This window comes from Bacillus sp. Nf3 (assembly GCF_003028545.1).
Lineage (GTDB): Bacteria > Bacillota > Bacilli > Bacillales > Bacillaceae > Bacillus > Bacillus safensis.
The window spans coordinates 1-230,686 of the sequence record NZ_PYUA01000002.1; the positions used below are offsets into that span (position 1 = coordinate 1).

At 41.7% G+C, this 230,686-nt stretch carries 228 protein-coding genes, 19 tRNA genes, 1 pseudogene, 2 riboswitches and 4 other annotated features (1 of these 254 cut by a window edge); of the genes and pseudogenes, 182 read left to right on the forward strand and 66 right to left on the reverse strand.

What is annotated here, in order from left to right:
* Window positions 1–94 precede the first annotated feature (94 nt).
* The 19 genes from C9414_RS04670 (at window position 95) to C9414_RS04760 (ending at window position 1,802) form a co-directional block, all read left to right on the forward strand.
* Window positions 95–170: transfer RNA gene (locus tag C9414_RS04670), tRNA-Lys, on the forward strand.
* 8 nt (window positions 171–178) lie between these two features.
* A tRNA-Leu gene (locus tag C9414_RS04675) sits at window positions 179–261 on the forward strand.
* Window positions 262–291: 30 nt separating this feature from the next.
* A tRNA-Gly gene (locus tag C9414_RS04680) sits at window positions 292–363 on the forward strand.
* 12 nt (window positions 364–375) lie between these two features.
* A tRNA-Leu gene (locus C9414_RS04685) sits at window positions 376–461 on the forward strand.
* 10 nt (window positions 462–471) lie between these two features.
* A tRNA-Arg gene (locus C9414_RS04690) sits at window positions 472–548 on the forward strand.
* A 7-nt stretch (window positions 549–555) separates the two neighbouring features.
* Window positions 556–632, forward strand: a tRNA-Pro gene (locus tag C9414_RS04695).
* A gap of 8 nt (window positions 633–640) precedes the next feature.
* Window positions 641–713: transfer RNA gene (locus tag C9414_RS04700), tRNA-Ala, on the forward strand.
* Between the two features lie 25 nt (window positions 714–738).
* A tRNA-Met gene (locus tag C9414_RS04705) sits at window positions 739–812 on the forward strand.
* A gap of 4 nt (window positions 813–816) precedes the next feature.
* Window positions 817–893 (forward strand) — tRNA-Ile (locus tag C9414_RS04710).
* 7 nt (window positions 894–900) lie between these two features.
* Window positions 901–993 (forward strand) — tRNA-Ser (locus C9414_RS04715).
* Between the two features lie 23 nt (window positions 994–1,016).
* Window positions 1,017–1,093, forward strand: a tRNA-Met gene (locus C9414_RS04720).
* Window positions 1,094–1,097: 4 nt separating this feature from the next.
* A tRNA-Asp gene (locus tag C9414_RS04725) sits at window positions 1,098–1,174 on the forward strand.
* An 18-nt stretch (window positions 1,175–1,192) separates the two neighbouring features.
* Window positions 1,193–1,265, forward strand: a tRNA-Phe gene (locus C9414_RS04730).
* 27 nt (window positions 1,266–1,292) lie between these two features.
* Window positions 1,293–1,368 (forward strand) — tRNA-His (locus C9414_RS04735).
* 10 nt (window positions 1,369–1,378) lie between these two features.
* Window positions 1,379–1,452: transfer RNA gene (locus C9414_RS04740), tRNA-Gly, on the forward strand.
* Between the two features lie 17 nt (window positions 1,453–1,469).
* A tRNA-Ile gene (locus tag C9414_RS04745) sits at window positions 1,470–1,546 on the forward strand.
* Between the two features lie 6 nt (window positions 1,547–1,552).
* Window positions 1,553–1,627, forward strand: a tRNA-Asn gene (locus tag C9414_RS04750).
* A gap of 3 nt (window positions 1,628–1,630) precedes the next feature.
* Window positions 1,631–1,721, forward strand: a tRNA-Ser gene (locus C9414_RS04755).
* Window positions 1,722–1,730: 9 nt separating this feature from the next.
* Window positions 1,731–1,802: transfer RNA gene (locus tag C9414_RS04760), tRNA-Glu, on the forward strand.
* A gap of 77 nt (window positions 1,803–1,879) precedes the next feature.
* Here the strand turns inward: C9414_RS04760 and C9414_RS04765 are convergent.
* From C9414_RS04765 to C9414_RS04775, 3 genes are all read right to left on the reverse strand, one after another.
* Window positions 1,880–2,356, reverse strand: a complete 477-nt coding sequence (locus C9414_RS04765; protein WP_107163177.1) for a TspO/MBR family protein — start codon at window positions 2,354–2,356, stop codon at window positions 1,880–1,882.
* Window positions 2,357–2,443: 87 nt separating this feature from the next.
* A complete protein-coding gene (locus C9414_RS04770; protein WP_058838175.1) occupies window positions 2,444–3,178 on the reverse strand; it encodes a TraR/DksA C4-type zinc finger protein in 735 nt (244 codons plus the stop codon).
* A 117-nt stretch (window positions 3,179–3,295) separates the two neighbouring features.
* Window positions 3,296–4,234, reverse strand: a complete 939-nt coding sequence (locus tag C9414_RS04775) for a 1,4-dihydroxy-2-naphthoate polyprenyltransferase (RefSeq protein WP_024424940.1) — start codon at window positions 4,232–4,234, stop codon at window positions 3,296–3,298.
* A 378-nt stretch (window positions 4,235–4,612) separates the two neighbouring features.
* Between C9414_RS04775 and C9414_RS04780 the strand changes: the two genes are divergently transcribed.
* The 6 genes from C9414_RS04780 to menC all read left to right on the forward strand — a co-directional run bounded on the left by C9414_RS04780 (window position 4,613) and on the right by menC (window position 12,056).
* Window positions 4,613–6,031 carry an isochorismate synthase gene (locus tag C9414_RS04780; protein WP_107163178.1) on the forward strand — a complete coding sequence of 473 codons (1,419 nt, stop codon included), beginning with the start codon at window positions 4,613–4,615 and terminating at the stop codon, window positions 6,029–6,031.
* Window positions 6,024–7,769 (forward strand): 2-succinyl-5-enolpyruvyl-6-hydroxy-3-cyclohexene-1-carboxylic-acid synthase, encoded by a 1,746-nt coding sequence (menD, locus tag C9414_RS04785; RefSeq protein WP_107163179.1) that lies wholly within the window; start codon window positions 6,024–6,026, stop codon window positions 7,767–7,769. Before C9414_RS04780 ends, menD begins: the two co-directional genes overlap by 8 nt.
* A complete protein-coding gene (gene menH / locus C9414_RS04790) occupies window positions 7,751–8,578 on the forward strand; it encodes a 2-succinyl-6-hydroxy-2,4-cyclohexadiene-1-carboxylate synthase (RefSeq protein ID WP_107163180.1) in 828 nt (275 codons plus the stop codon). Before menD ends, menH begins: the two co-directional genes overlap by 19 nt.
* A 14-nt stretch (window positions 8,579–8,592) precedes the next feature.
* Complete coding sequence (gene menB, locus C9414_RS04795) at window positions 8,593–9,411, forward strand: 1,4-dihydroxy-2-naphthoyl-CoA synthase (protein ID WP_039180914.1); 819 nt, start codon at window positions 8,593–8,595, stop codon at window positions 9,409–9,411.
* A gap of 73 nt (window positions 9,412–9,484) precedes the next feature.
* Window positions 9,485–10,945, forward strand: coding sequence for an o-succinylbenzoate--CoA ligase (locus tag C9414_RS04800; RefSeq protein ID WP_107163181.1), 1,461 nt, complete (start codon window positions 9,485–9,487; stop codon window positions 10,943–10,945).
* Window positions 10,932–12,056, forward strand: a complete 1,125-nt coding sequence (gene menC / locus C9414_RS04805; RefSeq protein ID WP_107163182.1) for an o-succinylbenzoate synthase — start codon at window positions 10,932–10,934, stop codon at window positions 12,054–12,056. Before C9414_RS04800 ends, menC begins: the two co-directional genes overlap by 14 nt.
* 105 nt (window positions 12,057–12,161) lie before the next feature.
* Here the strand turns inward: menC and C9414_RS04810 are convergent, their stop codons facing one another.
* From C9414_RS04810 to C9414_RS04825, 4 genes are all read right to left on the reverse strand, one after another.
* A complete protein-coding gene (locus C9414_RS04810) occupies window positions 12,162–12,353 on the reverse strand; it encodes a hypothetical protein (protein WP_107163183.1) in 192 nt (63 codons plus the stop codon).
* Window positions 12,354–12,378: 25 nt separating this feature from the next.
* Window positions 12,379–12,537 carry a DUF1540 domain-containing protein gene (locus C9414_RS04815; RefSeq protein ID WP_008360682.1) on the reverse strand — a complete coding sequence of 53 codons (159 nt, stop codon included), beginning with the start codon at window positions 12,535–12,537 and terminating at the stop codon, window positions 12,379–12,381.
* A gap of 68 nt (window positions 12,538–12,605) precedes the next feature.
* On the reverse strand, window positions 12,606–13,652 hold the full coding sequence (locus tag C9414_RS04820; RefSeq protein ID WP_169510868.1) for a cytochrome d ubiquinol oxidase subunit II: 1,047 nt from the start codon (window positions 13,650–13,652) through the stop codon (window positions 12,606–12,608).
* Between the two features lie 22 nt (window positions 13,653–13,674).
* Window positions 13,675–15,006, reverse strand: coding sequence for a cytochrome ubiquinol oxidase subunit I (locus C9414_RS04825; protein ID WP_047203537.1), 1,332 nt, complete (start codon window positions 15,004–15,006; stop codon window positions 13,675–13,677).
* A 176-nt stretch (window positions 15,007–15,182) separates the two neighbouring features.
* On the opposite strand from C9414_RS04825, the gene C9414_RS04835 reads away from it, so the two are divergent.
* Complete coding sequence (locus C9414_RS04835; RefSeq protein WP_034665302.1) at window positions 15,183–15,425, forward strand: type B 50S ribosomal protein L31; 243 nt, start codon at window positions 15,183–15,185, stop codon at window positions 15,423–15,425.
* A gap of 77 nt (window positions 15,426–15,502) precedes the next feature.
* Here the strand turns inward: C9414_RS04835 and C9414_RS04840 are convergent, their stop codons facing one another.
* Complete coding sequence (locus C9414_RS04840; protein WP_107163184.1) at window positions 15,503–16,486, reverse strand: metal ABC transporter solute-binding protein, Zn/Mn family; 984 nt, start codon at window positions 16,484–16,486, stop codon at window positions 15,503–15,505.
* A gap of 214 nt (window positions 16,487–16,700) precedes the next feature.
* Here C9414_RS04840 and C9414_RS04845 point away from each other — a divergent pair, with 214 nt between their 5' ends.
* The gene (locus C9414_RS04845) at window positions 16,701–17,267 is read left to right on the forward strand and encodes a beta-class carbonic anhydrase (protein ID WP_024424929.1); all 567 of its coding nucleotides are present in this window, start codon (window positions 16,701–16,703) and stop codon (window positions 17,265–17,267) included.
* 1 nt (window position 17,268) lies between these two features.
* Here C9414_RS04845 and yidD read toward each other — a convergent pair whose 3' ends face one another.
* Window positions 17,269–17,493, reverse strand: coding sequence for a membrane protein insertion efficiency factor YidD (gene yidD, locus C9414_RS04850; protein ID WP_041107381.1), 225 nt, complete (start codon window positions 17,491–17,493; stop codon window positions 17,269–17,271).
* Window positions 17,494–17,619: 126 nt separating this feature from the next.
* On the opposite strand from yidD, the gene C9414_RS04855 reads away from it, so the two are divergent.
* Complete coding sequence (locus C9414_RS04855; protein WP_003217624.1) at window positions 17,620–18,093, forward strand: S-ribosylhomocysteine lyase; 474 nt, start codon at window positions 17,620–17,622, stop codon at window positions 18,091–18,093.
* A gap of 118 nt (window positions 18,094–18,211) precedes the next feature.
* Complete coding sequence (locus tag C9414_RS04860) at window positions 18,212–18,649, forward strand: FixH family protein (protein WP_107163185.1); 438 nt, start codon at window positions 18,212–18,214, stop codon at window positions 18,647–18,649.
* A gap of 8 nt (window positions 18,650–18,657) precedes the next feature.
* Here C9414_RS04860 and ytzI read toward each other — a convergent pair whose 3' ends face one another.
* Window positions 18,658–18,804, reverse strand: a complete 147-nt coding sequence (gene ytzI, locus C9414_RS04865) for a YtzI protein (RefSeq protein WP_003217544.1) — start codon at window positions 18,802–18,804, stop codon at window positions 18,658–18,660.
* Between the two features lie 131 nt (window positions 18,805–18,935).
* Between ytzI and C9414_RS04870 the strand changes: the two genes are divergently transcribed.
* The 4 genes from C9414_RS04870 to C9414_RS04885 all read left to right on the forward strand — a co-directional run bounded on the left by C9414_RS04870 (window position 18,936) and on the right by C9414_RS04885 (window position 20,585).
* Window positions 18,936–19,373 carry a Dps family protein gene (locus C9414_RS04870; protein WP_039180885.1) on the forward strand — a complete coding sequence of 146 codons (438 nt, stop codon included), beginning with the start codon at window positions 18,936–18,938 and terminating at the stop codon, window positions 19,371–19,373.
* A gap of 127 nt (window positions 19,374–19,500) precedes the next feature.
* Complete coding sequence (locus C9414_RS04875) at window positions 19,501–19,692, forward strand: hypothetical protein (RefSeq protein WP_024424925.1); 192 nt, start codon at window positions 19,501–19,503, stop codon at window positions 19,690–19,692.
* 135 nt (window positions 19,693–19,827) lie between these two features.
* Entirely contained in the window at window positions 19,828–20,232 is a 405-nt protein-coding gene (locus C9414_RS04880; protein ID WP_039180882.1) for a phage holin family protein, read from the forward strand.
* Between the two features lie 44 nt (window positions 20,233–20,276).
* Window positions 20,277–20,585, forward strand: a complete 309-nt coding sequence (locus C9414_RS04885) for a hypothetical protein (protein ID WP_024425787.1) — start codon at window positions 20,277–20,279, stop codon at window positions 20,583–20,585.
* A gap of 28 nt (window positions 20,586–20,613) precedes the next feature.
* Here the strand turns inward: C9414_RS04885 and C9414_RS04890 are convergent, their stop codons facing one another.
* Together C9414_RS04890 and C9414_RS04895 are read right to left on the reverse strand one after the other, a co-directional pair.
* Entirely contained in the window at window positions 20,614–21,399 is a 786-nt protein-coding gene (locus C9414_RS04890; protein WP_039180879.1) for an AIM24 family protein, read from the reverse strand.
* A gap of 22 nt (window positions 21,400–21,421) precedes the next feature.
* Window positions 21,422–22,033, reverse strand: a complete 612-nt coding sequence (locus C9414_RS04895; RefSeq protein WP_258182571.1) for a TerD family protein — start codon at window positions 22,031–22,033, stop codon at window positions 21,422–21,424.
* A gap of 248 nt (window positions 22,034–22,281) precedes the next feature.
* On the opposite strand from C9414_RS04895, the gene ytkD reads away from it, so the two are divergent.
* Window positions 22,282–22,758, forward strand: a complete 477-nt coding sequence (gene ytkD / locus C9414_RS04900; RefSeq protein ID WP_107163187.1) for an RNA deprotection pyrophosphohydrolase — start codon at window positions 22,282–22,284, stop codon at window positions 22,756–22,758.
* A 32-nt stretch (window positions 22,759–22,790) separates the two neighbouring features.
* On the opposite strand, the gene C9414_RS04905 is transcribed toward ytkD, so the two are convergent.
* From C9414_RS04905 to C9414_RS04915, 3 genes are read right to left on the reverse strand one after another with little or no spacing between them, the layout of a single operon-like run.
* On the reverse strand, window positions 22,791–23,537 hold the full coding sequence (locus C9414_RS04905; protein WP_369880184.1) for an ABC transporter permease: 747 nt from the start codon (window positions 23,535–23,537) through the stop codon (window positions 22,791–22,793).
* A gap of 34 nt (window positions 23,538–23,571) precedes the next feature.
* Entirely contained in the window at window positions 23,572–24,342 is a 771-nt protein-coding gene (locus C9414_RS04910; protein ID WP_047203532.1) for an ABC transporter ATP-binding protein, read from the reverse strand.
* Between the two features lie 15 nt (window positions 24,343–24,357).
* Window positions 24,358–25,359 (reverse strand): ABC transporter substrate-binding protein, encoded by a 1,002-nt coding sequence (locus C9414_RS04915; RefSeq protein WP_107163188.1) that lies wholly within the window; start codon window positions 25,357–25,359, stop codon window positions 24,358–24,360.
* 174 nt (window positions 25,360–25,533) lie between these two features.
* Between C9414_RS04915 and C9414_RS04920 the strand changes: the two genes are divergently transcribed.
* The 6 genes from C9414_RS04920 to C9414_RS04945 are packed head-to-tail and all read left to right on the forward strand — an operon-like array spanning window position 25,534 to window position 30,670.
* The gene (locus C9414_RS04920; RefSeq protein WP_107163189.1) at window positions 25,534–26,262 is read left to right on the forward strand and encodes a carotenoid biosynthesis protein; all 729 of its coding nucleotides are present in this window, start codon (window positions 25,534–25,536) and stop codon (window positions 26,260–26,262) included.
* Entirely contained in the window at window positions 26,231–26,977 is a 747-nt protein-coding gene (locus tag C9414_RS04925) for a lysophospholipid acyltransferase family protein (RefSeq protein WP_107163190.1), read from the forward strand. The genes C9414_RS04920 and C9414_RS04925 overlap by 32 nt, the downstream gene beginning before the upstream one ends.
* On the forward strand, window positions 26,962–28,089 hold the full coding sequence (locus C9414_RS04930; RefSeq protein ID WP_107163191.1) for a glycosyltransferase family 2 protein: 1,128 nt from the start codon (window positions 26,962–26,964) through the stop codon (window positions 28,087–28,089). The genes C9414_RS04925 and C9414_RS04930 overlap by 16 nt, the downstream gene beginning before the upstream one ends.
* Complete coding sequence (locus C9414_RS04935; RefSeq protein ID WP_107163192.1) at window positions 28,086–29,567, forward strand: phytoene desaturase family protein; 1,482 nt, start codon at window positions 28,086–28,088, stop codon at window positions 29,565–29,567. Before C9414_RS04930 ends, C9414_RS04935 begins: the two co-directional genes overlap by 4 nt.
* A 26-nt stretch (window positions 29,568–29,593) precedes the next feature.
* On the forward strand, window positions 29,594–30,388 hold the full coding sequence (locus tag C9414_RS04940; protein WP_107163193.1) for an alpha/beta hydrolase family protein: 795 nt from the start codon (window positions 29,594–29,596) through the stop codon (window positions 30,386–30,388).
* A gap of 39 nt (window positions 30,389–30,427) precedes the next feature.
* Window positions 30,428–30,670: a DUF2584 domain-containing protein gene (locus C9414_RS04945; RefSeq protein WP_025092385.1), complete on the forward strand. Its 243-nt coding sequence runs from the start codon at window positions 30,428–30,430 to the stop codon at window positions 30,668–30,670.
* A 42-nt stretch (window positions 30,671–30,712) separates the two neighbouring features.
* On the opposite strand, the gene pckA is transcribed toward C9414_RS04945, so the two are convergent.
* Entirely contained in the window at window positions 30,713–32,299 is a 1,587-nt protein-coding gene (gene pckA / locus C9414_RS04950; protein ID WP_047203525.1) for a phosphoenolpyruvate carboxykinase (ATP), read from the reverse strand.
* Between the two features lie 226 nt (window positions 32,300–32,525).
* A riboswitch (SAM riboswitch) is annotated at window positions 32,526–32,660 on the forward strand.
* Window positions 32,661–32,855: 195 nt separating this feature from the next.
* On the opposite strand from pckA, the gene metK reads away from it, so the two are divergent.
* The gene (metK, locus tag C9414_RS04955; protein WP_039180847.1) at window positions 32,856–34,058 is read left to right on the forward strand and encodes a methionine adenosyltransferase; all 1,203 of its coding nucleotides are present in this window, start codon (window positions 32,856–32,858) and stop codon (window positions 34,056–34,058) included.
* A gap of 148 nt (window positions 34,059–34,206) precedes the next feature.
* A complete protein-coding gene (gene asnB / locus C9414_RS04960) occupies window positions 34,207–36,105 on the forward strand; it encodes an asparagine synthase (glutamine-hydrolyzing) (protein WP_024426217.1) in 1,899 nt (632 codons plus the stop codon).
* A 142-nt stretch (window positions 36,106–36,247) separates the two neighbouring features.
* Here asnB and C9414_RS04965 read toward each other — a convergent pair whose 3' ends face one another.
* Window positions 36,248–36,763, reverse strand: a complete 516-nt coding sequence (locus tag C9414_RS04965; protein ID WP_047203523.1) for a gamma carbonic anhydrase — start codon at window positions 36,761–36,763, stop codon at window positions 36,248–36,250.
* A gap of 45 nt (window positions 36,764–36,808) precedes the next feature.
* Here C9414_RS04965 and C9414_RS04970 point away from each other — a divergent pair, with 45 nt between their 5' ends.
* The gene (locus C9414_RS04970) at window positions 36,809–37,588 is read left to right on the forward strand and encodes an alpha/beta hydrolase (protein WP_024424906.1); all 780 of its coding nucleotides are present in this window, start codon (window positions 36,809–36,811) and stop codon (window positions 37,586–37,588) included.
* Between the two features lie 30 nt (window positions 37,589–37,618).
* A complete protein-coding gene (locus C9414_RS04975) occupies window positions 37,619–38,698 on the forward strand; it encodes a tetraprenyl-beta-curcumene synthase family protein (protein ID WP_039180839.1) in 1,080 nt (359 codons plus the stop codon).
* 118 nt (window positions 38,699–38,816) lie between these two features.
* On the opposite strand, the gene mnmM is transcribed toward C9414_RS04975, so the two are convergent.
* Window positions 38,817–39,389: a tRNA 5-(aminomethyl)-2-thiouridylate-methyltransferase MnmM gene (mnmM, locus tag C9414_RS04980; protein WP_107163194.1), complete on the reverse strand. Its 573-nt coding sequence runs from the start codon at window positions 39,387–39,389 to the stop codon at window positions 38,817–38,819.
* Entirely contained in the window at window positions 39,386–40,351 is a 966-nt protein-coding gene (gene mnmL / locus C9414_RS04985; protein ID WP_017358356.1) for a tRNA modification radical SAM protein MnmL/YtqA, read from the reverse strand. Before mnmL ends, mnmM begins: the two co-directional genes overlap by 4 nt.
* A 152-nt stretch (window positions 40,352–40,503) precedes the next feature.
* Here mnmL and C9414_RS04990 point away from each other — a divergent pair, with 152 nt between their 5' ends.
* Together C9414_RS04990 and C9414_RS04995 are read left to right on the forward strand one after the other, a co-directional pair.
* Window positions 40,504–40,779 carry a YtzC family protein gene (locus tag C9414_RS04990; protein WP_039180834.1) on the forward strand — a complete coding sequence of 92 codons (276 nt, stop codon included), beginning with the start codon at window positions 40,504–40,506 and terminating at the stop codon, window positions 40,777–40,779.
* A gap of 152 nt (window positions 40,780–40,931) precedes the next feature.
* The gene (locus C9414_RS04995; protein WP_039183270.1) at window positions 40,932–41,264 is read left to right on the forward strand and encodes a hypothetical protein; all 333 of its coding nucleotides are present in this window, start codon (window positions 40,932–40,934) and stop codon (window positions 41,262–41,264) included.
* A 34-nt stretch (window positions 41,265–41,298) separates the two neighbouring features.
* Here C9414_RS04995 and C9414_RS05000 read toward each other — a convergent pair.
* Window positions 41,299–42,126, reverse strand: a pseudogene (locus C9414_RS05000) (IS1595 family transposase).
* A 193-nt stretch (window positions 42,127–42,319) separates the two neighbouring features.
* Here C9414_RS05000 and C9414_RS05005 point away from each other — a divergent pair.
* The 6 genes from C9414_RS05005 to C9414_RS05030 are packed head-to-tail and all read left to right on the forward strand — an operon-like array spanning window position 42,320 to window position 46,789.
* Window positions 42,320–42,499 (forward strand): hypothetical protein, encoded by a 180-nt coding sequence (locus tag C9414_RS05005; RefSeq protein WP_039180825.1) that lies wholly within the window; start codon window positions 42,320–42,322, stop codon window positions 42,497–42,499.
* A gap of 17 nt (window positions 42,500–42,516) precedes the next feature.
* The gene (locus tag C9414_RS05010) at window positions 42,517–42,909 is read left to right on the forward strand and encodes a GntR family transcriptional regulator (RefSeq protein ID WP_019743690.1); all 393 of its coding nucleotides are present in this window, start codon (window positions 42,517–42,519) and stop codon (window positions 42,907–42,909) included.
* Window positions 42,902–43,780 (forward strand): ATP-binding cassette domain-containing protein, encoded by an 879-nt coding sequence (locus C9414_RS05015; RefSeq protein WP_007501894.1) that lies wholly within the window; start codon window positions 42,902–42,904, stop codon window positions 43,778–43,780. The genes C9414_RS05010 and C9414_RS05015 overlap by 8 nt, the downstream gene beginning before the upstream one ends.
* Window positions 43,774–44,769: an ABC-2 transporter permease gene (locus C9414_RS05020; protein ID WP_107163195.1), complete on the forward strand. Its 996-nt coding sequence runs from the start codon at window positions 43,774–43,776 to the stop codon at window positions 44,767–44,769. The genes C9414_RS05015 and C9414_RS05020 overlap by 7 nt, the downstream gene beginning before the upstream one ends.
* A 21-nt stretch (window positions 44,770–44,790) precedes the next feature.
* Window positions 44,791–45,489: an ABC transporter ATP-binding protein gene (locus C9414_RS05025; protein ID WP_047203519.1), complete on the forward strand. Its 699-nt coding sequence runs from the start codon at window positions 44,791–44,793 to the stop codon at window positions 45,487–45,489.
* A complete protein-coding gene (locus C9414_RS05030) occupies window positions 45,479–46,789 on the forward strand; it encodes an ABC transporter permease (RefSeq protein ID WP_047203518.1) in 1,311 nt (436 codons plus the stop codon). Before C9414_RS05025 ends, C9414_RS05030 begins: the two co-directional genes overlap by 11 nt.
* A 65-nt stretch (window positions 46,790–46,854) precedes the next feature.
* Here the strand turns inward: C9414_RS05030 and C9414_RS05035 are convergent, their stop codons facing one another.
* Together C9414_RS05035 and ytvA are read right to left on the reverse strand one after the other, a co-directional pair.
* Window positions 46,855–47,553 (reverse strand): sunset domain-containing protein, encoded by a 699-nt coding sequence (locus tag C9414_RS05035; protein WP_047203517.1) that lies wholly within the window; start codon window positions 47,551–47,553, stop codon window positions 46,855–46,857.
* An 84-nt stretch (window positions 47,554–47,637) separates the two neighbouring features.
* Window positions 47,638–48,441: a YtvA family blue-light photoreceptor gene (gene ytvA / locus C9414_RS05040; RefSeq protein WP_047203516.1), complete on the reverse strand. Its 804-nt coding sequence runs from the start codon at window positions 48,439–48,441 to the stop codon at window positions 47,638–47,640.
* Window positions 48,442–48,863: 422 nt separating this feature from the next.
* On the opposite strand from ytvA, the gene C9414_RS05045 reads away from it, so the two are divergent.
* The 6 genes from C9414_RS05045 to C9414_RS05070 all read left to right on the forward strand — a co-directional run bounded on the left by C9414_RS05045 (window position 48,864) and on the right by C9414_RS05070 (window position 56,468).
* Complete coding sequence (locus tag C9414_RS05045; RefSeq protein WP_224929310.1) at window positions 48,864–49,193, forward strand: DUF4257 domain-containing protein; 330 nt, start codon at window positions 48,864–48,866, stop codon at window positions 49,191–49,193.
* Between the two features lie 103 nt (window positions 49,194–49,296).
* Window positions 49,297–49,518, forward strand: a binding site (T-box leader).
* Between the two features lie 97 nt (window positions 49,519–49,615).
* On the forward strand, window positions 49,616–52,030 hold the full coding sequence (leuS, locus tag C9414_RS05050; protein ID WP_107163196.1) for a leucine--tRNA ligase: 2,415 nt from the start codon (window positions 49,616–49,618) through the stop codon (window positions 52,028–52,030).
* Between the two features lie 130 nt (window positions 52,031–52,160).
* On the forward strand, window positions 52,161–53,063 hold the full coding sequence (locus C9414_RS05055) for a dienelactone hydrolase family protein (protein ID WP_107163197.1): 903 nt from the start codon (window positions 52,161–52,163) through the stop codon (window positions 53,061–53,063).
* A gap of 47 nt (window positions 53,064–53,110) precedes the next feature.
* Complete coding sequence (locus C9414_RS05060) at window positions 53,111–53,863, forward strand: NAD-dependent epimerase/dehydratase family protein (RefSeq protein WP_047203513.1); 753 nt, start codon at window positions 53,111–53,113, stop codon at window positions 53,861–53,863.
* 219 nt (window positions 53,864–54,082) lie between these two features.
* Window positions 54,083–54,943, forward strand: a complete 861-nt coding sequence (locus tag C9414_RS05065; protein ID WP_106025828.1) for a carbohydrate ABC transporter permease — start codon at window positions 54,083–54,085, stop codon at window positions 54,941–54,943.
* 25 nt (window positions 54,944–54,968) lie between these two features.
* The gene (locus tag C9414_RS05070; RefSeq protein WP_107163198.1) at window positions 54,969–56,468 is read left to right on the forward strand and encodes an extracellular solute-binding protein; all 1,500 of its coding nucleotides are present in this window, start codon (window positions 54,969–54,971) and stop codon (window positions 56,466–56,468) included.
* 45 nt (window positions 56,469–56,513) lie between these two features.
* Here the strand turns inward: C9414_RS05070 and C9414_RS05075 are convergent, their stop codons facing one another.
* Both C9414_RS05075 and C9414_RS05080 read right to left on the reverse strand, forming a co-directional pair.
* Window positions 56,514–57,356, reverse strand: coding sequence for an aldo/keto reductase (locus tag C9414_RS05075; protein WP_181286119.1), 843 nt, complete (start codon window positions 57,354–57,356; stop codon window positions 56,514–56,516).
* A gap of 10 nt (window positions 57,357–57,366) precedes the next feature.
* Complete coding sequence (locus C9414_RS05080; RefSeq protein ID WP_107163200.1) at window positions 57,367–58,545, reverse strand: MFS transporter; 1,179 nt, start codon at window positions 58,543–58,545, stop codon at window positions 57,367–57,369.
* A 155-nt stretch (window positions 58,546–58,700) separates the two neighbouring features.
* Here C9414_RS05080 and C9414_RS05085 point away from each other — a divergent pair, with 155 nt between their 5' ends.
* Entirely contained in the window at window positions 58,701–59,072 is a 372-nt protein-coding gene (locus C9414_RS05085; protein WP_034322520.1) for a winged helix-turn-helix transcriptional regulator, read from the forward strand.
* 38 nt (window positions 59,073–59,110) lie between these two features.
* Here C9414_RS05085 and C9414_RS05090 read toward each other — a convergent pair whose 3' ends face one another.
* A complete protein-coding gene (locus C9414_RS05090) occupies window positions 59,111–61,411 on the reverse strand; it encodes a helix-turn-helix domain-containing protein (RefSeq protein ID WP_107163201.1) in 2,301 nt (766 codons plus the stop codon).
* Window positions 61,412–61,642: 231 nt separating this feature from the next.
* Here C9414_RS05090 and C9414_RS05095 point away from each other — a divergent pair, with 231 nt between their 5' ends.
* From C9414_RS05095 to C9414_RS05125, 7 genes are all read left to right on the forward strand, one after another.
* Window positions 61,643–62,608 carry an ABC transporter permease gene (locus C9414_RS05095; RefSeq protein WP_047203508.1) on the forward strand — a complete coding sequence of 322 codons (966 nt, stop codon included), beginning with the start codon at window positions 61,643–61,645 and terminating at the stop codon, window positions 62,606–62,608.
* An 18-nt stretch (window positions 62,609–62,626) separates the two neighbouring features.
* On the forward strand, window positions 62,627–63,739 hold the full coding sequence (locus C9414_RS05100) for a glycoside hydrolase family 88/105 protein (protein ID WP_107163202.1): 1,113 nt from the start codon (window positions 62,627–62,629) through the stop codon (window positions 63,737–63,739).
* Window positions 63,736–64,260, forward strand: coding sequence for a lipoprotein YteS (locus C9414_RS05105; protein ID WP_107163203.1), 525 nt, complete (start codon window positions 63,736–63,738; stop codon window positions 64,258–64,260). Before C9414_RS05100 ends, C9414_RS05105 begins: the two co-directional genes overlap by 4 nt.
* 17 nt (window positions 64,261–64,277) lie before the next feature.
* Window positions 64,278–65,567 (forward strand): Gfo/Idh/MocA family protein, encoded by a 1,290-nt coding sequence (locus C9414_RS05110; protein ID WP_107163204.1) that lies wholly within the window; start codon window positions 64,278–64,280, stop codon window positions 65,565–65,567.
* An 18-nt stretch (window positions 65,568–65,585) separates the two neighbouring features.
* Complete coding sequence (locus tag C9414_RS05115) at window positions 65,586–66,269, forward strand: YesL family protein (protein WP_107163205.1); 684 nt, start codon at window positions 65,586–65,588, stop codon at window positions 66,267–66,269.
* A 54-nt stretch (window positions 66,270–66,323) separates the two neighbouring features.
* Window positions 66,324–66,635 (forward strand): rhodanese-like domain-containing protein, encoded by a 312-nt coding sequence (locus C9414_RS05120; RefSeq protein WP_047203503.1) that lies wholly within the window; start codon window positions 66,324–66,326, stop codon window positions 66,633–66,635.
* A gap of 103 nt (window positions 66,636–66,738) precedes the next feature.
* Window positions 66,739–66,921, forward strand: coding sequence for a sporulation protein Cse60 (locus C9414_RS05125; protein ID WP_024424881.1), 183 nt, complete (start codon window positions 66,739–66,741; stop codon window positions 66,919–66,921).
* A 45-nt stretch (window positions 66,922–66,966) separates the two neighbouring features.
* Here the strand turns inward: C9414_RS05125 and C9414_RS05130 are convergent, their stop codons facing one another.
* The 4 genes from C9414_RS05130 to C9414_RS05145 form a co-directional block, all read right to left on the reverse strand.
* Window positions 66,967–67,491, reverse strand: coding sequence for a CbrC family protein (locus C9414_RS05130; protein ID WP_107163206.1), 525 nt, complete (start codon window positions 67,489–67,491; stop codon window positions 66,967–66,969).
* 130 nt (window positions 67,492–67,621) lie between these two features.
* On the reverse strand, window positions 67,622–69,154 hold the full coding sequence (gene opuD, locus C9414_RS05135; protein WP_039180749.1) for a glycine betaine transporter OpuD: 1,533 nt from the start codon (window positions 69,152–69,154) through the stop codon (window positions 67,622–67,624).
* 140 nt (window positions 69,155–69,294) lie between these two features.
* Complete coding sequence (locus C9414_RS05140) at window positions 69,295–69,492, reverse strand: hypothetical protein (protein WP_107163207.1); 198 nt, start codon at window positions 69,490–69,492, stop codon at window positions 69,295–69,297.
* Window positions 69,489–70,760 carry a BaiN/RdsA family NAD(P)/FAD-dependent oxidoreductase gene (locus C9414_RS05145; protein ID WP_107163208.1) on the reverse strand — a complete coding sequence of 424 codons (1,272 nt, stop codon included), beginning with the start codon at window positions 70,758–70,760 and terminating at the stop codon, window positions 69,489–69,491. Before C9414_RS05145 ends, C9414_RS05140 begins: the two co-directional genes overlap by 4 nt.
* Before the next feature lie 175 nt (window positions 70,761–70,935).
* On the opposite strand from C9414_RS05145, the gene C9414_RS05150 reads away from it, so the two are divergent.
* Together C9414_RS05150 and C9414_RS05155 are read left to right on the forward strand one after the other, a co-directional pair.
* Entirely contained in the window at window positions 70,936–72,558 is a 1,623-nt protein-coding gene (locus C9414_RS05150) for a putative polysaccharide biosynthesis protein (protein ID WP_039180744.1), read from the forward strand.
* Window positions 72,559–72,574: 16 nt separating this feature from the next.
* A complete protein-coding gene (locus tag C9414_RS05155) occupies window positions 72,575–73,291 on the forward strand; it encodes a pseudouridine synthase (RefSeq protein WP_047203498.1) in 717 nt (238 codons plus the stop codon).
* A gap of 277 nt (window positions 73,292–73,568) precedes the next feature.
* On the opposite strand, the gene C9414_RS05160 is transcribed toward C9414_RS05155, so the two are convergent.
* Together C9414_RS05160 and C9414_RS05165 are read right to left on the reverse strand one after the other, a co-directional pair.
* Window positions 73,569–73,790, reverse strand: coding sequence for a DeoR family transcriptional regulator (locus C9414_RS05160; RefSeq protein ID WP_008356419.1), 222 nt, complete (start codon window positions 73,788–73,790; stop codon window positions 73,569–73,571).
* Between the two features lie 370 nt (window positions 73,791–74,160).
* Window positions 74,161–75,459, reverse strand: coding sequence for an NCS2 family permease (locus tag C9414_RS05165; RefSeq protein ID WP_047203497.1), 1,299 nt, complete (start codon window positions 75,457–75,459; stop codon window positions 74,161–74,163).
* A 95-nt stretch (window positions 75,460–75,554) separates the two neighbouring features.
* Here C9414_RS05165 and pepV point away from each other — a divergent pair, with 95 nt between their 5' ends.
* Window positions 75,555–76,955 (forward strand): dipeptidase PepV, encoded by a 1,401-nt coding sequence (pepV, locus tag C9414_RS05170; RefSeq protein ID WP_107163209.1) that lies wholly within the window; start codon window positions 75,555–75,557, stop codon window positions 76,953–76,955.
* 29 nt (window positions 76,956–76,984) lie between these two features.
* Complete coding sequence (locus C9414_RS05175) at window positions 76,985–77,602, forward strand: Type 1 glutamine amidotransferase-like domain-containing protein (protein ID WP_107163210.1); 618 nt, start codon at window positions 76,985–76,987, stop codon at window positions 77,600–77,602.
* Window positions 77,603–77,658: 56 nt separating this feature from the next.
* Here C9414_RS05175 and cysK read toward each other — a convergent pair whose 3' ends face one another.
* Entirely contained in the window at window positions 77,659–78,588 is a 930-nt protein-coding gene (gene cysK, locus C9414_RS05180; protein WP_107163211.1) for a cysteine synthase A, read from the reverse strand.
* A gap of 94 nt (window positions 78,589–78,682) precedes the next feature.
* Between cysK and thpR the strand changes: the two genes are divergently transcribed.
* The 4 genes from thpR to C9414_RS05205 all read left to right on the forward strand — a co-directional run bounded on the left by thpR (window position 78,683) and on the right by C9414_RS05205 (window position 82,259).
* Window positions 78,683–79,234: an RNA 2',3'-cyclic phosphodiesterase gene (gene thpR, locus C9414_RS05185; protein ID WP_047203549.1), complete on the forward strand. Its 552-nt coding sequence runs from the start codon at window positions 78,683–78,685 to the stop codon at window positions 79,232–79,234.
* A gap of 25 nt (window positions 79,235–79,259) precedes the next feature.
* Window positions 79,260–80,195 carry a hypothetical protein gene (locus tag C9414_RS05190; protein ID WP_047203493.1) on the forward strand — a complete coding sequence of 312 codons (936 nt, stop codon included), beginning with the start codon at window positions 79,260–79,262 and terminating at the stop codon, window positions 80,193–80,195.
* Between the two features lie 48 nt (window positions 80,196–80,243).
* Window positions 80,244–81,173: a YegS/Rv2252/BmrU family lipid kinase gene (locus tag C9414_RS05195; RefSeq protein ID WP_047203492.1), complete on the forward strand. Its 930-nt coding sequence runs from the start codon at window positions 80,244–80,246 to the stop codon at window positions 81,171–81,173.
* 285 nt (window positions 81,174–81,458) lie between these two features.
* Complete coding sequence (locus C9414_RS05205) at window positions 81,459–82,259, forward strand: phosphotransferase family protein (protein WP_047203548.1); 801 nt, start codon at window positions 81,459–81,461, stop codon at window positions 82,257–82,259.
* On the opposite strand, the gene C9414_RS05210 is transcribed toward C9414_RS05205, so the two are convergent.
* Window positions 82,256–82,531, reverse strand: a complete 276-nt coding sequence (locus tag C9414_RS05210) for a YtzH-like family protein (RefSeq protein ID WP_025092409.1) — start codon at window positions 82,529–82,531, stop codon at window positions 82,256–82,258. The genes C9414_RS05205 and C9414_RS05210 overlap by 4 nt on opposite strands.
* A 188-nt stretch (window positions 82,532–82,719) precedes the next feature.
* Between C9414_RS05210 and trmB the strand changes: the two genes are divergently transcribed.
* From trmB to C9414_RS05225, 3 genes are all read left to right on the forward strand, one after another.
* On the forward strand, window positions 82,720–83,361 hold the full coding sequence (gene trmB, locus C9414_RS05215) for a tRNA (guanosine(46)-N7)-methyltransferase TrmB (protein ID WP_024424866.1): 642 nt from the start codon (window positions 82,720–82,722) through the stop codon (window positions 83,359–83,361).
* A 115-nt stretch (window positions 83,362–83,476) separates the two neighbouring features.
* Window positions 83,477–84,325, forward strand: a complete 849-nt coding sequence (locus C9414_RS05220; protein WP_107163212.1) for a YtnP family quorum-quenching lactonase — start codon at window positions 83,477–83,479, stop codon at window positions 84,323–84,325.
* A 74-nt stretch (window positions 84,326–84,399) separates the two neighbouring features.
* Window positions 84,400–86,097, forward strand: coding sequence for an NAD-dependent malic enzyme (locus tag C9414_RS05225; protein WP_080967198.1), 1,698 nt, complete (start codon window positions 84,400–84,402; stop codon window positions 86,095–86,097).
* Between the two features lie 41 nt (window positions 86,098–86,138).
* Here C9414_RS05225 and C9414_RS05230 read toward each other — a convergent pair whose 3' ends face one another.
* Window positions 86,139–86,453 carry a PepSY domain-containing protein gene (locus C9414_RS05230; protein WP_003217759.1) on the reverse strand — a complete coding sequence of 105 codons (315 nt, stop codon included), beginning with the start codon at window positions 86,451–86,453 and terminating at the stop codon, window positions 86,139–86,141.
* A gap of 199 nt (window positions 86,454–86,652) precedes the next feature.
* Here C9414_RS05230 and C9414_RS05235 point away from each other — a divergent pair, with 199 nt between their 5' ends.
* The gene (locus C9414_RS05235; protein ID WP_039180701.1) at window positions 86,653–87,726 is read left to right on the forward strand and encodes a M42 family metallopeptidase; all 1,074 of its coding nucleotides are present in this window, start codon (window positions 86,653–86,655) and stop codon (window positions 87,724–87,726) included.
* Window positions 87,727–87,772: 46 nt separating this feature from the next.
* Here C9414_RS05235 and C9414_RS05240 read toward each other — a convergent pair whose 3' ends face one another.
* Window positions 87,773–88,219: a YtoQ family protein gene (locus C9414_RS05240; RefSeq protein ID WP_107163213.1), complete on the reverse strand. Its 447-nt coding sequence runs from the start codon at window positions 88,217–88,219 to the stop codon at window positions 87,773–87,775.
* A 200-nt stretch (window positions 88,220–88,419) separates the two neighbouring features.
* Between C9414_RS05240 and C9414_RS05245 the strand changes: the two genes are divergently transcribed.
* From C9414_RS05245 to ccpA, 11 genes are all read left to right on the forward strand, one after another.
* Entirely contained in the window at window positions 88,420–89,448 is a 1,029-nt protein-coding gene (locus tag C9414_RS05245; RefSeq protein ID WP_047203488.1) for a PTS sugar transporter subunit IIC, read from the forward strand.
* A complete protein-coding gene (locus C9414_RS05250) occupies window positions 89,435–89,755 on the forward strand; it encodes a thioredoxin family protein (protein WP_024424860.1) in 321 nt (106 codons plus the stop codon). The genes C9414_RS05245 and C9414_RS05250 overlap by 14 nt, the downstream gene beginning before the upstream one ends.
* Before the next feature lie 19 nt (window positions 89,756–89,774).
* Window positions 89,775–90,587, forward strand: a complete 813-nt coding sequence (locus C9414_RS05255; protein WP_048239116.1) for a DUF1444 domain-containing protein — start codon at window positions 89,775–89,777, stop codon at window positions 90,585–90,587.
* 16 nt (window positions 90,588–90,603) lie between these two features.
* Window positions 90,604–91,209, forward strand: coding sequence for a YtpR family tRNA-binding protein (gene ytpR, locus C9414_RS05260; RefSeq protein WP_024424858.1), 606 nt, complete (start codon window positions 90,604–90,606; stop codon window positions 91,207–91,209).
* A 196-nt stretch (window positions 91,210–91,405) separates the two neighbouring features.
* Window positions 91,406–94,135 carry a DNA translocase FtsK gene (locus tag C9414_RS05265; protein ID WP_107163214.1) on the forward strand — a complete coding sequence of 910 codons (2,730 nt, stop codon included), beginning with the start codon at window positions 91,406–91,408 and terminating at the stop codon, window positions 94,133–94,135.
* Between the two features lie 302 nt (window positions 94,136–94,437).
* Window positions 94,438–95,736, forward strand: coding sequence for a UDP-N-acetylmuramate--L-alanine ligase (gene murC, locus C9414_RS05270; protein ID WP_107163215.1), 1,299 nt, complete (start codon window positions 94,438–94,440; stop codon window positions 95,734–95,736).
* Window positions 95,737–95,959: 223 nt separating this feature from the next.
* Window positions 95,960–96,379, forward strand: coding sequence for a DUF948 domain-containing protein (locus C9414_RS05275; RefSeq protein WP_039180688.1), 420 nt, complete (start codon window positions 95,960–95,962; stop codon window positions 96,377–96,379).
* 26 nt (window positions 96,380–96,405) lie between these two features.
* On the forward strand, window positions 96,406–96,876 hold the full coding sequence (locus C9414_RS05280) for a YtxH domain-containing protein (RefSeq protein ID WP_047203485.1): 471 nt from the start codon (window positions 96,406–96,408) through the stop codon (window positions 96,874–96,876).
* A gap of 33 nt (window positions 96,877–96,909) precedes the next feature.
* Window positions 96,910–97,233, forward strand: coding sequence for a bacillithiol system redox-active protein YtxJ (ytxJ, locus tag C9414_RS05285; RefSeq protein WP_034665511.1), 324 nt, complete (start codon window positions 96,910–96,912; stop codon window positions 97,231–97,233).
* A 221-nt stretch (window positions 97,234–97,454) separates the two neighbouring features.
* On the forward strand, window positions 97,455–98,531 hold the full coding sequence (locus tag C9414_RS05290; RefSeq protein WP_034279528.1) for a bifunctional 3-deoxy-7-phosphoheptulonate synthase/chorismate mutase: 1,077 nt from the start codon (window positions 97,455–97,457) through the stop codon (window positions 98,529–98,531).
* Between the two features lie 451 nt (window positions 98,532–98,982).
* Entirely contained in the window at window positions 98,983–99,984 is a 1,002-nt protein-coding gene (ccpA, locus tag C9414_RS05295; protein WP_024424851.1) for a catabolite control protein A, read from the forward strand.
* A gap of 44 nt (window positions 99,985–100,028) precedes the next feature.
* Here ccpA and C9414_RS05300 read toward each other — a convergent pair whose 3' ends face one another.
* Genes C9414_RS05300 through C9414_RS05310 form a run of 3 tightly spaced genes read right to left on the reverse strand, consistent with a single transcriptional unit; the run spans window position 100,029 to window position 102,499 of the window.
* Window positions 100,029–101,189 carry an acetoin utilization protein AcuC gene (locus C9414_RS05300; RefSeq protein WP_047203484.1) on the reverse strand — a complete coding sequence of 387 codons (1,161 nt, stop codon included), beginning with the start codon at window positions 101,187–101,189 and terminating at the stop codon, window positions 100,029–100,031.
* A complete protein-coding gene (locus C9414_RS05305; RefSeq protein WP_024424849.1) occupies window positions 101,186–101,827 on the reverse strand; it encodes a CBS and ACT domain-containing protein in 642 nt (213 codons plus the stop codon). The genes C9414_RS05300 and C9414_RS05305 overlap by 4 nt, the downstream gene beginning before the upstream one ends.
* 39 nt (window positions 101,828–101,866) lie before the next feature.
* Window positions 101,867–102,499, reverse strand: coding sequence for a GNAT family N-acetyltransferase (locus C9414_RS05310; protein WP_106025779.1), 633 nt, complete (start codon window positions 102,497–102,499; stop codon window positions 101,867–101,869).
* A gap of 156 nt (window positions 102,500–102,655) precedes the next feature.
* Between C9414_RS05310 and acsA the strand changes: the two genes are divergently transcribed.
* Window positions 102,656–104,380, forward strand: coding sequence for an acetate--CoA ligase (gene acsA, locus C9414_RS05315; protein WP_058838264.1), 1,725 nt, complete (start codon window positions 102,656–102,658; stop codon window positions 104,378–104,380).
* A 58-nt stretch (window positions 104,381–104,438) separates the two neighbouring features.
* Window positions 104,439–104,670 (forward strand) — a binding site (T-box leader).
* A gap of 53 nt (window positions 104,671–104,723) precedes the next feature.
* Window positions 104,724–105,992 (forward strand): tyrosine--tRNA ligase, encoded by a 1,269-nt coding sequence (gene tyrS / locus C9414_RS05320; RefSeq protein WP_039180668.1) that lies wholly within the window; start codon window positions 104,724–104,726, stop codon window positions 105,990–105,992.
* A gap of 86 nt (window positions 105,993–106,078) precedes the next feature.
* Here the strand turns inward: tyrS and C9414_RS05325 are convergent, their stop codons facing one another.
* Complete coding sequence (locus tag C9414_RS05325; protein WP_107163216.1) at window positions 106,079–106,435, reverse strand: antibiotic biosynthesis monooxygenase family protein; 357 nt, start codon at window positions 106,433–106,435, stop codon at window positions 106,079–106,081.
* A 271-nt stretch (window positions 106,436–106,706) separates the two neighbouring features.
* Between C9414_RS05325 and C9414_RS05330 the strand changes: the two genes are divergently transcribed.
* From C9414_RS05330 to C9414_RS05345, 3 genes are all read left to right on the forward strand, one after another.
* Window positions 106,707–107,285, forward strand: coding sequence for an esterase/lipase family protein (locus tag C9414_RS05330; RefSeq protein ID WP_416053646.1), 579 nt, complete (start codon window positions 106,707–106,709; stop codon window positions 107,283–107,285).
* Window positions 107,286–107,655: 370 nt separating this feature from the next.
* A complete protein-coding gene (locus C9414_RS05335; RefSeq protein ID WP_107163218.1) occupies window positions 107,656–108,204 on the forward strand; it encodes a hypothetical protein in 549 nt (182 codons plus the stop codon).
* Between the two features lie 388 nt (window positions 108,205–108,592).
* The gene (locus C9414_RS05345; RefSeq protein WP_107163219.1) at window positions 108,593–109,159 is read left to right on the forward strand and encodes a cysteine hydrolase family protein; all 567 of its coding nucleotides are present in this window, start codon (window positions 108,593–108,595) and stop codon (window positions 109,157–109,159) included.
* 893 nt (window positions 109,160–110,052) lie between these two features.
* Here C9414_RS05345 and rpsD read toward each other — a convergent pair.
* Together rpsD and C9414_RS05360 are read right to left on the reverse strand one after the other, a co-directional pair.
* Window positions 110,053–110,655 (reverse strand): 30S ribosomal protein S4, encoded by a 603-nt coding sequence (gene rpsD / locus C9414_RS05355; protein ID WP_039180654.1) that lies wholly within the window; start codon window positions 110,653–110,655, stop codon window positions 110,053–110,055.
* 300 nt (window positions 110,656–110,955) lie between these two features.
* Window positions 110,956–111,453 carry a GAF domain-containing protein gene (locus C9414_RS05360; RefSeq protein WP_024426170.1) on the reverse strand — a complete coding sequence of 166 codons (498 nt, stop codon included), beginning with the start codon at window positions 111,451–111,453 and terminating at the stop codon, window positions 110,956–110,958.
* A gap of 126 nt (window positions 111,454–111,579) precedes the next feature.
* On the opposite strand from C9414_RS05360, the gene refZ reads away from it, so the two are divergent.
* A complete protein-coding gene (gene refZ, locus C9414_RS05365; RefSeq protein WP_034624245.1) occupies window positions 111,580–112,245 on the forward strand; it encodes a forespore capture DNA-binding protein RefZ in 666 nt (221 codons plus the stop codon).
* Here refZ and hisJ read toward each other — a convergent pair.
* The gene (gene hisJ, locus C9414_RS05370; RefSeq protein ID WP_107163221.1) at window positions 112,215–113,030 is read right to left on the reverse strand and encodes a histidinol-phosphatase HisJ; all 816 of its coding nucleotides are present in this window, start codon (window positions 113,028–113,030) and stop codon (window positions 112,215–112,217) included. The two genes, refZ and hisJ, sit on opposite strands and share 31 nt — an antisense overlap.
* Before the next feature lie 340 nt (window positions 113,031–113,370).
* Here hisJ and ezrA point away from each other — a divergent pair, with 340 nt between their 5' ends.
* Window positions 113,371–115,074 (forward strand): septation ring formation regulator EzrA, encoded by a 1,704-nt coding sequence (gene ezrA, locus C9414_RS05375; protein WP_107163222.1) that lies wholly within the window; start codon window positions 113,371–113,373, stop codon window positions 115,072–115,074.
* A 40-nt stretch (window positions 115,075–115,114) separates the two neighbouring features.
* On the opposite strand, the gene brnQ (C9414_RS05380) is transcribed toward ezrA, so the two are convergent.
* Both brnQ (C9414_RS05380) and brnQ (C9414_RS05385) read right to left on the reverse strand, forming a co-directional pair.
* Complete coding sequence (gene brnQ, locus C9414_RS05380) at window positions 115,115–116,458, reverse strand: branched-chain amino acid transport system II carrier protein (RefSeq protein WP_047203475.1); 1,344 nt, start codon at window positions 116,456–116,458, stop codon at window positions 115,115–115,117.
* A 215-nt stretch (window positions 116,459–116,673) separates the two neighbouring features.
* On the reverse strand, window positions 116,674–118,014 hold the full coding sequence (gene brnQ / locus C9414_RS05385) for a branched-chain amino acid transport system II carrier protein (protein WP_107163223.1): 1,341 nt from the start codon (window positions 118,012–118,014) through the stop codon (window positions 116,674–116,676).
* Between the two features lie 186 nt (window positions 118,015–118,200).
* Between brnQ (C9414_RS05385) and C9414_RS05390 the strand changes: the two genes are divergently transcribed.
* The 7 genes from C9414_RS05390 (at window position 118,201) to C9414_RS20130 (ending at window position 124,609) form a co-directional block, all read left to right on the forward strand.
* Entirely contained in the window at window positions 118,201–119,343 is a 1,143-nt protein-coding gene (locus tag C9414_RS05390) for a cysteine desulfurase family protein (RefSeq protein WP_047203755.1), read from the forward strand.
* A 4-nt stretch (window positions 119,344–119,347) separates the two neighbouring features.
* Window positions 119,348–120,553, forward strand: coding sequence for a tRNA uracil 4-sulfurtransferase ThiI (gene thiI, locus C9414_RS05395; protein WP_107163224.1), 1,206 nt, complete (start codon window positions 119,348–119,350; stop codon window positions 120,551–120,553).
* Window positions 120,554–120,642: 89 nt separating this feature from the next.
* On the forward strand, window positions 120,643–120,855 hold the full coding sequence (locus tag C9414_RS05400; protein ID WP_024424829.1) for an alpha/beta-type small acid-soluble spore protein: 213 nt from the start codon (window positions 120,643–120,645) through the stop codon (window positions 120,853–120,855).
* Window positions 120,856–121,081: 226 nt separating this feature from the next.
* Window positions 121,082–122,662 (forward strand): acyl-CoA synthetase MbcS, encoded by a 1,581-nt coding sequence (gene mbcS, locus C9414_RS05405; RefSeq protein ID WP_107163225.1) that lies wholly within the window; start codon window positions 121,082–121,084, stop codon window positions 122,660–122,662.
* Between the two features lie 132 nt (window positions 122,663–122,794).
* Window positions 122,795–123,409, forward strand: coding sequence for a LysE/ArgO family amino acid transporter (locus C9414_RS05410; protein ID WP_047203758.1), 615 nt, complete (start codon window positions 122,795–122,797; stop codon window positions 123,407–123,409).
* Between the two features lie 254 nt (window positions 123,410–123,663).
* Window positions 123,664–124,416: a hypothetical protein gene (locus tag C9414_RS05415; RefSeq protein ID WP_107163226.1), complete on the forward strand. Its 753-nt coding sequence runs from the start codon at window positions 123,664–123,666 to the stop codon at window positions 124,414–124,416.
* 16 nt (window positions 124,417–124,432) lie between these two features.
* The gene (locus tag C9414_RS20130; RefSeq protein ID WP_180272423.1) at window positions 124,433–124,609 is read left to right on the forward strand and encodes a hypothetical protein; all 177 of its coding nucleotides are present in this window, start codon (window positions 124,433–124,435) and stop codon (window positions 124,607–124,609) included.
* Between the two features lie 52 nt (window positions 124,610–124,661).
* Here the strand turns inward: C9414_RS20130 and C9414_RS05420 are convergent, their stop codons facing one another.
* Window positions 124,662–125,093, reverse strand: coding sequence for a MarR family winged helix-turn-helix transcriptional regulator (locus C9414_RS05420; protein ID WP_107163227.1), 432 nt, complete (start codon window positions 125,091–125,093; stop codon window positions 124,662–124,664).
* A 116-nt stretch (window positions 125,094–125,209) separates the two neighbouring features.
* Here C9414_RS05420 and C9414_RS05425 point away from each other — a divergent pair, with 116 nt between their 5' ends.
* Window positions 125,210–125,797 (forward strand): NAD(P)H-dependent oxidoreductase, encoded by a 588-nt coding sequence (locus tag C9414_RS05425; protein ID WP_107163228.1) that lies wholly within the window; start codon window positions 125,210–125,212, stop codon window positions 125,795–125,797.
* 103 nt (window positions 125,798–125,900) lie between these two features.
* Window positions 125,901–127,253, forward strand: coding sequence for an amidohydrolase family protein (locus C9414_RS05430; protein WP_107163229.1), 1,353 nt, complete (start codon window positions 125,901–125,903; stop codon window positions 127,251–127,253).
* A 38-nt stretch (window positions 127,254–127,291) separates the two neighbouring features.
* Here C9414_RS05430 and C9414_RS05435 read toward each other — a convergent pair whose 3' ends face one another.
* Together C9414_RS05435 and C9414_RS05440 are read right to left on the reverse strand one after the other, a co-directional pair.
* Window positions 127,292–129,229 (reverse strand): ABC transporter permease, encoded by a 1,938-nt coding sequence (locus tag C9414_RS05435; RefSeq protein ID WP_107163230.1) that lies wholly within the window; start codon window positions 129,227–129,229, stop codon window positions 127,292–127,294.
* Entirely contained in the window at window positions 129,219–129,980 is a 762-nt protein-coding gene (locus C9414_RS05440) for an ABC transporter ATP-binding protein (protein ID WP_024426158.1), read from the reverse strand. Before C9414_RS05440 ends, C9414_RS05435 begins: the two co-directional genes overlap by 11 nt.
* 322 nt (window positions 129,981–130,302) lie before the next feature.
* Here C9414_RS05440 and C9414_RS05445 point away from each other — a divergent pair, with 322 nt between their 5' ends.
* Both C9414_RS05445 and C9414_RS05450 read left to right on the forward strand, forming a co-directional pair.
* On the forward strand, window positions 130,303–130,647 hold the full coding sequence (locus C9414_RS05445; protein WP_047203764.1) for a PadR family transcriptional regulator: 345 nt from the start codon (window positions 130,303–130,305) through the stop codon (window positions 130,645–130,647).
* The gene (locus C9414_RS05450) at window positions 130,638–131,891 is read left to right on the forward strand and encodes an FtsW/RodA/SpoVE family cell cycle protein (RefSeq protein WP_107163231.1); all 1,254 of its coding nucleotides are present in this window, start codon (window positions 130,638–130,640) and stop codon (window positions 131,889–131,891) included. The genes C9414_RS05445 and C9414_RS05450 overlap by 10 nt, the downstream gene beginning before the upstream one ends.
* A 61-nt stretch (window positions 131,892–131,952) precedes the next feature.
* On the opposite strand, the gene C9414_RS05455 is transcribed toward C9414_RS05450, so the two are convergent.
* The 8 genes from C9414_RS05455 to C9414_RS05490 all read right to left on the reverse strand — a co-directional run bounded on the left by C9414_RS05455 (window position 131,953) and on the right by C9414_RS05490 (window position 140,336).
* The gene (locus C9414_RS05455) at window positions 131,953–132,957 is read right to left on the reverse strand and encodes a sensor histidine kinase (protein ID WP_047203766.1); all 1,005 of its coding nucleotides are present in this window, start codon (window positions 132,955–132,957) and stop codon (window positions 131,953–131,955) included.
* Window positions 132,957–133,646, reverse strand: coding sequence for a response regulator transcription factor (locus C9414_RS05460; protein WP_107163232.1), 690 nt, complete (start codon window positions 133,644–133,646; stop codon window positions 132,957–132,959). Before C9414_RS05460 ends, C9414_RS05455 begins: the two co-directional genes overlap by 1 nt.
* A 109-nt stretch (window positions 133,647–133,755) precedes the next feature.
* Window positions 133,756–134,676 carry an iron-hydroxamate ABC transporter substrate-binding protein gene (locus C9414_RS05465; RefSeq protein WP_039180614.1) on the reverse strand — a complete coding sequence of 307 codons (921 nt, stop codon included), beginning with the start codon at window positions 134,674–134,676 and terminating at the stop codon, window positions 133,756–133,758.
* A gap of 200 nt (window positions 134,677–134,876) precedes the next feature.
* Window positions 134,877–135,476: a response regulator transcription factor gene (locus C9414_RS05470; RefSeq protein WP_039180611.1), complete on the reverse strand. Its 600-nt coding sequence runs from the start codon at window positions 135,474–135,476 to the stop codon at window positions 134,877–134,879.
* Window positions 135,473–136,609, reverse strand: a complete 1,137-nt coding sequence (locus C9414_RS05475) for a sensor histidine kinase (protein WP_039183258.1) — start codon at window positions 136,607–136,609, stop codon at window positions 135,473–135,475. Before C9414_RS05475 ends, C9414_RS05470 begins: the two co-directional genes overlap by 4 nt.
* Window positions 136,610–136,727: 118 nt before the next feature.
* A complete protein-coding gene (gene desA / locus C9414_RS05480) occupies window positions 136,728–137,783 on the reverse strand; it encodes a Delta(5) desaturase DesA (RefSeq protein WP_107163233.1) in 1,056 nt (351 codons plus the stop codon).
* Window positions 137,784–137,972: 189 nt separating this feature from the next.
* Window positions 137,973–139,415: a DEAD/DEAH box helicase gene (locus C9414_RS05485; protein WP_107163234.1), complete on the reverse strand. Its 1,443-nt coding sequence runs from the start codon at window positions 139,413–139,415 to the stop codon at window positions 137,973–137,975.
* Between the two features lie 117 nt (window positions 139,416–139,532).
* Window positions 139,533–140,336: an NAD kinase gene (locus C9414_RS05490; RefSeq protein ID WP_024424814.1), complete on the reverse strand. Its 804-nt coding sequence runs from the start codon at window positions 140,334–140,336 to the stop codon at window positions 139,533–139,535.
* Window positions 140,337–140,781: 445 nt separating this feature from the next.
* Here C9414_RS05490 and sppA point away from each other — a divergent pair, with 445 nt between their 5' ends.
* From sppA to C9414_RS05560, 14 genes are all read left to right on the forward strand, one after another.
* Window positions 140,782–141,783 (forward strand): signal peptide peptidase SppA, encoded by a 1,002-nt coding sequence (gene sppA, locus C9414_RS05495; RefSeq protein WP_047203771.1) that lies wholly within the window; start codon window positions 140,782–140,784, stop codon window positions 141,781–141,783.
* A gap of 14 nt (window positions 141,784–141,797) precedes the next feature.
* Window positions 141,798–142,322: an RDD family protein gene (locus C9414_RS05500; RefSeq protein WP_041086612.1), complete on the forward strand. Its 525-nt coding sequence runs from the start codon at window positions 141,798–141,800 to the stop codon at window positions 142,320–142,322.
* A gap of 99 nt (window positions 142,323–142,421) precedes the next feature.
* Window positions 142,422–143,129, forward strand: a complete 708-nt coding sequence (locus C9414_RS05505; protein ID WP_047203772.1) for a DUF2953 domain-containing protein — start codon at window positions 142,422–142,424, stop codon at window positions 143,127–143,129.
* A gap of 14 nt (window positions 143,130–143,143) precedes the next feature.
* Window positions 143,144–143,596, forward strand: a complete 453-nt coding sequence (gene ytfJ, locus C9414_RS05510) for a GerW family sporulation protein (RefSeq protein ID WP_024424811.1) — start codon at window positions 143,144–143,146, stop codon at window positions 143,594–143,596.
* Between the two features lie 112 nt (window positions 143,597–143,708).
* Complete coding sequence (gene tpx / locus C9414_RS05515) at window positions 143,709–144,209, forward strand: thiol peroxidase (protein WP_024424810.1); 501 nt, start codon at window positions 143,709–143,711, stop codon at window positions 144,207–144,209.
* An 88-nt stretch (window positions 144,210–144,297) separates the two neighbouring features.
* On the forward strand, window positions 144,298–145,272 hold the full coding sequence (locus C9414_RS05520) for a class I SAM-dependent methyltransferase (RefSeq protein WP_107163235.1): 975 nt from the start codon (window positions 144,298–144,300) through the stop codon (window positions 145,270–145,272).
* A 229-nt stretch (window positions 145,273–145,501) separates the two neighbouring features.
* A complete protein-coding gene (locus C9414_RS05525) occupies window positions 145,502–146,686 on the forward strand; it encodes an acetate kinase (RefSeq protein WP_039180594.1) in 1,185 nt (394 codons plus the stop codon).
* 252 nt (window positions 146,687–146,938) lie between these two features.
* On the forward strand, window positions 146,939–147,454 hold the full coding sequence (locus C9414_RS05530; protein ID WP_107163236.1) for a MogA/MoaB family molybdenum cofactor biosynthesis protein: 516 nt from the start codon (window positions 146,939–146,941) through the stop codon (window positions 147,452–147,454).
* Window positions 147,455–147,627: 173 nt separating this feature from the next.
* Window positions 147,628–148,839: an argininosuccinate synthase gene (locus C9414_RS05535; protein ID WP_048239076.1), complete on the forward strand. Its 1,212-nt coding sequence runs from the start codon at window positions 147,628–147,630 to the stop codon at window positions 148,837–148,839.
* Entirely contained in the window at window positions 148,836–150,209 is a 1,374-nt protein-coding gene (gene argH, locus C9414_RS05540) for an argininosuccinate lyase (RefSeq protein WP_058838285.1), read from the forward strand. The genes C9414_RS05535 and argH overlap by 4 nt, the downstream gene beginning before the upstream one ends.
* Before the next feature lie 122 nt (window positions 150,210–150,331).
* A complete protein-coding gene (locus C9414_RS05545; RefSeq protein ID WP_107163237.1) occupies window positions 150,332–151,234 on the forward strand; it encodes a phosphotransferase in 903 nt (300 codons plus the stop codon).
* 99 nt (window positions 151,235–151,333) lie between these two features.
* Complete coding sequence (locus C9414_RS05550; RefSeq protein WP_107163238.1) at window positions 151,334–152,089, forward strand: SDR family oxidoreductase; 756 nt, start codon at window positions 151,334–151,336, stop codon at window positions 152,087–152,089.
* 65 nt (window positions 152,090–152,154) lie between these two features.
* The gene (locus C9414_RS05555) at window positions 152,155–152,838 is read left to right on the forward strand and encodes a metal-dependent hydrolase (protein ID WP_107163239.1); all 684 of its coding nucleotides are present in this window, start codon (window positions 152,155–152,157) and stop codon (window positions 152,836–152,838) included.
* Window positions 152,839–152,985: 147 nt separating this feature from the next.
* Window positions 152,986–154,308 carry a CBS domain-containing protein gene (locus C9414_RS05560; protein WP_039180580.1) on the forward strand — a complete coding sequence of 441 codons (1,323 nt, stop codon included), beginning with the start codon at window positions 152,986–152,988 and terminating at the stop codon, window positions 154,306–154,308.
* A gap of 37 nt (window positions 154,309–154,345) precedes the next feature.
* On the opposite strand, the gene C9414_RS05565 is transcribed toward C9414_RS05560, so the two are convergent.
* A complete protein-coding gene (locus C9414_RS05565) occupies window positions 154,346–154,648 on the reverse strand; it encodes a YtpI family protein (RefSeq protein WP_003216665.1) in 303 nt (100 codons plus the stop codon).
* 147 nt (window positions 154,649–154,795) lie between these two features.
* Here C9414_RS05565 and C9414_RS05570 point away from each other — a divergent pair, with 147 nt between their 5' ends.
* Window positions 154,796–155,737, forward strand: a complete 942-nt coding sequence (locus C9414_RS05570) for a DHH family phosphoesterase (RefSeq protein ID WP_059374777.1) — start codon at window positions 154,796–154,798, stop codon at window positions 155,735–155,737.
* A 52-nt stretch (window positions 155,738–155,789) separates the two neighbouring features.
* Here the strand turns inward: C9414_RS05570 and C9414_RS05575 are convergent, their stop codons facing one another.
* From C9414_RS05575 to ytrH, 3 genes are all read right to left on the reverse strand, one after another.
* The gene (locus tag C9414_RS05575; protein ID WP_003216400.1) at window positions 155,790–155,975 is read right to left on the reverse strand and encodes a YtzJ family protein; all 186 of its coding nucleotides are present in this window, start codon (window positions 155,973–155,975) and stop codon (window positions 155,790–155,792) included.
* A gap of 108 nt (window positions 155,976–156,083) precedes the next feature.
* Window positions 156,084–156,587, reverse strand: a complete 504-nt coding sequence (ytrI, locus tag C9414_RS05580; protein WP_003216226.1) for a sporulation membrane protein YtrI — start codon at window positions 156,585–156,587, stop codon at window positions 156,084–156,086.
* Window positions 156,584–156,925 carry a sporulation membrane protein YtrH gene (gene ytrH / locus C9414_RS05585; protein ID WP_024424798.1) on the reverse strand — a complete coding sequence of 114 codons (342 nt, stop codon included), beginning with the start codon at window positions 156,923–156,925 and terminating at the stop codon, window positions 156,584–156,586. The genes ytrI and ytrH overlap by 4 nt, the downstream gene beginning before the upstream one ends.
* Before the next feature lie 137 nt (window positions 156,926–157,062).
* Here ytrH and dnaE point away from each other — a divergent pair, with 137 nt between their 5' ends.
* From dnaE to C9414_RS05620, 7 genes are all read left to right on the forward strand, one after another.
* Entirely contained in the window at window positions 157,063–160,398 is a 3,336-nt protein-coding gene (dnaE, locus tag C9414_RS05590) for a DNA polymerase III subunit alpha (protein ID WP_107163240.1), read from the forward strand.
* 141 nt (window positions 160,399–160,539) lie between these two features.
* Complete coding sequence (gene ystJ / locus C9414_RS05595) at window positions 160,540–161,772, forward strand: NADP-dependent malic enzyme (protein ID WP_025092260.1); 1,233 nt, start codon at window positions 160,540–160,542, stop codon at window positions 161,770–161,772.
* A 304-nt stretch (window positions 161,773–162,076) separates the two neighbouring features.
* Window positions 162,077–162,952: an acetyl-CoA carboxylase, carboxyltransferase subunit beta gene (gene accD / locus C9414_RS05600; protein ID WP_034279640.1), complete on the forward strand. Its 876-nt coding sequence runs from the start codon at window positions 162,077–162,079 to the stop codon at window positions 162,950–162,952.
* Window positions 162,937–163,914 (forward strand): acetyl-CoA carboxylase carboxyl transferase subunit alpha, encoded by a 978-nt coding sequence (gene accA, locus C9414_RS05605; RefSeq protein ID WP_107163241.1) that lies wholly within the window; start codon window positions 162,937–162,939, stop codon window positions 163,912–163,914. Before accD ends, accA begins: the two co-directional genes overlap by 16 nt.
* Before the next feature lie 342 nt (window positions 163,915–164,256).
* The gene (gene pfkA, locus C9414_RS05610) at window positions 164,257–165,216 is read left to right on the forward strand and encodes a 6-phosphofructokinase (protein ID WP_041086887.1); all 960 of its coding nucleotides are present in this window, start codon (window positions 164,257–164,259) and stop codon (window positions 165,214–165,216) included.
* A gap of 27 nt (window positions 165,217–165,243) precedes the next feature.
* Complete coding sequence (gene pyk / locus C9414_RS05615) at window positions 165,244–167,004, forward strand: pyruvate kinase (protein ID WP_041086588.1); 1,761 nt, start codon at window positions 165,244–165,246, stop codon at window positions 167,002–167,004.
* 99 nt (window positions 167,005–167,103) lie between these two features.
* Window positions 167,104–167,493, forward strand: coding sequence for an FxsA family protein (locus C9414_RS05620; RefSeq protein ID WP_039180564.1), 390 nt, complete (start codon window positions 167,104–167,106; stop codon window positions 167,491–167,493).
* A gap of 24 nt (window positions 167,494–167,517) precedes the next feature.
* Here the strand turns inward: C9414_RS05620 and ytvI are convergent, their stop codons facing one another.
* Window positions 167,518–168,636, reverse strand: coding sequence for a sporulation integral membrane protein YtvI (gene ytvI / locus C9414_RS05625; RefSeq protein ID WP_107163242.1), 1,119 nt, complete (start codon window positions 168,634–168,636; stop codon window positions 167,518–167,520).
* 100 nt (window positions 168,637–168,736) lie between these two features.
* Here ytvI and C9414_RS05630 point away from each other — a divergent pair, with 100 nt between their 5' ends.
* From C9414_RS05630 to C9414_RS05730, 20 genes are all read left to right on the forward strand, one after another.
* On the forward strand, window positions 168,737–169,201 hold the full coding sequence (locus tag C9414_RS05630) for a DUF441 domain-containing protein (RefSeq protein ID WP_047202655.1): 465 nt from the start codon (window positions 168,737–168,739) through the stop codon (window positions 169,199–169,201).
* A 377-nt stretch (window positions 169,202–169,578) separates the two neighbouring features.
* Window positions 169,579–170,697 (forward strand): citrate synthase, encoded by a 1,119-nt coding sequence (citZ, locus tag C9414_RS05635; protein ID WP_024424790.1) that lies wholly within the window; start codon window positions 169,579–169,581, stop codon window positions 170,695–170,697.
* A gap of 153 nt (window positions 170,698–170,850) precedes the next feature.
* Window positions 170,851–172,122: an NADP-dependent isocitrate dehydrogenase gene (gene icd / locus C9414_RS05640; protein ID WP_024424789.1), complete on the forward strand. Its 1,272-nt coding sequence runs from the start codon at window positions 170,851–170,853 to the stop codon at window positions 172,120–172,122.
* 34 nt (window positions 172,123–172,156) lie between these two features.
* A complete protein-coding gene (mdh, locus tag C9414_RS05645) occupies window positions 172,157–173,095 on the forward strand; it encodes a malate dehydrogenase (protein ID WP_008356047.1) in 939 nt (312 codons plus the stop codon).
* A gap of 185 nt (window positions 173,096–173,280) precedes the next feature.
* Window positions 173,281–174,009: a response regulator transcription factor gene (locus C9414_RS05650; protein WP_041086581.1), complete on the forward strand. Its 729-nt coding sequence runs from the start codon at window positions 173,281–173,283 to the stop codon at window positions 174,007–174,009.
* Window positions 174,002–175,744, forward strand: coding sequence for a two-component system histidine kinase PnpS (gene pnpS, locus C9414_RS05655; protein ID WP_107163243.1), 1,743 nt, complete (start codon window positions 174,002–174,004; stop codon window positions 175,742–175,744). Before C9414_RS05650 ends, pnpS begins: the two co-directional genes overlap by 8 nt.
* Window positions 175,745–175,999: 255 nt before the next feature.
* The gene (gene polA / locus C9414_RS05660) at window positions 176,000–178,639 is read left to right on the forward strand and encodes a DNA polymerase I (protein ID WP_041086577.1); all 2,640 of its coding nucleotides are present in this window, start codon (window positions 176,000–176,002) and stop codon (window positions 178,637–178,639) included.
* Window positions 178,640–178,665: 26 nt separating this feature from the next.
* Window positions 178,666–179,499, forward strand: coding sequence for a DNA-formamidopyrimidine glycosylase (gene mutM / locus C9414_RS05665; RefSeq protein WP_107163244.1), 834 nt, complete (start codon window positions 178,666–178,668; stop codon window positions 179,497–179,499).
* A 174-nt stretch (window positions 179,500–179,673) separates the two neighbouring features.
* On the forward strand, window positions 179,674–180,306 hold the full coding sequence (ytaF, locus tag C9414_RS05670) for a sporulation membrane protein YtaF (protein ID WP_034279660.1): 633 nt from the start codon (window positions 179,674–179,676) through the stop codon (window positions 180,304–180,306).
* A 13-nt stretch (window positions 180,307–180,319) separates the two neighbouring features.
* Window positions 180,320–180,925 carry a dephospho-CoA kinase gene (gene coaE / locus C9414_RS05675; protein WP_107163245.1) on the forward strand — a complete coding sequence of 202 codons (606 nt, stop codon included), beginning with the start codon at window positions 180,320–180,322 and terminating at the stop codon, window positions 180,923–180,925.
* A 172-nt stretch (window positions 180,926–181,097) separates the two neighbouring features.
* Window positions 181,098–182,120 (forward strand): glyceraldehyde-3-phosphate dehydrogenase, encoded by a 1,023-nt coding sequence (locus C9414_RS05680; protein ID WP_024425707.1) that lies wholly within the window; start codon window positions 181,098–181,100, stop codon window positions 182,118–182,120.
* Between the two features lie 235 nt (window positions 182,121–182,355).
* Window positions 182,356–182,736, forward strand: a complete 381-nt coding sequence (speD, locus tag C9414_RS05685; RefSeq protein WP_003216492.1) for an adenosylmethionine decarboxylase — start codon at window positions 182,356–182,358, stop codon at window positions 182,734–182,736.
* Window positions 182,737–182,919: 183 nt separating this feature from the next.
* Entirely contained in the window at window positions 182,920–183,306 is a 387-nt protein-coding gene (locus tag C9414_RS05690; RefSeq protein ID WP_047202651.1) for a hypothetical protein, read from the forward strand.
* A 4-nt stretch (window positions 183,307–183,310) separates the two neighbouring features.
* Entirely contained in the window at window positions 183,311–183,769 is a 459-nt protein-coding gene (gene nrdR, locus C9414_RS05695; RefSeq protein WP_003216720.1) for a transcriptional regulator NrdR, read from the forward strand.
* Window positions 183,770–183,870: 101 nt separating this feature from the next.
* The gene (dnaB, locus tag C9414_RS05700; protein WP_107163493.1) at window positions 183,871–185,295 is read left to right on the forward strand and encodes a replicative helicase loading/DNA remodeling protein DnaB; all 1,425 of its coding nucleotides are present in this window, start codon (window positions 183,871–183,873) and stop codon (window positions 185,293–185,295) included.
* Between the two features lie 16 nt (window positions 185,296–185,311).
* A complete protein-coding gene (gene dnaI / locus C9414_RS05705; RefSeq protein WP_024425710.1) occupies window positions 185,312–186,241 on the forward strand; it encodes a primosomal protein DnaI in 930 nt (309 codons plus the stop codon).
* A gap of 33 nt (window positions 186,242–186,274) precedes the next feature.
* Complete coding sequence (locus C9414_RS05710; RefSeq protein ID WP_107163494.1) at window positions 186,275–186,913, forward strand: TVP38/TMEM64 family protein; 639 nt, start codon at window positions 186,275–186,277, stop codon at window positions 186,911–186,913.
* A 60-nt stretch (window positions 186,914–186,973) separates the two neighbouring features.
* Entirely contained in the window at window positions 186,974–187,843 is an 870-nt protein-coding gene (gene ytxC / locus C9414_RS05715) for a putative sporulation protein YtxC (protein ID WP_107163246.1), read from the forward strand.
* Between the two features lie 43 nt (window positions 187,844–187,886).
* Window positions 187,887–188,133: a binding site (T-box leader), on the forward strand.
* A gap of 45 nt (window positions 188,134–188,178) precedes the next feature.
* Window positions 188,179–190,119 (forward strand): threonine--tRNA ligase, encoded by a 1,941-nt coding sequence (gene thrS, locus C9414_RS05725; protein WP_024425713.1) that lies wholly within the window; start codon window positions 188,179–188,181, stop codon window positions 190,117–190,119.
* A gap of 157 nt (window positions 190,120–190,276) precedes the next feature.
* A complete protein-coding gene (locus C9414_RS05730) occupies window positions 190,277–191,197 on the forward strand; it encodes a methyl-accepting chemotaxis protein (RefSeq protein WP_107163247.1) in 921 nt (306 codons plus the stop codon).
* A 53-nt stretch (window positions 191,198–191,250) separates the two neighbouring features.
* Here the strand turns inward: C9414_RS05730 and C9414_RS05735 are convergent, their stop codons facing one another.
* The gene (locus tag C9414_RS05735) at window positions 191,251–192,030 is read right to left on the reverse strand and encodes an HAD family hydrolase (protein WP_107163248.1); all 780 of its coding nucleotides are present in this window, start codon (window positions 192,028–192,030) and stop codon (window positions 191,251–191,253) included.
* A 176-nt stretch (window positions 192,031–192,206) separates the two neighbouring features.
* On the opposite strand from C9414_RS05735, the gene C9414_RS05740 reads away from it, so the two are divergent.
* The 8 genes from C9414_RS05740 (at window position 192,207) to C9414_RS05775 (ending at window position 197,782) form a co-directional block, all read left to right on the forward strand.
* Window positions 192,207–193,964, forward strand: coding sequence for a sensor histidine kinase (locus C9414_RS05740; RefSeq protein ID WP_107163249.1), 1,758 nt, complete (start codon window positions 192,207–192,209; stop codon window positions 193,962–193,964).
* The gene (locus tag C9414_RS05745; protein WP_047202645.1) at window positions 193,961–194,698 is read left to right on the forward strand and encodes a LytR/AlgR family response regulator transcription factor; all 738 of its coding nucleotides are present in this window, start codon (window positions 193,961–193,963) and stop codon (window positions 194,696–194,698) included. Before C9414_RS05740 ends, C9414_RS05745 begins: the two co-directional genes overlap by 4 nt.
* Before the next feature lie 137 nt (window positions 194,699–194,835).
* Window positions 194,836–195,279 (forward strand): antiholin-like murein hydrolase modulator LrgA, encoded by a 444-nt coding sequence (gene lrgA / locus C9414_RS05750; protein WP_047202644.1) that lies wholly within the window; start codon window positions 194,836–194,838, stop codon window positions 195,277–195,279.
* A 14-nt stretch (window positions 195,280–195,293) separates the two neighbouring features.
* Window positions 195,294–195,989 (forward strand): antiholin-like protein LrgB, encoded by a 696-nt coding sequence (gene lrgB / locus C9414_RS05755; protein ID WP_024425719.1) that lies wholly within the window; start codon window positions 195,294–195,296, stop codon window positions 195,987–195,989.
* A gap of 128 nt (window positions 195,990–196,117) precedes the next feature.
* Window positions 196,118–196,249, forward strand: a sequence feature (ribosomal protein L20 leader region).
* Between the two features lie 71 nt (window positions 196,250–196,320).
* Entirely contained in the window at window positions 196,321–196,836 is a 516-nt protein-coding gene (gene infC / locus C9414_RS05760) for a translation initiation factor IF-3 (RefSeq protein ID WP_024425720.1), read from the forward strand.
* A 24-nt stretch (window positions 196,837–196,860) separates the two neighbouring features.
* Window positions 196,861–197,061 carry a 50S ribosomal protein L35 gene (gene rpmI, locus C9414_RS05765; RefSeq protein WP_003216324.1) on the forward strand — a complete coding sequence of 67 codons (201 nt, stop codon included), beginning with the start codon at window positions 196,861–196,863 and terminating at the stop codon, window positions 197,059–197,061.
* 31 nt (window positions 197,062–197,092) lie between these two features.
* Complete coding sequence (gene rplT / locus C9414_RS05770) at window positions 197,093–197,452, forward strand: 50S ribosomal protein L20 (protein WP_007501659.1); 360 nt, start codon at window positions 197,093–197,095, stop codon at window positions 197,450–197,452.
* Between the two features lie 63 nt (window positions 197,453–197,515).
* Window positions 197,516–197,782 (forward strand): DUF1294 domain-containing protein, encoded by a 267-nt coding sequence (locus C9414_RS05775; protein WP_039180532.1) that lies wholly within the window; start codon window positions 197,516–197,518, stop codon window positions 197,780–197,782.
* Window positions 197,783–197,799: 17 nt separating this feature from the next.
* On the opposite strand, the gene C9414_RS05780 is transcribed toward C9414_RS05775, so the two are convergent.
* A complete protein-coding gene (locus tag C9414_RS05780) occupies window positions 197,800–198,204 on the reverse strand; it encodes a hypothetical protein (RefSeq protein WP_024426127.1) in 405 nt (134 codons plus the stop codon).
* A 179-nt stretch (window positions 198,205–198,383) separates the two neighbouring features.
* Here C9414_RS05780 and C9414_RS05785 point away from each other — a divergent pair, with 179 nt between their 5' ends.
* Complete coding sequence (locus C9414_RS05785) at window positions 198,384–199,472, forward strand: M42 family metallopeptidase (RefSeq protein WP_047202643.1); 1,089 nt, start codon at window positions 198,384–198,386, stop codon at window positions 199,470–199,472.
* A 345-nt stretch (window positions 199,473–199,817) separates the two neighbouring features.
* Window positions 199,818–201,614, forward strand: a complete 1,797-nt coding sequence (gene cstA, locus C9414_RS05790; RefSeq protein ID WP_039180524.1) for a carbon starvation protein CstA — start codon at window positions 199,818–199,820, stop codon at window positions 201,612–201,614.
* 42 nt (window positions 201,615–201,656) lie between these two features.
* Here cstA and sspI read toward each other — a convergent pair whose 3' ends face one another.
* Complete coding sequence (gene sspI, locus C9414_RS05795) at window positions 201,657–201,878, reverse strand: small acid-soluble spore protein SspI (RefSeq protein WP_024425725.1); 222 nt, start codon at window positions 201,876–201,878, stop codon at window positions 201,657–201,659.
* Between the two features lie 113 nt (window positions 201,879–201,991).
* On the opposite strand from sspI, the gene C9414_RS05800 reads away from it, so the two are divergent.
* The 3 genes from C9414_RS05800 to pheT all read left to right on the forward strand — a co-directional run bounded on the left by C9414_RS05800 (window position 201,992) and on the right by pheT (window position 206,581).
* Window positions 201,992–202,735, forward strand: a complete 744-nt coding sequence (locus C9414_RS05800) for a TrmH family RNA methyltransferase (RefSeq protein WP_107163250.1) — start codon at window positions 201,992–201,994, stop codon at window positions 202,733–202,735.
* Between the two features lie 381 nt (window positions 202,736–203,116).
* Window positions 203,117–204,151, forward strand: coding sequence for a phenylalanine--tRNA ligase subunit alpha (gene pheS, locus C9414_RS05805; protein WP_047202641.1), 1,035 nt, complete (start codon window positions 203,117–203,119; stop codon window positions 204,149–204,151).
* Window positions 204,152–204,166: 15 nt separating this feature from the next.
* Entirely contained in the window at window positions 204,167–206,581 is a 2,415-nt protein-coding gene (gene pheT / locus C9414_RS05810; RefSeq protein ID WP_107163251.1) for a phenylalanine--tRNA ligase subunit beta, read from the forward strand.
* 36 nt (window positions 206,582–206,617) lie between these two features.
* Here the strand turns inward: pheT and rnhC are convergent, their stop codons facing one another.
* Window positions 206,618–207,541 carry a ribonuclease HIII gene (rnhC, locus tag C9414_RS05815; RefSeq protein WP_080967160.1) on the reverse strand — a complete coding sequence of 308 codons (924 nt, stop codon included), beginning with the start codon at window positions 207,539–207,541 and terminating at the stop codon, window positions 206,618–206,620.
* A 134-nt stretch (window positions 207,542–207,675) separates the two neighbouring features.
* On the opposite strand from rnhC, the gene zapA reads away from it, so the two are divergent.
* From zapA to C9414_RS05890, 15 genes are all read left to right on the forward strand, one after another.
* A complete protein-coding gene (gene zapA / locus C9414_RS05820; protein WP_012010831.1) occupies window positions 207,676–207,933 on the forward strand; it encodes a cell division protein ZapA in 258 nt (85 codons plus the stop codon).
* Window positions 207,934–207,940: 7 nt separating this feature from the next.
* Window positions 207,941–208,474, forward strand: a complete 534-nt coding sequence (locus tag C9414_RS05825) for a CvpA family protein (RefSeq protein WP_024423226.1) — start codon at window positions 207,941–207,943, stop codon at window positions 208,472–208,474.
* A gap of 114 nt (window positions 208,475–208,588) precedes the next feature.
* Window positions 208,589–210,301, forward strand: a complete 1,713-nt coding sequence (polX, locus tag C9414_RS05830; protein ID WP_107163252.1) for a DNA polymerase/3'-5' exonuclease PolX — start codon at window positions 208,589–208,591, stop codon at window positions 210,299–210,301.
* Window positions 210,302–210,322: 21 nt separating this feature from the next.
* Entirely contained in the window at window positions 210,323–212,680 is a 2,358-nt protein-coding gene (locus C9414_RS05835; RefSeq protein ID WP_107163495.1) for an endonuclease MutS2, read from the forward strand.
* A 14-nt stretch (window positions 212,681–212,694) separates the two neighbouring features.
* Window positions 212,695–213,099: a DUF350 domain-containing protein gene (locus C9414_RS05840; protein WP_008345990.1), complete on the forward strand. Its 405-nt coding sequence runs from the start codon at window positions 212,695–212,697 to the stop codon at window positions 213,097–213,099.
* Window positions 213,100–213,260: 161 nt separating this feature from the next.
* Window positions 213,261–213,716 (forward strand): immunity 63 family protein, encoded by a 456-nt coding sequence (locus C9414_RS05845; protein ID WP_107163496.1) that lies wholly within the window; start codon window positions 213,261–213,263, stop codon window positions 213,714–213,716.
* Between the two features lie 99 nt (window positions 213,717–213,815).
* Window positions 213,816–215,531: an AMP-binding protein gene (locus C9414_RS05850; RefSeq protein WP_107163253.1), complete on the forward strand. Its 1,716-nt coding sequence runs from the start codon at window positions 213,816–213,818 to the stop codon at window positions 215,529–215,531.
* Window positions 215,532–215,699: 168 nt separating this feature from the next.
* A complete protein-coding gene (locus C9414_RS05855) occupies window positions 215,700–216,284 on the forward strand; it encodes a fatty acid metabolism transcriptional regulator FadR (RefSeq protein ID WP_024423221.1) in 585 nt (194 codons plus the stop codon).
* A gap of 26 nt (window positions 216,285–216,310) precedes the next feature.
* On the forward strand, window positions 216,311–217,090 hold the full coding sequence (locus C9414_RS05860; RefSeq protein ID WP_024423220.1) for an enoyl-CoA hydratase: 780 nt from the start codon (window positions 216,311–216,313) through the stop codon (window positions 217,088–217,090).
* A gap of 31 nt (window positions 217,091–217,121) precedes the next feature.
* Window positions 217,122–217,895, forward strand: a complete 774-nt coding sequence (locus tag C9414_RS05865) for an electron transfer flavoprotein subunit beta/FixA family protein (protein ID WP_107163254.1) — start codon at window positions 217,122–217,124, stop codon at window positions 217,893–217,895.
* A 43-nt stretch (window positions 217,896–217,938) separates the two neighbouring features.
* Window positions 217,939–218,916: an electron transfer flavoprotein subunit alpha/FixB family protein gene (locus C9414_RS05870; RefSeq protein ID WP_024423218.1), complete on the forward strand. Its 978-nt coding sequence runs from the start codon at window positions 217,939–217,941 to the stop codon at window positions 218,914–218,916.
* A gap of 75 nt (window positions 218,917–218,991) precedes the next feature.
* Window positions 218,992–220,470: an alpha-N-arabinofuranosidase gene (locus tag C9414_RS05875; RefSeq protein ID WP_107163255.1), complete on the forward strand. Its 1,479-nt coding sequence runs from the start codon at window positions 218,992–218,994 to the stop codon at window positions 220,468–220,470.
* A gap of 246 nt (window positions 220,471–220,716) precedes the next feature.
* Window positions 220,717–221,031: a thioredoxin gene (gene trxA, locus C9414_RS05880; RefSeq protein WP_007501629.1), complete on the forward strand. Its 315-nt coding sequence runs from the start codon at window positions 220,717–220,719 to the stop codon at window positions 221,029–221,031.
* Between the two features lie 141 nt (window positions 221,032–221,172).
* On the forward strand, window positions 221,173–222,945 hold the full coding sequence (gene uvrC, locus C9414_RS05885; protein ID WP_107163256.1) for an excinuclease ABC subunit UvrC: 1,773 nt from the start codon (window positions 221,173–221,175) through the stop codon (window positions 222,943–222,945).
* Window positions 222,946–223,006: 61 nt separating this feature from the next.
* A riboswitch (Lysine riboswitch) is annotated at window positions 223,007–223,184 on the forward strand.
* A gap of 133 nt (window positions 223,185–223,317) precedes the next feature.
* Window positions 223,318–224,553, forward strand: a complete 1,236-nt coding sequence (locus C9414_RS05890) for an aspartate kinase (RefSeq protein ID WP_107163257.1) — start codon at window positions 223,318–223,320, stop codon at window positions 224,551–224,553.
* Between the two features lie 154 nt (window positions 224,554–224,707).
* On the opposite strand, the gene C9414_RS05895 is transcribed toward C9414_RS05890, so the two are convergent.
* Window positions 224,708–225,151, reverse strand: a complete 444-nt coding sequence (locus tag C9414_RS05895; RefSeq protein WP_024423214.1) for a YslB family protein — start codon at window positions 225,149–225,151, stop codon at window positions 224,708–224,710.
* Between the two features lie 283 nt (window positions 225,152–225,434).
* Between C9414_RS05895 and C9414_RS05900 the strand changes: the two genes are divergently transcribed.
* The 5 genes from C9414_RS05900 to C9414_RS05920 all read left to right on the forward strand — a co-directional run bounded on the left by C9414_RS05900 (window position 225,435) and on the right by C9414_RS05920 (window position 229,989).
* Complete coding sequence (locus C9414_RS05900) at window positions 225,435–226,043, forward strand: succinate dehydrogenase cytochrome b558 subunit (protein WP_039180486.1); 609 nt, start codon at window positions 225,435–225,437, stop codon at window positions 226,041–226,043.
* Window positions 226,044–226,080: 37 nt separating this feature from the next.
* The gene (sdhA, locus tag C9414_RS05905; RefSeq protein ID WP_107163258.1) at window positions 226,081–227,841 is read left to right on the forward strand and encodes a succinate dehydrogenase flavoprotein subunit; all 1,761 of its coding nucleotides are present in this window, start codon (window positions 226,081–226,083) and stop codon (window positions 227,839–227,841) included.
* 1 nt (window position 227,842) lies between these two features.
* Complete coding sequence (gene sdhB / locus C9414_RS05910) at window positions 227,843–228,607, forward strand: succinate dehydrogenase iron-sulfur subunit (protein WP_024427169.1); 765 nt, start codon at window positions 227,843–227,845, stop codon at window positions 228,605–228,607.
* Between the two features lie 122 nt (window positions 228,608–228,729).
* Window positions 228,730–229,191 (forward strand): acyl-CoA thioesterase, encoded by a 462-nt coding sequence (locus C9414_RS05915; RefSeq protein WP_107163259.1) that lies wholly within the window; start codon window positions 228,730–228,732, stop codon window positions 229,189–229,191.
* Between the two features lie 78 nt (window positions 229,192–229,269).
* Window positions 229,270–229,989, forward strand: coding sequence for a biotin--[acetyl-CoA-carboxylase] ligase (locus tag C9414_RS05920; RefSeq protein WP_107163260.1), 720 nt, complete (start codon window positions 229,270–229,272; stop codon window positions 229,987–229,989).
* Between the two features lie 27 nt (window positions 229,990–230,016).
* Here the strand turns inward: C9414_RS05920 and C9414_RS05925 are convergent, their stop codons facing one another.
* A protein-coding gene (locus C9414_RS05925; RefSeq protein WP_107163261.1) for a 2-methylaconitate cis-trans isomerase PrpF family protein crosses the window boundary here: on the reverse strand, window positions 230,017–230,686 show its 3' portion. 461 nt of this gene lie beyond the right edge of the window; only the last 670 of its 1,131 coding nucleotides appear in the window; its start codon lies beyond the right edge, outside the window — the gene reads right to left on this strand; the stop codon is at window positions 230,017–230,019.

Here is a 230,686-nt window from a genome sequence, read left to right on the forward strand (position 1 = left end):
TAGAGCAACTGACTTGTAATCAGTAGGTTGGGGGTTCAAGTCCTCTTGCCGGCACCACTTTCATATGGTAAGATAGACAAGTCGCTTTTAAAGCGAGCCATTAGCTCAGTTGGTAGAGCATCTGACTTTTAATCAGAGGGTCGAAGGTTCGAGTCCTTCATGGCTCACCATGTTTCATGCGGGTGTGGCGGAATTGGCAGACGCGCTAGACTTAGGATCTAGTGTCTTTATGACGTGGGGGTTCAAGTCCCTTCACCCGCATTGCCAAATAAAATAAAGAAATCCTGTAATGCGGAAGTAGTTCAGTGGTAGAACACCACCTTGCCAAGGTGGGGGTCGCGGGTTCGAATCCCGTCTTCCGCTTATACCATCCACGCCGGGGTGGTGGAATTGGCAGACACACAGGACTTAAAATCCTGCGGTAGGTGACTACCGTGCCGGTTCAAGTCCGGCCCTCGGCATTATAAATAAGCGCCCGTAGCTCAATTGGATAGAGCGTTTGACTACGGATCAAAAGGTTAGGGGTTCGACTCCTCTCGGGCGCGCCATTAAGATCGGGAAGTAGCTCAGCTTGGTAGAGCACTTGGTTTGGGACCAAGGGGTCGCAGGTTCGAATCCTGTCTTCCCGACCATCTTTTATGGGGCCTTAGCTCAGCTGGGAGAGCGCCTGCCTTGCACGCAGGAGGTCAGCGGTTCGATCCCGCTAGGCTCCACTTTTTAAAAGATTATTTTGATCATGGCGGTGTAGCTCAGCTGGCTAGAGCGTACGGTTCATACCCGTGAGGTCGGGGGTTCGATCCCCTCCGCCGCTATAAAGGACCTTTAGCTCAGTTGGTTAGAGCAGACGGCTCATAACCGTCCGGTCGTAGGTTCGAGTCCTACAAGGTCCACCATCTATACGGAGGAATACCCAAGTCCGGCTGAAGGGATCGGTCTTGAAAACCGACAGGGGTGTCAAAGCCCGCGGGGGTTCGAATCCCTCTTCCTCCGCCATATTTTTTAAAAACCCATATCATCGCGGGGTGGAGCAGTTCGGTAGCTCGTCGGGCTCATAACCCGAAGGTCGCAGGTTCAAATCCTGCCCCCGCAACCAAAATGGTCCGGTAGTTCAGTTGGTTAGAATGCCTGCCTGTCACGCAGGAGGTCGCGGGTTCGAGTCCCGTCCGGACCGCCATTTTTCAAAAGAATACTTGGCTCGGTAGCTCAGTTGGTAGAGCAACGGACTGAAAATCCGTGTGTCGGCGGTTCGATTCCGTCCCGAGCCACTTTTATAACAAAATATTCATAGTATGGCGGTTGTGGCGAAGTGGTTAACGCACCAGATTGTGGCTCTGGCACTCGTGGGTTCGATTCCCATCAATCGCCCCATACATATTTTGCGGGTGTAGTTTAGTGGTAAAACCTCAGCCTTCCAAGCTGATGTCGTGGGTTCGATTCCCATCACCCGCTCCATTTGTATATCTGTTCATGGGCCTGTAGCTCAGCTGGTTAGAGCGCACGCCTGATAAGCGTGAGGTCGGTGGTTCGAGTCCACTCAGGCCCACCATGATCTTCCGCAGTAGCTCAGTGGTAGAGCTATCGGCTGTTAACCGATCGGTCGTAGGTTCGAATCCTACCTGCGGAGCCAAATGGAGAAGTACTCAAGTGGCTGAAGAGGCGCCCCTGCTAAGGGTGTAGGTCGCGTAAGCGGCGCGAGGGTTCAAATCCCTCCTTCTCCGCCATTATTGTATGGCCCGTTGGTCAAGCGGTTAAGACACCGCCCTTTCACGGCGGTAACACGGGTTCGAATCCCGTACGGGTCATTTTTAAAAGAGATCTTGTCAAAGATCTCTTTTTTGTTTTCTTCAAAACGAAAGACCGCTATCATGGCGGTCTTTTTTTACATATTCATGGAATAGATCGTATAAGACAAGTATGTCGCAAAGAAGCCCCATAAGACATAAGGGATCAGTAAAATTGGAACGACTTTGCTTACTTTACGTGAGACGATGACAAGTGCAAGTGCTGTTAGTGCAACGAGCAGGCAGTCGATCGTAGCTACAAACAAATCCTTTTGTGTAAATTGAAAAAAGCTAAAGGCTTGATTGAATACGTAATTTAAAAGGAAAAGAATCCAAAATGGTAAAGTGATTTTTTGGAATCCATATTTTCCATAAATGATCGCTGCGGACAATGAGATGAGTGCAAATAAGACAGCCCACACAGCACCAATTACACCGCCACCAGGTGTCCATTCTGGTTTATTTAATGCGTCATACCATTCTCTGTCGATGGGGAACAAGAATCCGGCAATAGAGAATAGTGCGTATGTAATAAAGAAGACGACAATCGCCCAAATGATACTTTTTCTAGCCATCAAGAATCTCCTCCAATCAAATTCACTCTTAAGGTGATTTCCCAATCATTACATGATATAAACATAAAGCCCCCAATATGAGGGGGACTAATGATTTTCTTCTGTATAAGGTTCTTCCTCGTACGGTTTCAAGTCACCAAATACCGTCATGACACCTTCTTCGTCTAATGCTTCTTCATAGGCCTCGTGTGCTTTGTTCGGATACACCTTGCTTGCTTTTCCTTCAATATCAGCAGCTGCGAATCCTTCGTAGTCCTCCACATAATCTTCATCTTCTGATTGTGTATACACATCATCGTATGTCAGAGGAGGGAATTCCATATCAGACGGGGTATCAGAGTTTCCGTAGCGTTCTACGTCTTGGTAGGCATCCTCTCCGTCGTACGCAGCACTTTCTTCATTTTCAAATTGTCCTGCTGGTGGACTTAATAAATCCTCTTCAATCGGACGGTTTTGTGAAACGGTCTGTTCTTTTGAGTGCTCTGTGCATGTGACAGCAGTAGGCAAGGCTTCTAAACGTTCCTTTGGAATAGGGGCTTTACAGACCTTGCATAGTCCATAAGAGCCGTCTGCAATGGCTTGAAGTGCTTCATCGATGTCTAACATATGTTCATGTTCCAAGCTATTTAAAGCAATATCTTTCCCACGCTCGAACAGCTCTGTCCCTTGATCGCCCGGGTGGTTATCATAGGCAGACAGTTCTCCGACTGAATCGTAAGGAAAGGATACTTTCTGTTCATCGTCATGGCTTTTGGCTTCAAGTTCTTTCTTTTCATCGAGAAGGCGCTGCTTCAAATGATGTAATTCGTCTTTTGACAACAAAGCGATCATCCTTTCATATCAAACATATTGTTAGTATGAGCAATTTTGTATGTTAGACTAGTTCCAATTTGAAGCAATTCCTAATAAAAAAACGCCTGCGGCTGCAGGCGTTCTTTGTTACGCGATATAGTATTGTAAGATCAAAGCGATCGTCAGCAGAAAACCAAAAAATGTATTGGTTTGAGCTGTAGATTTCATGGCATTCATTAATTCAATCGGTTTTTCTTTTTGCTTAAACTCTTTAATGGCTGTATAGGCTTTTGGCACACTGAGTAAAACAAGAAGACTCCAAAGACCGACGATATCTGTAAAGATATAAACAAAAATGAGTACATATGATACCAAAAACATGGAAAGTAAAATGTTCACTGCAGCTTTACGTCCAGCAAGAATGGCAAGTGTTCTTCGTCCATTTTCCTTATCTCCGTCTAAATCACGGATATTGTTCGACAGTAAGATGGCACCAACTAAAATAGAAATTGGTAGTGAGATGAGAACCGCTTTAGACGTCAGAGTGCCTGTTTGGATATAAAAACTTATCAGGATAATCCCTAATCCCATAAAAGCACCTGAAACAAGTTCTCCAAACGGTGTATATGCAATTGGTACAGGGCCGCCAGTATAGAAATAGCCTGCTGCCATACAAATAAGTCCTATTAGTGCAATCCACCAGCTGGACATCATGCAAATATAGACCCCAAGTAATAAAGAAAGTGCAAATAGTGCATAAGCGAGGCTGAGGACTGTCTTTGGCTTCACACCGTTTCTTACAATGGCTCCGCCGATGCCGACAGATTTCTCGTTGTCCAGCCCGCGAACATAATCAAAGTACTCATTAAACATGTTTGTTGCGATTTGGATAAACATAGATGCAAACAGCATGGCTAAAAATAGCCCAACATGTATTTGACCACTTGGAAGTGCTAAAACAGTTCCTAAAGTAACGGGAATAAATGCCGCTGTTAGTGTATGCGGTCGTAGTAAATTCCACCAAATTCGCCAGTTTTTATCAGGCTTTATTGGTGAAAGCTGATCTGATATCGATTGATGCTGCATAAAATATACTCCTTTAAATAAAAAAATACGTACACGTCCAAATTCCAGTTTAGCAAAGTTCAAAAAGGTGTCAATATATTGATGCGATGAATCGGGAAAAAGATGTTTGCTAATCGTTGCCATATTGAAGGGAAGCTTGATTTTAGAACGGTCCTGCCAATTTGCTTTAGATGCTCTCGTTTCAATAAGCAAGAGCGAAAAAATCTTGAAAGCGTGATATAATAAGGATTCGAGGTTTTGAAAGCTGTTTTCTTTACTAAGTTCATCTGTTAAGGTTTATAATAGAAAAGCAGGTCATTCGACATATTCGAATGTTCATGTATTTTTTCATTATGTTTTTATTTTTTATGTAATTCATGGATTTTGGAGGAATGTATCATGGTGACAACAGTGCAAAGTACTTTCCGGCAGGAAGCGCTTGCGACATTAGAAGAAGCGAATAACGTCAACCATGCTGTTTTGATAAGCTACTCCAGAAGAGTTGACGATCTGGATCCTCTTGCCTTTTTCCAAAGCGGCGAAGCGGATTTTTTAGGCGAGCGGTTTTTTTGGTCTGATCCAGAAAGCCAAATGATATTTTCTGGACTTGGCAGAGCGGCCGTCATTAAATCATTTGAGCAAGGCAAGGAACGATTCGATATAGTCCATCAAGAATGGGAACAGCTCAAGCAGCACATGTTCCATTTTCATGATGAGAAGGAGTTAAAGCAAGTGGCTGTTGGTCCGCTTTTATTTGGAGGATTCTCGTTTGATCCGTATGAAGAGAAGGCGCGTCATTGGGAAGCATTTGGCGAGGCTCATTTTTTTGTGCCATCGATCATGCTGACTGTCTCAAAAGAAGGCAGTTTTCTTACGGTCAATGAGTGGAAGCAGGTGGACGGGAATGTTCATCAGCTTATTCAGGAATTAGAACAAAAAGCCTCTCGTTTCGAGACATTGCCAGTTCGGACTGGTGGACAAGTTGAACTTGTTCATGTGGAAGAGCTGGATGTGAAGAAATGGATGAAGGCGATCCAAGAAGCGACAGACCACATTCGTGCAAACGAATATGAAAAGGTTGTTTTAGCAAGAGAAGTCTTGCTTCACTATAAAAATCAAATTGAACTCGCTCCACTATTAGCGGAATTATTAAAGCATCAAACAACGAGTTATGTATTTGCGGTTGAACAGGGAAGACAAGCATTTGTCGGAGCCACGCCGGAACGCTTAGTGAAAAAAAGCGGCGGAGAGGTCTTTTCATCCTGTTTAGCAGGTTCCATTGTTCGCGGAAAAGATGAAGCGGAGGATCACGCATTAGGCGAGGAACTGCTGCATGATGAGAAGAATTTGATTGAACATCAAATTGTCGTCAATATGATTGAGCAAGCATTTGAAGCCAATTGCCTTCACGTGCATAAACCAAATCAACCAAGTCTTTATAAAACAAAAAACATTCAGCATTTGTTTACACCGATTGTGGGAGAAATTAAAAGCAGCTGTTCCCTTTTTTCATTAATTGAGCAGCTCCATCCGACGCCGGCACTAGGCGGATATCCAAAGGAAAAGGCGGTTGAAGTGATTCGTGAAATCGAACCGCTCAAGCGCGGCTGGTATGCAGCGCCGGTAGGCTGGATTGATTCTCAGGATAATGGAGAATTTGCTGTAGCCATTCGGTCAGGTCTTATTGAGGAAGACCGTGTTCGTTTGTTCGCTGGCTGCGGAATTGTAGAGGATTCCCTTGCAAAGCAGGAGTATGAAGAAACACAAGTGAAGTTAAGACCAATGCTGTCTGCTCTTGGAGGTCATCCTATTGAATAATCACATCATGACAACATATATAGGCAGATTGATGGATGAATTCGTCCAAGGTGGTGTGAAAGAGGCAGTTGTCTGTCCTGGTTCTCGTTCAACTCCGCTTGCGATGCTGGCCCTTGCCCATCAAGACATCCATGTTCATGTTTTAGTGGACGAACGGTCTGCTGCTTTTTATGCGCTTGGTCTTGCAAAAGCAAGTCAATCACCAGTGCTGCTTATTTGTACATCAGGTACGGCAGCTGCTAATTTTTATCCAGCCGTTGTAGAGGCGCATTATTCTCGTGTACCTCTTATTGTTTTAACTGCTGATCGGCCGCACGAATTGAGGGAAGTTGGAGCACCTCAAGCGATTGATCAGCAATTCTTATTCGGTAAGTTTGTTAAATGGTTCACAGACTTAGCTTTGCCGGAGGACAGTCAAACGATGCTGCGTTATGTTCAGACGGCAGCTGCGAGAGCAAATCACATGTCGATGCAGGAGCCAAAGGGGCCTGTTCAGGTCAATGTACCTCTGAGAGAGCCATTGCTTCCTGATCTGTCTATTGATCCTTTCGCGCGAAAAGAAGAGGATACGAAAAAGGTATTAGCATCAGGTCAGTCTTTCCCTAATGATCGAGTGATGTCTGAAATCGTGACCGTCATGAATCAATCCAAAAAGGGATTGATTGTGGCTGGTGAACTTCATACACAGGAAGAAAAAGAGGCAGTTTTACGCCTTTCGAAAGCCCTGCATTTACCTATTTTAGCTGACCCACTTTCTCTTTTGCGCAACGGCCATGAAAATGAAGATCTCATTATCGATGCGTATGATTCTTTATTAAAAGATGAAGCATTACAGCAGCATCTATTGCCGGATATGGTCATTCGTTTTGGACCGATGCCAGTATCTAAGCCTTTATTCAAGTGGCTGGAAAAACATGCGGAAGTGAAGCAGATTGTTGTAGATGCTGCCGGAGGTTTCCGTGATCCTGGGTTAAGTGCTTCATACGTTATAGAAAGTCATGTGGCTGCTTTTGTAGAAGCATTATTAAAGCAAGCAGTACAGCGTAAAGAGACAAGTTTCTTAAACCGATGGCAGAATGCTAATTCATCATTTAGAACTCATGCAGCCAGCTATTCAGATGAGGATTTATCCTTTGAAGGGAATGTATATCGTCAGCTTCAGCACCTCTTGCCAAAAGAGAGTGTCCTTTTTATCGGAAATAGTATGCCGATTCGTGATGTAGATACATTTTTTGAAACTCAGTCCAAGCCTTTTCGAATGATGGCGAATCGCGGTGCAAATGGCATTGACGGCGTTGTGTCCACAGCACTTGGCACGTATGCAGCTTTGAAGCAGCCTGTCACTTTAGTCATTGGAGATTTATCATTTTACCATGATATGAACGGACTGCTTGCAGCTAAGTTGATGGACATTCCGCTGACAGTTGTTTTAATAAACAATGATGGGGGAGGTATCTTTTCTTTCCTTCCGCAGGCGTCTGATGAACCGTATTATGAAAAGCTCTTTGGAACGCCGACAGGACTGAATTTTGAGTATGCATCGAAGTTATATGGGGGAACCTATTCGAAACCCGCAACGAAACAAGAGTTGCATGATGTGTATATGGCGCATATCGATGAACCTGGGCTTCATTTAATTGAAATTGAAACAGATCGTCATTCCCGTGTAGACAAGCATCGTCAAATGATGGATGACATATTGGAAGAAGTGAAAAAAGAATGCCTTCTCTCATCATAAGAATGCGTGATGGGGTAGCGTACGAAGTGGTGGATCAGAACCCTTCGGCAGCAAATGCCACACTATGCTTACACGGCTTCACTGGAAGTGCAGCGTCTTGGACGTTCTTGAATGCTTATTTGGAGAACACAAGACTGATTCAGGTCAGCTTGCTCGGACATGGGCGTACAGACTCGCCAGAAAGTGTGAGAAGATATGCGATGTCTCAGCAGCTGGCAGATCTTGCAGAGATTTTAAACCAATTAAAGCTTCACAAAGTGAATATTCTCGGATATTCTATGGGAGGGCGTATTGCTTTATCATTTGCCGCTCGTTATCCAGATCGTGTCAACAAACTGATCCTTGAGAGTACGTCTCCAGGGCTTCACACTTTTAACGAGCGGATGGCAAGACTGAAGCAGGATCATCAGCTTGCTCAAAAAATCAGGCATGAAGGCTTATTGAAGTTTGTGGATTTTTGGGAAAGCATTCCTTTGTTTGCTTCGCAGAAAACTTTATCAGCGGAAAGGCAGACTGAACTGAGAGAGGGAAGACTGAAAGCCAATCCTCTTGGGCTGGCTCGCAGCTTAGAAGGCACTGGAACAGGTTCACAGCCGTCTATTTGGAAGGCATTAAAGCATATTCATTTACCTGTTTTGCTCATTTGCGGAACGCTTGATGAAAAGTTCTGCCATATCGGCAAATGTATGCAGCAGGAGCTGAAGGAAAGTCAATTCATATTGGCTGAGCATGCTGGGCATACAGTTCATGTGGAACAACCACATTTTTTTGGTAAAATAGTAAGTGAGTTTATTTTAGCGCAAGATTAGAGGAGGAAATATTGATGGCTATTGAATGGCAAACTGAGCGTCAGTATGACGAAATTTTATATGAAACGTATAATGGGATCGCAAAGATTACGATTAATCGTCCACACGTACATAACGCGTTTACCCCAAAGACTGTTAGTGAATTAATCGATGCATTTTCACGAGCTCGTGATAATTCAGAAGTTGGTGTGATCGTACTTGCAGGTGCTGGCGGAAAAGCATTCTGTTCTGGTGGAGACCAAAAAGTCCGCGGCCATGGCGGTTATGTAGGAGACGATCAAATTCCACGTCTAAATGTATTAGACTTACAGCGTTTGATTCGTGTCATTCCAAAACCGGTTGTTGCGATGGTTGCAGGTTATGCAATCGGAGGCGGGCACGTTCTCCACATAGTATGTGATCTGACAATTGCAGCAGATAATGCGATTTTTGGACAAACAGGTCCAAAAGTAGGCAGCTTTGATGCCGGTTACGGTTCAGGCTACCTTGCACGTATTGTAGGTCATAAGAAAGCAAGAGAAATCTGGTACTTATGCCGCCAATACAATGCACAAGAAGCGCTTGATATGGGACTTGTTAACACAGTTGTCCCATTAGATCAGCTTGAAGAGGAAACAGTAAAGTGGTGTGAGGAGATGCTAGAAAAGAGCCCGACTGCTTTACGATTCTTGAAGGCTGCATTTAACGCAGATACGGATGGATTAGCTGGAATTCAGCAATTTGCAGGAGATGCGACACTTCTTTATTACACAACAGATGAAGCAAAAGAAGGACGCGATTCCTTTAAGGAAAAACGCAAGCCGGACTTCGGCCAGTTCCCGCGTTTCCCTTGATTCAATGATATTAATGAACAACAGCTTAGTGCATCAGACTAAGCTGTTTTCTTTTACGAAAAGGAGGTGTCTCATGATGAAGCAACCCAATTGGCTGCTGCACCGTGCCTATTTAACACCAGATCGAGTCGCGCTTATTTATCAAGAGAAAGAGTGGACATTTCACGAATTAGCTCAAGAAGCGGACGAACTTTCAAATAGACTTGCACAGGCATCATTGAAAAAAGGGGAAACGGTTGCGCTTTTGATGAACAATCATCCTCACATGGTGATGCTTGTACATGCGTGTTTTTTATTAGGATTAAAAATCGTGCTATTGAATAATAAGCTGACAAAAGCTGAAAGGCGCTATCAGCTAGAAGATGCAAAAGCAGCGGCGTTATTAACGGAATCTATTTATGCAAGCGATCATAAGGGTGATTTACCCGTTTATACAATGGAAACTTTACCTCAACCAGGGAAAGGCCATGAAAAAAAGATCGAGAGCGAATTTGATTTGAATGAAACAGCGACCATCATGTATACATCTGGGACAACAGGACGTCCAAAAGGGGTAGAGCAAACGTTTGGCAATCATTTTCATAGTGCTGTTTCCTCCGCATTGAATTTGGGTCTCAGAGAGGATGACCGCTGGCTCATTGCCCTGCCTCTTTTTCATATTAGCGGATTATCAGCTTTATTTAAGTCCGTGATATATGGAATGACAGTTGTGCTTCATCAGAAGTTTGACGTCGATGAAGTAAAGGATTCTATTGAACGGCATCGTGTGACGATGATTTCTGTTGTGCAGACGATGTTATCTCGTTTATTAAGCAGACTAGAAGAATGTCCGTCTTCTTTGCGTTGTCTTTTATTAGGCGGAGGACCTGCGCCTTATGCGATGCTCCAAGAAAGCAAAGAGAAGGGCTTTCCTGTCTTTCAATCGTACGGTATGACGGAAACCTGTTCACAAATTGTGACGCTTGCACCTGAATTTAGTGTAGAGAAGCTTGGGTCAGCGGGAAAACCTCTTTTTGGGTGTGAACTGAAAATTCAAGATGGTGATCGCATTTGCCGTCCTTTTGAGCATGGCGAAATTATGGTGAAAGGTGCAAATGTGATGAAAGGATACCTTTACCGTGAAGAAGTGACCGCGGCTGCCTTTCATGAGGGCTGGCTGAAGACGGGTGATATTGGCTATGTGGATGAGGAAGGGTTCTTATTTGTGCTTGACCGCCGTTCAGATTTGATTATTTCTGGCGGAGAAAATATTTATCCTGCGGAAATTGAAGCGGTTCTTCTAACACATCCGCATGTAAAGGAAGCCGGAGTAACGGGTATGTATGATGATAGATGGGGAGAGGTACCGGCTGCTTTCCTTGTAACGGATGATAAGATACCGGAGAATGAGCTCTATGCTTTATGTGAGTCGCATTTAGCCAAATATAAATGGCCCGCCGCTTTTCACTTTGTGAACGAGCTGCCAAGAAATGCATCGAATAAATTGCAAAGGCACAGACTCAGATCAAAGGGGTTTTCAAATGATTCAAATTGAACGAGTAATTTTATATCATGTCACGATGAAGCTTAAACAACCATTTACAACAAGTCTTGGAACCATTTCAGAGCGTGAGTTTATTATTGTTGAAGTAAAAGATCAAACAGGATTGACTGGATGGGGAGAGGTATCTGCTTTTTCTTCTCCTTGGTATACAGAAGAAACAATTGAGACTTGCTATCATATGCTGAGGGCTTTCTTTATCCAGAACGTGCTGACGCGCACCTTTACACATCCTTCAGAAATACCTGACAGTCTGTATCAATTTAAAGGCAATAGGATGGCCAAAGCAGGCATTGAAGCGGCTGTTTGGGATATTTATGCGAAGCGTGAGAATAAGTCTTTACGCGATGTATTAGGCGGCACAAAAGATAGAATACCATCTGGTGTTGTGGCGGGGTTAGGCCCTATTGACGATATGCTTGAGCAAATTCAGCAATTTGTTGATCAAGGCTATCAGCGGGTGAAGGTAAAAATTAAACCGGGACAAGATATTGGACTTCTTCAAAAGATAAGAGAGTCTTTTCCTGATCTGCCATTAATGGCAGATGCAAACTCTGCTTATGAATTAAAAGATATTAGCAAGCTCAAGCAGCTCGATGATATTCGCTTATTAATGATTGAACAGCCTCTAGCTGCAGATGATATTGTGGACCATCGCCATTTGCAAAAACATTTAAAAACGCCGATTTGTTTAGATGAAAGTATTTGTTCTTTAGATGATGCCAGAAAAGCTGTAGAGCTTGGCAGCTGTCAAATTATTAATGTGAAGCCTTCACGAGTTGGCGGACTGACAGAGGCTCTTAAAATTCATACGTTCAGTAAGGAGCATCAAATTCCGTTATGGTGCGGGGGCATGATTGAAACAGGTATTTCCCGCGCGCAGAACGTGGCACTTGCTTCACTTCCTCAATTTACAATTCCCGGTGATATTTCAGCTTCGTCAAAATTTTGGGAGCAGGATATCATTTTTCCTGAAATTAAGGTTGAAAATGGATTTATTGAGGTGCCTCGCTCGCCAGGAATGGGCGTAGAAGTTGATTACCAAGCTCTCCGTTCGTTTTCAGATAAAATCGACGTGTTTACAAAACATGATTTTGTGAGATAAAAACGAAGAAACCAACTTTTGCTTATCCAATAGAATGTATGTATAGTAAGGGAAAGTTTTTCCTTCCTGTCTGAACAAAAAGAAAGAGCGGTGACCCGCTCTTTCTTACTCTTCTACCAGCTCGCTGTCATAAGCAAGCTGTCCGATATACTGATGCATTTCATTGGGTATGTTTGCTGCATGTCCATATTCATAATCCCAAAGGTTTAAAAAGGAGTGAGCGGCTTGATGGAATGCGGCTTCATCCGCGTCATGAATTTCGTCAAAAAACGTTTGAAGCAGCCGATCATGTTTCAAATTGAAGCGCCTCCTTTAATGAGACTTAAAGATCTTGTGGTTTAAACGTTTTACAATCCGTTTCTTCACTTTTCTCAGCCGTATTTCCTGTGTGGCTGACGACATAGATTGCATCTGCACCACAGCGGTTTCCAGCATTCCAATAGGAACAGTTATTGACTTCACAAAGGATTTTTTGACTCATACAGATGACCTCCTTTTGAGTATGTCTTTCATCTATAATGTAACCGAAATGAAGCTCGTCCATTCATGTTAATCTTCCTGGCGAATATAGCGCTTATCCTTCATAAATAATTTCCAGAAGAAATAGAACCCAGGAAATAAGATGATAAAACCTACAATATAGGTGATAAATAATGCCCTAAATGTGACAGGGTCTGTAAATCCAGACATGATTGTAATATCTGGATAGGCCATGTAAGGCAAGTGAGCACGCCCGTACACATAGCTTGCTAAGAAATATTGAATGGTAATCGCAATGACGGCAAGGCGTGGTCTCCCTTTCCGATGCTTAAAACGGCTGTTTGGTAAAAATAGAGCTAGTCCTGCTAGCAGGAACATTAGGAGAGATACAAGAAGAATAGGGATGTTCTGCATCATTTTTGTGAACAGCCAATTCGCCTCGCTTCGTAATGTCAGCATGATAAAAAAGGCCATCATGAGTGAAAGTGGACCCGTAATGAGCGCCCCTCTTCTATAAATGCTGTAAGCTTCATCTTCATTAGCTACATTAGAGAAATCAGCTAAAAGCAAAGACGAAAGAAAAAGGGTGCTGAAGATGGCAAAGCCGACAAAAGAATAAACATTTGCACTTGTAAAGACCAGTCCAAGATCTAATGAGTAGACGTTGTTCTCCTGAAAGATAAATCCACCATGGGTAATTGGGAGAACCATGATCAGGATGGACGGAATGATAAAGCCGCTGATCCCTGAAATATAAGTCACCGCTTTTCTGTATTTCTTAGGCAGTGAATGAGAAAACACGAGAAACCCGCTTCGTAGTGCAAGAAGCAATAAGATGATGCTGCCGGGTATTAATAAAACGGTACCAAGTACAAAGGTTGCACCTGGAAACAGGCTGAACAATGCGACAACGATGGCCACAATAAAGACGTTTGTCACTTCCCATGTTGGAGAAAGATACTTATTCGCGATATTAGCTGCCTTTGTTTGTTCTCTATTCATATAAATCATCGACCAAAATCCTGCGCCGAAATCCATTGATGCCATCACTGCATAGATAAAAACGAATCCCCATAAGATGGTGATTGCAATGAGCGCATCAGTTGTAACATCCATTTGCATCAAGATCGCTCCCTTTTTAAGATTCTGTTAACCGTAGGTCTTCTTCAATCGTATGTTTTCTAAAGTAGTACGTCAGCACAATAACAGTTGCTATGCCTAAGATGAGATAGACAATGGCAAAAAGGATAAAAAGTGTCCCGATCGAGCCAGATGATGTGACAACCTCTGAGGTTTTGAGCATTCGATAAATGACCCATGGCTGACGGCCTGTACATGCAAAGATCCAGCCAAATTCAATAGCCAAAAGACTAAGAGGCCCGCCGAATAAGTAAAGAAAAAGAAGCCACTTCGGGAATTTTTCCCGTTTTAAAATTTTACGATAAAGCAGTGCTAATACCGCAAATAGAATGAGCACCGATCCAATAATGACCATGCCGTTAAATAATGTGTGTATAAATAAAGGCGGCCACTCGTCACGGGGAAAATCATTTAAACCTTTGACCACCGTATCGAAGCTATTTCCTGCGAGAAAACTAAGCGCCCAAGGAATTTCGATCGCACCTTTAATTTCCTGCGAATCAGCATCCGTAAAACCACCTATTGCAAGAGGCGCATGTGATTGCGTTTCAAATAAACCTTCAGCTCCAGCCAGCTTTTCAGGCTGATATTCATACAGAAGCTGAGCAGATTCGTGGCCATTTAAGGCTGTGAGAAAAGAGAAAAGTCCTCCTACAATGAGTCCAAGAAAAAGGGCTTTTCGATGAAATGTATAGAGCTTCTCATTTTTTTTAGTTTTGAGCATTTTAAAAGCTGCAACGGAAGCAATGACAAAAGCACCTGTTGTAAAAGCAGACAGCACAACATGTGTAGCAGTCACAGCAAAGCTTGGATTGAAAAAGGCCTTCCAAGGCTCGATGTTTGTGATTTCTCCATTCACCATCTGAAAGCCAGCAGGTGTCCCTTCAAAAGCATGTACGTTTGTAATCAGAATCGCTGATGCAGCTGCACCAATGACGATAAAAATAACCGTAATGATGCGCATTGCATTTGATAGGCGATCCGCTGCGTACACATAAATAGACATAAATAATGCTTCTATAAAGAACGCATAAATTTCAATCTGGAATGGCAGTGACATGACTTTTCCGATAACCTCCATAAAACCTGGCCATAAAAGGGCAAGCTGCGTACCAGCAATAGTACCTGTTGGGATGGCGACCCCTAATAGAACAGCTTGTGCTTTTGTCCATCGCTTGGCCATGATGGCATAATGCGGGTCCTTTGTTTTTTGAAAGATGAGTTCAGCTAACAAAATCATTAGCGGGATGCCAACGCCAAGCGAGGCATAAATAATATGAAAGCCCATGGTTGTGCCGAACAGGCTTCTAGCTAAAACGAGATCAGTCAATTTTTTCTCCGCCTTTCTTATCGCTTCTCTTTTTCATGATGCTTATTATTCTCAACCATTTTTAGATTATTCTTCCTGACTAAGAAAGCTTGTTTTTTGACAAGTTGTATAAGAGGGAGTAGAATATAATTATAAAACGTAATCATTACGTTTTGATAACGAAAGGAGTTTTGACATTGAAAAGAGATATTCATCCAACCTCACATGAAGTTGTATTTATGGACGTAAACAGCGGTTACCGCTTCTTGAGTAAATCAACAAAGACATCAAATGAGACAGTAGAGTGGGAAGATGGGAAAACGTATCCTGTCATTAAAGTAGAAACAAGCTCTGATACGCATCCTTTTTATACAGGACGCCAAAAATTCGGAGAAAAAGGCGGAAGAGCCGAGCTGTTTAAGAAAAAATATCAAATGTAATCAAAAAAGCACGCCTGATAACGGTGTGCTTTTTTACAGCAAAAAACCCCGGCTGATAAAGCCCGGGGTTCAAAACATTAATCATTTAAAGCGGTGTTTAAGGTCTTTAAGTTTTGTTTCATTAAGCTGACGTAGCTTTCGCCATTTTTGGCATCATCTTCAGTAATGGATTCTAGATTTTTAAGGGTTAAGCTTTTTGCCCCAATTTCACTGCGGATCGTATCTGATACTTTGCTGCTGACGTTGTTTTCAAAAATAACGTATTGAATGTGATACTTTTCTGCTTTTTGTACAATGTTTTCGAGCTGCTTTTGTGATGGCTCTTCGGAAGCAGATAATCCTAAAACGCTGATTTGCTCAATGCCATAGCGCTTTTCCCAATAACCATAAGCTGCGTGAGAAACAAGAATTTCTTTATGTTTGGCTTTAGATAACGTTGTTTTGAATTCTTGATCTAGGGATTGTAAATCTTTTTTTAGATTTTCATAGTTTTTTGTGTATTCTTTTTTATGATCTGGATCTAATGAGACGAGTGTGTCTTTAATGTTTTTCGCCATTTGCTGCGCATAAACTGGGTCTAACCATGCATGAGGGTCTTTATCTCCGTGATCGTGCCCGTCATGGTCGTGGTCTTCACCTTCATGATCGTGATCTTCGCCTTCTTCATGTGCATGTTCTTCATTTGTCGATAACAATTTGATGCCTTCGGCTGCTTTGACTGTTTTCACACCTTGGTCTTTTAATGTGGCAGCAGTTTTGTCTGCGAATGCTTCAGCTCCTGTGCCGCTGTAGATAAAGGCATCACCTTCAGCCATTTCAACCATCGTTTTCGAACTTGGTTCAAAACTGTGTGCATCTGCATTGGCAGGATACACGCTCTGAGCATGAACGTGAGAGCCGCCGATTTTTTCAGTGAAATCTTGGATTGGAAAGATCGTGGTGTAAATGATTAGTTTCCCGTCTGCCTTTCCTTTTGAAGCATTAGTGCCCGCACTGCTTGAGCACGCGGCAAGGCCGATTGCGAATAAAGCAGCTGTTAAAATAAAAAAGATTTTTTTCATGTAGAAAATGTCTCCTCTCAAACTAATAGATAGAAATGATTACGATTTAATGTCCTGAGTTATTGTATCGTAATAATTACGATTTGAAAAGAGGAAAATAAAAAATTTTCGTCAGCAGATGTTTCCTCTAAAAAAATAAGCTGCAAAACGTGACGAAATTTCTTACATTGTGCTATATTTATTTTTAAAAAAAGATAAAGGAATGGACAAACGTATGAAACTTTTAGATGAAATCATCGAATATAATCAACAATTTATTGAAGAAAAGAAATACGAAGAATTTACAACAACAAAGTTTCCACAGAAAAAAGCTGTCATTCTATCGTGTATGGATACAAGACTTGTTGAACTGCTTCCGCGTGCAATGAACATGAAAAATGGCGATATTAAGATTGTCAAAAGTGCTGGAGCGCTTGTTTCTCATCCATTTGGAAGTATTATGCGAAGCATTTTAGTTGCTGTTTACGAATTAAATGCTGACGAGGTATATGTCATTGGGCATCATGATTGCGGGATGAGCAAAATTGATAGCCAAACACTTTTAAATAAAGCCGTTGAGCGTGGTATTCCAGAAAAGCGTATTGAAGTACTGGAATACTCAGGAATTGATTTTAAACAGTGGCTCAAAAGCTTTAGTTCAGTTGAAGAGAGCGTGAAGGACAGTGTGTCTGTTGTAAAAAATCACCCGCTTCTTCCATCAGATGTACCTGTACATGGGCTTGTCATTGACCCTGGAACAGGGAAGCTTGACTTAGTTGTCAACGGATATGAAGAAAAGTAAGTTACTTTTCCTTTTTAGGCGGAACAGGATCGATGCCGCCGGGGTGAAGCGGATGACATTTCAAAATTCGCTTTATGGTCAGCCAGCCGCCCTTGATCGCGCCATGCGTTTTGATCGCCTCTAGTCCATAGTTTGAGCATGTTGGATAAAACCGGCAGCTTGGCGGTGTCAGAGGGGAAATACATTTTTGATAAAAGCGTATCATGCCGATAAAAATTTGTTTCATAGAGGTTCCTCCTTGTCTGTCTTCCACAGTATAAGAAAAAAGGACAAGGAAGGAAAGTTTTATAAACTAAACTGGTCGGAGAAATATGTTATAATATAGGAAATTGCAATTATAGGAGTGGTGATTATGCCTTCAGTTGAAAGCTTTGAACTTGATCATAATGCTGTAAAAGCGCCATACGTTCGTCATTGCGGCGTTCATAAAGTGGGATCAGATGGGGAAGTAAATAAATTTGATATTCGTTTTTGTCAGCCTAACAAGCAGGCGATGAAACCTGATACGATTCATACATTAGAGCATTTGCTTGCGTTTAATATTAGAACACACTCAGAGAAATATGATCATTTTGATATTATCGATATTTCTCCAATGGGCTGCCAGACAGGCTACTATTTAGTTGTCAGTGGTGCACCAACTCCAAAAGAAATCGTTGAACTTCTTGATGCAACATTCAAGGATGCAGTTGAAGTAACTGAAATTCCTGCTGCAAACGAAGAGCAATGCGGCCAAGCGAAGCTTCATGATCTTGAAGGAGCAAAACGTTTAATGCGTTTCTGGCTTTCTCAGGATCAAGAAGAGCTTTTAAAAGTATTTGGTTAATAGAATGATGAACCGGACATTTAGATGTCCGGTTTTTTATTTGAATTCCAACAGTGATGTCAAAATAGGGGATATTTGTTAAAATGGACATGTCAGTAAAAGAAGGGGGAAACGCACGATGCGAAAAATGTTGGGAATGATTCTGATGCTCACGTTATTAAGTGCATGTGGAAACTCTGCAGCAAATAGCGGCAAAGGGGAAGTGCCTGAGCTATTAGAAGTAAAGCTTACAGTGCCTGAGCAAGTGGAGAAAAATGAAAGCGTTATAGTAAAAGCAGCTGTCACATACGGTGATACGCCTGTTGATGATGCAGATGATGTTCAATTTGAAGTGTGGAAAGATGGCGACAAGGATAACAGCAAGATGATTCAGCCAAAGAAAGAAAACAAAGGTGTATACGAATTGCACACAGCCTTCAAAAAAGATGGCCTTTATATCATACAAGTCCATGTGACAGCTAAACAGCAGCATAATATGCCGAAAACGAACATCCACGTAGGTGAGGTGAAAAAAGAGAGTTCATCTACTGAAGATGAAGAAACGTCACATCATTAAAAGCGGTTTCATTTTGGATTAGGACGTTGGTTTGGTTCAGCATCTTGTGGTGAATCGACTTTATGCTTATATTCATAAGCCTTCGATGTCGTCCACAATGATAAAAAGACAACGATTGAGATAATGATAAAGCTGATAATCCCAAGTAACAGCATCTAACTCCCTCCTTATTTCCATATTAACATATATTTCATGCAGTCAAAATAGAAGAAATTGACGGCAGGTTTCAGTATAATAAGAAAAGGGTATTCTCATACTAAACGCAATTACATAAGGAGGAATAAACATGTCTGAAAATTTATTAAACGTTGTCAATAAACAAGTAGCTGATTGGACTGTGCTTTACGTGAAATTACATAACTATCATTGGTATGTAAAAGGGAAAGATTTCTTTACACTCCATGAGAAATTTGAGGAACTATATACAGAAACAGCTACATATATTGATGATTTGGCTGAGCGTATGCTTGCTTTAAATGGACAGCCTGTTGCGACAATGAAAGAGTGCTTAGAAATTTCAAGCATTCAAGAAGCAGAAGGCAAAGAATCAGCGGAGCAAATGGTGAAAAATCTATATGATGATTTCTCCAATATCGCTGAGGAATTAAAGAAAGGAATGGAGCTGGCTGCAGAGGTTGGCGATGAAACAACAGGTGATATGCTGCTTGCGATTCATCAATCCATTGAAAAACACAACTGGATGCTTAAAGCATATTTAGGATAATACACGTATGGGAAAAGAATGTCGGTCATAATTCGATCGACATTCTTTTTTTATTGGAATCGGGACAGACAGCCCATTGAAATCATAGGGCTTTCAGCCGAAGAGAAAAGAGAAGGGAGGGAAGAAGATGTCTTCTATTGCAGGAATGATGAGTCAGCAAGTAGCGAGCATTCAAAAGACACTCAATATTAGTTTGTTGAATTCACAGCTTGCTACGAATACAGCACAAGCTATGGTGATGCTGGATCAAGTGCAGCAGCAGCCTCAAGCTGTTCAGCCAAAGGATTCAGATGCAAGCTTTATTGATGTTAGGGTCTAGGAAGTAGCCGCCGCGCAAGGCGGCTTTTTCTTGTCAAAAGACAGCGCCTTTATTTTTTGTCGTCCAAGCTATTGCGAAAATCCGGCATATACTATTGAGGTAAGGAGTTCCACTATGAAAGGATGTTGATGCCAAGTGAGCAAGGATTTAGGCATCTTTTCGTTGGTTACAGTGAGTTTGTCGGCGATGGGCTTTCTGTTTGGTGGAGCAGGATATTTACTGATGATTTTAGTAACGTTGATGGCTATTGAATTAATTTGTTCAAGCCTAAGAGAATCTTTGACTGGACAGCTCACAATGAAGCGGTTTTTTACAAGGTTTGTCCGAAAGATCGTGACAGTTTCCTTAATATCGATGGCGCATTTCTTTGATGTCATGCTGAAGACAAATGGGACGATTAAGGATTTAGCGATCATCTTTTATATAATTTATGAATCTTACCAAATCGTCTCGACAGCCAGAGCCCTTGGAATTCCCATTCCACAGTTGTTTATTGATGTGTTGGACATGTTGAAAAATAAATTGCGCAAAAAGCCGTAATTTCCTCATATCTGGTCATACTAAAGGAAAAAAGGATGATTCAGATGGCGAGACACACCTACTATGTATCCGTACAAGATGGATCGATATCGCAGCATAGAGATGCAGCGGCTTGGCAATTTCAAATAGAAGCAGATGATGATCAAATTTTGCAGCTGAGAGACTATTTCGATGAACAGTATATGACAGATTGGAAAGGCTTCTTTCGGGCACATGTTCCTTTTCTTGAATATCATTATGATAGTCCAAATGATGAAATGGATAGAAAAAGAAAAGAGATTTACACAATGATTTATGAGCTCGGCAATGAAGAGACAAGGAGCTTTATTGAGACAAATGGTTTGATGAATTGAAAAAGCATGTAGAGAATCTCTACATGCTTTATTTTCGCGGCTGTAAAATGCCTCCGATCAGATCAGTGATCCCGCCGCCTCTATTTTCTTGCTGTGAATTGGTGAATTCATGAGAGGAGCTTTGGCTCTGAGGCTTATAGCGATTATCATCTAAGCCAACCCGTAAGCCAGATGTGCGCTCAGATGGCTGAATAATAACAATTTGGTCTTGTTCTTGGAACTCAAATAAATAGGATTCACCAGATGTTTGTCCAATGAAAGTTTTCCAGTTCACATCTAATTTGACCTTTGGTGCTTTGCCCGTCCAAGCGACAATTGCGTCAGGGTCTACGCGGCAGGGGGCTTTTAAAATGAGCGGATTTCCATTCGTTTTGATGGCAACCTGCGCTCCGTGCCCTTGATAAGAGAGTTTTGATGTAAACAGTCCTTTCTGCGATAAAATACCAACGCCTACTGGTGTGACGCCGTAATGGCATTCCTCAGTAAAGGCAAGTAAATCTTCACTTTCTACACTTACATGCTGCCAAGGACCGCTTGGCTCAAGATTAATCACTGTTACATGCTCGCTTGAATCAGCCAGATAGCAAGTACCTTGTCCACTCACTTCCATCATCTCAAGGTTTTCACCTGTGAATTTCCTGCTGATATGGTTAAATACTTGGCTGACCATATTTCCTTTATTCGTTCCAAGTAATCGCTTGCGGTATTGGAAACTTCCTTGATCGGCAATCATTGCGCCCTTTTTGGCAAAAAAGATTCCGCTGCCTTCTGCTTGTAAGGTAAGTTCTTCTATTGTGATGAAATGAAATCCCATGGGTGCCGGCTCCTTTCCTGCGTCAAGATGTGAATCCATAGATGCGGCATAAATCATGTAAATTTAGAGTAGTCCCTTGCCCGGTCGCAGTGATTTTCCATTCCTCCTGATCTCTCGTGAGTTCTGCGCATATAATGGATGTACAATACGAATAATCTTCTGTTAACTGAAAGGTACAAATCTCTTGCTGCGAGATTTGATCAGTAAGGCGCACATAGGCATTAGTGACTTGTCCAAAATGATGCTGGCGTTCGTGTGCATCATGTATTGTGGCTGTGACGACAATTTTATGAATATCAGGTGAGACTCTGCTTAATTGCATAATAATCATTTCATTGTCTCGATACCCTCCGCCAACTTGATGATCACCAAGATGACGAACAGCTCCGTCTAAGCTTTGCTGCTGGTGATAATAGATCAGATGCTTAGGAGACAACAGTTTGTCCTCTTCATTTAAAAGAAACACTTGCGTATCTAAATCAATTGGCTGACCGGCCAGGTCCCAGCCAAGCCCGATATGAATTTGGTCGACCGCTGGATTGTCTTTTGTTAAATCAAACTTTTGCCCTTTCACGAGGTGTTTCTTGATCACCTCATGGGGTGCGTCTTGTTTTGACCCATTTTTTATACTCATGCTGATTTCCTCCTCGTTGTCATAGGACAAACACTGATTCATTTACGTCATATAGGGATAAAAGGTTTCATGATTAAAATTGGGTGAAGTTGGAGATGATAAAAAGGTTTTAGCAACAATACCTCATTTTAGATACAGACGAGTTGGAACCACTCGTTTGTTTCACTTTTGATAAAAATTCTTCAGATAAATGTGATCTGTGGTATGATGTTTTACAAGAAGCAAGGACAGGATATGAGGGATTTCACATGCATGTATTTAAAGACTTTTATCATAATACGGTCAAGCTCTCTTTTGAGGAGAAGCCTTTTTCAAGTCATCCTAAGCATGTTTGGGCCATCTGCCGCTACCAAGGGAAATGGCTGCTCACTGAACATGAGGATCGGGGCTATGAGTTTCCAGGAGGGAAAGTTGAGCCCGATGAAGAAGCAGACCAAGCCGCTATACGGGAGATTCAAGAAGAGACGGGTGCTGTTGTTCGTGAATTAACGTATATTGGTCAATATCAGGTACTGGGCAGAGAAAAGGTCATTGTCAAGAATATTTATTTCGCTGATATTGAAAAGCTAGTGAAGCAAGACACGTATTTTGAAACGAAAGGACCCGTTCTTTTCGCAGACTTGCCAAGATCCATCGCAAAAAATAAGAATTTCAGTTTTATTATGAAAGATGATGTGTTAAGACAAAGTCTTGCTTATTTAGAAAAAAACGGTTTGATTCGTTAAAAAAAGCGCAGGGAAACATTCCCTGTGCTTTTTTATTTTTGAAGAAAACGGCGTTCGAGCCATTCCACAAGCTGGTACATGATGGTCGCAAACACAGCAATAATGAAAAGACTTAAGAACACGAGTGTAAAGTTGAAGACTTGAAAGCCGTAAATGATCATGTAGCCGAGCCCTTTTGAGGAAACAAGAAATTCCCCCACAATAACCCCAACCCAAGAAAGGCCGACATTGACTTTGATCGCAGAAATCATCGTTGGAATACTAGCTGGCAAAATGACCTCGCGAAAGACGACGCTTTTTTTCGCACCAAAGGTTTTCATCACCTTTAAATAATTCTCATCGACCTCTTGAAAGGCTGTATAAATGACGATCGTCGTAATGATTACACTAATGATTGCGCCCATGGCAACGATGCTGATCATGCCAGGCCCAAGGGCAACAATTAAAATCGGGGCGAGGGCAACTTTTGGCATGGCATTTAAAATGACTAAATAAGGATCAAGAACGTTTGCCAGGCGGGTGGACCACCATAAGGCGGCAGCAAGCAAAATGCCGCAAAAGGTACCAAGTAGAAATCCGAGCATCGTTTCAAATAATGTAATACTCATATGATTCACTAAAGACCCATCGGATATTTTTTGTATAAACAATTGGCAGACCGCTGATGGTGAACTAAATATCAGTGGATCGATGAGACGAAAATGACTGGCAAGCTCCCAAAGCGAAAAGAAGCTGGCGAAAATAATGAACTGATAGATTCGGGTCATGCGCTTTTCCATTCGGTATTTTTTGCGATAGGCTTCATGTAAAAGGTCACTGTGTTTCAACGGTTTTCAGCTCCTTCCAAATCGTTTGAAAGAGCTCTTGGAAACTCTGGGTCTGTCTTGCTTTAAAAGGAGAAAGAGTCCTCAGATCCTCTGGAACGGTAAAAATCCGCTGAATCGAGCCAGGATGCTTTGAGAATAAGAAAATGCGATCACTCATCGCAATGGCTTCGCCAATGTCATGTGTCACAAGAACCGCTGTTTTTTGATAGTCTTTGAGTGTATGAAAGACGAGATCCTCTAATGTTAGTTTGGTTTGGTAGTCTAGAGCTGAAAAGGGTTCGTCTAGTAAAAGCAGACCGGGATTCACTGCAAGCGTTCGGGCGAGAGCCGCACGCTGCCTCATACCGCCTGACAGCTCTTTCGGGTATTTTTCCTCTACATCATGAAGGCCAAGCTTAGGCAGTAAGCCAAGAGCGGCGGAGGTGGCTTCATGTGAATCTTGTTTGGTAATTTTCAACCCGAGAATGATATTTTCCTTGATGGTTTTCCAAGGGAACAAATAATCCTGCTGGAGCATGTAGCCGATTTGATGCTCCTTTTGATTCGGTTCTTTTCCTTCGATTAAAATTCGGCCTTCAGAAGGCGGCGTTATTCCTGCAATGATAGACAGCAGGGTGGTTTTTCCGCACCCACTGGGACCAATAAATGAGATAAATTCTCCTTGGTCTATCTCCATATTGATGTGCTGTATGGCCGTTGTTTTTTCTTTTAAAGAGAAGTACGTGTGGGTCACATGGTCAATTTGAAGGAAAGACATGTGCTACCTCCTATTCTATTTATGTTCTGTGACCTTCTTTGCAATGGATGAATCGACAAGTTGTTTATACGGGATAAATTTCGGCAATTCATCGCTCTCCTTCATAATTTCCTGCAATTTGTTCCATTCCTCTTCATTCAGAAGGGGGTCTGTTGCATAGGAGTCCTGCTGTTTGTAGCGTTTAATGGCTGTTGATAAGACATCAAGTTCTGTGTCAGGAAAATGAGATTGAATGGTTTTGGCAATCTCCTCCGGCTGCTTGGCTTCCACCCATTTCTGCGCTTTGTAAATGGCACGAGTGAAGGCTTCTGCTGTCTCTTTGTTTTCCTCTAAGTAACTTTTCTTTGCCATGAAGGTGGTATACGGCACCTTTCCGGAAGCCTCTCCAAAGGAGGCGGTGATGTACCCTTTGCCTTCTTTTTCAATTAAGGATGCTGTCGGTTCGAATAACTGCACAAAATCGCCAGTTCCAGAGGAGAAAGCACCTGAAATATTGGCAAAATCAATATTTTGAATCATGCGGAGATCCTTTTTTACATCAATGCCTTCCTTTTTCAGGACATATTCACCGACCATTTGCGGCATGCCGCCTTTCCGCTGTCCAAGAAAGTCTTTTCCTTTTAATTGATTCCAAGAGAATTCGCTCACTTTCTCCCTTGAAACAAGAAATGTACCGTCTGTTTGTGTCAGCTGTGCAAAGTTGATGACAGAGTCTTTTGTGTCTTGAGCCTCTACATAGATAGAGGATTCAGATCCGGTCAGGGCAATATCTGCACCGCCGGATAAGAGAGCGGTCATCGTTTTATCGCCGCCCCAAGTCGTTTTTAATTCAACCTCTAGCCCTTCTTCTTTGAAAAAGTCCTCAGATAAGGCAACATATAGCGGAGCATAAAAAACCGAATGGGTCACCTCGGCTACTTGTACGGTCTGCTCTTGTTCTTTTTTACAGGCGACAAATGGAATAAAGAGCAGGACAACGACGATGAATGCCAGTCTGACTTTGATGGAACGATTCAAGAGTAATTCGCCTCCTTTGTTCTAGATCACTAATTAAAGTATGTCAAAAGGGATTTTTGGTGAGTGCCTAGATGAAAATAAGAAGCGCATTGTTTATTTATAGAACGTGTCTTTTTTTCTATACTAGAAGCATGAATACTTTCTTGAATTTGGAAGAAATAAAGGGGCGGTTTCGTGTATAGAGTGAGTTGGGTATTTCTTGGGTGGTATTTAGTAGGGCTCATATTAATGGTCTTTTTTGAGGTGCCAGCATGGCTTCAGTTTGCAAATGGCATTTTCCTTGTGCTGTATGCCTGCTGTGTGATAGAGATTGGGCGAAATATTTATGGATCATGGGGAATTGTGATCAAACGGGCAGCCATTGTCGGCGTACTGACATTTACGGTTGAATGGATTGGGATCACAACCGGGTTTCCTTTTGGGGTTTATGACTATTATCCGGCATTAGGTTTTCTAGTGGCAGGGGTACCTTTAACCATTGCTTTTGCATGGGTTGGTGTGTTTTTAAACAGTCTTTTTTTATCCAGTCAGCAGTCGAAATGGAAACGAGCGGTCGAAACGGGGATATGGATTGTCTTGCTTGACCTCATATTAGATCCAGTAGCGGCTGAACGGAAATTTTGGGTGTGGTATGACGGCGGTGGTTTTTATGGTATTCCTTTTGAGAATTTTGTGAGCTGGGGTATGATTGGAGCAGGACTTTCCTTTCTCTTCCCGCTTGTTCAGATTGATCAGAAGGCTTTGAGCTGGACGAGCCGTATTTATCAGGCAATGGTGTTCTTTTTTGGTGTGCTGGCATTAAAGGGCGGGCTCGAGGTCATTTTTTATTTAGCACTGATCATTGTTATTTTGTGTGAAGGAAGGGTTCAATTTGAAAGAAAGCGACAAAAGCCGATCGTTTAGACGTATATTTTCTCTTTATCTTGAGCGGTATTTACTTCATAAACATTTTCGCTGCGTGATGATGAAAGGCGCTGTGGACCCAAACGAGAAGCTGCCTGTTCTTTATATCGCCAATCATAGCTCATGGTGGGATGGACTCATCCTCTTTCTTTTAACAGAAAAAGCGTCCGAACTCGATCACTATATGATGATGGAAGAGAAGCAGTTGAAGCAATATGCCTTTTTTCGTAAGCTTGGAGCTTTTCCGGTTCAGAAAGAGAATCTGAAAAGTGTAAAGCAAGCATTAATGACGGCTAAAGAAAACATGCAGGCTGGCGGGGCTGTATGGCTTTTTCCGCAGGGGAAAATCATGCATCAGGACATGCGGCCGCTTGAATTAGAGGGCGGGGCTTCATTTTTAGTGAGACAATTTGAGCAAGTCGTGGTGAAGCCTGTGACCTTGCATTATACATTTAATCAATTTCAAAAGCCGACAGTATCTGCTTTGTTTGGGGAAGATACCTTAGTATCTGGCGGGGCACTTCGAAGCAAGGACGTGACGCACCTGCTCAGAGATCTGCTTGAAACGCAGCTAAACGCACATCAAGAACAGGTCATCGCAGATCCTGATTTTTCAACTAATCAAGAATTTAGACAGATGACAAGGACAAGTCAGTCAACAAGTGATGCGTTTGATTCCTTTAAAAAGTGGGTGAAAACATGGCGGTCTTCCTAACTGTGATCAGTGTACTCTTGCTCTGTCAGTTTATTTTCACCATATGGAATATGAGGCAGCTTCCTGTTTTAAAGCCAGCATCCTTTCCGCCGGGTGAACCTATTTCGTTATCAATTCTGATTCCAGCGCGAAATGAGGAAAATCGGATCGAAGCCTGTCTTCAGTCGATCGTTGATCAACGTCTTTACCCGAAAGAGCTCATCGTCCTTGATGATCACTCGACAGATCAGACAAGAGCGATTGTGGAGCGGTTCGCAGAAACATATCCGTGGATCCGTGTCCAGTCAGGTCAACCATTAAAGCGCGGCTGGCTTGGTAAATCATATGCCTGTTCTCAGCTCGCGGAAGCTGCTGCTTCTGACTGGCTGCTATTTTTAGATGCGGATGTCCGTTTAAAAAAAGGGGCAGTTGAATCAGTGTACAAGCAGTTATGCATGCAAAAAACGGGCATGCTGTCAGGTTTTCCAGAACAGAAAACAGGTACATTTTTTGAGCATCTTGTGGTTCCTATGATGATGTTTACCATTGGCTGTCATCTGCCAGTGAAATGGGTAAGAAAATCTAAGAATCCCGCTTTTGCCGCAGCACATGGCGGTTTTATTGCCATTGAAAAGAATTGTTATCACGACATTGGCGGGCATGAAGCGATCAAGAATTCACTAGTTGATGATATGGCCTTGGCTAGACGAGTGAAGGAAAAAGGCTTTCCGTTCACACTTGCAAGCATTCATCCATTTGTGTATATGAGAATGTATGAGAGTGGACAAGAGGTTTGGGAAGGTTACCGGAAAAATTTATTCCCAGGTGTGAATCGAAGCATTGCTTTGTTAAGCAGTGTCTTTTGTTTATACACCCTCCTTTATTTGGTTCCTGTCATTTGTTTCATGATTGCATTGTTTCAGCTGGATGTTTTGAGCATATGCTTAGCGATCCTTTGCTATGGGCTAGGTGTGTCGATTAAAGCGGCAATAGATACTGAAAATGGGCGGACATCTGCGATGGCTTTTTTATTGCCGTTCAGTATTTTAAGCCTGATTGCTATCGGTTTTGCTTCTATGAAAATCGGTCTGAAAAAAGAAGGGTATGAATGGAAAGGGAGAAGGTACGAATGAAAAAAGTGATCATCATCGGCGGCGGACTTGGCGGATTATCAGCCGCGATCCATCTCCAGTCACGCGGGGTTCAGGTCACTATTTTAGAAAAAGAAGCGGCTTTAGGCGGGAAATTGCAGCGTCATCATGGAGCGGGCTACTCTTTTGATTTAGGACCGAGTACCATTACAATGAAGGCATATTTTGAAGAAGTGTTTACATCCTGTCATAGACGGATGGAGGATTATGTGACCTTCTATCCGATTTCTCCACTGACCAAAAATATTTTTTCAGATGGCCATACGGTCGAGTTTACGCCGAATATTGAGCAAATGGAATCACAAATTGCTGCATTCAGTCCTGAAGATGCGAAGCAATACCGTGCATTTTTACAGGAATCAAAGACGTTTTTTCAAAAGGCAGAGGAGCAGTTTTTAAATCGTTTGTTATTGAGCTGGAAGGATAAGGCGGATTTTAAGTTGATGAAAGCACTTCTTGCTGTCAAACCATTCACATCCGTTCAGCGCCTGCTGCGTCAATATTTCCGTCATCCCCATACATTGGCGATGTTTGGACGGTATGCCACTTATATCGGCTCTTCTCCCTACGAAGCGCCGGCTATTTTTAACATGATGGCATATTTAGAAGGGGAGAAAGGGATTTATGGAATACAAGGCGGTACATATCGTTTAGTTGAGGCATTTGAGACACTGGCAAAAGAATTAGGCGTTCAGATTCACCTCAATGAACAAGTGAACAAGATTCATGTGAAGGATCGGCGGATCAAAGGAGTGGAGACGGATCAGAAGATGTATGAGGCAGATCAAGTCATTGCAGGAGCAGATGCGCTGACTGTATACCGTCATCTTATAGATGAAAAAGACCGTCCTCGTTTTTTAAATCAAAAACTGGCTGGTATTGAACCGTCGTTGTCTGGCTTTGTTCTTTTATTAGGTGTACCTAAAGTCTATGAGCAGCTGGCTCATCACAATGTGTTTTTCCCTGAGGATTATGAGCAAGAATTCAAGGATATTTTTCAGAAAAAACAACTGCCTCAAGATCCGACGCTTTACATATGTTATTCAGGTCATTCAGAAACAGCTTTAAGCGGAGGAGCGGGAAGAAGCAACCTGTTTGTACTGGCCAATGCACCTTATGTGACAAATGAGCAAGATTGGGACATGCTAAAGGAGACATATCGTCAGCATGTAAAAAACAAATTAATGGAAAAAGGCCTTTTTGGTTTGGATGAGCTGATCGAATATGAAGCGGTTCAAACCCCGCTCGATCTGCAGCAGAAAACGGGGGCATATCGTGGAGCCATTTATGGCATGTCTTCAAACTCGTTCAAACAGGCGTTCTTTCGCATCAATAATCAGTCAAAGGACATTGAAGGGCTTTGGTTTGTTGGGGGAACAAGTCATCCAGGCGGCGGCACGCCAATGGTGACAAAATCAGGCCAGCTTGTCGCAGAAGCGATGCTGAAGCAATGGACGTAAACAGAGATGAAAAGGAGAGAAATCGAGTGATTGTGGAAAAAAGAAGGTTTCCGTCGCCCCATCCGCATATTCACTTATATACAGTGACCTATGAGGCAGATGGGCTTCGGATGAAAGGGCTGCTCGCTGAGCCGGCCGGAGAAGGTCTCTACGACGGCTTTTTGTACTTACGAGGCGGCATTAAAAATGTGGGGATGGTCAGACCTGGCCGGATTGTGCAATTTGCCGCGCAGGGCTTTGTCGTCTTTGCTCCCTTTTACCGAGGAAATCAGGGGGGCGAAGGGAACGAAGATTTTGCCGGAGAAGATCGAAAAGATGCGTTCGCTGCCTTTCAGTTGTTAAAGCAGCACAAAAAAGTGAAGAAGGACCGCGTTCATATCTTTGGTTTTTCGCGAGGCGGTATTATGGGTATTTGGACCGCTGTTGAAATGAAACAGGAGGCAGCTTCCTTTGTCACATGGGGAGGCGTCAGTGACATGAAACTTACTTATGAAGAGCGTGTGGATATGAGACGGATGATGAAGCGTGTGATTGGCGGTCCGCCGCATAAGGTGCCAGAGGCATATGAGAACAGAACCCCTTTAAATGATGTGGATCAAATTGAAGCACCTGTCCTCATCATCCACGGAGAAGAAGATCAAAATGTATCGATTGAGCATGCGTATTTGTTAGAAGATGCGCTGCGCCAGCACGGGAAGTCCGTGGAGACATGGTATTTCCACGGATACAACCACTACTTTCCGCCGCAGCATAATCGAGAAATTGTGAGAAGGCTGACCACATGGATGCACAGCCGAAAAAGCGGAAATGTGGTAAAATAAGCAGTATAACGAAATATAGAAAGTAGGGGGATTTTCATTATGGGAATGCCTGTTGAATTTAATACAATGATTGTCACAAAGGGAAAAGAGACAAGAATTGAAGAAAATGTATTTGAACTCATGAAGGATGGATACCGCATTTATCCATTAAATATTCCACTTGAGGTGCGCAAAACGAAAGACGGAGAAAAAACAGGGACAGCACATGTTGAAAAACTAGAGCTGACAGACAATGTCACGAAGGTGACATACCGCCTTGTGTCATTGCATTCAACAAACTAAAAAAAGCTGAGGGATTGAATCTCCTCAGCTTTTTTCATTTGGTTATACGAGTGGTCCGCCTTTGGCTTCAATGTCACTTGCCGCGTGGCTGAATTTTTGGAAGTTCTTTTTAAATTCATTGGCAAGGAAGTGTGCTTTTTCTTGATAAGCCTTTTGGTCATCCCATGTTTTAGCAGGTTGAAGCACTTCATCTGGTACACCAGGAATATGAAGCGGGATGTGTAATCCGAAGATGTCATCAGTGATCATCTCAGCATTGTCAAGGTCACCTTCGATTGCTGCCTGCACCATTGCTCTTGTATGAGCGAGATTCATTCGTTTGCCTGTACCATAGCCTCCGCCAGTCCAGCCTGTATTCACAAGGAATACTTTAGCACCGTGCTCATCAATCTTTTTGCCGAGCATTTCAGCATAGACGTGAGCTGGAAGCGGGAGGAATGGTGAACCGAAGCAAGTTGAGAATGTCGTTTCTGGTGATGTGACACCGCGCTCAGTTCCAGCTAATTTACTTGTGTACCCGCTCAAGAAATGGTACATTGCCTGTTCTTTTGTTAAACGGCTGATTGGAGGTAATACGCCAAACGCATCAGCTGTTAAGAAGACAATGGCAGATGGATGTCCTGCGATACTTGGTTTCACGATGTTATCAATCATTTCGATTGGGTAAGCAGCGCGTGTATTTTCAGTAAAGAATGTATCATCGTAATCCGCTTCACGTGTTTCTTCATCAAGCACAACGTTTTCAAGAACAGATCCGAAGCTGATCGCTTTGTAGATCTGTGGTTCTTTTTCTTCACTTAAGTTCACACATTTCGCATAGCATCCGCCCTCGATATTAAAGACCCCTGTGCCAGACCAGCCGTGTTCATCGTCTCCGATCAGCTTGCGGCTTGCGCTTGCAGAAAGCGTCGTTTTCCCAGTACCTGAAAGTCCAAAGAATAAGGCTACATCGCCTTCTTGACCTACGTTTGCTGAGCAGTGCATGGATAAAATATCTTGCTCAGGAAGCAGGTAGTTCATCACAGAGAAAATGGACTTTTTCATTTCTCCTGCATATTCTGTTCCACCGATAAGAATCGTGCGTTTTTCAAAAGAAACGATGATAAACGTTTCAGAGTTTGTGCCATCTGTTACAGGATCTGCTTTGAAGTGCGGTGCAGATAAGATGGTGAAAGGTTTTTCGTTTGAAGAAGGTGTTGACCCGTCAGGTCTGATAAATAGCTGCTTGGCAAAAAGATTGTGCCATGCGAATTCGTTTACAACTGTAATCGGCATACGATATCTTTCATCAGCGCCTGCAAACCCTTCAAAGACGAATAGTTCATCACGTTCTTTTAAGTATGACACAACCTTTGTATATAAACGGTCAAATGCTTCTTTGGAGATCGGCTGGTTTACTTGACCCCAATCGATTTTATGCTCAGAGCTTTCTTCTTTGACGATAAATTTATCTTTAGGCGAACGTCCTGTGTAGGCTCCAGTTGTCGCGCGGACAGCTCCTGTTGATGTTAAAACGCCTTCATTACGTGCCAAAATCTTTTCAACAAGTTTCGGAACAGATAAATTTTGGTGCGTATTTTCTAATGAGAGCAATGACTGCAAATCTTCTTTTAAATCCACTGAGTTCATAAAAAAACCCTTCCTTTACCGTTGAATTTGTTTGTTTCAATTAGTATAACACATTAATAATAATAGTCTATACTATTTAAAAATTTTTGTGTGTGTTTTTTCATTTCTGCTATGAAAATATGCTTTTTGGTGATGCTAATGATGAGGAGAAAAAAGAGGGAGATAATTCTTATGAAGCATTGACATGACGCAAGGGTTTAAGATAAGATATCTTATTGAACGGATACTCTTATCCCGAGTTGGTGGAGGGACAGGCCCGATGAAGCCCAGCAACCGGTTTCTTATGAAAAAGGCATGAACATGCTGAGAAACCAAGGTGCTAACCTGATGCAAGGTACAAGAACACCTTGAGCGATAAGAGTGAAAGGCATGCGATCTCAGACCCTTTCCTCGCAATGAAGGAAATGGTTTTTTTATTTTTGGGATATCATATGAACAAATTGCCAATAACATCTCTAATATAAACATTATTAAATATAAGAGGGAACGAGTTCCGTATCATATTGGAGGCCTCATCTTGGGATGATGTGGTCTTGTACAGGAGGAAATAGCCATTATGAGTCAAAATCGTCGTTTATTTACTTCAGAATCAGTGACAGAAGGACATCCGGATAAAATCTGTGATCAAATTTCAGACAGCATTTTGGATGAAATTTTAAAGAAAGATCCAAATGCACGTGTTGCCTGTGAAACTTCTGTTACAACCGGTCTCGTATTAGTAAGCGGTGAAATTACAACGTCTACTTATGTCGATATTCCAAAGACGGTGCGTGACACAATTAAGGAAATTGGCTACACACGTGCGAAATATGGTTTTGATGCGGAAACATGTGCGGTCCTTACATCAATTGATGAACAGTCTGCTGATATTGCGCAAGGTGTAGACAAAGCCCTTGAAGCACGTGAAGGAACAATGACTGAAGAAGAAATTGATGCGATTGGTGCAGGTGACCAAGGATTGATGTTTGGTTTTGCCAACAACGAAACCGAAGAGCTCATGCCGCTGCCGATTTCCCTAGCGCATAAATTATCTCGCCGTTTAACAGAAGTACGTAAGAATGAGACACTTGCATACCTTCGTCCAGACGGAAAAACACAAGTCACAGTTGAATATGATGAGCAAAACAAACCAGTTCGTATTGACACAGTGGTTATTTCTACGCAGCATGCACCAGAAGTGACGCTTGAACAAATCCAAAGTGACTTAAAAGAGCATGTCATCAGCCCTGTCGTTCCAAGTGAACTGATTGATGAACAGACAAAATACTTTATTAACCCAACTGGCCGTTTCGTGATCGGTGGACCTCAAGGGGATGCTGGTTTAACTGGACGTAAAATCATCGTTGATACGTATGGCGGATACGCTCGTCATGGCGGTGGTGCTTTCTCAGGTAAGGATGCAACGAAGGTTGACCGTTCTGCGGCATATGCTGCTCGTTACGTAGCGAAAAACATCGTAGCTGCCGGCCTTGCAGATTCTTGTGAAGTACAGCTTGCTTATGCAATTGGTGTTGCACAGCCTGTATCGATTTCAATTGATACATTCGGAACAGGAAAAGCTTCTGAAGAAAAATTAATTGAAGTGGTTCGTGCAAACTTTGATCTTCGTCCAGCTGGCATTATTAAAATGCTTGACCTGCGCCGTCCGATCTACAAACAAACAGCTGCATACGGACATTTCGGCCGTCACGACTTAGATCTTCCGTGGGAAAAAACGGATAAAGCCGAAACACTTCGTAAAGAAGCATTGGGACAATAACAACATAGAAAACCGCTTATTTTAAGCGGTTTTCCTTTTGATTAAAAAAAAATCAGCAAAAAGCGAAAAAATGTGAAACAAAATCGGACAAAATACTGTCTAATTATAGGTCTACTTTTAAGAAATAACATAACGTGGAGGCAATAATATGTGTGGGTTTGTTGGTGTATTTAATCACCGTCCATTGTCCGAAACTACTGAACAGGAAGAGCTAATTAAACAAATGAATCGTCTCATCGTTCATCGCGGTCCGGATGATGAGGGTTACTTTCATGATGAGCATGTAGGATTTGGATTTAGACGTTTAAGTATTATAGATGTTGAGCACGGAAAGCAGCCGCTTTCTTATGAAGATGAAAAGTACTGGATTATTTTCAACGGAGAAATTTATAACTATGTGGAGCTGAAGGAAGAGCTTGTGAAAAAAGGCTATACATTCAGCACAGATTCAGATACGGAAGTACTTCTTGCCACATACCGTCATTATAAAGAAGAAGCGGCTTCAAAGCTTCGCGGCATGTTTGCATTTTTAATTTGGGATAAAGAAGCGCAATTATTATATGGCGCAAGAGATCCTTTTGGCATCAAACCGCTTTATTTTACACAAATGGATGAGCAAGTGTACTTTGCGTCTGAACGCAAAAGCTTGATGGCAGTGAACGAGAACATTTTATTTGATGAGACATCCTTACAGCAATACATGTCATTCCAGTTCGTACCTGAGCCGAATACACTTGACCAAAAGGTGCACAAAGTAGAGCCTGGTCATCAGTTTACTTTACGCCCAGGACAGGAGATTGAATTTAAGACTTACTGGAAAGTTCAATTCAAGCCTGAACAAACACAAGAACAAAAGCTGATTGAAGAAGTCCGCGATGCAATCTATGATTCTGTGAAAATTCACATGAGAAGTGATGTTCCTGTTGGTTCATTCCTATCAGGTGGTATCGATTCTTCTTTCATCGTATCTGTCGCAAAGGAATTTCATCCTGAGCTGAAGACGTTTTCTGTTGGTTTCCAGCAGGATGGCTTTAGTGAAGTTGATGTGGCGAAGGAAACGGCTGATAAGCTGGGCTTACAAAACTTCAGCGCCGTGATTTCTCCTGAGGAATATATGAATGAGCTTCCGAAAATTGTTTGGCATTTAGATGATCCTTTAGCTGATCCGGCGGCGATTCCATTGTACTTCGTGGCAAAGGAAGCGAAGAAACAAGTGACGGTTGTTCTTTCTGGTGAGGGAGCAGACGAGCTGTTTGGTGGATATAATATTTACCGTGAGCCGCTTTCTCTTAAACCATTTGAATCTGTTCCATCTATGCTGAAAAAGCTTCTTCTTCGTCTGGCGCGCTTAATGCCAGAAGGAATGAAAGGAAAAAGCTTTATCGTCCGCGGCTGTACACCATTAGAGGAGCGTTATATCGGTAATGCGAAAATCTTTGAAGAGCCAGTAAAGAAAAACCTCTTAAAGCAGTATGATCCGAACATTACGTATCGTGATGTGACGAAGACATACTTCGAGGAAAGTGCAGGCTACAGTGATATTAACAAAATGCAATATGTTGATATTCATACGTGGATGCGCGGTGACATTTTACTGAAAGCAGATAAGATGACAATGGCGAATTCCCTTGAGCTTCGTGTTCCATTCCTTGATAAGGTCGTATTTGAAGCGGCTTCTAAAATTCCAGAAGAGCTGAAAACAAAAGATGGCACAACGAAATATTTATTGCGTAAAGCAGCAGAAGGCATTGTGCCTGACCATGTGTTAAACCGCAAGAAGCTGGGCTTCCCTGTTCCAATTCGTCATTGGCTGAAAAATGAGATGAACGCTTGGGCGAAAGACATCATTAAAAACAGTCAAACGGACGAATATATTAACAAAGCGTATGTGCTTGATTTATTAAATGAACATTGTGCTGGTAAGGCAGATCATAGCCGTAAGATTTGGACCGTTCTGATCTTTATGATTTGGCACAGCATTTATGTGGAGCGTAGTATTGATCCAGAGCAATTGAATCATCAACCAAAAGAAGTCATCTTCAGTTAATGAAAAAAGGTTTTCAGCTTTGTGCTGAAAACCTTTTTTGTCATGATAGAAAGTGGAGGAAAAGGGTAAAATAACAAGCGGTTCATAGTTATTGCTTAATATCCTGAAAAAAACATGATAAAGTGAAGATACACGTATGATGTTAACGAGATAAAAGGGAACGATAGTATTGTCCTTTTTCTACATATTCTCTGCGGATTCGGTCCATGTCTTGAATATCTTCATCTGTTAACAGCCGAACGACTTTGGCTGGACGGCCAAAAGCGAGTGATCCTTTTGGGATGACCTTGCCTTGAGGGACAAGACTTCCTGCACCGATAAAGGCGCCTTCGCCAATCTCCGCACCATCGAGAATGATGGACCCCATGCCAATGAGGGCATTTTTTCGAATGATTGAGCTATGTAATGTGACTTGGTGTCCAATGGTAGCACCATCTTCAATAAGAAGTGTTTTTCCAGGACTTTGATGCAGGCACGATAAATCTTGAATGTTGACGTTCTTTCCAATTCTCACAGGTGCGACATCGCCTCTGATGACAGTTTGGAACCACACGCTCGAATATTCTCCAATTGTGACATCACCGGTAATGGTGGCGTTTTCTGCGACAAAGACCGATTCATGAATCTCAGGTGTAAACTGATGATATGGATAAATCACTTTTTCTACTTCCTTTCTTAATACAACATTTGTGAGGTGTTTACTTTGTGGACTTGGCATGCTGAAAGACCAGTTGGTACAATTGTGATTGTACATGGTGCGAGTGAATATCACGGCCGATATAAATGGCTGATTGAAATGTGGCGGAATGCAGGCTATCATGTCGTCATGGGTGACTTGCCTGGGCAAGGCACATCGACACGTGCGCGAGGCCACATTCGTTCATTTCAAGAATACATTGATACAGTCGATGAATGGATCGAACATGCGAAATCATTCAGGCTTCCTACATTTTTACTTGGACACAGTATGGGTGGACTCATTTCAATTGAGTGGATGAAGCAGTATACCCATACGAAGTTGAATGGCCTTATTTTATCATCACCTTGTTTAGGTCTGCAATTTAAACCGAAGAAGCTGATGGATTTTGCGTCAAAAGGTCTAAATGTGCTGGCACCGTCTTTTAAAGTAGAGTCAGGGCTGTCGATTGAACTAGCGACACGAAATCAAGCGGTCATTGAGGCAGACTCAAATGATTCTCTTTACGTGACAAAGGTGTCGGTTCGCTGGTATCGAGAGCTGATCAAAAATATCGATGCAGCGATGCAACCGACGAATGTCTTTAAATCGATCCCGCTCCTTTTAATGCAGGCTGGCGATGATAAGATCGTGGATAAAACGAGGGTAATCAAATGGTTCAATGGCATAGAATCAACCAATAAATCATACCGTGAATGGGAAGAGCTGTATCACGAAATTTTTAATGAACCGGAAAGAGAAGATGTGTTTAAGGCGGCAAGAGCCTTTACAGATCAATATATTTGATTGTGAGCTTTAAGTTGGGGGTGGAGTGATTTGTCAGTACCAGAGCGTCCTTTTGCACTGATGACAAAGGTGTATAAAGATATTTTTCCGCTTGTTCATCAGGAGCTGAAAAAGTGGAGGGCTCATGCAGAAATGATTGAAAATGAAGAACTGAGAACGCAGGCACTAGCGAGCATATCTAGTAAAACGTTTCACTGTGAAGGCGGAGGTATTTTATCACTTCTAGCAGGTGAAGAGAAAGAAACGTGTATTGAATTCATCGTGGCATATCAAACCATCAGTGATTACTTAGATAACCTATGTGACCGCAGCACGTCGCTTGATCCAAAGGATTTTCATATGCTGCATCAAGCGATGAGAGATGCGCTTGATATTCATGCTGAGCTCAAGCCATACTATCAATTCCGTGAGGATCAAGAGGATCATGGATACTTACATGCGCTTGTCCGCACATGTCAAGACGTGCTTACGCGCGTTGAGCATTATCCAATCATTCAGCCATATTTACACACGCTGTGTGATTACTATAGTGATCTGCAAGTACATAAGCACGTTGTTCCTCATGAGCGTGTGCCAAGGCTAGAGTCGTGGTTCCGCCAATATGAAAAGGATTTGCCGAAGATGGAATGGTATGAGTTTTCAGCTTGTGCGGGATCGACGTTAGGGATATTCTGTCTTGTGGCGTATGCGCTGCAGCCTGATTTTACAGAAAAGCAAGCGAAGCAAATTTACGAAAGCTATTTCCCTTATATTCAAGGTCTGCACATTTTACTCGATTATTTAATTGACCAAGAAGAGGACCGGCTTGGGGGAGATCTGAACTTTTGCTCATACTACGATTCTCATCATGAGATGATGGATAGACTACAGCATTTTATTGAAAAAGCGGATGAGCAGCTGAAAGGCATTCCGCATGAGAACTTTCACAAATTGATTAACAGAGGATTACTGGCAGTCTATTTGTCCGATGAAAAAGTGACAGCCCAAAAAGAGATGAACAAGCTGGCAAAAAGGCTGATCAAATCAAGCGGGAAAACATCGTTCTTTTTCTATATTAACGGAAGAGCCTATCGGACCTATCAGAAAATGCCTTGGATGAAATCATCATAAAAAAGCTCAAATCCAATAGGATTTGAGCTTTAGCGTGTAGACAAACCCTCGCATTCGATGTCATGTCTGCAAAGGTTTTCTATCACGCTGAAAAGAAGAAAAAAAGCTAAAATGCACATCATTTTAGCTTTTTTTCAATTGCGACCACAAAAGGCGGGTCGTTTTGAATATTCATGTATTGATATGATAAAACTTGTACTTCTTCATGAGACAGTGATCTGCAATAGTCGAGAAGCACTTCTTTTTCTCTTTTACCTTCAGGATGTCCGTGGTAGATCACAAGGACGATCAGTCCTCCGGGTTTGAGCCATTCGAGGAGTTGTTTAATCGCTTCAATGGTTGTATGCGCCTGAGTGGTAACGGCTTTATCGCCTCCAGGTAGATACCCAAGGTTAAACACTGCACCAGATATATATCCATAAACATCCTTCGGCAGATGATCCGCCAGTTTTTCATGTCCATCATGGATCAGATGAACGTAAGGATATTGATCGCCAAGCCTTTTGCTTGTCTGCTGCAAGGCTTCCTCTTGCACGTCGAATGCAAACACTTGTCCATCAGTTCCTACAAGGTCAGCTAAATAGAGTGTATCGTGGCCGTTCCCCATTGTTGCATCTATGACGATGTCGCCTTTTTGACACGCGCGTTCTAACAGCTCTTTACTAAAAGGAAGCATGCGTTTCAAAATCATTTTGCTGCTTCTTCCAATCTGACGAAACGTTTCCCTTGGTAGCTGTTACGTCTTTCAAGCTCAGCATTAATGGCATTTAGTACTTCCCACTTGTTTACACTCCACATTGGACCAACCATTAATTCAATTGGGCCGTCTCCTGTAATACGATGAATAATCATTTCTGGCGGCAGAATCTCCAGCTGATCACAAACAAGCTGAACATATTCCTCCTGACTTAAAAACTCAAGCTTTCCTTTTTCGTATTGCTTAACCATTGGGGTCCCTTTTAAAAGGTGAAGCAAATGAATTTTAATTCCTTGCACATCTAAATCCGCAACAGCTTTTGCTGTTTCCATCATCATGTCCCGGTTTTCAAGAGGCAATCCGTTGATAATATGCGAGCAGACACGAATTCCGTGTTTTCGCAGTTTTTCTACACCTTCAACGTAGCATTCATAATCATGAGCACGGTTAATGAGCATAGCTGTCCGTTCGTGTACCGTTTGAAGACCAAGCTCTACCCATAGGTAAGTGCGTTCGTTTAATTCGGCTAAATACTCCACTACGTCATCCGGCAGACAGTCAGGTCTTGTTGCAATGGATAGACCTACGACACCATCCAGGTTCATGACGGTTTCATATTTTTCTTTTAGGACAGGAAGCGGCGCATGTGTGTTTGTATACGCCTGAAAATACGCCATGTATTTTCCGTCTTTCCATTTTGTATGCATCCGGTCTTTGATCTCATTAAATTGAGTGATGAGATCATCAGCCCGGTTTCCTGCAAAATCACCAGAACCAGCGGCACTGCAAAATGTACAGCCGCCGTGGGCTACGGTACCATCACGGTTTGGGCAGTCAAAGCCGCCGTCTAAGGCTACTTTAAATACTTTATGACCAAAGTGTTCACGCAAATGGTAGTTCCATGTGTGGTAACGTTTTTCGCTGTTTGAATATAAAAAAGGGTTATGCTGATCCAAGTCAGTAACCTCCTTGCATAATAATAGGCATCCTTAAAGTTTAACAAAAATCACGAAGGAGGACAATTGAATCTGTCCAACATTTTCTTTAGTGAAAAAGCTTTATATGGGCAAAATAGGCGGGAGCGATGATGAAATGGAGGGAATGTAAGATGGCAACAAGGCAGTCGATCGATGAATTTATCCAAAAAAGTACTGAAACTCTTGAGTTTGCAAGTGAGCAATTTGATTTGAGCTCACGACAGGAACATTATAATGAGGAAGAGTTTTCTAAAGCACAGCTCATGCTTGAGAATACGGTCAATGAATTAGAAAAATTAAAAGATGTCGCCAATGACCAGCAAAGAGAACGGTTAGACAGGGCGCGTGTTCAAATTCAAAGCTTGCAAAACCAAATGATATTAGGAATTTCTTACGATAATGTTTGATGAACAGATCCTTTTTTAAGGGTCTGTTTTATTTTTTGGATGTTTTCGCAAAGATTGTTGTTTTTGGACATATATTTGTAATTGGTTTTTATTCTGTTAAAATATGTTATATAAAGAAATTGCAAATATCTTTAATCAAGGGGGTAGAAAAAATGTTGGAGACTCTTCCTAATTGGTTTTGGGCATTATATTACTTGTTTTTCTTAGCAACATTTGGAACTGCAATATTCAGTGTTGTGAAAAATAAACATAGGGGATTGTCCATTCTAACCATTGTATTTACTGTTACAATTCCGATTATTAGCCTGATAAATAGCATTGGTAGAGTAGAAGGAATGAATGAATTTGAACACTTATTTAGTCAATTGCAACAGGGGGCAGTTTGGTCTATCTATACAGTTATAGGCTATATATTTTTATTAGTATGGTGGGTGCTAATCCTGTTCAAAAGCAAGTCCAAAAACCAAGTAATAGTATCTAATTAAAACCTTGTAGAGACCTTAATATTGGGGTCTTTTATTATGCACTTCTCAACATCTCAACTGTACTATAATTAGATTTTTGACACGCTAAAATAAGCCTTTGCTCTACTCGTTTTTCAAATGCTAAATTCTTTTCCTTATCAAGCCATCGGAACCAGTAGAGGTAGTTGTCCAAATATTTTGTTGCAACTCCTTGAGAACGCTCCATCCACTTTTACAGGCGATTATGAAAAATTATTAACGTGTTAAATGTGGTAAATCCCCTTCTTTACACGCTGTTTTTGACGCTCATTGACTGTTCATGTTGTAATCCTGTTATCTTGGCGAACTTTTTATAGTTTGTTGCTGTATCAGTGCATAGCAAATCAGAAGGGTGAATATACTCACCCTTCTGATTTAACACGACCTGTTCCTGCCTTACGAGCAATTACACTTCCATTACGGTCTTGTGCTACGACAACAGCAATTTTAAGGTTAGAATTACCTCTCTTTTCGTCATTTTCTCCACGCTTTTTGGCTTTTCTATGGGTGATTTCTCGCCCCTTCATAGACTCACGAAAGAAAGTTTCATCACTTTCAACGATACCTTATAGTTGATTAAATCCAAAACTGCCTGATGCGTTCAAGATTTTATGTCTCCAATAAAATGCGGTGGAAATTTGTATTTTAAGGCGTTCAGCAATTTTGGGTAGAGTATAACCCTCAACCATAAACCAGAAGCAAATCTGGCTTTACGAATGCTTTTAAGTAGTTTCGTCATTTTATCTGGTTCGTCTGGAAACAAGTCTTGTTTCATTACGTTAAACAAGGCTAATTGCTCTGATTTGGTTAAATTGCTGAACTCTTCATAAACATTTTCCCACATACTTAAACGCCTCCCGAATGCCCACTTTAACAACCTTTTAACAGTATAATCAAGAAAGTAACAATCTTTACGAAAACAGCCTATTTTTTTCTAGTGTCTCTTGACTTTTCAATTAAGTGTCTATATTGTATTAAGTGTACTACATCAACTAATACACTACAGACACTTAAAAAGTGAAGAAAGGTGTTCAACCATGAAAAAAGAAAAAAAGCCAATCAATTTGAAGTGGATGGTGCTGGCTGTTGCGTTAGCATGTACATTTTTTTTCGTTCTCGTTTTCATTGGTTTTGAAGTTCAAAAAGATTTGATACCCAATTCGGTCCCTTTAATGCAAGGACATGAACAAGCGATAGGACTGCAAAAGCATGAATGAGGAAAGAGGGAGCCATCATGATCCAAATAGATCCAAGAAGCGCTGCGCCAATATATGAACAAATCATTGAGCAGCTCAAAATTTTATGTTTAAAAGGCGTGATGAAGCCAGGTGACAAACTGCCCTCTGTCAGAGAGCTCGCCACCATTATTATTGCCAACCCAAACACCGTGAGCAAAGCGTATAAAGAACTTGAACGGGAAGGGATTATTGAAACACTGAGAGGCCGTGGAACGTATGTGACAGAAGGTGCACAGTTAAAGCTGAATGAAGGGAAGGTGTTAGAGATGAAGGAGCAATTAAGGCAGCTTATTATTGAAGCTCATTATGCCGGTATTGATATTCATCAACTCAAAGAGTGGCTGGAGGAGATCGGCTCAAGTCTAAAAGGAGGAAAACAAGTTGATTGAGGTCAGAAATGTATCAAAGAAATTAAATGGGCGCGAAGTACTCAGCAACGTTTCCTTCAAGATAGGCGAAGGAGAAATCTTTGGTCTGCTTGGCCGGAATGGCTCTGGTAAAACAACACTTCTTCGTTTGATTCAGCAAATTCTTCTTCCGGATGAAGGAGAGATTTATTTTAAAGATGTACTCGTAAAAGACCACCCGTTAGTGAAGCAAAATATTGTGTATATGCCAGTCGTAAATCCCTACTTTGACCGGTACAATTATGGGCAGCTTGTGAAGCTGTTAAAACAACTGTATCCAAAGTTTGACGTGACATATGCCAACGAGCTTGTGAACCGGTATGAGATTCCGGAAAAAGTGAAATACCGTGAATTGTCGACAGGTTTAAAGAAACAGCTGTCCCTTATTTTAAGTTTTGCCATTAAACCAGCAGTCATTTTGTTAGATGAGCCGACAGACGGGATTGATGCGGTCACAAGAAATGATGTTCTTCAGTTGATGATTGACGAGGTGGCAGAACGACAAACAACGATTTTAATTACATCCCACCGTTTAGAGGATATTGAGCGTATGTGTAATCGAATCGGGTTTTTGGAAGGAAATCAGCTCACAAGTGTTATGGATTTAGATGAGTTGAAAAATGACTACGTTAAAATCCAGATGGCATTTGAAGAGGATATGAACTTAAGTATTAGAAAAAAAGGCGTTGCCATTTTAGATCAAGCGGGTGTGTTCTATACAGCACTTGTACTCAAAACAGATGAAGAGGCAAAAGAGTATTTGAAATCGCTTGAACCAAAAGTCTGGCATGAACTGCCTGTGAATTTAGAAGAAGTATTCATTGCGAAGTTTGGAGGGAAACGCAGATGGTAAAGCGGCAATTGTTATATAAGGAATGGAAGCAGTCTGAGCTGACTTTCATTTTAGTGATGCTTGTTGCGGTCTTTGCGACGCCATTATCCTTTTTAATGGAATACTCATCCTTTCAAACTTGTTTAAACGATCCGACTTGTACACCACTCGATAATTACTTTTATTATGATTTCGGTTCTGATATGTTTATCACCTTTTCATGGACGATGAGTTTAATTTTTGCAATTACCCAGTTGGGTTTTGAAAGAAATAAAGGGCAAATTGATTTTACTTTATCTTTGCCGTTTAGCAGAACGACCATTTATCACACAAAGTTTTTCCTAGGTGCCGGAATTATCACGCTCGTTCATGTATTGTCATATGTCTTTACTTATATACTCATTTTATGCATTCAACCACAATATACGATTGCGTTTAACAGTGGTTATTTGATTGCACTTGTGTCCACCTTAATGTTTTATAGTTTGTGTCTTGCAGCAGGTGCTTTAACAGGAAGCGCAATTAGTCAAGCCATTGTTACATTCAGTACATCAATTTTACCTTATTTATTAATTTGGCTTCCGATGTTTCATTTAGACTATTTATTAAAAACGGATAGAAGTTGGGTCGATATCAGTTATGACTACTTTATTATGCCCATAGCTCCAATTACTTATATAACAGACCGTTTTCAATTTCGAAATTTAGTTGAAAATCCAATTTGGTTTACAGGTGTAGAATTTATCGTGCCAATTGTGATGCTAATCGTATTTTATCTCATTGGTTTGTTCAGTTTTATTAAACATCCAGTTGAACGAAATGGACGATTCTTTGTTTACCCCAAAATGGATAGGCCCATTCAGATATTGGTCATTGCCTTTGGTGTTCTAGGATTTGGCTGGGGTGGATTTTCTTCAGACAATTCCTTATTTGGTTATATTGCTGGCATGCTCATCGGTGGAGCTGTGGGCGCACTAACGAGTTATTTCTTAATCTATCGAAAAAGATAAACAGAGAGCAGGGGAGTAGAGATGATTCAGATTCAAGCATTAGATCATGTATTTAAAATTGGAAAAAAAGGCAGGGAAAATGAAATTCCTGTACTAAAAGGGATTGACCTGTCCATCAAAAGAGGTGAAATTGCTTGTATTGTTGGACGAAGTGGTTCAGGGAAATCGACTTTGTTGAACTTAATATCTGGCTATATTACGCCAACGAGTGGACAAATTACCATTGATGGCACCAATGTGACTGGCTTTAATGAAAAAGAATGGGCAGACTTTCGCTTAGACCACTTTGGCTTTATCTTTCAAAGCTTTCAGTTGATTGGGAGCTTAACAACGTATGAGAATGTTGAACTTCCGCTCACTTTAAAAGGTGTGAAGCCGTCTGAACGAAAAGAGAAAGTAAAAGAAATGCTGAAACGAGTAGGTCTTGAACATCACGCAGGACATTACCCAAATGAGCTGTCAGGCGGACAGCAGCAGCGTGTGAGTATTGCAAGAGCCTTGATTTTAAATCCATCTATTATTTTAGCGGATGAACCAACAGGGAGTCTCGATTCAGAAACTGAAGGAGAAATTCTAGCCTTTATCCAGCAGCTCAATCGTGAAAAAGGAATTACATTCGTCATCATTACACATGACGATGAAGTCGCTTCAATCGCAGACACAACGTTCCAGCTTCACGATGGTGTATTAAAGAAAGGGGAACAATCCATTGAAATTTAGAGATCAGGTCAAATTCATTAGAAGAAATATGAAGAAAAATAGATTGCGTGTGTTTATGACCATTCTTGCGACGACAATGGCATGCTCTTTCTTAATCGTTTTAGCGTCTGTCGGTTTTGGTTTGCAAAAATCAGCTCAAGATGAAATTATGAAGCAGCAAATCATCACAGAAATTAAAGTGTTAGGAAAAGAAAAAGGAGACGTCAAGATTGATGATTTAAAGAAATATGATCATGTAAAATCTGTTGTCTCAAGAACATCGATCATTCCATCGGTTAACGTCGAGCTCGATGACCGTTCAAGTGAAACACAGGCTGCTTTGACCGATATGAAAGAAGAAAAAGAAGCAGGGCTTGAACTAGACCGAGGAAAAGTGCCAACATCAGCGAACGAAATTGTGGTCGGATATCATATGGCGGAACAACTGTGGACAAAAAAAGAGCGAGAAGCCTATGAAAAAGAATTAAATCAGACGTCAAACGGTGAAGAAACACCGAAGGAGCCTAAAGGCTACACGAAGGATATTTTAAATAAAGTGGTTCAAATCAAAGTGCCAAAACTAAATGAAGAAAATGAAGTCGTCAAAGAAAAAACATTTGATTTCCGTGTAGTAGGTGTTTTGAAAAAGCCGAATTTGGAGTGGCAGGAGGATCATAAAATTCTGATTCCGAATGCTTATGAAAAAGAATTTGGCCAAATACTCGACCTGTCTCCTGAAGCAGGAAATGTCGAGAAAATGACCTCTGTTTATGCAGATAAATTCGACAATGTCGGTGCACTCACGGATAAACTAACAGATGAGGGCTACCAAGTCATCTCTGTGACGAATCAGCTAGAAGGAATGGCTATGTTCTTTACAGTCTTCAAAATTGGACTTATTTTTGTCGGATGTATTGCAGTCATTATTTCTGCCATCGGTATTTTCAATACGATGACCATGGCGGTAACAGAGCGAACACAAGAGATTGGGATTATGAAAGCCATTGGCGCGAATCCATCCATTATCAAGCGAATGTTCCTAATGGAAAGTGCTTATATTGGAGTCATCGGATCAATCATCGGTATTATCATCTCATATTTGATTAGTTTTGCCGTTAATTTAATCATCCCAGCCATTTTGTCGTCCATGTCTGAGGGAGGATCAAGCGATCAATTCTCGATTACTTTTTCCTATATTCCGCTTAGCCTTGTGATTACAGCAACAGTGATCAGCGCAGGGGTAGCAATCATCTCAGGGCTGAACCCAGCACGTAAGGCAACAAAAACGAATGTATTATCAGCTTTAAGAAGAGAAATTTAAAAAAGAACCTCCTGGAAACCCGATTGGGCGCTCAGGAGGTTCTTTTTAATCTTAATTAAACATCGCTATTGCTTAGGTGCCCTGTATCCGGCACGCTCTGCTTCTTCTACGGAGCAGAACATTTTGGTTACATTTTTTGTTCTAGAGTAGTATCTGCTGCTTGGTGTGTGATAAATACCGTTGACACTCCCTTTAATGTTACAGGCAGCTGATTCTTTTTTTGTTTCCTTTTGTGATTCATGACCGCCTGTGTTTTTTCCTTCATCTTTAGGAGCAGAGCGCTGGACGGTGGAAGACTTCGTATCGCTGCTGCTATTCTTGTTTTCTTGTTTGAGTGTTTCATTGCTGGAGGTAAGCTTGTCTATTTTCTTTTCAAGCGATTGAATGGTCTTTTCTTGCTGTTTGACCGTTTCTTTTTCTGAGGTTATGGTTTCTAGCTTTTTTTCCAGCTTTTCTTTTTCCTTCTCCGCGTCTTCTAAAGAGGAGGTAAGCGACTCTTTATCAGCTTTTAAGCTCGAAATGTCAGCTGAGAGCTCCTTTTGATCCTTTAAAAGCTGTTCGGAAGATGGATCGGTTTGTGCTTTTGGCGCATTTGCAGCAGCAAACGGTAATGACATAATGGAAAAGAAGAGACCAATGATCAAAAAAGGATAAAAAAGTTTCTTTGAAAAAATCAGCTCGTTCTGGTGTTTGAATAAGAAGAAATTGACGGCATATCCGATGGCAAAACAAACACATAAAAGACCCAATATGAGTAACAACATATCTAACAGCCCCCCTAATGCTATTTACACCTATCATACCTCATTTTTCCATTTTGGGGAGCGGTTCAATTAAAAAAACCCTGTTTACACAGGGTTTTCAGCTAATGGTAATCCTTTTATGGCTTCTTTTACTGTCAAATAAGTGATCGTATTTTGGAAATCTGTATCGAGGTCTTTCATTTTCAGCGCAAGCTGCGGTTTGATTCCAGTGATGATTAGTTCGGTTCCCGTTAGATTGAGAAGATGATGCAATTTAAAAATACGTGCTGCGACGGAATCATCGACTTCGATTAAACCAGAAAGGTCGACAATTAAATAATCATCCTTTGAATCATCTAATATACAAGTTAACTTAGCGACAATGGCATCAAAGCGTTCTTCAGATAATTTCCCGATAAGCGGAAGGGCAGATACACCATTTTTGATTGGGACGATTGGCGTCGAAAGAGAGGTGACTTCCTGTAAGGAATCTTCTAGGAGCTGTTCATATTCTTTCTGTTTCGTAATATCCTTTTGAAAACCAATGAAAAATGTTTTGTCATCTTGTTCAATGTATAGAGGATCTATATTGAGTTCATTCCAAAAAAAAGTGCCGTCTTTTTTATAATTTTTTAGCTGTGTGGTAATAGGTGTTTTGTTTTGAATTCCATGACGAATTAAAGCAAGCTGCTTTTGATCCGTGTCTTTTCCTTGAAGGAATCGACAATTACGCCCAAGAATCTCATCTGGTTTGTATCCAGTCATTTGTGTAAATCCATGATTCACATAAACGATAGGGTTATCCTTTAAGGAAGGGTCTGTAATGACAACACCGATGCGCGCATGATCCAGCGCTTTTTTGATGAGTTCAAGCTGTTTTTGCAAGCCGAAAATGTTCGAGCTGACCATATTACCCTCCTTTGCTGCTATAAGACATATCAAATGGTTGTCTTTTCGACCAAATGAATCCTTATAAACGTAACATAACATATGTTCTGTTTCAACGATTGCAAACGCTTTGTTAAATTTGTCATCATAGTTTGTCCTCCATTAGAATAGAGTAAGTAAGGAGACTTTTCATTAGAAAAAGAAGGAATCAATTACTCAACATTCATAAAATGACAAAAATAGTTAATATGGATTAGGTGAAAATGATTCCAATGCATCAAGATTGTTTTTAGGTCATTCACATATAATGGAAGAAACAAGCTTTTTTTCTTCGTTAGAGAGAATAGACCTTTTACATGGATTATGACGGAACAGCAGAATGGCATTACAGGGGGCTGGACAGCCTGAAGTCGCTTTACTATTCTAAGGGCTTTAGGAAGGTGATGAAAATGCTGCAACAAGTCATTATTGCTTGCGCCATTGGAGGGGTCATGGGCATTCTCGGTCACGTAAAGAAAAAAGGCAGGCTAGAGAAGCCCAGAATGACAAAAAAGTTTATTTACTTAGGGTTTATTGAAGATTGGCTCGTTGGGATGATTGCTGCTACACTGCTTGTCTTATCCTCAAATCCCGATTCTAGTCTGCACTTGATCATCTTATCAATTATTTCAGGTTACGGAGGAGAAGCAGTTCTGCGAAGCTTTGATTTTGTAAGAGAACAGCGTTCACAGGATGCAGACTCCAGCCGTCATAACCGATCTCCACACGAATAATATCCTCTACTTTACCCTAGTCTAGGGTACATTCCCATTGTATACAAACCTGCTTGCACTTATGATCATAATTCTATAAAATACTACTTAGATGACGGTTACGATAAGAACAGTGAAGAGGAGTAGTAGGAAAGCAGTATTTGTCTTTAGAGAATTGACGGCTGGTGAAAGTCAATCAAATCTGCTTCTGAACTCGCCTCAGAGTTGCAGTTGCGTTAAAGCTTCTGTCGCATGTCTGCGTTAAAGATATTAAGTGAGCGTACGAACAGCATGTTACGCTAACAAGGGTGGTACCGCGGGAACCAAAAAATCTCTCGTCCCTTTCCAGGGATGAGGGTTTTTTGTTGATTTTAGAAAAATCTGAATTCTTGCAGTGGTCATCTAAGCAGATAAAGCCGTACATATTAAAGGAGGTTTTCACATTGAGTTTTCAGCATCGGGAAATTGAAAAGAAGTGGCAGGATTATTGGCTGACACATAAAACATTCGCCACATCTGACTCGGAAGATAAACCGAAGTTTTATGCGCTTGATATGTTTCCATATCCATCAGGAGCAGGACTTCATGTCGGGCACCCTGAGGGCTATACAGCAACGGATATTTTATCACGCATGAAACGTATGCAGGGATATGATGTTCTTCATCCAATGGGATGGGACGCATTTGGTCTCCCGGCAGAACAGTATGCACTTGATACAGGGAATGACCCGGCGGCCTTTACAGAAGAGAACATCAATAACTTCCGCCGCCAAATTCAATCACTAGGGTTCTCGTATGATTGGGATCGAGAAATCAACACGACAGATCCGAATTACTACAAATGGACACAATGGATTTTCTTAAAATTGTACGAAAAAGGATTGGCCTATATCGATGAAGTACCAGTGAACTGGTGCCCAGCGCTTGGCACAGTGCTTGCAAACGAAGAAGTCATTGATGGAAAAAGTGAACGCGGAGGCCATCCTGTTGAAAGACGTCCTATGAAGCAGTGGATGCTAAAGATTACAGCATATGCGGACAGGCTGTTAGAAGATTTAGAGGACATTGATTGGCCTGAAAGCATCAAAGATATGCAGCGTAACTGGATTGGACGCTCTGAAGGTGCGCACGTTCATTTTGAAGTAGAAGGGCATAACGAACAGTTTACGGTTTTTACAACGCGTCCTGATACACTATTTGGTGCAACTTATGCGGTGCTTGCTCCAGAACATGCACTAGTTGAAAAAATTACATCAGCTGCCCAAAAAGAAGCAGTCGAAGCATATATCAAAGAAATTCAATCAAAGAGTGATTTAGAGCGGACAGATCTTGCCAAAACGAAAACGGGTATTTTCACAGGGGCGTATGCCATCAATCCGTTAAATGGTGAAAAAATGCCGATCTGGATTGCAGATTACGTGTTAGCCACTTATGGGACTGGAGCTATTATGGCGGTTCCTGCTCATGATGAACGTGATTATGAATTCGCTAAAACTTTTGATCTTCCAATCAAAGAAGTTGTAGAAGGCGGAGACATTGAAAAAGAAGCCTACACAGGTGATGGGAAGCACATTAACTCTGATTTCCTAAATGGCTTAGGAAAAGAAGAGGCGATTGAAAAAGCGATTGCATGGCTTGAAGAACATCAAAAAGGTGAAAAGAAAGTCACATATCGTTTAAGAGACTGGCTATTCAGCCGTCAGCGCTACTGGGGTGAACCAATTCCAATCATTCATTGGGAGGACGGAACATCTTCAGCTGTTTCAGAGGAAGAGCTTCCACTGATCTTGCCTAAGACGACTGAGATTAAGCCAAGTGGTACAGGTGAATCACCATTAGCCAATATTAAAGACTGGGTTGAGGTTGTAGATCCTGTAACAGGTAAGAAAGGCCGCCGTGAAACGAATACAATGCCGCAATGGGCAGGCAGCTGCTGGTATTTCTTACGTTATATTGATCCTCATAACTCAGAAGAGCTTGCATCTCCTGAGAAGCTGAAGAAATGGCTTCCAGTTGATGTGTATATCGGCGGAGCAGAACACGCTGTACTGCATCTTCTATATGCACGCTTCTGGCATAAATTCTTGTATGATATCGGTGTTGTTCCAACAAAAGAACCTTTCATGAAATTGTTCAACCAAGGCATGATTCTTGGAGAAAACAATGAAAAAATGAGTAAATCAAAAGGAAATGTGGTTAACCCGGATGATATCGTAGAATCTCATGGTGCAGATACATTACGACTTTATGAAATGTTCATGGGACCTTTAGATGCGTCAATTGCTTGGTCTGAAACAGGACTTGATGGTGCTCGTCGTTTCCTTGATCGTGTATGGCGTCTATTTACAAATGAAGATGGCTCACTCAGTGATAAAGTGACAGAGCAATCTGGCGGCGCATTAGAACGCAGCTATCATGAAACCGTAATGAAGGTAACAGATCATTATGAAGGCTTGCGTTTCAATACAGGCATTTCACAATTAATGGTGTTTATCAACGATGCCTACAAGGCTGATACACTGCCGAAAGAATATGCAGAAGGCTTTGTAAAGCTTCTTTCTCCAATTGCACCGCATTTAGCAGAAGAGCTTTGGAATAAACTTGGTCATGAAGGGTCTATTTCTTATGAAGCATGGCCTCAATATGATGAGTCAAAGCTTGTCGACGATGAAGTAGAAATTGTCGTACAGCTTAACGGTAAAGTAAAAGCAAAATTAACCGTTCCTGCTGATGCAACAAGGGAGCAGTTAGAAGAGCTTGCGAAAAATGATGCACGAGTAAAAGAACAGCTGGAAGGGAAAACCATTCGTAAAGTGATTGCGGTTCCTGGGAAGCTTGTCAATATTGTTGCGAACTAATGATGACACCCATCGGTATGAACCGGTGGGTGTTCTTTATTTCCCGGGACATAATTTTGTCGAAAACAAGGTGATTCTTTCTTGGATCTCGTATTTTAACAGGTGATCAAAAAAATGAGGAGTGACGTCAATGGAAAAGGAAAGCAAACGTGAACAACTGCTCAGTCTGTTAGGAGAAATGCCAGAACGTCATCGCGTGGAGGCTTATACGTTAAAAATGGAGGAACGTGAATCATATGTAGTGGAAACACTTATTCTCTCTATGAATGGTGTAGAGGAAGTCCCTGCTTATTTCGTGAAACCGAAGGATACGGTGAAAAAAAGACCCGTAGTACTGTTCCAACACTCTCATGGCGGTAATTACGTGAACGGGAAGGAAGAGCTGTTAGAGGGTGCTCATTATTTGCAAACGCCTTCATATGCAAAAGAGTTTACGTCAAAAGGATATAGTGTACTGGCCATTGATCATGCAGGGTTTGGTGAGAGAAGGGGAAGAACAGAAAGTGAAATTTTTAAGGAAATGCTTTTAACAGGAAAAGTGATGTGGGGCATGATGCTCTATGAAAGCATGTGTGCGATTGATTATTTGCTGTCTCGATCTGATGTACTGGCGGACCGGTTAGCTGTCTTTGGGATGTCAATGGGCGGTCTCCTTTCCTGGTGGACGGCTGCACTTGATGAGAGGGTCAGTGTGTGTGTTGATCTTTGCGCACAGGTGGATCATCATACATTAATTGAAACGAACAATTTGGACAGGCATGGCTTTTATTACTATGTACCGAGATTAGCAAAGTATTTTACAGCAGCGGACATTCAAGAAATGATTTTTCCAAGACCGCATTTAAGCTTAGTTGGAAAACTTGATCAGCTCACCCCTGCTGAAGGCGTTGGAAGGATTCAAAAGGTATTGAGTCAAACCTATCAAGCTGCTTCATTGAAAGAACGATATCAGCTTGCCCATCTTCATGCAGGTCATTTTGAAACAGCCGCTATGCGTCACGAGGCGACACGATTTTTGAAAAAGTGGCTGTAATCAAGAAAACGCTTGGACATACTACGTCAAAAGAAAGGAGGAGACAGATGAAAAAAATCACCATCATTGGCGGATGCGGTGTAATTGGACGCCTTTTAACAAAAGCGCTCTCTACTGAGTACAGTGTCACGATTATTGATCTGACGAGCTGTGTAGAAGGAGTCATTTTAGCCGATGCAGCGAATGAACAGAATGTATATGAGGCAATTCCGCGGGATACAGATGTCATCTTGCATCTTCTAAACATTGACATGACGCATGATGTGATGGATCATGAAGAATTTGCAAAAATGACTGATATTTTTTGGAGGAGTACCTATTATATGTTTCGGTCAGCCGCGCGGCTTGGCATACAAAAAGTCATTTTTGCAAGCAGCAACCATGTGACTGATCGTTATGAAGAGGATGGACGCTCCTTACTTGGACGGCAGATTACAACTGACGATGTGCCTGCGACTAAAAATGTCTATGGCATTTTAAAATTTGCTTCCGAACAGTTGGGGCGTTTGTTCCACGATCAAACGGGAATGTCTGTCATCAACTTACGGATTGGAACAGTTGTGACAGATGAGATGAAGGCATTATACAAAAAGCAAAGAACAAAAAGAACACTGCTGTCACATGAGGATCTTGCAGGTATGACAAAGGCAGCGATTGAATCGGATATTCCCTTTGGGACCTATTATGCTGTATCAGAGAATGAAGGAAAGCCATGGTCTACTGAGAAAACGAAGCAGGAGTTAGGCTACAAACCAGATGTCAATACGACGGAAATACTCGAAGAAAATGATCAGGCATAGGGCATAATCATGTCATGAGCTAATGATCTTATTCTTTTGTTTCATGAGTATAAAAGCACGGCTGACATGATCTATTCAGTTGGTCTGTCAAGATGATTATAGACGCTTTCTTCCCTCGTTTGTTACATTTTAATCACGATATCGTCACAGGCTGCAGCTTACTTTCAGTTGAAATGATAACGCTTTCAAAGAAAGGGCGTGATGAACATAGATCGTTCTATTAAAGGCCGATTGTTCAATTTATTTAATTACTCTTTTCTACTCATGTTCGCATTAATTTGTGTGCTTCCGTTCATCCATGTCATTGCCGCCTCTTTTGCAACAGTAGAAGAGGTCATCACGAAGAAGTTTATCTTGTTCCCAACGACGTTTTCTTTAGAGGCATATCGATATATTTTTTCTACAGATATTGTGTATCGCAGTCTCATTGTGTCCATTTTTGTGACGCTTGTTGGAACAGCTGTCAGCATGTTTTTGTCCTCTCTTATGGCATACGGGCTGTCTCGCCAGGAGCTAAAAGGCCGGAGAACACTGATGTTTCTCGTTGTCTTCACGATGCTGTTTAGCGGAGGTATGATTCCGACGTTTATTGTGGTGAAAACACTTGGTCTGCTTGATACGTATTGGTCACTTATTCTACCGGTTGCAATCAATGCGTTCAATTTAATCATTTTGAAAAACTTTTTTCAAAACATACCGGCAAGTCTTGAGGAATCAGCGAAGATGGACGGCTGTAACGATTTAGGGATTTTCTTTAAAATTGTGCTGCCACTTTCTTTGCCAGCCATTGCAACCATTTCACTTTTTTATGCCGTGACGTATTGGAATACGTATATGACCGCCATTCTGTATTTAAATGATTCAGTGAAATGGCCGATTCAGGTGCTGCTGAGACAGATTGTCATTGTCTCAAGCGGAATGCAGGGAGATATGTCGGATATGGGCTCATCCACACCACCGCCAGACCAAACGATTAAAATGGCTGTCATTGTTGTGGCGACCATTCCGGTTCTGCTTGTCTATCCATTTATTCAAAAGCATTTCAACAAAGGGGCATTACTAGGTTCTGTAAAGGGTTAAAATGATGGAACAACGGAGGGATCTTATGGGGAGAAAGAAATTATGGCTGATAGCGTTTGTCCTGTTATTTGCAGCAAGCGGTATTTTGTCAGCATGTTCAAGTAAAGGGGCAAACTCATCAGATGAGAAGGTTGATTTAGACAAAAAGGTAAAGCTGACATGGATGGCGATTTTATATCATCAGCAGCCGCCGAAGGATTCCGTTTTAAAAGAGATTGAGAAGCTCACAAGTACAGAGCTTGATATTACATGGGTGCCTGATGCTGTGAAGGAAGATCGGTTAAATTCCGCACTTGCAGCAGGGAATTTGCCGCAAATTGTGACGATTCAAGACATTAAAAATTCGTCTGCGATTAATGCGTTCAGATCAGGCATGTTCTGGGAAGTCGGTCCGTATTTAAAGGATTATCCAAATTTAAATAAGATGAACGAACTGATTAATAAAAACGCCTCTATAGACGGCAAGCTTTATGGCATCTATAGAGAAAGACCACTTTCAAGACAAGGGATTGTCATTCGAAAGGATTGGCTTGAAAATTTAAATTTGGATACACCAAAAACATTGGATGATCTATATGAAGTAGCCAAAGCCTTTACTGAAAAAGACCCAAATCAAAACGGAAAAGCGGATACAATTGGCTTTACGGATCGGAACGATTTAATTTATGGAGCATTTAAAACACTTGGTTCATATGAAGGTATGCCTACAGACTGGAAAGAAGAAAACGGGAAATTCACGCCAGACTTTATGACAGATGAATATATGAATACAATGAAATACATGAAAAAGCTGCGTGATAATGGCTATATCAACAAAGACTTCCCAGTGACAAGCAAAACACAGCAGCAGGAATTATTCTCACAAGGAAAAGCAGGCATCTATGTTGGAAATATGGTAGATGCCGTGAACCTGCGAGATGATGCGACAGATAAAAACATGAAAGTAGATATTATCAACCGAATCAAAGGCCCAGATGGCAAAGAACGTGTGTGGGCATCAGGTGGTCATAATGGCATCTTCGCATTCCCTAAAACAAGCGTGAAATCAGAGGCAGAATTAAAGCGGATTTTGGCCTTCTTTGACCGCATTGCCGAAGAAGATGTATATGGTCTCATGACGTACGGTATCGATGGCCAGCATTATAAGAAAGAAGAAGGGAATACATTTGTCAGGGAAGAAAGCCAAGTAAAAGGCTGGCAGACAGATGTCCAGCCGCTTGTCAGTCTTGTAGGAATTGATAAACGTTACTTGAAAAATAAAGGGGATGCAGTTCGTTCTAAATATGAAGAGCTAGAAGAAGACAATAAAAACATCATCGTTGCCAATCCTGCTGAAAGCCTGTATTCAGAAACAGCATCAGAGCGTGGAAACGAATTGAAGAAAATCATCGATGATGCGACGTATAAGTTCATTCTTGGAGACATCAGTGAAGATCAATTTCAGAAGGATGTAGAGAAGTGGAAATCAAATGGTGGGAATAAAATCATAGAAGAATATGAAGCTGCCTTTAAAAAATCAAAATGACCAATAGGAACACCCCCGCAAAGCAAAAAAGCGGGGGTGTTTTGATTAAAAGTCGAAGTTGTCTGGATCTGGACCGATACGTTTGTTTTCATTTAAGTCAGAAAGACGTTTCATATCCTTATCAGTTAAGACAAAATCAAATATATCAGCGTTCTCTTTTAAACGATGTGCTTTCGTTGATTTTGGGATGGTGATGACGCCTTTTTGTACATCCCAGCGCAAAATAATTTGAGCAGGTGTTTTACTGTATGTGTCTGCCAGCTCTGTGATCAGCGGGTGATGCAGTAGTTCACCCTGCATCAGCGGTGACCAAGCTTCCATTTGAATGCCATGAGAGTTCAAATACGTATAGAGTGTTTCCTGCGTTAGCTTTGGATGAAATTCTACTTGATTGATAGCTGGTTTGATCTCTGTATCTTTTAATAGCTCGTCTAAGTGATGCGGCTGGAAGTTGCTCACTCCGATGGCTCTGACCTTTCCTTCACGATACAAGGTTTCCAGTGCACGCCAAGCTTCTTTGTATTTTCCTTCAACCGGCCAATGGATTAAATACAGATCAAGGTAGTCAAGCTGAAGTTTTTTCAAGCTTTCTTCGTATGCATGAAGGGTAGATTCATATCCTAAATCGGCATTCCACACTTTTGATGTGACAAAAATGTCCTCGCGGCGCAGTCCTGTTTCTGCTAAACCAAGCTGTATGCCTCGTCCAACACCTTCTTCATTTCCATAAATAGCCGCTGTATCAATACTGCGATAGCCTAATTGAATGGCTGTTTTGACAGCATCAACTAATTCTGCTCCATCTTCTACTTTGAATACACCAAGGCCAAAGCCTGGCATGCGGACTCCATTGTTTAATGTTTTTGTACTTTGTAAATGTTCCATAATAAAAACTCCTTTAGATGGTTTCTTTTTGTTCCATTTGATAACTAATCATCGTAAGAATGGCTGCGATGAGGACCATAATGCCGCCGACCCAGCCTGTATGAACAAGACCAAGTGAATCTGTCACGATGCCGCCTAAAAATGAGCCAATGGCAATACCGGCATTAAAGGCAGCGATATTCATAGCAGATGCGACGTCGACTGCTCCAGGGGTGTATCTTTCGGCAAAATCAACGACGGCTACTTGCAGTCCAGGTACATTCATGAAAGCAAACAGCCCCATCAGCATGACGGTTCCAATGCCTAATACTGTGAATCCTGCAGTGAAGCTAAGGATAAACAAGATGATGCTTTGGATAATAAACATATAGATCAGTGCTTTCATTGGCTGTGCATTAGCAGCTTTTCCGCCAATGACATTTCCGGCTGCGATCGTGATGCCGTATAAAAGCAGGATCAACGCCACAGCCCCAGGCGCAAGACCTGTCACATGCTGCAAGAGAGGAGATAAATATGTGAAGACGACAAAGGTTCCTCCATACCCTGTTGCTGTAATGACAAATAAAAGCAAGATTCTTTTTGTTTTTAATAGGACAGCTTGATCTTTAAAGGATGTTTTCACACCCTGCTTTAGTTGAGACGGAACAAGAAAATAGTTGGATATCAGTGCGATCAGACCAATGATCACAATTACACCAAATGATGTCCGCCAGCCGAACTCATGACCAAGAAATGTCCCGAATGGCACACCTGTCACAGTCGCTACTGTTAAACCAGTGAACATAAAGGCAATGGCGCTTGCCCGTTTTTCTTTCACGACAAGGCTTGCAGCAATCGTAGAGCCAATGGACATGAAGATTCCATGGGACAAGGCTGAAATCACCCGGCCGATTAACAGCACTGAAAAAGTCGGGGCAATGGTGGCAAGTGTATTACCAACCAAAAAGACGAGCATAATGAGCAAAAGCAATGTCTTTCTTTTCATCGTGGAAGTAAGGGAAGTCAATATAGGCGCACCAAATGTCACACCAAGTGCATATAAAGAGACAGTCCAGCCCGCCTGACTGACGCTCACTCCAAAGTCCTCTGAGATCATTGGCAAAAGACCGACACTAATGAACTCAGTTGTTCCTATAGCAAAAGCACTAATCGCTAGTGCGAGCAGAGCAAAATGGTTTTGCTTGTTCTTCATCAGTAAGTTCACATCCTTCTGTGATGACATTTTGATAGACGAAGCCGATCGGCAAGAGTTATTATCTAACATAGATGACGAAAAAAAAAGTACGTACTTTTTTGTAATATAGGTACTAAAAAGTGCCTATTCGTACAAAGAGGAGTGAATATTCGATGGAAAAGAAAAAATATAATATCTCTGTGGAAGCAACGCTTGATGTCATAGGCGGGAAGTGGAAGTGTGTGATTTTATGTCATTTGACACACGGGAAAAAACGTACGAGCGAATTGAAGCGGCTCATGCCAAACATCACACAAAAAATGCTGACGCAGCAGCTGAGAGAGCTTGAAAGTGATGGCGTCATTAACCGGATTGTCTATGAACAGGTGCCGCCTAAAGTGGAATATGAATTAAGTGAATACGGACAGTCACTCGAAAGAATTCTCAATGCGCTATGCGATTGGGGAGCAGCTCATATTGAACGTGTGTATGGAGAGCCGCTTTCAGTGCTGGAAGACAGCATCTTAAATGAACAGTTTAAATAAAAGAGCCCCGCTTTCTTGTGAGAGCGGGACTCTTTGTCTTACGTGCCTTTTTTCTGGTCGCGGTATTTACCAGGAGTTGTGCCTTCCAGCTTTTTAAAGGATCGGATGAAATTTTGCGGGTTTTTATATTTCAGTTTTTCCGAAATTTCTTTGACGGACATATCGGTTTCTACAAGCCAGTTTTTAGCGACATGGTGTCTGTAGGAAGAGAGATATTCGCTAAAGGAGATATCCATTTCCTTTCTGAAAATACTGCTTAAATAATTGGGATTGTAATGCAGGCGTGTGGCGATTTCATCCAAGGTGAGATCTGAGTCGAATTCTTGATGAATAATATGAATGATTTTTTCTGAGATGTTTTTGTATTGTGAGTCTTCACGTGCAGCAAGCTGGTCAATAATTGGCCGGATGATCTCATGTTTCAGCCATGCTTCTGTATCTTCAAAGGTTTTAAATTCAAAAATCGTATCATAGAGCATTTTGTTGTCTTCGATCTCAAATAATTCAATACCCAGCAAATGCATCAGCTCAATTAAATTGTTTAAAAAACGAGCGAGGGCGATCTGGTATTCGTGCGGTCCTGCATTTTTAGAGAAAATGGATTGCAGGAGCACATGTAAATAGTGATCCGCCTTGCCTTGATCGCCAGCTTTCACCGCATCAAATAAATCATGCTGCAGCTGCTTTGGAAAATGGGTTTTGAACGTCTTTCCTTGCTGGATATGCTCATATAAGATAATGGATTTTTTCTCTGCTTTGAGTCTGTATTTTAAGGCTTCTTTTCCTTCAATGTAAGCGTGTTTTGCCATCGTAAGCTCCTTAAACTGGCGGCTGATCCCAATGCTGATCGATAAACCAAGCTCATCTTCGATACGCTGCTGAATGGTTTCTGCTAATTGGTTTAAATATTCAGTAAACTCTTCGTCTGACTTTGAGTGGTTAAGGATAATCGTTGTTTGATGTTCATTGACAACGGTTGGCTGAAGGTGCTCCTCTTGCGGAATAATCTGCTCGATCAGTCCATTGATCGCAAATAAAAGCAAATCAGCATCTTTTTTTTCATAAGGTGTTCCTTTTAACGTATCGATTTGGGTCACGAGCATGGACAAATGAGACCAGCCCTGGGGAAAGCCTAAGCTTTGGAACCGGTTGTTTACTTCTTCATCTGTCAGCTTTCCAAGCAGCAGACGTACCATAAAGTATTGCTGTAAGTGTGTCACTTGCTGCTCAATCCGTTCCTCTAAATCATTGTTTTGATCTTTCATTTGTTTAATACTCGATTCAATTAATTCAAATTCATTTTGAAAAGGCTGTTTTTGCAAAAATGATTCATTGCGTGCAAATGACTCATATAATAAGCGGATTGGTTTATAAAAGTGTCTGGAACCAAACCATGAAAATAATAATGAAAGCGCTAACAAAATAGTGCAGATAATAAAGGTAATCCACCCGATTGATTTCGTTTGCTGCTTAAGTTCTGGAATAGAAACAAAGGATAGGTACGTCCATTCATTATAATCTGATTTTTGAAATGTGATTTGATAGTTGAGTTCGTCGATCTTCATATCAAATTGTCCTGATCGTTTTTCAAGTGAGAGCACATGCTTGACGAAATCTTGATATTTCAGCGATTCACCAATTTGTTCTTTGCGATTATGTAGCAGCACTTTTCCATTTGTATCGATGACAAACATGCTATCTGATTGAGAGAAGTCAGGCATGTTATCAGCAATCACGCAGCTTGGAATGCTGGCGACAGCGATTCCCTTTTTTTGAACGCTGTTCATAGGCAGTTGTTTGATTAAATTCACATTGTACTTGCAAAAGGATGCTTTACCTTCTTTAGTCGCAACAAGTGGATTATTCTCTTCAAGTGCCCAGCTGGAGTGACTTGGTATATTGAGGTAAGAGGTCAGCGCTTTTTCTTGGTCTTCGCTTGTGACATGATAAAGCCCCGAATTGTTCATGTACCAGTCTTCCATTTTACTGACGAGTGTAATATTGGAAAGGTCGGTGTCAAAGGTTTGCAGGTAGTTCAGTTCCTGCTGTACTTGATTATAAAGCTGGAATTGGTCTGGATTTAAAGGTTCTGCCAGTGTTTGAAGGAGAGGTATCGAACTGACATAGTGAGTGAGAGAATGATCAACCGTTTTTAAAATATGCTCAATATTGGATTGCGTTTGTTTGACGCTGTCGAGCTTTTCATTTGAGATATTTTCAAGTGCTGTTTTTTGCGAATGCTGATAAGAAAAAATACCGACAATGATAACAGGAATCGTACTAAGTATGAAAAAAAACGTCACAAGCTTGTAATAAAATTTATACTGCCTTCTTTTCATAAAACCCCCCATTTCAAACGAAACAATCTTTTCCCCTTAATTTATTAATCCAAAAATCTGGTAGGTTTGTCAATAATCATTTTCTGAGATTAGGATCATTTTCTTATGTTTTATGTAACGTTTTGAGTAGCTTCACCTATGAAAATATGATCTGTTGATATGATTGTAGACGGATTTTTCATCCTTAAGATACAGTTAACACATGCATCAGCATGAGGGGAGGCTTTATCAATGAAAACAGAGGATGTCACTGCCAAGGGTGTGCCTGCGGCAGCTTTGAAAAACGAAAAAAGAAAGCGCTTACTTAATCAACTGCTTAGTCAAAAGTTTTTGTATTTAATGATTTTGCCGGGGCTCATTTATTTTCTTGTCTTTAAATATGTGCCAATGTGGGGGCTCATCATTGCCTTTCAAGATTACCAGCCGTTTCTCGGCATTCTTGGCAGTGAGTGGGTTGGCTTCAAACACTTTATTCGCTTGTTTACAGAACCAACATTTTTCATCTTATTAAAAAATACGCTGATTTTATTTGCCATGAATGTTGTGATTTTCTTTCCAATTCCGATTTTATTAGCCCTTCTTTTAAACGAAGTGAGATTGGCATTGTTTAAGAAGTTTGTACAGACGATGATTTATATCCCTCACTTCATGTCATGGGTCATTGTCGTGTCCTTATCTTTTGTTTTGTTAACAGTAGATGGCGGGTTAATTAATGAATTGATTGCTTTCTTTGGAGGGGAAAAGATTAACTTCCTTCTTAGTCAGGAATGGTTTAGACCGATGTACATTTTACAGGTGATCTGGCGGGAAGCGGGATGGTCGACGATCATTTATCTTGCGGCGATTACAGCGGTAGATCCACAGCTATATGAAGCAGCAAAAATGGATGGTGCGGGGAGATTGAGACAAATGTGGCACATCACACTTCCTGCCATCAAAAGTGTCATTGTCGTTCTGCTTATTTTGAAAATTGGTGATACGCTTGAGCTTGGCTTTGAGCATGTCTATCTATTACTGAACGCAACGAACCGGGAAGTAGCGGAGATTTTTGATACGTATGTCTATACAGCAGGTCTTAAGCAAGGACAATTCAGTTATAGTACCGCTGTTGGTTTATTTAAAGCAGCTGTTGGACTTATTTTGGTCATGCTGGCAAACCGTTTAGCGAAGAAATTCGGGGAAGAAGGTATTTATTAAAAAGGGAGATGAGGAAGAATGACATTATCCATTGAAAAGGGATCACCGCTTGAGCATGCAGAGAAATTAGCACAAACCATTATGAAAGCGTATACACCAATTGAGCTGCCGCCAGCTGGAAGGTGGCATTATCATCAAGGCGTTTTTCTTTGCGGCGTCATGAAGCTATATGAGGCAACAGGGAACGAGGCGTATTTCGATTATGTGAAAAACTATGCGGATTCACTCATTGATGAGTACGGTAATCTGTTATTTCGCAGGGATGAGCTTGATGCCATACAAGCAGGGCTCATTTTATTCCCTCTTTACGAACGAACGAGAGAGGAGCGGTATGTGCTCGCAGCGGAGAAGCTGCGCGGACTTTATCGTACGCTAAACCGCACGTCTGAGGGCGGATTTTGGCATAAAGATAATTATGCTTATCAAATGTGGCTCGATGGTCTCTACATGGGCGGTCCTTTTGCCTTAAAGTATGCTCAGCTTAGAGATGAAGAGTCACTTGTGGATATGGTCATCCATCAAGAGCATCTCATGAGAAAGCATACGAAAGATGAACAGACAGGTCTATATTATCACGCGTGGGATGAACGAAAAACGATGCCATGGGCTGATCAAAAGACCGGCTGTTCCCCAGAGTTTTGGGCAAGATCGTTTGGCTGGTATGTCCTTGCATTAGCAGATATGATCGAGGACCTGCCCGAGCAGCATGAGATGCGGAAAGTGTGGAAGGAAACACTGACAGACATGCTGGAAAGTGTGGCAAAGTACCAGGATCAAACAACAGGTCTCTGGCATCAAATCATTGATAAAGGAGATCACAGTGACAATTGGCTTGAAAGCTCGGGATCGTGTTTATTCATGTACGCCATGGCAAAGGCGATGAATGAAGGGTATGTGGGCCTCCGTTATGTTGATCATGTGGTCAAAGCATATCAAGGCTTGATTCAGCATAAGACGGATGAGAAAGAAAATGGTGATTTTACCATCAACGATATCTGTATTGGAACATCTGCGGGATTTTATGATTATTACGTTGGAAGAGAGCGGAGCACAAATGACTTGCACGGGGCAGGCGCTTTTATTATGGCGTTAACTGAGCTAGAAAAGCTGTCTGTTTTTCAAAAGGCATGAGAAGGCAAAAAAGAGCCGTCGTATGGCTCATCAGTTTCATCGCTGCCTTTTGTTTATCTGCCTGTCAGGGGAAAACAAACGGTATCGATGTCCTGATTTTTTCTGATATGTCAAAAGGAATGAAGGATCAATTAGCGGAGAAGGCTTTTCAGCCGGAACAAGAGACTTATAGCGTCCACATCTTTCCGGCGGTTCCTGAAAAGCTTCTTGTTGAAATTACCTCAAAAGAGGGGGACGTGATGCTTGTCCCAGAAGAAATGTTTAGAACGTATGATGATCCTGAAAGCTTTCAGCTGCTGGAAGAGATGGAAATAGGCGATCAAGCAGCAGGACCATATACGGTCGAGGACAAAAAGACAGGGAAAACGGTCGATTATGCGGTACAAATCAATAAAGGAACGAAAAAACTCAACGGTTATACCTTTCAATTACATCGAGATATGGTCGCTTTTATTCCCGTGTATGCTGACAAGACGAAAGAGGCGCTATCTCTTATGAAACAGCTTCGTGAAAACCAATAGAAAATGGGGTGAGGAATGTGAAACGGGTCGTGATTTGCGGGCTGAGTCATCGTGCGTTCAATATGTTTATTCGACCGCTTACAGAGGATTTCAATGAGCAGTATAAGATTACAGGGCTCCTAGATATAGATGATCAGCGGTATACACTTTGTCAGGAGCGTTTTCCATCACTCCGGGGCGTTTCGTTTTTTCATAAAGATGCATTTGATCAGATGGTCAAGAAAGCAAAACCAGATATCGTCATTGTGGCAGGCAGGGATGATACACATGTCACGTATATCATGCAGGCACTTGACCATGATCTAGATGTCATCACCGAAAAGCCGATGGTGACAACAGCAAAAGACGCCAAAAAAGTGATGGAAAAAGAGGCGGAAAGTAAAGGAAAGGTCACGGTCACCTTTAATTATCGCTACAATCCCTTCCATCGAAAGATAAAAGAACTGATTCTAGACGGGAAAATTGGTAGGGTCACATCCGTTGAATTGAGCTGGCTTATTGATACGTATCATGGTGCTAGTTATTTCAAAAGGTGGAACCGTACACGTCAATTCTCTGGCGGACTGTCTATTCATAAGTCGACGCATCATTTTGATCTGGTCAACTGGTGGATTGATCAAAAGCCGAAGCAAGTATTTGCCTACGGGGCGCTGAACTATTACGGCAGCGAAAGCCCTTGGAATCCCTTGCACGGGGAGGAAAATAGATTTTGCGGAACATGTCATGTGAAGGATATCTGTCATTATGAAGCAAGGTGGAATCCGCGGGTTGAGCGCTCAAAGGTGGAGGACGACCATATTGAATCCGGTCAGGAGCAAACGCAGCAGTACTCAAATTATCGCCCAGATGCGTGTATTTTTGATCAGGAAATTGATATTGAGGATACATATGTGGCGTCAGTCGCTTATGATCAAGGGGCTCTGCTCAGCTATTCGATTCAATTCTCCGCCCCATATGAAGGCTATCGTCTGGCTATTAATGGGACGAAGGGGCGTATTGAAACGAATGAGTTTCATGTGCCATCAAGAATTCCTTTTCAATTCCCAGAACAAACAATTTCTTATTACCCGATGTTTGGATCAAAGGAGACAATTGAAGTCGTCAAGCAGCCAGGCGGACATGGCGGAGGAGATCCTCTGCTTTTGGCTGATTTATTTATAGGAAAAGATCCATTGATTCACTACGACATTTTAGCAGGTGCAGAGGCAGGTGCTTATTCGATTGCTCTTGGAGAAGGCATGTGGCGATCTGCCGCAGAAAAACGACCAATTGAAATTGATGAATTGTTTCATAAAGAGAAGGTGTAAAGAGAGGAGGGGAAAGAGATGGATCATGATGGTTCAATGAGCAGAATGCTGAGGATGTGTGAGTGGGTGATGAGACTCGCCTATACGAATTTGTTATGGCTTTTGTTCACCATCCTAGGGCTTGGGATCTTTGGCTTGATGCCTGCGACCACTGCGTTATTCTCCGTAATGAGAAAATGGATTCAAGGGCATGAGCAGATCAATGTATTCCGCACTTTTTGGAAGGTATACCGAGAGGAGTTTGTCCGCTCTAACATGATTGGAGTGGTGCTGTTCATCATTGGAACGATTATTTATGTCGATCTTGCTTATATTTATCCGACGAGCTGGCCCTTACATGTACTTCGCTTTGCTATATATATTTTTGGTTTTCTGTTTATTGTGAGCTTATTTTATATTTTTCCGCTGCTTGCTCATTACGATTGGAAAAAACGTCTCTATCTGAAATTCTCTCTGCTGCTTGGTGTGTCATATTTGCAATATACACTCTCTATGCTTGTTTTCTCGGCTGTGCTGTTTGTTCTGTTTGCTTATTTACCGGGAATCGTGCCATTTTTTAGCGTGAGCATACTCGCCTACGGTCATATGTGGCTGGCCTATCAAGTCTTTAAAAAGGTAGAGTTTGAAAGTGAGCACGAGACAGCCGAAGTGAAGAAGCGGCTGCCGTCTTTCCTTCAATCGAAGCGGGTGAATACGCAGTGAAGTGAACCATCTGCTATAATGGTGTCACCGTGATGAAAAGGAGAGATGAGACTCGTGTCAGTGAAAGAAATTTCAATAGAAGAATTAAAACAAAAGCTGGAGCAGGAAGACGCCATTCAGCTTGTCGATGTACGTGAGGATGAAGAGGTAGCAGAAGGGATGATTCCGGAAGCAGTCCACATTCGAATGGGCGATATCCCTGAGAAGCTGGGTGCATTCGATCAAACGCAGGAATATTATATTATTTGCCGCTCTGGTAAACGTAGTGAAAATGTCTGCTATTACCTAGAAGATCAAGGTTACCAAGCGACCAATGTTGTTGGCGGAATGCTTGCTTGGACAGGAGAAACAAAACCGAAGCTGTAAACAGAAGGCCTTTCATCTTATCTATGATGAAAGGTTTTTTTGTTCATATGCCTCTCTCTATGTGCATAAAGATAGAGTAGCGAGAGAAGGGAGAGTGGCATAGGTGCTAAAGGTAGCTGTATTTGATGAAGAGCATGAGAAAGATTTGCAGAGCGAAATCAATCATTTTTTAAAAGGAATGGATGACGACCAAATCATTGACATCAAGTACAATGTAGCGGTGATCTGTGAGCAGGGAGGGGAACAACTTTACTGTTTTTCTGCACTCATTTTATATAAAAAATAGACGGCATCAAAAAAAGGACCTGCTTGAAGGGTCCTTTTTCTTTGGTTAGCTGGCGTCAATATATAAACGGTGCTTTTTGCAGTGAACACATTGGAAGAGGTAGCCTTGTAAGTCTCCTCCGTTGACGAGCCATTGCTTTAGGTTTTCTTTCGTCAATCCTTCGCCGCTGCAAATGTCTTCGATATCCTCGGCGAGTTCTTCCTCTAGATGTTCAATCTCCTTCCAGCCGACATACTGGACGATTGCGCAAAAATCTCCGCAATGACTTAACCAATATTCCTGCTGCCATCCGCGGTACCCTGGCGTTCTGAAGATCAGCTCATCGATATATTCCTCTTGATCGACGTCATCACAGCTCGCATCATCTTGAAAGATTCCATTGTATTTTTTAGCCGCTGATCCATCTTTAATGCACCAAGGACAAATTCCCTCCACATCTTCAACAGCATAAAAAGGGCCATGGTACACATAATCTCTTTCTTTCTCACAAACAGGACATGTCGTATGCTCTTTTTTAATCACGTTTAACAAAACTGGATCTGGGTTGTACTTGAACGTAGGTAACGTCATATAAACCTCCATTATGTAGAAAGTGATGATTCATCATTATTTTACAGGAATCCTCAAGCTCGAGACAATCTTAAATTGTGTATATAGAAAAAAGCCGTTCGGATAAGGAACGGCTTTTTCTCGCTTGCGATTATGCTTTTTTTACTCTTGGACTTCTTGGTTTATTGACTTGATTGGCTTGTTTGATGATTCTTCGTTCATCATTTAGTGATTTATACAGCGAGACAATCATCAATATGATGACAACGGAGAACGGCAAGGCTGCGAGCTTGGCTGTATTTTGCAGGGCTTCGAGTCCCCCTGAAAATAAAAGCACAGCAGCAACAGCAGATTGGATAATGCCCCAGCTGACTTTGACACTGCCAGAAGGATTCAATGATCCGTAGGTTGTCTGCATTCCAAGCACAAATGTAGCTGAATCAGCCGATGTAATAAAGAATACGGCGATTAATATGAGTGCTAGTATCGATGTAATCATCGCCAGCGGATATTCATTAAGCACACCGAAGAGCATCGTTTCAGTTGATAGACCTGCAACATCGACAATATTCTTTTGCTGTAAGTCCATTGCAGATACACCGAAAATCGAGAACCATAGGAATACTAGGATAGAAGGAGCGACTAAGACACCCACTAAAAATTCGCGAATCGTTCGCCCGCGTGACACTCTAGCGATAAAGATCCCGACAAATGGTGCCCAAGAAATCCACCATGCCCAATAAAAGATCGTCCATCCATTAATCCATTCTCTCTTTTCAGGATCATTTGGAGATAGACGGAAGCTCATTTGAACGATATTGGATAAGTATTGTCCAATCGAGTCAGTAAATGAATTTAAGATAAAAACAGTTGGACCTACCAAAAGTAAGAAAAACATCAGAACAGCTGCTAATACCATGTTGATATTACTTAAGTATTTAATGCCTTTTCCAATTCCGCTCAAAGCAGATGCAAGGAAAAGCACCGTCACAATGATAATAATGATCAATTGTGTGCTAAAGGCAATTGGAATATGAAAAAGATAATTCAACCCACCGTTTATTTGTGCCGCACCTAATCCTAGGCTTGTCGCAACACCAACTACAGTTGCAAATACCGCAATACAATCGATGGTTTTTCCGATCCATCCATTCGTTTTATTTCCTAAAACAGGCTGCAGCGTTGCACTGATTAAGCCAGGTGCATCTTTTCTAAATTTAAAGTAAGCAATGCAAAGTGCAACAATGGCATAAATAGCCCATGCATGAAGCCCCCAGTGGAAAAATGTATAGCGAAGGGAATCGCGGAAGGCCTGTGCCGTTTCAGTCTCCCCTGTTGGTGACTGAATAGCATAGTGGCTGATCGGTTCAGCTGCTCCGTAAAAAACAAGACCAATTCCCATACCGGCACTAAATAGCATAGCAAACCAAGAAAATAGACCAAATTCAGGCTCTTCCCCCGGTTTTCCTAGCGTAATCTTACCGATTGGGCTAAAGATAAAGAATAGACAAAAGCCGACAAGCAGTGATACCACTAACAAGTAATACCAGCCAAAGTCATTTGTAATGTATGTTTGAATTTGATCTGTGACATTTTGCAATGTGTCTGGAGAAAATGCTCCCCACATCACGGCAACAAATGTGATCGCAATCACAATCCAAAATACACTTGATACGTTTTTCACACCATCTCACTCTCCTGTTGTTCTACACGTTTAAGCAGAGGACTTTGCTTAATATCCCCTAACTCAACTTATTTCAAACAAAAAGAGGCGAGCTTCTCACTCGACCTCTACTTTACCGTAACATGTTTTGCTTCCATTTATCAACTATCGATATGGGAAGACGATTTTTCCTCAATTCGTTTGCGAAGACGGTAGACATATTCTTTTAAACATACAGCGAAAATGGTAAACGCCAAAACAATAGCGATTTTTAACGGGGAAATCGACAGCTTCAAGAAAACAGCGGCTGTCAAACTAATAACGACCGCAAGAACAATCGGTAGTGCACGTCTGATCATTGACCTCTCTCCTTTGCTTCTAGTGCAGCATTCATGCCGGCAAGCCTGCCTGTCACAAGTGCTGACGTGATATTGTAGCCTCCAGTATAGCCATGGATGTCTAGAATTTCTCCGCAGAAATAAAGACCTGGCATTTTTTTAGACGCCATTTTCTTCGGTTCAATTTCTTTCACAGAAACGCCGCCTCCTGTCACGAACGCTTTATCCAAGGATAGGGTACCATTTGCATGCACAATAAAATGTTTGCAATCATGGGCAAATGCACGCAGTTTATCCTTGGCTAGACCAGAGAATGTGTCTTGTGGATCAATACCGTTCCGTTCTAATAGAAACAATAAATAGCGTTCTTGCATCCAAGACTTGAGGACATTTTTAATGGCTTTCTTCGGTTCATCTTTTAGGTCACGAAGAAGCTTTTGGAACAGCTCCTCGTCATTCAACTTCGGATATAAGTCGATTTGCAGGCGGACTGCCGGCTGCTTTTTCAATTCTTTCACAACAAATCCGCTGCATCTAAGAACAGCTGGACCCGATAAACCAAAGTGAGTAAAGATCATATCCATGACATGTGTGACGACGGGTTTCCCTTTTTTATTTAAAACACTGACAGCCACACTTCTTAAAGAAAGACCTTGAAGCACTTTTTCTTTAATAAATCGTTCATTTGATGTGACCGGTACCTCTGTTGGGAAAAGCTCTGTAATGGTATGACCGGCTGCTTCTGCCCATGCATAGCCGTCACCAGTAGAGCCGGTATGCGGTACACTTTTTCCGCCGACAGCAATGACGACAGCCTTACTTGAAATTTTTTCATCATTATTTGTAACAATTCCAGCTGCTTGTCCGTCTTGATACAGAACCGTTTTAATTTTTTCGTTCGTTCGAATGGTGACATTGAGGGCGCGGAGCCTGTCTAGAAGGGCATCCACAACAGATTGTGCTTTGTTTGACACAGGGAACATACGTCCATGGTCTTCTTCTTTTAGTTCAATGCCAAGGTTTTCAAAAAATGAAATAATATCCTCGTTGTTGAACTCAGAAAATGCACTATATAGAAAACGGCCGTTTCCGGGAATATGCTTGATGATTTCTTCTACTGGAAGGCGATTGGTGACGTTACACCGTCCGCCGCCAGAAATGGCCAGCTTTCTGCCAAGTTTGTTTCCTTTGTCAATTAACAGAACAGTAGCGCCATGCTCTGCTGATGCAATCGCGGCCATCAGTCCAGAAGGTCCGCCGCCAATGACAATGACATCATAATGTTTCATGTTACATTCCTCTTTCTACTTTCAGTCATTTTTCTATTATAACGAAGATTAGGGAAGGCTGAAATATGAATTGATTGGTTTTGTGACTTCAGTATTGGATTTGTTACCTGTGTGTTGAGTTGATGTGGTAAAATAGTTAAGTTGAATATTCATTAGAAAAATGGTGGTTAAGCGCATGTCTAATAAACTGCTTCGTGGTACGTTGGTTTTAACGATAGGGACGTATCTCTCTCGTATTCTTGGTATGATTTATTTAATTCCATTTAGCGCAATGGTTGGAGCAACTGGTGGTGCGCTATTTCAATATGGATACAATCAGTTTACGATTTTCATTAGCATTGCTACTCTGGGTTTTCCAGCAGCAGTGTCTAAATTTGTTTCAAAATATAATGCGATTGGTGACTTTGAGACAACACGAAAAATGTTTAGAGCCGGCATGTCTGTCATGCTTGTTTCAGGTATCATTGCTTTTAGTATTTTATATTTATCAGCCCCAATTTTTGCTGAGATACAGCTCGGTGGATCAACCGAAACTGGTGGACTAACGGTTGACCAAGTGACATATGTAATTAGAATGGTGAGTTTGGCTCTCTTAGTTGTCCCGATTATGGGTCTCATACGTGGGTTTTTCCAAGGGCATCAAATGATGGGACCAACAGCAGTTTCACAAGTTGTTGAACAGATAGTCCGAATTATCTTCTTGTTGACGGCAACTTATGTCATTTTAAAGGTTCTTAACGGTGGGCTTGTCATCGCAGTAGGATATGCTACTTTTGCTGCTCTGATTGGTTCTTTTGGAGGTTTATTCACGTTATATGTATATTGGATCAAGCGGAAAGATAAATTACTTGCGATGCAGCCTAATTCTGGACCAAATTTAGGCCTTGGATATAAAAAAATATTTATTGAGCTATTTAGTTATGCTGCTCCATACGTTTTTGTTGGATTAGCTATTCCTCTATACTCTTACATTGATACTAATACTATTAATAAAGCAATGATTAATGCTGGTTTTAAAGATATAAGTACTGCAGTACTTTCTATAGTTACTTTATATTTACCTAAGCTTGTAATGATTCCAGTATCATTAGCGACGGCATTTGGTTTAACATTAATTCCAACTATCACAGAATCTTTTACATCACGAAATTATAAATTATTAAACCGACAAATTGACCAAACGATGCAAGGCGTTCTATTTTTCGTGCTGCCTGCATCATTTGGTATCTCGGCATTGGCTGGACCGGTTTATTGGTTCTTCTATCCATCGGTTCACCCTGAGATTGGGATCTCCATTTTGTTCTGGTATGCACCTGTTGCATTATTGTTTTCTTTATTCACCATTAATGCAGCGATTCTGCAAGGGATTAACAAACAAAAATTTGCTATCGTTAGTCTTTTGTTAGGGATCATTATTAAAACGGTTCTAAACATCCCGCTGATCAGCTGGCTGCAAGGAAATGGTTCTGTACTGGCAACAGCATTAGGTTATAGTGCGTCTATCTTGTATATGTTTATCATGATTAAACGACATGCCGGCTATTCGTTCCGCAGAATTTTCAAACGTTTTATTCTGATTGGCATTTTAACAGCGATCATGGGTGTGGTGGCATTTATGACAAGTCAGCTTGTGAACCAAGTGATTTCTTATGAAGGCGGAATTGTACAAGCGGGTATCGTCATTTTGATTTCCATGATCACTGGCGGCGGTGTGTATATGTTCTTATCTTATAAGGTGGGATTACTAGAGCGTGTACTTGGCAGTCGTATGCCGAAATTTTTAAGAAAAAAGAGTTAAGAAGAGGTAGATACTCATGAGGCTTGATAAATTACTTGCTAACAGCGGCTTTGGTTCAAGAAAAGATGTGAAAAAGCTTGTCAAGGCCCGGGCGGTCACAGTGAATGGAGAAGTGGCGAAGCAGGTGAAAGATCATGTTGATCCATCAAATGATGAAGTGCTTGTACACGGAGAGCGTGTAGAATATAAAGAATTCATTTACTTAATGATGAACAAGCCGGACGGGGTGATTTCAGCAACTGAAGATCTGCGGGATGAAACGGTAGTCGATTTACTCGAGCCGGAGGATATCGCAAGGGAGCCATTTCCTGTGGGGAGACTGGATAAGGATACGGTCGGTCTCCTTCTCCTTACAAATGATGGACAGCTTGCTCATCAATTACTTTCTCCAAAAAAGCATGTGCCTAAAACGTATGAAGTTCATTTGAAATATCCTTTAGGTGATCAAGACATTAAGCGTCTTGAAGAAGGTGTTGTTATCTTAGATGATTATCACACGAAGCCGGCGAAGGTTGAAGTAGATGCGAATGAAGAGGAAGATACACGCATCCGTTTGACGATTACTGAAGGGAAGTACCATCAAGTGAAGCTGATGGCCCAAGCGGTGGGAAATGAAGTGATCTTTTTAAAAAGGCTCACGATGGGGGCTGTCTCATTAGATGAAGATTTAGCACCTGGAGAGTACCGTGAATTGACGGATGAAGAATTAGACAGCTTAATGAATCGTGAATAACATAAGAACAAAAGAAAAGAACCGGCATATCGCCGGTTCTTCAGCGTGTAGACAAACCCTCGCATTCTTTGTCAGTCCTGCGCGCTGGTGCTCACGAATGTTAAATTCGCTCCGCGCCAGTGCTCGTTCTTCCTAGACTTCAAAGGTTTTCTATCACGCTGAAAAGAAGACAAAGGGCTAAAATAAAAATCATTTTAGCCCTTTGTCAACAATCTGCAAAAGAAAAGAACCGGCATATCGCCGGTTCTTTTTGTTATATGGACAATTCATTATACGCTTAAGATGATATTTTTACTTTTTTTCTCGTTGTTTCCCATTTGCCTCTGCTTGGACTATGAACAAGATCGTTATAGGCAAGCACGTTTAAGTCTCTTTGAATGGTTCTAGGTGTGATCCCGAATTCATCAACCAGCTCTTGTGTCGTCACAAGACCTTTCTCTTGAATGAACATATAAACTGATTTAATTCGAGTCATCATACGGTTTGTTGAAGGTTTCAAAAAACCACTCCCTATCAATAAGATCGGATGGACTTGACTAACCACAACTTACTACACTAAAACTGCGAAATAAGGACAAGCAACAATGGTAAATGTTCGTGTTTCTTAATGTTTTATTCTATTATACACGTTATTATGCATCTAGTTCCACCAAAAAGTCAACTTTACGTGTTTTTAAACTTGTCTTCATGAAATGAAATATGGTATATATCATGATTTGAATCCGGTTACAACCCAATAATGATAAGGGATACGATAGAAGCCGTCACGTTCAAACGTTCGAAAAATAACTCAGAAAATTTACAAAATAAAAAATTCAATGAAGGCAAAAAGGCACATCCTCACATGGAATGTGCCTTTTTTGTTTCTGTTAACCTTCTAAGAAAAAGAGCTGAATGAAAAATAAGATGGCAAAGATGAGAACAAGCACATGTACTTCTCTCCATTTCCCTTTCGCCAATTTCACAAGCGGATATGAAATAAATCCAAGTGAAATCCCTGTAGAGATACTAGAAGTCAGCGGCATCGAAAGAATGACAAGAAAAGCAGGGAATGCTTCGTCTAGTTCGTTCCAGCGAATGCGTGACACCGAGTTCATCATCAAGCAGCCAACAATGATTAAAACAGGTGATGTGATGGATGGTAAAGACGAAATCGCTTGAACGAGCGGGCCAAAAAATAATGCCACAATAAACAGTGCAGCGACTGTTAAAGAAGTCAGCCCAGTTCTTCCGCCAGCAGCAACTCCTGATGATGACTCAATATAAGCAGTGGTTGGACTTGTACCAAACATAGAACCAACCGTTGTTGCAGCAGAGTCAGCGAGCAGGGCTCTGCGCACTTTTGGCAGCTGGCCATTTTTCATTAATCCGGCTTGTTCGGCAACACCGATCATAGTGCCTGTTGTATCAAAAATCGTCACCAGTAAGAAAGAGAAGACGACAGCATACAAATGATGAGAGAACACGTCACCAAAGGCAGCGATTGGATTTGTAATCAGCATGCCTTCAGGCAGTGCAGGCACGTCCATCAGCATTTTAGGGAAATGAAGCTGGCCTGTTGCGAGTGCAATCAATGTGGTCGCTAACATGCCGATAAACAGTGCACCATTTATTTGAAGAACCATTAAAATAACCGAAATCATTAAGCCGACAAGCGTTAAAATGACAACAGGCGAGCTTAAATTGCCAAGCTTCACAAGGTTTTCTGGATCAGCAGCGATGATTCCAGACTGACGGAGGCCGATGAACGCAATGAAAAGCCCGATTCCTGCTGTAATGCCGTACTTTAAATTATCTGGAATGGCTTGAATGAGTTGTTTTCTAAGGGATGTTAACGATAAAATAATAAAGAGTATACCAGCAACAAATACCGCACTAAACGCTGTTTGATAGCTGATGCCGCCACCGCCGACAACGGTAAAGGTGAAATAGACATTCAGCCCCATGCCTGGTGCAATGGCAATCGGATAGTTTGCAAATAGTGCCATCCAGAGCGTACCGACGACAGCAGCGATGATTGTTGCAGTAAAGACTTGGTCAAAAGGAATACCTGCTTTTGAAAGAATTCCTGGGTTGACGGCAACAATATAGACCATGGTAAAGAATGTCGTCATACCAGCAATGATTTCTTTCTTTATGTTGGTTTGATTTTCTTTTAACTGAAACATAAAATCCTCCATTTACGAACATTATTACAAAACAATTAATATAATATTCGTTTTAAGGGTGGATTGCAACCTTTTTTCAAGGAGGAATGGAAAAAATGAATTGGGAAGCTGAAGTAATACGAAAAAAAGATGACTTGATCAACGACACACAATCTTTCTTACAAATTGAAAGTGTCCTTGATGAAGAAGGCGGCAAAGAAGGAAAGCCATTTGGTGAAAAAGTCGATGATGCCCTTCAGTATATGCTGAAAAAAGGGGAAGACGAAGGCTTCACAGTCAAGAATGTCGACGGCTATGCAGGTCATATTGAATATGGGGAAGGCGAAGACATCGTAGGTGTGCTGTGCCATGTGGACGTGGTGCCTGCAGGTGACGGCTGGACAACCCCGCCATTTTCAGCGGACATCAGAGAAAATAAAATCTTTGCACGCGGGGCTATTGATGACAAAGGCCCAACCATGGCGGCATTCTATGCGCTGAAGATCTTAAAAGATTCTGGTCTGCAGCTGTCGAAAAAAATCAGAATGATCATTGGAACAGATGAAGAAAGTGATTGGCGCTGTGTGGACCATTATTTCAAGCATGAAGCAATGCCGCAAATTGGATTTGCACCAGACGCCGATTTTCCGATTATTCATGCGGAAAAAGGGATTATTGATGCCACCCTATCATTTACATATCAACAACCAGTGAATCAACAGCGCTATACGCTTAAGCAATTTACATCGGGTATGAGGCTCAATATGGTGCCAGATGAGGCAGCAGCTGCTGTGACTGCTACACAGGAACACGATGCTGAATCATTAAAAACGGCCTTCGAAGCCTATCTTGCTGATCATCAATTATCTGGTGAGGTAAAAAGCACAGCGGATGGACTGCATTTTACATTAAAAGGGGTATCCGTTCATGCCATGGAGCCGGCGCATGGGACAAATGCGGGCATTCATATGGCGAATTTCTTATGCGGACATGAATTAGATGAGCAGGGACTTGCCTTTACTTCCCAAGTCAACGCTTTATTTGATCAGGATACAAGAGGGAAAAAGCTAGGAATTGCTTGCAAAGATGATATTAGTGGAGATTTGACATTGAATGTTGGGACAATCCGCTATAAACAGAATGAGGAAGCAAAGCTAGGGTTAAATGTCCGCTATCCAGTAACTGCAGACGGCATGGACGTCAAAAAAGGAATTGAAAGCATCAAAGGGGCGTCCCTTCTAAAATTCGAAGACAGCCCTCCTCATCACGTCTCAAAAGATCATCCGCTTGTGAAAACCTTGCAGCGGGTATATGAGGAGCAAACGGGAGATCCTGCAACCCTTATTGCCATAGGGGGAGGAACGTATGCGAGATCTTTAGAAGCTGGCGTTGCCTTCGGACCTCTATTTCCTGGAAGACCAGACTGCGCCCATCAAAAGGATGAATATATTGAAATTGATGACTTACTGAGAGCAGCAGCTCTTTATGCACAAGCTATGTATGAATTAGCAAAATAGAAATTGGAAAAGAGAAGAGGGGATTCATAGTGAAAAAAATGTTCTTAAGTTCTTCATTCAAAGACAGCTATTCTCTCTTGTCTGACTTTGCAGGTGAATCATTAAAAGGAAAGCGCGTGACTTTCTTTCCAACGGCAAGTGCTGTAGAAGAAGTCACGCACTATGTTGAGGCAGCGAAGGGAGCCTTTCAGCAATTAGGGATGCAGCTTGAGACTGTGCAGATAGATGAACAGTCCGTAGAAGAGGTCACACAGATGATCAAACAAAATGATGTGATCTATGTTTCAGGAGGCAATACCTTTTATTTATTGCAGGAGTTAAGAAAACATCGTCTCGATGACGTGTTGAAAGAAGAAATCAACAACGGTAAGCTGTACATCGGGGAGTCTGCGGGGAGTATCATTATGGCGCCAAGCATTGAATATATCTCCATGATGGATGATCAGGAGAAGGCGCCGGAGCTTTCATCATTCCAAGGTTGCAATGAAATAAGCCGCTATCCAGTACCGCATATGCACAATGCCTATTTAGGCGAGGCTGCACAGCTAATTATGGAGAAGCATCAGCAGACGCTTGATTTATGTCCTCTAACTGATGAACAGGCTTTACTCGTCACAGGGGAGCAGGCTGAGGTGAAATCTGTCTAAGCATCTTAACCGTGAAAGAAGAAAAAGGAACAGGGATTCATCGCCCTGTTCCTTTTTTAATCTTGAAAAACATCACTTGATAAGTATCGTTCACCCGTATCTGCTGTCATACAGATCACGATTTGATCTGCCGGCAATTGCTTCGCTGTTTCAATGGCTACATAGCAAGCCGCCCCAGAGGATGGGCCTACTAAAATTCCTTCAAGCATAGCGAGCTGCCGTGTGATGTGGTACGCATCTTCGTCGCTTACTTGCACAATCTCATCATAGACATCCTCGTTTAAGATTTGGGGGATAAATCCTGGGCTTGTGCCAACGAGCTTATGTTTGCCAGGTTCCCCGCCAGATAAGACTGGAGATCCCTCAGGTTCTGCTACACGGATGGTTAAATGAGGGAATGCCTTTTTTAATTCCTCTCCAGTTCCTGTAATAGTACCGCCAGTTCCAGCTGTTGCGACAAAGGCGCCAAGGGGCTGTCCAAGTTGTTTCACAGCTTCCATGATTTCGACCGCTGTTGTTCCTCTATGTGCATCTGGGTTTGCTCTATTGTCAAATTGCATCGGAATAAAGCTGTGAGGAATTTGAGTAGCAAGTTCTTCCGCCTTGCGAATGCAGCCTGGCATTTTTTCTTCTCCTGGGGTTAAGACGACCTGCGCCCCGTATGCCTTCAAAATATTGATTCTTTCCTTTGTCATCGTATCAGGCATGACAAGGATAGCTTTGTAGCCTCTTGCGGCAGCATTCATGGCTAAACCAATCCCTGTATTCCCGCTCGTAGGTTCAATAATGGTTGCTCCTTTTGTGAGTTTCCCTTGTTTTTCTGCCTCGACGATCATATTGTAAGCCGCGCGGTCTTTTACACTTCCGCTAGGATTAAATGATTCCAGCTTTAAGTAAACAGCCGCCGCATTTTCTGGCTGTAGCCGCTGTAATTTGACAAGCGGTGTATCGCCAATCAGCTCAGCTATATTTTGTGCAACTTTCATGATATGACACCCTTTCTTCTCATTCCGCATTTCTTTAGTTATACTATCATCAATGGGGATTCGTAAAGTTTGTTAAAAAAGGACAGGTGATATTGTGTCAGAAAGCCGTCATTATTTTATAGGGATTCACATCCCTGAACAACTTGCGCATCAAATCAAACAAGACATTGATCAAAGGAGCGGACTGTTCTTTCAAAAATGGACAGCACCACATGATTATCATGTAACCCTTGTCTTTTTAGGCGCCATTCCAGAAGAGCGTCTAAAAAAGATCATTCGGCTGCTTGACATCCTTTCAAATGAAGCGTCTACATTTCCACTAGAGCTGAATGCGGTAGGGCAGTTTGGTGCGAAGGAACGCCCAAGAGTCTTTTTTGCAAAGCCTCATGAAAGTGAGCCGCTCATGCATTTAAGAGAAAAGGTAAAGAAAGCCGTCTTGTCAGCAGGACACCCTGTTGAAAAGAGACCGTTTCATCCGCATATGACGATTGCGCGCAAATGGAATGCGGATGACCTTTATGAAGAACAAGCGCCTTTACGCAAAGAGCCATATGTGATGGAGGTTTCGCGTATCACTTTATTTGAAATACGTCCAAAGGAAACCCCTCGTTATCACGCAATCAAACAATTTACATTACATAAATGATTCTAGAAGTTGGAGTGAGCAGCAGATGGCGCAAATTATCAAAATTCAAGATTATATATCACGATATGAACAAGACCCGCATCACTACATCAATCAATTCAATCGGTTGAAAAAACAAAGATGGGACGAGTTGAAAAAGGCTTCAAAAGAGGAGGCGCAGCAACCATTTGACCAAATTCCTCAACAAGTGCCTGAACAGGAGGAAGAAAAGAGAAAGAAATTCTCCTTAAAGAGAAAGCAAAAAGAAGCCGATATGAAAAAGGAACGGGACCTGAGTCTTTTTAACGAGCCTACAGATATAGAGCAAGGGGTTTTCAGAAACGTCCCTACCGATGAAACGAAGCTGATTCACTTTTTTAAGGATCATCTCTTTGAAGTGCAATTAAAATGGGCGAGCTCAACGATTTCACATATTTCAACCGTCTCCCATCATATTCGATATGATGAAAAGCTGCGAATGCTTGCAAGGCAGCTTCCAGATTCTTATTTTGTGATGTACAAGCCGGTTCTGCTCATTCAAAAAGCTGAGATGGAATTATGTCCGATACTCATCACGCCGCTCGAAGTAATCTGTTTATCCTTCTTAGAGGCCGAGCCAGACAGCGTCTATATCGGAACGAAGGAACGTTTTTGGGAAAAACGGGCGACCGGGAAAGCTGTTCAGTCCGTCTTAAATCCTTGTGCAAGCCTTCTGCGTTCTGGCACCGTTGTGTCAAAGATCTTACAGCAAAGTGGTGTAGACCTTCCTGTGAAAAAAATCCTCATCAGCCGAACCTCTTATATTGATTTACCTGAAGTTCCATATGGGATGGAGGTTATCGATAAGAAGAAGGCAGAAGAGTGGTTTGAAAAGCAGCGGAAAAATACGGCGCCGACAAAGCATCAGCAATTTAAGGCGACAAAGGCGTTGCTTGCTTATGGTGAAACAGACAGCAAAAGAAGGCAGGAATGGCTCGATTAAAGGCATGATGGAAGGTCACGAAAAATGAGACCTGAGTGGAGCTAATATATGAATGAATGGTACTTTATCGTTAATCCAGAAGCAGGACATGGAAAAGGACTCCGCACATGGAGGAGCATAGAGAAAGAATTACAAAAGGTAGAGGTCTCTTATCGATCGTTTCTCACCCAGCATGAAGGCCATGCAGAAGTTTTGGCAAGACAAATCAGTGCCATGCAGGATGACAGGCTGCAGCGATTGATTGTTATTGGCGGTGACGGCACGATTCATGAGGTACTGAATGGCTTAAAGGAAATCGATCATGTACAGCTTAGTTTTGTCCCTGCAGGTCATTGGAATGATGCTGCGAAGGGTCTCGGTATCCATCGTCATGATGTCCTAAAAGAAGTGAGAAAGCAAAAGAGAATGCTCACCAAAACATTTTCTCTCGGCTCCTTTCAAGATCATGCCGAAAGTCCGCAATCTGTTCTTTTTCTCAATCATATCGGTGTTGGTTTTGACGCACATGTGCTGAGGAAAACGGTGCATTTTAGAGGAAAAAAATGGCTGAAACGGCTGGGGCTTGGCTTTATCATCTACCCGCTGTCATTTCTCCATTCTCTATGGTCGTTTAAGCCATTTGATCTTGCGTTATTTATTGAAAATGAGAAGAAAGTCTTTCGGCAAGTGTGGTTTGTGATCGTATGCAATCACCCGTATTACGGGGGAGGGCTGGAAGCAGCACCGGAAGTGAGTGCAAGGCAGCCAGGTTTTCAAACGATGGTTGTCACAGATTTGAATCCATTCAAAGTCCTCTTGTTTCTAAGTGCAATGGTGTTTCGAAAGCACCTTGGGATGAAGGGGGTTACCCTGTTTCAGCATGAGGAAGCGTACTTAGAAGCAGATGAAAAAATCTTATTTCACGCAGATGGAGAAGTGATCGGTGCAACGCCTGTCTTTGTGAAGGCAAGTGAACGATCCTTAAAATTACGTGCTTAAATAACTTGCGGTATGTCCGCAGTCAAAGAACCATGAAAAAAGGCTTCTTTTTCGTAAGGTTCTTGTCCTGATTTTTTAGTTTTGCTTGACGAGTATAAGAAGGTAACGATAAAATCTATAGGACGGCTATTGTTTAGCATCTCATTCTCAATAGCTGTCCTTTTTGTTTTTATGATCATATAAATAAAAAAAAGAAACAGCCAATTGATCCTCAATCGGCTGAATTTTGTCGACTAAAAAAGCAAGATTTAAAATATTTTAAGAAATGATGGGTTGAAAATTGATATGAACTGGTTGGGACAAATATTAGGTAGCGAATGGCACATCTCTCCGGCTGGAGGCGCTACGGGAGATGCGTACTTCGCAACACACAATGACCAAAAGCTATTTTTAAAACGCAATACGTCACCGTTTCTTGCGGTTTTGTCAGCTGAAGGCATTGTGCCGAAGCTTGTCTGGACAAAACGGATGGAAAATGGAGATGTTATTACTGCACAGCACTGGCTGAGCGGTAGAGAGCTGAAGCCAAAGGACATGAATGATCGTCCTGTAGCAGAGCAGCTAAGAAAAATTCATACATCAAAAGAATTGCTCGATATGCTGAAGCGATTAGAGAAGCACTCTCTAGACCCAGAATCCATTCTGATGCATCTAAAACAGTCCATATTAAACGAGCAAATTGATTCACAAGACATCACACGTGCCATCCAGTATTTAGAGAAGCATGTGAAGGCTGTCCATTTTGAGGACAAGGTCGTCTGTCATTGTGATCTCAATCATAATAATTGGCTGCTGACAGATGAAAACCAGCTCTATTTGATCGATTGGGATGGGGCGATGATTGCAGACCCAGCGATTGATCTTGGACCGCTTTTATACCATTATGTTGAGGAAGAGAACTGGGAAAGCTGGCTCTCTATGTACGGCGCCCCGCTGACGGACAACTTGAGAAAGCGCATGGCGTGGTACGTGCTCGCTGAAACCGTATCGTTTGTCGTTTGGCATAAACGAAAAGGGAATGAAAAGGCGCAAAAAGAGGTGCAAGCGGAGCTAAATGCACTCTTAAAACGGTTAAACATCCATTAAGACAGTGGAATGTTTTCGACCCACTCAGACAGATGTGATTGATGCTCCTCGATATGTGCATCAATTGAACTGACAGAGGTGCCCTTTTGGCTGTAATCATAAATATCTGTTAACAGCTGACGAATGTCGGGATCCAGATCTTCTTTTGCCAGCATTAATTGAATTACGCGTCCCACCTGTTCATATTCTGCAACAGTCCCGCAGCAATCCAGCTGGTGATCGGTTAAAATATCTTTGATTAATTGAAGCTGATGTTGACGGTTTAAACCCATACAAATGCTCCTTTCCTGCGTGTCATTTATGAGGTTAAACTGTGCAATCAGCGCCCAATTTATACATGCGGCAGACCAGCTCAAGCGAAGGGCTGGTCTTTTTATATGGACATAGAAGATGCTGTCTTGCGGGTCTTTATGTTTCATGGTATCTTGATAAAATGTAAAGAAAATAGAGGTGTATCAAATTGAGAATGCGACATAAACCATGGGCTGATGATTACTTAGCTGAGAATGCTCATATTGCTTTAGCAAGTCCCGAGCAATATAAAGGGAAATGGCATGAGCTGTTTGGAAATGATCATCCAATCCATATCGAAGTTGGGACAGGAAAAGGGAGCTTTATTGCTGGAATGGGCAAGCTTCATCCTGATATCAACTATATTGGCATTGAATTATTTAAAAGTGTCATTGTGACGGCAGTAGATAAAATCAAAGAGACAGATGTTGAAAATGTAAAGCTTTTGAACATTAATGCTGAGACGCTGACAGATGTGTTTGCGGAAAATGAGATTGACCGGGTGTATTTGAATTTCTCTGATCCGTGGCCAAAAGCAAGACACGAAAAGCGCAGATTGACGTTTAAAACCTTTTTAGAGCGATATGAACATATTCTTCGTCCAGGCGGTGAATTACATTTCAAAACTGATAACCGCGGGTTATTTGAATATTCCTTAAAAAGTTTTTCTGCCTATGGCCTTCTTTTAACGTATGTCAGCCTAGATTTACATGAGGACGGCTTAGAAGGAAACGTGATGACTGAATATGAAGAGAAATTCTCATCTATGGGACAACCCATCTATCGATCAGAAGTCAAATTCCCAGAATAACAAGTGACATCAAGCTGGCTGCAAAAAAAATTGCAGTCAGCTTTTTTTATGAAAAGATTGGTGCATGCGATTTTTGGCTGTATTTGCTACGATAGAAAAAGGAGGGATGACAGCAATGGAGACAATGAAAATAGGTGAAATGGAACTGTTTTGGTTAAACGGGGGAGATACGCACATGGACGGCGGTGCGATGTTCGGTGTCGTGCCAAAGCCATTATGGTCAAAAAAATACCCGGTTAATGAACGCAATCAAATTGAATTACGATGTGATCCAATTCTCATTCGGTGGAAGGGTCTGCATCTGTTAGTGGATTCCGGCATCGGATCAGGGAAGCTGACAGATAAACAAAAACGCAATTACGGCGTGACAGAGGAAACCAAATTGGAAGAATCTCTAGCGGCCCTTGGTCTGCGCCCATCAGATATAGATTACGTATTAATGACACACCTGCACTTTGATCATGCCAGCGGATTAACAAAACGTGAAGGCGATAAGCTCGTGTCTGTTTTTCAGCAGGCAAAAATCATCACATCGAAAATCGAATGGGATGAAATGAGAGCGCCGAACATTCGCTCAAGAAATACATATTGGAAAGAAAACTGGGAGCCTGTGGCAGATCAAGTGGTCACATTTGAAGAAAGTATTGAAGTGATAGAAGGCATCGAGCTGCACCATACAGGCGGCCATAGCAATGGTCATAGCATTTTAACGCTCACAAGTGAGGGCGAAACAGCGATTCATTTAGCTGATATCATGCCAACACACGCTCATAAAAATCCACTTTGGGTTTTGGCATATGATGATTACCCAATGACGTCGATTCCAGCCAAGCAAAAGTGGCAGGCATTTGCAGAAGAAAAAAATGCGTGGTACTTGTTTTATCATGATGCCATTTATCGTGCTGTAAAATGGGACGAAGATGGGCAGATGACACAAGAAATCAAAAGAGAAACAGGAAGATAAAAGATCATCTGTATGTTTTTTTCGCCTTTCACACAAAATAACGACAAAATGAACTTGTGAAAGGAAGAGTGCAGGTGAACCAATTTTATCGTGTACATGGTGATGTGATCGAAACACCATTAAGAGGGATGGAAGTCATGTCAGTCCCTTATTTAAACAAAGGGGTTGCATTTACAAAGGAAGAGCGGAAGGAGCTCGGGTTAAAGGGATTTCTTCCGCCTAAGGTTTTAACTTTAGAGGATCAAGCAAAGCGTGCATATGAGCAGTTCAAGGCACAGCCGGATGAGCTAGGGAAAAATGTGTATTTAACATCACTTCATGATAGAAACGAAGTGCTTTTTTACAAATTACTTAATGAGCACTTGGCGGAAATGCTTCCGATTGTCTACACGCCGACTGTAGGAACGGCTATTCAGCGTTATAGCCATGAGTATCGAAAGCCAAGAGGGCTGTATTTATCGATTGATGATCTGGAAGGCATGGAAGAAATTTTTGCATCCTATGGTGTCGATGAATCAATTGACTTAATCGTTGCCACTGATGCAGAAGGCATTTTAGGCATTGGAGACTGGGGTGTTGGCGGGATTGCCATTTCAGTCGGGAAACTTGCTGTTTATACAGCTGCAGCAGGTATTGATCCTAGCCGCGTGCTGGCAGTAGTGCTTGATGCCGGGACGAACCAGGAAAGTCTCTTAAATGATCCGCTTTATGTTGGCAATCAGCACTCCCGTGTTCGAGGAGAGCGCTATGAACAGTTCATTGATCAATATGTCGAGCTTGCCCGTGCTACTTTCCCAAACGCGCTCCTTCACTGGGAAGACTTTGGTACAAAGAATGCCCGTGCGATATTGGAAAAATATAAGGACCGAATTTGTACATTTAACGATGACATTCAAGGGACTGGCGCCGTTTCACTTGCTGCAGTTATGGCATGTGCAAAAGCTTCGAAGGTTCCGCTGAAAGATCACCGTATCGTCATTTTTGGAGCGGGTACGGCAGGTATTGGCATAGCCGAGCAAATCCGTGATGCCATTGTCAGAGATGGAGTCAAAGAAGAGGAGTCCTATGATCATTTCTGGTGTATTGATAAAACGGGGCTGCTCACAGATGATTCACCTGACATTCAGCCATTTCAAAAGCCGTATGCAAGACGTTCTGACGAAGTAAAGGATTATGCCCGTAATGGTCCAAAGCATTCGATTGATCTATTAGAGGTCGTCAAACAGGCGAAACCTACAATCTTAATTGGCACCTCGACGGTCGGAGGAGCATTTACAGAGGAAATTGTAAAAGAAATGGCGTCACACGTGGAGCGCCCTGCCATTTTACCGATGTCGAATCCGACACCTCTTTCAGAAGCAAAGCCGCAAGATCTGATTGAGTGGACTGAAGGACGCGCACTTGTGACAACAGGAAGCCCATTTGATCCTGTTGAATATGGAGGCGTCACATATGAAATTGGACAAGCGAATAATGCCCTTGTCTTCCCAGGTCTTGGTCTAGGCACGATTGTGTCAAAAGCCAGGTTGATGACAGACAGTATGTTTGTTGCGAGTGCTGAAGCCATTGCAAGCATGGTCAATGTGGGGAAGCCGGGTGCAGCGATGCTGCCAAGTGTCGATCAGCTTCGAACCGTTTCAGCAACAGTGGCCGTCCGTGTGGCGCAGGCAGCAATTGATGAAGGAATTGCAGAAGAAACGCCTGATGACCTTATTCAGGCTGTGCAGGACGCGATGTGGCATCCTGTGTACAAAAAAATCAAAGCCATATAAAAAAAGCTTCGCAAGGACATGTCTTTGCGAAGCTTTCTTGATCAAGCAACAGAATCAATTACATCAACGATCATGCCTGTTTTGGCATCAATCATCACTTCATACTGTTCAAGCTCGCCAAAGGCAGAGCGGGTAATGCCAGATTTGTACACATCAATCGTTTCACCATTTACGGTATACGGTTCTGGTACAGTATAAATCCAAGAGCCATCAATCGGGCCGCGCTGTTTAAAAGCAGATTTCACAATTTTTAATGCTTTTTCAGACGAGATATACGTAGGGAAAAATACTTTCTTTGCAACAATTGCAGCGGCAACTCCAATACTCGCACCAATCAAAACATGTTTTAACTTCAACGTGCTGCACCTCCGTATTGCTGTTTTTTCCATTATACAAAACTTGTCCATTGATGTTAAGGAATCCGAATAATTGAAAGCATATTCAAAATTTCTAGAGAGATACTTGGAAAACCGAAAGAATTCTTATAGTATAAAGTGAGTGTTATTTTTATAGGAATATATATGGTCATTACATAGAAACGAGGTAAACTGTAGAATGAACGAAGAAACATTGTCGCTTTTCCGAAATTTAACAGAATTGCAGGGAACACCAGGAAATGAGCACCATGTGCGTGCTTTTATGAAAAAGGAACTTGAGAAATATTCTGATGAACTCATTCAAGACCGTCTTGGCGGAGTGTTTGGCGTACGCAAAGGGCCGGAAAACGCACCGAAAATTATGGTAGCAGGTCATATGGATGAAGTCGGATTCATGGTCTCATCGATTACGAAAAACGGAATGATTCGTTTTCAAACACTTGGCGGCTGGTGGAGTCAAGTCATGCTGGCGCAGCGTGTGGACGTTCATACCGATCAGGGTCCAATTCCTGGTGTCGTCTCGAGTACACCTCCTCACCTTCTCACACCAGAACAAAAAAGCAAACCTGTGAAACCGTCAGATATGCTTATTGATATTGGTGCAGACAGTGAAGAAGAGGCAAAAGAGCTTGGCGTTCGCCCAGGACAGCAAATCGTTCCTGCAACGGTATTTACCCCAATGGCGAATCCAAAAAAGATTTTAGCGAAGGCTTGGGATAACCGCTATGGCTGCGGCCTTGCGATTGAATTATTAAAAGAATTAAAAGATGAATCACTTTCATGCCAGTTGTATTCAGGAGCAACTGTTCAAGAGGAAGTAGGGCTTAGAGGAGCTGAGGTAGCTGCAAACATGATTCAGCCAGATCTTTTCTTCGCTTTAGATGCAAGTCCTGCAAACGATGTGACAGGTGACAAAACACAGTTCGGCCAGCTTGGAAAAGGTACACTTCTGCGTATTTTTGACCGAACAATGATTACGCACCGCGGAATGAGAGACTTTGTACTCGATACTGCTGAGACAAACAACATTCCATATCAATATTTCGTATCACCGGGTGGTACGGACGCTGGACGTGTTCATATTTCAAACCAAGGTGTGCCTTCTGCTGTCATTGGGGTTTGCGCACGCTACATTCATACAAGTCATTCTGTGTTACATGTGGATGATTACGCAGCGGCAAAAGAGTTAATTGTCCGCCTAGTGAAAAATTGTGATCAAAGTACAGTGGATTCTATTTATCAACAAGTATAAATAGAATAGAAAAAGGCTGCTTCTTCAATAAGAGCAGCCTTTTTTCTTATTGCTGTTCAAACACGTAAGATAACGCCTTGATCGCTTGGTTTACAGTTTCCACAGTGATATTTGCTTTGTTTGAGAGTTCTTTTAACGGATGGTGCAGCTCTTTTGGACGGATTAAAATAAGAGGTTTCCCTTTTGCAATCGCAGCAGATGCATCCATGGCTGTGTTCCACTGTTTATATTTCTCACCAAAGCGTGCAATGACGACATCTGCTTTGTTTAATAAAATTTCAGTACGAAAATTGTTCAAATCAGAAGCTGCATCATCTTTGAAAATGGCATTCGGCTGCTCACCTAAAATATCCTCACCGATGTTATCTGAGCGGTCATGATTCTCCATCGGACCGACAAATGTCACCGGAAGCTTCAAAGATTGGCTTTTTTCCTTGATTTCATTACGCCACTGGCTATGAATTTCTCCAGCTAAATAAACAGTTAATTGCATAACGAACTCCTCCTTTTGTACAAACTTAGTAAAGGTTTGTCCTGTTTCTTTTCATGTTACACAAGAAGTGCTTGATAAAGCAAAAAAAATATGATTATGATATTCATGGTAGAGACAATTTTTCATCGTAAGAATACTACATATAATGGGAAGGACAGGCCTCTTCGTCTTTCCTATGAGAAAGCAGGAAGACGACGTTGATGACTTATTTGAAAAGAAAGGGGATCTCCCTTTCGCCAAAGGTGTATTTCATTGATGCACTTTCTTATATGGCTTTAGGTCTATTTGCTACATTAGTGGTAGGTCTGATTTTAAAAACAGCAGGCGGTCTGTTATCACTTTCTCTCATTGTGAAAATGGGTACGCTTGCTATGGGTCTGATGGGACCGGCAATTGGCGTAGCAGTTGCTTATCGCTTAAATGCTTCTCCATTAATCATTTTTGCAAGTGTTGTCTCAGGTGCCGCTGGAGCAGAGCTTGGGGGACCAGCCGGAAGCTTCGTGGCTGCTCTAATTGGGGTGGAAATAGGCAAACTGGTTAGTGGTGAGACAAGAATTGATATTATTTTAACGCCGCTTGTCACCATTATCACTGGCTTTTTCACTGCTGCTTTCATCGGTCCTGGCATTCAGGCGATGATGACAGGGCTTGGCAGACTTATCATGTGGGGGACAGACCAAAGCCCGCTGATCATGGGCATGCTAGTAGCGACCATTGTTGGACTTGCTCTCAGTTCTCCGATTTCAAGTGCTGCACTTGCGCTCATGCTTGATTTAAGCGGGACAGCTGCTGGTGCTGCAACGATTGGCTGCTGTGCTCAGATGGTTGGCTTTGCTGCTGCAGGTTTTAGAGAAAATCGCTTTGGCGGTCTTGCGGCTGTCGGCATTGGGACGTCAAAGTTGCAGCTTTCGAACATTGTGAAAAACCCCCTCATCCTGATTCCGCCGACGATTGCTGGTCTGATTCTCGCGCCAATTGGTATTATTGGCTTTGGGATGGTCAATAATGCGGCAGGAGCGGGAATGGGAACGAGCGGGCTTGTTGGACAGCTCATGACCCTCACCGTCATGGGGTTTCATCCATCTGTATTTCTATCGATAGCTCTCTTGCATATCGTTGGCCCGGCAGTGATTAGTTTGGTAGTATCAGAATGGATGAGAAAGAAAGGCTATATACAATTCGGAGATTTAACCATACAAACTGGAGGAATGAAACATGAAAAAAATTGAATCTAACGAAGAATTACAAAAAGTGATTCAAGAAGACTTAACGGTATTGCTATTTTCAGCTGACTGGTGCCCCGACTGCACATTTATTGAGCCATTCTTGCCAGAGCTTGAAGCAAACTACCCAGAATTTGAGTACTTCTATGTCGATAGAGACAAGTTCATTGACACTTGTGCAGAGTGGGAAATTTACGGCATTCCAAGCTTTTTAGTCTTTAAAAACGGACAAGAGATTAACCGCTTTGTCAGCAAAGATCGTAAGACAAAGGAAGAGATTGAAGCATTTTTAACAGATTCTCTTTCTAAATAACGAAAGGAGAGTCTAAACGATGGCAAAAATGACATCAAGACAGCTTGCGAATGAACTCAAAAGCCGTCTGACGAACGACAGCTGGTCACACCAGTTTGATCGGGAAAAAGATACGCTTCGTATTGAAGATAAACAAACAGGCAAAGGCATCACACTAGAGCTCCCGCCAATTATTGCAAAGTGGGAAGTAAAGCCTGATGAAACAATTGATGAGATTGTTTATTATGTGAAAGAAGCGCTGAGTGCGATGAAAGGCGAAGCGCAGCACATTTCAGGAAAAGAAAAGCAGATCTATCCGGTCATTCGTTCCACTTCCTTTCCTGAGGCATCAAGTGATGGAATTCCGCTCGTATTTGATGAGCATACAGCTGAAACGAGAATCTACTATGCACTTGACCTTGGAAGCACCTACCGATTAATTGATGAAAAGATGCTTCAAAAGGAAAACTGGACAAAAGAACGAATCAGAGAAACTGCAAGCTTCAACGTCCGTTCACTAGAAACTGTAGTGAAAATGGATGAAGTGGCAGGCAACCTGTTTTATTTCTTCCGCGCAAATGACGGGTATGACGCCAGCAGACTTTTAAATGAGTCGTTATTACAAGAATACGCGCAAAAAATAGAAGGACAAATGGCGATTTCTGTTCCTCATCAAGATGTATTCATCATTGCAGATGTTCGCAATGATTCAGGCTATGATATTTTAGGACAGATGTCGATGAGCTTCTTCGCCAGCGGTACGGTTCCGATTACCGCATTGTCATTTTTGTATGATGAGGGTAAGCTTGAACCGATCTTTATACTTGCAAAAAGCAGACCAAAACAGCAGTAGAAGGGAATTTTGAAGAATGAATGTTTTTTATAATGCAGAAGGTGTAGGCGACACACTCCTTATTTCATTGAAAGATGTGACGAGAGAAGAAGTAGGACATGAGACGTTTGGAGATGTTGTACGAATCTTCAATCAAGAAACAAAAGAAACAACAGGCTTTAATATCTTCAATGCATCTACTTACATGAAAATTGAAGAAAACGGATCTGTCCCGCTTTCTGAAACCATTGTTCAAGATATCAATGAAATTTTAAACCGCAACGGTGTCAGTGAAACGTTGACTGTGGATCTATCACCAAAATTTGTTGTCGGCTATGTAAAGGAAAAAGAAAAGCATCCGAATGCAGATAAATTAAACATTTGCCAAGTTGATGTGGGCGATGAAACCTTACAAATCGTGTGCGGTGCACCAAACGTTGACCAAGGCCAATATGTCGTGGTGGCAAAAGTCGGCGCAGTGATGCCAAGCGGTATGGTCATCAAAGATGCTGAGCTAAGAGGGGTTCCATCAAGCGGCATGATTTGTTCAGCAAAAGAGTTAGATCTTCCAGACGCACCTGCTGAAAAAGGGATTCTTGTTTTAGATGGAAGCCATCAAGCTGGCGAACCCTTTAAAGCATAACCTCCCATAAACAGACACATAGGAGCGAAGAATGTGTTATACCAAAAGTCACTAAGTACGTACTTAGTGACTTTTTTTCATCTACAGACAGCATGAACAGCATAAACCGGCACTTTTCTCGCTTTTCTGCATGAAAAAGCAATGGTATACTAAAAATCGCCCAAGAAAACGTAAGGGGAGTTAAAGTGAGTGATAAATGATGAGTTGGTTAGATAAATTTTTTAGTGTATTTTTAGGAGAAGAAAAGAAAGAAGAAAAAGCTGTAAGACCTGAAGAAGATCTAGCTGCACCAAAGCAGCCAGCTTTTGAACAGCATAAAGAATATAAAAAAATCGAAGATACGAAAGTGTATTATGAATATCCAAAAGGCAACTTTCGGTTTCCGCTCGTTCCAGATGAACCTCTGCGTGACGGAGTGAAACCGGAGAGAAAACACGCCAAACCAAGACAGTCAAAGACCAGACAGACAACCTATCAGCCTAAACAAACGCTTCAGCCTGATATGAATAAAAAGCCATTCAAGCCAGAGCAAATTCCATCACCGATTTATGGCTATCATCAGGATATGCGTCCAAAAAAGGCAGAAGCAAAAGAAGAAGCAGGATCAGTTCAAAGGAAAGCAGCAGAAGAAACGGCGCAGCGTGTCACACTGTTATCAGAAGAGGCAGAGCGTGAACGGAATGTCAGGCAGCAAATGAACATCCCATCTATTCAGAAAGAAAAACGTATCGAAGAAATGGTTTCAGCATCAGCAAAAGAGAGAGCGGATAAGGAGCCAGAAGTAACCCCGCATACATTGCAAGAGGAACTCGCTTATCAAGATCATGTTCAATCGACGATGGAACGTTTAACAGACGAGCCTTTCCAGCTAGAAGAAAACGAGCCAGAAGATCATCATGAAGCTGATTTACATAAGCAGCAAGCCGAAGTCTATCAGGAGCAGGCGGTACAGTCCGAGCCGGAACAGGCTGTCTCCAGTGATGAAGAAGAAATAAAAGACGAGCCTGTCCATCAGTTTGAAGATCATACTGAGGAAATAGACATGTTGACCTTCGAAACACCGGAACCTTCGCAGCCAGCGATTGAAATGGAAGCAGACCTTCCAGTAGAAGAAGCGGCGTTAACAAAGAGTATGTCAGCAGAACCGGTGGAAGAAGTAGAAGCTGATCCAATAGAAGACAAACAAGAAGAAGCGCCCGCGGCAGCATATGAAGAAGCTGAGTCAGTCCAACATGACCTGCAGGAAGATCAGCTGGTTCAAGAAGCTGAAATTGAAGAAGAAAACTTAATGCCAGTAGAACAAGTAACAGAGGAACAAACTGCATCTGAACCTGCAGAAACGGTCATAGAACAGACAGAGCAGCAAGAACAAACGTACGAAGTCAAGAAAGAAGAACCAAAACAGACATCTCCGCAGCCACCACGCGCAAGCGGTCAAACCTCTACGGTTCCGTTTAATGTCATGATGTTAAAAAGCGATCAGCGCGTGCAAGGGCAAAAGAAAGCAGCCGACACACAAGGGTATGTTTTTCCAAGTCTCGCCCTATTAGATGTACCGCCAGCTCAAAAAGAAGAGGACGGTACATGGGTGAAAGAGCGGGCAGAACTGCTTAATGCGACGCTTAAAAATTTCAATGTAAGAGCAAGTGTTGTTCATGTCACACAGGGCCCTTCTGTGACAAGGTTTGAAGTACATCCAGAACCAGGTGTCAAAGTGAACAAAATCACGAACCTGTCAGATGATATTAAACTTAGTTTGTCCGCAAAGGATATTCGAATTGAAGCACCGATTCCAGGAAAGAACACGATCGGGATCGAAGTGCCAAACCTACACAGTAAAATGGTGTTCTTAAGAGAAATGATCAGAAGCAGTGCGTTTAGAGACAATCCATCTCCTTTAACAGCAGCACTTGGATTAGATATCTCAGGCCAGCCTGTCGTGGTTGATCTGCAAAAAATGCCGCACGGCTTAATTGCTGGAGCCACTGGTTCAGGAAAAAGTGTCTGCATTAATACGATTTTAGTGAGCTTAATGTTTAAAGCATCACCAGATGAAGTGAAAATGCTCTTAATTGACCCTAAAATGGTTGAATTAGCACCGTATAATAACATTCCGCACCTTGTGAGTCCTGTCATTACCGATGCTAAGACAGCAACAGCTGCTCTGAAATGGGTAGTGGATGAAATGGAAAGACGCTATGAACTATTTGCACACTCTGGCGTGAGAGAAATTAAACGATTCAATGAGCTTGTAAAAGAAAAACAAATGGGTGAAAAACTACCTTATCTCGTCGTGGTGATCGATGAGCTGGCCGATTTAATGATGGTCGCACCAAATGAAGTCGAAGAAAGCATCTGCCGAATTGCACAAAAAGCAAGAGCATGCGGCATTCACTTATTGATTGCGACACAAAGACCTTCTGTTGATGTCATCACAGGTCTCATTAAAGCCAATATCCCAACAAGAATTGCGTTTTCTGTTTCAAGTCAGGTTGATTCAAGAACGATCATTGACATGGCAGGTGCAGAAAAGCTTCTTGGAAAAGGAGACATGCTCTTCTTAGAAAATGGCTCCGGCAAGCCGACAAGGCTGCAAGGGAACTTTGTATCAGATCGGGAGATTGATCAAGTGGTGGCACATGTAAGAAAGCAGCGCAAGCCAATGTTCCTCTTTGAACAGGAGGAACTAATGCTTCAAGGCTCTGCGATTACAGACGAAGATGAATTGTTTATGGATGCCTGTCGTTTTGCCATCGAGCAGAATAGCGCTAGTACATCAAGTTTGCAGCGAAGATTTAGAATTGGCTACAATCGTGCAGCCAGACTGATTGACATGATGGAGCGCGAGGGCATGATTTCTGGTGCGAAAGGCAGTAAGCCAAGAGAAGTACTCATGACGCTGAGTGACTTAGAACAGTTGATCTAAACAAACCACTTCATTTTTTTTATAAACATGGTATGATAGCACATAGGTGCAATTTTGTAATTGGACGCTTTTCGCATGTCTGCCAGAACGCTTTTTTATGTAAAATAAGCGGAAACAGGTGTTAGAAATGGGAAAGTTGTCGGATACTAATCATAGTTAATATTGATTAGAATAGGAAGATCGGAAAAAATCTTTATTTGGAGCTGCGATCTGTGATTAGCTAGAGGCAAAAATCACAAGTTGCAAATTGAAATGAGCGTCATATACTGTAAGTCAGATAGACGTTTGTTGGAGGTACAATTATGACTGTTTATCATTTTGTTGGAATAAAAGGGACAGGTATGAGTCCACTGGCCCAAATTCTTCATGATACTGGGTATACTGTCCAAGGATCGGATATCGAAAAACATATCTTTACACAAAAAGCATTAGAAGAACGAAATATTAAAATCCTACCATTTGACCCAGATAATATTCAGCCAGGGATGACGGTCATCGCAGGAAATGCATTCCCTGATACACACCCTGAGATTGAACGTGCTCTTTCTGAAGGGATTCCTGTCATTCGTTACCATAAATTCCTTGGAGAATACATGGATTCATTCACAAACGTTGCGATTACTGGTGCTCATGGCAAAACATCGACAACAGGACTGCTTGCTCACGTCATGCAGGCAGCAAAACCTACTTCGTACTTAATCGGTGATGGATCTGGAATGGGGAAAGAAAACAGCGAGTATTTTGTCTTTGAAGCATGCGAATACCGCAGACACTTCCTCAGCTATCATCCAGATTATGCGATCATGACCAATATTGATTTTGATCACCCTGATTATTTCTCAGATATTGATGACGTGTTTGATGCGTTTCAAAACATGGCGCTTCAAGTGAAAAAAGCGATTATTGCTTGCGGTGATGATGAGCACTTGCCAAAAATTCAAGCGAAGGTACCTGTTGTGTACTACGGTTTCAACGAAGAAAATGATTTCCAAGCTCGCAATGTTGTGAAAAATACGGAAGGCACTACATTTGATGTATTTGTACGCAATACATTTTATGATACCTTCTACATTCCTGCCTACGGAAATCATAATGTCCTCAACTCGTTAGCTGTTATCGCATTATGTCACTATGAGTCCATTGATGTAGAGCTTATCAAAGGCGCATTAAAGACATTTGGCGGTGTGAAACGACGCTTTAATGAAAAAGTGGTCGGTGAGCAGGTCTTAATTGATGATTATGCACATCATCCAACTGAAATTGAAGTTACAATCGAAGCAGCTCGCCAAAAATATCCGGACCGTGATATTGTGGCTGTCTTCCAGCCGCATACCTTCACACGTACACAGCAATTCTTAAGTGAATTTGCTGATAGTCTAAAGAAAGCCGACTATGTCTATCTTTGTGATATTTTCGGTTCAGCCCGCGAAAACATTGGGAAGCTGAGCATTGAAGATTTAAGAGGAAAAATCCCGCAGGCCCAATTGATTGAGGAAGAAGATACATCTGTGCTGAAAGCGCACGAAGATGCAATTCTGATCTTTATGGGAGCAGGCGACATTCAAAAATATTTGCGCGCTTATGAAAAAGTCGCTGTATAAATGCTAAACGAAAAGTGCCGTGTAAAACGGCACTTTTTTATTTTGAATAAAATGTGACAAAAGAGCTAAATGTGTCAACATGTGCCGCTTTTTTTCGTTCGCTGTGGACAGGAATTAGCGAATAAGTGTAGAATTATTATTCAATCGGTCATTCTAGGCGATGTTTGAATGATACAACGAGAGGGTAATGAATTGAATATGCCCGCAGCAAAGGAGGTAACAGATGATTATTATTCTATATCTAAGCGTTGCACTGATCGCAATTGCTTTCCTCATTCTTGTCATCTATTTGTCCAAAACATTAAAATCCTTACAGCTGACATTAAAGAATGTTGCATCAACTTTAGAAGGTCTTGAAGGTCAGATGCAAGGTATCACCACAGAGACAGCACAGTTGCTACATAAGACAAACAAGCTTGCTGAAGATATTCAAGACAAATCGGCAAAACTTAACACAGTTGTGGATGCGGTGCAGGGAATTGGTGGCTCGATCAACCAATTTAATACAAGCATAAAGCAGGCAGCTGGTGCGGTTTCTTCATCCGTTGAAAGAAATCAAGAAAAAGTGACGGATGTGGTAAGCTGGAGTAACGCAGCACTTGAAATTTATAAGAAATGGAAACAACGTAAACACCAAAAATAAACCATATTCGCATAGGAGGAATAATCATGAGCAAAGACGGAATCAATAGCAAAGACTTTTTGATCGGAACACTTATTGGTGGAATTGTTGGTGCAACAACAGCATTATTTTTAGCACCGAAGTCAGGGAAAGAGCTTCGCGATGATTTGAACACCCAAGCGAATGTTTTAAAAGAAAAAACAGATCGACTCGCAACAGATGCAAAAGAAAGAGGCACTGAATATGTGACGATTGCGAAAGATAAAACGTCTGAATTGTCTCAGCTTGTAGCAGAGCAGTCAAATCAGATTTTAGACAAAGTGAAAGACATAAAAGACCGTGCAGCTGGTAAAGCTAATCATGTGAAAAGTGAAGCAGAAGATGCGGTAGCTGATTTAGCAAGCGAAGCATCAGATGTAGCTGATGAAGCAAAAGTACGAGCACAAGAAGCAAAATCAGAAATTGAAGACGGCATCAAAGATGTCAAAGAAAAAGTAGAACAATCTACTAAAGGCTAACCCTCACTGCTCGAAGTGAAGAAGGAGAACATCATGTCAAAACAACTCATTGAAACAGAAGAACAGTTTGATCAACTAACGAATCAAGATGGGACCTTTGTCTTTTTTAAGCACAGTTTGACATGTCCGATCAGCCAAGCGGCTTTTCAAGAGTTTGAAGCATTTGCGTCTGCACATGAGGACGTGCCAACGTATTTCTTGCAAATCCAAAACACAAGAGAGCTTTCATCCTACGTGACTGAAAAATCGGGTGTAAAGCACGAAAGTCCTCAAGCACTCGTCTTTAGTGGTGGAAAAGTGAAGTGGCATGCATCCCACTCAAGCATTACAAAAGAAGCGCTTGAACATAATCTGTAAAAGAAAGAAACGTCAGCAGCGGCTGACGTTTTTTTATAAAAAAAGGTTTACTTGAACGAAAAGTATGCTATAATCTTACATACAATACTTTACCACTTAAAAGCGTTTGGGTAATAAAGAAAATTTTCGTGACAATTCCGAAATCTTTGTTTATAATAAACCCTATCATGCAAGAATGAAAAAATAAAAAGCGAGAACAGGCAGAGGAAAGGATGACAAAAATGAGCAACAATGAACTAGAAAAATTGAGGCAGCAAGCAGATGAACTAAATCTTCAAATCTTAAAACTGATCAATGAAAGAGGAAACATTGTAAAAGAAATTGGAAAAGCGAAAGAAGCGCAAGGTGTCAACCGTTATGATCCTGTCAGAGAGCGCACAATGCTGAACCAAATTCTTGAAGAAAATGATGGACCATTTGAAAACTCAACAATTCAGCATATTTTCAAAGAGATTTTCAAAGCAGGTCTAGAGCTTCAAGAAGATGACCACAGCAAAGCACTTCTTGTTTCTCGTAAGAAAAAACCAGAAAACACAATCGTGAACATCAATGGGGAAGCGATCGGTGATGGAAAGCAGCGCTTCATCGTTGGACCATGTGCTGTTGAAAGCTACGAGCAAGTTGCAGAAGTAGCTGCAGCAGCGAAACAACAAGGGTTAAAACTACTACGCGGAGGCGCATTTAAACCTCGTACAAGTCCATACGATTTCCAAGGACTTGGTGTAGACGGTCTCAAGATTCTAAAGCGTGTAGCGGATGAATACGGTCTTGCTGTCATTAGTGAAATTGTTAATCCTGCTCATATTGAAGAAGCGATTGAGCATATTGATGTCATCCAAATTGGGGCACGTAACATGCAAAACTTTGAACTGTTAAAAGAAGCCGGTTCCGTGAAGAAACCAGTTCTTTTAAAACGTGGCCTTGCAGCGACCATTTCAGAATTCATCAATGCAGCTGAATACATCATCGCCCAAGGAAATGATCAAATCATCCTTTGCGAGCGCGGTATCCGCACATACGAAACAGCAACAAGAAATACACTAGATATCTCGGCAGTGCCAATCTTGAAACAAGAGACACATTTACCAGTCTTCGTTGATGTGACGCATTCAACTGGACGTAGAGATCTTCTCCTTCCAACAGCAAAAGCAGCTCTTGCGATTGGAGCAGACGGTGTTATGGCAGAAGTACATCCAGATCCATCTGTTGCTCTATCTGATTCAGCGCAGCAAATGGACATTCCACAATTCGAAAAATGGTTAGATGCGTTAAGACCACTTGTCAACATTCACGCGTAATCATAGATAGAAATAGCCGCCGGAGACTGTCCGGCGGTTTTTTTATGGAGAAAACACGATGAAGTTTGGGAATGAAAGGAAGAAAGCACATTGCAAGCTCAAAAAGAGCTTGTTCACAATGTTTTCATTTTTAAAAACCGATAGAATCTGTTAAGATCATTGTCATAGCTGGCGTTCTCGATGGTTTTTTATGAAATATGATTCAAATTACAGGTAACAAGCTGTTTAAAGTTTGTTTAATTTAGTTATAAAAAGAAAGGGAACGTTTTCATATGACAAAAAAACGTGTATAATTTCATAAAAGAATGTCATTTTGATGTAGATTGAAAAATTATGTGTCTCTTTTCATCGTTTTAATGACAAATAGGATATTATTTTCCTCGTATCTGACATGTCTCAATCCAATTGGTGAATGCTATAGATATGAAGTGTATTTGAAGGAGTGATTTATGTGAATAATGTTACAATATATGATGTAGCAAGAGAAGCAAATGTAAGTATGGCAACGGTATCACGCGTAGTAAATGGTAATCCAAACGTAAAACCTACAACAAGAAAAAAGGTGCTTGAAGCGATTGATCGCCTTGGCTATCGTCCGAATGCAGTGGCACGAGGCCTAGCAAGTAAAAAAACAACGACAGTTGGGGTCATCATCCCTGATATTTCTAGTATCTTCTATTCGGAATTAGCACGCGGTATTGAAGATATCGCCACGATGTATAAATACAACATCATTTTGAGCAACTCAGATCAAAATACTGATAAAGAGCTTCATTTGTTAAATACGATGCTCGGTAAACAAGTAGACGGAATTGTCTTTATGGGCGGAAACATCACAGACGTGCATGTGGAAGAATTTAAGCGCTCTCCTGTACCGATTGTTCTTGCAGCATCTGTTGAAGAGCAAGCTCAAACACCATCTGTCAACATCAACTATGAGCAGGCCATTTATGATTCCGTTCAGCTGTTAGTTGAAAAAGGGCATAAACGAATTGCGTTTGTTTCTGGTCCAATGTCAGAACCAATTAATTCCGTGAGAAAACTTGCGGGTTATAAGCGTGCGCTTGAAGAAGCGGGCATCGCGTTTGACGATGCACTCGTCGCTGAAGGAGATTACTCTTATGATTCTGGAATTGAAGCACTCGCTCATCTGCTTGAGCAGTCTGACAAGCCGACAGCTGTTATCGCAGCTACAGATGAAATGGCGCTAGGTGTCATTCACGGAGCACAAGACAGAGGGGTATCCATTCCTGAAGATTTAGAAGTGATTGGCTTCGATAACACAAGACTTTCTCTCATGGTGCGTCCTCAGCTGACAACAGTCGTTCAACCGACATATGATATTGGTGCTGTTGCCATGAGACTGCTCACAAAGCTGATGAACAAAGAACAAGTGGACGATCAAATTGTTGAGCTTCCGCACAGAATTGAAGAAAGACAATCAACAAAATAAATCAAAAAAAGCAGGCTTACCTTGTGAGGGAAAGCCTGCTTTTCTTATGCCTTTTTCTTTTCTCTTCTAACAGGCATGAGTGCTTTTTCTACTGTTTGAGCATTCTTTTCTGTGATTTCAGCTTTTCTTGGAATCGGTGGATATAAATCGTCAGGGTCTCTCCACGTAGGTGGAAGGGTAACAGGCGATTGCTTATTCCAGGCTTGAATCCAATCCCGAGGGAGTTCATCTGGCGGTGTAATGCCTTTCATCTCAAGCCAAATACGGCTCCACGCTCTTGGAACGACGCGCCAAATATCATATCCCCCTCCGCCAACAGCGATCCATTTGCCATCACAATATTGATGCGCAAGCTCATGGGCAATTCTAGGAATTTCCTCATATATTTTCATGGTGGCAGATAAATGAGTTAACGGATCATAGTAGTGTGCATCGGCCCCGTTTTGCGTCAAAATCACATCTGGTTTAAAAAAAGCAGCAATCTCAGTCACTGCTGTTCGGTATGCTTCGAGGAACGATTCATCTTCCGTAAATGCATCTAGCGGAATATTATAGGCGTAGCCATAGCCTTTATCGTGGCCTCTTTCCTGTACTTGTCCGGTTCCAGGGAACAAGTAGCGTCCCGTTTCATGAATGGAGACTGTACATACCTCTGGGTCGTCATAGAAGCTGAACTGGACACCATCGCCGTGATGAGCATCCGTATCAATATATAAAATTCTAGCGCCATACGTCTTTTGAATATATTGAATCGCCACTGAGCTGTCATTATAAATACAAAAGCCAGATGCACGCCCTTTGAACCCGTGGTGAAGCCCGCCGCCAAGATTGAGTGCATGCTGGGAATGACCGAGCATCACTTGATCAACTGCTGTTAACGTTCCGCCAACAAGGAGAGATGCCGCCTCATGCATGCCTGCGAACATCGGTGTATCCTCTGTGCCAAGACCGTAGCGTTCCCCCTCTGCTGTAGACAGCTTTCCTTCACTTGCCCGCTGCACGGCCTGGATATAATCTGCTGTATGGACGAGCTTTAATTCCTCCAGAGTAGCCATACGCGGTGCGACGATTTCATCCTCTGTTAACGCCTTCATTTTTTGAAGAAGATCATACGTTAAGTAGACACGAAGCTGATTGAAGGGATGATCTTGGTTAAATTGGTACGTTTGAAAAGATGGTGAAAAAACAAAGGTCGCTTCCTTCATTTGATCGTCTGCTCCATAGGCCAGAGCACTTTATAGCCTTTTGCGCGAATCAGCTTCGTCACATGATCTGCATGAATGGTTTGAAGGCGGAATACGAGCACTTTAGAAGCCTCATTGGCATGAGGATACACAAGCACACTCAGCAATTGAATATGCTGCTCCTTTAAAATGGCTGTAATGTCTGCGAGGCCTTCAGTCATCTGCTCCACTTCAACCTCTAAGTGTGATCCAGGCTGATCTGCACCTGTCAGTCTTACAAACGTACGAAGCAGATCTGTTTTTGTGATAATGCCTACAAGCTTGCCGCGTCTCACCACTGGAAGACAGCCAATTCCGTGCTCAAAAAAGACACTTGATATCTCCTCAACGAAATCAAGCGGGTGAGCAGTGATCGTTTCTAATACCATGATCTCTTCGACTGGCCGCTGAATAAAGAGCTTTCTTTTCTCTGTTTCAAAAATACTTGGACTGGCATTTTTAATATCCCGATCTGTCACCATCCCAATGACAGATCCTTGATCAGATACGATCGGAATATGCCGGATGTGGTGTGCACTCATTTTTTGAATGGCTTCTTCAATCGTATCGGTTTTTCGCAGCGTGATCACATCACGCTCCATAATTTGTTCAATCATCATTGTTTACCAATCCCCTTTGCCAAAAAAACGAATTGAACGTTAATACATAAAGCGCTGATGGAAGCGAAGACGATCGAAACGCTCGATCGAATCAGGACTCACATGTTTCCCAATTCTGGCCATTAAACAATTGGCTGGATGTGAGCTAATCTCTGGCTCGTCTGTTGCAAACCAGACAAGACCGCCTGCGTTCATCATTTTCTCCATCATTTTGCGGTACTCCCAAACGTTTTTCTTTGTCCCCTTTAAATCCCAATGCCAGTAATATTCAGTTGTAATGATGATGTAATTCTCCATTTGCTCATCCATCATGCTCACATCAAGCAAATGCTTGCCAAGTGAGCACCCTCTATATGGAGGAGCGACCTCAATTGCGCCAAGCTCAATTAAATTCTCCATTTTGCCCTCTGACCAGCGCTCAAGTGGATCAGGATACAAATACGTGACATAGCCTACGACAAGCTCATTCACTCTTGCAATGATAATACGTCCTTCTGGAAGATCTGCTATTTCAACAAGTGCTTGCTTCTGTTCCTCAGGCGTGCGAAATGCCGTTAGTCCTTCATGAAACGTATAGTTCGCAAGCGCTGATGCAGGTACCGGTCCTTCAATCAGGATGGAACCTGTTTCTCGCTCAATGGTTTTTGAATAATAAGTTTTAGGATGCTCCACGTATCCACCGCCCCTAATTCTAGTGAGTCGTCTCTATTCTATCTTAAATCTTGTAAGAATTAAAACGGTTTCATCAGAAGTTTTTTTAAAAATTGAGAAAAAAAGTCATCTATAATATAATGGTCATTGTAAACGTATGCAAAGGGGGACTGTTTGATGAAATTGGAAACGCTACCATCAGTAAAAGGGGATTATCATTTAAATGATTATGAGCAGGCATACAAAGATTTTTCATGGGAGGAAGCTAGAAAAAACTTCTCCTGGTATGAAACAGGAAAAATAAATGCAGCCTATGAAGCGATTGACAGACATGCGGACTCGTTTCGTCAGAACAAGGTGGCGCTTCACTACAAAGATTCAGAGCGGGATGAAAAGTATACGTTCAGGGATATGAAAATCAACACAAACAAAGCGGGAAATCTATTCAAAGAAAAGGCACATGTGGAAAAAGGGGATCGCGTGTTTATCTTTATGCCAAGATCACCTGAGCTCTATTTTCTTCTGCTAGGCGCAGTGAAAATTGGGGCGATCGTTGGCCCGTTATTTGAGGCATTTATGGAAGGTGCCGTCAAAGACCGTTTAGAGAATAGTGAGGCAAAGGTGATTGTGACAACACCCGATCTGCTTGAGCGAATTCCATTTGCAGAGCTTCCAAAGCTTGAATCTGTCATCATTGTCGGCGGTGAAAATGAAGACGTCGATGGCGTTCGGACAATTCACTATGAAGAGGCCTTTGAGGAGGCAGCAAAGGAGCTTGAAATTGAATGGATGGATGAAAAAGACGGCTTCCTGCTTCATTACACATCAGGATCTACCGGTACGCCAAAGGGTGTGCTTCATGTCCATGGTGCAATGGTGCAGCAAGGCCAGACTGGTAAATGGGTGCTTGACTTGAAAGAAGATGACGTTTACTGGTGTACAGCTGATCCAGGCTGGGTTACAGGCACAGTGTACGGTATTTTTTCACCGTGGTTTAATGGGGCGACGAATGTGATTTTAGGCGGCCGGTTTAATCCTGATACGTGGTATGAAACCATTGAATCACTCGGTGTAACCGTTTGGTACAGTGCCCCGACGGCCTTTAGAATGCTCATGGGGGCAGGGGATGACCTCATTCAAAAATATGACCTCAGCTCGCTCCGTCATGTCTTAAGTGTGGGAGAGCCTCTTAATCCAGAAGTCATCCGCTGGGGAGATGCTGTTTTTGGCAAGCGAATTCACGACACTTGGTGGATGACAGAAACGGGTGCACAGCTGATTTGTAATTATCCATGCATGGACATCAAGCCGGGCTCAATGGGAAAACCAATTCCAGGCGTAGAAGCGGCGATTGTTGATAATGCAGGAAATGAACTTCCGCCATACCGGATGGGCAACCTTGCGATTAAAAAAGGTTGGCCTTCTATGATGCATACAATCTGGAACAATCCTGAAAAATATGAATCTTACTTTATGCCGGGAGATTGGTATGTTTCAGGAGATTCAGCTTATATGGACGAAGACGGATACTTTTGGTTCCAGGGACGTGTCGATGATGTCATCATGACGTCAGGAGAGCGAGTCGGTCCATTTGAGGTAGAAAGTAAACTTGTCGAACATCCAGCCATTGCAGAGGCTGGTGTCATTGGAAAGCCAGATCCGGTCCGCGGTGAGATTATTAAAGCATTTATTGCGCTCAGAAGCGGATATGAGCCGACAGATGAGCTGAAAGAAGAGATTCGTACGTTTGTGAAAAAAGGGCTCGCAGCACATGCGGCACCGCGAGAAATTGAGTTTAAAGACAAACTGCCAAAAACGAGAAGCGGAAAAATTATGAGACGTGTGCTAAAGGCGTGGGAGCTGAATTTACCTGCTGGCGACCTTTCGACAATGGAAGATTAATTTTTTCATCAGTTGACTTGATATCAAAAGTGTGTTAAAAATGACATTAGTTGAATATGAAAAGGTTTTGACTGAGATTCAGTAGAATGATCTTTCCCTGTTTTAGAGAGCTGACGGTTGGTGCAAGTCAGTACAAAGAGATATTCGAATTACCCTCACGAACCGCTTTTACGAAAAGGAGCATGCCCTGATTAGTGAAAGAACGGATCTGTCCGTTATCAGTGTAAGTGAAAAGACAAGATTTTTTGTCTTTTAAGCAGGGTGGTACCGCGATATATATCGTCCCTTCGTTCATTCGAAGGGGCGTTTTTTATGTTTCATTTTAAACAAAGGAGATTTGGATATGAGTCAATTGATGGAAGAGCTATCGTTTAGAGGATTAATTCAGCAGCAAACAGATGAAGAAGGTTTAACAAAATTATTAGCAGAAGAGAAAATCAAGCTATACTCCGGCTTTGATCCGACAGCTGACAGCTTACACATTGGTCACCTATTGCCAATTTTAACATTACGCAGATTCCAAGAAGCAGGTCATCACCCGATTGCTCTTGTTGGCGGTGCGACTGGACTCATTGGCGATCCTAGTTTCAAAAAAGCAGAACGTTCACTCAACCCAGCAGAAATCGTCGAACAGTGGTCAGATAAAATCAAAGGACAGCTGTCTCAATTTCTTGATTTTGAAGCAGGCGAGAACCCAGCCGTCATCGTGAATAACTACGACTGGATCAGCCAAATGAATGTCATCACGTTCCTTCGTGATATTGGAAAGAACTTCGGTGTAAACTTTATGCTGGCAAAAGATATCGTGAGCTCACGTATCGAAACAGGGATTTCTTACACAGAATTCAGCTACGTCATCCTGCAGTCTTTAGACTTCTTAAACCTTTACAGAAATGAAAATTGTAAGCTGCAAATCGGCGGAAGTGACCAGTGGGGAAATATCACATCTGGACTTGAGTTGATCCGTAAGTCTGAAGCAGAAGGGGCAAAAGCATTCGGGCTGACGATGCCGCTTGTCACAAAAGCAGACGGCACAAAGTTTGGTAAAACAGAAGGCGGCGCTATCTGGTTAGATAAAGAAAAAACGTCTCCATACGAGTTCTACCAATTCTGGATTAACACAGATGACCGTGATGTCGTGAAATACTTAAAATACTTTACGTTCTTATCAAAAGAAGAGATCGCATCGTATGAAGAAAAAGTGCAAACAGCACCTGAAAAGCGTGAAGCGCAGCGCCGTCTAGCAGAAGAAGTGACAACACTTGTACATGGCCGTGAGTCACTAGAACAGGCAGTCAACATCTCAAATGCACTATTTAAAGGCGAGATCAAATCTCTTACAGCTGAAGAAGTGAAAGTAGGCTTTAAGGATGTTCCATCAATGGAGAAAAGCAGCACAGAAGAATTAACACTAGTTGATATTCTTGTGGAATCAAAGCTGTCTCCATCAAAGCGTCAAGCACGTGAAGATATCACAAATGGTGCTGTCTCCATCAACGGAGAGAGACAAACAGATAAAGACTATGTGCTCTCAGCTGACGACCGAATTGAAAACCAATTTACCGTTTTAAGAAGAGGGAAAAAGAAATACTTCCTTGTGACGTATAAATAAATCTTTATGAAACAGTAAACATCATGGAAAAGCACCTCAAATGTTCGTGTACATTGAGATGCTTTTCTTTTTTATGTAGAAGTAGCTCATTCGTCTGCTTCTTGTTCAAGGAGTGAATTTTTGTTTGTATAAGCATGTTCTACCTTACAAATTCGGGTAGTATAGGATTCATACCAATCTGCTTTCCCCTTTTTTTGAACACGCTGATGTGCTGTATGTGCTTTCCATTCTTTGATGGCTGTTAATGAATCCCAGTAAGAAACAGTGATCCCAACACCATGTTCATCTCGTACACTTTCAATTCCAAGAAACCCATCTAGATCTTTCGCTAATTCTTCCATTTTTTGAGCAGCCGCAGCGTATTCTTTCTGCTCAACTTTTGTTCGTTTTGATGTGAAAATCACGGCATAGTAGGGTGGAGCAGGGGTTTGCGTAAATAGCATCTAGTAGAACCTCCTTTTGTCTATTCATATTATATATGAAAGAAAATAGATCTCGTAGTCTTTTAGGTTTGATATAAAAAAGTCCAAGGTGCTTTTTGATTATTTATAGTGCTGTTTAATCATTTCATAAATATTACCTTGTTCACTTTTCTGACACATTTTTCTTATATAAAATAGAGGGGAATAAGATGAATAAGGGGGAATGAAAGTGATTCTATTTAAGAAAAGAAGTTTGCAAATTCTCGTTGCACTTGCATTGGTGATTGGTTCAATGGCTTTTATCCAGCCGAAAGAGGTGAAAGCGGCTGAGCATAATCCAGTTGTGATGGTGCATGGTATTGGTGGTGCCTCTTATAACTTTGCTTCGATTAAAAGTTATTTGGTTGGACAAGGCTGGGATCGAAACCAATTATATGCTATCGATTTCATAGACAAAACAGGAAATAACCGCAACAATGGTCCGCGTCTATCTAAATTCGTCCAAGATGTGTTAGACAAAACGGGTGCCAAAAAAGTAGATATTGTGGCTCATAGTATGGGCGGGGCGAACACGTTATACTATATTAAGAATCTAGATGGCGGAGATAAAATTGAAAACGTTGTCACAATTGGTGGAGCAAACGGACTCGTTTCAAGCAGAGCATTACCAGGAACAGATCCAAATCAAAAAATTCTTTACACATCCGTCTATAGCTCAGCCGATCTCATCGTCGTCAACAGCCTCTCTCGTTTAATTGGCGCAAAAAACGTCCTGATCCATGGCGTTGGCCATATCGGTCTATTAACCTCAAGCCAAGTGAAAGGCTATATTAAAGAAGGACTGAACGGCGGAGGACAGAATACGAATTAAAAAACGAAAAAAGACAGCGGCATATGCTGTCTTTTTTTTGTTATCGGTGAAAAAAGATTGTTTTTTATATTTAATATGAATCTATAGAGAGATTAAAGTCCCGTTTTGTAATAACAATATCATTATAATAGTAGTTGTTTTGACTAGTGATTAATAACTAGTATGTTTAAAAAATAATCTGTACGAGGTGCTCTATACTTGCTGAAATATGAAAATAATACAATATAGAATAAAACTTTTATCTCAATAAATGAATGGAAAAGGATGTTATAGTATGTAGATGTTAGGGGGGGAGCGAATGTTTCATCGAAGAAGTTCACTCTTTAGATTACATATGAAAGTTTAAATCTTGCATTTCAAGGGGGATATAATGAGGAACAAATTATTCTTTAAAAAAACAACTTTTATTATGATAGCATTATTTTTGGGCTTTTCCGTTATTGCTTCACCAATCGCAGCTGCCAAAACAAACTCTAATGAAGCAAGTGTGAATTTACTGGCTAAAGATTTAAAATTTTTAATGGAGACAGCTAGTATATATGATCAAAATAATCAGTTGGTTGGCTTTAATTTTGAAAAATTAAGAGAGAGATTTGGAGATACAAAAGAATTTACAATTTTAGAAAATGAAATAAAACAAAGTGGAATTCAATTAGAAAAGTCTTCAGATTTAAAAACTCAGGATGCTAAAGGAACTTGGGGCGATTGTATGATTGATTCATTAAAGGATCATTTTGGGGTGGCAATGATAGAAGTGGCTTTAACTGGTGGTCTTTGGAGCTATCTTGAAAAGAAGGCTTATAAAGAAGCTGCTAAGCTTTTATTGAAGATTGGCATTGGGGGAAATGTTATCGGTTTAGTAGCCTTCCTTACTTGGTATTCAGCTAAATGCATGGAGGGAAGAGGCCCATGGGCATAATTAACCGACTTAATATAATAGGAGGAAGACAATGATGCAAAGACTAAAGTTATATTTCTTGGGTTATTTCCTTTATTTCCCTTTATCTTTTTTCATCATCTATTTCATATGGATGTTTATGATCAAATCAGATAAACTATTTGATGTTTTTTCTAACAGTACATCAATCATTGGAATATATTATATAATTGTCAGTGTGTTTTTTGTTTTTTTACTTCAGTCCAAATTTAAAGATGCTAATAGAATAAATTAAATTCATTGAAAAAGAAGCTGGTAAGTCTGCAAATGACTTCTAGGTTCTTTTTTTAATTTAATAAAAACATGTACAAAACGATCTCCATTCCGTACACTACATGTAGTGAATGTGAATATTCGGAGGTGGGCGTTTGTGAAAACGAATCAAAAGGCTTTCATCATTGTAGATGTACAAAAAGCGTTCGAGCATGAAAAATGGGGAGAACGCAATAACCTAGAGGCAGAGGGAAATATCAGCAGGCTATTGACGTTTTGGCGAGAGAAAGGCTGGAAAGTGATTCATATTCAGCATACATCCGACAATCCGGAATCTGTCTTTCATCCGGCAAATGAAGGGCACCTTTTCAAAGATATTGCTAACCCGCTAGAGGAAGAAACAGTGATACAAAAGAAAGTCAACAGCAGCTTTATTGGTACTAACTTAGAGGAACATCTAAGATCAAACCAGATTGACACGGTCGTCATCGCAGGATTAACAACCCCTCACTGCGTATCAACAACCACAAGAATGAGCGGAAATCTTGGCTTTGATACGTATCTGATCTCAGATGCAACAGCCGCCTTTGGACTAACAGATCAAAATGGTACATATTTTGACCCAGAAACGATCCACCGGCTCTCACTTGCAACCTTACATGATGAATTTGCGACTGTCATGACAACAGAGCAGCTCATCGCAAAATGGACAAGTCAAGAATAAAAGTTTGAAAGCTCCTAGAAAGAGATCTAGGAGCTTTTTTCATGCTAATGATATGTGTCCAGCGATTGTTTTCGTTTTTTCATACGTGAGTAAAAGAGATCAATCTCAATAAATAAAAAACTGACAAAGAATGATAAAATTAATACACCGGAATCCCCTATCGATACATTCATTAAATTTAAGTAAAGGACATACTTGATGGAGAGATGTAAAACGATCCAAGAACTCACCCATTCCAAAACATAAGTGAGCCATACAGGAAGTTTAAGGAGATAAGATAGTCCTTTTCCTATGAATAGAAGGACAGGTGACCAAAAAACAACGATAACACTCACGAACAAAGAGAAAGAGATTAAAGAAAAAAATGAATCATACGTGATGGTTTCTCCAAAAAGAAAATTCACGCCTAAAACGGTGATGTATAGCAATACACTAGGAATCGCGATCACAAAGCAGATAGAAAAAAAGAGCAGGAAGATAAACAGACTTGCAGCAAATCTATTGGGCGGTTCATCTATGATTTGTTTTTTTCTTAAAAGAGAATAGGCAATTACTGATAAGATTAGGAGTAAGAATAGAATGATTATGATACTAAACATGGATCTCCTCCATCTAAGTACTATAGAAGACAATACGACTGATACGTCATCTATCATTATTGTACCAATAGAAAAAAGGCATTTCAATGAAATATTTCCTATATTTGTATATAAAAATAGAGACAGGTTTGATTGAAGTAAGAATGGAGCAGGCAACCGGGGAAAATAAGTGTTGAAAATGGAAGATGACTTCAAATGATTTCATGTATAATTGAGAACATACAAAAAACCCTAGAAATCCTTGAACAATCAAGGGATCTAGGGTTTGTTTGCTCTCTTAGAGAAGTAATGAAATTAACGAGAGTAGAACTCAACGATTAGTTGTTCGCTGATTTCAGGCGCTAATTCAGAACGCTCTGGAAGACGAGTAAAAGTTCCTTCAAGCTTTTCAGCATCGAAAGAAAGGTATTCAGGAACGAAGTTGTTTACTTCAACTGATTCTTTCACTACTGCAAGGTTTTGAGATTTCTCACGAAGAGCAATCGTTTGACCTGGTTTCACAGAGAAAGATGGGATGTCTACACGGCTTCCATCAACAAGGATGTGACCATGGTTTACTAGCTGACGAGCTTGGCGGCGAGTACGAGCAAGGCCAAGACGGTATACTAGGTTGTCAAGGCGAGTTTCAAGAAGGATCATGAAGTTTTCACCTTGTTTACCAGGAAGTTTAGCAGCTCTGTCATATAGTGTACGGAATTGACGTTCGTTGACACCGTACATGTGACGAAGCTTTTGCTTCTCTTGTAATTGTAAACCGTATTCAGATAGTTTTTTGCGTTGTCCTGGACCATGTGGGCCTGGAGCGTAAGGGCGTTTTTCAAGTTCCTTACCTGTTCCGCTTAATGAAATGCCTAAACGGCGGGAAATCTTCCAACTTGGACCTGTATAGCGAGCCATAATGTGACTCCTCCTTATTGTTTTTATTTGTGAAAAATAAAAACCGTCTGTTCTTCCTCTTCTTCGTCATTATGTTTTCATGCATCCTCGCTCCAGCAGCAGGGAGTTACAAGATGCACCTTCATATAGAAGGAACAAAATGATACAAAAAAGCCGAACAAAAAGGCTGCCATATTTCACACAAACTCTATTATATGACGCTGGATATGAGAAGTCAACCTATTTAGAGGCAAAGGTGACGTTCCCCATTATATAAAGAAACATAAAAAAGCAGACAATGTGCCTGCTTTTTCTGCATGATTACGCATCCGTAGAGACGGATAACGCCTGTTGAAGAATCTCTGTAAATTGAATAAGGTAGGTCTCATCTACTTCACTGAAGCGGTCTTTCACAGGACTGTCAATATCGAGTACCCCAATGATCTGTCCATTGACCTTGAGCGGAATGACTATTTCAGATTGCGATGCGGCGTCACAAGCAATATGTCCAGGGAATGCATGGACATCAGCGATACGCTGCACTTCACCTGTCGCAAACGCTGTACCGCAAACGCCTTTTCCAGAAGGGATGCGCACACATGCAGGCAGTCCGTTAAATGGTCCAAGCACAAGCTCGCCGCCCTTTGCTAAATAAAACCCCGCCCAATTGACTTCAGGAAGTGAGTGATAGAGTAATGCAGCTGCATTTGCCAAGTTGGCAATCAGATCAGGTTCACCATCTGTAATGGCTTCTACCTGTTTGACAAGCAATTGATAGTCTTTTGAAGGATCGCCAGACTGTTTTTCGACATGAAACATGAAAATCTCCTACTTTCTATCTTAAAAATACATAACTTGCGTTTCGCATGTGGGATTTGTCGAGCAATTGTAAAAGGAACTTCTGCCTTCATCTTGAAGTATGTACACATGAAGAGGGGTGAGCGGATGAAAACATCAACAACCGTGCAAACAAAAGACCGTATTATGGATGCTGCCATCAGACTTTTTAACCAAAAAGGATTTTCTGGAACCTCTGTCCGTGAGATTGCGAAGGAAGCAAACGTCAACGTTGCCCACATTTCTTATTACTTTCAAGGAAAAGGAGGGCTGCTTGAGCAGCTCGTATCCGATTTTTATGAAGGTTACATTCACATGATTGAATCACATCTCCATCACATGGAAACCCGTCACGCAAAAGAATGCTTGCTACATGTGGTTTTTGATATTTTATCTTATCAGCACAAGCACCGTCAATTAACCCGTTTCGTTTATCGGGAGGTGACGATTGATTCGACACTCATCAGAGAAATCATGTCGACATATTTAACAAAAGAAAAGTATTTGTTTCAGCTCATCATTGAAAAAGGAAAAAGCACCCATGTTATTTGTGAGCAGCTTTCACTCGCATCCTTTATGATTCAGCTGAAATCACTTCTCATGATGCCATATTTACAGCCGCAATATTTAACAGAGGTGCTTTATTTGAACCCAAGTGAGCCGTATTTCTATCAAATGTACTTTAAGGAGCTGAGCCGATCGCTTCATCATCTGTTAGAACCAAAAGAGCCGGCATTAGATTCTCATCTGAACCTCATGATGTCCTCGAATTGATCATACGCATATCCGAGATCTTCCGCTTGATGGGCATCAGAGCCGAATATGAGCGGAATTTTTTTCTTTTTGGCAAGGTCAATCATCCATGGATCTAAATAGATACTTCTGGCATATGTTTTACGAAGACCTGATGTATTAAAATCTAAGGACATGCCTTTTTTTGCCGTTTCTTCAAGGCAAAGGGTGACCTTTTGACAAAGTTCAGGTGACATTTCATATGGAAAAAGCTGTTTGAATTTTTGGACAAGGGTGATATGACCGATTCTCTTTGGCTTATATTGGCCTAAAGATGATAGAATAGAAGAATGAATTTGGTCATAGTAGCTTTGGTAGACCTGTTCGATGCTGCCATAGATGCTTATTAGCTGCTGGAAGGCATGCTCGTCAAAATCAAGGCAAATATAATCATCGCCAGCAGGAAGAAAGTGAACAGATAAAATGGCGTCTTCTAGTTCTGGACCGTAGCAGTCTAAAAAGGTTCTTGTTTCCTCTTCATACTCTTTGATATAGTCAACCTCAAGCCCAGTTTTTACTATTAATTGCCCTTTGTATTCTTGTTTCAGCTGAGCCAGTTTTGTTATATACGCTTCAAGGTCTTGGAGCTTCATGGCACTATCCTGCTCAGGTGTTGGATCTTGAAACGATGGAGGCAGCGGGGCATGCTCGGTAAAGGTTATGGAATCAAATCCCTTTTTGATGGCTTCTTCAATATAAGAATGAAAAGGATCAAGCGAGCCGTGCGGGCAAAACGGTGTATGTAGATGTGCATCTTGTTTCAGCATGTCGTCACCTCTTGTCGATTTTTTGAAAAACGTGATGTTTATCAGCGAAAATAATGAAAAATCATGACCAAAAATGCTGGTTACATGGTATCATAATAACAATGAAAACGACAGCTTCCGCATACATAAAAGCAGGTCACATTGATACGTGTGATCAAATGATAGAAAGCGCACAAATACTTTCTTGAAAAAACATACATAAAACCGTGAATGGATGGTATTGGAAAACATACGATCCTGCTTATAAAAAACAAATGCAAAGCGGACACGAAAGGGTTCTCAGGTCTACTCGGGACACTTTTACCCTGACATCACTTAGATCACAACAAGGGGGCTCATTATGGAGTTTATCATCGGTTTAATTGTCATTTTGCTTGCTTTGTTTTCAGTCGGTTATTTCCTGCGAAAAAATATATATAAAGAGATTGACCGATTGGAAGCATGGAAAATTGAAATTTTAAACAGATCAATTGTAGAAGAAATTTCAAAGATCAAACATTTAAAAATGACCGGAGAAACAGAGCAATTTTTTGAAAGATGGCGTGCAGAGTGGGACGATATCGTCACAGCCCATCTTCCAAAGGTAGAGGAGCTATTATATGATGCAGAAGAGTATTCTGATAAATATCGATTCTCCAAAGCCAAGCAGGTTCTTACGCACATTGAGGACTTGCTGAGTGCTGCTGATTCGAACATTGAAGACATTTTAAAAGAGATTGCAGACCTTGTCACAAGCGAGGAGCAAAATCGCAAGGACATTGAAAAGGTCAAAGAACAATATCAAACAGTTCGAAAAAATCTGCTTGCGTACAGCCATTTATACGGCACCCTTTATGACAAAATGGAGCAGGATTTAGATGAGGCCTGGGAAGGGATCAAGCAGTATGAGGAAGAGACAGAAAACGGAAACTACATGAAAGCAAGAAAGATTTTGCTTGAGCAAGACCGCAGACTCGATCAGCTGCAGCTGTATATTAATGATGTACCGAAGCTCATTGCAGACTGCAAACAAACCGTACCAGGCCAGCTGACGAAGCTGAAAGACGGATATAAAGAAATGACAGACAAAGGCTACAAGCTCGAGCACATCCAGATCACTAAAGAGCTTGAGAACTTAAACAAACAGCTGATCCGTGCGGAAAAACTGCTGATTGATGAACTCAATCTGGATGAAGCATCAAGTATTCTGCAAATGATTGATGATGCAATTCAGACGCTATATGATCAGCTGGAAGCGGAAGTAGAAGCAGGACAGGAAATTAAAAGCAAAATGCCTGAGCTGACGGAAGCATTTGAAAAGCTCGAGCAGGATCACACCCAAACAAAGGCAGAAACAGCTCTTGTAAAAGAAAGCTACAAACTGACAGCCGGAGAGCTTGATCAACAGAAGGCGTTCGAAAAACGCTTAGAAGAAATTGAAAAGCTCATGAAACAAATTCGAGAGAAGCTTGATCGTGACCATGTCGCATATTCATTATTAATGGATGAAATCAATCAGCTTGAGACCTTTATCGATGATGCAAAAGCATTGCATGATACGTTTAAAGATCACCTTCAATCATTAAGAAAAGAAGAGCTGCAAGCGAGAGAAACACTGGCTGAGCTTAAAACGATGCTGACAGATACAGTGCGTCAGCTGCAAAAAAGCAATATTCCAGGTGTACCTGCTGACATGAAAGAGCAGGCTGAAAAAGCGCAGGAGATGATTCAGCAAGTGCAGCAGCAGCTGGAGAACCTGCCGCTCAACATGCCAGCCGTGAATGAGCAATTAAAAGAAGCCTCTGACACAGTGAGGCATGTTGTGGATGAGACGGAAGAAATGCTCACTAAAGTGGATCAAATTGAACGAATCATTCAATACGGTAATCGTTTTAGAAGCCAAAATCATATTCTTTCTGAACAATTAAAAGAGGCAGAGCGAAGATTTTATGCATACGATTATAACGGTTCATTTGATGTAGCAGCAGCAGCTGTTGAAAAAGCATCACCTGGAGCCGTTCAGAAGCTATTAGCTCAGCACGAAAAAGAATATCAGCATCAATAAAAAAGCTGAAGTCCATTGATAGGACTTCAGCTTTTTTGTATTATGACGCCTGTTTTTGGCGTTCTTCTGAAGCAGAAGAAGTGAAAAGTGAGATCAGGAATCCAATGGCGACTCCAAGTATCGCAGGGACAAGCCAGCCAATGCCAAGGTCATAAAAAGGTAGCACTGTTTGGAAGATGTCTTTTACTGGACCGATTGGAAGTTTTGCTGCTGCTAATCCATCAAATAAGCTGACGCACCCTGTTAAAATTAACGAGAGGACATATACTGGTCTTCTATGTCCAAGCCATTTATCAGCTAGTGATAGAACAATGATCACAATTGCCAGAGGATAAATCGCTGTTAAGACTGGAACAGAGAAAGCAACGATATGAGCAAGTCCAAAGTTAGAAATGATGAAACTAAATAATGTAACAAGTGTCACGACCATTTTATAAGAAAGTTTAGGAATTAACTTTGAGAAATACTCTCCGCATGATGTGACAAGACCGATACTTGTTGTTAAACAAGCGACGGTAATGGCAGCACCTAACACAATATTTCCTAAACTTCCGAAAAGGAACTGAGAAGACTGAGCTAAGATTTTGCTTCCATCTCCAACGAATCCAATGGCATGTGTACTAGAAGCACCTAGATACGCAAGTGATAGGTAAACGAAGGTTAATCCAGCAGCTGCAATCAAACCTGCTTTGATACAAGCAGAAGCCAGTGCCTTTTTACTTGTCACACCGCGTCCTTTAATCGCGTTGATGACAACAATTCCAAATACAATAGAAGCAAGAGCATCCATCGTTTTATAGCCCTCTAAAAACCCTTTGAAAAACGATCCGTTGCTATAAGATACATCTGGTGTACCAATCACGCCCATCGGTGTCAAAATGGCTTTTACAATGATAATAAAAATGATCGTAAATTTAATTGGTGTTAATATTTTCCCTACACGATCCACGATTTTCGTTGGATTTAAAGCAAGGTAATACGTAATACCGAAAAAGATGAGTGTAAATAAAAGAAGGGACAGCCAAGCTGGCACACTTGATAAAAATGGTAATGCGCCAATTTCATACGAAACCGTTCCTGTTCGCGGAATAGCGAAAAGCGGCCCAATGGATAAATATAAAATGACGGTGAATGCTGTTCCAAACACTGGGTGAGCCTTATCCGCAAGTCCTTTTGCATCACGTCCTGTTAAAGCGATCGCAATAATACCTAGTAGAGGTAAACCGACACCTGTTAATAAAAATCCGCCCATTGCTCTCCATACATTTGTTCCAGCATATTGCCCAAGCTCTGGTGGATAAATCATATTTCCGGCGCCGAAGAATAAAGCAAATAACATAAAACCTATAATAACCGTATCTTTCGTCGACAATGTTGCCTTCATTGAATATAAAGCCTCCAATATTATGTTGAAATATTCTGTTAATTAGTTGTTAAAACCGTTCTTCATTAACATTCACTAATTATAAAGGATGTACGCCTGATGTCAACATGTGTTTTCATACAAAAGTCATGAATTTTTCTATTTTAGTATATGAAGAACATAAAAAAACATCCCCTTCTCCTATGGAAAGGGATTTTTTTTGTTTTGATGCTTGATTAAGCAAGATGTTTAGGTGGACTCGTCAATAAAGAAATAAGAAGTCCAATAATAGCTCCAAGAACGGCAGGGATGGCCCAGCCGATCCCAAGACTGTATAAAGGAACAACAGCTTCTAAAAATTTAGGGAATCCGCCTAGAGGGATCTTCGCTGCCACTAACCCGTCGATTACGGCAAAGATACCTGTAAAAATGAGTGAAGTCATATAAATAATCCGTCTTCCGTTGATCCAGCGATCAAGAAAAGATAAGAGAATGATCACGATGGCTAACGGATAAATCGCAACAAGCACGGGAACAGAGAGCGAAATAATTTGTGCCAGTCCAAGGTTTGCTACAAATGTACTGAATAAAGATACAACTAAAACAACTGTACGATAAGAAAAGCGTGGAAATAGCGAAGAAAAATATTCCCCGCAGGATGAAACAAGTCCAATACTTGTGGTCAAACAAGCAAATAAAATCGCAGCCCCTAACACAATATTTCCAGCAGAACCAAATAAAAAGTTAGCCGCAAGCGAAAGGAGTTTTCCGCCATCATTTGCCCCGACCATACCGGTTGCCTCAGGACTTGATGCTCCGACATAAGCGAGTGATATGTACACAAGAGCTAGTCCAGCAGCTGCGACAAGCCCTGCTTTAATACAGGCTGCTGCAATCGATTTACGTTCTGTAATACCACGCTCTTTCACAGCCGTGACAACGACAATTCCGAAAACGATTGATGCTAGAGCATCCATCGTTTTGTAGCCTTCTAAAAAGCCGGTAAACAGCGGGCTTCCTGCATAGGTTGGATGTGGACTTCCAATTCCACCCATTGGTGTCGCGATCGCTTTGATCACAATTAAAGCAATGACAGCGAGTAAAATTGGTGTTAAAATTTTACCGATTCGGTCAACAAGCTTCGATGGATTTAAAGCAAGAACATAGGTAATGCCGAAAAAAGCAATCGAAAACAAGAATAATGGAATCCATGATTCAGTCTGCGCTTCAGACAGAAACGGCGCCAGCCCAATCTCATAAGAAACCGTCCCAGTACGAGGGATTGCAAAGAAAGGTCCAATGGATAAATATAAAATGACGGTGAAAATGGTACCGAATGTAGGGTGAGCTTTATCAGCAAGCCCTTTTGCACCTGTTCCTGTCAAGGCAACGGCAATGATGCCTAGCAGCGGTAGTCCCACGCCTGTCAGTAAAAATCCACCGATCGCAAGCCATACGTTTTCACCTGCATACTGTCCAAGTACAGGAGGGAATATCATATTGCCTGCGCCAAAAAAGAGTGCAAACAACATTAAGCCGATGGCTAATGTGTCTGTTTGACTTAACTTATTTTTCATAAGGTTATCCCCCTATTATTTTATTTTTCCGCCATGTTTAAATATTCTGTTAATTTAGGAAAAAATATGACAATGGCACTATGCATGATATAGTGAATTGATGAGGTTGTCAATATACCGCTTTATATTGAAATAAAAGGAATTCGGATCATATTAGTTAAACGCAAGAGGATAAGGAGTTTCGCAATGATGTATCTTGATAATAGTGCAACCACAAAACCGTACCCTGAGGTTTTACAAGTATATCAGCAAGTGAGTGAGCGTTATTTTGGAAATCCATCTTCGCTTCATCAGCTCGGAATAGATGCAAGCCGGCTGTTAAATGAAACGAGAAAACAAATGCTTCACTACACGGGCTTAAAACAATATGAGATTATTTTTACTTCTGGTGCTACAGAAGCGAATAACATTGCCATTAAAGGAGCAGCACTTGCCAAAATGAATCGTGGCAAGCACATTGTGACGACAGCAATTGAGCATCCTTCTGTCATTGAATCGTTTGAACAGCTGAAGGCGTTATTTGGCTTTGATATCTCCTATATTCAAGTAAATGAGCATGGCCATGCAGATATGATGCATTTAAAAGAAGTGCTTCGCCCTGATACAGTGCTTGTCAGCATGATGCACGTCAATAACGAAACGGGTGCCATCCAGCCGATTGAAGAAGCTGCTGGCATCATTCGTGAGCATGCCGAAAACGCGCTTTTTCATGTCGACGGGGTGCAGGGAATGTGCAAAGTAGCACTTAATAAACAGCTGGATGTAGATCTTTTGACGATGTCAGGTCATAAAATTCATGGCTTAAAAGGCACAGGCGCACTCTTTTTAAAGAAAGATGTCATTCTCGCCCCTTTCATTACAGGCGGAGAGCAGGAATTAGGGCTTCGTTCAGGTACTGAAAACCCTGCTGGAGCTGTCAGCTTGGCAAAAGCCATGAAACAATCATTTGAACAGCTTGACAAGCATCACGATGAGATGCTGAACTTAAAAACGCAGCTGCAAAAACAGCTTGGAGACATAGAAGGTATTGTGATGAACACACCGAGGACGCAAAGTGCACCGCACATTGTGAATTTTTCAGTGCCAGGTATTCAAATTGAAGTCCTCCTCCATATGCTTGAAAAAGAAGGCATATATGTTTCTACAACCTCTGCCTGTTCAGCCAAGAAAAAAGAGCCGAGCCGTGTACTGCTGGCGATGGGAAAACCAGAGGAAGTGGCCAAAAGCAGTATGAGAATCAGCTTGACGTATGGACAAGGACCAGAGCTTGCATCGCAAATCATCACATCGATCACACAAAGTGTGAAAAAATTAAAAGGAATGAGATAACAGCATGAAATATGATCATATTTTAGTCCGTTTTGGTGAGATCTCAACAAAAGGGAAGAATAGAAAGAAATTCATTGAAAAACTAAGACAGCACATTCGGTACGTCTTAAAGGATTTTGAAGCATTAAAGTATGCATCTGATAGAGACCGTATCACGATTATGCTGAACGGAGAAGACCCTGAACCGATTTCAGAACAGCTCAAAAGTGTATTTGGCATTCAGAGCTTTAGTCTTGCGGTTAAATGTGAGACGAATCTAGATGCGATTAAAAATGCGGCACTAACAGCGGTACAGGAAGTGTATGAACAGGGGAATACATTTAAAGTATCAACGAAACGTTCTTATAAACAATTTGAACTTGATTCAAATGAAATGAACCGCGAAATTGGCGGACATGTTCTAAGGAATACGGAAAACTTAACAGTCAATGTGAAACAGCCCGATGTGCATTTACGCATCGAAATCAGAGAGCACGCCACGTACATTACATTTAAAGATGTCAAAGGTGCAGGCGGCCTGCCGGTTGGTTCTAGCGGAAGAGCGATGCTCATGCTTTCAGGCGGCTTTGACAGCCCAGTTGCCGGCTATCAAGCAATGAAACGCGGAATTCAAATTGAAGCTGTGCATTTCTTTAGCCCGCCGTATACAAGTGAACGTGCAAAACAAAAGGTCATTGATCTTGCAGAATGCCTAGCAGCATATGGAGGCGAAGTGAAGCTTCACATCGTACCTTTTACAAAAATTCAAGAGCTAATCCACAAACAAGTACCTGAAAACTATACGATGACATCAACAAGAAGAATGATGCTGAAAATAGCTGACAAAATAAGAGAAAAGCGTGATGCCCTTGCGATTATTACTGGTGAAAGCCTTGGGCAAGTGGCAAGTCAGACACTTGAAAGCATGTATGCCATTAATCATGTGACCAATACACCAATCATCCGCCCGCTCATAGCTGTCGATAAAAATGACATTATTGATGAAGCAAGAAGAATTGGCACATACGATACAAGCATTCAGCCTTTCGAGGATTGCTGTACGATCTTTACGCCGCCGTCCCCTAAAACAAAACCAAAGCTTGAGAAGGTAGAACGCTACGAAAGCTTTGCTGATTTCGAGCCGATGCTGGACGAGGCAGTAGAGCAAATTGAAACAATTATTGTGACAAATGAAAAGAAAACGGCAGATGAATTCGCTGATTTATTCTAAAACGAAAATTTCATAATAATTACCATAAAATCAATCGCATGAAGTCATGTGTTTCTACACATTCTATATTCACAAGGAGGTGAGAACACATGGCTCAACAAAACAGACAAAGCAGTTCTAACCAATTACTAGTACCAGGCGCTGCACAAGCTATCGACCAAATGAAGTACGAAATCGCTTCTGAATTTGGTGTAAACCTTGGTGCAGAAACAACATCTCGCGCTAACGGATCAGTTGGTGGAGAAATCACTAAGCGTCTTGTATCTTACGCTCAACAACATATGGGTGGCGGATCTTTCTAAGACACACAATTTAAAAGCTATGGCTTATGAGCGGGATGATTCCCGCTCTTTTCTTTTTGTACATATAAATAGTTAGAATATTTTTAAAAAAGGAGACGGATTTAAAAAATTATGGCATAATACTAGGAGTAGGTCCTAATTCAAGCATTTTTCAGTTATGAGTGTTAGAATAGGTAAATTGAAACATGTTTCGTTTCATAAGAAAGAGGCTAAAAGGAGCTGTACCATGAAAAGAGAAGACTTAATTGCACCAGAACAATATAACTTAGTCAGTGAGATTGAATCGTTCAGTCATGACAAGGAGAAAATGGCCCTGCACTGGCAGGACGGCAATGGTCACGAAGCGCATGTAACATATGCAGCATTAGTGGAAGAGGCAAATAAAATTGGACATGTTTTATTAAAAGCAGGCTTCAAAAAAGGCGATAAAATCATTGTGATGGTGCCGCGCATGCTCGAGGCATACAGCATTTATTTAGCGATTTTGAAAACAGGAATGGTCGTGATTCCTTGTTCTGAAATGCTGCGTGCGAAAGATTTAGATTACCGAATTGAACACGCAGAAGCAAAAGGAGCGATCGTTTACTCTTCATTCATTCAATCGTTCGACGGAACTAAAAAGCCGAACGATTTTAAAACATTCTCAATCGGTGAAAACGATCATGGCTGGACAAACATTCTAGCGCAAAAGGAAGAGCAATCAAACGAACTTAAGTTGGCAGATACAAAGCGCACAGACATGGCGTTTTTATCCTATACATCAGGTACAACAGGGAACCCAAAAGGGGTTGTTCATACACACGGATGGGCGTATGCACATTTACGCACAGCTGCCAAAGCATGGCTCTCCATTAATGAAGGAGATAAAGTATGGGCGACAGCAGGACCAGGCTGGCAAAAATGGGTGTGGAGTCCCCTCTTATCTGTATTAGGAAGTGGAGCAGAAGGCTTTGTATATGGAGGAAAATTCAATCCAAATACATACTTAGAGCTGCTTCAAAAAAATGAAATCAATGTCCTATGTTGTACACCGACAGAATATCGCTTTATGGCAAAAGTAGATGATTTGAGTCAGTATGAGCTGCCGAAGCTGCATAGTGCTGTTTCTGCGGGAGAGCCGCTGAACCGTGAAGTCATTGATACATTCAAAAAGCATTTCGATATAGAAGTACGAGACGGCTATGGCCAAACTGAAAGCACACTGCTCGTAGGGGTGCTAAAAGGAATGGACATCAAGCCAGGAAGTATGGGAAAACCAACCCCTGGAAACGAAGTAGATATCATTGATGAGGATGGAAACGTCTGCGCACCTGGAGAGATTGGTGACATTGCGGTCCATCTCGAAACACCAGCTCTATTTAAGGAATATTACAAAGATGAAGAGCGTACAAAGGCACAGCGCCGAGGAAATTACTTTATTACGGGTGACCGCGCGAAAAAAGACGAAGATGGGTACTTCTGGTTTGAAAGCCGCAGAGATGACATCATTGTCAGCTCAGGCTATACGATTGGACCGTTTGAAGTAGAGGATGCGCTGATCAAGCATCCAGCAGTGAAGGAATGTGCAGTTGTGGCGAGCCCAGATGAAATCAGAGGATCAATCGTGAAAGCATACGTCGTCCTTCGTGATGGAACTGCGCAAAGTGATGAACTGATCAAAGAGCTGCAAACACATGTGAAAAACACAACAGCACCGTACAAATACCCAAGAGAAATCGAATTCATTGACGAATTGCCAAAAACACCGTCAGCGAAAATTCGCCGTGTAGAGCTGAGAGAAAGAGAGCTTGCACGAAAAAGTAAATAATGAAAAAATGAGAAGCGTTTGGATGGAAGCATCCAGCGCTTTTTTTGTACGGAAAATTAAATTTGTTGAAAGCAGGCAGGGTGCTTTATGTTAAAATATGTAGGAATTTCTGAAAAAGGAGAATGTTAGTAGATGTCCATTGCGATCATTCATGGAATTGTACTTGCCTTTGGTCTCATTTTACCTTTGGGCGCACAAAATGTATTTGTATTTCAACAAGGAGCGCTGCAGCCTCGATTATATCGAGCAATGCCTGTCGTCATCACGGCTGCTCTTTGTGACACACTTTTAATTGCTTTAGCTGTCATAGGTGTTTCTGTTGTGGTGTTTACCATTCCAGTACTGCAAATTGGTCTTTATATCATTGGTTTTTGTTTTTTAGTTTATATGGGATGGTCGGTATGGAACACAAGCTCATCATCAGGTGATCAAGAGAAGCAGAAATTAATGCCTGCAAGAAAACAAATTGTATTTGCTTGTTCCGTTTCTCTTTTAAATCCCCACGCGATTCTCGATACGATTGGTGTCATTGGGACAAATTCGCTGCAATATAGCGGCGCAGAAAAGCTGGCATTCACACTTGCCTGTATCATCGTGTCCTGGTTATGGTTTATTGGTCTCGCCCTTTTAGGGAAGATGTTAGGGAAGTTAGATACAAACGGCATATGGATGAACCGTATCAATAAAGCTTCCGCGGTCATGATCTGGCTGGTTGCGTTATACATTGCGTATCAATTGATTGTGTAAAGGTACATAGAGAATAAAACAAAGAAGCGTTTGGACGTAATGATCCAGCGCTTTTTTTGTATATTAGACAGCTTTTCCAGCCAGTGTCAGCATGATCTTAAGAGGTAAATCAGATGCAATTGCCTAGAGGAAATGATAAAGAGTAGGATTTATGCTACATTATCACTAGTGGGTTTTATTGGTAATTAAGTCTATTACATTATTTTCCTTTAAAGGTTATAATCTTTATTAAATTTACTAAAGGAGGCTATATGATGAAGATAAGAAAAATGTTTTGTATGTTATTGTTCATATCACTTTTATTTGGACAATATCCTGTGGGAAACGCTGTTACCATAAAGGAGGACGAGCCTTTTAAAAAGATACAAAATGATAAAGCAGCAGAAAAACTCATAAAAAAAGCAAAAAAAAGCTCTCAATTTTTAGAGGCAAAAGAATTAGCCCAAAAAAAAGGATATCTATTAAATGGAGAAAGTGCAGCAGTTCATTTGAAAGCTGCTAAAACGGATGTTGTCTATTTTTATCTGAAAAAACAGAAGTCAGATAATCAGGCTCTTAACAATGTTTCCTTCATTTCAGTTTCACTGAGTCAAATAAAAGCTCACTATATTCAACTTGCGGAATACGATGAGAAAGGGAATTTGCACTCATATTTCTTTCAAAATGGAAAATTGAAAAATAAGTTCCTTATCAACCAAAAAGGGGAGTTTTTAAAAGGATCTTTTACCTATGGTGAAAATGGTGCAAAGCAAGATATGATGGAATTAAATAAAAAAATTGTCCAAATAGATGATTCGGAAATCCAAACGAGTTTTAATTGGAACAAGTTTTGGAACTGCTTAAAAAAGCAAAGCGGTCCGAATGAATCTCTTCCGTTACGTTCAATGGTTCTTGGAGCGTGTTATTATATTTGTTTTACGGGACCTGCTAGCTGTATTGCATGCGCGGTGATTAATGGAGGTATATCAGCAGGATTGGCCGGTTATTGTGTGAAAAAAGTTTGGTGAATAGGGGGTTTTTAGAATGGCTCATAAAGAACAGCGTAAAGGAGTAGTTCTTGCTGTTTTAGATACGTTAACATTTGGTATACCAGTGTTGCTATGGAATTTATATAAGAATACGAATACAACATTGAAATTAATGATCCCGATCATTCCGATTGTTGGTTTCATAACGTATCTTTTAGCATCCCTTCATTAATAGGATAAAAAATCCTTAGCATGAGCGTAGCGCTCATGCTTTTTTCATTGGGTCATTTTTTAAAAATCGTTTGATTTAATAGACGGAGAGCTTGTACGATATCATCCATTTGTTCTATATCTGAGGGAGATAGGCTATCTATTAGCATCCTTTCGATATGCTGGAAGGCTTCGTTCATACAGGCCCGGCCTTTGTCAGAAAGTATAATGACATGTTTTCGTTTGTCATTACGGTCTTCTTCTCTAGCAATGAATTGTTTTTCTTGCAGCTTTTTCAGTTCTCTGCTGACATTTGGAAGAGACATATGCTGGCAGTCTGCGATTTCACTAGGGGTAAGCGGTTCGCTGACCGCTAGCTGCTCTAAAATCAAATATTGTAAGGGTGTTAATTCTGGTGGTTTGACTTTGCTCATCATATTATGTTTTAACTCTGAAAAAGTAGAAGCAAATGCGACGAATTCCTTGAAGAAATGTGGATGTTGCATGATGATCACCTCCTACGTAACATATCAAATTTATTATCAAAAAACAATTATCATTTGACAACAAATTTGGTAAGGTGTATCATTTTGTTATCAAATGATAACAAAAGGAGAAAAATATGAATGTACTCATTATTTATACTCACCCTCATCACAATAGTTTAAATGGTGCTTTTTTTAAAGAAATTGTTAGAGGCAGCGAAGAAAATCCAATCGTTCAAGAAGTGAAAATCATCGATTTATATCAAGAAAAATTTGATCCTGTACTTGTTTTTAATGAAGAGAAAAAGAGACGTGATATGCATAAAGATCCTGACATTCGCCAGTATCAGGATAAGATTAAGTGGGCGGATAAAATCGTGTTCGTTTATCCCATTTGGTGGGGGCGACCGCCAGCTATGCTGCTTGGCTTTATTGACCGCATGTTTGCTGCGAATTTCGCTTATCGTCAAACAGGTGGTCTGCTGCCAGAAGGATTATTAAAAGGGAAAAGTGCCGTTTGTGTATCGACAATGCAAGGACCAACCAACTACCCTTTGTTCTTTTTACAAAATGCGCACAAGATGTTAATGAAACGAGCTCTCTTGCAATATGTCGGAATCAAACCTGTGAAGTTCTTTGAGTTTGGGATGATGGAAAGTCCAAAAGGGAAGCATGACATCAAATTAAAGCGCACATACAACTATTTCAGAAACATCAGCTCTTAATATATTTTGATAAGTCACTTTTCTTCTAATTTGATCCTGTTCTGTTTTAAAATGACATTGAGGCGGGGTCACTTATTCTCGTCACTTGAAAAGGGGGATATGGATGAAGAAAACATTGTTTAAAGATGCAGCACTCTTAACACTTGATCCATCTTTAGGTTTTCTTGAAAAGGGAGATCTATTAATTGAAGGGAAACACATTTTAGAAGTTGGACCTTCAATTGAAGTAAGTGATGCAGACATTGTTGATGCATCTGATATGGTCATCATGCCAGGTCTTGTAGATACACATCGGCATGTGTGGCAGTCTGTCATCCGAGGCATAGGGACAGATTGGTCTTTGCAGACATATTTAAGCAAAATCTATTATGGCAACTATGGAGCAATGAGACGCCCATCCGACGATCGAATCGCCAATTATTTAGGGGCATTAGAGGCTTTAGATGCAGGTGTGACCACGTTTTTAGATTGGACGATGATCAATTCAATGGAGCATACAGAAGAGCTCATTGGAGGATTAAAAGATGCGGGCATACGAGCTGTTTTTGCTTTTGGTTCCTCTGGAGATGCTGAATATTGGGATAGAGAGAGTACGCTCACCAATATGGAGGACGCAGCACGTGTGAAAAAAGCGCATTTTCAATCATCAGATCAGCTTTTAACAATGGGACTTGCGATTCGTGGTCCAGAGTTTTCTTCATGGGAGACGTCGGTATTTGAAATTGAAACAGCCCGGTCTCTAGATGCTCTATGCAGTATGCACATCGGCTTTGGGAATTGGGGAGCGGAGGATCGATCGATTGAGCGGCTTCACAAAGCAGGGCTGCTTGGACCGGATTTGAATATGGTGCATATTAACGCAATCGATGCGGATCAAATGAAGATGCTGGCAGACAGCGGAAGCTCCATCTCCATTACCCCTGAAATTGAAATGATGATGGGTCACGGTTATCCTGTTACAGGACTTGCGATTGAACAAGGTGTTCTTCCAACGCTCGGTGTAGACGTAGTGACAGCGACAGGTGGAGATTTGTTTGCTCAAATGAAATTCGGGCTTCAGGCAGAGCGCGCGATCCAAAATCAATCGTTGTTAATGGATGGGATCATGCCGGGGCCTGACCTTGGGCTGTCTGCTCATCAAATGCTTGAGGCTGCGACGATCAATGGCGCTCGTGCATTACAGCTTGATCATAAAATTGGGTCGCTTACACCTGGGAAAGAAGCGGATTTTATTTTGATCGATCGGACAAGCATGAATCTTCTTCCGATGACTGATCCGGCTGGAGCGGTTGTCCAAATGGCACATCCTTCAAATGTTGATTCTGTTTATGTGGCTGGAAAAGCAGTGAAACAAAACGGAAAGCTTGTCGGTGTGAACCTAGAAGAGGTCAAACGAAAAGCTTATGCGGCAAGAGACCATATTTTATCACACAAGTTTGAATCAACACCTTCATAAATAAAATAACCCCATAGGCCTTGCCTATGGGGATTTGATTACAAGGAATCCTTAATGACCTTTTTATAATATTGGACAGATAGGAATCCGAAGACAGAATATAGGGCAGTGTAAATCGACATAACGATGAGCATTGGAGTCCACAATTCTCCGCCGAATAAAAACCAGCCTGATTGTACAGCAAAGTAGCTGTGCAGCAATCCGACGATGAGCGGAATCCCAAAGTTAAACAGCTGTTTAAGCCGGATGCCTTTTAATAGATCTTTCTCAGTAAAACCAAGCTTACGCAAGATCGTATAGGAGCTTTGTTCCTCTTCACTTTCATTCATTTGTTTAAAGTATAAAATACAGCCAGATGTGACAAGGAAGCTAAGGCCTAAAAACCCGACCACAAACATCATCAGTCCTATTGTTTGTTTTTGCTGCTGAGCTGAAGCTAATTGAGACATGCTGTTGTCACTTAGTTTTAAAGATGTAAACACGCTATTTGCTTGTTCAAGATTTTTATCATCTTTTATATTGACTGAGATATATTGGCTATTTTCAAGCTGTAGCTTTGGATCTTTTTGTTGATCGAGCTGCTCAAAAACATTTTGACTCACGACGGCAACAGGTAGACCGCCAAAAGTGAAGTTGTAAGAAATGAGATAATCTTTCTTCATATCTATGACTTTCAAATCAAGCGGTTTCTTAATGAGAAGCTTCACATCGCCTGAGCTTTGAATCGGCATGAATTTCTTTAATAGATCACTGTAGCCGCTTAAAATAACTTCGTTGTTCTCCACATGAAAATTTGGTGCATTTTTCTCACTGATCACAGGCAGTGTCAATACGCCTGGATCATTCTTCATATTTTTCACCTCTGAATCCACTATTTTTTTCGCATCAAATTTCGCTTGAATCACTTTGAACTGCTTTTGATCATAAGCAATATGTTTGTCAGAAAGTGCACGAGTGAAGGTTGCTGCTTCTTTTTCTGAGCCCATGGCGAAATGAGCTGGAATCATCTGCTCAGCGGTTTTTTCTGCTGAGTAATAGGAAATGTAGCTAAGAGCCAGCAAACCGATGGCAAGTGCAGATACGGTTGTAATAATCGTTAAAAGCAGTGCATTTGATTTTAGCCGGAACATAATGGATGACAGAGATAATACTTCATGAATGGCGAGATAGCCATTTTTTCTTTTACGTACGATATTGGCAATGAAAGAAACAGAGCCTTTGTAAAAAAGAAAGGTACCGATGATAACAGAGGCTAGAATATAAATCATGGCTAAAAGTAACTCAATCATGGACGTATATGAGCCTGTAAAAAGCTTAGAAGAAATATAATAGCCTGAGCTGATCAAGACAATACCGAAAACTCCAATGATGATTTCAAACACAGAGATCTTTTTCACACGCTGTTCTGTCGAAGACGTTGTTCTAAACAAAGATAAAATCGTTTGTTTATTAATAAAACGTCTATTTCTCAGCATAATCAATCCATAGATAATAAAAAAGACAATGAGTGTTTGCAGAAGGGCCATGCCTGAAAAATGCAGATTGGCGATGGCATTAACACCAGTCACTTTAAATAACACCATCAGCATCAGTTTTGAACCGATAAATCCGGCAATGATGCCGATAGTCATGGCTGTCACGTATAGGATAAAGTTCTCTGCATTGAGCAGTCTGGAAATTTTTTGTTTCGTCATACCAATGAGCTGTAAGAGCCCTATTTCTTTTCCTCTGCGTTTGATAAAAATACTATTCGCATATAGCAGGAAAATACCGACGATGGCTATAAGCAGAACCGAAGCGGCTTTAATCGAAGCACCGCCTTTAATGGAGCCTTTTACATCATCAAGTGCTGGTGAGTATTGCAAGGTGACAAAGGAAAAATAGAGCGCCACACTAAACACGAGAGCAAACACATATAAATAGTAATTCTTCAAATTTTTCTTCAGGTTACGGAAGATGAGCTGATTAATGTTCATGCTTCACACCGCCTAGGACACCTTGCGTTTTCATAATATCCTCGAAAAACATCTTTCTCTCTAAAGCGCCTTTATTCAACTGTGTATAAATCTGTCCATCCTTGATAAAAATGACGCGGCTTGAATAGCTGGCTGCGACAGGATCATGTGTTACCATCACAATGGTTGCTTTACGTTTGCGGTTGAAATCTTGCAGTTTGTTGAGCAGGTCAGATGCCGATTTGGAATCAAGTGCCCCTGTAGGTTCATCAGCGAAGATAAGACTTGGTTCATGAATGAAGGCACGAACCGCCGATGTCCGTTGCTTTTGTCCGCCAGAGAGTTCGTTCGGGTATTTGTCTCTTAGTTCATAAATCCCCATGTCTTCTGCAAGCTGTTGAAAACGTTCAAAAGCTTCTTTTTTTGGCGTTTTGGAGATGGATAAAGGCAAAAGGATGTTTTCTTTGACTGTGAGTGTATCAAGTAAATTATAATCTTGAAAAACAAAGCCAAGCTGCTTTTTTCTAAATTCCGCAAGCTGCTGATCCTTCATTTGCGTCATCTCAGCATCTGCAATACGAATAGATCCGCTGGACACATGATCGATAGACGACAATACGTTCAGAAGGGTTGTTTTCCCCGAGCCTGATGGCCCCATGATACTGACAAATTCCCCGGCTTCAATGGTTAAATCAATACCACTCAGCACCTCTTGTTTGTTGAATTTATTTCCATAGCTTTTATAAATTTTGCGAGCTTCTAAAATGTTCATTTGCTGAACCCCTTTTTCTTTTAATTGATAACTCTAGTATAAAAAGAAGCCTGCCAGACGTCCTTCGATTTGGCGAACAAAACAGACGAGCATGTGACATTGTTGTCACATGCTTGTTTTTTAAACAAATTGTATGTAAACCAGTTTCAGGGTGAGTTTTCTTTCCCCATTTATTTTATCTGTTTTTCACTCTTATGTATCAATCTTCTCAGATTTTTCATGTCAGGATGCTGTTTTGAAGCTTTACATGGCCATTTTATTCATGTATGATATGCATATTAAATAAATGCATAGTAAATCTATGTATTGGAGGTAACTAAGAATGAAAGTGAGTAAAGAGCTTCTAAAGGGAAGTACAGCTACCCTTATTTTAAGCTTATTAAATGAAAGACCGATGTATGGATATGAAATGATTAAAGAATTAGAGACGAAATCGGAAGGGATTTTCAGCTTTAAAGAAGGAACAATCTATCCTATTTTGCACAATTTGGAGGGGAAAGAGTTCATTATCTCTTATTGGGGCGAAGGGAATGGCAACCGGAAAAGAAAGTATTACAAAATAAATGAACAAGGGAAAGCATTGATACAGGAAAAGAAAGAAGAATGGAACGTATTCAAACAAGCAGTTGATGGCGTTTTGAACGGAGAGAAAATCGCATGGGATTAGATAAAAAGTTCGAGAAGTATGTCAAAAGTGTATGTAAACGAATTAAAAATAAAGATGTTCATTCGAATATAAAGCTTGAGCTGATGGATCATCTATACACGCTAAAAGAGGAAGCAATGAATGCTGGGATGTCTGAAGAAGAGGCGGTAGAGCAAGCGTTGGACCAAATTGGTGATGCGGAAATTCTCGGAACGCAGCTTCATGAAACACATAAAGTCCAAATCGATTTTAAGATGATTCTTCTAGTGCTAGCCACTTGTTCTTGCGGGCTGCTTGTGATGTACGTTTTACAGTTTCATTCAGATTTTACAAATCTTCAAAACATGAACATTTTTTATAAAAGCCTTGCCTTTTATCTGGTAGGTTTAGTGCTTATGTTTGGTTTGTTTTCCTTCGATTATCGGCGCTTATTGAAATACTCTTGGCATTTATACATTGGGACACTCGGAATGCTGATTTTTTCGATGGTGTTCGGGTCAAGAGTGAACGGTATTCTTTTTTTAAGAATACGTGATGTATCAATAAATTTGACTGAGATTATGCCTTTTCTTCTAGCTATTTCTTTAGCAGGTATCTTTCACAATTGGAATTGGGAGAATGCATACAAAACTTGGCTTGGAGTAGGGATGATGGCTTTACCAATTATTTTAATCAGTACGATTGGTTTTCTTCCTGCGACCGTTATCTGTCTGGTCATGTGCTTAACCGTGATGTATGTGTCTAGCGCAAGTTATAAGCAAATCATTCTGCTATCAGCAGCAGGCATCTTATATCTAATGGTTGAATTATTTTCTCTTTTTCAAGCAGATGGGCACCTTTTCTTTTATAGAATTCTTGAATTCAGCTCAAACGGGCTCCAGATCACACCTTATGCCATGTCTGAAGTTCACACCGATTGGATGTTTACATATATCATTTATTCATTTGGCTGGTTGGCAGGGCTCATTGCGCTCCTGTTGTTTGTCATCTTTATTCACAGAGTATTTCGTACAGCAAAACGATTGAAAATGGCTTATGGCAAAATGGTCATGACAGGTTTAGCGGCTGTGTTTGCAGCAAAATATCTGTTAAGCATTTTCACAAACTTTGGCTTGCTGCCATTATCTGGAGTGTCTATGCCTTTCATGAGCTATGGAGGTTCACATATTCTTCTAGAAATGATGGCTGTTGGGCTGATCTTAAGTATTTATAGACGAAGACAGATGGGAGATGTTTTTCGCAAAGAAGCGGGAAGTATTTCCTAAGTAAGCCACCTTAATCTCTTCGCGCAAGTTTTGACAGCCGCGAAGAGATTAAGGTTGCTTTTTACATGCTCGCAATATGAACAAAATCATTCTTTTTCGGAAAGGTGAAGGTGAAGGTTGTACCTTGATCTATCGTGGAGTTGACCTCGATCGTGATATGAAGAGCGTCAGCTCCTTTTTTCGTTAAATAGAGCCCCATTCCTGTTGAGGCGGTGTCATTGTGATGTCTTGTCGAGGTAAAGCCTTTTTCAAAAATACGAGAGATGTCTCTTGGATCAATTCCTCTGCCTTGATCTGTGATTGTCAGCATGACTTGGTCATTTATTTGCTTGCTTTCAATGACAATATCGGAAGAATGGCTGTATTTGACTGCATTTGTGAGTACCTGTCTGAGCATAAAGGATAGCCATTTTGTATCACTTAATACGGTACGTTCCTCCAGCGCCAGCTCAAAGCCGATTCCTTTTTGCATGCACCATGATTGGAGCGCTTTGATTTCCTTTGCGATGATGCTTTGCAGGTCCAGCTTTTCAATGAATAAATCATTTTCGATATGACGTACTCTGCTTTGGTGCAGCTGGGCATCAAGTAATAAATGTATTCTGAGCCACTCGTACGTCATATTTGATTTCAGCTGCTGATCTGTTAAGCGGTCAATCATTAAGCGCATCGCTGTAAGGGGGGTTTTGACCTCATGTATCCAAGAGAGCAATTCATCTTTTTCTTCTTCAAGAGCGATTTTCTGCTCTGCTGCCATCCGCCGGTAGCGTGCAATTTGCTCTGACGTCGCATCATGTATGAGCTGCTCAAATGGGGAAGAGGGGGTTAGCCGCATTTGATGTTCAATGTCATCATCCCATTCTTTCAACCTCTCATAATAAGCCGTTTCTTTTCGGTATCGAAAAAAGAGAAAGACAATCATGAGAAACGTAGATAATAGCACAATATAGAAAAGAGAAGCGATGGGAATGGTCGTATCCAAATAAGCAACAAATAGAATGAGGAGCTGCAAACTAAGAAAGAAAAGAATCCAGCTTCTTCGTTCTTTTAGAAATGCCTGCAGCATCATTGATCATCCTTTTCTTTTGCAAGATAGCCTTGACCCACTTTTGTCTCAATGAAGGCGCCAAGGGAGATCTCGTCTAGTTTTTTTCTGAGCCGGTTGACGTTTACAGTCAGTGTATTGTCACTGACAAATCGTTCATCCTCCCACAATGCTTGAATGAGTGATTCCCGGCTGACGATATGATTTTTATGCTGAATCAATTCCTTGAGAATAAATAACTCATTTTTTGTTAATTCAACCTCACCGTGATCATTTGTTACGGTGTTTTTTTCTAGGTCAATGGCAGCGCCGCACCACACCTTTAGGCTGGCCGGTTCTGCATTATAATCATGCACGCGGCGAAGAACAGCATTAATTCTGGCAATGAGCACGTCAAAGTGGAAGGGCTTTTGCACAAAATCATCGGCTCCGAGCTGCATCGACATGACCATATCAGCAGGGTGGTCTCTTGAGGAGAGGAAAATAATTGGAACATTTGAATGATGCCGAATCATCCGGCACCAGTGAAAGCCATCGTATTTTGGCAGCTGTATATCAATAATGACGAGATCAGGCTGGACAGATGTGAATTCCTGCAGCACCTGATGAAAATCTTGAATCCCATAAACATCATAGGACCAGTTGACTAGACGTTCTTTGATTTCTTGGAAGAGGGTTGTATCATCTTCAATTAGTAAAATCTTAAACAAAATCAGCACCACACTTTTTGTATTCGCTTGTTGTCATTGTAGCGGAAAAAGGACCATGCCGCTAGAAGTAGACAAGAAAAAAGCAAGGGAAGAGATCCCTTGCTTCAGCTTATTTACCTAAAAAGTGCTTTTTAAAGAATGAGAGTTGGTATTCAAGTGTGATCGGGTCATTAAAATAGAATTCTTCTGCATTGGCCTCATACACACGATGTTTTTTGACAGCTGGGATGGACTTGTAAATTTTACTGTTTTGATAGGAATTGTCCATTTCGCTGTTTTTACTAATGATCATATAATCTCCAGCAAATTCAGGAATGACCTCCTGTGAAACTGCATAGTAGCCGGCTTTTAATGCTTTTTCTTTCACTTTCTCAGGCATTTTCAGTTTCATTTCCTGGTAGAGGATTTCTGTTCCGCGGCCCCATGCATCTCCAAAGACGTAGAGCTCTTTTGTGCCACTTTCAAAGACAGAAACTGTTGCATCTTTACCGATTTTTGCTTTGATTTCTTTTCCAGCTTCATCTGCACGTTTTTTGAAATCTTTTACCCAAGCTTTGGCTTCTTTTTCTTTGTTTAATACTTTTCCAATTTCAATGTGCTGCTGAAGGTAATCGACTTTGTTATACGTAAACAAAACGGTTGGTGCGATTTTTTTGAGTTTTTCTACATTTTTAGTATTGCTTAAGCCAATGATGACATCAGGTTTTAGCTTCATAATTTTCTCTACATTAGCATCCGATACTTCTTCCACATTTTTTAATTCTTTTTGGAAGCGCGGATTCTTTTTTGACCAAGAGTCAACGCCAACGATGTTCACACCAAGTGACATGACACTACCTGCGTAAGAACCTAGAACAACAACACGTTTTGGATGCGCTGGCAGCTTCACAGGGCCATTTTCAGATTGATATGTAATTTTGTCTGATGATGTTGATTGATTTCCTTTATTTGAGGAAGAGCTGCTGCTATTGCCACATGCGCTCAATGCAAGTACAAAGATGAGCATCAGAGGGAACAATATTTTCTTCATGAATGTAGACTCCTTTGAAATCGGCACATAGCCGTATATTTGGTTGAATTAGTGATAATGATAATTATTATCACTTGGATATCATATCATAGGACTGTGGGCTGTTGTCAATGACATTTTGATAGCTGGTGATAAAAAATAAAGAAGAGATTTTTTATCAAAAAAAAAGATCAAGGCAGCGTGTGTCCTGATCTTTTTTCTTATTTAAACCAGCCTTTTTCTTTTGAGCGGGTAATGGCCTCGATGCGGTTTTTCACTTCGAGCTTATCTAATATAATGGAAATGTAGTTACGAACAGTGCCGCTTTTAATACTGAGTTCTTTTGCAATTTCTTTTGTGTTTTTACCGTCTGCGACGAGTTCAAGGACCGATTTCTCTCGCTCCGTTAAAGGATTTTCATCACTATATAAGTCTTCCATTAATTCAGGGGCATACACCTTTTTCCCTTTCATCACACTGCGAATCGCACTTGCGAGTTCCTCGCTGGGGCTGTCTTTCAGCATATAGCCGCTGACGCCAGCTTTTAACGCTCTTTGGAAATAACCAGAGCGGGCAAAGGTTGTCAAAATGATGATTTTCACATCTGATCCTTTGAGCTCTTCCGCTGCATCCAGTCCGGATTTTCCCGGCATTTCAATATCCATTAAGCAAATATCAACAGCGTGTGTTTTGGCAAAATCGATGGCATCTTGACCATTAGTACCCTTTCCAACAACCGTCATATCGTCTTCTAAATCAAGAAGTGAACCGAGTGCACCAAGCAGCATTTGCTGATCTTCTGCGATAAAGATGTTGATCATTTCATCCCCTCCTTTTCTTTTGCTGCTGAATCATTTGGAATGATCATAATGAGCTTTGTCCCGTCCTTTGTCTCAATACGCAGGCGGCCATTTGCAAATTCCAATCTTTCTCTTATTCCTAAAAGGCCATGTCCTTTCGTTTGAGAGGATGGATAGTCGCCTTTAAATGTTCCGTCATCCTCAACGGTGATGATCGCTTCCTTTGATTTTTGGTGAATGGTGATTTTACAAACCGTCGCGCCACTATGTTTGACGACATTCGTCACCGCCTCTTTGATGCACATACTCACAATGTTTTCGTTCAGAAGTGAGATATGTTTCGGTGCTTCCTTTTCATCATAGACCAATTCAATTCCGGCTGCTTCGAGAATTTGCTCGATGTTCGACATTTCATCTTTAATTCGGATGCCTTTCATAGAGGAAACAATCTTTCGCACCTCATTGAGAGACGTTCTGGCAGTCTGCTGGACGCTTTTGAGTTCGGCACGAGCCTGTTCAGGATCTTTATACACGAGTTTACGGGCAAGATCACTTTTTAAACCGATCAAAGAAAGCTTTTGTCCAAGGGTGTCATGCAGGTCGCGTGCAATGCGCTGCCTTTCTTCAAGTTTCACAAGATCAGCAATCCGTTCATTGGCATATTCTAATTTCTCCTCAAGCCGTTCACGTTCCTTCCTGCTTCGAATGCTTAGGGGAAGAAGGATGGCACTAATCAATGTGATGACGACAAAAGGAATTTGTGTGAGAAACCAGCCTTTTTTTAAGATCAAACTAAAGTTCACTGCCACGGCGGCGCTCGCCAGATGGATATAGTACAAGATATAAAAGGGGACTTTTCGTTTGATATGTCCGTTAAAATAGGCGATGCAAAAAGCGAAATAAATATAGCTGTAGAGCATCACATAACCAGTTGAAATACCGATCAATAAAAGACCGAAGACATATAAAGACCAGCCTTTTGCGACAAACGCAAAACGATACACAGCGAAAAAGACGACGTTCAAAATAATGCCGATCACAATGCCTAAAGTCGAAGGTGTCTTAAAGATAAAATAGAAGGGCAGGATGAAAAAAATGGCCCATATATAAGGGGAAATCCCATGCAATTTTTGAATTTTAAACTGTTTTTTCATCCGTGTGCCACCTTTTTTCGTTTTTCATTCTTTTTCCTTACTTTATCAAATTCAGCCTATTGGTGCATCCTGTAAATGACAACAAGCCCCTTCTCGTGTAAGAAAGAGCCTGCGCCGATTATGCATTTTTCTTTAGAATGTCTCCTTTAATGACAGGTGCGGGTATCTTCTTAGATTGCCGTGCCTCTTTAAAGGTAACGAATGCTTTCGTTTCTTCATCCCAAAGTCTAAATTTCATTGACTCGATACTTGTTTTTAAAGTGATGGTTGGAACATTTTGAAGCGGCTCACTATGATCATGTGCATGCTCCAAGTGATAATTCGGTACCCTCGGACTTAAATGATGGACATGGTGATAACCGATATTGCCTGTTAACCACTGAAGTAGTTTTGGCAATTTGTAAAAAGAACTGCCTTCTACAGCTGCCTGCACATAGTTCCAATGTTCATCTGCTTCAAAGTAAGAGTCCTCAAACGTATGCTGTACATAAAACAACCATACACCGATAGATCCTGAGATTAGGAAGATCGGACCTTGAACAAGCAGGAATTCCTGCCAGCCAAAAAGAAGACATGTTGCGGCTGCTAACGCAATGATGCTCACGTTTGTGAAATACGTGTTCCAACGCTCTTTTTTACGAGCATTTTTGACGTTGAAACGGTTTTTTAAGAGAAAGACAAAGATCGGTCCTAAAATAAACATCACAAAAGGGTTACGATAAAATCTGTAGCGAAATTTCGTCCATGCTGATGCTTCTTGATATTCTTTGACTGTTAGAAGCCAAATGTCGCCAGTACCTCGTTTGTCTAAATTACTGCTTGTGGCATGGTGAATTGAATGATCTCGTTGCCATTGAAGATAAGGGAAAAGGGTGAGTACGCCCGTTAAAAAACCGAATAGGTGATTTAGCGGCTTCTGTTTAAAGAAGGATTGATGGCAGCAGTCGTGAAAAATAATAAAGACACGTACTAAAAAACCAGCTGCAATAACCGCAAAGAAGAGGGTTAAAAGGTAGGAGATATTCAGGCTATAATAGGCAAGAAACCAAAGCCCTAAAAATGGAATGAATGTATTAAAGAGTTGAATGATACTTTTTTTCGAATCAGCACCAGAGAATTGACCCACTTGTTTTCTTAAAGTAGCTTGCTGCTGTGTGTTTGTTGAAGTCGTCATGAACGTTCAAGTCCTTTCCGTTTCTTTCTACTTCAAAGTATAGAAGGAAAGGTGTCATGCTCATAGTAGCACCCATCATGTATTCAATATGACATTTGTCATGTTTGTCATCAAAAAGGCTGATGGGATCAACGTTTGTGCGCTTATTACATCATCAATAAAAAAGTAAAGGCGCTGGGCCTTTACTTTTTATGAACGTGCTTCATGTACTTTTAACTGCTTGCCTTTAATGGTTGTGTGACGCATGGCATTCAGCACAAGAGGGCCTTTGCCGTTTAAAATATCTACATATGTTTTCGTGTCTTGAATTGTAATAATCCCAATGTCATCGAATGCAACACCATCTATTTTGGCAATGGTCCCAACGAAATCAACAGCTCGCAGCTTCTTTTTCTTTCCGCCGTTAAAATAAAGCTTCATAATATCCTTCTCAACGCCTGCCTGTTTATTTTCCTTTTGAATAGGCGTTTCAATCTTTTCTTCAAAGCTTTCTACATGCTTTTCTGCTTCTTCCTTCGTTGGATAAGGCTGAGTTTGAAAAACTATGCCGGCATCCTGCTTTAATTCATCAATAAGCGGCTTAGCATTCTTTGTCATAAACGCAATCGTTTTTCCGCTTTTTCCCGCTCTGCCTGTTCTACCAGTTCGGTGAATATAGCGCTCTTTTTCATAAGGAAGATCATAATGAATGACATGTGTCATATCACTGACATCAATTCCCCGGGCTGCTATATCTGTTGCGATCAGATAACGGAATTCACCTTTTTTAAATTCATCCATCACATCAAAGCGGTCTTCCTGTCTCATGCCGCCGTGAATTTTGTCACAGGGCACATCCCATTCATCCAGCTTCATCGTGAGTTCATTCACCCGTTCCTGTGTATTACAGAAAATAATGCAGCTATCTGGATTTTCAATGACGATCGTCCGCTGAAGAAGGGAGAATTTCGATTCCTCTTCTGTTTCAATTACGGTGTGGGTGATTTGCGGTACAGACGTTTCTTCACGTGCGATCTCAATGATTTTCGGTGATTGTAAAAACTGTTCACTCAATTTCTTCATATCATCAGACATTGTCGCTGAAAATAGCATCGACATGCGCTTTGGCGGCAGATACTGAATAATAGAAGAGACTTGATCGATAAATCCCATGTTCAGCATTTCATCCGCTTCATCTAACACGAAAAATTTGAGATTTTCTAAAGAAAGGGTGCCTTTCTCAAGGTGATCCAAAATGCGGCCTGGTGTCCCGCACACAATATGGTTTTTCTGTGAAAGCTCTACTTTCTGCGCTTGAAAAGAGGCTTTTCCAAAAATGGCTGCGGCTTTGATTCGTTTGAATCGTCCAAGGCTTGTGAGGTCTTGTTTGACCTGCATGGCGAGTTCTCGTGTCGGAACGAGGATAAGGGCTTGAGGCTTATTTTCAGCCCAATCAACCATTTCACAAATCGGCAGACCATATGCTGCAGTCTTGCCGCTGCCAGTCTGAGATTTGACGATTAAATCCTGCTTTGAAAAAGCAACAGATAATGTCTCGTGCTGAACGGGTGTAGGTGTATGGAAGTGAAGAGCTTCTAACGCTTGTTTCAATTCATCACTTAATGGATATTGATCAAAATGTTGTAATGTCATCGTGTTCTCCTTTTCGTACATTCATACTTGTGACATCATACCATAACCATGACCGTGAATGAAAAGACATAAAAAAAGCCCCATAAAGGAGCTTTAAATCCTCAATAATCCGAAAGATTAAAGGAATCTGCGTTTTACTTTTTCCCAGTAAGAGTTGTCTTTTAATTTCACCGTTTTAATCACTTTTCCTGAAAGGCCAATGTCAATTTGCTTGACGTGTTTTGTGCCGAGCGCTTCGTTATCAAGGCCAATAATTGGATGATCGTTTCCATCCTGCACCACTTTCAGCGTCAGCTTGCGGTCACTGCTTAAGATGAAAGGAGCGCCTAATGTACGGTACGAGTTGTTATTCAGCGATGCAAGCTCTGTGACCTGCATACAAGGAAGCATCGGATCAACCACTGCGCCACTCACGGATTTATTGTAAGCCGTTGAACCAGTCGGAGTGGAAATAATCATGCCGTCGCCTCTAAAAGTTTCAAAGTGGAAATCATCTATATACACATCGATCACAAATGTTTTAATAATGCTGGAGCGGATCGACAGTTCATTTAAGCAATGGAACTGATTTGTACTGTCAACGCTTACATCGATGATCGGATATTTTCTCACTTCAAGCTGTTCAGTGTTCATGGCATCAATCATTTTATCAAAATGCTCTAACGAGAAATCACAGTATAGATGCGTATTCTCTGATTTTGATACCCCTACATACAAGCAGTCATCCCGGAAGTTCGTTTTGCGGACTGCTTGAAGAAATGTGCCATCCCCGCCAATTGAAGCAATAATATGGGCATCCTCTGCACGCTTGACGACGTGAAAGCCTTGATCAGTAGCGAGCTTCTCGAGAGAAGAAATGTGTCCATCCAATTCATGATCTTTTTTGTAAAAGAAAAATACATTGCGTCGATTGTCTGTCATTGACGTTCTCCCCTTTGCTGTCAAAAATAATTTCCAATAATAAAGGGCTTACATGAAAACCCTTGCTCACATTTTACACTTTTTTCATATGAAAGTAAAAACATTAGAGAGAACATCTAATGATCAGATTTGCATGATGAGAAATGAGTCGATGTGAGTGATTCGAAATGGCTGAATCCTGAGCATAATTGAATAGCCGTTTTCTCATGGAAGAATGGTTTAGGTGTTTCGTTGCGGTGAAGATCTAGCCTATTAGGTGCAGGGAGAGGATAAAAAAACCAATTTTTCGTCATGCGCTTGTATACGTAGACGATGTAAAGTTGATCGTTATTTAAGAGAGGTGCTATCATATGCCTACATGAAATGTAAAAAAACCACAATTCCTGTGAAACATTTCATGTGGGCATTCGTATGAATGAAGTGAGATCAAAAGGAGGAGAAAAAGATGAATGCGAAAAGATGGGTAGCGCTAATTATTGCACTTGGTGTTTTCGGATTTTCAATTGTGATTAGTGTCACGATGGCCTTGTTCGATAGCTTCAATGACAATAAAATGAGCTATCAATTCGGGGATGAAATAGAAGAGAATGTACTAGAGAATGGCAGCGGTGCAGGCAAGATTGCTGTTCTTGAGATTAATGGAACCATTCAAGATAATGGCGGCGCCTCGAGCCTATTAGGCGGAGAAGGGTATGATCATCGTGCATTCCTCAAGGAACTAGATAAAGCGAAAGAGGATGCTTCGGTAAAAGGCGTACTGCTGCGCGTTAACTCTCCTGGCGGCGGTGTCTATGAAAGTGCTGAAATACATAAAAAATTAGAAGAAGTGAAAAAAGCGAAGAAGCCGATTTACGTATCTATGGGCTCAATGGCAGCTTCTGGCGGCTACTACGTGTCAACTCCAGCGAAGAAAATCTTTGCTTCACCTGAAACATTAACAGGATCACTAGGTGTTATTATGCAGAGCTTGAATTATTCAAAGCTGGCAGATAATTTGGGGATTAAATATGAAACAATTAAGAGCGGGAAGTTCAAAGACATCATGTCTCCTAACCGTGATATGACAAAAGATGAGCGTAATATCATGCAAAGCATGGTCGATAACTCTTACGAAGGATTTGTCAAAGTGATCTCTGAAGGACGAGGCATGTCAAAACAGGAAGTCAAGAAAATTGCTGACGGCCGAGTATATGACGGGACACAGGCAAAATCGAACGGATTAGTCGATGAGCTTGGGTATTATGAAGATGCATTAAAAGCGATGAAGAAAAATGAAAAAGGCTTAAAAGGAGCAACAGTGGTCAGCTATTCTCAAAGCTTTGGCTGGAACTCACTCTTTAACATGAGTGCAAGCAAGCTCTTTAAAAGCGAAATCGATTTTCTGAATTTAAAAGAAACACTGGCTGGCTCAAATGGTTCTAAACCGATGTATCTCTATTCAAAATAAAGGAGGGATCATAGATGGATTCTACATTCGATGAAGTAAGCGAAAGCCGCAGCCAAGAGGAAGAATCGAAGCCGGCCTTTGTGAAGCGCGCTTCAATTGAAGCACAGGCGTTTGCAGGTTTTTGGATTAGATTTTGGGCGTTTATTCTTGATTGGCTCGTCGTCTGGGGTGTCAACCATTTGACGGTTTCTCCAATCTTTAGTCTGTTTGGCTGGTCCAAAGGAGGGGGATGGTTTTCTCCATTTTCCGTCACAACGACAATTGTATTCCTCCTTTATTTCGCCATCATGACGAAAATCTTTCAGCAAACACTCGGCAAGATGGTGTTTGGAATTAAAGTGGTCTCACTTCAGCCTGAGAAGAAGCTGGCATGGGATGTTATTTTCTTTAGAGAGATTGTGGGACGTTACATTAATACGATCTTTGTTCTCTATGCTATCGTTGGGTTCTCGCCGAAAAAGCAAGGGGTTCATGATTACTTTGCTGATACGGTGGTTGTCCATGAACATTTATATGAAAAAACTGAATCAAACGTATAATCAGAGGAGTTTGGCCGCGTACCGGTCAAACTCTTTTTTTGTTGATTGGGTATAAAATCCAGAATGAGAGCCATAATCGTAGGGGAAGCATCATTTGTTATGGAGGAAGTGAGCACAGTGCTTTACGTTTGGATCGCCGCGTTGTTGTTTCTTGTGATCTTATTGATTTTCATGAAAGTAACCATTTCGCTGGACTATTCGCATACAAACGACAATGACCATATTGCACTGAAGGTCATCACCTTATATGGATTGGTCAGACTCAAAAAAGAGATTCCGATGGTGAGAGTCAATCCAGAAGACCAAACGATTGATATTCGTGAAAAGAAAATGGAGAGCGCCAAAACCCCTGATCACGAAAAAGAATCGATGCATAAAAAAGTAGGAAAACGTGATATGAAGCAAATCCTTCATCAAATGGAACGCATCACAAAAGAGATTGTCGATTTAAACCGGATCATGCGCAAGTTCTTCATTCACATAAGGGTTGTCTCATTTCACTGGTCGACATGGATCGGCTTTCATGACGCCGCTTTAACAGGTGTAGCAGCCGGCGGTGTGTGGTCAGTTAAAGGAGCGCTGCTTGCCTTTATGCAGGAGCATCTCACCTTTAAGCATAAACCAGTATATGAAGTCATTCCGGCCTTTCAGCACAACGTATCACAGACTCAGTTTACATGTATAGCTTATTTTCGTATTGGACATGCTATGCTTGCAGCCATTCGTTTACTTGTCCATTGGTTAAAAGGGAGAAAGGCGAGAAAAAGTGCCTCTCTTCAAGCAACGAAGAATGAATCATCTGTTTAAGGAGGAACCCGAAAATGGCAGATCATCCAATCCAAGGTCTCATGAAGACAGCGATGGAAAACTTAAAAGAAATGATAGATGTGAATACAATCATCGGCGATCCAGTCGAAACCCCTGACGGCAGTGTCATTCTCACTGTGTCAAAAGTTGGTTTTGGATTTGCAGCCGGCGGCAGTGAATTTAACGGGAACCAAAAGAAGGAAAAGCGTTCTGATGATCAAGAACGAAAAGAACCGAGACTCCCATTTGGCGGCGGAAGCGGCGGCGGGGTGTCGATTACACCAATTGCCTTCTTAATTGTAGGAACAAACGGAGTTCGAATGCTTCATTTGGATGAACACACACATCTGCTCGATAAAATATTGGATTCTGCTCCTCAAGCAATTGAACGTCTTCAGCACATGTTTAAGAAGGATGAGCGGGAGCACCGTCATAAAGAACGAAAACTAGATGACATAGACCTTTAAAAAGTTAGCTGCGCTGCAGTTAACTTTTTTTTCAAAATGGACGATTAGGCTTTGCAGTTTTTTGCTTTCTCTACTATGATAGAACCATACATTTGAAAAGGGAGGAATTGTTTTGGCATCGATCACATTTAAAGGAAGTCCTGTCACGCTTGTAGGAAATGAAGTAAAAGTAGGCGAGCAGGCTCCTGATTTTACGGTTTTAACGAACTCACTTGGAGAAGTTTCACTTTCTGATTTAGCAGGAAAAGTGACGATCATCTCAGTGATTCCTTCTATTGATACAGGTGTGTGTGACGCACAAACAAGACGTTTCAATGAAGAGGCAGCGGGTTTAGGTCCGGTCAATATTTATACGATTAGTGCAGACCTTCCATTTGCACAAGCACGCTGGTGCGGAGCAAACGGAATTGAAAATGTCGAAACATTATCTGATCACAGAGATATGTCATTTGGTGAAGCATTCGGAGTGTATATGAAAGAATTGCGTTTATTGGCGCGCGCAGTCTTCGTATTAGACCCTAACGGAAAAGTGGTTTACACTGAATACGTAAGTGAAGCAACGAATCACCCAAATTATGAAAAAGCCATTGAAGCTGCAAAATCACTGTTATAAAAGCAGCATCGACAAGAGCTCCGGCTTCAACCTGGGGCTCTTTTCAATGAGAACATATAGCTTTTAACAAAGCGAGGAGAGAAAAGCATTGCAGAAAGATCAAGTAAGTACTATTTTTGAACTGCTCGATACAGCTTCTATTCGATTGAAAAAGGAACAGAGCATTTCCTATATTGAGGCATTGGCAGAAGCAGGAGAAGCCTTTTTCCAAGCAAATGATCGAAACGGTTTATTAAAGGATTTAATAGAGAAAGCAGATTTTGCTTCTTATGATCATGAGCAGATTCGTAAAGCGTTTCAGCTCGCCGTATTGAAAGGTCAAAAGGATATTTCTCATCCAAATCGCCAGATGACGCCAGATACGATTGGACTGTTTGTCAGCTATTTGGTGAATAAATTTTTAGAAGGTCAAAAAGAGCTTGTTGTCTTTGATCCAGCAGCGGGAACAGGAAACTTACTGCTTGCGGTCTTAAACAATCTTACGGCAGAAACTAAGCGCGGCTTTGCGTCTGAAATTGATGATGTGCTCATTAAAATTGCTTGGGCCCAGGCGAATTTAGAGGAGAAAGAAGTCGAGCTTTTCCACCAGGATAGTCTTGAACCGCTTCTGATCTCACCGGCAGATGTCACTGTATGCAGCCTGCCAGTCGGCTATTATCCAAATGATGAGCGTGCAGCAGACTTTACATTAAAGGCAAAAGAAGGACATGCCTTTGCCCATTATCTATTCATTGAACAAAGCCTCCGCTATACAAAAGAAGGCGGCTTCTTATTCTTCATCATTCCAAACGACTTGTTTGAAGGAAAAGAGAGCGTACAATTAAAGGATTTCATTAAAGACCATGCGTATATGAATGCGTTAATTCAGCTGCCAGTGTCCATGTTTAAGGATAAAAAACACGCCAAAAGCTTATTTGTGATGCAAAAGAAAAAAGAAGGGCTGGAAGCACCAAAACGAATGCTGTTTGCCAATCTTCCATCTTTCTCACAAAAGGAAGCAATGGTCGGTGTGATGCGAAAACTAGACCAGTGGTTTATAGAAGAAAAAGAAACGAAAGAATAGCCAGAGTTATTTCTGGCTATTTTACTATTCAGAAAATAATGACTTATTGATGTAAGCGATAACAGTTTGAAGGTGCACTTGAAATGCAAAGTTTTCAATGTTTAAATGAAAAAGTCAGATATTTTTCGGACTTATCGTTAAACTATAAAAGACCCGTCAAACAGGTTGAATATAGCACCGGAAAAAACGTGAAACCTTATATAACAACTGAGTAAAAGGAGCGACAGTAATGTCCAAAATTATTGCAATCAACGCAGGAAGCTCATCTCTTAAATTCCAATTGTTCGACATGCCAGAAGAAACCGTTTTAACAAAAGGGCTTGTTGAAAGAATCGGAATGGACAACAGTATCTTCACGATTTCTGTAGATGGAGAAAAGAAAACAGAAGTGACAGATATTCCAGATCACGCAGTAGCGGTCAAAATGCTGCTTGAAAAACTAACTGAATTTCACATCATCAAAGACTTTAATGAAATTGATGGCGTAGGACACCGTGTTGTTCACGGCGGAGAGAAATTCAGCGATTCTGTACTTTTAACTGATGAAGTGATTAACGACATTGATCAGCTTTCAGAGCTTGCACCACTTCACAACCCTGCAAACGTTGTAGGAATCAAAGCATTCAAACAAATTCTGCCTGACGTACCAGCGATTGCTGTGTTCGATACAGCGTTCCACCAAACTATGCCAGAGCAGTCTTACCTATACAGCCTTCCGTACGACTACTACAAAAACTTTGGTATTCGTAAATACGGATTCCACGGGACAAGCCACAAGTTCGTTACAGAGCGTGCAGCAGAGCTATTAGGCCGTCCACTAGAAGAGCTTCGTTTGATTTCTTGCCACCTTGGAAATGGTGCGAGTATCGCAGCAGTTGAAGGCGGAAAATCAATCGATACATCTATGGGCTTTACACCACTTGCTGGTGTTGCAATGGGGACACGTTCAGGTAACATTGACCCTGCTCTTATTCCATTCATTATGGAAAAAACAGGACATACTGCTGAAGAAGTGCTTTCTACTTTGAATAAGAAGAGTGGTCTTTTAGGTGTGTCTGGTCTGTCAAGTGACCTTCGTGATATTGAAGAAGCAACAGAAGAAGGAAACGACCGTGCAGAAGTTGCTCTTGATATTTTTGCAAGCCGTATTCATAAATACATCGGTTCTTATGCAGCAAGAATGAACGGTGTAGATGCGATCATCTTCACAGCTGGAATCGGTGAAAACAGTTCAGAAGTAAGAGCACGTGTACTTCGTGGTCTAGAATTCATGGGCGTTTACTGGGATCCTTCCCTAAACAACATGAGAGGCGAAGAAGCATTCATCAGCTACCCGCACTCTCCTGTAAAAGTGATCGTCATCCCAACAAACGAAGAAGTAATGATTGCAAGAGACGTTATGCGTTTAGCGTAATCAAGTTTGAAAAGCTCAGCGTGTAGACAAACCCTCGCATTCGCCCGCAGGTCTGCGCTTCGGTGCTCGTCCTTCCTAGACTGCAAAGGTTTTCTATCACGCTGAAAAGAAGACAAAGGGCTAAAATCAAAATCATTTTAGCCCTTTTTCAACAATCTGAGCTCTTTTCCAATAAGGAAAAGAGCTTTTTTCTGTTAAAAGCAGCATGCTATAATGTTGTCCAATATGAAATAAAAGGGAGCGGTGCGGAAAATGAGCGTGGCAGAACATAAACGAGAGGCGAAAGAAAGGCTTTATGTGAAGGTCATCACAGTCAGTGATACAAGAACGAAAGAAACAGACAAAAGCGGCCGTCTGATGATCGATTTGCTCAAAGAACAAGGACATCTTGTTCTTGCATACGATATCGTAAAAGATAATATTGGAGCAATTCAAGACGCTGTGCTGGAAGGAACAAGCGAAGCGAAAATAGATGCCGTCTTGTTAAATGGCGGGACAGGAATTGCTGCAAGGGATGTGACCATTGAAGCCATCACCCCTCTTTTCTCCAAAGAGCTCCCTGGCTTTGGTGAAATCTTCCGCATGCTCAGCTATACAGAAGACATAGGTTCAGCTGCTATCTTGTCCCGGGCAACGGCAGGGGTCGTCAATCAAAAGGCTGTCTTTGCCACGCCGGGATCTACCGGAGCCGTTCGTTTAGCCATGACAAAACTCGTGATACCAGAGCTTCCTCACGTCTTACGAGAGCTTGAAAAGGATCAAAAATAGCCCAAAATGACTCTGCCAAGAAAATTTGGCAGAGTTTTTTTCATAAAGGGGTTGAAAAAACAATTTTTCCTTGTTACAGTGTATACATACTAAATGCATGTTTATAAATTAAAACTTATTTTTATGCAAAAAACATTCACAGAATCAAAACAAGCGAGAGGAGCTTTTCAATCATGTCACAAAATAAAAAAGTTGTATTAGCATATTCCGGAGGTCTTGATACCTCTGTTGCAGTTAAATGGTTACAAGAGCAAGGATACGAAGTCGTTGCTTGCTGCCTTGACGTAGGCGAAGGAAAAGACTTGGCATTCGTTCAACAAAAAGCGCTTCAAGTCGGAGCGGTTCAATCATACATGATTGACGCAAAAGAAGAATTTGCTGAAGAGTTTGCACTCACTGCATTACAAGCACACACAATGTATGAAGGAAAATATCCACTAGTATCTGCACTATCCCGTCCGCTTATTGCAAAAAAATTAGTGGAAGTAGCAGAAAAAGAAAATGCAGTAGCTGTTGCTCATGGATGTACTGGAAAAGGGAACGACCAAGTTCGTTTTGAAGTATCCATTAAAGCATTGAATCCAGATCTAGAAGTTCTTGCGCCAGTGCGTGAATGGAAATGGTCTCGTGATGAGGAAATCGAATATGCACAAAAACACGGTATTCCAATTCCGATTAACTTAGACAGCCCATATTCAATCGACCAAAACCTTTGGGGCAGAAGTAACGAATGTGGCATTTTAGAAGATCCTTGGGCTGCGCCGCCAGAAGGTGCATATGATCTGACAAATCCACTTGAAAAAACACCTGACACACCAGAAATCATTGAAATCACGTTTGAAAAAGGAAAACCGACAGCGATTGACGGTATCCAGTATTCATTATCTGATCTTATCCTTCATTTAAATGAAGTCGCTGGTCAGCATGGTGTTGGCAGAATCGATCACGTTGAAAACCGTCTTGTTGGAATCAAATCTCGTGAAGTGTACGAGTGCCCAGGTGCAGTCACACTTCTTAAAGCACATAAAGAGCTTGAAGACTTAACGCTTGTTAAAGAAGTCGCACACTTTAAGCCAATCGTGGAACAAAAAATGGCTGAATTAATATACAACGGCTTATGGTTCTCACCGCTTAAAGAAGCACTAGATGCATTCTTACAAGAAACACAGCAAAACGTAACGGGTGTTGTACGTGTGAAACTATTTAAAGGCCATGCCATTGTAGAAGGACGTAAATCACCATATTCACTTTATGATGAAAATCTCGCAACTTATACTAAAGCAGATGAATTTGATCATGATGCAGCTGTAGGATTTATTAACCTTTGGGGCTTACCGACAAAAGTAAACAGCATCGTGAATAAAAAGGAGCAGGTTAAAGCATGAAAAAGCTTTGGGGAGGCCGATTTCAAAAAACACCAGAAAAATGGGTCGATGAGTTTGGTGCGTCCATTCATTTCGACAAACAATTAGTGAAAGAAGATCTGACCGGCTCCCTTGCTCATGCAAGTATGCTGAATAAATGCGGTATCCTCGGTGATGAGGAGGCCGCTGTCATCAAAGACGGACTAAATACGCTCATGAAAAAGGCAGAGGCGGATGAACTGGAATTCTCAGTAGACTATGAGGACATTCATTTAAACCTTGAAAAAATGCTCATTGATGAGATTGGTCCGCTTGGCGGCAAATTGCACACAGCGAGAAGCCGGAATGATCAGGTCGCAACTGATATGCACTTATATTTGAATAACCAAGTCGAGCATATCATTGAATTGATCTCTTCCTTTCAAACGGTGCTTGTAGAAAAGGCAGAACAGCACGTTGAAACGATTTTCCCAGGATATACGCACCTGCAGCGTGCACAGCCTATTTCGTTTGCCCATCATATGCTCGCCTATTTTTGGATGCTTGAGCGTGACAAAGCGCGCTTTCAAGATTCATTGAAGCGAATTAACGTGTCTCCGCTTGGATGCGGAGCGTTAGCAGGAACGACATTCCCGATTGATCGTGAATATACTGCAGAGCAGCTTGGCTTTGATCACATTTACGAAAACAGCCTTGATGGTGTGAGTGATCGGGACTTCATTTTAGAGTTTTTGTCTAATAGCAGTCTTGTGATGATGCACCTCTCACGTTTTTGTGAAGAAATCATTTTATGGTGCTCGCAAGAATTCAAATTCATTGAACTCGATGATACGTATGCAACAGGCAGCAGCATGATGCCGCAGAAGAAAAACCCGGACATGGCTGAATTAATCCGCGGGAAAACAGGCCGTGTGTATGGCAACCTGATGGGGCTTCTCACGATTATGAAAGGCTTGCCGCTTACGTATAACAAAGATCTGCAAGAAGATAAAGAAGGCATGTTTGATACAGTGAAAACCATCGCTGGCAGCCTGCAAATCTTCACAGGTATGATTCAAACGATGACAGTCAACGAAGATGTCATGAAAAAGGCAACAAAAGAAGATTTCTCAAATGCGACAGAAGTGGCAGACTACCTTGCGAAAAAAGGCATGCCATTCCGTGAAGCACACGAAATCGTTGGCAAGCTTGTGTATACATGTATTCAAAAAGGCATCTACTTAAGTGATCTTCCTTTTGAAACTTTTACAGAAGCAAGCGAGCTTTTTGAACAAGACATTTACACTGTTCTTGATCCGTATGTTGCGGTTGAAAAAAGAACAAGTGCAGGCGGAACTGGATTCAAACAAATCCAGCTCGCTTTAGAAAAAGCAAAAGCCTGTCTGGCATAACACGCAAAAAACCATTCGTATGATACGGGTGGTTTTTTTGTCATGGAAAAAAGGAGATTGATGACCATTGGAGAAAATGAAAGCATACCAGCGTCAAGCAGAAAAGGGAGTGACAGCAGATCATGAAGAAAACGCTTGAGGCTTTGTTTCATCAACCGATCGTATCAGTGAAGACGTTAGGAGAACAATATGACGGACGGGCCAATGATGTTTGGCTGATCTCCTTACAAGATAAAACGGAGTATGTGATCAAATCTCCTAAAACTTTAAGAGAAGAAAGTGAATTTGTGACTGGGATCAATATGATCTATGGAGTAGATGCTCATACTACACAAAAGTATATTGATCAAATTAATCAAAAACTGTCTCATACGAATTCCTTTCAGATTCCAGAAGTTGTTCGTAAAGTGAAGAAGGCAGGGAGACATTTTTATGTAATGGAGAAAGTAGAAGGAACACCTTTCACATCTTTCGATGGACGTTCATCAAACTTTTATAAGGATTATGGGAGGAAACTAGCACATCTTCATTCTTATCGAACTGACTTTTTTGGTGCAGTATACGGAGCTGAAAAGAAACATTTGAGAGAATTTCATGCGGTGTTAAAAAAGGCTGTACCCAAACTCATAGAGCGTTATTATGCTGATCAGACTAATTTTCACTGTTATGCAGAAATTGTGCTGCAAAAGATTGAAAAGCTGAAGCCTCCTGATTCAGCCAGTCTCATTTTAATTGATTTAGATCCGTCTCAATATATTGAAAAAAATGATCAAGTAACGAGTTTAGTTGATACAGAATATGTCGTATATGGACCAGCTGCGTTTGATTTTATTGCATTGGAATACCTTTTGACGAAAGAAGCTGCCCGCGATGTCCAATTGGGGTATGAAGAGATTTGTCCGCTTCCTCGCGAGCTTCATGAGGTGAGAGAATGCTATCGTTTTGTTTCGCTGCTTCTCGATATCCATGGCTCATGGGATCTGAAAAAGTGGATGAGTCACCCTATACTGTTTTACTCCTATTGATAAAGGGTTCATAAGTGCGCCAGCTGCCGGTTTATAGTAAAGTAAAAGATAAGATAAGAAACACGTGAACTTGCAACCTTTGCTTTAGGAGGAGATTGTGTGCGACACGCATTAATAACAGCGGGTTCTAAAGGACTTGGCCGGAAAGTCACCGAGTCTTTACTGAATATGGGGTATTCTGTGACAGTGAATTATCGAAGTGATGATGAAGCTGTCCGGCAGATGAGAGAAGAATTACAGCAGTACGAAGATAAGCTTCAATTTGTCCAAGGTGATGTGACAAAAAAAGAAGATCTAAAAAACATGGTAGAGCTGGCAACAGAGCGATTTGGGCGGATTGATGCCTTGATTAACAATGCTGGTCCTTATATTTTTGAACGAAAGAAACTTGCGGATTATTCAGAAGATGAATGGTATCAAATGATGGAAGGCAACTTATCAGCTGTATTCCACTTGTTCCGAATGGTCATCCCAATGATGAGAAAACAAAGCTTTGGCCGCATTATCACTTATGGCTTCCAAGGTGCAGACCATGCGCCAGGCTGGATGCACAGATCAGCCTTTGGAGCGGCAAAAGTGGGCCTTGCGTCATTGACGAAAACCATTGCGATTGAAGAAGCCGAAAACGGCATCACCGCCAATATGGTTTGTCCAGGCAAAATCGTTGGAGACATGAAAGAATCGACAATAGAGGAAGCCCGCCAAATCAAAGACGAAGAAACGCCAATAGGCAGGTCTGGTACTGGAGAGGATATAGGACGTATCATCTCATTTCTATGTGATGACCGTTCAGACCTCATTACAGGCACCGTCATTGAAGCAACAGGTGGTATTAACGTCATTCACAGGCATTAAGTTTTTCAGCTTTTTATAGAGGGAATAAATGATATGAGATCAAAATTGAAAGGTGGATATACTACATGAAAGCTACATATCATGGACATTCAGTCGTACACATTGAAACAAACGGATATCATATTTGGATTGACCCATTTTTAAATGGAAATAAGCACACAGATATCAATCCGCAAGATGTGAAAGCAGATGTCATTTTACTGACACATGGTCATGGAGATCACATCGGTGACACCATTGAAATCGCTAAAAACAATGATGCACTTGTTGTCGCGCCTTTCGAACTTGCCACGTATTTAAGCTGGCAAGGGGTGAAAACGCACCCGCTTTCTATTGGAGGCGGCCGTGAGTTTGAATTTGGTAAAGTGAAGCTCACGCAAGCGTTCCATGGTTCAGCTGTCATTGATGAAGAGGCACAGACAATTACGTATACAGGGATGCCATCAGGTATTTTATTTACCGCAGAGGGCAAAACAATTTATCATGCTGGAGACACTGCACTCTTTTCAGATATGAAGCTGATTGGTGAGCTGAATCATATTGAGCTCGCATTCCTTCCAATTGGTGATAACTTCACGATGGGGCCGGAGGATGCAAGAATTGCAGCAGAATGGCTGCGGGCAAAACAGGTCGTTCCGATTCACTACAGCACATTCCCGCCAATTGAACAGGATCCGCATGCATTTGCAGACAGCCTGCATGGCGGCGTCGGTCATGTGTTAAACAGCGGGGAATCAATCGAGATTTAATCCCCATATGAAAAAAGCTGGCACACAAATGCCGGCTTTTTTGTTTGCCTTCATCTGCTGAAAGAAAAGACAAATTGCTATTAAAAGCCTCCTGCCCTTATAATGAAACATAGATGAAAACGCTGAAAACAAAAAGGGTGAACGGGATTGGCGACAAAGCATGAGCAAATTTTATCGTATATTGATTCATTAGATGTCGGGGAGAAAATTTCTGTCCGGCGCATAGCGAAAGAAATGAAAGTGAGTGAAGGCACCGCTTACCGGGCCATCAAAGATGCTGAAAATAAAGGATTCGTCAGTACCATTGAACGAGTCGGCACCATTCGAATTGAACAGAAGAAAAAAGAAAATATTGAAAAACTGACATATGCAGAAGTGGTTAATGTCATTGATGGACAGGTGCTTGGAGGACGAGCAGGCTTACATAAAACGTTAAATAAATTTGTCATCGGAGCGATGGAGCTGGATGCGATGATGCGCTATACGGCAGCTGGCAACTTGCTGATCGTCGGAAACCGGATCAATGCCCATAAGCAGGCATTAGAGGCAGGGGCGGCTGTGCTGGTCACAGGCGGATTCTCAACAGATGATGAAATTATTCAGCTCGCAGATGAGCTAGAGCTGCCAATTTTATCAACAAGCTACGATACATTTACCGTAGCGGCTCTCATTAACAGAGCCATTTATGACCAATTAATTAAAAAAGAGATTGTGCTGGTGGAAGATATTTTAACACCGATAGAACGGACGGTGTATTTATCACCAGAGGATAAGCTTGAAAAATGGTATGAAAAGAATTATGAAACTGGCCACGGACGTTTCCCGGTCGCAGATGATCAAATGAAGATTCACGGAATTCTCACCTCAAAGGATATTGCGGGGCATGACCGCTCCACACCGATTGAAAAGGTGATGACGAAAAATCCGCTGACGGTTATTGGCAAGACATCTGTCGCCTCAGCTGCACAAATGATGGTGTGGGAAGGCATTGAGGTGCTGCCAGTTGTGGATGATCATGCGAAGCTGATCGGGATGATCAGCCGTCAGGATGTGCTCAAGGCGCTCCAAATGATTCAAAAGCAGCCGCAGGTCGGAGAAAAGCTGGATGATGTTGTCTCAAGAGGGTTTAAAGAAACTGATACAGAAAAACCAAAAGCAGATGCGGTTTATCAATATGAGGTCACCCCGCAAATGACGAACCAGCTTGGAAACATTTCATATGGGGTGTTCACACAAATTTTAATCGAATCAGCCAACCGCTTCTTAAAATCTCATAAAAAGGGCGAGCTGATCGTCGAGAGTCTCTCTGTCTACTTCTTAAAACCGGTCCAAATGGAATCCACAATCCAGATCAAGCCGAATATTTTAGAAGTAGGACGCAAGTTTGGGAAGCTGGAAGTCGAGGTGTACCATCAATCGAATATCGTAGGAAAAGCGATGCTGATGGTGCAGCTGATGGAGAGGGGATAATGATAAAAAGGGCGAACCCATGTCGCCCCTTTCCTTATTACGCGTGATCCTTTTCGCCTTCTTTTAAAAAGAGCGGAAGGTAATGCTTGTAGGCTTTATACCCAGCCCACGTACTGCCGATACCGACAGCAACAAAAATAAATCCGATGACAAATGCGAGTGACGAGCGGTTTAAAAATAATTGATTCACACCGAAAAGCAGGACAAAGCAGCCAAGGGCCATACTGGATTTCGCCGACCAGAATTTTTTCTCAACTGGCCGGTTCGTACGGACATTTTTCGCTTTGTAGTATAAATAAAACATGGCAGAACAAATAATAAACACAATCAAAACAAGCATGTGCCAAGCCTCCATTGTAAGTGGTTACAACCCTATTTTAAACGTAAATAGGCTTGCTTACTAGAATAAATTGTCTATTCCTCACTTTTCCGTCACGATAGATTATGATTTAATAATAAAAAGAGTATCGCATGAGAAGGAGTTTTTATGAAAAAAGAACTGATTAGAACCATATCATTATATGACACCATCATCATTCATAGACATGTAAGACCAGATCCTGATGCGTATGGATCGCAGTGCGGCCTTACGGAAATCTTGCGTGCCACCTATCCAGAAAAAAATATTTATGCGACAGGAACCCCTGAGCCATCCCTTTCATTTTTATATGAACTCGATGAGATACCAGACGACGTGTATAAAGGGGCCCTTGTCATTGTCTGTGATACGGCCAATCAAGCAAGAATTGATGATCAGCGCTATTTAATGGGCGATAAGCTGATGAAAATCGACCATCACCCGAATGAAGATCCTTATGGTGATTTGCTTTGGGTAGATACAGAGGCAAGCTCTGTGAGCGAGATGATTTATGAATTGTACTTAGAGGGGAAAGAAGAAGGATATCAGCTGAATACAAAGGCGGCTGAATTGATCTATGCCGGCATTGTAGGAGACACAGGCCGCTTCCTTTTCCCAAACACAACGAAAAAGACACTCAAATATGCAGGGGAACTTATCGAATATCCGTTTTCATCTTCAGATCTTTTCAATCAATTGTATGAGACAGATTTGAATGTCGTGAAATTAAATGGTTATATTTTTCAACATATTTCTTTGTCAGAGAACGGGGTTGCATCTGTGTTCATTAAGCGTGAAATTTTGGAATCGTTCCAAACAACAGCGCAGCAGGCCTCACAGCTTGTTGGGACACTAGGAAATATTGCAGGCATTAAGGCATGGGTCTTTTTTGTGGAAGAAAACGATCAGATTCGTGTCAGATTCCGCTCTAAAGGTGTCGTCATTAACACCATTGCGAAAAAATATCATGGAGGCGGCCACCCTCTTGCAGCCGGTGCGTCCATTTATGATTGGGCCGTAGCAGATGAGATTTTGCGTGATTTAGAAGAAGTATGTAAATCATCATCATAAGAGAGGAGGGATATGAAGTCCCTTCTCTCTTTTTTTGTCATGGAGAAAAGGGTTACTTGCACACAGGGATAAACCAGCAGCCGATGTCTGTTGAATCTTCATAGGCTTGGAGATTTTGATGCTTTAATTCTTTTTTAATTAAATGAGCCATCATTTCTGTCTCAGCATAAGCACACATGCCGTCTTTGATCCGGCTTGCTTTGTCTCGTGCCATTTGACGATAGCTGTAAACCTCCATTGTCCTCACCTCTTTCTATTTAAGATCTCGTTCTACTTTTAGTGTATAAAAATGAAGCGTGAAAAGCGATCATTGAGGGCAGAAATTCATAAAAATTCCACAACCTGTTTATTCAGCAAATGAAATACGTACTTCAAGTGAAAGCTTCGTATAAATTGTCAGCTCTGTCACTTTCGCTCGGTATGCCTTTTCCCGAATCGTATATTCTTTATTTTCCACTGTCCGTTTTAGTAATTCCTTTGTTTTATAGACACTTTCGATATCCTTTGTAATGACTTCTGAGATATCCTCCTTGACCTGATCTTCAAACTTTAGCGTATCTGGCTCTGGGATTTTATATTGCTCACGATTCACGAGATGAACATCTACGCTTTGGATCAGCAGCCGCTTCTTATTATCCTCATTTAACTTATGCAAATCTTCCCGATAGAGTGTGATTTGTTCCTTCAAACTGTCCATATGATGCTGCTGGCTTCTCAGCAGTGTTACTTGCTTTTCCTGAAAGGTTCCGTATGTAAAGAGAAAAATGAGCCAGCTTACAATCGCACCAAACATCATTCCTGCAAAAAAACGCTGCCAGCCTGGGCGTTTATACAGCTCCGGCACCCTCATGATGACACATGCTCCTGGGTGAGCCACGTAATAATGAGATACCCCGTTTGTGCGCCGCCCATGGCAGAGATAATTAATAAAATCTGCTTGAAAATATCACGCGTGTTTCCTTCGAAAATGCCTCGTTCAAAGCTATAAACAGCATCAAATGTTCCGCCGATAGCGGCGACAAGCGCCCAAATCTTTAAACGGTTGGCAAGACTAGTAATAATGGATAAAGGCGGCTGACCAGATAAATACGCACCAACACCGCCTATGATAGCACCACCCAAAATGACCCCAAGGGCGATAAAATAACAGCTGATAAAATTCGGAATAAAAGCTTCCTTCACATCCATTTTGTCCACCTCACTCTATTCAATATATGGTGTGTGCTGGACAAGTATGAACGGACAGAAAAGAAAGAACATTTGTTTCTCATCGCATCGCGTTTTATAATGAAAGAATGACTTTAGACGAAAGGAGTGGATTTAGCATGTCTTATGTTCATCTTCAGGTCCACAGTGGATACAGCTTGTTAAGCAGTGCAGCTAAAGTAAAGGAGCTTGTACTGAAAGCAAAAGAACTTGGCTGCAAGGCGCTCGCTCTTACCGATGACCATGTGATGTATGGAACGGTTGAATTTTATAAGGAATGTAAAAAACATGGCATCAAGCCGGTTATCGGTTTAACAGCTTCTGTCTTCATAGATGAACAAGAGACAGAGGCTTATCCCTTAGTACTCCTTGCAAAAAACAACGAAGGCTATCAAAACCTGATCAAAATCAGCAGTGTGCTGAAATCAAAATCAAAAGCCGGACTGAAAGAAAAATGGCTCAAAAGCTATCATCGCGGGCTCATTGCGATCACACCAGGCGCATCTGGGTATATTGAAACGCTTTTGCAGCATGATCAAATAGAAGAAGCACGTGAAGCCACCAAACAATTAAAGCATATATTCGGCGAGGGTCATGTGTACATCGCACTTCAGCCATTTCAGCAGGACGAATCGCTCACCAGCAAACTGCGGGATGTCTCACAAAGTGTGGACATACCTCTTGTTGCGACGGGGGATGTTCACTACATCAATCGAGAGGATAAAATGGCTTATACGTGTTTAAAGGCTATTAAAGCAGGGGATCAGCTTTCAGAGATAGAGGAAGACCGAGGAGAAAAGCATTTCAGATCCTTTGAAGAAATGTTGGAATGGTATAGAGATGATCGAGAGCTGCTGACAAGAACGGTGGAGATTGCAGACCGCTGCGAGGTCGATTTAAATCTTGGGCAGACAAAACTTCCATCCTATCCAACTCCTGATCAATCAACAGCTGATCAGTTTTTACGCAGAGTGTGCGCAGAAGGTATGAAGCAAAGAAAGATTGCTTCACATGACACGTATGTCAAAAGACTTGAATATGAACTGAGCATTATCCAAAAAATGAATTTCAGTGATTATTTTCTCATTGTGTGGGATTTTATGAAGTATGCGCATGACAGAGGGATTGTCACAGGCCCTGGACGGGGATCAGCAGCGGGTTCACTTGTTGCATATGTTCTGTTTATTACGGATGTCGATCCGATCCGTCACGGTCTTTTATTTGAGCGCTTCTTAAATCCAGAGCGAATCAGTATGCCAGATATTGATATTGATTTCCCCGACACGAGAAGAGACGAAATCATTTCTTATGTAAAAGACAAATACGGAGACATGCATGTGGCGCAAATTGTCACCTTTGGGACACTTGCAGCAAAGGCTGCTTTAAGGGATGTTGGACGTGTGATGGGAATCGATTCAAAAGCAGCGGATCGTCTTGCCAAGCTGATTCCATCAAAGCCAGGAACGACACTGAAAGAAGCGGTGACTGCATCTCCTGAATTAAAAACGATGCTTCAGCAATCTGAAGAGCTTCGAAAGGTCTTCCAAACTGCTTTAAAGGTAGAAGGCTTACCGAGACACACTTCTACACATGCAGCTGGCGTTGTGCTGAGCGAAGAGCCGCTGACAGAGGTCGTTCCGATTCAAGACGGCCATGAAGGTGTGTATTTAACGCAGTATGCCATGAATTATTTAGAAGATCTCGGACTTTTAAAGATGGACTTCTTAGGGCTCAGAAACTTAACATTAATTGAATCCATTAAAAACCAGATTGAAAGACAGGAAAACGTCCACATTAACTTTAGTGACATTTCATATGAGGATCAGAAAACGTTTGAATTGTTATCTGCGGGCGATACAACTGGAATATTCCAGCTTGAATCACAGGGAATGCGTCAGGTGCTGAGACGCCTGAAGCCGTCTAGTTTAGAAGATATCGTAGCGGTCAATGCCCTCTATCGTCCAGGTCCAATGGAAAATATCCCGCTTTTTATCGACCGAAAGCATGGCAGAGTCAAGGTCTCCTACCCTCATCCTGATTTGTATGACATATTAAAGGATACATATGGGGTCATCGTCTATCAGGAGCAAATCATGCTAATTGCAGCGAAGATGGCTGGTTTTCAGCTGGGCGAGGCTGATCTATTAAGAAGAGCTGTTTCGAAGAAGGATAAAAAGGTCCTTGATGAAGAGCGAAGCCATTTTGTTGAAGGATGCCTAAAAAAGGAGTATCCTGTTAACATTGCAAATGACGTTTATGACTTAATCGTCAAATTTGCAAACTATGGTTTTAATAGAAGCCATGCTGTTGCATATAGCATGATTGGCTTTCAGCTTGCTTATTTAAAAGCGCATTATCCGTTATATTTTATGTGCGGTCTTTTAACGAGTGTAATTGGAAATGAAGACAAAATTGCTCAATATTTCTATGAGGCGAAGGAAAAAGGGATATCTGTGTTGAAGCCTTCTATTAATAAGAGTGAGTTTCCATTTACGGTTGAAAAAGGGGAGATCCGCTACAGCTTAAGAGCGATCAAAAATGTCGGAGTGTCAGCTGTAAAGGATATATACAGGGCAAGACAGGAAAAGCCGTTTGAAGATTTATTTGATTTTTGCGCAAGAGTATCACCAAAGAGTGTCAATCGAAAAACGATTGAAGCGCTCATTTTTTCAGGGGCGATGGATGAGTTTTATCCCAATCGTGCTTCGTTATTAGCATCGATAGATATTGCGTTAGACCACGTGTCATTTTTAAATCCAGAGGATCAGCTGGACTTTCTTGGGGATACAACCTTCTCCATTAAGCCAAAATATGCGGAGATAGAAGAAATGCCGCTTGTTGACCTCCTGCAATTTGAAAAAGAGGCACTCGGGTTATATTTATCAAATCACCCAGTACAAGCATACCGAGAACGCTTAAGAGAGAATGGTGCAGTGGAAATCATCAGACTTTCTTCCTATATTAAGCGGAAGATTTCAATGGGTGGTCTTTTGACAAAAGTGAAATCGATTCGGACAAAAAATGGACAATCGATGGCATTTGTTACATTTGGGGATGAAACGGGAGAAATGGAAGGCGTCGTCTTTCCAGAGCAATTTAGAAAGCTGTCCCCCTTACTTGAGGAGGGCACCATGCTTTATGTGGAAGGCAGAGTAGAGATCAGAAATGACAGCAGTCAAATCATCGTGCAAGAAGCTGCTTTGCTTGAAGAGATGGACGTAAAAAGAAAAGAGTCTGTCTACATTCGAGTGAAAGAAGAGAATCATACGCAGGAGCTGCTAGAGCAAGTAAAACGAGTCCTCTCGATGCACAGCGGAGAAGCAGATGTCTATTTGTATTATGAGAAGCAAAAAAAGACGATGAGACTTCCAGATGCATACAAAGTTCATGCAGATCATGCTGTGATTTTCCAGTTAAAAGAGCTGCTCGGTGAACAAAACGTTGTGATTAAATGATGACAAATCGCCTGAATATGTTTTACAAATTCACCTATTGTGTTATCATTTTAAAGATTCTGTGTATTTAAAACTGCCAGTATGTGCTTATCAATTTAGCAAATCATTAAATCATTTTCCACTTGAAGGAGTGTTCATCACATGTCATTAAGAGAAGAAGCATTACATATGCACAAAGAGAATCAAGGCAAACTCGAATCAAAATCAAAAGTACAAGTGAAAAATGCAAAAGACTTGAGCTTGGCTTATTCACCTGGTGTTGCAGAACCATGTAAAGATATTTATGACGACACAAGCAAAGTGTATGATTATACAATGAAAGGCAATATGGTCGCTGTTGTCACAGACGGAAGCGCTGTTTTAGGGCTTGGAAATATTGGTGCAGAAGCATCTCTTCCAGTAATGGAAGGGAAAGCCGTATTATTCAAAAGCTTTGCAGGCGTAGATGCCTTCCCAATCGCGCTTGCAACGAACGATGTAGACAAAATCGTTGAAACAGTGAAGCTTCTTGAGCCGACTTTTGGCGGTGTGAACCTTGAAGATATTGCAGCTCCTAACTGCTTTATCATTGAAGAGCGCTTGAAAAAAGAGACAAACATTCCAGTTTTCCACGATGATCAACACGGAACAGCCATTGTGACAGTAGCAGGACTAGTGAATGCACTGAAGCTTTCTGGAAAATCTATGTCTTCAATCAAAGTAGTGGCAAACGGCGCCGGGGCAGCAGGAATTGCGATTATCAAACTTCTTTATCATTTCGGTGTACGTGATATCATTATGTGTGATACGAAAGGTGCCATTTACGAAGGCCGCCCGAATGGTATGAATGCAGTGAAAAACGAAGTAGCTAAATTCACGAACCAAGACCGCAAAGAAGGTTCATTAGAAGAAGTCATTGAAGGCGCAGATGTCTTTATCGGGGTTTCTGTAGCAGGCGCTTTAACAAAAGAAATGGTTGGAAAAATGGCAAAAGATCCTGTCATCTTTGCTATGGCTAATCCAAATCCAGAGATTATGCCAGAAGATGCACATGCAGCAGGTGCAAGTGTTGTAGGAACTGGCCGTTCTGACTTCCCGAACCAAGTGAACAACGTACTGGCATTCCCAGGAATTTTCCGCGGAGCATTAGATGTACGTGCAACTCACATTAACGAAGAAATGAAAATCGCAGCTGTTGAAGCGATAGCGTCTCTTGTTTCAGATGAGGAATTGTCAGCTGAATATGTCATCCCTGCACCATTTGATGCACGCGTGGCACCAGCGGTAGCAAAAGCTGTGGCAAAAGCAGCAATGGAAACTGGCGTTGCAAGAATCAAAGTCGACCCAGAAGCGGTCGCTGAAAAAACAAGAAAATTAACGATTATCGGCGAATAATTAACTGGAAAAGTGTGCACGTTTTTTCTGAAATTGGAGGAAAAACGTGCAACATTTCCTCTCTTACGCGAAAAATTTTTCATCCGGAATGAGATTTTTTTGTAGACGTTCACAATTCAAACATATCAACTGCTCAGCGCCCCAAACACCTACTCATTTCTCATCAATTCCCCACTGAAAAAATTGAATGAAGGATGACAGCGTTTGACAAAAAAAGTACAATAGTTTCGGTACAGTTATGACATGTCCTATAATAGTGGATGTGCGTGTAAAGAAAAAACCCTTCAAAAAGGGAGGTAGTCATTTGTCAATCAAGAATATTTTCAGTAAAAAGAAAAAATATGCATCTGTACCCTCTGAACAGGCAAGTCAAGATGTGCCTGAAGGCATCATGACCAAATGTCCGCAATGTAAAAAAATAATGCTCACCAAAGAACTAGATAAAAATTTACGTGTTTGCATGAATTGCGGCAGACATTTGCAAATGAATGCAAAACAACGTATCGAAAGCCTTGTAGATGAAGGCACATTTGAAGAATTTAACGGGCACCTCATTTCAGCAAACCCGCTCGGTTTCCCAGGCTATGAAGAAAAGCTTGAGAAAGACAGAGAAAAAACATCTTTGAATGAAGCCATTGTCACAGGTAAAGGTGAGATTGAAGGCCAAAGTGCTGTCATTGCTGTCATGGATGCCACGTTCCGTATGGGCAGCATGGGATCGGTTGTTGGTGAAAAGATCACACTGGCGATTGAGAAAGCAAAAGCGGACAAGGTGCCGTTTATTATCTTTACTGCATCTGGTGGAGCGAGAATGCAAGAGGGAATTCTCAGTCTGATGCAGATGGCAAAAACAAGTTCAGCATTAAAACTGTTCAGCGAAGATCAAGGGTTGATTATCTCTGTGATGACGAACCCAACAACTGGCGGTGTATCAGCTAGTTTTGCGTCTCTCGGTGATTACAACTTTGCAGAACCGGGTGCTTTAATTGGTTTTGCAGGACGCAGAATCATCGAACAAACGATTCGTGAAGACCTGCCAGAGGACTTCCAAACGGCTGAATTTTTAATGAAGCATGGACAGCTTGATGCTGTCATCCATCGTGCAGAAATGAAAGAAACACTAGGCCGAATCTTAGCGCTACACAGCACAGGAGGTGAACGAGAGTGGCTGGAGAACTAGAATTTGAAAAACCTGTCATTGAACTTCGAGCGAAAATTGATGAACTGAAAAAGTTCACACAAAACTCAGAAATGGATTTAAGTGCAGAAATTGAGCGCCTTGAAACACGTCTGAGCAAGCTTGAAGCAGACATTTATACAAATTTAAAGCCGTGGGACAGAGTGCAGATTGCTCGGCATGCGATGCGCCCAACAACTCTCGATTACATTCAAGAGCTGTTTGACAATTTTTTCGAATGTCACGGCGACCGTTTTTATGGTGATGATGAAGCGATCGTTGGAGGAATTGCCACGTTTAAAGGGCTTCCTATCACTGTTATTGGTCATCAGCGCGGTAAAGATACAAAAGAAAACTTGCGCCGTAATTTCGGAATGCCTCATCCAGAAGGCTACCGTAAAGCGCTGCGTTTGATGAAACAAGCAGATAAATTTAATCGCCCGATCATTTGCTTTATTGATACAAAAGGAGCTTATCCTGGTAAAGCAGCTGAAGAGCGCGGACAAAGTGAAGCAATTGCGAAAAACCTATTCGAAATGGCAGGACTTCGTGTACCAGTTGTCTGTATTGTCATTGGAGAAGGCGGAAGCGGCGGCGCACTAGGCTTAGGCGTAGGAAACCACCTATTCATGCTAGAAAACTCAACGTATTCAGTGATTTCACCTGAAGGTGCAGCAGCACTGCTCTGGAAGGATTCATCACTTGCGAAAAAAGCTGCAGAATCAATGAAAATTACCGCTCCAGACCTAAAAGAATTAGATATTATAGATGATGTTATTAAAGAAGTGCAAGGTGGAGCACATCGAGACGTGAAACAACAAGCAGCCTACATGGAAAATGTATTAAAACAATCACTTACATCTTTGCTCAAACTAACACCTGAAGAACTAGTCGAACAAAGATATGAAAAATACAAAGCAATCGGGAAAGTATCGATTGAAAATCAATATATTGGGGTAAACTAAATAAACGTACAGCCTTTTTGGCTGGCGTTTATTTTTTTTCATCTTTTTTCATGAAAACCGACCTTATGTAAGCGCTATTTGAAAATAATTTTCTTTTGTTTTCATAAAATTTGAAACGACTGAAAACCTTGATATGATAAGGTTTATAGCACTTGTCTCTACAGATTTCAGAGAGATTTGCTTTCACGACGTTCTTAACTTTTGTTTAAAAACGGTTTATTTAATTGTATAATAAGTACGGTTTTAGAAATTCGTATTGAAAACATCCAAATTTGCTCATGATTGTTTTCAAGCAGTGGAAATGGTATGTTTAATTCATATATGGTCTCTGAGGTGAAAAAGATGAAGCGTATAGGAGTTTTAACAAGCGGTGGGGATTCCCCAGGAATGAATGCAGCTGTGCGCGCAGTTGTAAGGAAAGCAATTTACCATAATGTTGAAGTTTACGGTATTTATAATGGATACTCAGGTCTAATTAACGGTAAAATTGAGAAACTCGAAATAGGTTCAGTAGGCGATATCATTCATCGTGGAGGAACAAAACTTTACACGGCAAGATGTCCTGAATTCAAGACAGTTGAAGGTCGTGAAAAGGGAATTGAAAACTTAAAAAAATTCGGTATTGAAGGACTTGTAGTCATTGGTGGAGACGGGTCATTTATGGGAGCGAAGAAATTAACAGAGCTCGGTTTTCCATGTGTAGGTGTCCCTGGCACGATTGACAACGATATTCCAGGTACTGATTTCACTATTGGCTTTGATACAGCACTGAATACTGTCATTGATGCCATTGATAAAATTCGTGATACAGCCACATCTCATGAACGTACATACGTAGTGGAAGTAATGGGAAGACATGCTGGTGATATTGCCCTTTGGTCAGGTCTTGCGGGCGGAGCCGAATCTATTTTGATTCCTGAAGCAGACTATGACATGGACGAAATTATTGCTAGGTTAAGAAGAGGTCACGAGCGCGGCAAGAAGCATAGTATTATTATCGTTGCAGAAGGCGTAGGCAGCGGTGTTGAATTTGGAAAGCGGATTGAAGAGGAGACAAGCCTTGAAACACGTGTATCTGTCTTAGGACATATTCAGCGTGGAGGTTCTCCGAGTGCATTTGACCGTGTACTGGCAAGCCGTTTAGGAGCATACGCAGTCGAGCTTCTCCTTGAAGGAAAAGGCGGACGCTGTGTAGGCATTCAAAGCAATGAACTTGTCCATCATGATATTTTAGAAATCTTAGATAAAAAACATACAGTCGATAAAAATATGTACCGACTTTCACAAGAGCTCTCTATATAAAACGAGAAGACCTTAGGAGGAACAGTAATGAGAAAGACAAAAATCGTTTGTACAATCGGTCCAGCAAGTGAAAGCATTGAAAAGCTGACTGAATTGATTGAAGCAGGAATGAATGTAGCCAGACTAAACTTCTCCCACGGAGATTTTGAAGAGCATGGTGCACGCATTGAAAACATACGTAAAGCAGGTAAAACATTAGGCAAGGACATTGCGATCCTTCTAGATACAAAAGGTCCAGAGATCCGTACACGTACAGTTGAAAACGGCTCAATTGAGCTAGTCGCTGGTGCTGATCTTATCGTGAGTATGGAAGACATTGTTGGAAATACGGAAAAAATTAGTGTGACGTACGAAGATTTAATTCATGATGTAGAAGTAGGCTCAACGATTCTATTAGATGATGGTCTGATTGGTTTAGAAGTAAAAGAAATTAACATGGACCGCAAAGAAATCGTCACTAAAGTCATGAATACAGGCACACTCAAAAACAAAAAAGGTGTCAACATACCTGGCGTCAGTGTGAACCTGCCAGGTATTACAGAAAAGGATGCCAATGATATTCTGTTTGGAATTGAACAAGGCGTCGATTTTATCGCAGCTTCTTTTGTTAGACGAGCTTCTGATGTTCTTGAAATTCGTGAGCTTCTTGAAAAGAACAATGCGACTGATATTCAAATCATTCCTAAGATTGAAAACCAAGAGGGTGTTGATAACATCGACGAGATCCTTGAGGTATCTGACGGTTTAATGGTTGCGCGTGGAGATCTTGGTGTAGAGATCCCGGCAGAAGAAGTACCGCTTGTTCAAAAAATGCTGATCAAAAAATGCAATCGTTTAGGCAAGCCTGTCATCACAGCGACTCAAATGCTGGACAGCATGCAGCGTAACCCCCGTCCAACCCGCGCAGAAGCAAGTGACGTGGCAAATGCTATTTTTGACGGTACAGATGCGATTATGCTTTCTGGTGAAACAGCAGCAGGAACATATCCAGTAGAAGCTGTACAAACGATGCATAACATTGCATCACGTTCAGAAGAAGCACTAAACTATAAAGCAATTCTTTCCCGCAGAAGCGAAGAAGTAGAAGTCAGCATTACAGATGCGATCGGTCAATCTGTTGCACATACAGCAATGAAGCTTGATGTGGCAGCAATTGTGACGCCTACGGAAAGCGGACATACAGCAAGAATGATTTCAAAATATAGACCAAAAGCACCAATCGTAGCAGTTACAGCAAACGAATCAGTGGCAAGAAAGCTTTCACTCGTATTCGGTGTATTTGCAAAGAGCGGATCAAAAACGACGTCTACTGATGAAATGCTTGAGAATGCAGTAGAAAAGTCAATTGAAACAGGCTATGTAAGACACGGCGATTTAATCGTCATTACAGCAGGTGTGCCAGTTGGTGAAACAGGTACGACGAACTTAATGAAAGTATATGTTGTCGGTGACATCATTGCGAAAGGTCAAGGTATTGGCCGTAAATCTGCATTTGGACCGGTTGTGATTGCACAAAGCGGAAAAGAAGCAGAAGAAAAAATGTACGATGGTGCGATCCTAGTCGCAAACTGCACAGATCGTGATATGATGGGAGCTTTAGAAAAAGCATCTGCCCTTATCACAGAAGAAGGCGGTTTAACAAGCCATGCAGCTGTTGTTGGATTAAGCCTAGGCATTCCAGTAATTGTTGGTCTTGACAGCGCAACAACACTATTAAAAGAAGGCGAAGAGATTACAGTAGATCCAGCACGCGGAGCGATCTACAAAGGCCGTGCAAGCGTCCTTTAAATCATCCAAGAGGGGAGTTGTCTGACTCCTCTCTTTTTTTATGTTACACTAAAAAAAGCAAACAGCTTTTGATGAAAGATACCCCATGAGGTGATATGGTTGAAGAAATATTTTCTACTATTATTAATTCTGTTCCCTGCGGTGGAAATTAGTTTATTTTTAATCTCAAGTAAAATCATTGGCATTTTGCCAACGATGTTGCTCATCGTGCTGACAAGTGCATTAGGTGCTTATTTCGCAAGAAAACAAGGAATAGAAGCCTTCCAAAAAGTACAGCGAGATTTACAATATGGCAAGATGCCAGGGGGAGCGATTGTCGATGGTTTTTGTATTCTGATTGGTGGTCTGCTGCTGCTCATTCCAGGCTTCTTATCGGATCTCATTGGGGCTTTGCTGCTCATTCCGGTAACGAGAAAGGGAATTAAGCCGCTCTTTGAACGCTGGCTTAGAAACTTGTCTAATCGCAACCGCTATACAATTATTCGCTAAAGAGACCTTCAGCCTAGGTCTCTTTTATTTTTGCATGCCATACCGAATGTACTCAAAAATATCTCTGAAAACTCCTGCATTACGGAATGCCTGCCACACGACAAGTGAAGCAGGGCCAATCACAAGTCCAAGAAAACCAAACCATTTTAACCCGACAAATAGCGCCACAAGCGTTGCTAAAGGATTAAGTCCGATGGATTTGCTTAAGACTTTTGGCTCTGATATTTGTCTTTGAATGAGGACAACAATATACAAAATGCCCAGTCCAATAGCGAGTGAAAGATTTCCTGTCATAGCAGAATAAATGATCCACGGTAGGAAAACAGTGCCGCTCCCGATATATGGAAGTAAATCGACAAACCCAATACATAAAGCAATCACAAGGGCATGCTCGACTTTTAAAATGATGAGTCCAATCAATACAATGCCAATCGTCATGGCCACAAGCAGAAGCTGAGCTTTCATAAAGCCGGTAATGGCTTTTTTGATTTCAGATAAAATGGCGCGTGTATGCTGCATCCATTTTGCGGGAAAGATACGTGAGCCATATGTTTTTAACGTAAACCAATCTTTCGTGATAAAAAAAGTTGCCAGAGCAGAAAATAACAATGTTGCTGCTGCATCAGGCAAAAGACCTAAAAAAGCCGGAATAAGCTCGAGTGTTTTTGAAAGAAAAGTCCCGATTTTTGCGGCAGCTTCATCACCGAGTGCTTGAATTTGTCCCAAAATCGATTCCTTTTGACCTGCTTGAAGCGTATTAAATTGGGCTGTGACATCATGATATAAAGGCAGAATTCTATCTGTGAAAAATTGCTCTACAATACCAATCAATTGATCAAGATGGCCAGGCAGCACCTTTGCCAAATAAGCACTCCCTGAAATGATTTCAGCCACTAAAAGCGTCATGAAGCCGGCGGCTGCGACTAAAAAGAGCAACAGTACAATGACCACAACAAGTCCTCTTGGCATCCCGGTAATCTCTTCAATTTTGCAGACGGCAGGGTGAATCAAACAAGACACAATAAGGGCGATCCAAAAAGGATATAAAAACGGAAAAGACTGATATAAAAAGACAACAGCAAAAACAGCAATGCTGATTATCATCAAACTTCGCAGAAAAATGGCCACATAGGCGTGATTCACACAATCCCCTCCAAAAAACAAGCATGTCCGATACTTCATTTTATTCAAAAAGATTAGTAATATGAAAAGGTCGCAATAAAAAGAAAGAAAGGAGCGGCGTATGTTTACTCAAGCAAATTTATTTTTGGTACTTTTACTCGTTATTGCACTTATTGCAAAAAACAATTCGTTAATTTTAGCGGTCTCTGTACTGATCGCAATTAAGCTGGTTGGTCTGGATCAAAAAATTTTCCCGGTTCTCCAATCTAAAGGCATTAATTGGGGAGTGACCGTTATTACCATTGCTGTGCTAGTCCCGATTGCAACAGGTGACATTGGATTTAAGCAGCTTGGAGAAGCGATGAAATCTTCCTATGCTTGGATAGCTCTTGGAGCGGGTATATTAGTAGCATTAATTGCAAAAAACGGGATTGTGCTACTCGAAAATGATCCGCATATTACGGCAGCGCTTGTGTTCGGTACCATTTTGGCAGTCAGCTTATTTAAAGGGGTGGCTGTTGGACCGCTCATCGGGGCAGGAATTGCTTATTTGGCGATGCAGGCTGTGAAATTTTTCAGCGGGTGAAAAAGAGAGTGGTTCCTGCCACTTTCTTTTTTAAATTTTTTCTTGCGTGAGCTTTTGCAAAAAAACATAATTAAATATATTAAAAGAAGCAAATTCCCTTTATTCCATGCCTGATATGGGAGACTGGAAAAAAAAATATCAAAAAAAATTATAGTTAAACATTTAACAAATGTCTGATTATTGTTTATAATGGGAATAGGCTTAATTTTGAACTCATTGATCATACAAGAGATATGAGGCTAAAAGCGCTCTAACCGTATAGGTAAATGTAAGCATTTTCTTTTTAGAAACTGCCATCTTATTCGGATTGGATAGCGCTTTCAAAAAGTGAGAATTCTGCAACGAAGGGGAATCTTTTTAAAAAGGGGAGATTGAACATGACAGCAACAAGAGGTCTTGAAGGTATCGTGGCAACAACTTCATCCGTAAGCTCAATTATTGATGATACTCTTACTTATGTAGGGTACAATATCGATGATTTAACTGAAAAAGCTACATTCGAAGAAATTGTCTACCTGTTATGGCACTTAAAGCTGCCGAATGAGCAGGAGCTGAGTGAATTAAAACAGCAGCTCAATGAAAATGCTCAGATTCCGCAAGAAATCATTGAGCATTTTAAATCTTATTCGCTCGATGGGGTTCATCCAATGTCTGCGATTCGTACAGCAGTATCCTTACTAGGTTTACTAGATGACGAATCAGAGATTATGGACAAAGAAGCGAATTACAGAAAGGCAATTCGCTTACAGGCGAAAATTTCTGGACTAGTCGCTGCGTTTTCTCGCATTCGCAAAGGACTTGAGCCTGTACAGCCAAAAGAAGAATACAGCTATGCTGCAAACTTCTTGTATATGCTAAATGGCGAAGAGCCATCACCAGTAGAAATTGAAGCCATTGATAAGGCGCTTATTCTACATGCGGATCATGAATTAAACGCATCGACATTTACAGCACGTGTATGTGTTGCTACACTATCAGATATCTACTCTGGTGTGACAGCGGCTATCGGTGCGCTGAAAGGACCGCTTCATGGCGGCGCTAATGAAGGCGTGATGAAGATGCTTTCAGAAATTGGCGAAGTTGAAAACGTAGATTCCTATATTCATGGTAAGCTAGAGAAGAAAGAAAAAATTATGGGCTTTGGCCACCGTGTATACCGCCAAGGTGACCCGCGTGCAAAGCATCTAAAAGAAATGAGCCAGCGTTTAACAAACCTCACTGGCGAGCCGAAATGGTATGAAATGTCTGTTCGCGCAGAGGAAATCGTGACATCAGAGAAAAATCTTCCACCAAATGTTGATTTTTATTCTGCATCTGTATATCACAGTCTTGGCATTGATCATGACTTGTTTACACCAATTTTCGTGATCAGCCGATTCTCTGGATGGATTGCTCATATTCTAGAGCAATATGACAACAACCGACTCATCCGTCCAAGAGCTGATTACATTGGACCTGATCTTCAAACCTTTGTTCCGATCAGTGAAAGAGACTAATGTTTATAGAATAAGCGGGGGCTGATTTCAAAAGGCTAATCAGCCTCCATATCAACATCAACAAAAAACGAATCACGTGAAAAACTTTTTTGCTTGCAGACATCAAGCCAAGAAGTTTCAAATATTCACTACATAACCTGGGAGGTAATATCATTGTCACAAGGCGAAAAAATTACAGTTACTGGCGGCGTATTGAATGTACCAAATAATCCAATCATCCCGTTTATCGAAGGGGACGGAATCGGTCCTGACATTTGGAAAGCAGCATCAAGAGTACTTGAAGCAGCTGTAGAAAAAGCATACAAAGGTGAAAAGCAAATCACTTGGAAAGAAGTATATGCAGGTGAGAAAGCTTACAATAAAACTGGAGAGTGGCTTCCTGAGCAAACGCTTGAAGACATTCGTGAATACTTAATTGCCATTAAAGGACCACTAACAACACCAATTGGCGGAGGAATCCGTTCATTAAACGTGGCACTTAGACAAGAGCTTGATTTATTCACATGCTTACGTCCAGTTCGCTGGTTCAAAGGCGTACCTTCTCCTGTCAAACGTCCAGAAGACACAGATATGGTGATCTTCCGTGAGAACACAGAAGATATCTATGCTGGTATTGAGTATGCAAAAGGTTCAGACGAAGTGAAGAAGTTAATTGACTTCTTGAAAAACGAATTAGGTGTGAACAAAATCCGTTTCCCAGAAACGTCAGGTATCGGAATCAAGCCAGTTTCTGAAGAGGGAACATCCCGTCTTGTCAGAGCGGCTATCCAATATGCAATTGACCAAGGCCGTAAATCTGTGACGCTTGTTCACAAAGGAAACATCATGAAATTTACAGAAGGTGCCTTCAAAAACTGGGGCTACGAAGTGGCTGAAAAAGAGTTTGGCGACAAAGTCTTTACATGGGCACAATATGATCGTATTGTAGAACAAGATGGAAAAGATGCGGCAAACAAAGCGCAAAGTGAAGCAGAAGCTGCTGGCAAAATCATTGTCAAAGACAGCATTGCAGATATTTTCCTTCAACAAATCCTAACTCGTCCAGCTGAGTTCGATGTTGTGGCTACAATGAACTTAAATGGAGATTACATCTCTGATGCACTTGCAGCACAAGTTGGTGGAATTGGTATCGCACCAGGAGCGAACATCAACTACGAAACAGGACACGCTATTTTTGAAGCGACTCACGGAACAGCACCAAAATATGCTGGTCTTGATAAAGTGAATCCATCTTCTGTTCTTCTATCAGGCGTGCTTTTACTTGAGCACCTTGGCTGGCAGGAAGCAGCTGATCTAGTGATTCAATCTGTTGAAAAAACAATTGCATCTAAAGTCGTCACTTACGATTTTGCTAGATTAATGGATGGCGCAACAGAAGTGAAATGTTCTGAGTTTGCTGACGAGCTCATCAAAAACTTGTCTTGATTCTTAAACTTTAAAGTTAAAGGGGAAAAAGGAAATGGCAAACAAGCGTAAAAAAGTATCTGTCATCGGAGCAGGTTTTACTGGAGCAACTACAGCATTTTTAACAGCTCAAAAAGAATTAGCGGATGTCGTCTTAGTTGATATCCCGCAGCTTGAGAACCCAACAAAAGGGAAAGCTCTTGATATGCTGGAAGCAAGCCCTGTTCAAGGCTTCGATGCGAACATTACAGGCACTTCTAACTACGAAGATACAGCCGGTTCTGATGTCGTCGTCATTACGGCAGGAATTGCAAGAAAGCCGGGAATGAGCCGTGACGATCTCGTGTCAACAAATGAAAAAATCATGCGCAGCGTGACACGCGAAATCGTTAAATATTCTCCAGAAGCTATTATTGTTGTGTTAACAAACCCTGTTGATGCAATGACATATGCAGTTTATAAAGAATCAGGATTACCAAAAGAAAAAGTCATTGGACAATCGGGTATTCTTGATACAGCACGTTTCCGTACGTTTGTTGCTCAAGAATTAAACCTATCTGTCAAAGATGTGACGGGCTTTGTCCTTGGTGGACATGGCGATGACATGGTTCCGCTTGTTCGTTACTCTTATGCAGGCGGTATCCCGCTTGAAACATTGATTCCAAAAGATCGAATTGATGCGATTGTTGAAAGAACAAGAAAAGGCGGCGGCGAAATCGTGAACCTATTAGGTAACGGTAGTGCCTATTATGCACCTGCTGCTTCACTTGTAGAAATGGTTGAGGCGATTCTAAAAGATCAGCGCCGCGTAATCCCAACGATTGCTTACCTTGAAGGTGAATATGGCTACGAAGGCATTTACCTTGGTGTACCAACAATCGTAGGTGGAAACGGCCTTGAGCAGATCATTGAGCTTGAGCTGACAGAAGAAGAAAGAAGTCAGCTTGACCGTTCTGTTGAATCTGTTAAGAACGTCATGAAAGTATTGTCTTAATATGAAAAAAAGAAGGCTTCTCTTATGAGGGGCCTTCTTTTTGTTTACAAAACAAATCTTGTCGAAATTTTAAATTGTCCTCTTGTTAAGCTTTCGTTAAAATGAAAGAGAAAGCATGACTTCTCGCTTTTCACATAAGATACAAAAAAACGGATGCAGGGGAAATCACTAATTGGAGGCACAACATGAATAAAAAAATATTAGTTGTGGATGATGAAGAATCGATTGTAACACTTCTAAGCTATAACCTTGAAAGGGCGGGCTATGATGTCGTCACAGCAAGAGATGGGGAAGAAGCGCTTGAAAAAGCAGCAAGTGAACAGCCTGATCTCATTGTATTAGATTTAATGCTTCCGAAGATGGACGGCATTGAAGTGTGTAAACAACTGAGAATTCAAAAAATGATGTTCCCTATTTTAATGCTGACAGCAAAGGACGATGAATTTGATAAGGTGCTCGGCCTTGAACTTGGAGCCGATGATTACATGACAAAGCCATTCAGTCCTAGAGAAGTGGGTGCTCGGGTAAAAGCCATCTTAAGAAGAGCGCAGCAATCTCAGCCTGTCCCCACGCAAGAGGACAAGGAAGAGGTCATTGCAGACCAAATCAAAATTGGTGAACTGCGCATTTTACCAGAACACTACGAAGTCTACTTCCAAGAAGAACGCCTAGAGCTTACGCCGAAGGAATTTGAACTGCTGCTTTATTTGGCCAAGCATAAAGGACGTGTCCTCACACGTGATCTTCTGCTAAGTGCCGTTTGGAATTATGACTTTGCAGGTGACACTCGTATTGTGGATGTACACATCAGCCACTTGCGGGACAAAATTGAAAAGAATACGAAAAAACCAACATACATTAAAACCATTCGCGGCTTAGGCTACAAATTGGAGGAGCCAAAGCCAAATGAGTAAAATAAGAACCCGCCTGTTTTCGGGACTTATTTTTCTCCTTTTTATTGTGTTTGTTGCACTTGGCCTTTTCTTGGATCACATGTTCCATGTTTTTTATGAAACAAAATTAACGGAACGAATGGAAAATGAATCGAGCTTTCTTCTTTCTTCCATGGATGGTGATGATCTGCAGGCGAAGCAAAACAAGGAGATCCTCAATCAGGCAAAGCAGCATCTCGATATGAATGCGTCAATTGTGGATCTGAAGGGGAATATCATACATACAACGGGTCAAGCGGAGCAAAGGGGCATCATTCAAAACACACTGAACAATGAACGGATTCAAACAAAAGGCGTCGTCATTGAGGATGAGAAGGATGCACTGTTTCATTACGCAGTCCCTATTCTGAAACAAAACGAACCGGCAGGCTATTTATTTCTCCATGCGTCATTCCAGCCTTTAAATGAAATTGACGGCCAGCTTTGGCTCGCATTAGCCGTTTGTCTTGGCTCGGCGATTATTATCATCGTTTTCTTTGGATACCGCATGTCAATGAAATATGTAAAACCGATAGATTATGCCACAAAGGTAGCCAAACAGCTGGAACGCGGGAACTATGATACCAATCATTATGAAGAGCTCATCATTGAAACAAGCGAGCTTAATACATCAATGAAGCGTCTGGCAGAAAGCCTTCAAGAAATGACAAGCACTGGGGAAATGCAGCGGGACCGTCTACAAACAGTCATTGAAAACATCGGAGCAGGGATTATTTTGATTGATAAGATGGGGTATATCAACCTAGTCAATCGAACCTTCCGCAAGCAGTTTAAGGTGCAAAAGCACATTTACATGCACAAGCTGTATCATGAAGCATTTACACATGACGAAATTATTGAGCTGATTGATGAAATTTTTATGACAGAAACGAAGGTGCGGAAGTTTTTGCGCCTAGCCGTTGACATTGAACGGCGCTACTTCCAAGTGGATGGTGTCCCAATTTTAAGTACAGATGATGAATGGAAAGGAATTGTCCTTGTGTTTCATGACGTGACAGAAACAAAGCAGCTTGAGCAGATGCGAAAAGATTTTGTCGCCAATGTGTCTCATGAATTAAAGACACCGATTACGTCGATTAAAGGATTCTCCGAAACCCTTCTTGATGGAGCGATTGATGACAAAGAAGCGCTGACACAATTCCTTTCCATCATTTTAAAAGAGAGTGTCCGACTCGAAACTCTTATTCAAGATTTACTCGATCTTTCCAAAATCGAGCAGCAGCATTTCAAACTAAATATTCAAGACGCCAATGCGTCAGAAATCATTCAAGAGATTGAAGTCCTTTTAAAACAAAAGGCTGCGGAAAAAGGTATTCAATTACAAGTGCGCATCCCGAAAGAGCCTGTCTATGTGATGGCAGATCCGCTGAGATTAAAGCAAATTTTCCTCAATCTCGTGAACAATGCTCTTACGTATACACCAGAGGGAGGGAGTGTCACTATTTCGGCAAGACCGCGGAAAGGCGCCTATGAATTTGATGTAGCAGATACAGGAATCGGCATGAAGAAAAGCGAGATTCCAAGAATATTTGAGAGATTTTATCGAATTGATAAAGATAGAAGTAGAAATTCAGGCGGTACAGGTCTTGGGCTTGCGATTGTCAAACACCTTGTAGAGGCGCATGAAGGGACGATTTCAGTCCATAGCAAACAAGGGAAAGGAACGACTTTTACAGTGAGCCTGAAATCAAAATAGGGAAAAAAGGAATGTCACGTTAAAATTTACATGATCTTTACAATGGATTCATGTTTAGTTAAACAATCATTGGTAGGATGAATAGGAACCCCTTCATCCAAGGAGCCAATTTTGTAAGGACGAAAACACTTGTTGTTTTCGTCCCTTTTTTTATGCAGGTTCGACTATTTTCTTTTCAAAATAAACTTTGATAAAATGAAGATACAATGTGTGAAAGAGACGGCTGAAATGGCTCAGCCGATGGAGGATTAAAACATGACAGACAAAAAGAAATTAGTACTAGTGGATGGAAACAGTCTCGCTTATCGAGCCTTTTTTGCTTTGCCGCTATTATCAAATGATAAAGGCGTCCATACAAATGCCATTTATGGCTTTGCAATGATTTTAATGAAGATGCTCGAGGACGAGAAGCCAACCCATATGCTCGTCGCATTTGATGCGGGGAAAACAACGTTCCGCCACGAGACATTTAAAGAATATAAAGGCGGAAGACAAAAAACGCCGCCAGAGCTATCAGAACAAATGCCGTTTATCCGTGAACTATTAGATGCCTATCAGGTGAAAAGGTACGAGCTTCCTCAATACGAGGCTGACGATATTATCGGGACATTGGCTGTGGAGGCAGAAAAAGACGGCTTTGAAGTGAAAATTTTCTCAGGAGATAAGGACTTAACGCAGCTATCAACAGACCATACGACGGTGGCAATTACGAAAAAAGGCATTACAGAAGTAGAATATTACACACCGGCTCATATTGAAGAAAAATATGGTCTGCGCCCAGATCAAATCATCGATATGAAAGGCTTGATGGGAGATTCCTCAGATAATATCCCAGGGGTGCCCGGTGTAGGGGAAAAAACAGCGATAAAATTGTTAAAGCAGTTTGAAACGGTAGAAAACCTGCTTGAACATATTGACGAAGTCAGTGGTAAAAAACTCAAAGAAAAGCTTGAAGAATATAAAGAGCAAGCGGTGATGAGTAAACAACTCGCAACGATTCTTGTAGAAGCGCCAATTGATGTATCAAGCAAGGATCTCGCATATGAAGGTCCTCATATGGATCAAGTGATCTCTCTTTATAAAGAACTAGGCTTTCAAACGCTGCTAGAGCGTCTAGGAGAAGCACCAGAAACAGGTGAACAGGTCGAAGTTGAAGCATTAGAAGTGAAAAAAATGACCGATGTAACGGATGAAATGCTGACAGATCATGCCGCCCTTGTGGTAGAACAGCTTGGAGATAATTATCATGAAGCGGATTTGATCGGTTTTGCGATCCATAATGAAAACGGTGCATTTTTTATCACGAAAGAAGATGCACTTCAATCAGATGCATTTAAACAATGGGTACAGGATGAAACGAAGAAGAAATGGGTCTTCGATTCAAAAAGAGCAGTTGTCGCTCTCAGATGGCACGATGTCGATCTAAAAGGTGTCGATAACGATGTCCTGCTCGCTTCCTATGTCGTCAATCCTCAGAAATCCTATGAGGACGTCGCAAGTGTGGCGAAGGAATACGGTCTTAACATCGCATTTTCTGATGAAAAAGTGTACGGAAAAGGAGCAAAGCAGGCGATCCCACCTGAAGATGAACTGAAGGAACATCTTGGACGAAAAGCAGCGGCGATCTCTGCTCTGCATGATTTAACACTTGAAGCACTAGAAAAAAATGATCAACATGAACTGTATGAAGACTTAGAGCTGCCGCTTGCCCTCATCTTAGGTGAAATGGAATCACTTGGCGTAAAGGTAGATATTGAGCGCCTAGAGAAGATGGGTGAAGAGTTAGCGAAAAAGCTGAAAGAATATGAGGAAACCATTCACCGCTTAGCAGGTGAAACGTTTAACATCAATTCTCCTAAACAGCTTGGCGTGATTCTTTTTGAAAAGTTAGGTCTGCCGATTATTAAAAAGACAAAAACAGGCTACTCGACATCTGCGGATGTTCTTGAAAAGCTTGAAGATAAGCACGAAATCATTCGGTCTATTCTGCATTACCGCCAAATTGGAAAGCTCCAATCGACCTATGTGGAAGGTTTAATGAAGGTAACGCGCAAGGATACCCATAAAGTGCATACACGATTTAATCAAGCGCTCACGCAAACAGGAAGACTAAGCTCAACAGATCCCAACTTGCAAAACATCCCAATTCGTTTAGAGGAAGGACGGAAGATTCGTCAAGCATTCGTTCCATCAAAAGAAGGCTGGCTTATGTTTGCTGCTGACTATTCACAAATTGAGCTGCGTGTTCTTGCTCATATTTCTCAGGATGAGAATTTGATCGAAGCGTTTACGCAAGATATGGATATTCACACGAAAACAGCGATGGACGTGTTCCATGTCTCAGAAGAAGAAGTGACTTCCTCTATGAGAAGACAAGCCAAGGCTGTCAACTTCGGAATTGTATATGGAATCAGTGACTATGGATTATCTCAAAATCTTGGGATCACAAGAAAAGAAGCAGCTGCCTTTATCGAACGCTATTTAACAAGCTTTAAAGGTGTGAAAACCTATATGGAAGAGATTGTGCAGGAAGCGAAACAAAAAGGATATGTCACGACACTTCTCAAACGCAGACGGTATATCCCGGATATCACCAGCCGCAATTTTAATATCAAAAGCTTTGCGGAAAGAACAGCCATGAACACACCGATCCAAGGCAGTGCAGCTGATATTATTAAAAAAGCCATGATTGATATGGCGCGTAAGTTAAAAGAAGAAAACTTGCAGGCAAATCTTTTATTACAGGTGCACGATGAATTGATCTTCGAAGCGCCGAAAGAAGAAATTGCCATACTCGAAAAAATTGTCCCTGAAGTCATGGAAAATGCACTTCAGCTAGATGTGCCGTTAAAAGTTGATTTTGCTTCAGGCCCATCTTGGTACGACGCAAAATAATAGAGAGAGAAAAAGGAGCGAGGAGCATGCCGGAATTACCAGAAGTTGAAACCGTCCGGCGCACACTCAAGCGGTTAGTCGAAGGAAAAACGATTGAAACGGTCAATATCAAATGGCCGAATATCATCAAACGTCCTGGGGAGCCGGAAGAGTTCGCAAGAAGGATGGTAGGAGAAACGATACAAACCATTGAAAGAAGAGGAAAGTTCCTGCTCTTTCATTTAGACCACTACGTAATGGTCTCCCATTTAAGGATGGAAGGGAAATACCGTGTACATGAAGCGCATGAGCCATACGATAAACATGTACACGTCGTCTTTACTTTTACAGATGGTACTGAGCTTCGGTATCATGATGTGCGTAAATTTGGCACGATGCATTTATTTCAGCCGGGGGAAGAGGAAAAGGAACTCCCGCTCTCACAGCTGGGGTATGAGCCTTTTGATGATCAATTCACTCCGGAATATTTATGGGAGCAATTGAAAAAAACATCTCGTGTGGTCAAAACAGCGCTGCTTGATCAAAAGATTGTCGTGGGACTAGGTAATATTTATGTAGATGAGGTTTTGTTTAAAGCAGGCATTCATCCAGAAACAAAAGCGAATCAGCTCAGCCTTGAATCGTGTAAAGTGCTTCACAGGCATATTATCGATACACTTCAAGTAGCGGTAGATGCAGGAGGAAGCACGATTCGCTCATATATCAATTCACAAGGTGATATTGGAACATTTCAGCTGCAGCTTCTTGTGTATGACCGGCGGGGAGAGCCTTGTCAAACATGCGGAAGCATCATTGAGAAAACAGTAGTCGGAGGGCGCGGCACACATTTTTGTGTAACCTGCCAAAAACGCCCTCAATAAAAATCAGCCATCAGCATGCTTCCTTTTTGCTGTGCATACGATAAAAAACATTCATTTTTCAGCAAGGTGTAGACTGACACACAGCCCACCTGCTCTTCATATAGTGAAGAAGAGTCTAAGGACGCCTAGAGACTCTTGATCATCGTTGCATGAACAGAAAGGAAGAGTTCAGGTATGATTTCGATTTCGCTCCTGTTTTTAGCTATTGCAGTCAGCATTGACAGCTTTTCTGTAGGCTTTACGTATGGACTTCGTAAAATGAAGATTCCATTTAAAGCGATTGTTATTATTGCATGCTGTTCAGGGATTGTGCTGCTCATTTCTATGCTGATTGGCAGCCTGCTGACGACATTCCTCCCTGTCTCAGTGACAGATAAACTTGGTGGAGGCATTTTGATCGCCATTGGACTTTGGGTCCTTTATCAATTTTACAAACCAGCGAAAGAGCGTGATTTGCTACTTCATGAAAAGACATTGCTTAATGTGGAAGTGCAGTCACTTGGTCTTGTCATTCAAATTTTGCGCAAGCCGACAAGTGCAGATATTGACCGTTCTGGGACGATTAATGGAATAGAAGCGGTGCTTCTTGGGATTGCTTTATCCATTGATGCATTTGGCGCAGGGATTGGCGCTGCGATTCTAGGCTTTTCACCAATTGTCATGAGTATCACTGTGGCCGTGATGAGCTCTCTCTTTGTGTGTATAGGGCTTCGTTCCGGTCATTACTTGGCAAATTGGCGCTGGATCGATAAACTTGCATGCTTACCAGGGCTTCTGCTCATTTTAATTGGGGTGTGGAAGCTGTAAAGGAGGAAATCAATTGACGCTTGTCATTGGATTAACAGGCGGGATTGCTAGTGGAAAAAGCACCGTCTCGCAAATGATAAAAGAGCAGGGCATCCGGGTCGTGGACGCAGATGTCATTGCAAAAGAAGCGGTTGCCAAAGGTACACCAGCTCTTCAACAAATCGTTCAAACCTTTGGCGAGGATGTTCTCCTGCCAAATGGGGAGCTGAATCGGCAGCAGCTTGGAGCCATCATTTTTTCTGATGAAGAGAAAAGAAAGCAGCTGAATGCGATTGTTCATCCTGAAGTGAGAAAGGAAATGCTCAAACAGAGAGATGAAGGAGTTAGTCAGCAAGAAACCTTCGTTGTCCTCGATATCCCGCTTTTATTTGAAAGTCAGCTGGAAAGCCTCGTCGACCGCATCATTGTGGTGTATACAACGCCTGAATTGCAGCTGTCGCGGCTCATGAATCGAAATGACCTCAGCGAGGAAGAAGCACTGAATCGTATTCACTCTCAGCAGTCTCTTGAGGAGAAATGTAAAAAAGCAGACCACGTGATAGAGAACACACAAGATCTCGCGTTTATCAGAAAGCAATTGCAGAACATATTAAATGAATGGGAACATACAGATAAGTAAGAGTACATATACGTACTCTTCTTTTTTTATGCTTTATTCTTATTTCCTTTGAAAAGAACAGCCCTTTTTAGAAAATATACGTTTATATACTGGCAATTACATTCTAATGTGATATACTAATTTCATAAATAAATTTATTGAGTATAACACATAATAGAGGAGTGACCTGTTCATGAAGGTAAAAGCAGCGATCAATGGGTTTGGCAGAATTGGACGCATGGTCTTCAGAAAAGCAATGCTTGATGATCAAATTCAAATTGTAGCGGTGAACGCAAGCTATCCTGCCGAAACGCTAGCACATTTAATTAAATATGACACAAATCATGGACGTTACGAATGTGATGTGACTGCAGAAGATGACGCCTTGATTGTAAATGGCAAAAGAGTGCTTTTGCTTAATAATAGAGATCCAAAGCAGCTTCCATGGGGAGAGCTTGGGATTGATATCGTCATTGAAGCAACAGGTAAATTTAATTCAAAAGATCAAGCGATGGGCCATATAGATGCTGGAGCGAAAAAAGTCGTTCTAACAGCTCCAGGTAAAAATGAAGACATTACGATTGTGATGGGTGTCAATGAGGATGATCTTGATCCTGAAAAGCACGTCATTATTTCAAACGCATCTTGTACAACAAACTGTTTAGCACCAGTTGTGAAACTGTTAGATGATGAATTTGGCATCGACAACGGGTTAATGACAACGGTTCATGCTTATACAAATGATCAAAAAAATATCGATAACCCGCATAAGGATCTGCGCCGGGCAAGAGCATGTGCTCAGTCCATTATTCCAACTACGACGGGTGCCGCTAAAGCGCTTTCTTTAGTGCTTCCGCACATGAAAGGGAAATTGCATGGGCTTGCACTCCGCGTGCCGGTTTCCAATGTGTCGATGGTTGATCTTGTTGTAGACTTAAAAAAAGATGTCACAGCAGAAGAAGTCAATGCAGCCTTCTCGAATGCATCTAAAACATCTCTTGCTGGTATTTTAGATTACACAGATGAGCCGCTTGTCTCTACGGACTTTAACACGAACCCTTACTCAGCAGTCGTTGATGGATTGACAACGATGGTAATGGAAGGGAGAAAAGTAAAAGTTCTTGCATGGTATGACAATGAATGGGGTTATTCATGCCGAGTGGTTGACCTTGTGAAATTTGTCGGCGCACAGATGAAAGAGCTGTCTGCTGTTTGAAATGAAGAAGACGATCGTCCCTTTTCAAGAAATGAGAGAAAATCCCACTAAAAACACAGCTTGCAAAATGGGTCTAAACAAAGTATACTATTTTTCGTGAACTTCTTGTTCGCAGACTCATTCGGGTATACTTAAAGGGTTAGGACCTCTTAGGACTAACTTTCCCCCGTGGTATATGTCCGGTCCGGCTGCTTAGAACTTCACTCTTTCATTCTTGTTTAAAGGGGGGTCCATGATGGAAACAATCGGACGTCACGTTATCTCCGAGCTATGGGGATGCGACTGTGATAAACTGAACGACATGGATTTTATTGAAAAAACGTTTGTAAATGCAGCTTTGAAATCAGGAGCTGAGGTAAGAGAGGTTGCTTTTCACAAATTTGCACCTCAAGGAGTAAGTGGAGTTGTCATTATTTCTGAATCTCATCTGACAATTCACAGCTTTCCTGAACATGGTTATGCGAGCATAGATGTTTATACTTGCGGCGACCTAGATCCGAATATTGCAGCAGATCATATCGGAGATGAATTAGGTGCTGAAACAAGAGAAAACATCGAAATTCCTCGAGGCATGGGTCCTGTACAAGTAAAACAGGCACAAGCCAAAGCACTGTAAACATAAAAAAGATTGCAATGGGAGCTGGCCAAAAGCATTAAATGCCTTTGTGTTATGCTCCTTTTTATATTTATTTGAGAAAAAATCCAACATTCCCCAGCTTGTCTATACTTTTGTTCTAGGAAAACAAAGGTTTTTTTTATAAAATAAAGAAAGAGGCATTATGGCAAAGGGGATACGTGTATGATTTTAAGACAAAATTTTAAACGGTTCATGTCAAACCATACAGAAACATCTGACGAGCATCCAGTGTCAGAACTGAAAAGCCATTACTACAAATCGACGAATGCACAAGTTTTTCAAGCGGTGGAAGCCATTCTTTCCCGAAACGATTCCTATCAAGTGACATCTGTTTCAGCAGAACGAGGTGAAATCAGTGCAAACATACGATTGCCGAAAAAAGCCTTTCTCGTGGCGACTGTCATTTCAATTCGTCCTTTTGAAACAGCTGTCGATTTTAATGTGACAACAGAAACGGCCCTGCCAACAGATTTCGGCTATAGTCAGAAAACCGTTCTGTCCCTTTATGATGAACTAGACAAACAACTTCCAAGAATAGATCGGAGCTGATGATATGAAATGTCCCACATGTCAGCACCTTGGCACAAGGGTGCTTGATTCAAGACCAGTAGATGAAGGGAAATCCATCCGTCGTAGAAGAGAGTGCGAAAGCTGTCAATATCGCTTTACGACGTTTGAAAAATTAGAAGAATTACCGCTGATTGTGGTGAAAAAAGAAGGGATTCGAGAAGAATTCAGCCGGGAAAAAATGCTGAGAGGACTTATCAAAGCGTGTGAAAAGCGTCCTGTCGCTTTAAAGCAGCTGGAGGATGTCTGCTTTAATATCGAAAAAGAACTGCGCAATCAAGGCATGTCAGAAGTGAAAAGCGAGCTTGTAGGTGAAATGGTGATGGACGAGCTGGCGAAAATTGATGAAGTGTCTTACGTCAGGTTTGCCTCGGTTTACCGGCAGTTTAAAGACATCAATGTCTTTATTGATGAATTAAAAGATCTATTAAAGAAAGAACGCTAAAAAGAGCTGGAGATTCTTCATGCTCTTTTTCCTGCGTAAAGCGTAAAACGCGAAAAGAGTGTACAATGGAAACAATCGCAATTCATGGGGAGGATCAGCATATGACAGAGCATTGGAAGGAAGTGCTAGCCGTCGATCCGTATGTCGTCAAAAGCGCTTCATTGCTCGGTGACATCGATAGACAGCTCATCACTCTTTTATATCAGCCGCTTATTGGCATGTCCGCTTTTAGCTTATACATGACGCTGTGGGGAGAGCTGGAACAAAATCGTATGTGGGGAAAACCTGCACCTCATCGGCAGCTCATGGTCATGCTGCAGACGAATTTAAATGATATTTTTGAGGAACGTTTAAAGCTTGAAGCAATCGGCTTACTCCGCACATATGAACAGGAAACGGAAGAAGGCAGACTGTTTACATATGAGCTTGTACCGCCGCTAAGACCGGATGAATTTTTCCAAGATGGTATGCTGAATGTCCTGCTGTACCATCGTGTAGAGAAAGCAAAATATATGCAGCTTCGTGATTATTTCTCTTATCCAGGTGTTCCTGCAGAAGCAAAGAACATTTCACGGTCGTTTGAAGAAGTCTTTCACGTATTGCAGCCAGGCGAACGCAAGATGACAGAAGAGATTCATCAGGCGTCATCGCTTGATCAAGGCTATGAATATGTGACCGTTGGATCGAGTCAGCCGGCACCGCTCTCAGACGAATCCTTCGATTTCGATCTATTGTTAGCGGGTATGTCTGACATGATGATTCCAAGAAAGGCTTTGACAAAGCAGGTAAAAGAAACAATTAAGAAGTTAGCCGTTGTATACGGCATCACCCCGCTTCAAATGCAAAATATTGTAGCAGGTGCATGCGGTTCGGATCAAATGATCTCAACAGAAGAGCTGAGAAAAGCAGCAAGAGACTGGTACCAAATTGAATACAGAGGCGAACAGCCAAAGCTGATTGATCAAAAACAGCCAAGACACTTGCGACAAGATGCTTCAAAGACGCCGGCAGCGGATACTCCAGATGCAAAATTGATTGAAAAGCTGGATCATATTTCGCCTAGAGAGCTGCTAAAAGACATGGCAGATGGCATTGAGCCAACATATGCCGACTTAAGAATTGTCGAAGATATCATGCTCGAGCAGCAGCTAGAGCCAGGTGTCATGAATGTTCTCATCTACTATACCTTACTCAAAACAGATATGAAGCTGTCAAAAACATACATGCAAAAAATCGCCGCTCATTGGGTAAGAAAGAAAATCAAAACCGTTGCCGCGGCCATGAAAATTGCCAAAGAAGAGAACAGACAAATGACAGAGTGGGCGCAGCAGAAAAAGCAGCGCAGCACATATGGTTCAGGAAAAGTCGTCAGGGAAGAGAAACTGCCTGACTGGATGAAAGAAACCGAGATGAAAGAACAGCCGGCAAAAGAGCAAACGGACAATCTGTCTACAGAAGACCTCGAACGAGAAAAAGAAAAACTGTTAGATCAGTTTAAAAATATGAAAAAGTACAATGCACATTAAGGTGAGGTGAGATGGGATGAAACCGATCGGTCGTTCATTTGAACAGCTAAAAGGACGAGTAGATTTTCGCGTGAGATACAATCAGATTAAAGAAAGTGTGTTATCTGATGAAGATGTGAAGGCCTTTTTACAGAAGCATCAAGAAGAGATACATGAAGACATGATCAATCGCAGCTTGAACCGGCTCTTTGAATATGTGCAGCAGTCGAAGGGCTGCTCTTACTGCTTAGATGACGAAAACGTCAATGCCATTTTAGATGGGTATCACCCGAAGCTTGTGATCAAAGGTCAGAGTATTGATATTGAATATTCCCCTTGTCCAGTCAAGCTGCGGCTCGATAGACAGAAAAAACAGCAAGAGCTGATGAAAAGCATGTATATTCCGCAAAATGTCCTTCAAGCGACGTTCGCTGATCTGAACGTTGTGGGAAGACAAGAGGTCATCCAAAAAGTAGGTCAATTCCTCCAAAGCTATGATGAGACTGGAAAAGGAAAAGGCTTGTATTTACACGGGAAATTTGGAGTAGGAAAAACGTATATTCTGGCAGCCATTGCGCAGCAGCTAGCGGAGAAAGAATACCCATCTCTCCTTGTTTACGTGCCTGAATTTGTGAGAGAGTTAAAAAATTCGTTAGCTGATCATACGCTAGAAGAAAAGCTGAATATGGTCAAATCCACCCCGATTTTAATGCTTGATGATATTGGAGCAGAATCGATGACAAGCTGGGTGCGGGATGAGCTGCTCGGTACGATCTTACAATACCGTATGGCAGAGCAGCTGCCGACGTTTTTCTCTTCTAATTTCTCACCAAATGAGCTGAAGCATCACTTTACGTACTCACAGCGCGGGGAAAAAGAAGAGGTCAAAGCCGCTCGTTTAATGGAACGGATTCTCTATTTAGCAGAGCCGGTCTTGCTCGAAGGAGAAAATCGCCGTCATTTATAAAAGCGTATGTCACCTGAAGGAGGAGCAAATGAAATGAACAAAAGAAAATGGCTGCTTTTTCTTGTGATTGGCATTCTTGCTGCTGCGTTGTGGTGGCTGAATAAACAGCATCTTCAGCTCGCGCCGAAAGATGTGAAGAATTGGGTGCTTCAATTTGGGATACTGGCTCCCTTTGTTTTTCTTTTCTTATCTCTTTTTCGCCCGTTTGTTCTCGTCCCGATTACAGTCTTTTCGCTGGCAGCAGGTTTGGCATTCGGCAGTGTCCTTGGGACGATTTATGCCCTCATTGGGGCTACAGCCGGGGCAACAGGCTCCTTCATGATTGCTTCAACCTTTCGTGCAAAAAAGAAGGAAACGGCATCAAACAGCCGGAAGCTGAAAGCGGTGACGTCCCGCATTCAGGAGCATGGATTTCTTTATATTTTGTTATTGCGTATTGCACCGATTCATTTTGATTTCGTCAGCTATGCGGCAGCTGCTTCACGTGCAAATTATCGTGCATTTGTGGCAGCCACCTTTTTAGGCTTAATACCGGGTACAATTGCGTTAAATGTTCTCGGTTCAAGCTTTGTCAGCGGCAATTATGCGGCCTTAGTGGTTGTTTGTTTGATTTATTTGATCTTTATCTCCGTTCCACTCATTTTAAAAAGAAAGATGCCTGATTTATTTTAGGCGTCTATTTTTTATGTTCTCCCCATATATATGTAACAGATGTCGTTAGGGGGGACAAACATGCTTGAAATAATCTTTGAAGATGAATATGATACCGCCGCTTTTTTACATCTTGCTGAACACTTGGACAGTCGGCATCACATGTCAATTCAACAAGGGAAAGACCGGCTTCTCATAGAGGCGAAGGAATCAGAAGAAGCACTTGAGCACATTGTGCGGCCATTATTGGTTCACTTTTTTTTGGAATGCAAAGAAAATGAGCGCATGCGCAGCATCCTTGAAAACACCTATTTATTTAAAGATCCTGAAGAGCAGCACCAAATTCTTTCCATCGCTCACAGTATCATGAACGGGGACTTAGATGATATTCCCGGCATTCATCAAGACCCGCCTAGAGAAGCCCTTTTAAAAAAGGAGCTTGAGGCGATTTCTTTACAGCAAGGTGTTTTTTCAATTGGTTCATTTATGACATTTAGGCTGTCAGAATATGATCGAAGGCTGAAGAACTATGTTGAAGTGTCCATTGAAGAATACAAAATGGAGCAAGAGTATCAAAACTTCATTCAATCGCTTCGAGACTATGTGATGGCAAGAGAGCCTAGGCTCGAAAAAGTACATGTTGTGCATCAGGACCGCCTGGTGATTTGGGAATTTCGCTACGCTTCTGAGCGTGATCAAAAACAATACATAGACAGACAGTTTGTAAGAGAGCATCCAATGTATATTGATTCGCAGCTGATTGCACCGCTTGTCTCCATTGCACCGCAAAAAATTGACCTATTTACAAATGATACAGGTCACTCGATGGTGCAAACGATTCAAAATATTTTTCAAGAAAGGGTCGAGGTGTTCCCGTCTCATTCATTCCAAGAGCAGAATGTTCAATTTGTACATGACCATTTCGACAAGAAAAGTGAAAAGCTTTCTTGATTTTCACGAAAAAACGTTTTATAATACGGTGTAACTTCATACAGAGACCGTATTGATAAGGACATGAACAAATGAACACCCGCTTAAAGAGAGGGAAGCCGCGGCTGAAAGCTTCCTAGCAGAGGACCATTTGCTTTACCACCTTTGAACATCAGCTGTGAACTTTTTAGTAATGGCTGACGGGAATTCCCGTTATCGAACCACAAGCCGTATTTGCATATGAAAAGCAAGCTGCAAGTACGGGAAAAAGGGTGGAACCACGATTCCGTTTATTCAACCTCGTCCCTTTCCAGGGGGCGGGGTTTTTATATTGCCAAAAAAAGGAGTGACCAGAGATGTCAGAACAAATTCAACTTACATTTCCAGATGGAGCAGTCAAGGAGTTTGACAAAACAGCTACAACAGAAGACATCGCGGCATCAATTAGCCCGGGCCTAAAGAAAAAAGCACTTGCCGGTAAATTGAACGGTAAAGAAATAGATCTGCGTACGCCGCTATTAGAAAGTGGAACAATCGAGATCATCACAGATAAAAGTGAAGAAGCACTCGACATTATGCGCCACAGCACAGCCCATTTGCTAGCGCAGGCGATCAAACGCCTGTATGGAAAAGAACATCACGTTCAGTTTGGCGTAGGTCCTGTCATCGAAAATGGCTTCTACTATGATGTGGACATCGATGTAGCCATCACACCTGAAGACTTGCCAAAGATTGAAAAAGAAATGAAAAAAATCATTAACAGCAATCTGCCAATTGAGCGAATTGAAGTATCAAGAGAAGAAGCGAAAAAGCGCTTTGAAGCGATTGGTGATGAGTTGAAGCTTGAGCTGTTAGAGGCGATTCCAGAAGGTGAAGCTGTGACGATTTATGAGCAGGGTGAATTCTTTGACCTCTGCCGCGGGATTCACTTGCCGTCTACAGGGAAAATCAAAGAGTTTAAACTGTTAAGCCTTGCAGGTGCATACTGGAGAGGTGACAGTAACAACCAAATGCTTCAGCGTATTTACGGAACAGCTTTCTTCAGCAAAGAAGATTTAAATGAGCATTTACGTCTGCTTGAAGAAGCGAAAGAACGCGATCACCGTAAGCTTGGAAAAGAGCTGAAGCTGTTTGCGAATTCCCAAAAGGTTGGTCAAGGACTTCCGCTTTGGCTGCCAAAAGGCGCAACGATCCGCCGCGTCATTGAGCGTTACATTGTCGATAAAGAAGTGCGTCTTGGCTATGAGCATGTGTACACACCTGTTCTTGCGAATGTTGAATTGTATAAAACATCAGGACACTGGGCGCATTATCAAGAAGACATGTTCCCCGTGATGGAAATGGACAACGAAGATCTTGTTCTTCGTCCGATGAACTGTCCGCACCATATGATGATTTACAAAAATGAGCCGCACAGCTATCGCGAATTGCCAATTCGTATTGCAGAGCTTGGTACAATGCACCGCTATGAAATGTCAGGCGCTTTATCTGGCCTTCAGCGTGTCCGCGGTATGACATTAAACGATGCACACATCTTTGTTCGTCCAGATCAAATCAAAGACGAGTTCATCCGTACAGTTCGCTTAATTGAAGAAGTGTATCAAGACTTTGGCTTGAATGACTACACATTCCGCTTATCTTACCGTGATCCAGAAGATACTGAGAAGTATTTCGATGACGATGCGATGTGGAATAAAGCACAATCGATGCTGAAGGATGCAATGGACGAGCTTGGCCACGATTATTATGAAGCAGAAGGCGAAGCAGCATTTTATGGTCCTAAGCTTGATGTACAAGTGAAGACAGCTCTTGGAAAAGAAGAGACATTATCCACTGTACAGCTTGATTTCTTACTTCCAGAACGCTTCGATCTCACATATATCGGAGAAGATGGAAAGCACCATCGTCCAGTCGTCATTCATAGAGGCGTTGTTTCTACAATGGAACGCTTCGTTGCCTTCTTAATTGAAGAATACAAAGGAGCTCTGCCAACATGGCTGGCACCTGTACAATTCCAAGTCATCCCGGTTTCACCGTCTGTTCATTTAGACTATGCGAAAAAAGTACAAGAACGTTTACAGCTTGAAGGCCTTCGTGTAGAACTTGACAGCCGCGATGAAAAAATTGGGTACAAAATTAGAGAAGCGCAAATGCAAAAGATTCCGTACATGCTTGTTGTCGGAGATCAAGAAGCAGAAAATGGCGCTGTCAATGTTAGAAAATACGGGGAACAAGATTCAGAAACAATGGATCTTGAAGCCTTTGTGAAACATGCAGTAGCAGAAGCAAAAAAATAATAAGCAGCCAGTGATTCTTTTTTAGATCACTGGCTTTTTTCTTTTTGGAAAACTTTCTCCAATAGTGATCCAATTTCTAAAAAGAGACGTTTAGATAGTACAAAAGTAAGGGTAAGTATGTACTATTGGTTTGAGACAAATTGGGGGAATGAAATCGATGAAGCAAACAACAAACACTTTATCGTCACAAGTATTGGAGCAATCAGCTGTTCTTCGTGCATTAGAACACTCGCTGGCAATGATTGAATTTAATGTGACAGGTGAAGTTCTATGGGTGAATGATATTTTTGCAAAAGCCATGGGATATTCTAAAGAAGAGATGATCGGTCTTAAACATAGACAGTTTTGTCCTCCACATATTACAGAACACACAAGTTATCACATGTTTTGGAAGCGTTTGAGAGAAGGTCAAGTCTTTCAGGAAAAAGTGCAGCGGATCACAAAAAACGGCAGCAGCTTATGGCTTGAAGCGACATATTCACCTGTTCGAGATGAAGAAGGAACTGTAGTGGGTGTTGTGAAAGTGGCGACAGATATTACGGAGAGAGAACTCTCGATGAAACAGGTTGTAGAAGACTTAAAGGAGATGTCTGCGAAATTAATGGAACGAGCAGAAGTTGGCATTCAGCATAGTCAAAGTGTCAATGCCTCCTTTGATCATATAGCAAACGAAACCGATCAAAATATGAGCTTGCTAAAAGGATTAACGGAGCAGGTAGAGTCCATCAGCTCCATTGCTACAACCATTAACAGTATTTCTTCGCAAACCCAGCTACTCGCCTTAAATGCGGCAATAGAAGCGGCACATGCGGGTTCCTATGGAAATGGCTTTAGTGTAGTGGCAGCAGAAATTCGAAAGCTTGCGACAAATTCAAAAGAAGCGATCGTCAAGGTCGATCAATATGTGAAGGCGATCCATGCAGAAGTAGAGAAGGTCAGCAGCGGAACAAGCCGGGCAAAGACAACCGTGTTTACAAACCGGGATCTTGTAAAGCTGGCAAGCGAGGAATTCATCATTGTAGGAGAAGCAGCACGCGGCTTAGACCGGCAAGCGCAAAGTCTAGCAGCAATCATATAACTCTGAGAATACAAAAACACCCAATCTCGTCAGGAGCAGGGTGTTTTTTTGTTCTATTTTAATATATCAAACAATTCATGTAAGTCTTTGATTTCATAATCAGGCGTCACATCTATTTCATTTTTCTTGTCATGGCGATTGATCCAAACGGTTTGGATACCAACGCGAGATGCGCCGAGAATATCTGTTTTTGGATTATCCCCAACCATGATCACTTCGTCTTTTGTTAAGTTTAACAGCTGAAGGCAGTGCTCAAAGATACCTGGATCAGGCTTGCCTTTCCCATAATCCCCTGAAATCACAATCTCGTTAAAGTAAGGAGCAAGCTCAGGAACACCCGCAAGTTTTTCCTTTTGAAGGCTAGGATCTCCGTTTGTTAAAAGGAGCAATTCGTAGCGGCCTTTCAGTCGGTTTAAAACAGGGTATGTTTCTTCATAGACATATGGGCGTTTTCTGCGCTCTGCTGCAAAGAAATCAGCCAAATATTGTCCAAACGCCTCATCGTCAATACCCGCTGCCCTTAAGCCATTGGTCCAAGCGTTTTTGCGATATTCTGGTGCAATGGCGTTCAGCTTTTGAAAGCCTTCGCTAATCGGTTCACTAAAATTGGACCACAGTCCTTCGAAAGGATTAATGCCGATCATGACAGTATAATCATATGTTTCATAGGAAGAGTACAGCTTTCTTGCTTCTTCACGTACAATCTGTTCAAACGATTCTGGATCGAGTCCATATTTCTTTTCCGCTTCCCGGCAAGTTTCCTGAAAAGTTGTGTGAATGCTTTTTTCGTCCCAAAGCAAAGTATCATCTAAATCGAAAAATACGGCTTTCATGATCTTCTCCCTTGTTATGTATGTGTTACCTTCAATTGCAAGTGACAGGCTCATGTTCATTTTACAATAGAAGAAGAGGCCAATAAAGAAAAGATTTGAGAGATCTTTGATCATTGACCGCACATGATAGAATAGAAAGACAGTAGATATGACATACATCAATTGAGGTGGCCGGTTTGCTTCATTTAATTATCATGATGATCGAGCGTGTAGGGATCATCGTTATTCTAGGATTTGTGCTTGCTCATGTGAAGGGCTTTCGCAATCTATTGCTACATAATCAAGGATTTCGGAAAAAGGCTATCCTTGTCTTCATTTTTGCTTCTTTTAGCATTATCAGCAATTACACAGGAATTGAAATCCAGCAGCAAATTGTCATGAACCATGAGTTTTCTTATCATCTCGGCTCGTCAAGCTCTATCGCCAATACGAGAATTATGGGGATCGAAATGGGCGGTTTGATCGGGGGGCCGTTTGTAGGGATTGGTGCAGGGCTTTTAGCTGGAATTCATCGCTATTCCCTTGGAGGAAGCACCGCGCTCAGCTGTGCGATTTCTTCCATTTTAGCCGGTGTCATTGCAGGTTATGTCGGCAGCAGGTTTAAGCGGAGGAATCGAATGGTGACACCTCGCCAAGCAGCTTTTTTTGGTGTGGCGATGGAATCATTACAGATGATCATTATCCTTCTGTTTGCAAGGCCATTCGCCGATGCATGGGGGCTAGTCAGTATCATTGCCCTGCCGATGATTTTTGTGAATGGAATCGGCAGCTTTATCTTTTTATCTATTTTACAGTCAGTCATTCGGCAAGAAGAGCAGGCAAAGGCGATGCAGACGCATCGTGTATTTTTGATCGCCGATCAAACACTGCCTTTTTTCCGCCAAGGGTTAAATGAACAGTCTTGTAAAAGTGTGGCGGAGATCATTCATCGGTTGACTGAAACAGATGCGGTCTCTTTAACAGATACAGAAAAGATTTTAGCGCATGTCGGAGATGGAACAGATCATCATATTCCATCTAAAAGCCTGATTACGGGGCTGTCGAAACAAGTCTTGATGAGCGGCAAGATTATGAAGGCACATTCGAAGGGCGAAATCAATTGTTCCGTCGCCCATTGCCCTCTTGAAGCCGCAATCGTGCTGCCGCTCACTTCTAACGGTCAAACGATCGGGACGTTAAAAATGTATTTCAATTCTCCGGTCGGATTAAGCAGGGTGGAAGAGGAGCTTGCAGAAGGTTTGGCGATGCTGTTTTCCACACAGCTTGAGCTTGGAGAGGCGGAAACCCAAAGCCGCCTGCTAAAAGATGCAGAGATCAAAGCCCTTCAAGCACAAGTGAACCCGCACTTTTTATTTAACGCCATTAATACCATCTCTGTTTTATGCAGAACCAATGTGGAGATGGCAAGGAAGCTGCTGCTGCAGCTGAGTATTTATTTTCGCTCAAATATGCAAGGTGCCCGTCAGCTCCTGATTCCAATGCATAAAGAGATTCAGCATGTAGAGGCATACTTGTCACTTGAACAAGCGAGGTTTCCAAATAAATACCATGTGACCTTTCAAATTGAAAAGGAGCTGGAGCAGGTGATGATTCCGCCCTTTGTGCTTCAGGTGCTTGTTGAAAACGCTGTGAGACATGCTTTTCCTAAACATCAAACAAATTGTGAAGTCATCGTATCCGCTTTGATGAAAGATGGACATGTTTATATGAAAGTAACAGATAATGGGCAGGGAATTGAAGATGATAAGATGGCTCAACTATTAAAAGCGCCTGTCGAATCACTAGAAGGAACAGGGACAGCCCTTTTTAATTTAGATCAGCGGTTAAGAGGAATTTTTGGCAGGCAAGCCGCTTTATCCATTCATAGTGACCAAGGCACTGACATCTCATTTCGCATTCCAATCGACTATGTAAAAAAGGATGATTCTCGTTGATGAAGGTATTAATCGTAGATGATGAAGTGTTAGCAAGAGATGAATTAAAATACTTATTACGAAGAACGAAAGAGGATGTTCAAATAGAGGAAGCAGAAAATATAGAATCGGCTTTTGACCGGATGGTCGATCATAAGCCGGACCTGCTCTTTTTAGACATTGATTTATCTGGTGAAAACGGATTTGATATTGCCAAAAGGCTCAACCGGATGTCTAATCCGCCAGCGATTGTATTTGCGACAGCCTTTGATCAATATGCGCTAAAGGCGTTTGAGGTAAGTGCGCTTGATTACTTAACAAAACCATTTGACGAAGAGCGGCTACTCCAGACCATCCAAAAGTTTAAAAAATGGAAATCCGTTGAAACGCAAGAGCATCAGCTGCCAGATGAGAAAATACCCCACCAGCAAAAATTAGCGATCTCAGTCGATGACTCAATTGTGATCCTGCAAGTGGAAGAGATCATGTATGTAGGACTCAGCGAGGGGAAAAAGGTTGTGAAAACAAAGGATCACATGTATGAGGTCACAGAACCGCTGGTGGTCATTGAAAAGAAACTTCCTGAGGCTTACTTTATGAGGGTCCATCGCAGCTATATCGTGAATACCTCTCATATGAAAGAAGTACAGCCGTGGTTTAATTCGACGTACAATCTGCATATGACAGACGGGTCCATCATTCCTGTCAGCCGCACATATGCCAAAGAATTAAAGAAGTCACTCCTGCTAGAGTAGGAGGGCTTTTTTTGTTTGTATTTCAATACTCGTTTTTTGCATTCCAGTCATTGAATTCAGCGAGTTTTATTGTAAACGCTTCATTCATTTATTTCATGTCTTATACTGAGGGCAGTCGAAGAAAGAGGTGAAGGGGCATGAGTGCCACGAAAGTATATGGATTTTTATCTCAAGCATTTATTTTTGCAACCGTAATGTTCGTTTCTAATCTCATTTCAATGTATTTACCGATTCCGATGCCCGCATCCGTGATTGGTTTGGTTCTATTATTTGTTTTGTTAACAACGAAAATCGTCAAACTGGAGCAGGTGGAGCAATTAGGTACATCATTGACAGGACTCATTAGCTTTCTATTTGTTCCCTCTGGGATCTCAGTTATTCAATCACTAGGTGTCATGCAAGAAGTAGGTGTGCAAGTAGTCGGTGTCATTATCATTGCAACCATTATGTTACTTGCAGCGACAGGGCTGTTCACGCAGCTTCTCATGCAATTATCAGAAAGACCACAGAAACGTAAAGAGACAAAGGAGAGTAAATCTGCTCCTTCTCATTCAAATAAACCAGCTTCAAGTACGCATTAAAGGAGAGATGCAAAATGGGTACAAGTACAATGAGTCCTTATTTTGGCATTGTCGTCTCATTAGTCGCTTTTGGAATAGGGACATTCTTATTTAAAAAATCAAAAGGTTTCTTCTTGTTCACCCCGCTGTTTGTGGCGATGGTACTGGGCATTTTATTTTTGAAAGTTGGCGGTTTTTCCTACGCAGATTATAATGAGGGCGGCAAGATTATCAAATTTTTCTTAGAGCCTGCCACGATTGCTTTCGCTATCCCGCTTTATAAGCAAAGAGCCTTGCTTAAAAAATATTGGTGGCAAATTTTATCCGCTATTTTTGTAGGTTCACTTTGTTCCATTACGATCGTATATCTCGTAGCAAAAGGAATTCATTTAGATGCGGCTGTGATGAAAAGCATGCTTCCACAAGCAGCGACAACAGCGATTGCTCTCCCGATTGCAAAAGATATTGGCGGAATTGCAGATATCACAGCCTTTGCGGTCATATTTAATGCCGTCATTGTCTATGCACTAGGTGCCTTCTTCTTAAAATTGTTCCGCATTAAAAACCCAGTGGCAAAAGGTCTTGCACTTGGTACATCAGGACATGCACTTGGAGTTTCTGTTGGAATTGAGATGGGAGAAGTAGAAGCAGCTATGGCAAGTATCGCCGTTGTGGTCGTAGGTGTTGTGACCGTTATCGTCATCCCAATCTTTATGCAATTGATTCTTTGATAGCGTCATTGTGTGAAAAAGTCTTGCCCAATTCGTTTCATCGTGTTACACTGAAAAAGTTGTTTCAAGAGTTCGGTTACTTGACGGACAAATGAAAATTGTGTAGAATAGTTAACGAATTGAATAGATATCACAAGCAGAAGCACCCGCTTCTCACCTGATTGACACATGTTTGTAGTTGACAGGTTGACCGTACATTTATTTTTTCATGCAAATGTTCGCAGTGTGGGTGTTTTATATGCCCACACTTTTTGTTTGCCTGTAAAACATACAACGAAATGGTCAAAATGAATTGTGAACTCAATTCAAAATCTCATGGAGGTGGCTCACTATTAGCAAAGATCAATTAGTTAATGAAGGTATTCGTGCGCGTGAAGTTCGTTTGATCGGACAAAATGGCGATCAGCTGGGGATTAAAACCCGCCAGGAAGCTCTGGAAATTGCTGCTAAAGCTAATCTTGACCTTGTGTTAGTTGCTGCAAATGCAAAACCACCTGTTTGCCGAATCATGGACTATGGTAAGTTCCGATTCGAACAGCAGAAGAAGGAAAAAGAGGCACGTAAGAATCAAAAAATCATTAGCTTAAAAGAAGTTCGGTTGAGCCCGACAATCGATGAACATGATTTTAACACGAAGCTCCGTAATGCAATCAAATTCCTTGAAAAGGGAGATAAAGTGAAAGCTTCTATCCGCTTTAAAGGCCGTGCGATTACGCATAAAGAAATCGGACAGCGCGTGTTAGACCGTTTCTCTGAAGCTTGCGCTGAAGTAGCAACAGTAGAAACAAAACCTAAGATGGACGGACGTAGCATGTTCCTCATGCTTGCACCAAAAGTCGAAAAGTAAAGTAACAGAGGGAGGAAACATCCAATGCCAAAAATGAAAACTCACCGCGGATCTGCTAAACGTTTCAAAAAAACAGGTTCTGGTAAACTTAAACGTTCTCATGCGTACACAAGTCACTTGTTCGCTAACAAATCTACAAAGCAAAAACGTAAATTGCGTAAGAGCGCAATCGTAAGTGCTGGAGATTTCAAACGTATCAAACAACAACTTGCAAACATCAAGTAATTTGGAATAGGAATCATAGGAGGGAATTACAATGCCAAGAGTAAAAGGCGGAACTGTGTCGCGTCAGCGTCGTAAAAAGGTTCTTAAATTAGCAAAAGGTTATTTCGGTTCAAAACATAGATTATACAAAGTAGCAAACCAACAGGTGATGAAATCTGGAAACTACGCTTTCCGTGACCGTCGTCAGAAAAAACGTGACTTCCGTAAACTATGGATCACTCGTATCAACGCTGCAGCTCGTATGAACGGTCTTTCTTACAGCCGTTTAATGCATGGCTTAAAGCTTTCTGGTATCGAAGTAAACCGCAAAATGCTTGCTGACCTTGCTGTGAATGACCTAAATGCATTCAATCAGCTTGCTGATGCTGCAAAAGCACAACTAGACAAGTAAGTTTTATAAAAGATCATTCCTTCGAGGGGTGATCTTTTTTTCTCATCATGTGAGGTGAAATGAATGAATATGGCTTTGATCCTACTGCTTATTTTAGTGAATGGCTACGGCTTTTTTCTCATGGGTGAGGACAAACGCCGGGCTAAAGCACATAAATGGAGAATTTCAGAGGCGCATTTATGGAGTGCTGCGGTGCTTTTTGGCGCCGCTGGATCGTATTTGGGGATGCAGTATTTCCGGCATAAAACAAAGCATCCTGCCTTTCAAATCGGCATGCCTGTATTAATGATTTTGCAGTTGATTCTATTAGGATATATCCAAGTTACTTGAAAAAGGAGCAGACGCCATCAGGACGGCGTGTCTGCTCCTTTTTTTTGTTTGATTTTTTTAATGGGCTGATCCCAATCAATTTTGGTTTGAGGATAACGCTCGATAATGTTTTCCTCTAGTTTTTCAAAGTCTTCTAATGTAAATTCACTCAGCTTCTCAGGTGACTCCGTCCAAACGTAAATGGAGTGGACAAACAGAGGATGATCCTTAGAAGGAACATGCTTCTCCCCTTCAAACAAGACACCTTTATAGACGAAATTAAAGTTTTTGCGCGCATTTTGCTGTTCGTCCATAAAATAAAAGCCTTCTTTTAATTGTGCTTGTTTCAGCTTTCTTCTCGGATTTGAAAAGAATTTTACCGCCATGTAGAAGATGTAGACAAGCAGTGCAACAAGAGCTAGTCTCATGAGGATTACAAACATGACAGGATGCACCTCCAATACCGTTATCTGATGTACTACGAATGAAAACGCCAAAAGGTTTCAACTTTTTTTAAAAAAATATTTCGTAAAACGAAAAAATATTCATAAAAAGATCGTATTGAACGAAAGAGGTTTTGTATAATAAGAATGCACCATGAAGATAAAGGAGGATAAATGGAATGACAAAGCTAGATCAAACATTAACTATGCTGAAAGACCTAACGGATGCAAAAGGGATCCCAGGAAATGAACGTGATGTCAAAAAAGTCATGCAGACATACATAGAATCATATGCAGATGAAGTCTCTACAGACCGCCTTGGCAGCTTGATCGCTAAAAAGGAAGGAAACGCAAACGGGCCTAAAATTATGCTCGCAGGTCACTTAGATGAAGTAGGGTTCATGGTGACAAAAATTGATGACAAAGGCTACATTCGTTTTCAAACAGTCGGCGGCTGGTGGTCACAGGTCATGCTCGCTCAGCGTGTCACCATTGTGACGAAAAAGGGAGAGATTACAGGGATCATTGGTTCTAAACCACCACACGTCTTGTCACCTGAAGCTCGCAAAAAGTCAATTGAGATTACGGATATGTTTATTGATATTGGGGCATCAAGCAAAGAACAGGCAATGGAGTGGGGTGTGCTGCCTGGAGATCAAATCGTTCCTTACTTTGAGTTTACAGTCATGAATGATGAAAAAATGCTCCTTGCAAAAGCATGGGACAACCGCATTGGATGTGCCGTGGCCATTGATGTCATGAAAAACTTACACAACGCTCAGCATGAGAATATTGCTTACAGCGTCGCAACTGTCCAAGAGGAAGTAGGCCTGCGCGGAGCCAAAACAGCAGCGGCTACAATTCAGCCTGATATTGGATTTGCCATTGATGTAGGTGTGGCAGGAGATACACCAGGCATCACTGAGAAAGAAGCAACAAGCAAACTTGGCAAAGGACCAACGATTGTTGTATTTGATGCTTCAATGGTCTCTCATAAAGGACTTCGTGATTTTGTTGTCCAAACAGCGGATGAGCTGAACATTCCTTATCAATATGACTCAATGCCTGGCGGCGGGACAGATGCTGGCGGTATTCATTTAACGGGTCATGGTGTTCCATCACTATCTATCGGAATTCCGAGCAGATATATTCATACCCATGCTGCAATGATTCACCGAGATGATTATGAAAATGCAGTGAAGCTTTTAACAGAAGTGATCAAAAGACTTGATCAAAAAACTGTCGAACAAATTACGTACGGTTCATAAGTAAGGAAGCCTTTCCTCAGCAGGGGAAAGGCTTTTTTTATTGAATTTCCCAGGAAATGAACGGTGTTTTATTAAGATGCGCCAAAAGAACTGTTTTTGGTAAAAGAAGAGAATGTTTCCTAGTGAATAAGGCACATGTGATCAAGCGTTTATTTTTGTAAGATGAAAGCAATAAAAAGGACAGAGCCATAGAATGCCCTGCCAAAAGAGAGTTTATGGAAGTAGGTGAAGTACCTTAAGAATAAACATATTATTCTTATTTGTCAACTTGGTTTTAAAAGAAAGAAAAATCAATCAATTTATGTTATATTTGTAACAAATTGTTTATACAAAGGGGATGGTTAAATGAATGCGGTTACAATTGTAATAGGATCTATGTGTATTTTAGCGATTGCCTATCGTCTTTATGGCACATTTATGATGGTCAAGGTATTAAAGGTGACAGATGATCATCCTACACCGGCTCACCTACTAGAGGACGGGAAAGATTATGTGCCGACAAATAAATGGGTCACATTTGGGCATCACTTTGCTGCGATTGCAGCTGCTGGTCCGTTAGTGGGTCCGATTTTAGCCGCTCAATTTGGGTATTTACCTGGTCTCCTTTGGCTTTTAATTGGTGCAGTCATAGGCGGAGCTGTACATGATCTAGTCGTCTTATTTGCGTCGATGCGTAAAAAGGGGAAATCATTATCAGAGGTAGCGAAGGAAGAGCTGGGACCTGTTGCAGGATTTTGTACAGGGCTTGCGATGCTGTTTATTATTACAATCACAATGGCAGGTTTGTCTATGGTTGTGCTTCATGCTTTAGAACGAAACCCTTGGGGGACATTTGCAGTTGGAATCACGATTCCGATTGCGATGGGGGTTGGTCTGTATTATAAAAAAACAGGCAATTTAAAGCTGGCGACATCTGCGGGATTTATTTTGCTGATGTTTGGTGTATTCCTTGGTCCAAATATTCAAGGAACGGCACTAGGTGATTTTTTAACACTTGATACAAAAACGCTTGCTCTTGCCCTGCCGATCTATGCCTTTTTTGCTGCGGCTCTGCCAGTTTGGCTACTGCTTGCACCGAGGGACTATTTAAGTAGTTTTATGAAAATTGGTGTATTCATTGCGCTGATTGCCGGAATTTTTGTGGTGAATCCGTCCATTCAATTCCCGGCGTTTACAGAGTTTGTGAATGGAGGAGGACCTGTATTAGCTGGTCCTGTCTGGCCATTTATTTCGATTACCATTGCTTGCGGTGCCATTTCTGGTTTCCACGCATTTGTTGGTTCAGGGACAACACCTAAGATGCTGGACCGCTGGAGTGATATGAAGCCTGTTGCGTTTGGCGCAATGCTGGTCGAGTGCTTAGTCGGGATCATGGCTTTAATTGCGGCTACGGCCCTGCATCCAGGAGATTATTTTGCGATAAACAGTACGCCAGAAGTGTTCCGGACACTCGGTATGAGCGTTGAAAACCTTCCGCAGCTGAGTAAGGAAATCGGCCTTGATTTAGAAGGAAGAACGGGTGGTGCCGTAACATTAGCGGTAGGGATGGCGTATATCTTTACGGGAATTCCGTTCTTTAGTCATTTGGCTTCTTACTTCTTCCAGTTCGTCATTATGTTTGAGGCTGTTTTTATTTTAACCGCTATTGATGCGGGGACACGTGTGGCACGCTATTTGATTCAAGACTTCTTAGGTGAAGCATATAAACCGCTTAAACGAACTGACTGGGTACCTGGTTCGGTGTTTGCAAGTGCGCTTGCTTGTTTTATGTGGGGATACTTACTTTACTCAGGTGACATCGGGTCTATTTGGGCGCTGTTTGGGGTTTCAAACCAGTTAATGGCTTCGGTTGGGTTGATCATTGGGGCAACGGTTGTATTAAAAATTGCAGATAAAAGACGTTATATGCTGACTTGTTTAATTCCGCTTGCTTACTTATATGTGACGGTAAATTATGCAGGCTATTGGATGGTAGCGAATGTATATCTCAATCCTGAAGCATCCGGCTATAGTGTGCTGAATGCGGTGCTTTCGATCATCATGCTGATCTTAGGGTTTGTGATTATTGTGTTTGCAATTAAAAAATGGGTTGAAATCTGGCGTGATCCAGCGCTTCGAATGGAAACGCCTATCACTGGCTAAATGAAAAAGGCCGGCTTGCTTTTATAAGCAAACCGGCTTCTTTTATTGCTGCTGCTGAGGCTTTAAGCCTTGCTCTAATGTTTCAAGGATCTCATTTTTTTCGTTTTCTGATGCTTCTTGCCAAAGCACCTCAAACAACACGCCAAGACCTGGCAGCATTTTTTCCTCGCCGCTTTGAATAGCATCTAAAATTGTATGTTCAAGCTGTTCTTGATTATGGCCAGTAATGTTTTGAATGACTGCGCCTCTTAAATTAAAATCCATTGCCCACACTCCTTTTTTGATGGTAATAGCCCTATTCTGTCTCAAAGACAGGTTTATTATGTAGTGTGCATGAGATATAATAAATTCATGATAATTAAAGGAGTTAACGTCGCTTGAAATATATAGAATCAGCTAAAAACACAAACATTAAACAGTGGAAAAAGCTCCATACGAAAAAAGAACGAACGAAAACGGGGCTGTTTCTCGTTGAGGGAATACACTTAGTCGAAGAAGCATTAAAGAGTGGGATTGTGAAGGAATTAATGGTCACTTCGCCCGATAGGCTTCCTTCTCATATCCAGCCTGACATTGAGCTTTATGAACTGAGCGAAGAGGCCTTTTCTGCCATGACAGAAACAGAAACGCCTCAGCACATTGCCGCGGTCTGTACAGTTCCTGTTTTTGAAGAAAAGAAGGTTGAACGGCTTCTTTTATTAGACGCAGTGCAGGACCCGGGGAATTTAGGCACACTCATTCGAACAGCAGATGCCGCTGGTCTTGATGCTGTGATCTTAGGAGAAGGAACAGTTGATGCGTTTAACGGAAAAACGCTCCGTTCCGCACAAGGGTCTCATTTCCACCTGCCTATCTTAAAGCAATCCCTTCAACAGGCGATCATGGAACTAAAAGAACAAGGCTTACCTGTATACGGCAGTGCTTTAAAAGATGCGAAAGAGTATAAAAGCGTAACGGCAGAAGGCCCATTTGCATTAATTGTTGGAAATGAAGGAGCTGGTATTGATCCAGAGATTCTGCAAATGACAGACCAAAATTTATATGTACCAATGTATGGGCAGGCAGAATCATTAAATGTAGCTGTTGCAGCAGCTGTTCTTGTCTATCATTTGCGTGGATAATGTTGCAACATGCGTTCATTTTCACTATAATAAAACTAATATTTTAAAAACCATGATAGAGGAAGATTGTTTCAAGAAGCGGCCTTATAGGGAGAATGCATCGTAGACTGAAAGTGCATTTAAGGAATGCTGAAACAGGAATTCACCTCTGGAGTTGTCACCGGGACCGCAGGCGTTGCTTTGCGTAAAGGTGAACCGGATTCGTTTGATTCCGTTATGTCAATGAAGCTTATTCGCACATGCATTTGTGCTTAACAAGGGTGGTACCGCGACCACAACTCGTCCCTTCTTTTATGGAGGGACGGGTTTTTTTATTGTCTTCAAACGATCAAACAGCCGTTTATCCGAGCGGTTTTGTATATCAAAAGGAGGATTACACTCATGCAAGAAACGTTAAAACAGCTTGAAACAGAGGCGATAGCGAAGGTTGAAGCAGCTAGCTCGCTCAAAGAGGTCAATGACATTCGGGTTCAATATTTAGGGAAAAAAGGACCGATTACAGAAGTACTTCGCGGAATGGGCAAGCTCTCCGCGGAAGAAAGACCAAAAATGGGTGCACTCGCAAACGAAGTAAGAGAGCAGATTGCTGGTGCCATTGCTGAAAAAAATGAACAGCTGGAAGCAGAAGAAGTAAAGAAAAAACTTGCTTCTCAAACGATCGATGTTACTTTGCCGGCTAGTCCAATTAAAATTGGGGCAAGACATCCATTAACGATAGTTGTCGAAGACATTGAAGATTTATTTATCGGAATGGGCTATACCGTTGAAGAAGGTCCTGAGGTTGAAACGGATTACTATAACTTTGAAGCATTGAATCTTCCAAAGGAGCATCCAGCACGTGATATGCAGGACAGCTTCTATATTACGGAAGATACACTGATGAGAACACAAACATCACCAGTTCAAGCACGTACACTTGAGAAATATAAAGGACAAGGTCCTGTGAAGATCATCTGTCCTGGGAAAGTATATAGACGTGACAGTGATGACGCGACTCATTCACATCAATTTATGCAAATTGAAGGGCTTGTCGTCGATCACAATATTAGCATGAGTGATCTAAAAGGAACGCTGGAGACAGTCGCAAGAAAAATGTTTGGAGAAGATCGTGAAATTAGACTGCGTCCAAGCTTTTTCCCATTCACAGAACCGTCTGTTGAAGTCGATGTGTCTTGCTTTAAATGCGGCGGGAAGGGCTGCTCTGTATGTAAAGGAACAGGCTGGATCGAGATTTTAGGTGCAGGAATGGTTCATCCGAATGTCCTGAAAATGAGCGGATTTGATCCAGAAACTTACCAAGGCTTTGCTTTTGGAATGGGTGTGGAACGGATTGCGATGCTGAAATACGGCATTGATGATATTCGCCATTTCTACACAAATGACATTAGATTCACAAAGCAATTCAAGCAGGACTAAGAGGAGGAAATCAACATGTTTGTTTCATATAAATGGTTAGAAGACTATGTCGATTTAGAAGGCATCAAGCCGGATGAATTAGCAGAAAAAATCACAAGAAGCGGAATTGAAGTGGAAGCCGTTGAATATAAAGGTGAAGGCATCAAAGGGGTTGTCGTTGGACACGTCATTGAACGTGAACAGCATCCGAATGCAGATAAATTAAACAAATGTCTTGTTGATATCGGCGAAGACGCACCGGTGCAAATTATTTGCGGGGCTCCGAATGTGGAGAAAGGACAGCATGTGGCCGTCGCAACAGTTGGGGCAGTCCTTCCTGGCAACTTTAAAATTAAAAAAGCAAAACTGCGCGGTGAAGAGTCTCATGGCATGATTTGTTCTCTGCAAGAATTAGGCGTAGAGAGCAAGCTTGTACCAAAAGAATATGCAGAAGGTATTTTTGTTTTCCCGAATGACGTGAAACCAGGGGATGATGCCCTTCAAGCACTTCAATTAGATGATGCAGTACTTGAGCTTGGCTTAACACCAAACCGTGCCGATGCCCTGAATATGCTAGGTGTCGCTTATGAGGTTGCGGCCATTTTAGGAAGAGACATCAAGCTTCCTGATACAGCACATGACACTTCTTCCGAAAAAGCAGCAGACTATATTTCTGTTAAAATTGAGGATCAAGAAGCGAATCCACTTTATGCAGCAAAGATCATTAAAAATGTAAAGGTTGGACCAGCACCGCTTTGGATGCAAACAAGATTGATGAATGCAGGCATTCGTCCAATTAATAACGTCGTGGATATTACAAATTTTGTACTGCTTGAATACGGCCAGCCGCTTCATGCCTTTGACTATGACCGCTTTGGTTCAAAGCAGGTGGTCGTTCGTAAAGCGACTGATAGCGAAATCATTCAAACACTCGATGAACAAGAGCGTACATTATCATCAAAGCATCTTGTCATTACGAATGGAACGAAAGCGCACGCGGTAGCAGGCGTCATGGGCGGCTTTGAATCAGAGGTGCGTGACGAGACGACGACGATTCTTTTAGAAGCGGCATATTTCAACGGTCAAACAGTCCGTCAAGCATCTAGAGACTTAGGACTTCGCAGTGAATCAAGCACACGATTTGAAAAAGGACTCGATCCTCAGCGTACGAAGCCGGCAGCAGAAAGAGCAGCTCAATTGATCAGCATGTATGCAGGCGGTGAAGTGCTAAGCGGTACAGTTGAGGAAAATCATCTTGAAGCAAGTATGAATGTCATCCACGTATCAACTGAGCGTGTGAACAAGGTGCTTGGAATGAACATTTCAAAAGAAGATATGATTCAGATTTTCAACAAACTAGGCTTCACAGTGGGCGAATCAAATGATGTTCTTGTCGTAACAGTTCCTTCCCGCAGAATGGATATTACGATTGAAGAAGACCTCATTGAAGAAGTCGCAAGATTATACGGCTACGATAATATTCCATCTACACTGCCAGCGACAGCTGGCACGGTTGGCGGTCTCACACCATACCAAGTGAAGCGCAGAAAGGTAAGACGTTTCTTAGAGGGCGCAGGACTTTCTCAAGCGATTACGTATTCATTGACGAATCAGCATAAGTCCACAGCTTTTGCCCTGCATCCAGCTTATGAAACGAGGCTTTCTCTGCCAATGAGTGAGGAACGCAGTGTGCTGAGACAAAGTCTTTTGCCAAACTTACTTGATTCTGTAGCATATAACTTGGCAAGACAAGCTGATTCATTTGGATTTTATGAAACGGGATCTGTTTTCTTAGCAGAAGCTGAAGGAGCAAAACCAGTGGAAAAAGAACATGTCGCTGGTGCGCTGACAGGCTTATGGCATAAAAATCTTTGGCAGGGCGAGAAAAAAGCCGTCGATTTTTATGTAGCGAAAGGAATTGCTGAAGGGTTGTTCGAGAAGCTTGGTGTGTCAGACCAAATCACATATGTTCAAGCAGAGCGTGAGGGCCTTCACCCAGGGCGAACAGCAGATGTTCACTTAAATGGTAAAGTCATTGGCTTTGTTGCCGCACTGCATCCAGTTGTTGAAAAAGAATTGGATTTAAAAGAAACGTATGTGTTCGAGTTTGATTTAACAGATGTGATGACATCTGAAACGAAGGATATGAAATATACAGCGATTCCGAGATTCCCTGCTGTGACAAGAGATATCGCACTTGTTGTCGATCAGCACATCTCAAGCGGACAGCTGGAGCGAGTCATCTATGAAGCAGGCGGTCATCTACTCACAGACCTCTCTGTATTTGATGTGTACGAAGGGGAACATATGGAAGAAGGCAAAAAATCTGTTGCATTCTCTCTTCAATATTTAAACCCTGAACAAACGTTGACCGAGGAAGAAGTGACGGCTGTTCATACAAAAGTATTGAAAGCACTAGAAGATACGTATCAAGCCGTCTTACGCGGATAAAGAAAAAAGCTAAGGCCTCATGGGCCCTAGCTTTTTTTATAGCATTTTTTTCGCTTTTTGTGTGTTGGCAAAATGCAGCTTTGTAAATTGACGTAAAGCATCTTCACCATGTAGCTTGATGAGCTTGGCGGCGGCCTTGTCTACATGAGGGCCGGCTCCTTTTGGGATGTCAAAGCCTGCAGCCTTTGATAATTTGTCCATTTCAATTAAAAAGGCGTACCTTGCGATAATGGAAGCCGCAGCGACTGACAAATGGATGCCTTCTGCTTTTGTACTAAAATACGTCCGCTCCCGAATGATTTTTTTCCCAGCCAGATGCCTGAAATAAATGCCTGGTTCTGCAAATTGGTCAATCAAAATAGCCTCAGGCTGCTGCCCGCCCAGTTTTTCTAGCACAGAGGTAATGACTTGATTATGAAGCAGTGCCTTCATTTTCCCTTGACTCATGCCCTTTTCCTGCATCGTATTGTACTTTTCATTTCGGAGAACGAGAAGGCTGAACGGAATGGTTTTGATGAGATCTTTGGCAATGTTAATAATTTGCGGGTCCTTTAATCCTTTTGAGTCTTTTACGCCAAGCTCTTTCATTAAAGCAAGCTGGCTGGCATCAACATAAGCCGCACAGACTGTAATCGGTCCAAAATAATCACCTGTCCCTACTTCATCTGAACCGATGACCGACATGGAAGCTATGCCGGGCGGCGGACTGTATTTTGTAACAGCAGGTGCTTTTTGACTTTTCGTATCAGCTGCTTGCAAGTGGCTGAACTGACTGGCTTCAGCTTCAGCCTTTTGTCCTTGAAAGAGCACTTTCCCGGATCGATAGGCTGTAATCGTACAGCCAGGGACTTTTGCTTGAAAAAGGGCACCTGGCGGCAAAGTGTCTGTTAAATGGTGCGCATACGCGCTCTTCATCTTTTTGAGGTCTTCTGATGTTGCTTTTAAAACGGATTGGGGCACAGTGGATAACTCCTTTTTACCTTGATATCATTGATTTCTAAAGTGTACCATAACAGGGAAGGGCTCGTCTTTCCATTCAATGTCTAAACATGTTATGATAGAGACTAGGATTCTCGTGGAATGGAGGAGAAACGTTGTCTGACGGCGGTAAAACGAAAACAACAGTTGAGATTTACGGACAGTCCTATACGATCATCGGACAAGAAACGAAGATGCATATGCGACATGTTGCGTCAATTGTTGATGATAAAATGAGAGAAATAAATGAAAAAAATCCATACCTTGATATAAACAAATTAGCTGTACTGACAGCAGTCAATGTCGTCCACGACTACTTGAAATTAAAAGAGCAATACGAAAAATTAGAGATTCAGCTAAAAGAAAAGGAATGAAATTACCGTGATCGATATCATCATTTTGTTTTTGCTTCTTATGGGAACGCTTGTCGGTCTAAAACGCGGGTTTATTCTTCAATTTATTAAATTGATCAGCTTTGTTGTTTCTATCTTAGTGGCTTCCATGTTTTATCAGTCACTTGCACCACAGCTTACGTGGATTCCGGCACCTAATTTTAGCGGCGGTCAACCGCAGCTCGCTTTCTTTAGTGGGAATCTAGAAACAGCTTATTATAATACCATTGCGTTTATCATTCTGTTTATCTTGACCAAAATCCTGCTCGCCATCATTGGCGGATTGCTCACAACCATTGCAAGTATACCTGTGATTAAACAGGTGAACAAACTGCTTGGCGGTGTGTTAGGATTTCTTGAAACCTATTTATTTGTGTTTATTCTATTGTTTGTCGCTGCATTACTACCAGTAGATGCACTGCAGACAATGATGAGCAAATCAATGTTAGCAGATGTGATCGTAAACAACACCCCTTACCTGTCCGGTCTTGTCAAAGACCTATGGTCGACGTATGGAGTTTAAAAACTTCTCCTTTCCTGGAGAAGTTTTTTCTCATTCCATGACAGAAAGTTGTAGGATGAAGGGAAAGTTTGTATATTTATATAGGAAGATGCCAAAGCGGCTGGAGGATGAGAGATGAATAAAAAAGATATTATCAAACTTCTTGAAACAATTGCAGTATATATGGAACTTAAAGGAGATAATCCTTTTAAAATTTCTGCCTTTCGTAAAGCAGCAGCGGCACTGGAACAAGACGACCGCAGCCTTTCGCAAATAGATGATCTATTAGCATTACCCGGCATTGGAAAAGGAACCTTTGCTGTGATCACAGAGTATATCGAAAAAGGACAATCAGAAACACTCGAACAATTAAAAAAGGAAGTTCCTGAAGGACTTGTCCCGCTCTTAAAGTTGCAAGGACTTGGCGGGAAGAAGATTGCTAAGCTTTACCAAGAGCTTGGTGTCCATGATGCACAGTCGTTAAAGGAAGCATGCGAAGCGGAAAAAGTACAAGCGCTTGCAGGCTTCGGTAAAAAAACCGAAGAAAAGATTCTCGCTGCTCTTGAGGAGGCTGGGAAACAGCCAGAACGACTGCCAATTGGCTTTGCATTAGATGTGGCAGAGCGGATTGATCATGCGCTTGAACAGATGAAGGGGATTCTTCGTTTTTCAAGAGCTGGCAGTCTAAGACGTGCACGGGAAACCGTCAAAGATTTAGATTATATCATCGCGACTGACAGTCCTGAACAAGTCAGAGAGCAGCTCGTTGTACTTCAAGATGTCAAAGACGTCATCGCAAGCGGTGATACGAAGGTATCTGTCATTCTTGCCCTTGATTTTGAGATCAGTGTAGATTTCCGGCTTGTGACAACAGACCAATTTGCAACAACGCTGCATCATTTCACTGGCTCAAAAGACCACAATATTCGAATGCGTCAGCTGGCGAAGGAACGCGGTGAGCGTATTAGTGAATATGGTGTGGAAACAATTGAAACTGGAGAAGTCAAAACGTTTGGAGACGAGGCTGCTTTTTATGCGCATTTTCAACTTCCGCTCATTCCGCCAGAAATTCGTGAAACCGGAGCGGAGATTGATACGTATAAAGAAAGTATGCAATTTGTCGAGCTAAAAGATATTAAAGGCGACCTTCATATGCACTCGACTTGGAGTGATGGCGCATTTTCTATTCGTGAAATGGCAGAGGCATGTATCGCAAAAGGCTATGAATACATGGCGATTACAGATCACTCGCAATATTTAAAAGTAGCAAACGGTTTAACAAAAGAACGTTTACGTCTGCAAGCAAAAGAAATTGACAAGCTCAATCAAGAATTCGAGCATTTTCACATTTTCAAAGGGGTCGAAATGGATATTCTCCCGGATGGATCATTAGATTATGATGATGACTTTTTAGCAGACATGGATTTTGTGATTGCGTCTATCCATTCTAGCTTTTCTCAGCCGGAGGAAGTCATCATGGAGCGCCTTGAAAATGCCCTGCGGAATCAGCATGTAGATTTAATTGCACATCCAACAGGCCGTTTGATCGGCAGACGAGACGGCTATGCCTTAAATATAGATCAGCTCATAGAGCTTGCGAAGAAAACGGGAACTGCACTAGAGCTCAACAGCAACCCGTCAAGACTTGATTTGAAAACAGAGCATTTAATGAAAGCAAACGAAGTAGGTGTGAACATCATGATCAATACAGATGCACACAATATCGCCATGCTGGATCATATGGAAGTTGGTGTAACAGCTGCAAGAAAAGGCTGGACACCAAAAGCAAATGTCGTGAATACTTTTTCTCTAAACGAGATCAAAAAGTTTTTAACGCGTGACAGGTAGTCGTTAGGAGGCTGGACCATGCTGCAACAAAAAGTGTTAGCATCATTAGAATTTCATAAAGTAAAAGAAAAAGTCATGTCCTATACCGCATCCTCATTAGGAAAAGAAAGAGCGCAGGACTTAACGCCGCTGACGGATATCGAAACCATTCAGCATTTGCTGGAAGAGGTAGCAGAAGCACAAGATATCATCCGCTTAAAGGGATCTGCGCCGTTTGGTGGGCTGACGGATATTAGACGCGGGGTCAAACGGGCAGAAATCGGCAGTACATTAAGCCCATCTGAGCTCATGGAAATTGCAGCGCTATTATACACTGCGAAAAATATGAAGCACTTTCTCACGTCTCTGTATGAAGATGGTGTAGATATACCGCGCCTTCATACATATGCAGAGACGCTGATATTACTGCCTGAAGTCAGAAAAGAAATCGAAAGCTGTATCGGTGATAATGGAGAAGTGCTTGATCATGCAACTCCGGCGCTACGAACAATACGTACGCAATTACGTTCATTAGAATCAAAAGTTCGAGATAAATTAGAATCCATGATTCGTTCACAATCTGCTTCAAAAATGCTGTCAGACACGATTGTTACCATTCGTAATGACCGGTTCGTGATTCCAGTAAAGCAGGAGTACCGTTCGAATTACGGCGGAATTGTTCACGATCAGTCATCATCTGGGGCAACCCTTTTTATCGAGCCGCAAGTGGTCGTGGATTTAAATAACACTTTGCAGCAAACCCGTTTAAAAGAAAAACAAGAGGTCGAAAAGATCCTGCAAATGCTGACAGCGAGTGTGTCAGAACACATTGAAGAACTGCTTCACAATGTAAAGGAGCTTCAAACGCTAGATTTTATTTTTGCTAAAGCCAAATATGCAAAGGCAGAAAAAGCCACAAAGCCTGCTGTGAACGATCAAGGGGAAATTTATTTAAAACGGGCAAGACATCCTCTATTGCCTCGTGATCAGGTTGTGGCAAACGACATTGAGCTCGGTAAAGATTTTTCAACCATCGTCATTACTGGACCAAATACAGGGGGTAAGACTGTTACTTTAAAAACGCTTGGTCTTTTGACGCTGATGACGCAGGCAGGCCTTCATATTCCAGTTGAAGAAGGCTCGGAAGTAGCTGTATTCGACCAAGTCTTTGCTGATATTGGAGATGAACAGTCCATTGAGCAAAGCTTGAGTACGTTCTCATCTCATATGGTCAATATTGTGGATATCTTAAAGAATTTGACATCTAACTCACTCGTATTATTTGATGAATTAGGGGCAGGAACAGACCCTGCTGAAGGTGCCGCGCTGGCCATGAGTATCTTAGATGAGGTGCATCAAACAAATGCACGCGTCATCGCAACGACTCACTATCCTGAGCTGAAGGCTTACGGATATAACCGAGAAGGTGTCACAAATGCGAGCGTGGAGTTCGACATTGAAACCTTATCACCAACGTACCGATTGCTCATCGGTGTGCCCGGACGAAGTAATGCATTTGAAATTTCTAAACGTCTTGGTTTGCCAGATCACCTCATTGACCGGGCAAAAGCGGATATGCATGCCGAGCATAATGAAGTAGACCAAATGATTGCTTCATTAGAAGACAGCAAGAAACAAGCGGAAGAAGAGCTGCATGAGACAGAAGTCTATAGAAAAGAAGCAGAAAAGCTTCATAAAGAATTGCAGAGACAAATTCTTGAATGGAATGAGCAAAAGGACAAACTGCTTGAAGAAGCTGAACAAAAAGCGGCAGAAAAAATTGAACAAGCCTCAAAAGAAGCAGAAGACATCATTCAAGAGCTCAGGTCGATAAAAAATGAGCATCGCTCATTCAAAGAGCATGAACTCATTGATGCGAGAAAGCGTCTTGAAGAAGCAGTGCCTGAGTTTGACCGGAAGAAAAAGCCAGCGCCGGTGAAAAAAGCAGCAAGACAGCTAAAATCAGGCGACGAAGTGAAAGTGCTCACCTTCGGACAAAAAGGAACACTGCTTGAACAAACAGGTGACAAAGAATGGAGTGTCCAAATGGGCATTCTGAAAATGAAAGTAAAAGAAAAAGACATGGAATTTATCAAATCAGCACCAGAATTTAAGCAGGAGAAAGCCATTACGGCAGTCAAAGGAAAAGACTATCATGTATCGCTTGAGCTTGACTTAAGAGGAGAGCGTTATGAAAATGCCTTAAGTAGAGTCGAGAAATATTTAGATGATGCTGTCTTAGCCGGTTATCCCCGTGTGTCGATCATTCACGGAAAAGGAACTGGCGCCCTTAGAAAAGGGGTTCAGGAATTACTGAAACAGCACCGAAGTGTGAAAAATGCTCGTTTTGGGGAACAAGGCGAGGGAGGATCAGGCGTTACCATCGTCGAATTAAAGTAAAAAGGAGAAAACGCATGAAAGCCTTTTGGGAAAATGAACTTGTGGAAATTGCCGCCTATTACAGCGTGGCCGTTCTATGTCTTGTCTTATTTCTAACCATTTTTGAACTCGTCACCTCCTATAAAAACTGGGAAGAGATTCAGCGTGGGAACTTAGCTGTTGCCATGGCAACAGGCGGAAAGATCTTTGGGATTGCGAATGTGTTTCAGCATTCTATTGCACAGCACAATTCCCTTCTGCAAATGATTGGATGGGGCGTATACGGCTTTGTGATGCTGCTTGTCAGCTATTTCATTTTTGAATTTTTAACACCACGATTTAAAGTAGACAAAGAGATTGAGAATGATAATAGAGCGGTCGGGTTTATTTCACTCATTATTTCAGTTGGGCTGTCTTACGTAGTAGCAGCCGGCATTTAAGGAGACGACATGGAAAAGCTAGCAAAAGTTTTAATCATAGTTGCCTGCACTTTTGCGGTCATTGGTGCCGTTTACATGTTCCTGTGAAATGAAGAAGACAAAGTGAGAAAGCTGTCAGGGGTCCCTTGGCAGCTTTTATCTCATCAAAGGCGGCGAATCACATGAAGCAAATTCTGCAAAAAGACGAACTCATAAAGCGTATTGATACTTGTCTCCAAATGACTTCCCTGCCAAGAGACATATATGAACCTTATATTGCACGTCCATTTCAAACGACTGGATTTTTTGATGATTTGAGCCCTTATGTTCAAATCGATTCGAGTGGCTATATTCTCATTCAATATGAACGAGGAATCCAAATGCTGCATAAAAGAACAAAAGAAGCGGATGAAGTCATTTACTGGATTTTAGAAGACACGATCTTTCTCACAGTTTACATCGACATGATGAGGCAGTATCAAGTCGACAACATCCAGACGCATTTACCTAATGATCCGAGTATCCATCAACAGATCGTGGAGAGAGTAAATGAGTCATTCCGTGCAATCGGCGGATTATATGAACAGTGGCATCATGAAGGAAAAAGAGCATCGATCGAAACACCAGCGAAGAAATAAAGAGGTCATGGAACCAAGCTCTATTTGAAAAAAGCAAACTGCCTTAAGGAAAAGTTTGCTATAATAAAATAGTACGAAAGTTCAGGAAGGAGGGTTTTTATGCAGTCAGATAAACGTTGGCTTCTGCATTACCCGAATCAAATTCCCCACGAACTCACCATCCCAAATGAGACGTTACAATCTTACTTATTCAGCTCCGCAGAGGCTGCACCTGAGCATACAGCCATTCATTTTCTAGGAAAAAACATCACCTATGAACAGCTCCAAGAAGACGCATTGAAACTAGCTGGTCACCTGATGGAAATTGGCGTGAAAAAAGGCGACAGAGTAGCGATCATGCTGCCAAACTGTCCTCAATCGGTCATTTCTTATTATGCTGTTTTAATTGCAGGGGGCATCGTTGTTCAAACGAACCCGCTTTATACGGAGAAAGAACTGGCATATCAAATGGAGGACAGCGGCTCTAAAGTGCTGATTACATTGGATTTATTGTATCCAAAGGCCTATAAAATGAAAGCGCTGACAAGTATGGAACACTTGATCATCACCAAACTACAGGATTATTTACCATTTCCAAAAAACATTCTGTTTCCTATCGTCCAAAAAAGAAAAAATAAAATGGTCATCCAAGTCGAGAAAAGTGATAGCATTCATCACTTCTCACAAATCATGAAAGAATCATCAGGAGAACAAATCCCGCAGCTTGCCATTGAACCGAAAGAGGATGTCGCTGTTTTGCAATATACAGGTGGAACGACCGGTTTACCAAAAGGGGTCATGCTTACGCATGAAAACATTTTAGCGAATACTGAAATGTGCGCTTCTTGGATGTATAAAACGACAAGAGGAAAAGAACGAATCCTCGGCATTATTCCGTTTTTTCATGTATACGGAATGACGACCGTATTAAATCTTGCTGTCAAAGAAGGGCATTCAATGATTCTCCTTCCTCGATTTGACGCAGCTGATACCCTCAAAACGATTGAAAAACAGAAACCGACACTCTTTCCAGGTGCACCAACCATGTATATCGCCTTGCTGCATCATCCGAACATTGAAAAGTATGACCTGTCGTCCATCACTGCATGTTTAAGCGGCTCGGCGGCTCTTCCTGTTGAAGTCAAACAGAACTTCGAAAAATTAACAGGAGGGCGTTTAGTAGAGGGATATGGTCTTTCCGAAACCTCACCAGTGACCCATTCTAACTTTTTATGGGGAGCGAATAAAACAGGCAGCATTGGCTGTCCATGGCCTGGTACAGACGCAGGTATTTATTGCGAGGAAACGGGTGGCTTCAAAGAGCCATATGAGCACGGAGAAATTATCGTCAAAGGACCGCAGATTATGAAAGGATACTGGAATCAGCCAGAGGAGACAGCAGCTGTATTAAGGGATGGATGGTTTTTCACCGGAGATATTGGGTATATGGATGAAGACGGTTTTTTCTATATCGTTGACCGGAAAAAGGATGTCATTATTGCGAGCGGTTATAATATTTACCCAAGAGAGGTCGAAGAAGCCCTTTATGAGCATGAGCTTGTACAAGAAGTTGTTGTCGCAGGTATACCAGACCCTTATAGAGGAGAAACAGTAAAAGCATTTGTTGTACCGAAAAAGGATGCTTATTTAACAGAGGATGAACTCGATCGCTTTGTGAGAACGAGAATTGCTTCATTTAAAGTACCGCGCGTGTATGAATTTAAAGAGTCACTGCCTAAAACGGCCGTCGGAAAAATTTTGCGCAGAGTATTAATTGAAGAAGAAAAAAGAAAGCATGCTTCATCTGAAACACCTGTTGATCAATTAAAGAAATAACGACCTTTATCATCCGGTCGAGCGGCCGGATGATTTGAATGATGACAGTCTGCTCTGGTATGATAAAGGTTGAAAAGAAAGAAGAAGATCTCTTGACAAATCAGCCGTTTCTTTTTAACATAAAGTTATGAATGAATGCTCATTCAATTTAGAAAGGGACGAAGCACATTGAAGCAGAAAAGACCGAAGTACATGCAAATTATTGATGCAGCAGTTGTGGTGATTGCAGAGAATGGCTATCATCAATCACAAGTTTCAAAGATTGCGAAACAAGCAGGGGTCGCAGACGGAACCATTTATCTTTATTTCAAAAACAAAGAGGATATTCTCATCTCATTGTTCAAAGAAAAAATGGGACAATTCATCGAACGGATGGAAACAGATATTCAAAAGAAGCCGTCTGCCAAAGAAAAGCTACTACTGTTGATTGAGGAGCATTTTCGCATGCTGGCGCAAAATCATCATTTGGCTCTTGTGACACAGCTTGAACTCAGGCAGTCAAACCTTGAGCTGCGGCAAAAAATCAATGAAGTGCTAAAAGGGTATTTAAATATGCTCGAGTCAATTTTAACAGAAGGAAAGAAAACAGGAGAATTCAGACAAAATTTAGATGTCCGCTTAGCGAGACAAATGGTATTTGGGACGATTGATGAAACCGCAACAACATGGGTTATGAATGATCAAAAGTATGATCTGCCTGCACTCGCAGAAAATGTACATGATCTGCTGTTAAACGGAATACATCAATCCTAAAGACAATGTGAAAAAGGATGATTGACATGGAAAAGATACTCAGCTTACATCATGAAGGACAGACAGCGCTCATCACGATTCAGAACCCACCTGCAAATGCCTTATCCTCTCAGCTGCTCACAGAGCTTAATGACATGTTCGATGAGCTAGAACAGAATGAAGAAGTAAGAGCGATTGTGATTCACGGAGAAGGCAGATTCTTCTCAGCAGGTGCTGATATTAAAGAATTTACCACTTTACAGGAAGAGTCTGATTATGCAAGCCTCGCAGATAGAGGACAGCAAGTTTTTGAACGGATTGAACAATGTCCAAAACCAGTCATTGCCTCGATTCACGGAGCAGCATTAGGCGGAGGCCTTGAGCTTGCCATGTCTTGTGATATCCGAATCGCAACAAAAGATGCGAAGCTTGGACTTCCAGAACTAAACCTCGGCATTATTCCAGGATTCGGCGGCACGCAGCGCCTCCCGCGCTACGTTGGTTCTGCTAAAGCGCTTGAAATGATGGGAACAGCTGAACCGATTACAGGTGAAGAAGCATTTGCCTGCGGACTTGTTACAAAGCTGGCAGAAACAGAGGAAGAAGCGCTCACAGCGGCTAAAACACTTGCGGGGAAATTTGCAGCGAAAAGCCCAAAATCTCTTGAATATGTGCTTGATTTATTGAACGCAACAAAATTGTATTCATATGACGGCGGAATGAAGCTGGAAGCCAAGAAATTTGGTGAGGTTTTCCAATCAAATGACGCCAAAGAAGGCATCCAGGCCTTTATCGAAAAGCGCAAACCGAACTTTAAAGGGGAATAAGGGATAAGTACGACACAAGGGGGAGAAATAGATGAATATATATGTTTTGATGAAGCGTACGTTTGACACGGAAGAGAAAATTTCTATTCAGTCTGGTGCAATTCAAGAAGATGGAGCAGAGTTCATTATTAATCCTTATGACGAGTATGCCATTGAAGAAGCCATTCAGCTTCGCGATGAGCACGGAGGAGAAGTGACCGTTGTGACAGTTGGCGGTGAGGATGCGGAGAAACAGCTGAGAACAGCACTTGCTATGGGCTGTGACAGGGCCGTCTTATTAAACGTCGAAGATGACCTAGAAGAGTGGGACCAATATTCAGCTTCTACCATTCTTTATCACTATTTAAAAGACAAAGAGGCTTCCTTAATCTTAGCAGGGAATGTAGCAATTGACGGCGGCTCTGGACAGGTAGCCCCGCGTCTTGCTGAATTACTCGGCTTTTCATATGTGACAACGATAACAAGCATTCAAATTGATGGCGGCTCTGCGTCGATTGAACGAGATGTAGAGGGTGATGTGGAAGTCATTTCTACCGAACTACCGCTAGTCGTCACAGCTCAGCAAGGACTCAATGAGCCTCGCTATCCATCATTACCAGGCATTATGAAGGCAAAGAAAAAGCCTTTAGAAGAATTGGAACTTGATGATTTAGATCTGGACGAAGACGATGTACCATATAAAATCAAAACAATTGAACGTTTCTTACCGGAGAAAAAAGAGGGTGGCAAGGTGCTGAGCGGCGAGCTTCAGGATCAAGTCAAAGAACTGACAGATCTACTCAGAAATGAAGCAAAAGTCATCTAAACATCCACTTTACGATATCACGAGAACAAGGGGGAGCTTGAAGATGAGTAAAAAAGTTGTTGTACTTGGAGAAAGTCGTGACGGTAAATTAAGAAATGTGACATTTGAAGCCATTGCTGCCGCTCACAAAGTGGCAGATGGCGGTGAGGTCATTGGCGTGTTAATAGGGGATGACGTCAAAAGCCTAGCGGATGAACTGCTTTACTATGGAGCAGATCATGTCATGATTGTGGAGCATCCGCACCTTTCATATTATACATCAGATGGTTTTGCGCAGGCTCTTCAAGCCATATTAGATCAGGTCGATCCAGATGCTGTGCTCTTTGGCCATACGTCTATCGGAAAAGACTTGTCGCCTAAAATAGCCGCACGTCTCCAGACTGGCTTGATTTCAGATGCGATCGATGTAAGCGTTACCGGTGAACATCTTGTTTTCACTAGACCGATTTACTCTGGAAAAGCCTTCGAAAAAGTCATTTCCACAGACCGCCTGCTTCTAGCGACCATCCGGCCAAACAACGTGGCGCCATTTGAGCGGGATGCGTCACGAGGCGGAGAAGTCACACCGGTTTCTGTCGATATTCAGAACCTTCGGACGATCGTGAAGGAAGTCATTAAAAAAACGTCAGAAGGTGTAGATTTATCGGAAGCAAAGGTCATTGTTGCTGGAGGACGCGGTGTTAAGAGCAAGGAAGGCTTTGAACCGCTGAATGAACTCGCTGAGACGCTCGGGGCAGCAGTCGGAGCCTCGCGTGGCGCCTGTGACGCCGATTACTGTGATTATGCCCTGCAAATTGGTCAAACGGGAAAAGTCGTCACACCTGATCTTTATATTGCATGCGGGATATCAGGAGCGATTCAGCATTTAGCGGGAATGTCTAACAGTAAAGTCATTGTGGCGATCAACAAAGACCCAGAAGCAGAAATCTTCAAAATCGCCGATTACGGAATCGTCGGTGACTTGTTTGAAGTGGTACCGCTTTTGAATGAAGAGTTAAAAAAGATGAATATCCACTCGTAACGCTCATACACTCAGAATGCCTAGGTATTCTGGGTTTTTTTGTATGTAATCAAGAAGAAAAGGAGCGGTTGACAAGTGAAGGGGACAGTAAAAGTCAATGACGTGATCGGACGCATTTCTAAACACATTTATGGGCACTTTCAGGAGCATTTAGGAAGAGGGATTTATGACGGGATTTGGGTAGGAAAAGACTCAGAGATTGACCATATTGACGGGATTCGTACTGATGTGCTGAAGGCGCTTCAAGCATTACATATTCCGGTGCTGAGGTGGCCGGGGGGCTGTTTCGCAGACGAGTATCACTGGGCAAATGGTGTAGGTGATCTCAGTGAACGAAAGCCAATGGTAAATACCCATTGGGGTGGTACGGTTGAATCCAATGCATTTGGTACACATGAATTTATGGCATTGTGTGAGCTGCTTGAATGTGAGCCATACATTTGCGGCAATGTGGGAAGCGGGTCTGTTCAAGAATTAGCCGATTGGGTCGAATACATGACATTTCCAAAAGGGACACCTATGTCCGACTGGCGCATTCAAAATGGAAAACAAGACCCTTGGCAGCTGACCTATGTTGGTGTAGGCAATGAAAGCTGGGGCTGCGGCGGGAATATGACGCCTGAATACTATGCAGATTTATATAAACGCTATCAAACGTACGTAAGAGAATTTGCCGGGCAGCGTATTTATAAAATCGCCTGCGGCGCGAACTCTAATGACGTGAATTGGACGAAAGTATTGATGGAGCGGGCTGCACCGTGGATGGATGGGCTCAGTTTACATTATTACACTGTACCTGGTACATGGGAGAAGAAAGGGTCAGCGACTGAATTTGATGAGGATGAATGGTTTATCACGCTGAAAAAAGCCTATGAGATGGAACGGCTTGTCGAGGACCATGGAGAAATCATGGATCGTTATGACCCAGACAAGCGAATTGGGATGATTATTGATGAATGGGGGACATGGTATGACCCAGAGCCAGGGACAAATCCTGGGTTTTTATATCAGCAAAACACACTAAGAGATGCCCTTGTGTCCGCCCTCCATTTTCATATTTTTCATCGTCATTGTCAGCGGATTCATATGGCAAATATTGCTCAGACGGTCAATGTGTTGCAAGCGATGGTATTAACAAAGGACGAAAAGATGCTTCTGACGCCTACGTATCATGTATTTCACATGTTTCAAGTACATCAAGAGGAAGAAGCTCTTGAGGTTGAGTTCGTTTCACCGCCGTATGAACGAAAAGGTGAAAAAATTCCTCAGGTCAGTGTGTCAGCCTCACGTTCATCAGGTAAGATGCATATTAGCTACTGTCACCTGAATCCGCATGAACAAAAAGAGGTATCCCTTGCCATTGAAGGGATTGATGCACAAACGAAAGTCACTGGACTTGTGCTGACGGCTGATCGCATGAATGCGCATAATACATTTGAAGATCCTCATTCTGTTCAGCCAAAAGACTTTCAGCAAATGACTGTAAATCCCGGGGAATTAACGGTAGAGCTGCCGCCAATGTCAGTGGTCATGATAACTGTCGACCTCACTTGATTGCATATTTCGATGTTTGATGAGAAGAATGTTGGGGCATCATACATTGTAAATGAAGCGGAAAGGGTGTCATGTCATATGCTTAGAACCATTCTAATGATCATCGGTGCGATTGTTGTTATTGGTGCGATTATACGGTTTGTTTTTTAATTCATTTCCTAAAAAATGATTCGTAAGCATTTCATTCGCAAGTCACATTGGTAGATGCTATACTAAAAAGCATAATTTACATTGGAGGAATGAATAATGGCAATCGTAAAAGCTACTGACGCAACATTTTCACAAGAAACTGCAGAAGGTGTTGTTCTTGCAGACTTTTGGGCACCATGGTGTGGACCTTGTAAAATGATTGCTCCAGTTCTTGAAGAACTTGATCAAGAAATGGGCGACAAAATGAAAATTGTAAAAATTGATGTAGACGATAACCAAGAAACTGCTGGTAAATACGGCGTTATGAGTATCCCAACACTTCTTGTTTTAAAAGACGGTGAAGTTGTAGAAACTTCTGTTGGTTTCAAACCAAAAGAAGCACTTGCTGAGCTTGTCAACAAACATCTATAAACCGATCTATGTCTAAGCGGCATAATCATATTGAAGCGGTTCTCGTAAAGACGAGAGCCGCTTTTCTTTCAACATGGTATAAAACAAATGTTCGTGATACACTAGAAGGAGTGAAAGAGGAAAACAAGGACGGATGAAAATATGAACAAACTAATCAAAGAAAAACTGTCAGTCCTGCCGGATCAACCAGGCTGTTACTTAATGAAAGATAGACAAAATACGATCATTTACGTGGGAAAGGCAAAGGTTTTAAAAAACAGGGTGCGCTCTTATTTCACTGGATCACATGACGCCAAAACGCAGCGGCTTGTCAGTGAAATTGAAGACTTTGAATACATTGTCACCTCTTCTAATATCGAGGCGCTCATTTTAGAGCTGAATTTAATCAAAAAATATGACCCAAAATACAATGTCATGCTCAAGGATGACAAGACGTATCCATTTATAAAAATTACGAATGAACGCCACCCTAAGCTGATCGTCACCCGCAATGTAAAAAAGGACAAAGGGAAATATTTCGGTCCATACCCAAACGTACAAGCAGCAAGAGAAACGAAAAAGCTGCTCGATCGCTTATATCCACTGAGAAAATGCGCCACTCTTCCTGACCGTGTCTGCCTTTATTATCATCTTGGGCAATGTCTTGCACCATGTGTGTATGACATTTCCGAGGAAACGAATAAGCAGCTCGTGGACGAAATCACAAGGTTTCTAAACGGAGGACATCAGCAAATCAAAAAAGAACTGACCGAAAAGATGCAGGAAGCTGCTGAAAATTTAGAGTTTGAACGGGCAAAAGAACTGAGAGACCAAATCGCTTATATCGACTCAACGATGGAAAAACAGAAAATGACGATGAGTGATTTATCAGATCGAGATGTCTTCGCCTATGCCTATGATAAAGGCTGGATGTGTGTCCAAGTTTTCTTTATCAGACAGGGGAAATTGATTGAACGTGATGTCAGCCTGTTCCCTATGTATCAGGACCCTGAGGAAGAGTTCCTTACGTTTATGGGGCAATTTTATGAAAAGAACAACCATTTTCTGCCGAAGGAAATTTTGGTACCGGACAGTGTCGATCAAGAGATGATTGAGCAATTACTTGAGACAAACGTTCACCAGCCGAAAAAAGGAAAGAAAAAGGATTTACTTTTACTTGCCCATCAAAATGCCAAAATCGCCTTAAAAGAAAAGTTTTCGCTCATTGAGCGTGATGAAGAGCGGACAATTGGTGCGGTGAAGCAGCTTGGGGATGCGCTTAATATTTATATGCCGTACAGAATTGAGGCGTTTGATAACTCCAATATTCAAGGAGCAGACCCGGTTTCTGCCATGGTCGTCTTTCAGGACGGGAAGCCATATAAAAAGGAATACCGAAAATACAAAATTAAAACCGTCTCAGGACCAGATGATTATGCATCCATGCGTGAAGTCATTAGAAGACGATATACCCGCGTGTTAAAGGATGAACTGCCGCTGCCAGATTTAATTTTAATTGACGGAGGAAAAGGACAGATCAACGCAGCCATCGATGTGCTTGAAAATGAATTGAATCTGTCTGTCCCAGTCGCAGGTCTTGTAAAAGATGAAAAACACCGGACTTCAAATCTCATGATGGGAGATACACTTGAAATGGTTGCGCTGGAGCGAAATAGCCAGGCTTTTTACTTGTTGCAGCGCATTCAAGATGAAGTGCACCGGTTCGCCATTAGCTTTCACCGGCAGCTGCGCGGAAAAAATGCATTCCAGTCTATTTTAGACGATGTACCAGGTATCGGAGAGAAGCGTAAAAAGCAGCTCCTCAAACATTTTGGCTCTGTGAAAAAGATGAAAGAAGCCTCTATCCAAGACTTTCAGGAGGCGGGCATTCCAAAACAGACGGCTGAACTTTTAATGGAAGCATTAAAAAAATAGATTGTACTTTTTCCAAAAGTCTGTTAAGATGTGACTAATTTAATAAATGAACGTGTTGTTTGTTGAAGATAGAGGTGCGAACTTCAAGAGTAAGCCTTCGGAGATCGATGGGATCTAAGAAGAGGGCTGAAAGGGGAGCGTCGCCGAAGTGAATAAAATCCACTCATTTTATTCGCTGGCTGTACATTGAAGAAATGTAGGGCTGTCAAGAATTCATTTCTTGGAGGGCTATCTCATTGTTTGCATCGTTTAATGATGATTTTAAAGCAATGGGAGATTTGTTCTCTCATTGCTTTTTTATTTGCAGTGAGCGGACAGTCTCCAAAGCAGCCTCTTCTCTCACACGTGAACTTTTGAAAAAGGGTGGTAGACATGGGACTAATTGTACAAAAATTTGGCGGAACTTCCGTTGGGTCAACAGAAAAAATTCGCAATGCCGCAGAGAGAGTGATCGCTGAACGCGAGGCAGGACATGATGTGGTTGTGGTTGTATCAGCGATGGGTAAATCAACAGATGTTCTAGTAGACCTAGCGAAAGAACTTACAGACGATCCAAGCAAAAGAGAAATGGATATGCTGCTCGCAACTGGTGAACAGGTGACCATTTCATTATTAGCGATGGCGCTCCAAGCAAGAGGCTATGATGCCATTTCCTTTACAGGCTGGCAGGCTGGTATGAAAACAGAGCATGTACACGGAAATGCAAGAATCGTGGACATTGATGAAGCAAGAATAAAAGAGGAATTAAGTGCGGGGAAAGTCGTTGTTGTGGCAGGCTTCCAAGGAATTGCAGATGACTTACATATCACAACACTTGGACGCGGAGGATCAGATACGACTGCTGTGGCACTGGCTGCCGCCCTAAAAGCTGATAAATGTGATATTTACACAGATGTACCAGGTGTGTTTACGACAGATCCGCGTTATGTACCATCTGCGCGGAAACTTGCAGGTATTTCATACGATGAGATGCTTGAGCTGGCTAATTTAGGAGCTGGGGTCCTGCATCCAAGAGCTGTTGAATTTGCGAAAAATTATCAAGTCCCGTTAGAAGTCCGTTCTAGTATTGAAAATGAATCGGGTACGTTAATTGAGGAGGAATCATCCATGGAACAAAATTTAGTCGTCAGAGGCATTGCGTTTGAAGATCAGATTACACGTGTGACAGTGTGCGGGCTTTCAAGCGGTCTAACAACATTATCGACCATTTTTACGACGCTTGCGAAACAGAATATCAATGTTGATATCATCATTCAGTCTGTCACAAGCACCAATCAGACGTCGATCTCTTTCTCTGTGAAAACGGATGATTTGTCCAAAACAGTTGAAGTATTAGAAGAATATAAAGGGGCGCTTGGCTACGAGCAGATTGAGACAGAAAGCAAATTAGCGAAAGTATCCATCGTGGGATCTGGAATGGTCTCTAACCCAGGCGTAGCCGCTGAAATGTTCGCTGTGTTAGCGCAAAAAGATATTCAAGTGAAAATGGTCAGTACGTCTGAAATTAAAGTCTCAACGGTGGTCGGCCGTGATGATATGGTCAAAGCGGTTGAAGCGCTACATGATGCGTTTGATTTATCAAAGGTGAGAGCAGCTGCTCACTCTTAAAAAGGTAAAGAGGTGACCTCATGAAAGAGGATCGCCTCTTTTTTCTATATGGAATCGGCTGAAACGGACGTAAACCCATTCATTAAGTATGCTATGATAGATGTAGACAGATAAAAAAGGCGTGACCTGAAGTCCGCGCCTTTTACCAAGAGGATTAGCTAGGGTCTCTTAAATCCCATTTAACGGTTAAAATGACTTTCTCAGCACGCTTTTTCACTTGTTCATAGGATTCAGCCACGTGCTCATTTAGAAGCTGAATTTGTTCAGCAATAAAACCCGCTTCCATCTGAAAGCATGGCTCCTTTTGATAGGTGAGTCGATTGGATACTAGTGGACCTTCGAGCTCAAACTCAATTTCCTGTTTTTTCGAATGGACCATTGTGAGAGTCCCCCATCCGGCATCATGGAAAAATTCGGGGATCTTTTCCCATGACTCTTGAGGAAATTTACGAGCAAGCAGTTTACCCGCAAAATACATCATAGATGAATGGTCCTGACCAAGAATATCTGGCAGCAGAACTTCGCGTATCAGCTCGTAGGCAAATCCATTGACTTCAATTTCTTTTAGCTGTTCTAAGTTAGATTCGAATTTATTCATTGTACGGCTCCCCTCTTTCAACAATTTATTATAGCTTATGTGGGCATATGATGACAGAGTTTTCCCTGAAGTCTAAGAAATTCTTATTGTAATAAAACGAATTTTGATTTAAAACTTTTAAATTTCGGAAAATTTTAATTTATGTACGCGGTTTCTTGACGCTTTTTTGACATAGGAGTAAAATGAAATTGTCAATAAATTTGAATAAAGTGCTTACAATTGAAAGAAGCGGGGGTAAGACAATTTTCAAGCAATTGCACTTTTTTTACTAGGGGGTAAAGTAATGTCGGGGAACAAAGAATTTTTTTATCGGAGATTGCATTCTTTGCTTGGCGTCATTCCGGTCGGTCTATTTTTAGTACAGCACTTAGTGATTAACCACTTTGCGACGGATGGACCAGAAGCGTTTAACAAAGCTGCACACTTTATGGAACAGCTTCCTTTCAGATATGCACTTGAGCTGTTCGTGATTTTCTTACCACTGATCTATCATGCTGTTTATGGGGTGTACATAGCCTTTACGGCACAAAACAACACGTCTCGCTTCAGTTACTTAAGAAACTGGTTGTTCAGACTGCAAAGGGTTTCAGGTATCATCACATTGATTTTTATCACTTGGCACGTATGGGAAACACGCATTCAAGCTCAACTTGGAGCTGAAGTCAACTACGACATGATGGCGAATATTTTAAGCTCTCCATTTATGCTAGGTTTCTATATTGTCGGCGTTTTATCTACTATTTTCCACTTTGCTAATGGCTTGTGGTCATTTGCTGTCAGCTGGGGAATTACGGTTTCACCACGCTCACAAAGAATCTCCACATTTGTGACATTAGGTATATTTATAGCGCTTTCATATGTAGGGCTAAGAGCAATTTTCGCTTTTGTTTAAGAGGAAATAGATTAGTAGAAGAGGGAGAGGGGCTACAATGAGTAATTCTAGCATCATCGTTGTCGGAGGCGGCTTAGCTGGTCTCATGGCAACTATTAAAGCAGCAGAAGCGGGAACAGCTGTTCAACTATTTTCAATCGTACCTGTGAAACGTTCGCATTCTGTATGTGCACAGGGCGGAATCAACGGAGCGGTCAATACAAAAGGTGAAGGGGATTCACCTTATGAGCATTTTGATGACACGGTATACGGCGGAGATTTCTTAGCCAACCAGCCGCCAGTAAAGGCAATGTGTGAAGCAGCGCCGTCCATTATCCACTTACTTGATCGTATGGGTGTTATGTTTAATAGAACACCAGAGGGATTATTGGACTTCCGCCGCTTCGGGGGAACACAGCACCACCGTACAGCGTTTGCTGGAGCTACAACAGGCCAGCAGCTATTATACGCACTGGATGAGCAGGTTCGCCGCTATGAAGTAGCAGGACTTGTCACAAAATATGAAGGCTGGGAATTCCTTGGCGCTGTTTTAGATGACGAGGAAGTATGCCGCGGGATTGTCGCACAGAACTTAACGACAATGGAAATTCAATCCTTCCGTTCAGATGCGGTTATCATGGCAACAGGCGGCCCTGGAATCGTGTTCGGTAAATCAACGAACTCCATGATTAACACTGGATCTGCTGCATCTATCGTTTATCAGCAAGGTGCGCATTATGCAAATGGAGAATTCATTCAAATTCACCCGACAGCGATTCCAGGAGATGACAAGCTTCGTCTCATGAGTGAATCAGCTCGTGGTGAGGGCGGACGAGTTTGGACATATAAAGACGGGAAGCCTTGGTACTTCCTTGAAGAAAAATACCCAGCATACGGGAACCTTGTACCGCGTGACATCGCAACGCGTGAAATCTTTGACGTATGTGTCGAGCAAAAGCTTGGCATCAACGGAGAGAACATGGTATATCTCGATCTTTCTCATAAAGATCCTAAAGAGCTTGATATTAAGCTTGGCGGAATCATTGAAATCTATGAAAAATTCATGGGTGATGACCCGCGTAAGCTGCCGATGAAAATCTTCCCTGCTGTTCATTACTCAATGGGCGGATTATGGGTCGATTATGATCAAATGACGAATATCAAAGGTCTGTTCGCTGCCGGAGAATGTGATTACTCGATGCACGGCGGAAACAGGCTTGGTGCAAACTCACTTCTTTCTGCGATTTACGGCGGAATGGTCGCTGGACCAAATGCGGTGAAGTACATTAGCGGTCTTGAGAAGTCTGCGGAAGACCTTTCTTCTGCAACATTTGACAGTGCCGTGAAGAAAGAGCAGGAGAAATGGGACAACATCCTCAGCATGGATGGTACAGAAAATGCGTACGTGCTTCATAAAGAGCTTGGAGAATGGATGACGGATAACGTTACAGTGGTTCGTTACAATGACAAACTCTTAAAAACAGATCAGAAGATCGAAGAACTAATGGAGCGCTACAAGAAGATCAACATCAACGATACCGCATCATGGAGCAACCAAGGCGCTGCCTTCACGCGTCAGCTTGACAACATGCTTCAGCTGGCAAGAGTCATTACGATCGGGGCATATAACCGGAATGAAAGCCGAGGCGCACACTATAAACCGGAATTCCCAGAAAGAAACGATGAAGAATTCCTTAAAACAACGATGGCTACGTTCAAAGGGGAAAATCAAAAGCCTGCATTCCACTATGAGGACGTCGATGTATCGTTAATTGCACCTCGTAAACGAGATTACTCGAAGAAAAAGGTGGAGAAATAAGATGAGTGAAAAAAACACAATTCATTTCATAATCACACGTCAAGATACAGCAGATGGAAAGTCTTATGATGAGGAATTCGAAATCCCTTACCGTCCGAATATGAACGTCATTTCTGCACTCATGGAAATTAGACGTAACCCGGTTAATAAACAAGGTGAAAAAACAACGGCGATCAACTGGGATATGAACTGTCTTGAAGAGGTGTGCGGAGCTTGCTCTATGGTCATTAATGGAAAACCGCGCCAGTCATGTACAGCACTAATTGACCAGTTAGATCAGCCGATTCGTCTCCAGCCGATGAAGACATTCCCGGTCGTGAGAGACTTGCAGGTTGATAGAAGCCGTATGTTCAACTCCTTGAAAAAAGTAAAAGCATGGGTGCCGATCGATGGCACATATGATCTTGGACCTGGACCAAGAATGCCTGAGAAAAAACGTCAATGGGCGTATGAGCTTTCTAAATGTATGACTTGTGGTGTCTGCCTTGAAGCTTGTCCAAACGTGAATGATAAGTCTTCCTTTATGGGCCCTGCACCGCTTTCACAAGTACGTCTATTTAACGCACATCCGACAGGTGCGATGAATAAGTCTGACCGTCTAGAAGAAATTATGGGTGACGGCGGTCTTGCGAACTGCGGGAACTCTCAAAACTGTGTGCAGGCTTGTCCGAAAGGAATCCCGCTGACAACGTCAATTGCAGCACTTAACCGAGATACAACATTACAAGCTTTCCGTAACTTCTTCGGAAGCGATCACGCAGAATAACATCACATTCAGTCCTCTTTGCCAATCATGATGAGTGTTTACAAGAGGCTGGGTGGAACACAAAATAAACGCCTCTTCCAATATTGGGAGAGGCGTTTATTGATGAATAAGGAGATGATAAAGTGAGACTTCCGTCATATATTGAGGAACCGTTTGAAGAGTGGAGGGCATCTTTTCGATTTTATGTCGAAACGACTGTCCGTTTTTCAGAAACGGATATGTTCGGCCATATGAACAATGTCACCCCATTTGTGTATTTTGAAGAAGCACGGATTGCCTTTTTTCAAAAAACAGGAGTTGTGGATAAACGAATGAAACGTGTGAAAGAGACGATTACAGTCGTGGCAAACCTGCAATGTGATTACATCAAACAGGTGGAGATAGGGGAGCGGCTTCGTGTGTATGTAAAGCCGGAAAAAGTTGGGTCAAGCTCACTTATTCTTCATTATTTAGGAGAAAACGAGCAGCAGGAACCATGCTTTACAGGCTCAGTCACCATGGTCCAAATTAATAAAGAAACAGGCGCGCCTGTCCCATTTACAGAGGAAGAAAAAGAGACATTTCAAGCTCAGCGAAATGGGTAGTATGCAGCCTCATCAACGTGTAAGCTTCATTTTGTTATAATAAAAAGACCATATCAAGAAGAAACAAAAGGAGAACACATGAAGATTTTTCAATATGACACCATTGATAGTACAAATAATGAAGCGAAAAGGCTCATTCAGCAAGGAGAAAAACCTTCATTTGCTGTCTATGCACATCAGCAGACAGCAGGAAGAGGCAGGCTAGGTAGGCCGTGGGAAACGCCTGCAGGAAATGTCGCTGTGACCATGACAGTTTTACCGCCAGAAGAACTCTCCACCCAGTCAACGATTGCTCCGCTGACGGCACTAGCGATCTACGATGTACTTAAACCTCTCATAAGGGCTGAGGATCAGCTGGCGATTAAATGGCCAAACGATATTCTCATCAATGAAGCAAAGGTATCAGGCACATTGATTGAAGCGGACCGTACCGCTATTTATATCGGGGTTGGCATTAATGTGAAGACAAAGCCAGAGCATGTTCCGTATAAAACCATTTGCCTATCAGAGCTTACAGAGGTGAAATCGGATCAGCTTGTGAAGGAACTTGCAGCCGCTTTTGAAAAATATCATACACGCTGGAAGAATGAAGGGTTTGAAGCACTCACTGCCCTCTACAACAAACGGTTATATCGTCTTCATAAACCGCTGCGGATTTCGTTAGACCGTGAAAAACAAACATGGGAAGAGGGTATTTGCTGCGGGGTCAACCACAACGGTCATCTCCAGCTAAAAGATGAGAAAGGGCAGATAAAAGCTCATTCGGCCGGAGATATAGATGCACCGCTACAGAATTAAAAAAAGCAGACGAGAACATCGTCTGCTTTAAGCTTCTCTTTTAATCTGAGGCTGAATCACATAGTCTTGTTTTGTGAAGACAACTCCGTCTAGAATTTCTCTTGCCGTTCGAATGACTTTGACTCTGTTTTGAGAGATGTCAATTTCCGTTTGCATAATACCAGCAGGATGCCCAATACGAAGAGTGTCATCTTTTCCTTGAAACAGCTGAGAAGGAAGCGTTTCATCTAAGAAACAGCTGGCTGTCACGCAAACAGAGCCGGTAATGGCAAGTGCTTGGTGCGGTCGTTGCATCGATAGCATACGAACGATAATGTCCATATCTTCTGCTCGTCTCAAGATGCCATTTGTATCTACATAGTCAGCAGGCTCACTAATGAGCGCAAGCTTTGGAACAGCTGGAGACTGTAATGTGGCCATTTCTTTTGGTGCAAAATGACACATTTCAGCAGCGAGAGAACGAATTTCTTCTAAATCATCCAGTAATTCGTCTGTAAACTCTTCAGGCAATTCAGTTCCTTTTAATTGAATATCTTTGGCACGAATAAAGGCAATTGGATTTGCAATGTCAACGATCGAGATTGGAATTTCCCCAAACTTCGTTTGAATCGTATCAATTTTGTTTCCAGTCGGAAAGGTTTTACCTGTGACAGCGCCTTCAGGTTTCTCAAAGGATAAATAAATGGGAGAACCAGTT

Coding starts and splice junctions, on each gene's coding strand:
- C9414_RS04765 (WP_107163177.1), bottom strand. CDS start 2,356: ATGGCTAGAAAAAGTATCATTTGGGCGATTGTCGTCTTCTTTATTACA.
- C9414_RS04775 (WP_024424940.1), bottom strand. CDS start 4,234: ATGCAGCATCAATCGATATCAGATCAGCTTTCACCAATAAAGCCTGAT.
- C9414_RS04780 (WP_107163178.1), top strand. CDS start 4,613: ATGGTGACAACAGTGCAAAGTACTTTCCGGCAGGAAGCGCTTGCGACA.
- menH (WP_107163180.1), top strand. CDS start 7,751: ATGCCTTCTCTCATCATAAGAATGCGTGATGGGGTAGCGTACGAAGTG.
- menB (WP_039180914.1), top strand. CDS start 8,593: ATGGCTATTGAATGGCAAACTGAGCGTCAGTATGACGAAATTTTATAT.
- C9414_RS04800 (WP_107163181.1), top strand. CDS start 9,485: ATGATGAAGCAACCCAATTGGCTGCTGCACCGTGCCTATTTAACACCA.
- menC (WP_107163182.1), top strand. CDS start 10,932: ATGATTCAAATTGAACGAGTAATTTTATATCATGTCACGATGAAGCTT.
- C9414_RS04815 (WP_008360682.1), bottom strand. CDS start 12,537: ATGAGTCAAAAAATCCTTTGTGAAGTCAATAACTGTTCCTATTGGAAT.
- C9414_RS04820 (WP_169510868.1), bottom strand. CDS start 13,652: ATGGATGTTACAACTGATGCGCTCATTGCAATCACCATCTTATGGGGA.
- C9414_RS04840 (WP_107163184.1), bottom strand. CDS start 16,486: ATGAAAAAAATCTTTTTTATTTTAACAGCTGCTTTATTCGCAATCGGC.
- C9414_RS04845 (WP_024424929.1), top strand. CDS start 16,701: ATGAAACTTTTAGATGAAATCATCGAATATAATCAACAATTTATTGAA.
- yidD (WP_041107381.1), bottom strand. CDS start 17,493: ATGAAACAAATTTTTATCGGCATGATACGCTTTTATCAAAAATGTATT.
- C9414_RS04855 (WP_003217624.1), top strand. CDS start 17,620: ATGCCTTCAGTTGAAAGCTTTGAACTTGATCATAATGCTGTAAAAGCG.
- C9414_RS04860 (WP_107163185.1), top strand. CDS start 18,212: ATGCGAAAAATGTTGGGAATGATTCTGATGCTCACGTTATTAAGTGCA.
- ytzI (WP_003217544.1), bottom strand. CDS start 18,804: ATGCTGTTACTTGGGATTATCAGCTTTATCATTATCTCAATCGTTGTC.
- C9414_RS04870 (WP_039180885.1), top strand. CDS start 18,936: ATGTCTGAAAATTTATTAAACGTTGTCAATAAACAAGTAGCTGATTGG.
- C9414_RS04875 (WP_024424925.1), top strand. CDS start 19,501: ATGTCTTCTATTGCAGGAATGATGAGTCAGCAAGTAGCGAGCATTCAA.
- C9414_RS04885 (WP_024425787.1), top strand. CDS start 20,277: ATGGCGAGACACACCTACTATGTATCCGTACAAGATGGATCGATATCG.
- C9414_RS04890 (WP_039180879.1), bottom strand. CDS start 21,399: ATGGGATTTCATTTCATCACAATAGAAGAACTTACCTTACAAGCAGAA.
- C9414_RS04895 (WP_258182571.1), bottom strand. CDS start 22,033: ATGAGTATAAAAAATGGGTCAAAACAAGACGCACCCCATGAGGTGATC.
- ytkD (WP_107163187.1), top strand. CDS start 22,282: ATGCATGTATTTAAAGACTTTTATCATAATACGGTCAAGCTCTCTTTT.
- C9414_RS04905 (WP_369880184.1), bottom strand. CDS start 23,537: ATGGAAAAGCGCATGACCCGAATCTATCAGTTCATTATTTTCGCCAGC.
- C9414_RS04910 (WP_047203532.1), bottom strand. CDS start 24,342: ATGTCTTTCCTTCAAATTGACCATGTGACCCACACGTACTTCTCTTTA.
- C9414_RS04930 (WP_107163191.1), top strand. CDS start 26,962: ATGGCGGTCTTCCTAACTGTGATCAGTGTACTCTTGCTCTGTCAGTTT.
- C9414_RS04935 (WP_107163192.1), top strand. CDS start 28,086: ATGAAAAAAGTGATCATCATCGGCGGCGGACTTGGCGGATTATCAGCC.
- C9414_RS04945 (WP_025092385.1), top strand. CDS start 30,428: ATGGGAATGCCTGTTGAATTTAATACAATGATTGTCACAAAGGGAAAA.
- pckA (WP_047203525.1), bottom strand. CDS start 32,299: ATGAACTCAGTGGATTTAAAAGAAGATTTGCAGTCATTGCTCTCATTA.
- metK (WP_039180847.1), top strand. CDS start 32,856: ATGAGTCAAAATCGTCGTTTATTTACTTCAGAATCAGTGACAGAAGGA.
- asnB (WP_024426217.1), top strand. CDS start 34,207: ATGTGTGGGTTTGTTGGTGTATTTAATCACCGTCCATTGTCCGAAACT.
- mnmM (WP_107163194.1), bottom strand. CDS start 39,389: ATGATTTTGAAACGCATGCTTCCTTTTAGTAAAGAGCTGTTAGAACGC.
- C9414_RS04990 (WP_039180834.1), top strand. CDS start 40,504: ATGGCAACAAGGCAGTCGATCGATGAATTTATCCAAAAAAGTACTGAA.
- C9414_RS04995 (WP_039183270.1), top strand. CDS start 40,932: ATGTTGGAGACTCTTCCTAATTGGTTTTGGGCATTATATTACTTGTTT.
- C9414_RS05005 (WP_039180825.1), top strand. CDS start 42,320: ATGAAAAAAGAAAAAAAGCCAATCAATTTGAAGTGGATGGTGCTGGCT.
- C9414_RS05010 (WP_019743690.1), top strand. CDS start 42,517: ATGATCCAAATAGATCCAAGAAGCGCTGCGCCAATATATGAACAAATC.
- C9414_RS05020 (WP_107163195.1), top strand. CDS start 43,774: ATGGTAAAGCGGCAATTGTTATATAAGGAATGGAAGCAGTCTGAGCTG.
- C9414_RS05025 (WP_047203519.1), top strand. CDS start 44,791: ATGATTCAGATTCAAGCATTAGATCATGTATTTAAAATTGGAAAAAAA.
- C9414_RS05035 (WP_047203517.1), bottom strand. CDS start 47,553: ATGTTGTTACTCATATTGGGTCTTTTATGTGTTTGTTTTGCCATCGGA.
- ytvA (WP_047203516.1), bottom strand. CDS start 48,441: ATGGTCAGCTCGAACATTTTCGGCTTGCAAAAACAGCTTGAACTCATC.
- C9414_RS05045 (WP_224929310.1), top strand. CDS start 48,864: ATGAAAATGCTGCAACAAGTCATTATTGCTTGCGCCATTGGAGGGGTC.
- C9414_RS05055 (WP_107163197.1), top strand. CDS start 52,161: ATGGAAAAGGAAAGCAAACGTGAACAACTGCTCAGTCTGTTAGGAGAA.
- C9414_RS05060 (WP_047203513.1), top strand. CDS start 53,111: ATGAAAAAAATCACCATCATTGGCGGATGCGGTGTAATTGGACGCCTT.
- C9414_RS05070 (WP_107163198.1), top strand. CDS start 54,969: ATGGGGAGAAAGAAATTATGGCTGATAGCGTTTGTCCTGTTATTTGCA.
- C9414_RS05080 (WP_107163200.1), bottom strand. CDS start 58,545: ATGAAGAACAAGCAAAACCATTTTGCTCTGCTCGCACTAGCGATTAGT.
- C9414_RS05085 (WP_034322520.1), top strand. CDS start 58,701: ATGGAAAAGAAAAAATATAATATCTCTGTGGAAGCAACGCTTGATGTC.
- C9414_RS05090 (WP_107163201.1), bottom strand. CDS start 61,411: ATGAAAAGAAGGCAGTATAAATTTTATTACAAGCTTGTGACGTTTTTT.
- C9414_RS05095 (WP_047203508.1), top strand. CDS start 61,643: ATGAAAACAGAGGATGTCACTGCCAAGGGTGTGCCTGCGGCAGCTTTG.
- C9414_RS05100 (WP_107163202.1), top strand. CDS start 62,627: ATGACATTATCCATTGAAAAGGGATCACCGCTTGAGCATGCAGAGAAA.
- C9414_RS05105 (WP_107163203.1), top strand. CDS start 63,736: ATGAGAAGGCAAAAAAGAGCCGTCGTATGGCTCATCAGTTTCATCGCT.
- C9414_RS05115 (WP_107163205.1), top strand. CDS start 65,586: ATGGATCATGATGGTTCAATGAGCAGAATGCTGAGGATGTGTGAGTGG.
- C9414_RS05130 (WP_107163206.1), bottom strand. CDS start 67,491: ATGACGTTACCTACGTTCAAGTACAACCCAGATCCAGTTTTGTTAAAC.
- C9414_RS05140 (WP_107163207.1), bottom strand. CDS start 69,492: ATGATCAGACGTGCACTACCGATTGTTCTTGCGGTCGTTATTAGTTTG.
- C9414_RS05145 (WP_107163208.1), bottom strand. CDS start 70,760: ATGAAACATTATGATGTCATTGTCATTGGCGGCGGACCTTCTGGACTG.
- C9414_RS05150 (WP_039180744.1), top strand. CDS start 70,936: ATGTCTAATAAACTGCTTCGTGGTACGTTGGTTTTAACGATAGGGACG.
- C9414_RS05155 (WP_047203498.1), top strand. CDS start 72,575: ATGAGGCTTGATAAATTACTTGCTAACAGCGGCTTTGGTTCAAGAAAA.
- C9414_RS05165 (WP_047203497.1), bottom strand. CDS start 75,459: ATGTTTCAGTTAAAAGAAAATCAAACCAACATAAAGAAAGAAATCATT.
- pepV (WP_107163209.1), top strand. CDS start 75,555: ATGAATTGGGAAGCTGAAGTAATACGAAAAAAAGATGACTTGATCAAC.
- cysK (WP_107163211.1), bottom strand. CDS start 78,588: ATGAAAGTTGCACAAAATATAGCTGAGCTGATTGGCGATACACCGCTT.
- C9414_RS05190 (WP_047203493.1), top strand. CDS start 79,260: ATGGCGCAAATTATCAAAATTCAAGATTATATATCACGATATGAACAA.
- C9414_RS05195 (WP_047203492.1), top strand. CDS start 80,244: ATGAATGAATGGTACTTTATCGTTAATCCAGAAGCAGGACATGGAAAA.
- C9414_RS05205 (WP_047203548.1), top strand. CDS start 81,459: ATGAACTGGTTGGGACAAATATTAGGTAGCGAATGGCACATCTCTCCG.
- C9414_RS05210 (WP_025092409.1), bottom strand. CDS start 82,531: ATGGGTTTAAACCGTCAACATCAGCTTCAATTAATCAAAGATATTTTA.
- C9414_RS05220 (WP_107163212.1), top strand. CDS start 83,477: ATGGAGACAATGAAAATAGGTGAAATGGAACTGTTTTGGTTAAACGGG.
- C9414_RS05235 (WP_039180701.1), top strand. CDS start 86,653: ATGAACGAAGAAACATTGTCGCTTTTCCGAAATTTAACAGAATTGCAG.
- C9414_RS05240 (WP_107163213.1), bottom strand. CDS start 88,219: ATGCAATTAACTGTTTATTTAGCTGGAGAAATTCATAGCCAGTGGCGT.
- C9414_RS05245 (WP_047203488.1), top strand. CDS start 88,420: ATGACTTATTTGAAAAGAAAGGGGATCTCCCTTTCGCCAAAGGTGTAT.
- C9414_RS05250 (WP_024424860.1), top strand. CDS start 89,435: ATGAAAAAAATTGAATCTAACGAAGAATTACAAAAAGTGATTCAAGAA.
- C9414_RS05255 (WP_048239116.1), top strand. CDS start 89,775: ATGGCAAAAATGACATCAAGACAGCTTGCGAATGAACTCAAAAGCCGT.
- ytpR (WP_024424858.1), top strand. CDS start 90,604: ATGAATGTTTTTTATAATGCAGAAGGTGTAGGCGACACACTCCTTATT.
- C9414_RS05265 (WP_107163214.1), top strand. CDS start 91,406: ATGATGAGTTGGTTAGATAAATTTTTTAGTGTATTTTTAGGAGAAGAA.
- murC (WP_107163215.1), top strand. CDS start 94,438: ATGACTGTTTATCATTTTGTTGGAATAAAAGGGACAGGTATGAGTCCA.
- C9414_RS05275 (WP_039180688.1), top strand. CDS start 95,960: ATGATTATTATTCTATATCTAAGCGTTGCACTGATCGCAATTGCTTTC.
- C9414_RS05280 (WP_047203485.1), top strand. CDS start 96,406: ATGAGCAAAGACGGAATCAATAGCAAAGACTTTTTGATCGGAACACTT.
- ytxJ (WP_034665511.1), top strand. CDS start 96,910: ATGTCAAAACAACTCATTGAAACAGAAGAACAGTTTGATCAACTAACG.
- C9414_RS05290 (WP_034279528.1), top strand. CDS start 97,455: ATGAGCAACAATGAACTAGAAAAATTGAGGCAGCAAGCAGATGAACTA.
- C9414_RS05300 (WP_047203484.1), bottom strand. CDS start 101,189: ATGAAGGAAGCGACCTTTGTTTTTTCACCATCTTTTCAAACGTACCAA.
- C9414_RS05305 (WP_024424849.1), bottom strand. CDS start 101,827: ATGATGATTGAACAAATTATGGAGCGTGATGTGATCACGCTGCGAAAA.
- acsA (WP_058838264.1), top strand. CDS start 102,656: ATGAAATTGGAAACGCTACCATCAGTAAAAGGGGATTATCATTTAAAT.
- tyrS (WP_039180668.1), top strand. CDS start 104,724: ATGAGTCAATTGATGGAAGAGCTATCGTTTAGAGGATTAATTCAGCAG.
- C9414_RS05325 (WP_107163216.1), bottom strand. CDS start 106,435: ATGCTATTTACGCAAACCCCTGCTCCACCCTACTATGCCGTGATTTTC.
- C9414_RS05330 (WP_416053646.1), top strand. CDS start 106,707: ATGGCTTTTATCCAGCCGAAAGAGGTGAAAGCGGCTGAGCATAATCCA.
- C9414_RS05335 (WP_107163218.1), top strand. CDS start 107,656: ATGAGGAACAAATTATTCTTTAAAAAAACAACTTTTATTATGATAGCA.
- rpsD (WP_039180654.1), bottom strand. CDS start 110,655: ATGGCTCGCTATACAGGTCCAAGTTGGAAGATTTCCCGCCGTTTAGGC.
- C9414_RS05360 (WP_024426170.1), bottom strand. CDS start 111,453: ATGTTTCATGTCGAAAAACAGTCTGGCGATCCTTCAAAAGACTATCAA.
- refZ (WP_034624245.1), top strand. CDS start 111,580: ATGAAAACATCAACAACCGTGCAAACAAAAGACCGTATTATGGATGCT.
- hisJ (WP_107163221.1), bottom strand. CDS start 113,030: ATGCTGAAACAAGATGCACATCTACATACACCGTTTTGCCCGCACGGC.
- ezrA (WP_107163222.1), top strand. CDS start 113,371: ATGGAGTTTATCATCGGTTTAATTGTCATTTTGCTTGCTTTGTTTTCA.
- brnQ (WP_047203475.1), bottom strand. CDS start 116,458: ATGAAGGCAACATTGTCGACGAAAGATACGGTTATTATAGGTTTTATG.
- brnQ (WP_107163223.1), bottom strand. CDS start 118,014: ATGAAAAATAAGTTAAGTCAAACAGACACATTAGCCATCGGCTTAATG.
- C9414_RS05390 (WP_047203755.1), top strand. CDS start 118,201: ATGATGTATCTTGATAATAGTGCAACCACAAAACCGTACCCTGAGGTT.
- thiI (WP_107163224.1), top strand. CDS start 119,348: ATGAAATATGATCATATTTTAGTCCGTTTTGGTGAGATCTCAACAAAA.
- C9414_RS05400 (WP_024424829.1), top strand. CDS start 120,643: ATGGCTCAACAAAACAGACAAAGCAGTTCTAACCAATTACTAGTACCA.
- mbcS (WP_107163225.1), top strand. CDS start 121,082: ATGAAAAGAGAAGACTTAATTGCACCAGAACAATATAACTTAGTCAGT.
- C9414_RS05410 (WP_047203758.1), top strand. CDS start 122,795: ATGTCCATTGCGATCATTCATGGAATTGTACTTGCCTTTGGTCTCATT.
- C9414_RS05415 (WP_107163226.1), top strand. CDS start 123,664: ATGAAGATAAGAAAAATGTTTTGTATGTTATTGTTCATATCACTTTTA.
- C9414_RS20130 (WP_180272423.1), top strand. CDS start 124,433: ATGGCTCATAAAGAACAGCGTAAAGGAGTAGTTCTTGCTGTTTTAGAT.
- C9414_RS05420 (WP_107163227.1), bottom strand. CDS start 125,093: ATGCAACATCCACATTTCTTCAAGGAATTCGTCGCATTTGCTTCTACT.
- C9414_RS05425 (WP_107163228.1), top strand. CDS start 125,210: ATGAATGTACTCATTATTTATACTCACCCTCATCACAATAGTTTAAAT.
- C9414_RS05430 (WP_107163229.1), top strand. CDS start 125,901: ATGAAGAAAACATTGTTTAAAGATGCAGCACTCTTAACACTTGATCCA.
- C9414_RS05435 (WP_107163230.1), bottom strand. CDS start 129,229: ATGAACATTAATCAGCTCATCTTCCGTAACCTGAAGAAAAATTTGAAG.
- C9414_RS05440 (WP_024426158.1), bottom strand. CDS start 129,980: ATGAACATTTTAGAAGCTCGCAAAATTTATAAAAGCTATGGAAATAAA.
- C9414_RS05445 (WP_047203764.1), top strand. CDS start 130,303: ATGAAAGTGAGTAAAGAGCTTCTAAAGGGAAGTACAGCTACCCTTATT.
- C9414_RS05450 (WP_107163231.1), top strand. CDS start 130,638: ATGGGATTAGATAAAAAGTTCGAGAAGTATGTCAAAAGTGTATGTAAA.
- C9414_RS05455 (WP_047203766.1), bottom strand. CDS start 132,957: ATGCTGCAGGCATTTCTAAAAGAACGAAGAAGCTGGATTCTTTTCTTT.
- C9414_RS05465 (WP_039180614.1), bottom strand. CDS start 134,676: ATGAAGAAAATATTGTTCCCTCTGATGCTCATCTTTGTACTTGCATTG.
- C9414_RS05470 (WP_039180611.1), bottom strand. CDS start 135,476: ATGATCAACATCTTTATCGCAGAAGATCAGCAAATGCTGCTTGGTGCA.
- C9414_RS05475 (WP_039183258.1), bottom strand. CDS start 136,609: ATGAAAAAACAGTTTAAAATTCAAAAATTGCATGGGATTTCCCCTTAT.
- desA (WP_107163233.1), bottom strand. CDS start 137,783: ATGACGACTTCAACAAACACACAGCAGCAAGCTACTTTAAGAAAACAA.
- C9414_RS05485 (WP_107163234.1), bottom strand. CDS start 139,415: ATGACATTACAACATTTTGATCAATATCCATTAAGTGATGAATTGAAA.
- C9414_RS05490 (WP_024424814.1), bottom strand. CDS start 140,336: ATGACAGACAATCGACGCAATGTATTTTTCTTTTACAAAAAAGATCAT.
- sppA (WP_047203771.1), top strand. CDS start 140,782: ATGAATGCGAAAAGATGGGTAGCGCTAATTATTGCACTTGGTGTTTTC.
- C9414_RS05500 (WP_041086612.1), top strand. CDS start 141,798: ATGGATTCTACATTCGATGAAGTAAGCGAAAGCCGCAGCCAAGAGGAA.
- C9414_RS05505 (WP_047203772.1), top strand. CDS start 142,422: ATGGAGGAAGTGAGCACAGTGCTTTACGTTTGGATCGCCGCGTTGTTG.
- ytfJ (WP_024424811.1), top strand. CDS start 143,144: ATGGCAGATCATCCAATCCAAGGTCTCATGAAGACAGCGATGGAAAAC.
- C9414_RS05525 (WP_039180594.1), top strand. CDS start 145,502: ATGTCCAAAATTATTGCAATCAACGCAGGAAGCTCATCTCTTAAATTC.
- C9414_RS05530 (WP_107163236.1), top strand. CDS start 146,939: ATGAGCGTGGCAGAACATAAACGAGAGGCGAAAGAAAGGCTTTATGTG.
- C9414_RS05535 (WP_048239076.1), top strand. CDS start 147,628: ATGTCACAAAATAAAAAAGTTGTATTAGCATATTCCGGAGGTCTTGAT.
- argH (WP_058838285.1), top strand. CDS start 148,836: ATGAAAAAGCTTTGGGGAGGCCGATTTCAAAAAACACCAGAAAAATGG.
- C9414_RS05545 (WP_107163237.1), top strand. CDS start 150,332: ATGAAGAAAACGCTTGAGGCTTTGTTTCATCAACCGATCGTATCAGTG.
- C9414_RS05555 (WP_107163239.1), top strand. CDS start 152,155: ATGAAAGCTACATATCATGGACATTCAGTCGTACACATTGAAACAAAC.
- C9414_RS05565 (WP_003216665.1), bottom strand. CDS start 154,648: ATGCTTGTTTTGATTGTGTTTATTATTTGTTCTGCCATGTTTTATTTA.
- C9414_RS05570 (WP_059374777.1), top strand. CDS start 154,796: ATGAAAAAAGAACTGATTAGAACCATATCATTATATGACACCATCATC.
- C9414_RS05575 (WP_003216400.1), bottom strand. CDS start 155,975: ATGGAGGTTTACAGCTATCGTCAAATGGCACGAGACAAAGCAAGCCGG.
- ytrI (WP_003216226.1), bottom strand. CDS start 156,587: ATGAGGGTGCCGGAGCTGTATAAACGCCCAGGCTGGCAGCGTTTTTTT.
- ytrH (WP_024424798.1), bottom strand. CDS start 156,925: ATGGATGTGAAGGAAGCTTTTATTCCGAATTTTATCAGCTGTTATTTT.
- dnaE (WP_107163240.1), top strand. CDS start 157,063: ATGTCTTATGTTCATCTTCAGGTCCACAGTGGATACAGCTTGTTAAGC.
- ystJ (WP_025092260.1), top strand. CDS start 160,540: ATGTCATTAAGAGAAGAAGCATTACATATGCACAAAGAGAATCAAGGC.
- pfkA (WP_041086887.1), top strand. CDS start 164,257: ATGAAGCGTATAGGAGTTTTAACAAGCGGTGGGGATTCCCCAGGAATG.
- pyk (WP_041086588.1), top strand. CDS start 165,244: ATGAGAAAGACAAAAATCGTTTGTACAATCGGTCCAGCAAGTGAAAGC.
- C9414_RS05630 (WP_047202655.1), top strand. CDS start 168,737: ATGTTTACTCAAGCAAATTTATTTTTGGTACTTTTACTCGTTATTGCA.
- citZ (WP_024424790.1), top strand. CDS start 169,579: ATGACAGCAACAAGAGGTCTTGAAGGTATCGTGGCAACAACTTCATCC.
- mdh (WP_008356047.1), top strand. CDS start 172,157: ATGGCAAACAAGCGTAAAAAAGTATCTGTCATCGGAGCAGGTTTTACT.
- C9414_RS05650 (WP_041086581.1), top strand. CDS start 173,281: ATGAATAAAAAAATATTAGTTGTGGATGATGAAGAATCGATTGTAACA.
- pnpS (WP_107163243.1), top strand. CDS start 174,002: ATGAGTAAAATAAGAACCCGCCTGTTTTCGGGACTTATTTTTCTCCTT.
- polA (WP_041086577.1), top strand. CDS start 176,000: ATGACAGACAAAAAGAAATTAGTACTAGTGGATGGAAACAGTCTCGCT.
- mutM (WP_107163244.1), top strand. CDS start 178,666: ATGCCGGAATTACCAGAAGTTGAAACCGTCCGGCGCACACTCAAGCGG.
- ytaF (WP_034279660.1), top strand. CDS start 179,674: ATGATTTCGATTTCGCTCCTGTTTTTAGCTATTGCAGTCAGCATTGAC.
- C9414_RS05680 (WP_024425707.1), top strand. CDS start 181,098: ATGAAGGTAAAAGCAGCGATCAATGGGTTTGGCAGAATTGGACGCATG.
- speD (WP_003216492.1), top strand. CDS start 182,356: ATGGAAACAATCGGACGTCACGTTATCTCCGAGCTATGGGGATGCGAC.
- C9414_RS05690 (WP_047202651.1), top strand. CDS start 182,920: ATGATTTTAAGACAAAATTTTAAACGGTTCATGTCAAACCATACAGAA.
- nrdR (WP_003216720.1), top strand. CDS start 183,311: ATGAAATGTCCCACATGTCAGCACCTTGGCACAAGGGTGCTTGATTCA.
- dnaB (WP_107163493.1), top strand. CDS start 183,871: ATGACAGAGCATTGGAAGGAAGTGCTAGCCGTCGATCCGTATGTCGTC.
- dnaI (WP_024425710.1), top strand. CDS start 185,312: ATGAAACCGATCGGTCGTTCATTTGAACAGCTAAAAGGACGAGTAGAT.
- C9414_RS05710 (WP_107163494.1), top strand. CDS start 186,275: ATGAACAAAAGAAAATGGCTGCTTTTTCTTGTGATTGGCATTCTTGCT.
- ytxC (WP_107163246.1), top strand. CDS start 186,974: ATGCTTGAAATAATCTTTGAAGATGAATATGATACCGCCGCTTTTTTA.
- thrS (WP_024425713.1), top strand. CDS start 188,179: ATGTCAGAACAAATTCAACTTACATTTCCAGATGGAGCAGTCAAGGAG.
- C9414_RS05730 (WP_107163247.1), top strand. CDS start 190,277: ATGAAGCAAACAACAAACACTTTATCGTCACAAGTATTGGAGCAATCA.
- C9414_RS05735 (WP_107163248.1), bottom strand. CDS start 192,030: ATGAAAGCCGTATTTTTCGATTTAGATGATACTTTGCTTTGGGACGAA.
- lrgA (WP_047202644.1), top strand. CDS start 194,836: ATGAGTGCCACGAAAGTATATGGATTTTTATCTCAAGCATTTATTTTT.
- lrgB (WP_024425719.1), top strand. CDS start 195,294: ATGGGTACAAGTACAATGAGTCCTTATTTTGGCATTGTCGTCTCATTA.
- rpmI (WP_003216324.1), top strand. CDS start 196,861: ATGCCAAAAATGAAAACTCACCGCGGATCTGCTAAACGTTTCAAAAAA.
- rplT (WP_007501659.1), top strand. CDS start 197,093: ATGCCAAGAGTAAAAGGCGGAACTGTGTCGCGTCAGCGTCGTAAAAAG.
- C9414_RS05775 (WP_039180532.1), top strand. CDS start 197,516: ATGAATATGGCTTTGATCCTACTGCTTATTTTAGTGAATGGCTACGGC.
- C9414_RS05780 (WP_024426127.1), bottom strand. CDS start 198,204: ATGTTTGTAATCCTCATGAGACTAGCTCTTGTTGCACTGCTTGTCTAC.
- C9414_RS05785 (WP_047202643.1), top strand. CDS start 198,384: ATGACAAAGCTAGATCAAACATTAACTATGCTGAAAGACCTAACGGAT.
- cstA (WP_039180524.1), top strand. CDS start 199,818: ATGAATGCGGTTACAATTGTAATAGGATCTATGTGTATTTTAGCGATT.
- sspI (WP_024425725.1), bottom strand. CDS start 201,878: ATGGATTTTAATTTAAGAGGCGCAGTCATTCAAAACATTACTGGCCAT.
- pheS (WP_047202641.1), top strand. CDS start 203,117: ATGCAAGAAACGTTAAAACAGCTTGAAACAGAGGCGATAGCGAAGGTT.
- pheT (WP_107163251.1), top strand. CDS start 204,167: ATGTTTGTTTCATATAAATGGTTAGAAGACTATGTCGATTTAGAAGGC.
- polX (WP_107163252.1), top strand. CDS start 208,589: ATGAATAAAAAAGATATTATCAAACTTCTTGAAACAATTGCAGTATAT.
- C9414_RS05840 (WP_008345990.1), top strand. CDS start 212,695: ATGAAAGCCTTTTGGGAAAATGAACTTGTGGAAATTGCCGCCTATTAC.
- C9414_RS05845 (WP_107163496.1), top strand. CDS start 213,261: ATGAAGCAAATTCTGCAAAAAGACGAACTCATAAAGCGTATTGATACT.
- C9414_RS05850 (WP_107163253.1), top strand. CDS start 213,816: ATGCAGTCAGATAAACGTTGGCTTCTGCATTACCCGAATCAAATTCCC.
- C9414_RS05860 (WP_024423220.1), top strand. CDS start 216,311: ATGGAAAAGATACTCAGCTTACATCATGAAGGACAGACAGCGCTCATC.
- C9414_RS05865 (WP_107163254.1), top strand. CDS start 217,122: ATGAATATATATGTTTTGATGAAGCGTACGTTTGACACGGAAGAGAAA.
- C9414_RS05870 (WP_024423218.1), top strand. CDS start 217,939: ATGAGTAAAAAAGTTGTTGTACTTGGAGAAAGTCGTGACGGTAAATTA.
- trxA (WP_007501629.1), top strand. CDS start 220,717: ATGGCAATCGTAAAAGCTACTGACGCAACATTTTCACAAGAAACTGCA.
- uvrC (WP_107163256.1), top strand. CDS start 221,173: ATGAACAAACTAATCAAAGAAAAACTGTCAGTCCTGCCGGATCAACCA.
- C9414_RS05890 (WP_107163257.1), top strand. CDS start 223,318: ATGGGACTAATTGTACAAAAATTTGGCGGAACTTCCGTTGGGTCAACA.
- C9414_RS05895 (WP_024423214.1), bottom strand. CDS start 225,151: ATGAATAAATTCGAATCTAACTTAGAACAGCTAAAAGAAATTGAAGTC.
- C9414_RS05900 (WP_039180486.1), top strand. CDS start 225,435: ATGTCGGGGAACAAAGAATTTTTTTATCGGAGATTGCATTCTTTGCTT.
- sdhA (WP_107163258.1), top strand. CDS start 226,081: ATGAGTAATTCTAGCATCATCGTTGTCGGAGGCGGCTTAGCTGGTCTC.
- sdhB (WP_024427169.1), top strand. CDS start 227,843: ATGAGTGAAAAAAACACAATTCATTTCATAATCACACGTCAAGATACA.
- C9414_RS05920 (WP_107163260.1), top strand. CDS start 229,270: ATGAAGATTTTTCAATATGACACCATTGATAGTACAAATAATGAAGCG.